This is a genomic window from Zoogloea sp. 1C4 (genome assembly GCF_009469605.1).
In the GTDB taxonomy this organism is placed as follows: Bacteria; Pseudomonadota; Gammaproteobacteria; order Burkholderiales; family Rhodocyclaceae; genus Zoogloea; species Zoogloea oryzae.
This window is the reverse complement of record NZ_SSXU01000007.1, coordinates 115,343-278,630: the sequence shown is the minus strand read 5'-3', so window position 1 is coordinate 278,630 and position 163,288 is coordinate 115,343. Positions and strand designations below refer to the sequence as shown.

The 163,288-nt window shown below is 67.0% G+C and carries 143 protein-coding genes and 6 tRNA genes (1 of these 149 only partly in view); 54 read left to right on the top strand and 95 right to left on the bottom strand.

All coding sequences use genetic code 11. The annotated features are described in order from the left end of the window. Positions 1-575 precede the first annotated feature (575 nt). A tRNA-Leu gene (locus GH681_RS11540) sits at positions 576-659 on the top strand. Between the two features lie 166 nt (positions 660-825). Here GH681_RS11540 and GH681_RS11535 read toward each other — a convergent pair. Continuing rightward, positions 826-1,986 (bottom strand): HD domain-containing phosphohydrolase, encoded by a 1,161-nt coding sequence (locus tag GH681_RS11535; protein WP_153161614.1) that lies wholly within the window; start codon positions 1,984-1,986, stop codon positions 826-828. 89 nt (positions 1,987-2,075) lie between these two features. On the opposite strand from GH681_RS11535, the gene GH681_RS11530 reads away from it, so the two are divergent. Then, positions 2,076-2,612 carry a DNA-deoxyinosine glycosylase gene (locus tag GH681_RS11530; protein ID WP_153161613.1) on the top strand — a complete coding sequence of 179 codons (537 nt, stop codon included), beginning with the start codon at positions 2,076-2,078 and terminating at the stop codon, positions 2,610-2,612. On the opposite strand, the gene GH681_RS11525 is transcribed toward GH681_RS11530, so the two are convergent. Continuing rightward, a complete protein-coding gene (locus GH681_RS11525) occupies positions 2,594-4,231 on the bottom strand; it encodes an alpha/beta hydrolase (protein WP_153161630.1) in 1,638 nt (545 codons plus the stop codon). The two genes, GH681_RS11530 and GH681_RS11525, sit on opposite strands and share 19 nt — an antisense overlap. Positions 4,232-4,512: 281 nt before the next feature. Between GH681_RS11525 and GH681_RS11520 the strand changes: the two genes are divergently transcribed. Further along, positions 4,513-4,956 (top strand): universal stress protein, encoded by a 444-nt coding sequence (locus GH681_RS11520; RefSeq protein ID WP_153161612.1) that lies wholly within the window; start codon positions 4,513-4,515, stop codon positions 4,954-4,956. A gap of 157 nt (positions 4,957-5,113) precedes the next feature. Here the strand turns inward: GH681_RS11520 and GH681_RS11515 are convergent, their stop codons facing one another. Continuing rightward, on the bottom strand, positions 5,114-7,357 hold the full coding sequence (locus tag GH681_RS11515) for a bifunctional diguanylate cyclase/phosphodiesterase (RefSeq protein ID WP_194271215.1): 2,244 nt from the start codon (positions 7,355-7,357) through the stop codon (positions 5,114-5,116). Between the two features lie 191 nt (positions 7,358-7,548). On the opposite strand from GH681_RS11515, the gene GH681_RS11510 reads away from it, so the two are divergent. Beyond that, positions 7,549-8,931 carry a WS/DGAT domain-containing protein gene (locus tag GH681_RS11510; RefSeq protein ID WP_153161610.1) on the top strand — a complete coding sequence of 461 codons (1,383 nt, stop codon included), beginning with the start codon at positions 7,549-7,551 and terminating at the stop codon, positions 8,929-8,931. A gap of 6 nt (positions 8,932-8,937) precedes the next feature. Here the strand turns inward: GH681_RS11510 and GH681_RS11505 are convergent, their stop codons facing one another. The 4 genes from GH681_RS11505 to GH681_RS11490 form a co-directional block, all read right to left on the bottom strand. Beyond that, the gene (locus GH681_RS11505; protein WP_153161609.1) at positions 8,938-10,347 is read right to left on the bottom strand and encodes an ABC transporter permease; all 1,410 of its coding nucleotides are present in this window, start codon (positions 10,345-10,347) and stop codon (positions 8,938-8,940) included. Positions 10,348-10,492: 145 nt separating this feature from the next. Next, on the bottom strand, positions 10,493-11,470 hold the full coding sequence (locus GH681_RS11500) for an ABC transporter permease (RefSeq protein ID WP_153161608.1): 978 nt from the start codon (positions 11,468-11,470) through the stop codon (positions 10,493-10,495). 148 nt (positions 11,471-11,618) lie between these two features. Further along, positions 11,619-12,473: an SPFH domain-containing protein gene (locus tag GH681_RS11495; protein ID WP_153161607.1), complete on the bottom strand. Its 855-nt coding sequence runs from the start codon at positions 12,471-12,473 to the stop codon at positions 11,619-11,621. A gap of 10 nt (positions 12,474-12,483) precedes the next feature. Beyond that, positions 12,484-12,933, bottom strand: coding sequence for an NfeD family protein (locus GH681_RS11490; protein ID WP_153161606.1), 450 nt, complete (start codon positions 12,931-12,933; stop codon positions 12,484-12,486). Positions 12,934-13,083: 150 nt separating this feature from the next. Between GH681_RS11490 and GH681_RS11485 the strand changes: the two genes are divergently transcribed. Further along, a complete protein-coding gene (locus GH681_RS11485) occupies positions 13,084-13,563 on the top strand; it encodes a c-type cytochrome (protein ID WP_153161605.1) in 480 nt (159 codons plus the stop codon). Positions 13,564-13,568: 5 nt separating this feature from the next. Here the strand turns inward: GH681_RS11485 and GH681_RS11480 are convergent, their stop codons facing one another. The 3 genes from GH681_RS11480 to ppsA form a co-directional block, all read right to left on the bottom strand. Next, positions 13,569-14,933, bottom strand: coding sequence for a pyridoxamine 5'-phosphate oxidase family protein (locus GH681_RS11480; protein ID WP_153161604.1), 1,365 nt, complete (start codon positions 14,931-14,933; stop codon positions 13,569-13,571). Then, positions 14,930-15,430: a pyridoxamine 5'-phosphate oxidase family protein gene (locus GH681_RS11475; RefSeq protein ID WP_153161603.1), complete on the bottom strand. Its 501-nt coding sequence runs from the start codon at positions 15,428-15,430 to the stop codon at positions 14,930-14,932. The genes GH681_RS11480 and GH681_RS11475 overlap by 4 nt, the downstream gene beginning before the upstream one ends. Before the next feature lie 582 nt (positions 15,431-16,012). After that, complete coding sequence (ppsA, locus tag GH681_RS11470) at positions 16,013-18,382, bottom strand: phosphoenolpyruvate synthase (protein WP_153161602.1); 2,370 nt, start codon at positions 18,380-18,382, stop codon at positions 16,013-16,015. A gap of 228 nt (positions 18,383-18,610) precedes the next feature. On the opposite strand from ppsA, the gene GH681_RS11465 reads away from it, so the two are divergent. The 3 genes from GH681_RS11465 to msrB all read left to right on the top strand — a co-directional run bounded on the left by GH681_RS11465 (position 18,611) and on the right by msrB (position 21,170). Continuing rightward, on the top strand, positions 18,611-19,435 hold the full coding sequence (locus tag GH681_RS11465; protein WP_153161601.1) for a pyruvate, water dikinase regulatory protein: 825 nt from the start codon (positions 18,611-18,613) through the stop codon (positions 19,433-19,435). Between the two features lie 101 nt (positions 19,436-19,536). Beyond that, positions 19,537-20,706, top strand: a complete 1,170-nt coding sequence (locus GH681_RS11460; protein ID WP_153161600.1) for a DUF2863 family protein — start codon at positions 19,537-19,539, stop codon at positions 20,704-20,706. A gap of 59 nt (positions 20,707-20,765) precedes the next feature. Further along, positions 20,766-21,170 carry a peptide-methionine (R)-S-oxide reductase MsrB gene (msrB, locus tag GH681_RS11455; protein WP_153161599.1) on the top strand — a complete coding sequence of 135 codons (405 nt, stop codon included), beginning with the start codon at positions 20,766-20,768 and terminating at the stop codon, positions 21,168-21,170. A 50-nt stretch (positions 21,171-21,220) separates the two neighbouring features. Here msrB and GH681_RS11450 read toward each other — a convergent pair whose 3' ends face one another. Genes GH681_RS11450 through GH681_RS11440 form a run of 3 tightly spaced genes read right to left on the bottom strand, consistent with a single transcriptional unit; the run spans position 21,221 to position 25,258 of the window. After that, a complete protein-coding gene (locus GH681_RS11450; RefSeq protein ID WP_153161598.1) occupies positions 21,221-21,907 on the bottom strand; it encodes a DUF599 domain-containing protein in 687 nt (228 codons plus the stop codon). Further along, complete coding sequence (locus tag GH681_RS11445; RefSeq protein ID WP_153161597.1) at positions 21,904-22,857, bottom strand: alpha/beta fold hydrolase; 954 nt, start codon at positions 22,855-22,857, stop codon at positions 21,904-21,906. The genes GH681_RS11450 and GH681_RS11445 overlap by 4 nt, the downstream gene beginning before the upstream one ends. Before the next feature lie 58 nt (positions 22,858-22,915). Continuing rightward, positions 22,916-25,258 carry a DNA internalization-related competence protein ComEC/Rec2 gene (locus GH681_RS11440; protein WP_194271214.1) on the bottom strand — a complete coding sequence of 781 codons (2,343 nt, stop codon included), beginning with the start codon at positions 25,256-25,258 and terminating at the stop codon, positions 22,916-22,918. Positions 25,259-25,374: 116 nt separating this feature from the next. Between GH681_RS11440 and GH681_RS11435 the strand changes: the two genes are divergently transcribed. Both GH681_RS11435 and GH681_RS11430 read left to right on the top strand, forming a co-directional pair. Continuing rightward, a complete protein-coding gene (locus tag GH681_RS11435; protein ID WP_153161595.1) occupies positions 25,375-25,914 on the top strand; it encodes a DUF2062 domain-containing protein in 540 nt (179 codons plus the stop codon). Beyond that, positions 25,911-27,017, top strand: a complete 1,107-nt coding sequence (locus GH681_RS11430; protein WP_228111879.1) for a TrkA family potassium uptake protein — start codon at positions 25,911-25,913, stop codon at positions 27,015-27,017. The genes GH681_RS11435 and GH681_RS11430 overlap by 4 nt, the downstream gene beginning before the upstream one ends. Before the next feature lie 79 nt (positions 27,018-27,096). On the opposite strand, the gene GH681_RS11425 is transcribed toward GH681_RS11430, so the two are convergent. The 4 genes from GH681_RS11425 to GH681_RS11410 form a co-directional block, all read right to left on the bottom strand. Then, entirely contained in the window at positions 27,097-28,287 is a 1,191-nt protein-coding gene (locus tag GH681_RS11425) for a methyl-accepting chemotaxis protein (protein WP_153161593.1), read from the bottom strand. A 45-nt stretch (positions 28,288-28,332) separates the two neighbouring features. Then, entirely contained in the window at positions 28,333-29,118 is a 786-nt protein-coding gene (locus tag GH681_RS11420; RefSeq protein ID WP_153161592.1) for a nitrate- and nitrite sensing domain-containing protein, read from the bottom strand. A gap of 172 nt (positions 29,119-29,290) precedes the next feature. Further along, the gene (gene lolD / locus GH681_RS11415) at positions 29,291-29,974 is read right to left on the bottom strand and encodes a lipoprotein-releasing ABC transporter ATP-binding protein LolD (RefSeq protein WP_153161591.1); all 684 of its coding nucleotides are present in this window, start codon (positions 29,972-29,974) and stop codon (positions 29,291-29,293) included. Beyond that, positions 29,967-31,220 carry a lipoprotein-releasing ABC transporter permease subunit gene (locus GH681_RS11410; RefSeq protein WP_153161590.1) on the bottom strand — a complete coding sequence of 418 codons (1,254 nt, stop codon included), beginning with the start codon at positions 31,218-31,220 and terminating at the stop codon, positions 29,967-29,969. Before GH681_RS11410 ends, lolD begins: the two co-directional genes overlap by 8 nt. Before the next feature lie 188 nt (positions 31,221-31,408). On the opposite strand from GH681_RS11410, the gene GH681_RS11405 reads away from it, so the two are divergent. The 3 genes from GH681_RS11405 to recJ all read left to right on the top strand — a co-directional run bounded on the left by GH681_RS11405 (position 31,409) and on the right by recJ (position 35,725). Beyond that, positions 31,409-32,854 carry an SH3 domain-containing protein gene (locus tag GH681_RS11405; protein WP_153161589.1) on the top strand — a complete coding sequence of 482 codons (1,446 nt, stop codon included), beginning with the start codon at positions 31,409-31,411 and terminating at the stop codon, positions 32,852-32,854. Positions 32,855-33,011: 157 nt separating this feature from the next. After that, positions 33,012-34,037 carry a hypothetical protein gene (locus GH681_RS11400; protein WP_153161588.1) on the top strand — a complete coding sequence of 342 codons (1,026 nt, stop codon included), beginning with the start codon at positions 33,012-33,014 and terminating at the stop codon, positions 34,035-34,037. Continuing rightward, on the top strand, positions 34,034-35,725 hold the full coding sequence (recJ, locus tag GH681_RS11395; RefSeq protein ID WP_153161587.1) for a single-stranded-DNA-specific exonuclease RecJ: 1,692 nt from the start codon (positions 34,034-34,036) through the stop codon (positions 35,723-35,725). Before GH681_RS11400 ends, recJ begins: the two co-directional genes overlap by 4 nt. 79 nt (positions 35,726-35,804) lie before the next feature. Here recJ and GH681_RS11390 read toward each other — a convergent pair whose 3' ends face one another. The 6 genes from GH681_RS11390 to GH681_RS11365 all read right to left on the bottom strand — a co-directional run bounded on the left by GH681_RS11390 (position 35,805) and on the right by GH681_RS11365 (position 39,666). Next, positions 35,805-36,173, bottom strand: a complete 369-nt coding sequence (locus tag GH681_RS11390; protein ID WP_153161586.1) for an RNA-binding protein — start codon at positions 36,171-36,173, stop codon at positions 35,805-35,807. A 118-nt stretch (positions 36,174-36,291) separates the two neighbouring features. Then, complete coding sequence (locus GH681_RS11385) at positions 36,292-36,561, bottom strand: cytochrome C oxidase subunit IV family protein (protein WP_194271213.1); 270 nt, start codon at positions 36,559-36,561, stop codon at positions 36,292-36,294. Between the two features lie 5 nt (positions 36,562-36,566). Continuing rightward, positions 36,567-37,163 carry a cytochrome c oxidase subunit 3 family protein gene (locus GH681_RS11380; protein WP_228111878.1) on the bottom strand — a complete coding sequence of 199 codons (597 nt, stop codon included), beginning with the start codon at positions 37,161-37,163 and terminating at the stop codon, positions 36,567-36,569. A gap of 179 nt (positions 37,164-37,342) precedes the next feature. Continuing rightward, positions 37,343-37,921 carry an antibiotic biosynthesis monooxygenase gene (locus GH681_RS11375; RefSeq protein ID WP_153161584.1) on the bottom strand — a complete coding sequence of 193 codons (579 nt, stop codon included), beginning with the start codon at positions 37,919-37,921 and terminating at the stop codon, positions 37,343-37,345. Positions 37,922-37,934: 13 nt separating this feature from the next. Beyond that, entirely contained in the window at positions 37,935-39,371 is a 1,437-nt protein-coding gene (locus GH681_RS11370; RefSeq protein ID WP_153161583.1) for an NAD-dependent succinate-semialdehyde dehydrogenase, read from the bottom strand. A 28-nt stretch (positions 39,372-39,399) separates the two neighbouring features. Next, a complete protein-coding gene (locus GH681_RS11365) occupies positions 39,400-39,666 on the bottom strand; it encodes a hypothetical protein (RefSeq protein ID WP_153161582.1) in 267 nt (88 codons plus the stop codon). A gap of 129 nt (positions 39,667-39,795) precedes the next feature. Between GH681_RS11365 and GH681_RS11360 the strand changes: the two genes are divergently transcribed. Continuing rightward, positions 39,796-40,713: a LysR family transcriptional regulator gene (locus GH681_RS11360; RefSeq protein WP_153161581.1), complete on the top strand. Its 918-nt coding sequence runs from the start codon at positions 39,796-39,798 to the stop codon at positions 40,711-40,713. Here GH681_RS11360 and GH681_RS11355 read toward each other — a convergent pair. The 6 genes from GH681_RS11355 to GH681_RS11330 all read right to left on the bottom strand — a co-directional run bounded on the left by GH681_RS11355 (position 40,710) and on the right by GH681_RS11330 (position 48,501). Next, on the bottom strand, positions 40,710-41,240 hold the full coding sequence (locus GH681_RS11355) for a DUF6306 domain-containing protein (protein ID WP_153161580.1): 531 nt from the start codon (positions 41,238-41,240) through the stop codon (positions 40,710-40,712). The genes GH681_RS11360 and GH681_RS11355 overlap by 4 nt on opposite strands. Positions 41,241-41,253: 13 nt before the next feature. After that, positions 41,254-41,865 carry a hypothetical protein gene (locus GH681_RS11350; protein WP_153161579.1) on the bottom strand — a complete coding sequence of 204 codons (612 nt, stop codon included), beginning with the start codon at positions 41,863-41,865 and terminating at the stop codon, positions 41,254-41,256. 102 nt (positions 41,866-41,967) lie between these two features. Continuing rightward, a complete protein-coding gene (locus tag GH681_RS11345; RefSeq protein WP_153161578.1) occupies positions 41,968-44,493 on the bottom strand; it encodes a hypothetical protein in 2,526 nt (841 codons plus the stop codon). A gap of 74 nt (positions 44,494-44,567) precedes the next feature. Next, the gene (locus tag GH681_RS11340) at positions 44,568-45,728 is read right to left on the bottom strand and encodes an NnrS family protein (protein ID WP_153161577.1); all 1,161 of its coding nucleotides are present in this window, start codon (positions 45,726-45,728) and stop codon (positions 44,568-44,570) included. A 93-nt stretch (positions 45,729-45,821) separates the two neighbouring features. Then, positions 45,822-46,343 (bottom strand): hypothetical protein, encoded by a 522-nt coding sequence (locus GH681_RS11335; RefSeq protein WP_153161576.1) that lies wholly within the window; start codon positions 46,341-46,343, stop codon positions 45,822-45,824. Between the two features lie 148 nt (positions 46,344-46,491). After that, positions 46,492-48,501 (bottom strand): diguanylate cyclase, encoded by a 2,010-nt coding sequence (locus GH681_RS11330; protein ID WP_194271212.1) that lies wholly within the window; start codon positions 48,499-48,501, stop codon positions 46,492-46,494. Positions 48,502-48,822: 321 nt separating this feature from the next. Here GH681_RS11330 and GH681_RS11325 point away from each other — a divergent pair, with 321 nt between their 5' ends. The 4 genes from GH681_RS11325 (at position 48,823) to GH681_RS11310 (ending at position 55,252) form a co-directional block, all read left to right on the top strand. Next, positions 48,823-50,784: a TonB-dependent receptor gene (locus GH681_RS11325; RefSeq protein WP_153161574.1), complete on the top strand. Its 1,962-nt coding sequence runs from the start codon at positions 48,823-48,825 to the stop codon at positions 50,782-50,784. Between the two features lie 319 nt (positions 50,785-51,103). Beyond that, complete coding sequence (locus GH681_RS11320) at positions 51,104-53,383, top strand: TonB-dependent siderophore receptor (RefSeq protein WP_228111877.1); 2,280 nt, start codon at positions 51,104-51,106, stop codon at positions 53,381-53,383. Between the two features lie 79 nt (positions 53,384-53,462). Beyond that, the gene (locus tag GH681_RS11315; RefSeq protein ID WP_153161573.1) at positions 53,463-54,143 is read left to right on the top strand and encodes a Fe2+-dependent dioxygenase; all 681 of its coding nucleotides are present in this window, start codon (positions 53,463-53,465) and stop codon (positions 54,141-54,143) included. A 26-nt stretch (positions 54,144-54,169) separates the two neighbouring features. Continuing rightward, positions 54,170-55,252, top strand: coding sequence for an alpha-hydroxy acid oxidase (locus GH681_RS11310; RefSeq protein WP_153161572.1), 1,083 nt, complete (start codon positions 54,170-54,172; stop codon positions 55,250-55,252). Positions 55,253-55,340: 88 nt separating this feature from the next. Here GH681_RS11310 and GH681_RS24050 read toward each other — a convergent pair whose 3' ends face one another. Further along, on the bottom strand, positions 55,341-57,458 hold the full coding sequence (locus GH681_RS24050) for a methyl-accepting chemotaxis protein (protein WP_194271211.1): 2,118 nt from the start codon (positions 57,456-57,458) through the stop codon (positions 55,341-55,343). A 237-nt stretch (positions 57,459-57,695) separates the two neighbouring features. On the opposite strand from GH681_RS24050, the gene GH681_RS11300 reads away from it, so the two are divergent. Next, entirely contained in the window at positions 57,696-58,460 is a 765-nt protein-coding gene (locus GH681_RS11300; protein ID WP_153161570.1) for a sulfite exporter TauE/SafE family protein, read from the top strand. A 1-nt stretch (position 58,461) separates the two neighbouring features. Here GH681_RS11300 and GH681_RS11295 read toward each other — a convergent pair whose 3' ends face one another. The 5 genes from GH681_RS11295 to GH681_RS11275 form a co-directional block, all read right to left on the bottom strand. Beyond that, positions 58,462-59,511 carry a patatin-like phospholipase family protein gene (locus GH681_RS11295; protein WP_153161569.1) on the bottom strand — a complete coding sequence of 350 codons (1,050 nt, stop codon included), beginning with the start codon at positions 59,509-59,511 and terminating at the stop codon, positions 58,462-58,464. Positions 59,512-59,624: 113 nt separating this feature from the next. Then, positions 59,625-60,998, bottom strand: a complete 1,374-nt coding sequence (locus GH681_RS11290; protein ID WP_228111876.1) for an efflux transporter outer membrane subunit — start codon at positions 60,996-60,998, stop codon at positions 59,625-59,627. A gap of 158 nt (positions 60,999-61,156) precedes the next feature. Further along, positions 61,157-64,264, bottom strand: a complete 3,108-nt coding sequence (locus GH681_RS11285; RefSeq protein WP_153161567.1) for a multidrug efflux RND transporter permease subunit — start codon at positions 64,262-64,264, stop codon at positions 61,157-61,159. 1,144 nt (positions 64,265-65,408) lie between these two features. Further along, the gene (locus tag GH681_RS11280; protein ID WP_153161566.1) at positions 65,409-68,489 is read right to left on the bottom strand and encodes an MdtB/MuxB family multidrug efflux RND transporter permease subunit; all 3,081 of its coding nucleotides are present in this window, start codon (positions 68,487-68,489) and stop codon (positions 65,409-65,411) included. Positions 68,490-68,864: 375 nt separating this feature from the next. Then, on the bottom strand, positions 68,865-70,139 hold the full coding sequence (locus GH681_RS11275) for an MdtA/MuxA family multidrug efflux RND transporter periplasmic adaptor subunit (protein WP_153161565.1): 1,275 nt from the start codon (positions 70,137-70,139) through the stop codon (positions 68,865-68,867). A gap of 325 nt (positions 70,140-70,464) precedes the next feature. Between GH681_RS11275 and GH681_RS11270 the strand changes: the two genes are divergently transcribed. The 5 genes from GH681_RS11270 to GH681_RS11250 all read left to right on the top strand — a co-directional run bounded on the left by GH681_RS11270 (position 70,465) and on the right by GH681_RS11250 (position 74,056). Further along, positions 70,465-70,866 (top strand): hypothetical protein, encoded by a 402-nt coding sequence (locus GH681_RS11270; RefSeq protein WP_153161564.1) that lies wholly within the window; start codon positions 70,465-70,467, stop codon positions 70,864-70,866. A 25-nt stretch (positions 70,867-70,891) separates the two neighbouring features. Next, positions 70,892-71,590: a 2'-5' RNA ligase family protein gene (locus GH681_RS11265; RefSeq protein ID WP_153161563.1), complete on the top strand. Its 699-nt coding sequence runs from the start codon at positions 70,892-70,894 to the stop codon at positions 71,588-71,590. Between the two features lie 81 nt (positions 71,591-71,671). Beyond that, the gene (locus tag GH681_RS11260) at positions 71,672-72,076 is read left to right on the top strand and encodes a thioredoxin family protein (RefSeq protein ID WP_153161562.1); all 405 of its coding nucleotides are present in this window, start codon (positions 71,672-71,674) and stop codon (positions 72,074-72,076) included. 7 nt (positions 72,077-72,083) lie between these two features. Then, positions 72,084-72,821, top strand: a complete 738-nt coding sequence (locus GH681_RS11255; RefSeq protein ID WP_228111875.1) for a cytochrome c biogenesis CcdA family protein — start codon at positions 72,084-72,086, stop codon at positions 72,819-72,821. Positions 72,822-72,901: 80 nt separating this feature from the next. Next, on the top strand, positions 72,902-74,056 hold the full coding sequence (locus GH681_RS11250; protein WP_153161561.1) for a pyridoxal phosphate-dependent aminotransferase: 1,155 nt from the start codon (positions 72,902-72,904) through the stop codon (positions 74,054-74,056). 109 nt (positions 74,057-74,165) lie between these two features. On the opposite strand, the gene GH681_RS11245 is transcribed toward GH681_RS11250, so the two are convergent. From GH681_RS11245 to GH681_RS11230, 4 genes are all read right to left on the bottom strand, one after another. Continuing rightward, positions 74,166-74,864 carry a lytic transglycosylase domain-containing protein gene (locus tag GH681_RS11245; RefSeq protein ID WP_153161560.1) on the bottom strand — a complete coding sequence of 233 codons (699 nt, stop codon included), beginning with the start codon at positions 74,862-74,864 and terminating at the stop codon, positions 74,166-74,168. Positions 74,865-75,372: 508 nt separating this feature from the next. After that, on the bottom strand, positions 75,373-75,987 hold the full coding sequence (gene ampD, locus GH681_RS11240) for a 1,6-anhydro-N-acetylmuramyl-L-alanine amidase AmpD (RefSeq protein WP_153161559.1): 615 nt from the start codon (positions 75,985-75,987) through the stop codon (positions 75,373-75,375). Beyond that, the gene (locus GH681_RS11235; RefSeq protein ID WP_194271210.1) at positions 75,984-79,565 is read right to left on the bottom strand and encodes a fused MFS/spermidine synthase; all 3,582 of its coding nucleotides are present in this window, start codon (positions 79,563-79,565) and stop codon (positions 75,984-75,986) included. Before GH681_RS11235 ends, ampD begins: the two co-directional genes overlap by 4 nt. Positions 79,566-79,796: 231 nt before the next feature. After that, a complete protein-coding gene (locus GH681_RS11230; RefSeq protein ID WP_153161557.1) occupies positions 79,797-80,228 on the bottom strand; it encodes a prepilin-type N-terminal cleavage/methylation domain-containing protein in 432 nt (143 codons plus the stop codon). A 305-nt stretch (positions 80,229-80,533) separates the two neighbouring features. Here GH681_RS11230 and GH681_RS11225 point away from each other — a divergent pair, with 305 nt between their 5' ends. The 3 genes from GH681_RS11225 to GH681_RS11215 all read left to right on the top strand — a co-directional run bounded on the left by GH681_RS11225 (position 80,534) and on the right by GH681_RS11215 (position 85,075). After that, a complete protein-coding gene (locus tag GH681_RS11225; protein WP_153161556.1) occupies positions 80,534-81,319 on the top strand; it encodes a ferredoxin--NADP reductase in 786 nt (261 codons plus the stop codon). A 190-nt stretch (positions 81,320-81,509) separates the two neighbouring features. Next, on the top strand, positions 81,510-82,712 hold the full coding sequence (locus GH681_RS11220; protein WP_153161555.1) for an ammonium transporter: 1,203 nt from the start codon (positions 81,510-81,512) through the stop codon (positions 82,710-82,712). 311 nt (positions 82,713-83,023) lie between these two features. Beyond that, positions 83,024-85,075, top strand: a complete 2,052-nt coding sequence (locus GH681_RS11215; protein ID WP_194271209.1) for a methyl-accepting chemotaxis protein — start codon at positions 83,024-83,026, stop codon at positions 85,073-85,075. 57 nt (positions 85,076-85,132) lie between these two features. Here the strand turns inward: GH681_RS11215 and paaE are convergent, their stop codons facing one another. From paaE to paaN, 13 genes are all read right to left on the bottom strand, one after another. After that, positions 85,133-86,227, bottom strand: coding sequence for a 1,2-phenylacetyl-CoA epoxidase subunit PaaE (gene paaE / locus GH681_RS11210; protein WP_153161553.1), 1,095 nt, complete (start codon positions 86,225-86,227; stop codon positions 85,133-85,135). Between the two features lie 98 nt (positions 86,228-86,325). Further along, a complete protein-coding gene (gene paaD, locus GH681_RS11205) occupies positions 86,326-86,847 on the bottom strand; it encodes a 1,2-phenylacetyl-CoA epoxidase subunit PaaD (RefSeq protein ID WP_228111881.1) in 522 nt (173 codons plus the stop codon). A gap of 13 nt (positions 86,848-86,860) precedes the next feature. Beyond that, a complete protein-coding gene (gene paaC, locus GH681_RS11200) occupies positions 86,861-87,643 on the bottom strand; it encodes a 1,2-phenylacetyl-CoA epoxidase subunit PaaC (RefSeq protein WP_153161552.1) in 783 nt (260 codons plus the stop codon). Further along, positions 87,643-88,002 carry a 1,2-phenylacetyl-CoA epoxidase subunit PaaB gene (gene paaB, locus GH681_RS11195; protein ID WP_228111874.1) on the bottom strand — a complete coding sequence of 120 codons (360 nt, stop codon included), beginning with the start codon at positions 88,000-88,002 and terminating at the stop codon, positions 87,643-87,645. Before paaB ends, paaC begins: the two co-directional genes overlap by 1 nt. Then, positions 87,999-89,012, bottom strand: a complete 1,014-nt coding sequence (gene paaA, locus GH681_RS11190) for a 1,2-phenylacetyl-CoA epoxidase subunit PaaA (RefSeq protein ID WP_153161551.1) — start codon at positions 89,010-89,012, stop codon at positions 87,999-88,001. Before paaA ends, paaB begins: the two co-directional genes overlap by 4 nt. A 38-nt stretch (positions 89,013-89,050) precedes the next feature. Next, complete coding sequence (locus GH681_RS11185; RefSeq protein WP_153161550.1) at positions 89,051-89,839, bottom strand: enoyl-CoA hydratase/isomerase family protein; 789 nt, start codon at positions 89,837-89,839, stop codon at positions 89,051-89,053. Between the two features lie 169 nt (positions 89,840-90,008). After that, the gene (locus GH681_RS11180; protein WP_153161549.1) at positions 90,009-91,160 is read right to left on the bottom strand and encodes an ABC transporter substrate-binding protein; all 1,152 of its coding nucleotides are present in this window, start codon (positions 91,158-91,160) and stop codon (positions 90,009-90,011) included. 142 nt (positions 91,161-91,302) lie between these two features. Further along, entirely contained in the window at positions 91,303-92,508 is a 1,206-nt protein-coding gene (gene pcaF, locus GH681_RS11175; RefSeq protein ID WP_153161548.1) for a 3-oxoadipyl-CoA thiolase, read from the bottom strand. Positions 92,509-92,521: 13 nt separating this feature from the next. Further along, the gene (gene paaK / locus GH681_RS11170) at positions 92,522-93,847 is read right to left on the bottom strand and encodes a phenylacetate--CoA ligase PaaK (protein WP_153161547.1); all 1,326 of its coding nucleotides are present in this window, start codon (positions 93,845-93,847) and stop codon (positions 92,522-92,524) included. 45 nt (positions 93,848-93,892) lie between these two features. Continuing rightward, positions 93,893-94,366: a hydroxyphenylacetyl-CoA thioesterase PaaI gene (gene paaI / locus GH681_RS11165; RefSeq protein ID WP_153161546.1), complete on the bottom strand. Its 474-nt coding sequence runs from the start codon at positions 94,364-94,366 to the stop codon at positions 93,893-93,895. Continuing rightward, on the bottom strand, positions 94,356-95,903 hold the full coding sequence (paaH, locus tag GH681_RS11160; protein ID WP_153161545.1) for a 3-hydroxyacyl-CoA dehydrogenase PaaH: 1,548 nt from the start codon (positions 95,901-95,903) through the stop codon (positions 94,356-94,358). The genes paaI and paaH overlap by 11 nt, the downstream gene beginning before the upstream one ends. Beyond that, on the bottom strand, positions 95,900-96,694 hold the full coding sequence (paaG, locus tag GH681_RS11155) for a 2-(1,2-epoxy-1,2-dihydrophenyl)acetyl-CoA isomerase PaaG (RefSeq protein WP_153161544.1): 795 nt from the start codon (positions 96,692-96,694) through the stop codon (positions 95,900-95,902). Before paaG ends, paaH begins: the two co-directional genes overlap by 4 nt. A gap of 10 nt (positions 96,695-96,704) precedes the next feature. Beyond that, positions 96,705-98,372, bottom strand: a complete 1,668-nt coding sequence (paaN, locus tag GH681_RS11150; RefSeq protein ID WP_153161543.1) for a phenylacetic acid degradation protein PaaN — start codon at positions 98,370-98,372, stop codon at positions 96,705-96,707. A 350-nt stretch (positions 98,373-98,722) separates the two neighbouring features. On the opposite strand from paaN, the gene GH681_RS11145 reads away from it, so the two are divergent. The 5 genes from GH681_RS11145 to GH681_RS11125 all read left to right on the top strand — a co-directional run bounded on the left by GH681_RS11145 (position 98,723) and on the right by GH681_RS11125 (position 102,840). After that, entirely contained in the window at positions 98,723-99,751 is a 1,029-nt protein-coding gene (locus GH681_RS11145; protein WP_153161542.1) for a diiron oxygenase, read from the top strand. A 105-nt stretch (positions 99,752-99,856) separates the two neighbouring features. Further along, positions 99,857-100,906: a 2Fe-2S iron-sulfur cluster-binding protein gene (locus GH681_RS11140; protein ID WP_153161541.1), complete on the top strand. Its 1,050-nt coding sequence runs from the start codon at positions 99,857-99,859 to the stop codon at positions 100,904-100,906. Between the two features lie 95 nt (positions 100,907-101,001). Then, positions 101,002-101,955, top strand: coding sequence for a phenylacetic acid degradation operon negative regulatory protein PaaX (gene paaX, locus GH681_RS11135; protein WP_153161540.1), 954 nt, complete (start codon positions 101,002-101,004; stop codon positions 101,953-101,955). Between the two features lie 88 nt (positions 101,956-102,043). Then, entirely contained in the window at positions 102,044-102,379 is a 336-nt protein-coding gene (locus GH681_RS11130) for an antibiotic biosynthesis monooxygenase (protein ID WP_153161539.1), read from the top strand. Then, positions 102,376-102,840 carry a GNAT family N-acetyltransferase gene (locus GH681_RS11125; protein ID WP_153161538.1) on the top strand — a complete coding sequence of 155 codons (465 nt, stop codon included), beginning with the start codon at positions 102,376-102,378 and terminating at the stop codon, positions 102,838-102,840. The genes GH681_RS11130 and GH681_RS11125 overlap by 4 nt, the downstream gene beginning before the upstream one ends. A gap of 3 nt (positions 102,841-102,843) precedes the next feature. Here the strand turns inward: GH681_RS11125 and paaY are convergent, their stop codons facing one another. Next, the gene (paaY, locus tag GH681_RS11120; protein ID WP_153161537.1) at positions 102,844-103,461 is read right to left on the bottom strand and encodes a phenylacetic acid degradation protein PaaY; all 618 of its coding nucleotides are present in this window, start codon (positions 103,459-103,461) and stop codon (positions 102,844-102,846) included. A 208-nt stretch (positions 103,462-103,669) separates the two neighbouring features. Between paaY and GH681_RS11115 the strand changes: the two genes are divergently transcribed. From GH681_RS11115 to GH681_RS11090, 6 genes are all read left to right on the top strand, one after another. After that, positions 103,670-104,473 carry an IclR family transcriptional regulator gene (locus GH681_RS11115; protein ID WP_153161536.1) on the top strand — a complete coding sequence of 268 codons (804 nt, stop codon included), beginning with the start codon at positions 103,670-103,672 and terminating at the stop codon, positions 104,471-104,473. 244 nt (positions 104,474-104,717) lie between these two features. Continuing rightward, positions 104,718-105,593, top strand: coding sequence for a branched-chain amino acid ABC transporter permease (locus GH681_RS11110; protein ID WP_153161535.1), 876 nt, complete (start codon positions 104,718-104,720; stop codon positions 105,591-105,593). Positions 105,594-105,595: 2 nt separating this feature from the next. Beyond that, positions 105,596-106,528 carry a branched-chain amino acid ABC transporter permease gene (locus GH681_RS11105; RefSeq protein WP_153161534.1) on the top strand — a complete coding sequence of 311 codons (933 nt, stop codon included), beginning with the start codon at positions 105,596-105,598 and terminating at the stop codon, positions 106,526-106,528. An 81-nt stretch (positions 106,529-106,609) separates the two neighbouring features. After that, positions 106,610-107,374, top strand: a complete 765-nt coding sequence (locus GH681_RS11100; RefSeq protein ID WP_153161533.1) for an ABC transporter ATP-binding protein — start codon at positions 106,610-106,612, stop codon at positions 107,372-107,374. Positions 107,375-107,388: 14 nt separating this feature from the next. Next, on the top strand, positions 107,389-108,696 hold the full coding sequence (locus GH681_RS24130) for an ATP-binding cassette domain-containing protein (RefSeq protein WP_153161532.1): 1,308 nt from the start codon (positions 107,389-107,391) through the stop codon (positions 108,694-108,696). Between the two features lie 113 nt (positions 108,697-108,809). Further along, complete coding sequence (locus GH681_RS11090) at positions 108,810-109,979, top strand: acyl-CoA dehydrogenase (RefSeq protein ID WP_153161625.1); 1,170 nt, start codon at positions 108,810-108,812, stop codon at positions 109,977-109,979. 61 nt (positions 109,980-110,040) lie between these two features. Here GH681_RS11090 and GH681_RS11085 read toward each other — a convergent pair whose 3' ends face one another. From GH681_RS11085 to rpoE, 21 genes are all read right to left on the bottom strand, one after another. After that, positions 110,041-110,259 (bottom strand): hypothetical protein, encoded by a 219-nt coding sequence (locus tag GH681_RS11085; RefSeq protein ID WP_153161531.1) that lies wholly within the window; start codon positions 110,257-110,259, stop codon positions 110,041-110,043. 154 nt (positions 110,260-110,413) lie between these two features. Beyond that, positions 110,414-110,489, bottom strand: a tRNA-Gly gene (locus GH681_RS11080). Between the two features lie 12 nt (positions 110,490-110,501). Further along, positions 110,502-110,575 (bottom strand) — tRNA-Cys (locus GH681_RS11075). 49 nt (positions 110,576-110,624) lie between these two features. Beyond that, a tRNA-Gly gene (locus tag GH681_RS11070) sits at positions 110,625-110,700 on the bottom strand. Between the two features lie 73 nt (positions 110,701-110,773). Continuing rightward, a complete protein-coding gene (gene pgsA, locus GH681_RS11065) occupies positions 110,774-111,346 on the bottom strand; it encodes a CDP-diacylglycerol--glycerol-3-phosphate 3-phosphatidyltransferase (RefSeq protein ID WP_153161530.1) in 573 nt (190 codons plus the stop codon). Between the two features lie 15 nt (positions 111,347-111,361). After that, on the bottom strand, positions 111,362-113,158 hold the full coding sequence (gene uvrC, locus GH681_RS11060; protein WP_153161529.1) for an excinuclease ABC subunit UvrC: 1,797 nt from the start codon (positions 113,156-113,158) through the stop codon (positions 111,362-111,364). 12 nt (positions 113,159-113,170) lie between these two features. Next, positions 113,171-114,208 carry a beta-N-acetylhexosaminidase gene (nagZ, locus tag GH681_RS11055; RefSeq protein ID WP_228111873.1) on the bottom strand — a complete coding sequence of 346 codons (1,038 nt, stop codon included), beginning with the start codon at positions 114,206-114,208 and terminating at the stop codon, positions 113,171-113,173. Next, a complete protein-coding gene (gene acpS, locus GH681_RS11050; RefSeq protein ID WP_153161528.1) occupies positions 114,205-114,582 on the bottom strand; it encodes a holo-ACP synthase in 378 nt (125 codons plus the stop codon). Before acpS ends, nagZ begins: the two co-directional genes overlap by 4 nt. Next, a complete protein-coding gene (locus tag GH681_RS11045; protein WP_153161527.1) occupies positions 114,579-115,340 on the bottom strand; it encodes a pyridoxine 5'-phosphate synthase in 762 nt (253 codons plus the stop codon). Before GH681_RS11045 ends, acpS begins: the two co-directional genes overlap by 4 nt. Continuing rightward, complete coding sequence (gene recO / locus GH681_RS11040) at positions 115,337-116,080, bottom strand: DNA repair protein RecO (protein WP_153161526.1); 744 nt, start codon at positions 116,078-116,080, stop codon at positions 115,337-115,339. The genes GH681_RS11045 and recO overlap by 4 nt, the downstream gene beginning before the upstream one ends. Before the next feature lie 21 nt (positions 116,081-116,101). Then, positions 116,102-117,016 (bottom strand): GTPase Era, encoded by a 915-nt coding sequence (gene era / locus GH681_RS11035; protein WP_153161525.1) that lies wholly within the window; start codon positions 117,014-117,016, stop codon positions 116,102-116,104. Beyond that, complete coding sequence (rnc, locus tag GH681_RS11030; protein ID WP_153161524.1) at positions 117,013-117,684, bottom strand: ribonuclease III; 672 nt, start codon at positions 117,682-117,684, stop codon at positions 117,013-117,015. Before rnc ends, era begins: the two co-directional genes overlap by 4 nt. Before the next feature lie 10 nt (positions 117,685-117,694). Then, on the bottom strand, positions 117,695-118,060 hold the full coding sequence (locus GH681_RS11025) for a DUF4845 domain-containing protein (RefSeq protein ID WP_153161523.1): 366 nt from the start codon (positions 118,058-118,060) through the stop codon (positions 117,695-117,697). Positions 118,061-118,062: 2 nt separating this feature from the next. Beyond that, positions 118,063-118,851 (bottom strand): signal peptidase I, encoded by a 789-nt coding sequence (lepB, locus tag GH681_RS11020; protein ID WP_153161522.1) that lies wholly within the window; start codon positions 118,849-118,851, stop codon positions 118,063-118,065. 22 nt (positions 118,852-118,873) lie between these two features. Continuing rightward, the gene (gene lepA, locus GH681_RS11015) at positions 118,874-120,670 is read right to left on the bottom strand and encodes a translation elongation factor 4 (RefSeq protein WP_153161521.1); all 1,797 of its coding nucleotides are present in this window, start codon (positions 120,668-120,670) and stop codon (positions 118,874-118,876) included. Between the two features lie 66 nt (positions 120,671-120,736). Continuing rightward, the gene (locus GH681_RS11010; protein ID WP_153161520.1) at positions 120,737-120,991 is read right to left on the bottom strand and encodes a glutaredoxin family protein; all 255 of its coding nucleotides are present in this window, start codon (positions 120,989-120,991) and stop codon (positions 120,737-120,739) included. Then, positions 120,981-122,360, bottom strand: a complete 1,380-nt coding sequence (locus GH681_RS11005) for a DegQ family serine endoprotease (RefSeq protein ID WP_153161623.1) — start codon at positions 122,358-122,360, stop codon at positions 120,981-120,983. The genes GH681_RS11010 and GH681_RS11005 overlap by 11 nt, the downstream gene beginning before the upstream one ends. A gap of 50 nt (positions 122,361-122,410) precedes the next feature. After that, positions 122,411-122,866 carry a SoxR reducing system RseC family protein gene (locus GH681_RS11000; RefSeq protein WP_153161519.1) on the bottom strand — a complete coding sequence of 152 codons (456 nt, stop codon included), beginning with the start codon at positions 122,864-122,866 and terminating at the stop codon, positions 122,411-122,413. Beyond that, a complete protein-coding gene (locus tag GH681_RS10995; protein WP_153161518.1) occupies positions 122,866-123,831 on the bottom strand; it encodes a MucB/RseB C-terminal domain-containing protein in 966 nt (321 codons plus the stop codon). The genes GH681_RS11000 and GH681_RS10995 overlap by 1 nt, the downstream gene beginning before the upstream one ends. After that, positions 123,828-124,373: a sigma-E factor negative regulatory protein gene (locus GH681_RS10990; RefSeq protein ID WP_153161517.1), complete on the bottom strand. Its 546-nt coding sequence runs from the start codon at positions 124,371-124,373 to the stop codon at positions 123,828-123,830. The genes GH681_RS10995 and GH681_RS10990 overlap by 4 nt, the downstream gene beginning before the upstream one ends. Positions 124,374-124,377: 4 nt before the next feature. Next, positions 124,378-124,977 (bottom strand): RNA polymerase sigma factor RpoE, encoded by a 600-nt coding sequence (rpoE, locus tag GH681_RS10985; RefSeq protein ID WP_153161516.1) that lies wholly within the window; start codon positions 124,975-124,977, stop codon positions 124,378-124,380. 212 nt (positions 124,978-125,189) lie between these two features. On the opposite strand from rpoE, the gene nadB reads away from it, so the two are divergent. Beyond that, the gene (gene nadB, locus GH681_RS10980; protein ID WP_153161515.1) at positions 125,190-126,779 is read left to right on the top strand and encodes an L-aspartate oxidase; all 1,590 of its coding nucleotides are present in this window, start codon (positions 125,190-125,192) and stop codon (positions 126,777-126,779) included. On the opposite strand, the gene GH681_RS10975 is transcribed toward nadB, so the two are convergent. The 9 genes from GH681_RS10975 to GH681_RS10935 all read right to left on the bottom strand — a co-directional run bounded on the left by GH681_RS10975 (position 126,776) and on the right by GH681_RS10935 (position 133,265). Further along, positions 126,776-127,207, bottom strand: coding sequence for a protein YgfX (locus tag GH681_RS10975; RefSeq protein ID WP_153161514.1), 432 nt, complete (start codon positions 127,205-127,207; stop codon positions 126,776-126,778). The two genes, nadB and GH681_RS10975, sit on opposite strands and share 4 nt — an antisense overlap. A gap of 26 nt (positions 127,208-127,233) precedes the next feature. After that, on the bottom strand, positions 127,234-128,469 hold the full coding sequence (fabF, locus tag GH681_RS10970; protein ID WP_153161513.1) for a beta-ketoacyl-ACP synthase II: 1,236 nt from the start codon (positions 128,467-128,469) through the stop codon (positions 127,234-127,236). A gap of 18 nt (positions 128,470-128,487) precedes the next feature. Then, a complete protein-coding gene (gene acpP / locus GH681_RS10965; RefSeq protein ID WP_153161512.1) occupies positions 128,488-128,727 on the bottom strand; it encodes an acyl carrier protein in 240 nt (79 codons plus the stop codon). 87 nt (positions 128,728-128,814) lie between these two features. Further along, complete coding sequence (gene fabG / locus GH681_RS10960; RefSeq protein WP_153161511.1) at positions 128,815-129,564, bottom strand: 3-oxoacyl-ACP reductase FabG; 750 nt, start codon at positions 129,562-129,564, stop codon at positions 128,815-128,817. Next, positions 129,561-130,496, bottom strand: a complete 936-nt coding sequence (fabD, locus tag GH681_RS10955; protein WP_153161510.1) for an ACP S-malonyltransferase — start codon at positions 130,494-130,496, stop codon at positions 129,561-129,563. The genes fabG and fabD overlap by 4 nt, the downstream gene beginning before the upstream one ends. A gap of 27 nt (positions 130,497-130,523) precedes the next feature. Next, positions 130,524-131,489 (bottom strand): beta-ketoacyl-ACP synthase III, encoded by a 966-nt coding sequence (locus GH681_RS10950; protein ID WP_153161509.1) that lies wholly within the window; start codon positions 131,487-131,489, stop codon positions 130,524-130,526. Beyond that, positions 131,486-132,499 (bottom strand): phosphate acyltransferase PlsX, encoded by a 1,014-nt coding sequence (gene plsX, locus GH681_RS10945; protein ID WP_153161508.1) that lies wholly within the window; start codon positions 132,497-132,499, stop codon positions 131,486-131,488. The genes GH681_RS10950 and plsX overlap by 4 nt, the downstream gene beginning before the upstream one ends. Positions 132,500-132,587: 88 nt before the next feature. Next, the gene (gene rpmF / locus GH681_RS10940; protein ID WP_079435603.1) at positions 132,588-132,767 is read right to left on the bottom strand and encodes a 50S ribosomal protein L32; all 180 of its coding nucleotides are present in this window, start codon (positions 132,765-132,767) and stop codon (positions 132,588-132,590) included. Positions 132,768-132,788: 21 nt separating this feature from the next. Then, entirely contained in the window at positions 132,789-133,265 is a 477-nt protein-coding gene (locus GH681_RS10935) for a DUF177 domain-containing protein (RefSeq protein WP_194271206.1), read from the bottom strand. A gap of 106 nt (positions 133,266-133,371) precedes the next feature. Between GH681_RS10935 and GH681_RS10930 the strand changes: the two genes are divergently transcribed. Together GH681_RS10930 and GH681_RS10925 are read left to right on the top strand one after the other, a co-directional pair. Further along, positions 133,372-133,947, top strand: a complete 576-nt coding sequence (locus tag GH681_RS10930; protein ID WP_153161506.1) for a nucleoside triphosphate pyrophosphatase — start codon at positions 133,372-133,374, stop codon at positions 133,945-133,947. Continuing rightward, the gene (locus GH681_RS10925; RefSeq protein WP_153161505.1) at positions 133,944-134,663 is read left to right on the top strand and encodes an SAM-dependent methyltransferase; all 720 of its coding nucleotides are present in this window, start codon (positions 133,944-133,946) and stop codon (positions 134,661-134,663) included. The genes GH681_RS10930 and GH681_RS10925 overlap by 4 nt, the downstream gene beginning before the upstream one ends. 9 nt (positions 134,664-134,672) lie before the next feature. On the opposite strand, the gene GH681_RS10920 is transcribed toward GH681_RS10925, so the two are convergent. From GH681_RS10920 to GH681_RS10910, 3 genes are read right to left on the bottom strand one after another with little or no spacing between them, the layout of a single operon-like run. Next, positions 134,673-135,023: a Rieske 2Fe-2S domain-containing protein gene (locus tag GH681_RS10920; protein ID WP_153161504.1), complete on the bottom strand. Its 351-nt coding sequence runs from the start codon at positions 135,021-135,023 to the stop codon at positions 134,673-134,675. Next, positions 135,002-135,664, bottom strand: coding sequence for an HAD-IA family hydrolase (locus tag GH681_RS10915; protein WP_153161503.1), 663 nt, complete (start codon positions 135,662-135,664; stop codon positions 135,002-135,004). The genes GH681_RS10920 and GH681_RS10915 overlap by 22 nt, the downstream gene beginning before the upstream one ends. Beyond that, a complete protein-coding gene (locus GH681_RS10910) occupies positions 135,657-136,613 on the bottom strand; it encodes an RluA family pseudouridine synthase (RefSeq protein WP_153161502.1) in 957 nt (318 codons plus the stop codon). The genes GH681_RS10915 and GH681_RS10910 overlap by 8 nt, the downstream gene beginning before the upstream one ends. Positions 136,614-137,297: 684 nt before the next feature. On the opposite strand from GH681_RS10910, the gene GH681_RS10905 reads away from it, so the two are divergent. Beyond that, a complete protein-coding gene (locus GH681_RS10905) occupies positions 137,298-140,288 on the top strand; it encodes an Rne/Rng family ribonuclease (RefSeq protein ID WP_153161501.1) in 2,991 nt (996 codons plus the stop codon). A gap of 61 nt (positions 140,289-140,349) precedes the next feature. On the opposite strand, the gene GH681_RS10900 is transcribed toward GH681_RS10905, so the two are convergent. The 3 genes from GH681_RS10900 to uvrB all read right to left on the bottom strand — a co-directional run bounded on the left by GH681_RS10900 (position 140,350) and on the right by uvrB (position 144,375). Beyond that, positions 140,350-141,587 (bottom strand): IS3 family transposase gene (locus tag GH681_RS10900; RefSeq protein ID WP_228111872.1). Its coding sequence is split into 2 segments (ribosomal slippage): positions 140,350-141,240 and positions 141,243-141,587, totalling 1,236 coding nucleotides; the frame shifts between segments, so codons are not numbered across the junction. A 133-nt stretch (positions 141,588-141,720) separates the two neighbouring features. Further along, a complete protein-coding gene (locus GH681_RS10895; RefSeq protein ID WP_306664079.1) occupies positions 141,721-142,212 on the bottom strand; it encodes a low molecular weight protein-tyrosine-phosphatase in 492 nt (163 codons plus the stop codon). A gap of 78 nt (positions 142,213-142,290) precedes the next feature. After that, complete coding sequence (gene uvrB, locus GH681_RS10890; RefSeq protein WP_153161500.1) at positions 142,291-144,375, bottom strand: excinuclease ABC subunit UvrB; 2,085 nt, start codon at positions 144,373-144,375, stop codon at positions 142,291-142,293. A gap of 117 nt (positions 144,376-144,492) precedes the next feature. Here uvrB and GH681_RS10885 point away from each other — a divergent pair, with 117 nt between their 5' ends. The 4 genes from GH681_RS10885 to katG all read left to right on the top strand — a co-directional run bounded on the left by GH681_RS10885 (position 144,493) and on the right by katG (position 148,392). Further along, positions 144,493-145,701, top strand: coding sequence for an amino acid aminotransferase (locus tag GH681_RS10885; RefSeq protein WP_153161499.1), 1,209 nt, complete (start codon positions 144,493-144,495; stop codon positions 145,699-145,701). Between the two features lie 97 nt (positions 145,702-145,798). Further along, a tRNA-Asn gene (locus GH681_RS10880) sits at positions 145,799-145,874 on the top strand. A 53-nt stretch (positions 145,875-145,927) separates the two neighbouring features. Next, positions 145,928-146,003, top strand: a tRNA-Asn gene (locus GH681_RS10875). A gap of 193 nt (positions 146,004-146,196) precedes the next feature. Beyond that, positions 146,197-148,392, top strand: coding sequence for a catalase/peroxidase HPI (gene katG / locus GH681_RS10870; RefSeq protein ID WP_153161498.1), 2,196 nt, complete (start codon positions 146,197-146,199; stop codon positions 148,390-148,392). 83 nt (positions 148,393-148,475) lie between these two features. On the opposite strand, the gene GH681_RS10865 is transcribed toward katG, so the two are convergent. Beyond that, positions 148,476-149,795, bottom strand: coding sequence for a ferric reductase-like transmembrane domain-containing protein (locus GH681_RS10865; protein ID WP_153161497.1), 1,320 nt, complete (start codon positions 149,793-149,795; stop codon positions 148,476-148,478). 89 nt (positions 149,796-149,884) lie between these two features. Then, positions 149,885-150,409, bottom strand: coding sequence for a hypothetical protein (locus tag GH681_RS10860; protein WP_153161496.1), 525 nt, complete (start codon positions 150,407-150,409; stop codon positions 149,885-149,887). Between the two features lie 60 nt (positions 150,410-150,469). Between GH681_RS10860 and moaA the strand changes: the two genes are divergently transcribed. The 6 genes from moaA to pabB all read left to right on the top strand — a co-directional run bounded on the left by moaA (position 150,470) and on the right by pabB (position 157,656). Then, a complete protein-coding gene (gene moaA, locus GH681_RS10855; protein ID WP_153161495.1) occupies positions 150,470-151,558 on the top strand; it encodes a GTP 3',8-cyclase MoaA in 1,089 nt (362 codons plus the stop codon). A 1-nt stretch (position 151,559) separates the two neighbouring features. Beyond that, a complete protein-coding gene (mobA, locus tag GH681_RS10850) occupies positions 151,560-152,165 on the top strand; it encodes a molybdenum cofactor guanylyltransferase MobA (RefSeq protein WP_153161494.1) in 606 nt (201 codons plus the stop codon). Next, positions 152,162-153,436 carry a gephyrin-like molybdotransferase Glp gene (gene glp / locus GH681_RS10845; protein WP_153161493.1) on the top strand — a complete coding sequence of 425 codons (1,275 nt, stop codon included), beginning with the start codon at positions 152,162-152,164 and terminating at the stop codon, positions 153,434-153,436. Before mobA ends, glp begins: the two co-directional genes overlap by 4 nt. A gap of 132 nt (positions 153,437-153,568) precedes the next feature. Continuing rightward, positions 153,569-154,498 (top strand): hypothetical protein, encoded by a 930-nt coding sequence (locus GH681_RS10840; protein WP_153161492.1) that lies wholly within the window; start codon positions 153,569-153,571, stop codon positions 154,496-154,498. Continuing rightward, positions 154,499-155,647 carry a polyphosphate kinase 2 gene (ppk2, locus tag GH681_RS10835; protein ID WP_153161491.1) on the top strand — a complete coding sequence of 383 codons (1,149 nt, stop codon included), beginning with the start codon at positions 154,499-154,501 and terminating at the stop codon, positions 155,645-155,647. It begins immediately after the preceding gene. A 233-nt stretch (positions 155,648-155,880) separates the two neighbouring features. Then, positions 155,881-157,656 carry an aminodeoxychorismate synthase component I gene (gene pabB / locus GH681_RS10830; RefSeq protein WP_153161490.1) on the top strand — a complete coding sequence of 592 codons (1,776 nt, stop codon included), beginning with the start codon at positions 155,881-155,883 and terminating at the stop codon, positions 157,654-157,656. Between the two features lie 61 nt (positions 157,657-157,717). Here pabB and GH681_RS10825 read toward each other — a convergent pair whose 3' ends face one another. Then, the gene (locus GH681_RS10825; RefSeq protein WP_228111871.1) at positions 157,718-158,422 is read right to left on the bottom strand and encodes a hypothetical protein; all 705 of its coding nucleotides are present in this window, start codon (positions 158,420-158,422) and stop codon (positions 157,718-157,720) included. After that, positions 158,419-159,084, bottom strand: coding sequence for a ParA family partition ATPase (parA, locus tag GH681_RS10820; RefSeq protein ID WP_153161489.1), 666 nt, complete (start codon positions 159,082-159,084; stop codon positions 158,419-158,421). Before parA ends, GH681_RS10825 begins: the two co-directional genes overlap by 4 nt. A 140-nt stretch (positions 159,085-159,224) precedes the next feature. Here parA and GH681_RS10815 point away from each other — a divergent pair, with 140 nt between their 5' ends. Beyond that, complete coding sequence (locus GH681_RS10815) at positions 159,225-159,743, top strand: O-acetyl-ADP-ribose deacetylase (RefSeq protein WP_153161488.1); 519 nt, start codon at positions 159,225-159,227, stop codon at positions 159,741-159,743. Here GH681_RS10815 and GH681_RS10810 read toward each other — a convergent pair. After that, positions 159,695-160,114, bottom strand: coding sequence for a hypothetical protein (locus GH681_RS10810; protein ID WP_153161487.1), 420 nt, complete (start codon positions 160,112-160,114; stop codon positions 159,695-159,697). The two genes, GH681_RS10815 and GH681_RS10810, sit on opposite strands and share 49 nt — an antisense overlap. 201 nt (positions 160,115-160,315) lie before the next feature. Between GH681_RS10810 and GH681_RS10805 the strand changes: the two genes are divergently transcribed. Beyond that, positions 160,316-161,599 carry an O-acetylhomoserine aminocarboxypropyltransferase/cysteine synthase family protein gene (locus tag GH681_RS10805; protein ID WP_153161486.1) on the top strand — a complete coding sequence of 428 codons (1,284 nt, stop codon included), beginning with the start codon at positions 160,316-160,318 and terminating at the stop codon, positions 161,597-161,599. Positions 161,600-161,678: 79 nt separating this feature from the next. Here GH681_RS10805 and leuA read toward each other — a convergent pair whose 3' ends face one another. Next, positions 161,679-163,288: the 3' portion of a 2-isopropylmalate synthase gene (gene leuA, locus GH681_RS10800; protein ID WP_194271205.1), read on the bottom strand. 79 nt of this gene lie beyond the right edge of the window; the window shows 1,610 of its 1,689 coding nt (coding positions 80-1,689); the start codon falls outside the window, past its right edge — the gene reads right to left on this strand; its stop codon occupies positions 161,679-161,681.

Sequence of the window (163,288 nt, the reverse complement as noted above, 5' to 3'; positions counted from 1 at the left end):
CGTTCAATCTGAGCCAGGATCAAACTCTTAAGTTCAATCCAAAAACTCCAGAAACCTGACGTTTCTGCAGATACTTCAATTTCTTGTGGCACTCTGGTATAAACCAGAACACCGCCTCGAAACCGAGTACCCACACCTATCGGTTGTTCGAATTTTTAAAGAACCGCTGCGCGCTGCAGCGAAGAGGTGCGCATTATACAGAGCTTTTTAGCTCCGTCAAGCACTGCGCGAAATCTTTTTAAACTTCGCTGCAAACACCTGACTGCGCCAGAACAACCCAACACCACCGGGCCACCCCCCCTCAACACCGCGCTGAACAACTGCGCTGCGAAGAGGGCCGAATTATAAAGAACTATCAGAAGACGTCAAGAGGTTTCTTTCGACAATGCATTTTGACGTCGCCAAGGTGAAGCACACACACCCTGATCCCGCGGACGTCTTCGGAGCGCATTCGATCCGCGACGCCTCGCTACACCGCAGCGGCCACACATATACATGTATTTCTGGCCGACAACGAAGACACCGCAAACAAGACTAGCCCAGACCTGCCCGCCAAATTACAATGCGAGCCTCTCGCGGACGTGGCGGAATTGGTAGACGCACCAGATTTAGGTTCTGGCGCCTTTGGTGTGAGAGTTCGAGTCTCTCCGTCCGCACCAGCATCTCAAGCCTCAATCGAGGCATCTTCAAGCGCGCAGCTGCACCCCACTACGGGTTTGCTGCGGCTTCCAGCCTGACTTCCAAGGCGAACTCAGACTTCCTCGCAACAACGCCAACGCCGTCCCCAGGGGTGGCGCTCCAGCACTTCAGGCAACGCACGCGCGATCAGGAGCGGGCGGCCCCTTCCTCCTCCGGCTCGTCACGGAAACTCGTCGCGATTTCCGCAAACTTGCCAGCGACCTGCTCCAGCGCATCGACGATATCCGGATCAAAGTGGCGGCCACGTTCGGCTAGCATCATGAGGACCGCCTGCTCGTGGGGAAACGGCGGCTTGTAAACCCGTCTTGAAATAAGTGCATCGTAGACATCCGCCACCGCCATCAGTCGGGCCGACAGCGGGATCGCATCGCCCGCGATACCCTGAGGATAGCCGCTTCCGTCCCAGCGCTCATGATGGCCGTAGGCAATCTCGGCGGCGTAATGGAGGAAAGGTGCGTCACTCAGGCCGCCGAGGGCGTCCTCGGCCTGCTGGATCGCATCGCGGCCGGATTCGCAATGCCGCTGCATGATCACCCACTCTTCCGGCGTGAGCTTGCCTGGCTTGAGGAGGATCGCATCCGGCGTGGCGACCTTGCCCACATCGTGGAGCGGCGCCGACTTGAAGAGTTGCTGGATCACGTCGTCGTTGAGATCGCCGGAGAAGCGGGGATGGTCACGCAACGCCTCGGCAAGGATCCGAACGTAATGCTGGGTCCGACGGATGTGATTGCCGGTTTCGTTGTCGCGCGCCTCGGCCAGGGCACAGAAGGCGGTGATGGTGGCGGCCTGGGCTGCGATCACTTCCTGCTTGCTGGCAACGAGCCTGCGGGCCTGCTCGCTGATCTCGGCGGTGCGCTCGGCGACCATCAACTCCAGATCGGCATTGCGGCGCTGGAGCGCCCGGGTTGCCTTCGACAACGCCAGATGCGTTCTGACACGAGCCAGCACCACGGGCGGCGACACCGGCTTGTGGATGAAGTCTTCCGCCCCTAGCGAGAACCCCAGTTCTTCGTCTTCAGGGCGATCGAGACTGGTCAGGAACATCACCGGGATGGACCGAGTCGATTCGCTGGCCTTGAGACGCCGGCAGACTTCAAAGCCATCGAGCTCAGGCATCATCACATCGAGCAGGATCAGATCGGCTGAGCCGCCTGCCTCGAGAAAGCCGAGGGCTTCGACGCCGTTGTTGGCCGGATGCACATCGTAGTGCTCGGACAACACGTCCTCTAGAATCAGGAGGTTGTCGGCCTGATCGTCGACCACCAGCACATGAGCACGCTGTTTCATTCCCCGCCCCCGGGATTCGGACATATCGGTTGCAATCATTGATGCTTCACCACGCAAGCCAGCTTGGCGTGCGGTACAAAACCATTTCCATGAGCCTGATCTTCAGTTTTCCGCCAGTCTCGGCACCATCGGCCACGACCCTGATCTTGGGTAGCATGCCCGGCGAAGCCTCGCTCCGCGCCCAGGAATATTACGCCCATCCACGAAACCTATTCTGGAAGATCCTCGGCGAACTGATCGGCGCCAACCCGGATCTCCCCTACCCCGCCCGACTCCAGAAACTGACTGGCGCCGGGCTGGCCCTGTGGGACGTGCTGCAAAGCTGCAAACGTGAGGGCAGCCTGGATGGCGACATCGATCCGCACTCGATCGTCCCCAACGATTTCGCCACCTTCTTTGCCTCGCATCCCCACATCGAACAAGTGTTCTTCAATGGCGCCATGGCAGAGACAAGCTTCCGGCGCCATGTACTCAACCAACTCCCGGCGGATACAACCCGGTCGATGCGCTTCACGCGCTTGCCATCCACCAGCCCGGCCAACGCCGGCTTCAGCTACGCCCGGCGCCTCGAAGCCTGGCGGCAGATCATCACCGCCAACAAGGCAGTTCAGGGCTCCTTTACGTAGACCCCAGGCGCGTCAGCAAGTGCCGGGAACGCATCGTTCGCCACGGGCCTCGCCGCCACCAGTTCGCCGCTCTGCGGCTTGAGCCACGCCATCCAGTCTTCCCACCAGCTGCCCGGCTGGGCTTCGTGGGCGGCGTGCCAGTCCTCGGCCTTGTCCGTGCGGCGCGCCGGGCCCACCCGGTAGCTGCGCTTGGGCGGTTTGACCGGCGGATTGACGATGCCGAGGATGTGGCCGGAACTCGACAGCACGTAGCGCTTCGGGCCGCTCACGTAGTTCATGGTGCGGAAAGTCTGGCGCCACGGGGCGATGTGATCGTCCTCAGCCGAGACCGCATACACCGGCTGGGTGATCGCGCCCAGGTCGATGGGTTCGCCGGCCACCACCAGGGCGTCCTTCTCGATCAGCTTGTTGTGCAGGTAGAGCTCGCGCAGATACCAGGCGTGCATTGCGTAAGGCATGCGCGTGGTGTCCATGTTCCAGTAGAGCACGTCGAAGGGCGGCGGCGTTTCGCCATACAACCAGCCGTGCACCACGTAATGCCAGATCAGGCTGTTGGAACGCAGCAGGCGGAAGGCGGACGCCATCTCGGCGCCATCCAGGTAGCCCTTGCGCGCCATGTTCTGGGTGAGGAAGCGGATGCTACCCTCGTCAACAAAGACCTCGATGTCGCCCGGCTTGTGGAAATCCACCAGCGTGGTGAATAAGGTCCAGTGGGCCACGGGCATGTCTTCGGGTTTGAAGTGGCGGTTAGCCCAGGCCATGTAGGTGGACAGCGCCGTACCGCCGATGCAGTAGCCCACCGCATGCACCTTGGCCGCGCCGGTCAGGCCGCGGGCGGTGTCGATGAGGGGCTGGATGCCCTCGACGAGGTAGTCGTCGAAACGCACGTCACGCATGTCCTCGCCGGGGTTCTTCCAGCTGGTGATGAACACGTCGAAGCCCTGGTCGACCAGGTAGCGGATCATGCTCTTCTTGGGATTAAGGTCGAGGATGTAGAACTTGTTGATCCACGGGGTCACGATGACGATTGGCGTCTCGTGCACCTTGGCCTTGGTGGGCGTGTAGTGGATGACCTCCAGCAGCCGGTTGCGGAACACCACCTTGCCCGGCGTCGTCGCGAGGTTCTCGCCGACCTTGAAATCGCCCGGGTCGGTCATCCGGATGTTGCCGGCCGACAGATCATCGAGAAAATTGCGGAAACCCTGAACGAGGCTCTCGCCATTGGTTTCAATGGCCTTGCGCATCGCCACCGGGTTGGTCAGCAGGAAGTTCGACGGCGCCATCGCGTTGAGGGCGTTCCGCCACCAGAACGCGGCCCGCCGACGATCCTTCTGCGAGAGCCCCGGCGTCTCGTAGAGCATGTCCTGGAAGTGCCGGGTCATCAGCAGATACCACTCCTTGACCAGATCCCAGGTCGGCGATTCGGCCCACACAGGATCGACGAAACGGCTGTCGTCATCCACCGGCCGGACGGGATCGGCGCTGGGCAGGCCGACGAGCCGGCGCATCGAATGCCACTGGAGCGCCCACAGGCTGCTCGACATGCGCCCGAGCGCCTCGGCAAGCTCCTGGGGATGGGCCATCCAGGCCAGCTGGGCATGCACCAGCGGCGCAGCCATGCCCAGCGGGTCGACGGACGACTCCACCGAATCGTGCAGCTGGCGCAGCGACTTGCGTGCGACATCGATGGGAGGGACGGGATCGTGACGGGGCATGGTGACAACTCCTTCATGTTTTTTGGCCCGGAATCCGGACCTGAACGGCATGTCTGCCGTCAGACAAAATCGTGATCCAAGCAGGTTTCAGTTCGATTGACATTCGTCAATCCGGTTGCGAACATGGGTCGCCATATAATTAGAAAGCCCACCCCGAAGGCCCACCCTCACCAAGGAGTGACAGCATGTTCCGCAACATTCTCGTACCCACCGACGGCTCCGAACTTTCCGCATCCACCGTCGCGCGTGCCATCGACTTCGCCAAGGAAGCCGGCGCGAAGCTCACCTTCTTCTACGCCCAGCCCGATTTCCCGACGCCGATCTACGGTGAAGGCGCGCTGTTCGACCCGACAACCCCGGAGCAGTTCAGTCGCGCCGCGGCAGCCGAAGCCGAAAAGATCCTCGGCCTCGCCAAAGCCGCTGCCGACGCAGCCGGCGTGAGTTCGATCGGTGACACCGTCATCAGCGAGGTGCCGTTTGAAGCCATCATCGCCTCGGCCGAGCGCAACCGCTGCGACCTGATCTTCATGGCCTCCCACGGCCGTCGTGGCCTCAGCGGCCTCCTGCTCGGAAGCGAGACCCAGAAGGTCCTCACCCACAGCAAGATCCCGGTGCTCGTGTACCGCTGATACGCCCCGCTCCACTCACCGCAGTCCGATCCGCCCGGTCGGCGCCCCACGGCGTCACCGGGCGTTGTATTTGGTGGGTTGGATGCCGTCAGGCGACGGCAAAAAAGAAAAAGGTCAACCATGTTGACCTTTTGTAATCCCTCGCCACGCCGTCGCTTCAATCCCCCTGCTGCCGGATCCACGCCTCAAGCGACGCCGCGTTCATCGGCTTGCCGTAGAGAAAGCCCTGCATCTCCTTGCAGCCCATGTCCTGCAGCAGCTGCGCCTGGCTCTCGGTTTCCACGCCCTCGGCGGTCACTTCCAGCCCGAGGCTCCGGGCCAGCTTCACGATCATCGTGGCGATGCAATCCTCGGCGGTTTCCGGGGTCAGCTCACGCACGAAGGCGCGGTCGATCTTCACCCGGTCGAAGGGCAACCGGTTGAGGCTGCCGAGGGATGAGAAGCCACAGCCGAAGTCATCCACCGCCACGCGCAGCCCCAAGGCCTTCAGCTCGCGCAGTTGCCGGGCGACGGACTCCGGGTCTTCCATCGCCACCGATTCGGTGATCTCCAGCTCCAGCCGCTTCGGGCTCACGCCAGTGGAGGCGATCACCCCGGCGATCTTGGCCACAAAATCCGGCTCGCGGAACTGGGCCGCCGAGATGTTGATGCCCACCCGGAACGGCGGCAGGCCTTCGCGATCCCAGCGCACGATCTGGCGACAGGCCTCGGCAAACACCCAGTCGCCGATGTCGACGATCAACCCAGTGTACTCGGCCAGCGGGATGAACACCTCCGGCGACACCGCCGCGCCATTGGGCTTGACCCAGCGGATCAGCGCCTCGCAGCCCACCACCTGGCCGCGGGTGGGCGACACCTGCGGCTGGTAGTGCAGCTCCAGCCCACGCCCCAGGTTGAGGTCGGAGCGCAGCTCGTTGAGCAACTGGACGCGGTTCTGGGTGTTGGCTTCCATCTCGGTCGAGAAGAAACGCCAGTGCTGATCGCCTTCCTGCTTGGCATGGCTGAGGGCCAGATTGGCACGCTTGAGCAGTTCCACCGCCCCGCCCTGCACCGACGCCACATCCACAAAGCCGGCCCGCGCCCGCATCGGAATCGAGTGGCTGCGCACATGGAAAGGCGCGGCAAACACTTCGAGGATTGCCCCGGCGCCCCGCGCGTCCGGTTGCCAGCACACGCCAAAGGCGTCGCCCGCAACCCGCGCCACCAGCGCCCCCTCACCCACGTGGGCCTGCAGCCGGCGGGTTACCTCCACCAGCAGCAGATCGCCGCTGCGATGGCCCAGGGCATCGTTGAGTTCGGAGAAACGCACGATGTCGATGATCCCCAGCGTCCACCCAGCCGGCGCCAGGCTGGGCAGGCGTTCGTCGAGCCGGTCGAGGAAGCGCGTGCGGTTGGGCAGGCGGGTGAGTTGATCGAAATACGCGAAGAAATTGAGCCGCTCGAAGAGCACCACGTTTTCGAAGCCGATGCGCAGATTGACGCACAGCACCTCGATCACCTGGCGGATCAACGCGCTGGACACCGGCGGCAGGTCGAGGTGGATCAGCGCCTCCTTGCCGTAGCTTCGGCCAAGGTAAAGGCAGCACGCCTCACCTTCGAAGACATGCCCGCGGCGGGCCAGCCCCTGGCGGAACGACGCCCGGAGCGGCGTATCGCCCAGCGCCAGCGTCGGCTGCCCGACCAGACCGCCGTAGCGCCCGCTGGCCGCCAGCACGCCCAGCGATTCCTGGTCGCCCTCCCCCTCCCGCCAGTCGATCGGGCCGATGAAGGCTGCATCCACCTGCGCGCCCAGGAGGGCCGTCAGGTGACCTAGGGCCGCATCGGCAAACGAGCGCACATCCCGCGGAGTGAACAGCTGATTGCCGGCCTGGATCAGGAACTCGAGGCCCTTGCGGCTGGCGTGGAGCTCGCACAACTGCTCGTAGGAGCGGATCGCCGCGGTGAGCGTCGTGACAAGCCTGGTGTGGGTGAGCTCGGCCTTGGTGCGGTAGTCGTTGATGTCGTATTCGCGGATCACGCTCAGTTCGGGCGCGTAGCCCGGCTGGCCGGTGCGCAGGATGATCCGCACGTCGGACAGACGCAGTTCCTCGCGGATCACCCGGACGAGATCCAGCCCGGCATCGTGGCGTTCCATCACCACGTCGAGGAGGATCACCGCCACGTCGCCGACCCGCCCGAGCGTCTCGCGGGCCTCGGCGGCGGAATAGGCGTGCAGCAGTTCGAGACTGCGCCCGCAGAACACCGCGCCCTGGAGCGCGAACTCGGTGGCCTGATGCACTTCCGCATCGTCGTCAACCACCAGCACCTTCCAGCAATCGGGGCTGAAAGCCGATGGCGCCGGGCTCTCGTCGTCGAGAAACTCAACCAGCTCGTCAGTGCAGGGCGAAGCGGAGATATTCATTTCCAGTAAATCCGGGCGCCGCGTGCCGTCGGCACTCTTACGGTCAATGTACCGGTAACGGCACAGGAACGACCCGGCTTTAACCCTAAGTGGAAGTACGCTGTCCGGTCTTCCGGCCCTCGCCGAATCGGCGCAGAATCTTGCGGAAAGGCGCATTGCGCGCGCATACCACCACTTTACGGAGGCCTCCCATGAGCACCCTGGAACGGCTTGGCAGCCTGGACATGACCTGGCTGCAGATCGAGCAGCGCACCAACCTGATGCAGGTCGTCGGCGTGCTGGTGCTCGCCACGCCCCTCGACCGCGCAGCCCTCGTCGACTGCCTCGCCACGCGCCTGCTGCCGATGGAGCGCTTCCGCCAGCTCGTGCTGCGCGACACCGCCGGCGCCATCTGGGAAAGCGCGCCGGTCGATCTCGACGCCCACATCACCACCGTCAACCTGCCGGCGGACGACCACGCCGCCGGCCTGAGGGCGCTGATCGGCGAACTCGCCGCCACGCCCCTCGACCCCGCCCGGCCCCTGTGGCACCTGCACCTCGTGCCCGACTACCAGGGCGGCAGCGCGCTGATCGCCCGGGTGCACCAGTGCATCGCCGACAGCATCGCGCTGATCCGCGTCCTCCAGTCCCTCACCGACGCCAGCCCCACCGCCGAACCGCCCCTGCCGCCCGAGGCGCCCAATTTCTTCGACCGGCTGTGCGCCCCGCTCACCGACGCGGTGATCGACGGCATCAAGCTCTCCGGCGCGATCTGGGCCCGCTACCTGAGCCTGCTCTTCAACCCCACCCAGGTGTTCGACTACGCCCGCGCCAGCACGGCCCTCGCGCTGGAGATCGGCAAGCTCGCCGGGCTGCATGACGACAGCCACACCTTCCTGAAGGGCGAGCCGAAGGGCATCAAGCACGTGAGCTGGAGCGTGCCGATCGCCGAGTCCACCGTGGCAGCCATCGCCCAGGCGCGGGAGACAACCCCCAACGCCGTGCTGCTGGCGGCCCTCAGCGGCGCGCTGCACGGATACCTCAGCCGCCAGGGCGAACGGACCACCGGCACCGAGCTGCGCACCCTGATGCCGGTCAACCTGCGCAGTGAAGACACGCCGGACGTGCTGGGCAACCGTTGGGGATTCATGCCGCTGGAGCTGCCCGTAGGCATCGCCGACCCGCTCGACCGGCTGGCCGAAACCCACCGCCGCGTCGCCCACTTCACCGAAACCTACGACGCCCAGCGGGCGCTGGGCATCTTCAGCCTGATCGGCCAGACCCCACGGGCGGTGCAGCTGCAGGCGCTCAAGCTGCTGGCGACCAAGAGCACCGCACTGCTGTGCCACGTGCCCGGCGCCCACGAGCCGCGCTTCCTGGCCGGTGCGCGGATTGTCGAACAGATGTTCTGGAGCCCCCCGTCGGGCGACCTGGGCCTCGCGGTGAGCATCGTGAGCTACAACGGCAGCTACCAGGTGGGGCTGCTGGCCGACACCGCGATGGTGCCCGCCCCTGCCGCCATCACCGACCAGATCCAGGCCCAGCTCGACGCCCTCGGCGCCAAGGCCCCGCGCCGGCGCAAGGCCCCGGCCTGACGGCGCTCAGCTGCGGCGCGGATCGAAGGCGTCGCGCACCACGTCGGCAAACAGGTTGGCGGCCAGCACCAGCACGAACATGAAGATGAAGGCCGCCACCAGGCTCCACCACACCATGGGCTCCCGAGCGAGCTCCATCCGGGCGGCGTTGATCATCGTGCCGAAGCTCACCGTGCCCGGATCGACGCCGATGCCCACGTAAGACAGCACCGCCTCGGCCAGCACCAGGCCCGAGAAATCCATCACCAGCGCGATCAGCACAAGGTGCATCAGGTTAGGCAGCACATGGCGGGCCAGGATGCGGGTGGTGGACACGCCAAACGCCCGCGCCGCCTGCACGTATTCCAGCTCCCGCAGCTTCAGGGTCTCGCCCCGCAGGAGCCGGCACAGGCCCGTCCAGCTGGTCATCCCGAGGATCACGCACAGGGCCAGCAGGCGCGCATCGGCCCGCTCGGCCGCCGTCTCGAACCACTGAGGATGGGTGTCGATCACCACCTGCATCATCAGCACCGCCGCGGCGATCAGCAGCACGCCGGGGATCGAGTTGAGCACGGTATAGAGATACTGGATCACGTCATCCACCCAGCCGCCCAGATAGCCCGCCATGATGCCCAGCGCCACCGCCAGCGGCAGGGTGACGAGGGTCGTGAGGGTGCCGATGACCAGCGCCGTGCGGATGCTCTTGAGGGTCAGGAAGAGGACGTCCTGCCCGACCTTGTCGGTGCCGAACACGTGATATTCGACCGCCAGCGCCGCCAACGGGCCGGCCAGCAGGGCCACCACGCCCACCGTGGCCAGCACCGAGCGCCACGCCAGCCCGCCCTTGCCGCGCCAGATCGCCCGCCACGCCGCGCCAACCGGCACCCGCCGCGACCGGGCCACGCCCGCCACCAGCACGCCCGCCAGCGCCACCCAGCCCACGGCCGCCGACGCGAGGCCGATGCCGATGCGCCCGAGGATGTCGCCGGTCTGGTCGACTTCGGGATACTTGAGGCTGCTGCCGCCGAACTTCAGGCGGGGGAATTCCCGGCGCTGGGTGCCGTCCGGCCCTTCCAGCGTCTGCTTGGCGAAGAGCTGGTAGGCCAGCGGCGCCGAGTAGGTCTTCTCGACCCGCGTGCGCAGCGGCGCGGCCACCGCATCGAGGGCGCTGCGCACCTCGGTGGATAGCTGCGCCTTGTCGCCCGACCCGCCGGCCGGCGCGAGGCGCTCCCGGTAGTGCAGGCTATCCACCACGCCCACCAGCAGGAACAGCGCCAGCACGGTGAGCGAAGCCATGCCCACGCTGCTCTCCCCCACCCGACGCCAGGCGTCGCGCATGGGTTCGCTGCGCCGGGCGCTCCACGCCGCAAGCAGCACGCAGGCGATGAGGCCGAAAAGCAGCAGATCGGTCCACAGGACCACAGGCTGGAATCCCATCAATCCAATTCTCCATTGCGCCGCACGCCACCCGTGACGTATGACGCCAGAGGCACGGACGAGGCCGGCTGCGCGCGGCCGCTCCGAAGCGGCCGGCCTGCCCCCCAGTGGGGGGAGGCGCCGCAGGCGCGTCGGGGGGCGTCCATCACTCTAGCCTCACCCGCGGATCGACCAGCGTGTACGACAGGTCGGTAAGGATCAGCCCCGCGATGTAGAGCAGCGATCCGATGAACACCATCGCCCGCACCACCGGAAAATCCTGGGCGTTGATGGCGTCGATGGTGTAGCTGCCGAGGCCGGGAATGCCGAAGAAGGATTCGGAGATCAGGCTGCCCATGAAGAGCGACGGGATCACCACCACCACGCCGGTGAGGATGGGGATCATGGCGTTCTTCAGCACATGGCGGAACAGCGCCTGGAGTTCCGACAGGCCCTTGGCCCGGGCGGTGCGCACGTAATCCTTGCCGGCCTCTTCAAGAAAGATGGTGCGATACCAGCGGGCGCTGCCGCCGATGCCCGAGATCACTCCGATCACCACCGGCAGGATCAGGAAGCGCCACGAATCCAGCCCGCCGCCATAGCCCGAGATGGGCACCAGATGCCACACCTTCGACACCAGCCACTGGCCGCCGATGATGTAGAACAGCCCCGAGATCGACATCATCGCCACGCACAGCACCACCCCCGCAAAATCCAGATAGCTCGTCCGGAAGAACACCAGCAGCAGCGCCAGCGACACCGTGACGAACAGCCCCAGCACGAAGGTCGGCAGCGCGATGGCCAGCGACGGGCCCATGCGGGTCTGGATCTCGGTGGCGATGTCCCGCCCGTCGTCGGCCCGGCCGAAATCGAAGGCGAACATCTTGAGGGACTTCTCGAAGAAGATCGTGTTGGTGAGCTTGTCGGCGCCGTCGGCCTGGGCGTTGAAGAGCAGCGGCTTGTCGTAGCCCCGCTCCACCTTCCAGCGCTCGATGGCCTCGGGCGTCACGCGCTTGGCGCCAAGCTGCATCCGCGCCATGTCGTCGGGCGTGTTGACCACGAAGAACAGGGCGAAGGTGAGGAGATTCACGCCGATGAGGATCAGCGGCGCGTAAAGCAGGCGTCGGACGATGTAGGCAAACATGGCGCAATCCTACATGGCCCGGCGCGGATGACGAAGCCCCGAAGCCCGCGCGCGCCTTCTATCCTGCAGGTCGGACTTCAGTCCGACATCGTGCGCTGACCTGACCGCGGGTTGTCGGACTGAAGTCCGACCTACAGGACGCGCATCCTCAGCGCTTGCCCACGAAGAGCCCGCGCACCGCCTCCTGCAGATCGGCCGGCAGCACCACCACCTTGGCGTTGTCGGTGCTGCCCATGCGCTCCAGCGACGCGATGTACTTCTCGCCCAGCATGTAGAGCATCGGCGTGGTGTCGGTGCCCACCGCCGCAGCCACCCGGCGGATCGCCTCGGCGGAGGCTTCGGCCAGCATCACGCGGGCGTTGGCGTCGCGCTTCGACGACTCCAGCCGGGCCTCGGCCTCGAGGATCGCCGCCTGCTTGGCGCCTTCGGCCTTGGTCACTGCGGCCTTGCGCTCCCGCTCGGCGGAGGCCTGCTGCTCCATCGCCTTCTGCATCGACGGCGACGGCTTGATGTCCTGAATCTCGACCGACTTCACCGTCAGGCCCCAATCCACCGCCTCGTCGGCGATGCTCTCGCGCAGCCGCGCCTTGATCTTGTCGCGGCTGGAGAGCGCCTCGTCCAGCTCCATCTCGCCGATGATCGAGCGCAGGGTGGTCATGATCATGTTGCGGATCGCCTCGGAGAAATCCGTCACTCCATACACCGCCTTCACCGGGTCGGTCACCTTGAGGAAGGCGATGGCGTTGGTGAGGATCACCGCGTTGTCGCGGGTGATCACCTCCTGCTCCTGCACGTCGAGGATGATGTCCTTGGTCACCAGCTTGTAGGCCACCTTGTCCAGGTAGGGAATGATGATGTTGAGGCCCGGCTTGAGGGTGCCGAAGTACTTGCCCAGCCGCTCGACGATCCACTCCTCGCCCTGGGGCACGATGCGCACCCCCTTGGCGATCGTCACCACCACGAACACCAGAATCGCCAGCACCACCACCATTGCATTGCTCATCGCCTGCTCCTCAAACCTTCACAACCTTCAGAAAACTGCCTTCCACCGCCACCACCCGCACCCGCTCGCCGGCGGCGATGGGTTCATCCACCATGCACTCCCACTCCTCGGCGCCGAGGAGCGGCTTCTGGAAACGGACCCGACCACGTACAAAGGGTTCGGCAGCCTTCGCCATCAACCCGATCTCGCCGATGGAATCGCCATCGGACTGCCCCGCCCGCGTCCGGCTCTGCAGGTATTCGCCGCGCTTGAAGACCTTGAACCACAGCACCACCATTGCCAGCGACGCCGCCACCCACAGGCCCACCTGCGCCGTCTCCGAGATCGGCAGCACCAGCACCGCCAGCCCCACCACCAGCGCCCCCAGGCCAAACCAGATGATGAAGAAGGCCGGCACGGCGAGTTCTGCCACCACCAGCGCAATGCCCAGCACGATCCAGTGCCACCATTCGAGACTCATGCAACCCCCTTGCCTTTGCCTGCGGCGCCGATTCTGCGCCGCCGCTGCCAACTTAGCATTTATTTAGGCCTTGCCGAGCAAAGTCTTAGGAAACACGAACGGCGGCCAAACCTATCCTTCGGTCATCCCAACCCGATACGGAGCCGCATCATGACCGCCCAGCATTACACCGCCGCCCTCGCCCTCGCCCTTCTTGCCATCGCCCCGGCCGCCATCGGCGCCGGGCCGGATGCCGCGCGCGGCCGTTATCTCGTCGCCATCAGCGGCTGCAACGACTGCCACACCCCAGGCTATGCCCAGCAGGGCGAGCGCATCCCCGAGGCCGAGCGGCTTACTGGCATGGGGGTCGGCTTCAGCGGCCCGTGGGGCGTGAGCTATCCGGCCAACCTGCGCCTGGGCGCGAGCCAGCTCGGCGAAGGGGACTGGATGGCCATGGCCCGCCGAAACGGCCTGCCGCCCATGCCCTGGACGGCCATGCAGGCCATGAGCGACAACGACCTGCGCAGCATCTACCGCTACCTGCGCGGCCTGGGCGCGGCCGGCCAGCCGGTGCCCGCCGCCCTCGCCCCGGGGCAGGCCATCAATACGCCGCACTTCGTCTTCGTGCCCCAGATGCCCGGCGCAAAATGACCCCCTCAGCCCGGCCGCGGGGCACCTTCCGCCACCAGGATCGTCTCCCGGTCCACCGCCAGCCGGAAGCGGCCGCGGCCGGTCTTCTCGATGCGCAGCCAGTCGCAGCGGTCCTGCAGGCGCCGCTGCAGCAGGATCAGCCGCGCGTCCAGGTTGTCGACGACCTCCGGCAGGTGCAGCGCCGGATCGAGGCGCAGCGCCCGGGTCGAGAACTCGCAGCGCCCGTCCCGCTGCCGGTCGCCCAGCAGCTTCCAGAGGATCGCCCCCGCCACGCCCTTGATCAGGTAGTCGTCGTCGAGGAACACGCTGTCGTCCCGGGCAAAGTGGCGCACCCGCACCGGCGGCCCGGCGCCGCCCGCAGCGGCAGGCGCGGGCTGGGCGATGTCGGCCTCGTCGGCCGCGTCCGGGCAGCGCAGCACCAGCATCATCAGCCCCAGCGCCGCGCCCAGGGCCACCAGTGCGTCCTCCAGGTCGTAGCCGAAGGTGCATTCCTGGCGGCTTTCCACGTAGGCCACCGCCAGCAGGCGCCCGCCGGCCATCACCGGCACCGCCAGCTGGCTTGCGGGCTCGGCGAGGCCCGGCAGGGGAATCTCGTTATCCAGCCGATCCACCAGCCCCGACTGCGCCGCCTGCTCCCGCAGCACGCGCCCGTAGGCGTATTCGCTCGCGGGGAACATGATGCGGATCGGCACCTTCTCCCGCGCCGCCACGCCGATCACCCCCATGCCCACCGGGATCTCGGCCCCCACGCCGGAGCGCTCGTAGCCCCGGCTCGCCACGATGTAGAGCCGCCCGGCGGCCTCGTCGGCCATCAGCAGCATCTGGTGGGCGATGTCGAACTCCCGCTCGAGGCACGCACAGAAGCGGTCGATCAGCCCGTCGAGCCCGGTGCAGCGGTTGAGCTCATCCACGCTGCGCCTGAGCGCAGGCAGCAGCGCCGGCCCATGCGCGATGCGCGGCAACTCGCGCCCCGGCACCGCCTCGATGGCCTGCACCCGATACACGTCCGCCCCCAGCAGCTTGAACACGCCCTCCATGCCCGTGTGCGAGGCGATCCCCGCCAGCTTGGCGCGCATCCGCTCGAACAGCGGCCCGGCCGTTTCGGTGCGCAGGTAGCGCACGGTGAGCCGGTAGCGGGCGGCGGTGTCCGGGTCCATCGTCAGCACCGTCGCCACCGGGTTGGCGAGGATGTTCTCGCGGGTCTTGTTGAAGAACTGGAAGGACAGGGCCACGTGCTGCGGGTCCACGTACATCAGCTGCGACACGTAGGTGACGTTGGGCATGCCCTCGGCGTCGCAGGTGGCGATGCCCGCCGGCACGATGCCCTCCAGGCAGCCGCGTAGCTCGTCGAGGCCCGGCCCGGTGCTCATGGCTTGCCATCCACCAGGGGCATGCCGGCCCGCGGGCCCGGCGTCTGGCCAAAGCCCTGGCTCGGGGTGAAGCTCACCGCCACCAGATCGTCCGGGCTGGCGCTCAGCAGCGCCCGGGCAAAGACCTCGGGCACCCGGAAGGGCGCCAGCCGCGCCGCCATCGCCGCCGCGTAGGGCTGCAGGCTCGCCTCGTCCCCGGCCGTCACCGCCTCCACGCGGGCATCGACGCCCTTGAGCTGCACCGTGCGATGGGTCTCCGGCTCGCTGAACACCACCGCCACCCGCCCATTGGCTTCGATGGCCGCCAGCACCGGCAGGGCCTGGGAGCGTGGCATCAGCACCGTCACCGTGCCGAGATCGTCCGACACCCGACAACCCAGCCCGCGCACCAGCGTCGCCGGCCCACGCCCATCGCAAGCCGCGATCTGCACCGAGATGCGGCTGGTGATGAAGGCGGCCAGCGCCGGGTCGAGCAGGCCGGAACACTGGGCAGGCATCGGACGAATAGCCTCCATGCAATCGGGCGGCGCAAACCGCCACGGACCAACCCCCCCCGCCGCCAGCCCTGGGCCATGCTCCGGCAAGCCAGCGCGCACATTTCTGGAGAGGTCTCCTGAAAATCATAGCAGCGCCCGCAGGGCATATCGCCCGGCGATGCGCGTGAACGCGACATCGGCGCCTCAAAGGCCAGTGCAGCCCGCAGCGATCAACCGGAAGCCACGCCAGATCATCGATCCACGTGGCGAGATGAGCATCAGACGCCGCCCCATCGCCATCGGAACGCGCTAGATCGTTGATGTGATAGTAAAAACCCTTGATAAAACACTTTCCATTAAGGGTTTGGGCTATCACATCGATGATCTAGCGGTGTAGATCGACGATCGACTGGCGTAGATGCTTGTCTCGATAGTTTCCAGCATCAATGGAAAGGCGCCCATCGAGTATCTTTCCTATCGTGTGGAAGGTATGAAGCCGCAACTGGCTTCCATCGGCAACAGGAATTGCGCCCCCACAAAACAAAACCGGCCCGTCTTTCGACGGGCCGGCTTCATTTACAACGGGTCAGCTTTGAGGCTCGATCACTCGCCCTTGCCGTGGGCGGCCAGCTTCAGCCAGGTGTCGATCACGGTGTCCGGGTTGAGGGAGATGGTCTGGATGCCTTCGTCCATCAGCCATTCGGCCAGATCGGGGTGATCCGAGGGGCCCTGGCCGCAGATGCCGACATACTTGCCGAGCTTGTTGGCGCCCTGGATGGCCATCGACAGGAGTTGCTTGACCGCGGGGTCGCGCTCGTCGAAGGAGTGGGCGACCAGGCCGGAGTCGCGGTCCAGGCCCAGGGTGAGCTGGGTCAGGTCGTTGGAGCCGATGGAGAAGCCGTCGAAGTACTGCAGGAACTGCTCGGCCAGCAGGGCGTTGGACGGGATCTCGCACATCATGATGAGCTTGAGGTCGTTCTCGCCCTGCTTGAGGCCGTGCTCGGCCAGCAGGTCGACCACGCCCTTGGCTTCGTCGAGGTTACGCACGAAGGGCACCATCAGCTGCACGTTGGTGAGACCCAGCTCGTTGCGCACCTTCTTCATCGCGGCGCATTCCATCTCGAAGCAGTCGCGGAAGCTGTGGGCGATGTAGCGGGACGCGCCACGGAAGCCCAGCATGGGGTTTTCTTCTTCCGGCTCGTAGATCTCGCCGCCCAGCAGCTTGCGGTATTCGTTCGACTTGAAGTCCGACAGGCGCACGATGACGGGCTTCGGATAGAAGGCGGCGGCGATGGTGGCGACGCCTTCAACCAGCTTCTCGATGAAGAACTGCTTGGGCGTGGCGTAGCCGCGAGAGCGGCGCAGGATCTCGCTGCGCAGGCTGGCCGGCACCTGGTTGATCTCGAGGATCGCCTTGGGGTGGATGCCGATCATGTTGTTGATGACGAACTCCAGGCGGGCAAGGCCCACGCCCCCGTTCGGGATCTGGGCGAACTCGAAGGCCAGCTCCGGGTTGCCGACGTTCATCATGATCTTGACGGGGATGTCGGGCAGGTTGCCGGTGTCGGTGGTGACCACTTCGAAATCCAGCTTGCCGCGATACACGTAGCCGGTGTCGCCTTCGGCGCACGAGACGGTGACTTCGTCGTTCTCGTCGAGCACTTCGGTGGCGTTGCCGCAGCCGACGATGGCCGGGATGCCCAGCTCACGGGCGATGATCGCCGCGTGGCAGGTACGGCCGCCGCGGTTGGTGACGATGGCGGAGGCGCGCTTCATCACCGGCTCCCAGTTCGGGTCGGTCATGTCGGTGACGAGCACGTCGCCGGCCTTCACGCGGTCCATCTCGGAGGCGTCCTTGACGATGCGGACGTTGCCGGCGCCGATCTTCTGGCCGATGGCGCGACCGTGGGTGAGGGACTTGCCGTACTGCTTGAGGCGGTACTTCTCCATCACGTGGCCGGACTGCTGGCTCTTCACGGTTTCCGGGCGGGCCTGGAGGATGTAGAGCTTGCCGTCGTCGCCGCTCTTGCCCCACTCGATGTCCATCGGGCGGCCGTAGTGCTGCTCGATGATCATGGCGTAGCGGCCCAGCTCGAGCACGTCGGCGTCGGTCAGGGAGTAAACATTGCGGTCGGCTTCGGGCACGTCGATGGTGCGGGTGGACTTGCCGGCTTCCTTCTTGTCGGCAAACACCATCTTGATGAGCTTGGAGCCCAGGTTGCGGCGGATGACCGCGGGCTTGCCCTGGGCCAGGGTGGCCTTGTGCACGTAGAACTCATCGGGGTTCACCGCGCCCTGCACGACGGTTTCGCCCAGGCCGTAGGAGGCGGTGATGAACACCACGCCGTCGAAGCCGGATTCGGTATCCATCGTGAACATCACGCCGGAGGCGCCGATGTCGGAGCGGACCATGCGCTGCACGCCGGCCGAGAGGGCGACTTCAGCGTGGGTGAAGCCCTTGTGCACGCGGTAAGCGATGGCGCGGTCGTTGTACAGCGACGCGAACACTTCCTTGATGGCGTGCAGGATGTTCTCGTAGCCGTGGATGTTCAGGAAGGATTCCTGCTGGCCGGCGAAGGACGCATCGGGCAGATCCTCGGCGGTGGCGGAGGAGCGCACGGCGAAGCTGCCATCACCTTCGGCGGTGAGCAGCTCGTAGGCGGCCTTGATCTCGGCTTCGAGTTCCGGCGGGAAGGGGGTGTCGACGATCCACTGGCGGATCTGGGCGCCGTTCTTGGCGAGGGCCACGACGTCATCCACGTCCAGGGTCGCCAGGGCGGCGCTGATGCGGTCGGCCAGGCCCTGATGGGACAGGAACTTGCGATAGGCGTCGGCGGTGGTGGCAAAGCCGCCGGGCACGCGCACGCTGGCGGGCAGCTGGCTGATCATCTCGCCGAGGGAGGCGTTCTTGCCGCCAACCTGCTCGACGTCGGTCATGCGGAGTTCTTGGAACGGAATGACGTTACGGGCCATGAAAAATCTTCCTGGGAGAAATTGAAAACAGATTTGGAATGCTTTTCTGCTGCGCATTGTATGAGGTTTGCTGCTGCGCCACATTGAGGGTTTATCCCAATGCGTGCAGCCTGCCACGCACCGATCCGGGGCGACTTCGCCGGCTTGCGGGGGCTGGAATGGGATAAGATGCTCCATTGCCCGGCACAGGCCGCGCGCGCGATTCCGTACATTTCTGCTGCCACATCCATGAGCCAGACCCGCCACGTTTTCTTCATCTCCGACGGCACCGGCATCACGGCCGAAACCCTCGGCCACAGCCTGCTTGCCCAGTTTCCCGACACCCGCTTCCGGAACCACCGCCTGCCCTTCATCGACAGCACCGACAAGGCCCGCGACTGCGTGCAGCGGATCAAGGACGCGGCCATCGAAAGCGGCATCCGCCCGATCGTCTTCAACACCCTGGTCGATCCGAGCGCCGTCGCCGCGCTGCGTGAGGCCGACGCCCTGTTCCTCGACCTGTTCGAGAAGTTCATCGAACCCCTCGAGAACGAGCTGGGCCAGCGCTCCACCCACGCCGCCGGCCGCTTCCACGGCATCGCCGACAGCCAGGATTACAAGAAACGCATCGAGGCGATCAACTTCACCCTCGCCCACGACGACGGCGTCTCCCACGCCGATCTGGCCGAGGCCGACGTGATTCTGGTCGGCGTGTCCCGCTCCGGCAAGACGCCCACCAGCCTCTATCTGGCGATGCAGTTCGGCATCAAGGCCGCCAACTACCCGCTGATCCCCGAAGACTTCGAGCGCAACCGCCTGCCGGTCGAGCTCACCCGCTACCGTGGCAAGCTGTTCGGCCTCACCATCGGGCCGGATCGCCTCTCGCAGATCCGCCAGGAACGCCGGCCCAACAGCCGCTACGCGTCCCTCGAAAACTGTCTGCACGAGATCGAATCCGCCCAGCGCATGATGAAGCGCGAAGGCATCAAGTGGCTCGACTCCACCGCCAAGTCCATCGAAGAAATCTCCACCATCATCCTGCAGGAAGTCCGACTCGACCCGCAGTCCTACTAAAAGGAAAGACCGCCGCGCGGCCCGCCCGGCCTGCCCGATGGCAGCCGGGGATCGTGGCGCCCGCGGCGCGGTCAAACCTCTGAATCAACAAGGAGAGCCCGATGAAACGTAACCGACTCGGTCGCCGTGGCGGACTGCCCCGCGACGCAGAACAACTCCTGTGGCTCGCCAACGGCCTGGCCGAATCCAGCAGCCGTGCCGAAGACCACTTCTGGGACCAGCGCCTCGCCGGTGCCGTGGATGCCCTGCTCCGCGCCGAGGACGAAGACGCCCTCAACACCGCGCTCGACCACCTCTCCACCGCCAGCGCCCACGCCTACGACGAGCTCGCCGACATGATCGAGTCCCGGGCCGAAGGCGCGCTGAAGTCCGACGACCAGCACGACGTGCTCCTCATCGCCTGCCCGGTGATGGCCTGGAGCCGCTACCGCATCCCCGCCACGCCCATCGCCGCCGCGGTGATGGCCAACCTGCGGGTGCATCTCAAGGCCCACATCCTGGCCAAGGACGTGAAGCTGGCGCTGGCCGACTTCCTGTTCAGCCCGGATCAGCTACCCCAGGGCTACTGCGCCACCGCCGACTTCGCCACCCACCTGGGCAAGGCCGCCGGCACCGACACCGACCTGCACATCAAGACCGACAACCTGCCCGAGACGGCCCAGTTCCTGTCCGACAACCGCTACCTGCTGGGCGCGGTGATCGTGCCCAAGGGTGCGCCGATCTTCCGGTGGCAGGAAGAAGACTGCACCCGCGAGCAGGCGCTGGACCAGTGGCGTGCCCAGGGCGGCGCATGCGTCGCCCCGCTGCTCACCGGCTGCGCCTTCGAGGTCGTGCTGCCCAACGCCTACTTCGCCGCCAGCCGCGAGGCCGACAAGGCTTCTCGCCCGTACTCGATCCAGGCCTCGGTGGCCTTCCTGTCCACCACGCTGGATACGCCGGCGGCTGGGCTGCGGGCGGTGGTCGCCCCGTTCTTCGAGCGCCAGGTCGAGGAGTTCCGCATCGGCTTCACCCGCCGCGGCGGCAACGACGTGGTGCATGGCGTGGTGTGGCCGCTGCTGGGCGCCGAGGACGAGAGCAGCGAGACCCTCGCCGAGATCGAATCGACCCTGCGCAGCTGCGGCATCGCCGACATCCTGGTGCTCGACAACGAGTTTCCGATGGAGTACTGTGACGACTGCGGCGCGCCCATGTACCCCTCGCCCGAGGGCGAAGCGGTGCACGCCGAGCTGCCCGAAGAGCAGGCCGAGCAGATGCCCAAGCACCTGCACTGAGCATCAGCGGGCCGGCTTCAACCGGCCCGTTTCGTTTTCCCCCAACCCGAGAGACTGCCATGAGCCGAAAGATCGAAAAGACCGACGCCGAATGGCGCGCCCAGCTGAGCCCCGAGGAATTCGAAGTCACCCGCAAGAAGGGCACCGAGCGGGCCTTCACCGGCCGCTACTGGGATTGCCACGAACAAGGCCAGTACCGCTGCGTGTGCTGCGGCGCCGACCTGTTCTCGTCCGAGCACAAGTTTGACTCGGGCTGCGGTTGGCCCAGCTTCTACGCCCCGGCCGCGCCGGAAAACGTCGAGGAAGCCGAAGACCGCAGCCACTTCATGCTGCGCACCGAGGTGCTGTGCCACGACTGCGGCGCCCATCTGGGCCACGTCTTCGAGGACGGCCCTGCCCCCACCGGGCTGCGCTACTGCATCAACTCGGCAGCGGTGAAGCTGGAGCAGGACGGCGACAAGTAAATAATCGAAGCCCAGAAAACAGAACAGCCCGCTGAGGGCTGTTCTGTTTTTCAGATGCGCATCGCGTCCAGTGTCTTCGAGCGGAAATCCCGCCGGTACAGCACCAGCACGATGCAGCTGGTAGTGGCAAAGAACAGCCACGGCTGAACGAACCACGATACCGCCGCCAGCCCGAAGTAATACGCCCGGATGCCCCGGTTGAACTCGTCGCCGGAGAGCGAGTTGATGCGGGCAAAGCGCTGGGCGAACTCCTCCGTGCCCTCCCCCGGCGGCGGCGCCGCGCCGATCAGGATCGACAGCATGTTGAACTGGCGCAGCGACCACGTGAACTTGAAGTACGCCACGATGAAGATCGTCAGCAGCAGGAGCAGCTTCACCTCCCACACGTCCCGCGACACGTGGCGGGCAAAGGGCAGGTCGGCCGCCGCATCGATGAGCTTGTCCATCGCCCCGAGCAGCGCCAGCAGGCCGGCGATCACGTAGATGGTGGTGTTGGCGTAGAACGACACGCTCTGCATCAGGTTGCCGATCAGTGCCGAATCGGCCACCCGCACCTCGCGCCGCAGCATCTGACGGCCCCACTCGAGGCGGAAATGGTGGCTCGCACCGAGCAGCCCCCGGGTGCTGCCGCCCTTCCCGTGCTCCACCACCCAGCCGTAGCCGATCCAGCACATCAGGAACCAGCCCAGCGCGATCCAGTCGGGCAACGAGAAGGCCGCGACCCAGCCACCGCTCATGCGTGCCCCGCCAGCAGGAAATCGCGGATCGGCGCGATCTGTGCCGGGTCCATCAGCGTGGGGGCGTGGCCGACATCCGGCACCTCGACGAGGCTCGCCTTCGGCCCGCGGGTGCTCATCTGGCGGGCCGTATCGGCCAGCAGCAGATCGGATTCAGCCCCGCGCACCACCAGCGTCGGGCAGCTGATTGCTTCGTACACCGGCCACAGATCCACGTCCGCGAGCAACGGCGTCTTGCGGAAGGGCTCGCCGATGCCCGGGTCGTAGCGCATCGCCCAGCCACCCTCCACCTGCTTCACCGAGGTTTCCGAGAGATGCCGCCACTGGGCGTCGGTCAGCCGGCCAAACGGCGCGCTCACCTCGCGGATGTAGGCCTCCGCCGCATCAAAGCTGGGGAACACCGGCGCGTTGCCCACGTACTGACCGATGCGGCGCAGGGAGCTGACGGTGATCACCGGGCCCACGTCGTTGAGCACCAGCCGGCGGATCGGGTTCTCGGGCATGCTGGCGACGAGCATGCCAATCAGCCCGCCCATCGAGGTGCCCACCCAATGCACCGTCTCCACGTTCAGGCGGGCGACGAGGGTGATCATGTCGGCCACGTAGGTGGGCAGCTGATAGTCGTCCTTCACCGCCAGCCAGCCGCTCTGGCCGCGCCCCACCACATCGGGGCAGACCACCCGGTAATACGGCGCCATCGCCCGGGCCAGGTCGTCAAAATCCCGCCCGTTGCGGGTGAGGCCATGGACGCACATCAGCACCCGCGGATTGGCTGGGTCGCCCCACTCGGTGTAGGCCATGCGATGAAAGCCGTGGGCGCCGATGCACTGCACGCTCCGCTGACGCGGCTCGAACCAGGTTGGCGCAGGCGGCTGGGAGGTGGGTTCGATGGGCGCGGGTGGCGCCGGCTGAGCACTGAAAAGCTGGCGGAGGGCGGCGAGGAGGCTCATGGTCACTGAAGCAGATTCGAGACCACCAAGCATAGCACCTGCCGGCGGCGCGCCGGTTTCAGCGCCCGTGCCAGTAGCGCGGCGCAAGCGCCCGGGCGCCCACGGGTTGCGGCTCGGCTTCGCCCAGGGTGAACAGGATCGCGCCCCCTGCGTCGGTGCGCAGCATGCCCGCCCCCGACGCCGCCCACCGCGCCCACACTTCGCCGTTGGGATGGCGGAAGCGGTTGAGGTAGCCCACCGGAAAGATCGCCCAGCGCGGCCGGGTCGCCGCCACGAAGGCCGCGGTCGACGAAGTGCGGCTGCCGTGATGGGGCACCACCACCACGTCGCTGGCGAGGGCGTCGGCATCCCGGGCGAGCAGCGCGGCCTCGGAAACCGCCTCGATGTCGGAGGTGAGCAGCAACTTGCGACCGCCCGCCTCCACCTGCAGCACGCAGGCGATGTCGTTGGTCTTCCTGGGCACTGCGTCGCTGGCCTCGGCCGGGTGGAGCACCGTGAAGCGCACGCCATCCCAGTCCCAGCCCTGGCCGGCCGCGCAGGGCACATCCCGCGGGCCGGCGATCACCCGCGCCGGGTGGTTGGGCGGCAGCGAGCTGCGCACCTCACCCACCGGCAGGCCGGTAAGCACCGCCTCGGCGCCGCCGGCGTGGTCGTTATCCTGATGGGTGACCACCAGCGTGTCGAGCCGGCGCACGCCGATCGCCCGAAGGTAGGGCAGCAGGATGCGTTCGCCACTGTTGGCGTCGGCCGAAAAAGCCGGGCCGGTGTCGAAGATCAGATCATGCCCGGCCGTCTGCACATGCACCGCCAGCCCCTGGCCCACATCCAGCACCGCCACCTTTGCCTCGCCCGACGCGGGACGGGCTGGCGACCACAGTAGCAGCGGGACCAATGGCACCAGCCCCACCCAGCGGGCCGGCGTGCCCCGGGGCAGCAGCGCCCACAGGCAGCCGAGCGCGGCCAGCACCGCCAGCGCCGGCGGTGGCGCCGCCTGCTGCCAGGCCGCCCAGGGCAGCTCGGCCAGCCAGCGCACCGGCACCATCGTCAGCGCGAAGGCGCCATGGGCCAGGTCGGCGAACATCTGCAGCGGAAACACCGCATACACCAGCGCCAGGGGCGTGACGACGAAGCTCACCAGCGGAATCGCGATCGCGTTGGCGAGCGGCGACACCACCGAAAACTGCTGGAAGAGCAGCAGCAAGGCCGGCAGCAGCCCCAGGGTGATCGCCCACTGGGCGCGCAGGGCGCCAAGGATGCGGCCGTCCTGCCCCAGCCGCCCGCTGCTCACCAGAAACAGCAGCGCCACCGCGCCGAACGACAGCCAGAAACCCGCTGCCAGGACCGCCCACGGGTCGATCACCAGCACCACGCCAAGGGCCACCGCCAGCACCCGGCCGGGCGCCGTCTCGCGCCGCAGGCCGATCGCCAGCGCCACGCAGCCGAGCATGTAGAGCGTGCGCTGGGCCGGCACGCCCCAGCCGGCGAGCAGGCAATAGCCCAGCGCCGCGACGAAGCCCGCCGTCACCGCGGCCTGCTGGGCCGGCCAGCGCAGGGCCAGGGCCGGCGTACGGCGCCAGATCGCCCCGACTCCGGCGGCAAACAGCGCCGCCACCATCGTCACGTGCAGCCCGCTGATCGCCACCAGATGGGAGATGCCGGTCGTCGCAAACACCTTCCATAACGCCGGCGGAATCGCGCGCTGATCGCCCACCGCCAGCGCCACCAGCACGCCGGCGTAGGGCGCATCCGGCAACGCGGCCTGGAAGCGCGCCCGGATGCCTTCGCGCAGGCGCTCGACACCATTCATCAGGCCCGGCACGAAGGCATCCACCCGCCGGTTGGTCTCGGCCGGGCGCACGCTGCCGGTGGCCCGGATGCCCTGCTGGAGCAGCCAGCCCTCGTAGTCGAAACCGTGGGGATTGACGTTGCCGTGGGGCCGCTTGAGGCGCACCGTGAGCTGCCAGCGCTCGCCGGCGTGGATCTCGGGCAGGCTGTGCAGCTCGTCATCCCGATAGCCCTTGTACCAGGCCAGCGAGATCCGCCGCGGCACCGGCGCCGCGCTCTCCTCCACCTCGAAGACAAAGCGCAGGCCACGCTCGAAATCCTGGGGCAGACTGGCGATCACGCCGGTCACCTGCACGTCGCGGCCTTCCAGTTCGCCGGGCAGCGCGTCGGCAAGCCGCAGCTCGGCCCGCCAGCCGGCATAGCTCCAGCCGATCGCCGCGCCCGCCATCGCCAGCAACAGCCCACGAACGACGCCGCGCGCCGAAAGGCGCCACGCCAGCGCGCCCAAAAGCAGTCCCGCGCCCAGCGCGCTGCCCATCTCAAGCGGCGACGGCAGCGCCGCCCCGAGCTGGCACGCCAGAATGCCAGCCGCAAATGCCACAACGATAATTCCCATAACCCGGAATCTAGCCGAAAACGGGCGTTCCGTGCGGCCGACGCCAACTCGGGGCGAGTCGGTTAGAATCCCTGATGGAGACAAGGTCATCATCGTTCGGCGATGACCACACAGACATGCGACGACTGCTCAAGCGCTACTTGCCGGACCACGAGACGCTCGCCGCCAACCGCTGGCTTGCGCCCTTTGGATCGACCCTGTTCCACCCCCGCCTGTGGCACCTCAACCGCCACTCTGCGGCCGGAGCGGTGGCGGTCGGCATGTTCTGCGGGCTGATTCCCGGCCCCTTCCAGATGCTCGGCGCGGCGCTGTGCTGCATGGTTTTTCGCGTCAATCTTCCGCTGGCGCTCTTCACAACCCTCTACACGAATCCGTTTACCATCCTGCCCCTTTACGTGGCGGCCTTTGCCATCGGCGAATGGATTCTCGGGCCCGGTGCCGGCCACTTCACCGCGCCGCCCGAATGGGGCGCAGGCAGCCTGGCCAGCTGGCTCGACGCACTGCTGGCGTGGGTCGCCGGGCTCGGCAAGCCGCTCTTTCTCGGGCTGGTGGTGCTGGCCTCGGGGCTGTCGCTCGCCGGCTACCTCCTGACCCGCGTCGCATGGCGCAGTTATCTCATCCACCAGTGGCGAAAACGCCGGAACAGCCTGTCTTGAAGATCGCCTATCTCATCGCCCTGCTGCGCCGCCTGCTGCACCTCCGGCGGCGCCCGAAGGCCGTTGCAGTCACGCCCAACGGCCGGCGCACCAGCCAGCTGCCGCGCATCCTGCTGCGCATCTACTTCGCCGCCGGCTTCCTGGTCGCGCTGATGGCCGTCGGCACCGCCGGCTTCTATTACGCTGGCGGCGACAATGCGAGCTTCTCCGACGCCTTCTACATGACGATCATCACCGTCACCACGGTGGGCTATGGCGAAGTCGTGCAGATCGACGGCTTTGCCGAACGCCTTTTCGCCGGCCTCATCGCCCTGGCCGGCTTTGGCGCCGTGACCTTCCTCTTTACCAGCCTGACCGTTTTCTTCCTCGAAAGCGACCTCGATTACACCCTGCGGAGACGACGCATGGAAAAGCAGATTCGCAAGCTCCACGGCCACTACATCATCTGCGGTTTCGGCCGGGTCGGCCGCAACGTGGCCAACGAGCTCACCACCACCCACCGCCACTACGTGGCCATCGACGCCGACGAGGCGGCCATGGAAGCCCAGAGGGAACGTCTGCCCGGCCTGGTTTATCTGGGTGGCGACGCCAGCGACGACGATCTGCTGATATCGGCCGGCATCATGGATGCCCAGGGCGTATTTGCCGTCACCGGCGACGACAGCCGCAACCTGATGATCGTGTTCACCGCCAAGCAGCTCAACCCCAGCATCCGGATCGTTGCCCGCTGCCACGAGGTGCGCAACGCCGAGAAGCTCCGCAAGGCCGGCGCCGATAGCGTGATCTCGCCGGATTTCACCGGCGGCATGCGGATCGCTTCCAGCATGATCCGCCCCCACGTGGTGTCCTTCCTGGACGAAATGCTGCGCTCCGAACTCAAGCTGCGCCTGGAAGAGATCCGCGTGCCCGACAACTTCGAGCCCCGCGCGCTGGATACCCTGCGCCTGCGCAGCCCCAACTACGTGCTGCTGGCGGTGCGCAAGGATGGCGAAGTGGTCTTCAATCCGACCAAGGAATTCATGCTGGCTCCAGGCCAGCTGGTCATCGCGATGGCCTCACCGCTGGGCCGGCAGGAACTCGAAAGCGCGCTGCTGCCCGACTGAACCGGCCCCACAAACAGAAACGCCCCGGCATGCAGCGTCGCACACCGGGGCGTTTCCGTTTCGGGCCGAAGCCCGGCGATCAGATCTGGAAGTGGGACACCTCGGCCCGCAACTGCTGGGCCAGCCCTTCCAGACGATGGGCGGTGTTGGCGGTATCGCGCACCGCGGCGCTGTTCTGCTCGGCCATCTGGGCGATGCGCTCCACATTGCGGGCGATCTCGGTGCTCGCGGCCCCCTGCTCCCGCAGCGCGGCGGAGATATCGGCGACCGCGCCGACCACCTGGGTGGCGCCGGCGTGGATCTGGTTCATCGCGTTACCGGCCTGACCGGCCAGCACGACGCCATCCTGCACCCGGGTCACGCCGTCCTGCATGGTCGCCACGGCTTTTTCGGTGCCGTTCTGGATCGACACCACCATGCCGGTGATCTCGCCAGTGGCCTTGGCGGTACGCTCGGCCAGCTTGCGCACCTCGTCGGCCACGACCGCAAAGCCGCGCCCGCTCTCACCGGCCCGGGCCGCCTCGATGGCGGCGTTGAGGGCCAGCAGGTTGGTCTGGTCGGCGATCTCCTTGATCGAATTGACGATGGCCGAGATCTGGGTGGATTGATCGCCGAGCTGCTGGATCACCTGGGCCGAATCGCGCACCGAACTGGCGATGCGCTCCATCTCGGTCACCGTCCGGGCAACCACCGCGCCGCCTTCCGACGACAGCCGGCCCGACGACGACGAGATGCCTTCGGCCTCGGATGCGCTGCTGGCGATCTCCTCGATCCCCACCGTCATCTCCTCGACCGCCGCCGCCATGCTGGAGGCCGCGCTGCTCTGCTGCTCGGAGCCCGACGAAACCTGCGACGCCGAATGGGCCAGCACCTCGGCGGCCTTCGCCACATCGTTGGCGCCGCCCTGCACCTTGCCGATCACCACAGCCACCGCCTGGGCCATTTCGTTGAACTGGTCGGCCACCAGACGCAGTTCGTCCTGCGCGGAGAACTCGATGCGCGAGCGCAGATCGCAGTTGGCGAGCGCCTGGGCGCCGGACTTGAGCTCATTGACCGACTGCAACACCGCCACACAGAAGCCGGCGGACAGATAAAGCAGCAGCAGCAGGGCCGCCCCCGCGATGACCGCGTCAATGGTGAAGGAACGCTGGTGGGCGACAATACGCGCCTTCAGCAGCGCATCCACCGACGGAATGAGCTCATCGTAGGTCTTGGCGTAGGTCATGTCGATGGCCTGGGTGACGAGATCGAAATACGCCTTGGGCGCCATTTCGAAATCGCCCTTCAGGATGCGCTCCTGCAGCGCATTGATGACCTACGAGGAGACGGCGTTGAACTCCTTGCCGAGCTTCTCGAGGGAGCCGCGGAGCGCCGGATTGGCCACCGCCGCCCGATCGAGGTTCTCGTTGAAATCCGCCAGGGTCATGTTCAGCTCACCCAGCTGGGTGCTGATGTCGAAGCGCCGCTGATCGTCCAGGGCCTTCGCGGCGAGCACGCCGGTCCCCATCGCGCGCAGGCGGCCGAGGCGTTCCGAAACATCCGGCACCCGGCGGACCACGTTGTCGATCAGGTAGTAGGTGTCGGCCGACGGGTCGAGGGTCAGGTTGCCGTCGTCGCCCAGGTCATGCAGCGTGAGCATGACCTTGCGGATCAGGGCGGTGTGGGCAAGCAGGTTGTCCCGCGGCTTCATCTGCAGGCCGCCCGATTCCAGGGCCGACCAGTCCTTGCGCGCATCCGGCCAGCGTTTGACGGCCGATCGGGCCGACATGCCGGCAAAGGCTTCGTCTGCAGCCTTGAAGGCGGCCGCCACGTCGGCGGTCTTCTTCTGCAGCGGCGCGCGCATGTCTTCGTTGCCATTGAGCAGGCCGGAGGACAGCCCCCGGTGCTGCTGGCTCGTCTGAATCACCTTGAGCAGACGCGGTACCACTCCCAGCGCCTCGACCTCCCTCTCGGCGAAGTCGATGTTCTCGCGAAGGGTCAGGGCAAGCTGGGCCAGCAGGGTTCCAATCACCAGCAGCGCGATCACCCCGAGCAGGGCAAATTTCTTGGGGTAGCGCATGCGGTTGAGCAGAGCAACCGCGGGGGCGAATAGTGCGTTCATGGTGTCTCCGGTAAATCGCCGCCGGGACCACCACGGGCCCGGGTGCGCATATATAGACACCCCCGCCCGTAAACTTAAGAAACCCTAATTAAATAATGGTTATCTGAAAAACCATGCGCAGCCAGCCGGCGGGCTATCACGATTTCCACCTCGCATCCGACTGTCTCACCGGTCACGCACCGTATTCGAGCACCCCGTCCTGCAGACGCAGCACGCGGCTCGCCCGGGCAGCCAGTTGCGGATCATGGGTGACGATCACGAAGCCCGTGCCCTGCTGTTCGGCGAGCTCCAGCATCAGCGCAAACACCTTCTCGGCGGTCTGGCGATCCAGGTTGCCGGTGGGCTCGTCGGCCAGCACGCAGGCCGGCTTGGTCACCAGCGCCCGGGCGATGGCCGCCCGCTGGCGTTCGCCACCGGAGAGCTCACCCGGCGTGTGATCCAGCCGATGCCCCAGGCCCACCGCCTTGAGGGTTTCGGCGGCCCGGTCCAGGGCCTCGTCCTTGGGCATGCGCCGCACGAAGAGCGGCATCGCCACGTTCTCGACGGCCGAGAACTCGGCCAGCAGGTGATGGAACTGGTAGATGAAGCCCAGCGACTCGTTGCGCAGGCGGCCCCGCTCGGCGTCCGAGATCGTCGAGAAATCCCGACCCAGCAGCTTCACCTCACCCTCCGACGGCACGTCCAGCCCGCCCAGCAGGTGGAGCAGCGTGCTCTTGCCGGAGCCCGACGAACCCACCACCGCCACCCGCTCACCCGGCGCCACCGACATGGTCACGCCGCGCAGCACCTCGACCGCATCCGCCCCTTCGCGGAAGGACTTCGACAGCCCGCGGCATTCGATCACGGCATCACTCATAGCGCAGGGCCTCCGCCGGGTTGAGACGCGACGCCCGCCAGCTCGGGTAGAGCGTCGCCACGAGGGTCAGCACGAAGGACACCACGGTGATCGCGATCACGTCGGACCACAGCAGCTCGGACGGCAGGTCGGAGATGTAATACACATCCTTGGCCAGGAACTGCACGCCAAAGAACTGCTCGATGGCCGGCACCACCACGTCGATGTTGAGCGCCAGCGCCACGCCAGCCGCCACACCCAGACCGAGCCCGATGAAGCCGATCAGCGCGCCCTGGATCACGAAGATGCCCATGATCGAGCCCGGGCTCGCCCCCAGGGTGCGCAGGATGGCGATGTCGGCCTGCTTGTCCTGCACCGCCATCACCAGCGTCGACACGATGTTGAAGGCCGCCACCGCGACGATCAGCAGCAGGATGATGAACATCACGTTCTTCTCGATCTGCACCGCGCGGAAGAAGTTGGCGTGACTGCGCGTCCAGTCCGACACCATCGTGTCGGCATCCAGATAGCGCGGTAGCTCCCGCGCCACCCGCGGTGCCTCGAAGAGATCGTCGAGCTTGAGGCGCACGCCGCTCACCCGGTCTTCCATCCGGTACAGCGTCTGGGCGTCCTGCAGGTGCACCAGTGCCAGGCTGGAGTCGTATTCGTACATCCCCACTTCAAAGATACCCACCACCCTGAACTGCTTGAGCCGCGGCAGGATCGCCGCCGGCGTCACCAGCCCCTGGGGCGCGATCAGCGTCACCTTCTCACCCGTGGACACCCGCAGCGCCCGGGCCAGATCCGCCCCCAGCACGATGCCGAACTCCCCGGCGCGCAGGTCGTCGAGCTGGCCGAAGCGCATGTGCTTGGCAAACTCCGCCACCTTGTCCTCGGCGTCGGGCAGGATGCCGCGCACCAGCGTGCCGCGCACGGTCTGGTCGAAGGACAGCATGCCCTGGGCCTGCACGAAAGGCGCCACCGCCCGCACGCGCGGGTGCTTCGCCGCCTCGTCGGCGATGCGCTGCCAGTTGGCAAGCTCGCCGTCATAGCCGCTCACCTGGACGTGAGAAGCCACGCCCAGGATGCGCGTGCGCAGCTCGCGCTGAAAGCCGTTCATCACCGACAGCACGACGATCAGCGCCGCCACGCCCAGCGCAATGCCCAGCATCGAGACCAGCGAAATGAAGGAGATAAATCGATTGCGGCCCTGCGCCCGCCGCTTGGAGCGGGTGTAGCGCAGGCCGACCAGGAATTCATAAGACATCGGCAATGGAACCAGAAACGCCGGCGCCCGGCGCAGGGGCGCATTGTGCCGCAGATATCCGATTTGAACGAGAGGCGCCATCCGCCCCGCCACCGTGACGCCGTGCGCTGCCGCCTACCGGTCGCTTTTGCCAAGCCCTCGCCGACTGCCGTAAGCTCCCGTCAGCCCAACATCATCGGCCAGCCGTCATGCGCCTCAGCAAGCCCGCGATCTTCCTGTCCCTGTGTCTGGCCTCGATGGCGGGCCTTGCCGCCGACACGGCCACCCTCACCGCGCCCGAAAAGCTCCGCGCCGATCCAACCCCCTACGCGGCGGTCGTGGGCGCCGTCCATCGCCTTGCCACGGTGCGCATCGTCGACGAGCGCCGCGACTGGTATCGGGTCGAAGCCGACGGCGGCCGCAGCGGCTGGCTGCCCCGCCAGAGCCTGCAGCTCGACACGCCTGCGCCGGCCGCCGCCAGAGCCAGTCAGCCCAGCCCCGGCAGCGACGCCCGCCTCGTGCCCCGCAGCACACCCCGCGCCTCCAATCACGCCCTGCTCCTCAGCCTCGATCCCGCCCGCGCCAGGGCCGACGGCGAAGCCGCCGCCGCCATCGCCCGCCTGATGGGCGTGCCGGACGCCAACCTCCAGCAGCCACCCGCCGCGCAGCTCGACGCCGACGGCCTGCGCCGCGCCCTGGCCGCCCTCGACGCACGCCTCGGCACCGACGACCGGGCCTTCATCCACCTCTCCGGCGCCGGCGGCAACCCGCCCTGCGCCGACGCCATCCCTACCGCCGGGGGCGGCGCCCTGCCCCTGCCGGAATTCACCGGATTCTTGAAGAGCCTCGCCCGCAAGGCCGACAAGCTGGTGGTGGTGGCCGACGCCGGCGACGGCCGCTGCCCGGCGCCTTCAATATCGGCCGGCGGCGCCGGCAACACCCTGACGCTCTCCGGCCCCCGCGGCAGCACCCAGGCGCTGCGCGACTGCCTCGACGGCCGCACACCGCTCACCGCCAGCGGCGGCATCGCCACCGGCGAAGACTGGCGCCACTGCGCCCAGGCCGCCCTCGGCGCCGGACGCATCACCCTCGGCGGCAACCCCTCCATCGCCCCCGCACCGGGCCTTGCCGTCACCACGCAAACCTCGCCCCGCAAGCTACTGCAGGCGATCCACGCCCAGCGCAGCGAGCGCCGCAACGTCATCGTCGGCGGCATGCGCGGCAGCTATCGCGCCAGCGAGACGATCCGCGTTTCGGTGAGCGGCCCCCAGAGCGGGCAGCTCTACCTGCTTGCAGCCCGGGACGACGGCTTCGCGCTGCTCCATCCCTCGCCCGCCGCCCCCGCCGAGCGCTTCACCGGCAGCCAGAGCGTGAGCCTTGCCGCCCGCGACATGGGCAGCGGCAACGTCCGCCTGCTGGCGCTGGTCACTGACAGCCCGCGCAACTTCATGCGGGCCGGTTTCAGCGGCTCCGGCAACGTGGCGACGGCGCCGGCCGACGCCCGCAGCCTGCGCGACCTGCCCCTCGAAATCCTCGGCGGCGACACCAGCCTCACCTGCCAGCGGGCCGAAACCCGCAACCTCGGCGCAGCCCAGGCCCGCCAGTGCTCCACGGCCTTCGGCTCGGCCATCGCCGACCTCAGCATCAGCCCTTGAGCCACCCCAGGGCCGCGCCACTCCCAGCCCGCTTCCCGAGGCGGCCCGACGCGTCCTTGAGCACGGCGCGGCCGGCGGGCGGCCCGTGCTAGACTCGGCACCCGAATTTACATTCCCCGACCGGGCTCGCCAGCCCGGCCGCCACGCCGTCGCATCCATGCAGTTTCACCTTGTCCTGCCCGGCCTCGCCTGGCCCCGCAGCGGTGCCAGTCACGCCGCCGGAGACCTGTCGCTGCCTGCGCTTTCCGCGCTGCTGGGCCACGCCCAGGCCAGCTGGCAGCCCGCCGTCGCGCCCGAAACCTGGCTCGCCGCCCGCTTCGGCGCGGCCGATGCCCGCCTGCCCTACGCCGCCCTGCGCCGCGCTGGCGAAGCCCCGCCCGCGGCCGACGCCCACTGGCTGTGCTGCGACCCGGTGCACCTGCACTTCTCCCGCGACAAGCTCCTGCTGGCCGACGCCTCGGGCCTCGGCATCACCGCCGACGAAACCGCCACGCTCATCGCCGGCCTCAACGACACCTTCGCCGACATCGGCCGCTTCGAGGCGCCCGCGCCCGACCGCTGGTACGTCGCCCTCGCCGACGAGCCGCGCCCGTTTTTTCACCCGCTTCCCGATGTCAATGGCCGGCCAGTGCAGCTGTTCATGCCCGAAGGCGAGGACATCGCCCGCTGGGCGCGCCTGTCGAACGAGCTGGAGGTGTGGCTCTACAACCACCCGGTCAACGCCGCCCGCGAAGCCGCCGGTCAGCGCGTGATCAACGGCGTGTGGCTGTGGGGCGCCGGCCCCGCGGATGTCCGCCTGCAGGCCCCCGCCCCGCGCATCCAGGCCGACGCGCCCTTCGCCCGCGGCCTCGCCCGCTTCGCCGGGGTCGATCCCGAGCCCACCGAGCGCTACCTCGACGGCACCGGCTTCGCGGTGGTGAGCAGCCTCCAGCGCCCGGCCCTGCATCTGGATGCAGCCGCCTGGCAGGCGGCCCTGCAGCAGCTCGAGCAGCACTGGTTCGCGCCGCTCCTCGCCGCCCTCAAGGCCAAGCGCATCCGCACGCTCACCATCAGCGCCCCCAGCGACAAGCACTGCCTGGAGCTCGAAGTCTCGGCCGGCAGCCTGTGGAAGTTCTGGCGCAAGCCCCAAACCCTCGCCGCCGTGCTCGCCACGGCGCCGCAACCCGCCTCCACCACGCCATGACCCGCATCCTGCCCCGCCCGGCCCCGGCCCGCGCCGTCACCCGTCTGATCGAAGCCGGCACGCACCCGCTGCTCGCCCGCATCTACGCCGCCCGCGGCATCCAGAGCAAGGACGAGCTGGACTACAGCCTCAAGGCCATGCTCCCGCCGGCCCAGCTCAAGGGCGTGCGCGAGGCCGCCGAGCTCCTCGCCGACGCCATCGAGGCCGGCGCGCGGATGCTCATCGTGGCCGACTACGACTGCGACGGCGCCACCGCCTGCGCCGTGGGCATCCGGGCGCTGCGCATGTTCGGGGCCGAGGTCGGCTATCTGGTACCCAACCGCTTCGAATACGGCTACGGCCTCACCCCGGCCATCGTCGAACTCGCCGCGCCGATGGCGCCGGACGTGCTCATCACCGTGGATAACGGCATCGCCAGCGTCGACGGCGTCGCCGCCGCCCGCGAGCACGGCATCGCCACCGTCATCACCGACCACCACCTGCCCGGCGACGAGCTCCCCGAGGCCGACGTGATCGTCAATCCCAACCAGCCCGGCTGCGAGTTCCCCAGCAAGAGCCTGGCCGGCGTGGGCGTGATGTTCTACACCATGCTCGCGCTGCGAGCCGAGCTGCGCGACCGGGGCGCCTTCGAGGGCAAGGCCGAGCCGAACCTGGCCGATCTCCTCGACCTCGTCGCCCTCGGCACCGTCGCCGACGTGGTCAAGCTCGACCACAACAACCGCATCCTGGTCGCCCAGGGCCTCCAGCGCATCCGCGCCGACCGCATGCAGCCGGGCATCCGCGCGCTGTTTGCCGCCGCCGGCCGCGACGCTGCCCGCGCCACCACTTTCGACATGGGCTTCGCCCTCGGCCCGCGCCTCAACGCCGCCGGCCGGCTGGCCGACATGTCGCTGGGCATCGAGTGCCTCATCACCGATGACATGGGCCGCGCCCTCAACATCGCCCAGGAGCTCGACAAGCTCAACCGCGAGCGCCGCGCCATCGAGGCCGAGATGCAGGAAGGCGCGATGGCCAACCTCGACGCCATCGACCCGGGCGCCCGCTCCAGCCTCGTGCTCTTCGAGCCCGACTGGCACCAGGGCGTGATCGGCATCCTCGCCGGGCGCATCAAGGAGAAATTCCACCGCCCGACCATCGCCTTCGCCCGGGGCAACCCCGGCGAGCTCAAGGGCTCCGGCCGCTCGATCCCCGGCCTGCACCTGCGCGACGCGCTGGACCTCGTCACCAAGCAGGCGCCGGGGCTGGTGCTCAAGTTCGGTGGCCACGCGATGGCCGCCGGCCTCACCATCCGCGAAGACGACCTGCCGCGCTTCGAGCAGCTCTTCGAGGGCATCGTGACCAGCCTCATCGACCCGGCCAACCTCACCCGCAGCCTCGAGACCGACGGCGCGCTGGAAGACAGCCTCTACAACCTCGAAACCGCCCGCCTGCTGGAGCGCGAGATCTGGGGCCAGGGCTTCGCCGCGCCGGTCTTCGACGACGTCTTCCGGGTCGAGAACCAGCGCGTGCTGAAGGACAAGCACCTCAAGCTGCAGCTCAAGAAGGGCAACACCCGGCTCGAGGCGATCCAGTTCAACCACGCCGACGCCGCCGCGCCGTCGATCCACGCGGCCTTCCGGCTGGCGGTGAATGAATACAACGGGGTGTCGAGCATCCAGCTGATGCTCGAGCATTTCGAGGCCGCGTAAATCATGGCCGCGTAAACGCACAAAACCCCGCCGGAGCGGGGTTTGTTGATTGTTCGATCAGCCGATCGAAGCGACCTGATCAGTAACGGCCACCGCCGCCACCGCCATAGCCACCACCACCGGGGCCACGACGGCCACCGCCGCCAGGACCACCGCTGCCCGGACCACGCCGCGGACCGCCGAAGCCGCCGGTACGGGGCTCCTGCGGGCGGGCTTCATTGACGGTCAGATTGCGGCCGTCGATGTTCTTGCCGTTCAGACCGGAAATCGCGCCCTGGGCTTCCTGATCCGACCCCATCTCAATGAAACCAAAGCCTTTTGAGCGGCCGGTTTCACGATCCATGATCACCTGAGCAGAGGTCACGTTGCCGTACTCGCCAAACAGTTCTTCGAGACGGGCCTTGTCGACGCTGTAAGGCAGATTGCCTACGTAAAGCTTGGTACCCAATTGACGCGCTCCATGAGAGAAAGGCGGCCCGGAAGATGGTCGCTCACTCACACAATAGCAAGGCATTCCAGTCGCGTCGAATATTTTTGTAATGCTGCAACAAGGCCTGACGCGCAGCTCAGGCGAGGCTGCCGGCAAGCAGGATCAACGCCGGCACCACCACGAAGTACAGCCGCATCACCAGACGCAGCCGCGAGCCGACCTCGGTGAGCCCCATGTAGTGACGGATCACCAGCAGGCCCTTCACCGCCACGATGCCGGCCACCACCGCGGCCAGCACCATCGCCGAGGCCGCACTCTCGCCCAGCCAGGCGCTGCCGAGGGTCAGCGCCACCAGGCCCAGCCACACCCACGTGGCCTGCCGTTCGGGGGACGTACGTGTCGTCATCGCCATCACCTCAGCACATAGAGCAGCGGAAAGATCACGATCCACGCCAGATCGGTGGCGTGCCAGTACAGCGTCGCCGCCTCCAGGCCTTCGTGGTCATCGGGGCTGTAGGCGCCGAAACGGCAGCGCAGGATCGCCCAGATCAGCCCGAGGCAGCCCCACACCACATGCACCAGATGGTTGAAGGTGAGGTAGTAGTACATCGCCACGAAGCTGTTGCCGGTGCCCACCACGCCGTGCTCGATGTTCCAGTGGAACTCCCACGCCTTGATGAGCAGGAAGCCGATGCCACCCACGAGCGTGCCGATCAGCCAGTTGCTGGCCGCGCGGGATTCGCCCCGGCGGATCGCCAGCAGCGCGCGCACCGCAAAATAGCCGCTGGTGAGCATCACCACCGTGTTGGCGATGCCGGCGCCGGTGAGGAGCATCGCCGAGCCGGCGCGAAAATCCTCCGGATGGTTGAACCGGAACCACGCCCAGGCCACGAACATCAGCGCAAACTCGGTGAGTTCGCACAGGATGCCCACCCAGATGCCCCGGTTGCCCGGCACCGAGCCCGCCAGCATCGACCGCCCGGCCGGGGGTGCTACTGCGAGTTCCATCGACTGCTCCCAAGAAGATTCCGGGCCCCACTGTATCCCGCTGCGAGCGGGCCCGACCGGCACAGTTTTGCACCGATCCGGGCGGATCAGTTTTTATTTTTCCCTTGCGTTTCATCAATGAAAACGGGCCATCCGCAGCGCTGCGGATGGCCCGTCGGCAAGCCGGAAAGCCGGCTCGGCTACTGCTTGAGATGCGGGTTGAGAAAGCCCCGCATCAGCTTGGTGAGGCGCGGCATCACCACCCAGGTCATGGTCGCCACGATCAGCCCGGTGAGCAGCGCAACCTTGGGCAGGAAGGGCAGATACGGGCGCACCAGCGGCTCGATCAGCCACAGCACCAGCGACACCGTCGGGAAGATGCCCATCCACGTGACCAGCGCCATGCGCGCCCGGGGCGGATGCATCGAGGCCGGCACCACCGCCGGGGCGAACCACGCCTCGAGGCCCGACAGGCTACGGTAGTCCGGCTCTGCGTCGGCCACCTCGCGCAGGCGCCGGTGCATCTCGGCCCGGCCCGGGCAGGCGTCCCAGCCGGCCAGGGCGGCCTCGGAGGCAAAATGAACCACCACCTGATACTCCTCGCCGGGCGTGTGGGGCGGGATCATCTCGGCGCCCAGGAAGCCCGGGGTCTTCTGCATGTACTGGAACATCTCGCGGACGATGGTCTCGTACTCGCGCTCCTTGCCCGGCTGGGCGCGGCGGCGGGCGATGCGGGTGACGTGGCCGGGCTGGGCGGCGGCGGGGGTTCTGGCGTCCATGGCTGTCTCTGGGTCAGGCGTTGAGAATCGACACCGCGCGGGTGTTGAGATAGGGCTCGAGGGCTTCACTGCCGCCTTCAGAACCATAGCCTGAATCCTTCAGGCCGCCAAAAGGCATCTCGACCCACGGGGCCGCCGGCTGGTTGATCCACAACATGCCCACCTCGACCCGCCGGGCGAGCTGGTGCGCATGCTTGAGAGACGTGGTGAAGGCGTAACCGGCGAGGCCGTAGGGCAGCCGGTTGGCCTCCAGGATGGCTTCGTCGAGGGTGTTGAAGCCGCGCACCGCCGCCACCGGGCCGAAAGGCTCATCGTTGAAGACCTTGGCGTCCAGCGGCACGTCGGCCAGCACGGTCGGGGCGAAGAAGTTGCCGGTCTCGCCGATCCGCGCGCCGCCCGCAGCGACGGTGACGCCCCGGGCCACCGCGTCGCCGATGAAGTCGGCCATCGCCGCCACCCGGCGTGGGTTGGCCAGCGGCCCCATCTGGGTGCCTTCGGTGAGGCCGTCGCCCACCTTGAGCGACGCCGCGTGGGCGGCCAGCCGGGTGGTGAATTCGGCGCGCACGCTCTCGTGCACCAGGAAGCGCGTCGGCGAGATGCACACCTGGCCAGCGTTGCGGAACTTGGCGCCGCCAGCGACGGTGACCGCCAGATCGAGGTCGGCGTCGTCGGCGACGATCACCGGCGCGTGGCCGCCCAGTTCCATCGTCACCCGCTTCATGTGCTGGCCGGCGAGCGCCGCCAGCTGCTTGCCGACCACGGTCGAGCCGGTGAAGCTGATCTTGCGGATCACCGGATGAGGTATCAGGTAGCCCGATATCTCGGCGGGGTTGCCATAGACCAACCCGATGACACCCGCCGGCACGCCCGCATCCACGAAAGCGCGGATCAGCTCGGCCGGCGCGGCCGGGGTTTCCTCGGCGGCCTTGACGATGATCGAGCAGCCGGTGGCGAGCGCCGCCGACACCTTGCGCACCGCCTGGTTGATCGGGAAGTTCCACGGCGTGAAGGCCGCCACCGGGCCGACCGGGTCCTTCAGCACCAGCTGGCGCACCGCCAGGTTGCGGGCAGGCACCACGCGGCCGTACACGCGCATCCCCTCGTCGGCGAACCACTCGATGATGTCGGCGGCGGCGAGGGTCTCGATCTTCGCCTCGGCCAGCGGCTTGCCGTTCTCCAGGGTGAGGATCGTGGCGATGGCGTCGGCCCGCTCGCGCAGCAGCACGGCGGCGCGGCGCATGGTCTTCTGGCGTTCGTTGGCGGGCACGTCGCGCCACAGTTCGAAGCCCTTCTGGGCGGCGGCGAGGGCGCGGTCCAGGTCAGCGATGCCGGCGTGGGCGACGCGGCCTATCTCGGCGCCGGTGGCGGGGTTTGCCACGGGCAGCGTGCGGCCGTCGGCGGCGTCCTGCCACTGGCCGTCGATCAGCAGGCGGGTGTCGGGGTAGCGCATGGAGGTTCCTCGTCGTAAGCGCGGCGGGTCAGGCCGCCAGGCGCGGGTGGGTTTCGATGTAGCGGGCTTCGGCCTTCGCGGCCTCGGCTAGTGCCTGCTGCAGACTGGCGATGATCTCGGCCAGTTCCCGGTGGCGGGCATGCCAGATCGGCGCGCCGGCCATGGCGATGTCGGCGCAGGCCATCGCCGTGCGCAGGATCTCGTTTTCGGCGCGCAGGCGTTCGATCTCGTGGGCTGCCTGGTCGTGCAGGTCACGGTTCGCGGGGATCGCCCGCAGGGTTTCGACGATGTCCATCTGGCACTCCTTTCGATGCTGCCCGGGGCAGCGGATGAGTTGCAGTGTAGGGGCCGGGGACATATATTTGAAATCGATTGTTGATATTCGACCCATAACCGTAGCCGATACCTCCGAGCCGACAACCCGATGGACCTGCGCCAGATCGACCTGAACCTCCTCGTGTCCCTCGACGCGCTCCTCGCCGAGTGCAACGTGACCCGCGCCGCTCGCCGCCTGCACATGAGCCAGCCGTCCCTGTCGGCGCATCTGGCGCGGCTGCGCCAGCTGTTCGGCGATCCGCTGCTGCTGCCCGCCGAGACCGGCCGCGGCATGACGCCCACCGCGCGGGCGCTGGCCCTGGGCCCGGCGCTGCATTCGGCGCTGAAGGATCTGGAATCGGTGGTGAGCCACCAGCCCAGCTTCGATCCGAAAAAGGACGAGCGCACCTTCCAGATCGCCGCCAACGACACGGCGATGGTGGTGCTGGGCCTGCCGCTGATCGAACGCATCTCGGCGCTGGCCGGGCCCGGGCTGAAGCTCACCTTCCGCAACCCCGACGTGGGGCTGATCGCGCCCCAGATGGAGCGCGGCGAGGTGGATCTGCTGCTGGCGTCCGACCGCCTGCTGCCGCCGTCGATGAAGACCCGCCCGCTGCTCCACGGGCGCTTCGTGATGGCCCAGCGCAAGGCCCACCCGCGGGGCATCGGGCCGGTGGATCTGGACGCCTACTGCCAGCTTTCGCACGTGCTGGTCACCGAGATCGGCGGCAGCATGCGGGGCTATGTGGACGAGACGCTCGCCGCGCTCGGCCGCAGGCGCAGCGTGGTGTTGTCGGTGGAGAAGTTCATGCTGGTGCCCGAGATCCTGCGCTACTCGGATTACGTGTGCACCCTGCCGTCGATGCTGATGAGCCGCTTTGCCAACGTGCTCGACATGTTCGAGCTGCCCTTCGACGACGGCGGCTTTGGCCTGCGCATGGCATGGCATCCGCGCAACCACGTGGACCCGGCGGTCAGCTGGCTGCGCGAGCAGGTGGTCGGGCTGGTTCCCGGTCAGCCAGCTTAGTCGGCCAGGCCTTCCAGCAGCAGCGCCCCGCAGGCGGCGATGTTGTCGATATGCGAGCGGCGCATCTCGTCGAGCATCGACCGCGCCAGATCGTCCGGCACCATCGGCAGCACCTCCTCGATCTTGCGCACCACCCAGGCCTGGCCCTTGTTCACAAACTGCAGCCGCGCCGCGAGCCCGTCGATGGCCAGCGTCTTCTGGACGAAGGCGCCGGTGTCATGGGACGCCACGCCGCCCAGGCGCTGGATGGTCTTGTAGAGCGCCACCGCGTTGGCGCCCTCGTCCTTCTGCAGGCGCTCCAGCACCCCACGGACGGGGCTGCGGCTGTCGAGCCCGTCGCGCAGGATGGCCAGCACCCGGGCGCCGGCACGCTCCGCTTCGAGCAGCGCGTTGAGGCGTTCGATGGTTTCGGGATCGGGCCCCTCGGCGGTCTCGCCGAAGTAGCCGGGAAACTCCGCCGCGTAACACGGCGGCGAGGATTGGGCCGGGGTTTCGGGCTCGTCGGGGCGGCGGGGGCGGTCACTCATCGCGGGCTCCTTGTCACTCGGCCGGGCGGATCACGAACACCGCCGGATCGTCGCCGTGATCCAGCAGCACGCTGCGCACCCGGGCCTGCCACAGGCCGCGGAAGTCCTGCGCCTCATCCGGGCTGGCCACGCCCGACAGGCAGCGCTGCATCAGCGGCGCCATCCGGGGGTCGGCTGGCACCTGACGCAGGTGGGCCTCGGCATCCACCGTGCGGCCGGTATCGACCCGGGTGAAGCGCAGGCCGAGGGGCTGGCTGACATCAAAGGCCATCAGGTTGCGGCGGTCGAAGCGCCCGGCGAGGCCCTTGAAGCCGCTGTCGGTGGTGCTGCCGGTGAGCATCGTCACCACATTGGCGATCACGCCGGTGACGCCTTCGCTGCGCCCTTCCCGGAAGCTGACCTTCACGGCGCCACGTTCGGGCACGGCGTCGCCGTACAGGGCCATCAGCGCCTGGCGGGTCAGCCAGTAGGCGCTCGCCACCGTCGGGCACGAATGCCCGGCCAGTTTGACGGCGTCCAGGTAGCCGTATTCGACGAAACCGCCGTCGAAGGCGCCGAGAAAGTCGGCCAGGGGGTCGCGCAGGCGCAGACGGGGTACGAGATCGAAAAACGGCGGGTAAGGCATTGCGACGCTCCACTCAAAACGGGAATCGCCGGCCGGAAACCAGCGCGGCGATTCAGGCTAGCGTCACCCGCCGGGGCTCGCCTTGACCGATGACAGGCCGACTCAAAAAGCCTTGGGCACCCGATCGCCCACCGTGAGCGGCGCAAAGAGCGGCAGGCCGAGGGTCGAACAGCCGGCGAACGGCAGATCGCGGCGGTAACGGGCTGCGTCCCGCTCGGCGCGGGTCCATTTTTCAAGGGCGAACTCGTAGTCGGGCAGCGACAGGCCCAGGGTCTTGTCGGCCATCGCGGCCGGGATCGGGTGGGCCGCCTGATGGCACAACAGCGCGGCGAAGCGCGGGCTGCCCGCCCCTTCGGCGCGCACCTTGTCCAGCTCGCCGGTGGCGATCGCGGTGTAGTGGCGGCCCAGCTCCCGGTAGGCGCCCACCAGATCGGCGTAGGAGTTGATGGTCATCGACACCGTGGAGTCCTGCGGGAAGATCGGCGTGAGGAGGTTGTCGTCGATGGCCCCCTTGCCGGCGAGCAGGCGCGCCAGAAAGGCGGACGACTCACAGGGCAGCGTGTCGTCCTCGCCGCATCGCGTCAGCACCCGGTCGTCGGCGCTGCGCTCCGCGGTCTGGCGCCGCCGCCAGTCGGGGTAATCGAAGGCCGGCTTGATGATCCACAGGCGGGTCCGGGGCGCGGTCAGACAGCTGTCGGGGCTCGCGTCGTGACTCACGCAGCCGGCCAGGAAGGGATAAGGCCAGCCCCAGATCGGGTATGAACGGACCCGCGGCTCCCCGTGGGCGTCCATCGCGTCGCCCACCCCCTCCAGCGCGGCCTGGGCATCTCTGGCGGCCTGGGTGGTGCCGGCCATGCGGCGGCTGGAGCGGCGCAGCACCAGATCGTCGTAGCAGCCGCGCGGCCAGCCGGCGAGGCCCGGCACGTGCAGGTGCAGGCCTTTGCGGATCAGCAGCTCGTTGCGCAGCAGGCACAGGTCGCCCATCGAACCGCCTTTGTCCTCGGCGTGATCGGAGACGATCACGTCCTTCACGCCCTCGACGATGGGGGCGTAGGCGCCCAGGTTGTCGGACGAGCCACCATCCACCAGGCGCACGTAGACCGGATCGTGGTCGGTCACGTAAGCCGCATAGGATTCGCCCAGGTAGAGCGGCGCCGGCAGGGCCAGGTGAATGGCCCGGCGGGCGTCGCTGGCCTTGGGCACGCCGGCCTCGTCGATGTTGCGCAGGTCGAGCCCCCAGTTGAGGTTGAGGACGTGCTGCGCCAGCGCCGCGCTGAAGCGCACGAACGACCGGCCATACACCCGCTGGTTGGCATCGAAAAACGCGGCCGAGGCATTGACCGCAGTGAGCAACGAAGCATTGCGACGCCCTTTTTCAAAGCTGCGGTCGTGGTTCTCGAGATCGGGCAGCGCAGCGTCCACGTTGATCGCCCCCACGCCGCCAGCGCACTGCTGATCGGCGGTCATGTGGAAGATGTCACGGTCGAAGTTGGTGTCATTGCGACCGAACCAACCGAGGATCGAGCGGCTCGGCGCCGCGGTGGCGTTGATGACCCAGCGCGGTGGCGACTGGCGTCCGTCGGCGTAGAGGCTGGCGAGCCCGGCAAAAGTCATCCGCGCCGGATCGGGGCGGATCCGGACGTCGTCGCCACGATCAAGCAGCCCGGCTTCGGCACTGTCGCGGGGCGTGTGGTTGGCAAAGCTCGTCTCGCCCCGCTCCGCGCCCTGGTCGATCACGAAGTGTCTGACCGCCCCCACCTGCGCAGCCTCGCTGATGTCCCGCTCCAGGGCGCGGGCGTCGACCGGTTCCAGGCCGTAGCTGATGCCGATGCCTTCGCGATAGACGATGCGCGGCGGCGAGAGGTTGATCGGCCAGTCGAAAATGGTATTGGCCACCCACGCCATCGGTAACGACGACAACCACACGCCCGCTAGGGCACCGTAAGTCGTGTTGCTGCGGATGCGGGCGCCGACGGAGTTGCCGAATTCGCAGCGCTGCCAGGTGAGGATGTCGGCGTGGCAGCGGACGAACTGCTGGTGCACGGTGTCGCGCCGCAGCCCCTCCCCGTTCCAGTAGGCGCGGGCGGCCGCCAGGGCCTCGGGATCGGTGCGGCTGCCCGCGCCGACCGGCGTCGGGCAGAACAGGTCCTGTTCCGGCATGCCGCGGCGGGCGGCTTCGGCGGTGATCAGCTCCGGTGAGAAACGCGACTGCAGGCCGGCCGGAATGCAGTCGCGAAAATAGCGCTGCAGATTCTTGTCGGCGGGCTGCGGCGCACCGGCCTCGGGCCGGTTGCGGATCAGCCGCGAGTAGGCGTAGAACGCCGCGTAGCTTCCGCCCGACACCGACGACACCGCATCGGACTGCCAGAACAGGGAGCCGTCGAAGCGGGTGGGATCGCGGCTCAGATCAAGCTGGCTGGTGACCGACGCCGCCAGCACCCCCATCGCAAACGACGAGGCCTTGGTGCCACCGCCGGCCAGGGTGATCGCGATGCCCGCATCCGCATCGTGGGGCACGACCGGGCGACAGGCCTGATCCTCGGCGCCCGGCGGCGTCATCGCAGCGACGACGGGGGATAGCGCAAATGCGGCGGCGCCCAGCCAACCGCCCAGATTGGGGTAACGCATGATCCTCTCCTCGTCTGCCCGCCACCGCAAATGCGGACCAGATTATGACAAGTTAGACCATCGCGCCCCGCGACTCAATGCTCCTTCCCGTCGATGCGCGGGCTCAGCAGCCGCGGCAGCATCCGCCCACCGAGGATCGCGAAGCACAGGAACCAGCACGTCGCCGCCAGATGCACCCACGCCATGTAGGCGCCGGGCGCCAGCTGGGGCAGCACCACGCGCACCACCAGCCCCGTCAGCATGATCCAGATCAGCAGCTTGTCGCCGGCATCGAAGGCCACCTTGCGGCCGGTGTGGCCCTTGGAGATGCGCACCAGCATCGGCGGGATGATCAGCCCCATCACCCCGAAGGTGAACAGGTGGATCGACACGCTGCCGGTCCAGCCGTGGGCGCCGAGGAGCCCGGCCAGTTCGACCAGCAGCTGGAGGGTAATGGCCAGGTAGCCGAGGTACATCACCGCCAGGTCGATGCGGGTCATCGCCAGGCCCGGCTTCCAGCGGGTGAAGCGCGCGAGCAGCAGGCTTGCGCAGATCGCGAGCAGCCCGCCCGCCAGCGAGACAGGCAGCCAGGGCTGGAAGACCAGCGCCAGCGCCGAGAACTTGATCGCCCCGTCGAGGCGCGGGCTCCGCAGGATCTCCACCTGGAACACGCCCTTCATGAACTGGGTGAGCGTGCGCTCCAGCATCACCAGAAAAGCCACCCGGAACAGCCCCACCGCCATCGTCGCACCGGCCTGGAAGTGCGCCTCATCCAGCACCAGCAGCTTGGCCGCGAGGAAGGTGGGCAGGATGAGGAGGAAGAAATAATTGTCGCGGAAGCTGTCCTGCTGGCGATGGCGTAGCAGCGTGGCGAGCAGCATGCCGACAATGGTGCCGAGGAAGGCCAGGTTCGACAGCCAGAACAGCCATGCCGGCCAGCCGCCGCCAAAAGCCATGCCGACCCGCTCGAAGCACCACGCCGCCACCAGCACCACGAGCGGCGCGCCGTGGTAGCCGCGCACCTGCACCCAGTTCTTGGTGGCGGTGAGCAGGAAGCCGCCCATCACCGCCCAGCCAAAGCCGAAGAACATCTCGTGGGCGTGCCATTGAACCGGCGCGACAGGCGCCGCCGGCAGCGCCAGATGACCGGTGAAGACGAGCGCCCACAGCACCGGCAGGGCCAGGCCGGCCAGGCAGGCGAGGAGGAAGAACGGCCGGAAGCCGACGAGCCAGAGGGGTTGGGTGGCGAGTTTCATGGGCGCAGCAGGAAAAGAGGTTCGACCCTGAAGGCCGGAGCCCCAACGCTATCCCGCACCGCCCGCCGACGCCTTGATCAGGAACAGGCTGGATCAGTCACGGCCGCGGCCATGCCCATGACCGTGCCCCTGCCCGCCTCGCTCGTCGAAACGCTCGGCGCGCCGGTCATCGCGGCGATCCTCACGACGGTCTCGGCGGTCGTCAAAGCGGTCGTCGCGGCGATCCCGGCGATCATCGAAACGATCGTCCCGGCGCTCGTCGCGGCGGTCGTAATGGCCACCATATTCGGCCCGGTAGCGCGGGGCATAGACGTTGCGATACCAGCCGTCCTGCACGAAATAGACCGGCACGCCGCAGGCGTCGTAGCGCCTGCAGTGACGCCGCCAGTCGCGGGCATGGCCGGGGGGCACGCGCAGGTAGAGGGGCGCGGCGGCATACGGCGCCGGCCTGATCACCACCGGATTGGGATACATCAGCACCGGCCGGGGAAAATTGCCGATGTCGATGCGCCCGTAGAAGTTGGGATCGCCGATGCCGATCGACACGCCGACATCGGTGGCCATCGCGCCCTGGGCTGCCGCGGCGAGGAGCGCCGCGCTCAAGATTCGCTTCATGGAAGACATGCGTGGGGTTCCTGTTCGTTCTTGCACGTCGGGCAAGGATCGGCCGGAAACCTGCAAGGCAATACCGGCCACCGCGCCCACTGTAGAAGCGCAAGAACGGCAAGGCAGTAAGAAACTGTAAGGGTATGCGACGGGCGTCTCAGTCTTCGCCAAACACCGTCACCCGATTGCGGCCCCCGTGCTTGGCGGCGTACATGGCGCCATCGGCGTGGAGCAGCAGGCTCACGTCGTCGGCGCCGTGCTCGGGATACACGGCGATGCCGATGCTGGACGACACATCGAGCCGCAGGCCGTCGATCTGGAAGGATTCGGCGAGGGCCACGCGGATCTTCTCGGCCACCAGTCCGGCGTCGTGGATGGAATCGATGTGGGGCAGGAGCACCACGAACTCGTCGCCACCAAAGCGCCCGACGGTGTCGGATTCACGCACGCACAGGCGCATCCGCACCGCTGCCTCGCGCAGCAGCTGATCGCCCACCGCGTGGCCGTAGGCGTCGTTCACCGGCTTGAAGCGGTCCAGGTCGATGTACAGCAGCGCCACCCGGTGCCGGTTGCGACGGGCGGCCGCCAGCGCCTGGCGCAGACGGTCGGTGACCAGCGTGCGGTTGGGCAGATCGGTGAGCATGTCGTGCTCGGCCATATAAGCGATGCGCGCCTGGCTGGCCCGCCGTTCGGAGATGTCGCGGCTCACCCCGTGCAGCTCGACCTTGTCTGTACGCGGGTTGCGGCAGTAGGTGGTGACCACCTCGATCCACACCGTGCTGCCGTCCTTGCGGGGCTGCTCCACCTCGTCGGTGTAGAAGCGCGGCTGGCCGTCGGGGTTGTCGAGGAAGCTGCGCGCCCGCTGGCGCACCAGGGCGCGCATCTCGTCGGCGTCGCGGGGCAGGAAAGTGGCCTCGAAGGGCATCGCGAGGGCCTCGTCGGCGGTGTAGCCGCGCAGGCGCTCGACCGACGGGCTCACGTAGATGAAGCGCAGGGTGTCGGTGTCCACCGTCCACACCACGTCCTTCATCGTCTCGGTGAGGAGCCGGTATTTCTCTTCGCTGGCTTCCAGCCGTTCGGCCGCCCGGCGGGTTTCGGCCACGCTGCGGTGCAGGCGCCGGTTGATGTGGTGGATGTAGGCCGCCACCAGGGTGATCAGCCCGATGACGCCCAGCGCCGCGCCCAGGTAGGTGCGCAGGCCGTTGAGGTCATCCCGCACGGGCTCGTAGAGAAACCCCTTGAAGTCGAAACCCCGGGGCAGCATGCCGATCTCGGCATAAACCTCGGCGATGTGCTTCCAGCGCCCGGTGCTCATGTAGCCCACATCCACCAGATCAGGCCGCACCAGCGGAATCGTCTGGTGCGCCTCGAAGAGGAAGAACTCGAGGGGCAGCTTGCTCTCGTAGCGGGTGTGGATCAGCCGGGCGATCTCGTCCGGATGGTCGAGGGCGTAGCGCCAGCCGCGCAGGCTCGCCTCGCGAAAGGCCTGGACGGTCTCGGGGCTGCGGCGGAGCAGGCCTTCGGTGGTGAACAGGTTGTCGCCGTAGAAGTCGATCCCCGCCGATCGGGGCGTGTAGACCTGATAGTCGATCCCCGCCGCCTCAAGGAAATACGGCTCGTTGGAGGAATAGGCGCTGATCGCGTCCACCTCGCCGTTGATGAGCGACTGGGGGTTGAAGGTGTGCTCCACGAACTTGAGCCGCTCGACCGGGATGCGCTCCTTGCGCAGGTAGGCGAGCAGCTCGTCGGCGCCGGGCTCCAGCATCACCCGCCTGCCGATCAGATCATGGACGGACGGCACCCCCTGCTCCCGGCGGGTCAGCAGCACCAGCGGCGAATGTTGGAAGATCGTGGCCAGCACCACCACCGGCTTGCCGGCCAGGCGGTCGATCAGCAGGCCGCTGTTGCCGATGCCAAAATCGGCTCGCCCGGACACCACCTCGTCCACCACGTCCAGCCCCGGCCGCGCATCCTTGAGCTGCACCGCCAGCCCGGCCTCCTTGTAGTAGCCCTTCTCGACCGCCGCGTAATAGCCCGCAAACTGGAAGGCGTGATGCCAGCGCAGCTGCACGGTCACGGAGGTCTGCGCCCACACTGCCTGCCCGCAGCCCAGCAACAGCCACAGCATCGCGACGCGAAACGCGGCGGCGCGGCGGGCGGCGTTCAAGGTCCGGCAAAGCGGAGGCATGGCTTATGTCGTTAACATGGATTCGACGAAGTATAGCGAGCACCACCCGGCACCGTCTGTTACAGGGTGCCCATATCACGATTTTCATGATGCGCGCCGGTCGCCGGCACGCTATGTTTCGCAAAAAAGCCACAGTCGCCCACGGAGACACCGAATGCCCCCCGTTTCACCCTCGCCCCCATCGCCCTCGCCCTGACTTCCGCCCTTGCCGGCATCGCCCACGCAGCCGACGACAGCACGTCGCTCGTCCTCAACCCGGTGGTCGTAACCGGCAGCCGCGCTGAAGCAGCCAGCTTCGACATGCCGGCCGCCATCGACGTGCTCGACCGCGACCAGATCACCGCCGGCCAGCCGCGCATCAACGCATCCGAAGCCCTCGTGGCCGTGCCCGGCGTTATCGCCAACAACCGCCAGAACTACGCCCAGGATCTGCAGATCTCCACCCGCGGCTTCGGCGCCCGCTCGGCCTTCGGCGTGCGCGGCGTGAAGCTCATCGCCGATGGCATCCCCGCCTCGATGCCCGACGGCCAGGGCCAGGCCGCCACCTTCAACCTCGACATGGCCGAGCGCATGGAAGTGCTGCGCGGCCCCTACTCGGCGATCTACGGCAACCACTCCGGCGGCGTGATCCAGCTGTTCACCCGCGAACCCACCGGCCGGCCCAGCATTGAAGGCGGCTTTGCCGCTGGCAGCTACGGCACCACCAAGGCCGAGATCAACGCCCAGGGCCAGCTCGAAGGCCTCGGCTACGTGATCGACGCCACCCGCCTCAAGACCGACGGCTACCGCGACCACAGCGCCGCCACCCGCGAGCAGGCCTTCGCCAAGATCACCACCAAGCCGGACGACGTGAGCAAGCTCACCTTCGTCGTCAATGGCTTCTGGCAGCGGGCGGACGATCCGCTGGGCGTCACCTGGGCGAGCTACAAGAACAACCCCCGTGCCATCGACCCGGGCACCGGGACCAGCCCGACCCCGGCCACCACCTACAACACCCGCAAGAGCATCGACCACCTGCAGGGCGGCGTCACCTACGAGCGCCGCTTCGGCCCCGACACCCTGCAGCTCTCGGCGTACAGCGGCCAGCGCAGCGTGATCCAGTACCAGGCCATCGCCCCGTCGTCTCCCTCCGCCATCACCCGCGGCTCTGGCGGCGTGGTGGACTTCGACCGCGACTTTTACGGCGTCGGCGGCCGCTGGATCGCCGTGCGCCAGGCCGGCGGTGGCAAGCTGACCACCACCTTCGGCACCGACTACGACGTGAGCAAGGACAACCGCAGCGGCTACGACAACCGCAGCGGCGTGAAGAGCACCCTGCGCCGCAAGGAAGTGGACAACGTCGAGAGCACCGGCACCTACATCCAGAGCGAGTGGCAGCGTGGCGACTGGATCGTGAGCGGCGGCCTGCGCTACAGCGCCGTCAAGTTCTCGGTGGACGACAAGTACATCGTCGGCATCAACGGCGACGACAGCGGCAGCCGCAACTACAGCAAGACCACGCCGGTGCTGGGCGTGGTCTACAAGCTCAACCCCGCGGTCAATCTCTACGCCAGCGCCGCCCGCGGCTTCGAGACGCCGACGCTGAACGAAATGTTCTACGCGACGCCCACCACCGGCTTCAACTTCGGCCTCAGCCCGGCCAGAAGCGAGCACCTGGAAACCGGCGTGAAGGCCCTGGTCGGCAACAGCAGCCGGGTCAATCTCGCCCTCTTCCAGGTCAAGACCGACGACGAACTGGTCGTCCTCGCCTCCAGCGGTGGCCGCACCAGCTACCAGAACGCCGGCAAGACCCTGCGTCAGGGCGTCGAGCTGGCCTTCGACACCGCCTGGCGTCGCGACCTCACCAGCCGCTTCGCCTTCACCATGCTGCGGGCGATCTACGACGAAGGCTTTGCCAGCACCACCCCGGTGGATGCCGGCAACACCATGCCCGGCATCCCGCGCACCTCGGCCTTCGGCGATCTGGCCTGGAAGCCCGCGCCCGGCGTCACCGCCGCCATCGAAGGCATCTACCGCAGCCGCACCTACGTGAACGATGCCAACACCGCCACCCCGGCGCCGTCCTACGCAATCGCCAACGTGCGCGTGAGCGCCGAGCAGAAGGCCGGCCCGTGGCGCTTCACCGAGTTCGCCCGCATCGACAACCTGTTCGACCGCAACTACATCGGCTCGGTGATCGTCGGTGACGGCAACGGCCGCTACTACGAGCCCGCCCCGGGCCGTAACGGCATGGTCGGGGTGAACGCCCGCTACACCTGGTAAGCCGGCCGGCAGCGCCCGCCGCCTGACTGCAAGCCAGCCCTGACGGGGGTGATGCACGCGCATCGCCCCCGTCTGCCGTTTACGCCCGCCGTACGCCACATCGCCCGCGGCTTTCACCAGCGCCGCGCGGCAAGCGGCACTTTTCACTTCCTTGCGCCAGATTCTTTATTGCGAATCATTCGTATTTGCAATACCATTGTTACCAGATCTTTCGGGCAAGCCAGCCGTTGCCGCTTCGCGCGCTTCCAACTCCTAGCCAGCCAGCCTCAGGTCATGAACCCCAACGCCCTTCCTGGGCGCTTCATCTCCGGAGGCCGACATGGCTAACAAAAAAATCCGCCGCCCCGCGCCGGCACCCCGACCGCAGTCTTCCCCCAACACCAATCCGGCCACCCTGCCCCTGGGCGCGCTGATGTTTGCTGCCTCGATGAGCGGCTGGGCCCAGGGCGCGCCCGCGGCGGCCGACGACGACGCCAAGACCCTCAAGCCGGTGGTCGTGAAAGCCGCCGCCGAAGCCGAGCCCCAGGGCAAGGACAGCCTGCGCACCACCACCACCCGCATCGGCAAGGGCAAGCAGGAACTGCGCGACATTCCCCAGTCCATCACCGTGGTCACCGAAAAGCTGATGGACGACCGCAAGATCGACACCATCAAGGAAGCCCTCAAGATGACGTCCGGCGTCACCTTCCTGGCGGCCGAAGGCGGCGAGGAAGACATCCGCCTGCGTGGTTTCCCGCTCAACACCACGGGCGACATCTTCATCGACGGCATGCGCGACCCGGGCTTCTACGACCGCGACACCTTCAACATGGAGCGCGTCGAAGTGCTGCGCGGCTCCGCGTCGATGCTGTTCGGCCGCGGCTCCACCGGCGGCGCGGTCAACCAGGTCAACAAGCAGGCCCGGCTGATCGACGAGAACCAGATCGACGTGACCGTGGGCAGCCACAGCTACCACCGCGTGGTGGCCGACATCAACATCAAGACCGACGACGACGCCGCGCTGCGCATCAACGCCATGCGCACCAAGGCCGACAACAACGGCGCCGGCACCAGCCTCGACAAGCAGGGCGTGGCCGCCGACTACCGCTGGGGCATCGGCGGGCGCGACGAGTTCGAGGTCGGCCTGTTCCGCCTCGAGAACAACAACGGCATCAACTACGGCCTGCCCTGGATCCGCAAGTACGCCGGCGCTCCGGTCTCCCAGACCACCATGCTGCCGGTGGACCCGAAAAACTATTACGGCATGGCCAGCGACCGCAACTACGGCACCGCCACCTACGGCACGCTGACCCACACCCACCGCTTCTCCAACGACACCGAGCTCGTCACCAAGGTGCGCAAGGGCGATTTCACCCGCGACCAGCGCGCCAGCACCGTGCGCCTGGGCGCCGCCAGCCTGCAGCCGGGCGGCGTGGCCGCCACGCTCGACACCTTCAGCGACGCCACCGTGCTCACCCGTGGCTTCCAGCCCAAGATGCAGAGCTACGAAAACCTGCTGGCCCAGAGCGATCTGTCCAGCAAGTTCGAAGCCTGGGGCATGAAGCACAACGCCCAGGCTGGCGTCGACTTCGCGTGGGAGAAGAAGCGAGTATTCGGCGCCCGCACCGCCGCCCAGGGCGGCATCAACATTACCAAGCCCACCACCACCGTTGGCACCCCCGACGACGGCGTGGGCGTGCCCGAAAGCCTGCGCGTGCCGGGCAAGACCTCCGAGTTCGAGAGCTTCGCCGGCGGCATCTACGCCCAGGATCTGATCGAATTCATCCCCCACTGGAAGTTCCTCGCCGGCCTGCGCTACGACGCCATGTCGGGCCAGTTCGACCAGTTCAACCTCACCACCGGCGCCGTCACCCACTACCAGCAGGCCATCTACAAGCCCAGCCAGCGCGTGGGCCTGCTCTACCAGCCGAGCGAGCGCGAGTCCTACCACCTCTCCTACGCCACCTCCTTCAACACCTCGGGCGACACCTACTCGTACAGCGCCTCGACGGTGGACGTGCCGCCGGAGAAGGCCATCAACATGGAACTGGGCGGCCGCATCGAGAACGCCAGCCGCACCATGAGCACCCGCATGGCGCTGTTCCGTGGCGTCAAGCTCAACGAGCGCAACACCGACCCGCTGGTGCCCAGCATCATCACCCTGTCGGGCAAGCGCCACGCCACCGGCCTCGACATGGACGTGGCCGGCAAGATCACCCCGCGCTGGGAGATCTTCGGTTCCTACACCTGGATCTGGGACGCCGAGATCGACGTGAAGAGCCCCACCAACAACGACGAGAACCAGGGCCAGCGCCCGTCGCTGATCCCCAAGCACCAAGGCACCCTATGGAACAGCTACCAGTTCACCGAGAAGCTGCGCGCCGGCGTGGGCATCAACGCCCGCACCAAGCTCACGCCCAACCGCAACCCGGGCTTCTACTCCCAGGGCTACGTGACGGCTGACCTGATGGCCGAATACGAAGCCATCGCCGACAAGCTGATGCTCAAGGCCAACCTCAACAACGTGACCAACAAGCTGTACGCCGACGCCTTCTACACCGGCCACTACGTGCCGGGCTTCGGCCGCACCTTCTACCTCACCGCCAACCTGAAGTTCTGACGGCGCCGGCAGGGGCCGTGGGCCCCTGCCCCCCAACTACCCACTACCCATTTCCCAATCCCCACCTCCCCCAACGCCGATGCTCCTGCAGATTCCCGACCTCCTCACCACCGACGAAGTCCGCGAAGCCCGCCGCCTGCTCGCCGATGCCCCCTGGGCTGACGGCCGCGAGAGCGCCGGCACCCAGGCCCGCACGGTCAAGCTCAACCAGCAGCTGCCCCACGACTGCCTGGCCGCACGCAGCATCCGCGCCACGGTGCTCGGCGCCATCGAGCGCAACCCCCTGGTCCTCACCGCCGCCCTGCCCAAGAAGATCTTCACCCCGCGGGTCAACCGCTACGGCGGCGACACGCCCTTCTACGGCGAGCACGTGGATAACGCGATCCGCTTCAGCGGCGACGGCGTGCGGGTACGCACCGATGTCTCGTGCACGGTCTTCCTGGCCGATCCGGACGAATACGAAGGCGGCGAGCTGATGGTGCAGGACACCTACGGCAACCGCGGCGTCAAGCTGCCCGCCGGCCACGCGGTGCTCTACCCCGGCACCAGCATCCACCAGGTCACCCCGGTGACGCGGGGATACCGGCTGGCGTGCTTCCTGTGGATCGAGAGCATGGTGCGCAGCGACGAACAGCGCCGCCTGCTGTTCGACCTGGACATGGCCCTGATGCGCCTGCGCGAAGCCCATGGCGAAAGCGACGAAACCGTCGCCCTCACCGGCACCTATCACAACCTGCTGCGCATGTGGGCCGACACCTGAGCCCGCCCTTCCCGGAAAGCACCTCGATGCCCGCCCCGATCTCCCTCGACGACCACGAAGCCCTCGCCCGCACGGTGCTGGACGACAACGCCTGGGCCTACTTTGCCGGCGGCGCCGCGGACGAGATCTGCATGGCCGCGAACCGGCAGGCCTGGAACGCCCTGCGCCTGCTGCCCCGCGTGCTGCGCCCCACCGCCGGCGGCCACACCCGGGTCGAGCTCCTCGGGCGCACCCTCGCCCATCCCATCCTCCTCGCCCCGGTGGCCTACCAGCGCATGGCCCACCCGGACGGCGAGCTCGCTACCGCGGTCGCCGCCTCGGCGCAAGAGGCGGGCTTCGTGCTCAGCACCCAGTCCAGCCTGCTCCTCGAAACCGTTGCCCGCGCCGTGCGCGACGACGCCGACCGGGGCCCCATGTGGATGCAGCTCTACCTGCAGCACGACGCCGGCTTCAACCGCGAGCTCGTCCAGCGCGCCGAAGCCGCCGGCTACGAAGCCCTCGTGCTCACCGTCGACGCCCCCTGCCACGGCGCCCGCGACCGGGAGCGCCGGGCCGATTTCCACCTGCCGCCCGGCATCTCGGCCGTCAACCTGGCCACCCTTCCGCCGCGCCCGGACATCGCCTTGCAGCCCGGCCAGAGCGCCCTCTTCGACGACCTCCTCCACATCGCCCCCACCTGGGACGACATCGCCCGGCTGCAGGCCCAGACCCGCCTGCCTGTGATCCTCAAGGGCATCCTTCACCCGGACGACGCCCGCCAGGCGGCGCACCTGCAGGTGGGCGGCATCATCGTCTCCAACCACGGCGGGCGCACCCTCGACAGCGCCCCGGCCACCGCCGAGCTCCTGCCACGCATCGCCGACGTCCTCGCCGGCCACCTGCCCATGCTGGTGGACGGCGGCATCCGCCGCGGCACCGACGTGCTCAAGGCGATGGCCCTCGGCGCCAGCGCCGTGCTCGTCGGCCGGCCCTACATCTTCGGACTCGCCAACGCCGGTGCCCAGGGTGTCGCCCATGTGATCCGCCTGCTGCGGGACGAGCTGGAGATCGCCATGGCCCTGTGCGGCGTCACCACCCTGGACGACCTTCCGGACGACCTCCTGATCTGACCACCCGGCGCAAAGCCGCCGCCAGCCAGCCAGAAAAAAGGGCCCGCATCTGCGGGCCCTTTCTCGTCCGATCCGGCTGCGCGATCAATCACGCCCGGCGCCGCTGCGCCGAAGGCGGATTGCCGACCCCCGCATCCGGGCTGGCCGCCGGGCCAGGCAGCAGCTTGAAGCGCTCCACGATCTGCGTCAGCCCCTGGGCCTGCCGCTCCAGGCTCTCCGCCGCGGCGGAGGCTTCCTCCACCAGGGCCGCGTTGTGCTGGGTCACTTCATCCATCTTGCTGATGGCCTGCGCCACCTGGCTGATGCCGGCGCTCTGTTCGCGGCTGGCGCCGCTGATCTCGGTCACCAGCTTGGCCACCTGCCCGAAGGCGGCGACCACCTCTTCCATCGCGGCGCCCGCCTCATCCACCTGGGCAGCGCCCCCTTCCACCTTATCCACCGACATCGCGATGAGCTCCTTGATCTCCCGGGCGGCCACGGCGCTGCGCTGGGCCAGCGCCCGCACCTCGTTGGCCACCACCGCAAAACCGCGCCCCTGCTCGCCAGCCCGCGCCGCCTCGACGGCAGCGTTGAGGGCCAGGATGTTGGTCTGGAAGGCGATGCCGTCGATCACACCGATGATCTCGGCGATCTTGCGCGAGCTGTCGCGGATGTCGGCCATGGTCGTCACCACCCGATTCACGGCCGCGCCGCCCTGCAGCACCGCCTCGTTGGACTGGCTGGCCAGCACGCTGGTGCGCTGGGCGTTGTCGGCGTTCTGCTGGACGGTGGAGTTGAGCTCATCCATCGAGCTGGCGGTCTCTTCGAGGCTGGCCGCCTGCTGCTCGGTGCGCCGCGACAGGTCGGCGTTGCCGGTGGCGATCTCGAGGGCTGCGCTGTTGATGGCCGTCGCGCTGCGCTGCAGCCCGCCGATCACCTCGCGCAGCTGCGCCACGGTGGTGTTCGTGCTGTCCCGCAGCTGGGCGAAGGCACCCTGGAAATCCCCTTCGATCTGCTGGGTGAGATCACCCGTGGCGAGGGCGTCGAGCACCCTCGATACCTCGCCAAGCCCCAGGTCGCTCACCGTCATCAGCCGGTTGAGGCCCTCGATCATCCGCCGGAACTCATGCTGGAAGGCGTCCGCGTCGCCCCGGGCATGGAAGTCGCCGCTCGCCGCCGCATCCACCAGCGACTGGATCTGGGTATTCACGCGCAGCATCGACGCCTTGACACCATCCACCGCCGCCGTGATCTGGGCCTGCTGGCCGGGCAGACGCTCCATGTCCAACGTCAGGTCGCCCACCGCGTAGTGCTCGACCACGTCGACCACCCGCTGACTCACCGCGATGTGGGTGCGCACCAGCGCGTTGATCGAGGCAGCCATCTTTCCGTACACACCAGGGAAACGGTCGGCGTCGATCCGGTGTTCGATCATCCCCTTGCCATGCTGCTCGGCGTTTTCCGCCTGGGCGTCGGCAAAGCCGCGGAAGGTGTCGACCATGCGCTTCATGGCGGTGAGTAGCTGGCCCGTCTCGTCGTTGCTGGTCACCTCGATCTGCTCGGGCAGGTTGCCCCGCGCCACCGCCTGGCTGATCTCGACGGCCTGGGCCAGCGGCCGGCTCACGCTGCGGCTGATCATCCACGCCGCCAGGGCGCCGGCCAGCAGCATCACCAGGGTGACGACGGCGACCTCCTCGACGGTCCGCTTGACGCTGGCGTCGAAGGCCTCCTGGGCCGCGTGGGATTCGGCCGACTGGCGCTCCAGCAGCCGCGCAAAGGCCGCACCGATGGGCTTGTCGGCGCCGCTGATGGCCTTGTCGATCTCGTTGATGCTGGCCCCGTTGCCGCGCATCTCCACCACCTGGGCAATCACCGACCGGTATTTACGGCTGCCCGCGGCAATGTCCTCCAGCGCCTGAGCGGCATCCGGATGGACGTCGCCGAGGGCGCGGTAGTCTTCGACGACTCGGTCGATGGCGTCCATGCTCGCAGCAAACTTGCCCGGGTAGTCGCCCCCGCGCAGCACCGTGTTCTTGAAATAGTGAATGCCGTTGCCCAGCGCCACCTGGCCCCGGTAAGCGAGCCGCTCCCGCGCCACGATCCGGCTCTCGAACTCGCCAAACTGCTGGCGCAGCTCGACGAGGTTGTAGATTGCCACCGCGACAACGAACAGCCCCAGCGCCAGCACAAACCCAAACCCAAACGCAAGACGCCTGCCGATCGTCATTTGATTCATTGCTCACACCCCAGCTGGTTCTAACAATCACGCCAGCCCGCCGGCAGCGTGAAGATGGACGGTGCGCATCGGCGCACCGTCAGAGGGGGTGTTTACGGTAATCACGACAAAAAACTAAACCGCAGCGCTCCAACGCCCTGGGCGGGCGGCCTCCTGTCGGTTTTCCCGCATCGACGTGAGTGGCCGGATGGCTATCATCGGTCACCCGTCCTGCCGGTATCGCCAACCATGCTGCTTCATGTTCTGCCCGCCCTCGTCGTGGGCGCCGGCCTGGGTTTCTTTGGCGGCCTGTTCGGGATCGGCGGCGGGATCATCGCGGTGCCGCTGTTCGTGATCGGCTACGGCATGGCACAGCCCATGGCCCAGGGCACCGCGCTGGTGCTGATGGTGCCCAACCTGCTGGTGGGCTGGTGGCGCTACAACCAGCGCCACCCGGTGCCCGCCCGCCAGGCGCTGACCATCGGCGTGATCTCGATGGCTGCCACCTGGGGTGTGGCGCACTTTGCCAACGCCCTCAACCCGGCCGTCCTGAAGGTGGTCTTCAGCGTCTTCCTGCTGGGGGTGGCGCTACGCATGCTGGCCCGCCGCAAGGGCGCGGCCGAATCAAAACCGAAGATCGCGCCCCGCTACCTGCCGCTGGTGGGCGTGGTGGGCGGCAGCTGCATGGGTCTGCTGGGCGTGGGTGGCGGGCTGGTAGCCACGCCGCTCATCACTGGCTTCTTCGGGCAGAAGCAGACGGTGGCCCAGAGCCTGTCCCTGGCGCTGGTGGCGCCCAGCTCGGTGGTGGCACTGGCGGTGTATGCCGGCGCCGGGCAGGTGGATTGGAAGATCGGCCTGCCCATGGCGGCGAGCGGGCTGCTCACGGTGTCGGCCGGGGTCAGCCTGGCCCATCGCCTGCCCGAGAAGCAGATGCGCACGGCCTTCGCGGCGATGCTGCTGCTCACCGCCCTGTGGCTGCTTGTAAGTCCGCTGGTGATGGCCCGGCTGAAGTAGATCAGGAAAACACCTCGGCCAGATCCACCGTGCCCCGCTGCCCCACGTAGCGGCGCTGGGTGCGGATCCACCGGGCAGCCCGGGCCCGGCCCAGGTCGCGCAGATCGTGCAAAAACGCCCGGGCGGCGTTCATCTTGCTGCCCTTGCCGGCTTCCAGCAGCTCTTCCGCCTCGATGAGATGGAAGCGCAGGTTCATCAGCTTGCGTTCGAAGCGCCCCAGGGGCATCCAGCTGCGGCTCTCGTCGATGTAGCTGCGGGCGTGGGCGATCATCCGCATCTCACGCAGAAAGGTGGTCGAGAAGCCCAGTTCCATGGTGCGGGCCGCAATCTCGTCGGCCGTGCGCGGCGGCTCGGGCCGCGAGAGCGGGTTGAGGATCACCAGCAGGATGTCCGGGGTGGAACACTCGTAGATCAGCGGGTAAATCCCCGGGTTGGCGGTGAAGCCGCCGTCCCAGTAGTCCTCGCCGTCGATCTCGACCGCGTGGTGGAGCGTGGGCAGACAGGCCGAAGCGAGCACCGCCTCCTCGGTGAGTTCGTCAGTGCGGAACAGGCGCACCTTGCCGGTCTTCACCCGGGTGGCAGCGATGAACAGCTTGAGCCGGCAATCCTTGCGGATGCGCTCGAAGTCGAACTGGGCGCGCACCACGTCGCGCAGGGGGTTGAGTTCGTAGGGGTTGAACTCGTAGGGCGAAAAGAGATGGGTGAGGCCCAGCATCATGCTCATCGGCCCGGGCAGCGAGCCCATGCCGGCGGGGTTGAGGCTGTGGAGCAGGTCGAGCTCCCGCGGCGCGCTGTCGGCCACCGCTTCCCAGAAGGCGGAGAGGCTCTCCCGTGCACCTTCGGCGCCACCGGTCGTCCAGCCCTGGGCCAGGGCCACCGCGTTCATCGCCCCCGCGCTGGTGCCGCTGATGCCTTCCAGCGCCAAGCCGTCTTCCAGCAGCCGGTCGAGCACGCCCCAGGTGTAGGCACCGTGGGCGCCACCGCCCTGCAAGGCCAGACTCAGGCCCGGCGCAGCACTGCTTTCACCCTTCCACCATCGCTTTCGGAACATGCTCGACTCCTTCATTCTTCGTGCAGACACTGGATTGTGCACTGCACCATACTCTAAGTATGGATGAAGGAAAGTGACGAAAGTTCAAGTCATTACCTTCGCCACGAGGCAATTCACGGAATTTTTGGCGCGCTCACGCTCCCGCCGGCGTTCTTCGCCAGCAGCACCGCGGCCACCAGCCGACGGGCGGCGAGGTCGTTGGCGGTGCGGCGGGCGGCGAGATGGGTGGCCTGGGCGGTGACGACGTTGAGGTAGCTCACGGTGCCGGCGCGGTACTGGTTCTCGGCGATGGTCTCCGCCTCGGCAGCGGCGGCCACGGCGGCGGCCTGTTCGGCGGCAGCGGCTTCGAGGTAGCGGGCGGCGGCGAGGTTGTCCTCGACCTCCTGGAAGGCCACCAGCACGGTCTGGCGGTAGGTGGCGACGGCCTGTTCCCAGCTGGCCTGGGCCTGGCCGACGGCGGCCTTCTTGGCGCCGGCGTCGAAGATCGTCGCGGCCAGCGTAGGGCCGAGGGACCAATATCGGCTGGGGGCGGTGATGAGGTCGGCGATGTCGGAGCGGCGGAAGCCCGCCGACGCGGTGAGGCCCAGCACCGGGAAGCGCGCGGCCTGGGCGGCGCCGATGGCGGCGTTGGCGGCAGCGACGCGGCGCTCGGCCGCGGCGATGTCGGGTCGGCGCTCCAGCAGCGTCGACGGCAGCGTGACCGGCACGCTGGCCGTGGGCAGCGGGCCATCCACCGGGGCGATGGCGAAATCCGCCGGGGCCTTGCCCACCAGCACCGCGATGGCGTGTTCAAACTGGCTGCGCGACAGGGCCGCGTCCAGCGCCGAGGCGCGGGCGCTGCGGAGCGTGCTTTCGGCCTGGACCACGTCGGCTTTGCCCGCCACGCCGGCGGCGTAGCGGTTCTGGGTGAGCTTGAGGGAGCGCTCGTAGGCGGTCACGGCCGCGTCGAGGAGCTGCTTCTGGCGGTCCGCCGCGCGCAGCTGGAAGTAGCTCTGGGCGAGGCTGGCATGGGCCGACAGGCGCGCGGCGGCGAGGTCGGCCTCGCTGGCGGTGGCGCGCAGGTCGGCGGCCTCGACGTTGCGGGCGATACGGCCCCACACGTCGGCCTCCCAGCTGGCGGTGGCACCGAGGTTGAAGCTGTTGCGGGGCGGCGCGCTGCCGGCGGCGTCGGTGGCCGCCGAGGTGGCCGAGCGGGTCGCGCCGGCAGTGGCGTTGATGGTCGGGAACCAGCTCGCCCGGGCCGCGTCGGCCAGGGCCTGGGCCTGGCGGAACTGGGCTTCAGCGGCGCGCAGATTCTGATTGGAGACCTCCACCTGGGCCTGCAGCGCATCGAGCACCGGATCGCCGAAGGCGGTCCACCAGGTGTCGCCGCTGGCCGGGCTCTGGGGCGTGGCGGGCTTCCAGTCGCCGGCTTCCTTGAAGGCGGCGGGGGTGTCGACGGTCGGGCGGACATAGTCGGGGCCGATGGTGCAGGCCGACAGGCACATCGTAGCAGCGATAGCCAGCGCCTTCTGTAGGTTGACCTGTAGGTCGGACTTCAGTCCGACAACACCGCCTGATCGACCCGCGCATGTCGGACTAAAGTCCGACCTACAGGTTGACCTGCCGGGGCTGGGGGGACATTCGACAACCAGGTGTTTCATGTTCAGCGTGCTCCATCCAGCGCGGGCTGTGCCACGGCGCCGGTTTCGTATTTTTTCGTTCCCCGGGCGAACCGGCTCAGCGCCACGAACACCACCGGCGTGGTGTACAGGGTGAGGATCTGGCTCAGGATCAGGCCGCCGACGATGGCGATGCCCAGGGGCTGACGCAGCTCGGCGCCATCGCCCGCACCGATGGCCAGCGGGATCGCCCCGAACAGCGCGGCCAGGGTGGTCATCAGGATCGGCCGGAAGCGCAGCACGCAGGCCCGGTGGATGGCGTTGCGGGCGCTGGCGCCTTCTCGGCGCATCAGCTCGATGGCCACGTCGATCATCATGATGGCGTTCTTCTTGACGATGCCGATGAGCAGGATCACCCCGATCATCGCGATGAGGCTGAACTCCATGTCCACCGCCATCAGCGCCAGCAGCGCGCCAACGCCTGCCGAGGGCAGGGTCGACAGAATGGTGATCGGATGGATCAGGCTCTCGTACAAAATGCCCAGCACGATGTAGATGGTGACGAGGGCGGCGAGGATCAGCAGCGGCTGGGTGCTCATGGATTTCTGGAAGGCGCCGGCCGAGCCCTCGAAGCTGGTGCGGATGCCCACCGGCACGCCGATCCTGGCCAGCGCGTCGTTGATCGCCGCCGTGGCGGTGCCGATGGAGCCGCCCTCGGGCAGCGAGAAGCTGATCGTCGAGGCCGCCGAGCCGCCCTGGTGATTGACCGACAGGGGCGCCAGGGTGGTCTCGAAGCGGGCGATGGCCGACAGGGGCACCAGCCCGCCGGTGGGCGAAACCAGGGTGAGCTGGGCGAGGGAGTCCGGCCCCTGCAGGTAGCTCGGCATCGCCTCCATCACCACCCGGTACTGGTTGAGCGGGTTGTAGATGGTGGACACCTGGCGCTGGCCGTAGGCGTTGTTGAGGGCCGTGGTGACGGCGCGCATGGTCAGCCCCTGGCGGGCCACGGCGTCCCGGTCGATGACCACGCTGGTCTGGGGGCCGGCGTCCTGCTGGTCGGTGGACACATCCACGATCTCGTCGAGCCGGCTCATGGCGTTGCGGATGCGCGGCTCCCAGATGCGCAGCTCGTCGAGGCTGTCGGACTGCAGGGTGAATTGATAGGCCGAGTTGCTGGAGCGCCCGCCGATCCGGATGTCCTGCACCGGGCTCAGGTAGAGGTTGGCGCCGGGCACCTTGGCGAGCTTCTTGCGCAGCCGGCCCACCACCGCGTCGGCCGATTCCTTGCGCTCGCCGATGGGCTTGAGGGTGATGAACATCGAACCGTAGTTGCGCTGGCTGCCGCCGGTGAAGCCGGTGACGTTATCCACCGCCGGATCGGCGCCGACGATGGCGAGGAAGCTGTCCATCTTGGCCTTCATGGCCTGGAAGGAGATCGCCTGGTCAGCCTCGACGAAGCCCCGCAGGCGGCCGGTGTCCTGTTGCGGAAAGAAGCCCTTGGGGATGGTGTTGTAGAGGTAAACGTTGAAGCCGATGGTGGCGGCAAGCACCAGCAGCACCGGCCAGCGATGATCCAGCGCCCAGCCGAGCGTGCGCCGGTAGCCCGCCACCAGCGCATCGAGCACGCCGCCGACGACGCGGTCGAAGCGGCTGCGGGGCGCGTCCTCGGCCGGGCGCGGACGCAGCAGGCGGGCGCACATCATCGGTGTGGCGGTGAGCGACACCACCATCGACACCAGGATCGCCGCCGACAGCGTCACCGCAAACTCCCGGAACAGCCGCCCCACCAGCCCGCCCATGGCGAGGATGGGGATGAAGGCGGCGATCAGCGACAGGCTCATGGACACCACCGTGAAGCCGATTTCCCGCGCCCCCTTGAGCGCCGCCCGGCGAGGCGACATGCCCTCGTCCACGTGGCGGGCGATGTTCTCCAGCACCACGATGGCGTCGTCCACCACAAAGCCGGTGGCGATGGTGAGCGCCATCAGCGACAGGTTGTCGAGGCTGTAGCCGGCCAGGTACATCACCGCGAAGGTGCCGATCAGCGACACCGGCACCACCACGCTGGGGATCACCGTGGCGCGGGCGCTGCGCAGGAACAGGAAGACCACCATCACCACCAGCGCCACCGAGATCGCCAGGGTGCGCTCCACCTCCTTCAGCGAGCCGCGGATGGTGGGCGTGCGGTCCATCACCACGGTGAGGTCGATGGCCGGCGAGATGCTGGCCGACAGGCGCGGCAGCAACTCATTGACCCGATCCACCGTCTCGATGATGTTGGCGCCGGGCTGGCGGTTGATCATCAGCAGCACCGCCGGGCGGCCGTTGGCGTAGCCGTAGTTGCGGTCGTTCTCGACCCCGTCGCGCACCCGCGCCACGTCGGCGAGGCGCACCGCGGCGCCGTTCTTCCACGAAACGATGAGGGGCTTGTAATCCTCGGCGGTGCGCGCCTGATCGTTGGCGCCCACCTGCCAGGCATGACGCTCGTCCTCCAGCACACCCTTGGGCCGGTTGGCGTTGGCACCGACGATGGCGGTGCGCACGTCATCCAGGTTGAGCCCGTTGCCGGCGAGGCGATCCGGGTCGAGCTCGACACGCACCGCCGGCAGCGAACTGCCGCCGATGCTCACCTGCCCCACACCGTCTACCTGCGCCAGCCGCTGGGCCAGCACGGTGGACGCCGCATCGTAGAGCTGCCCTTGCGACATGGTGGCCGACGTGAGCGCCAGGATGATGATCGGCGTGTCGGCCGGGTTCACCTTGCGATAGGTGGGGTTGCTGGGCAGGCTGGTGGGCAGCTGGCTGCGCGCCGCGTTGATGGCGGCCTGCACCTCCCGGGCGGCGCCGTCGATGCTGCGGGAGAGGTCGAACTGCAGCGTCACCCGGGTGGAGCCGAGGGTGCTGGTGGAGGTCATCTCCGTCACCCCGGCGATCTGCCCGAAGATCCGCTCCAGCGGCCCGGCCACGGTGGACGCCATCACCTCCGGACTCGCCCCGGGCAGGCTGGCAGAGACCGAGATGGTCGGGTATTCCACCTGCGGCAGCGGCGCCACCGGCAGCAGGCGGAAGGCGATCGCACCCGCCAGCGCGATGGCCAGCGTGAGCAGCGTGGTGGCGACGGGGCGGAAGATGAAAAGGCGGGAGAGGTTCATGGGGTGGTCCCCATTGTTGCCCCCCGGCGGGCGGGCCCGCTGACCTGTAGGTCGGACTTTAGTCCGACACGCCACGCCATCCCCCACGACGGATGTCGGACTGAAGTCCGACCTACAGGGAGTGCCTTCGGTTGGCAGGGATTGGCATCGGGTGGTCGACGGCTGCCGGCTGACGTTTGTCTGTGATGCTTCACCCAGCAGGGATTGGCCGGGGAATTCGCCCCCGGCGGGCGACTTACTTCTTTGCTTCGCCAAAGAAGTAAGCAAGAAAGGCGACCCGGCTTCACCGGTCGTCCGCGTTGCGGACGACTCCCCTGCGCTGCTCGCAACGGGCGGCCGGCGCAGAACTCGCCCTGCGGGCTCAAACAGCTGCGCCGGACTTCCCCGCCCGTTGCTGTGCGGATCAAAGGTTCAGACGGGCCATTGCCGGGCACCGTGCCTTTACGGAGGCGATCGTTGCGATCGAACGCACGGGAACGACGTGCTTTTCTCCACCCGTTCAATTCCGACGACAGCCCCAGCCAAGGCTCGGTGATTCCGAAAAGCCCGTCTGATCCGCCGAGCAGCACAGCAGCAGGCGGGGCTTTCCGGGGTCGCTGTTTGAGCCCGAAGGGCGAGTTCGCGACACCGGCCGCCTGTTGCGAGCAGCGCAGGGGAGTCGGCCGAAGGCCGACCGGTGAAGCCGGGTCGCCTTCTTTGCCTACTTTCTTGGCGAAGCAAGAAAGTAGGTCGCCCGCCGGGGCGAGTCCCGGCCGAACCCTACTGAAACAACCACCAAAAGCAAACGCCAGCGACCCGCAATCGATCAGGCGCGGCGCATCACTGCACTCAAAACGCAGCAACGGGCCGCGATGTCGGACTGAAGTCCGACCTACAAGGGCATCGCCCTCCCTAATGCAGTCATTCACTCCATCAACGCACCAAACAACTCCACCACCGCTGCTTTTAGCAGCAACGATGCAGTTCTCTCCTCCACTCACGCACCTGATAAGTGCATGAATGCTGCTATTTGCAGCAAAGGCCGAGTTATTTTCTGCATCGATGCAGTTCCGAACTCCGCGATTGATGCTTTTTGCAGCAACATCGCACAAAAAAGCATCAATCGCGGAGCGCAGAACTGCATCACGCCAGCCCGAAGCTCCGCTCACGCTGCGCCCTCCCCCTTCACCCGCCGCGCGAGGCGGTCGAAGGCCAGGTAGATCACCGGCGTGGTGAATAACGTCAACACCTGGCTCACCAGCAGCCCGCCGACCAGGGTGATGCCCAGGGGCTGGCGGAGTTCGGAGCCGACGCCGTTGCCCAGCATCAGCGGCAGCGCGCCCAGGAGCGCCGCGAGGGTCGTCATCAGGATCGGCCGGAAGCGCAGCAGGCAGGCCTGGAAGATCGCCTCGCGGGGGCCGAGGCCGCTGCTCCGCTGCGCATCCAGTGCAAAGTCGATCATCATGATCGCGTTCTTCTTGACGATGCCGATGAGGAGCACGATGCCGATGATCCCCACGATGCCCAGCTCGGTGCGGGCCACCAGCAGGGCCAGCAAGGCGCCGACACCGGCCGAGGGCAGCGTGGAAAGAATCGTCACCGGGTGGATGTAGCTCTCGTAGAGCACACCCAGCACGATGTACATGGTCACCACCGCGGCGAGGATCAACAGCAGCGTGCTGGTGAGGGACGACTGGAAGGCCAGCGCGGCGCCCTGGAAGTGGGTCTCGATGCTCACCGGCATCCCCAGCCCGGCCTCGGCGGCGCGGATCGCGTCCACCGCGTCACCCAGCGCGGCGCCGGGGGCGAGGTTGAACGACAGCGTTGCCGCCGGGAACTGCCCCAGGTGATTCACCGCCAGGGTGGCCGGGCGCTCGCTCACCTTGACCACCGACGACAAGGGCACCTGCACGCCGCCGGTGCCGGCCACGTAGAGCTTGGCGATGGCGTCCGGCGTGCCGCGGAACTCGGGCTTCACCTCCAGCACCACCCGGTACTGGGTGGTCTGGGTGAAGATCGTCGACACCAGCCGCTGGCCGTAGGCGTTGTAGAGAGCGTTGTCGATGGCGGCGGTGCTCACCCCCAGCCGGGCGGCGCTGGCCCGGTCGATCTCGATCCACGCCTGCAGGCCGTTGTCCTGCAGGTCCGAGGCCACGTCGGCGAGCTGGGGCAGGTCGCGCATGCGTTCGAGCAGCTTCGGCACCCATTCGGAGAGCAGCGCGGCATCCGGCGCCATCATCGAGAACTGGTACTGGGTGCGGCTCACCCGATCCTCGATGGACAGATCCTGCACCGGCTGCATGTAGAGGGTGATGCCGGCGACCTTCTGCAGCGCCGGCTGCAGGCGGCGGATCACCGCGCTGGCGCTGGCGTCGCGCTCGCCGCGGGGCTTGAGGCTGATGAGCAGGCGCCCGCTGTTGAGGGTGGCGTTGGTGCCATCCACGCCGATGAAGGACGACAGGCCGGCCACCGCCGGGTCTTTCAGCACCACCTCGGCCACCGCCTGCTGGCGCTCGGCCATGGCGCCGAAGGAGATCGACTGGTCGGCCTCGGTGATGCCCTGGATCGCGCCGGTGTCCTGCACCGGAAAGAAGCCTTTGGGCACCAGGACGTAGAGCAGCACGGTGAGCGCCAGGGTGCCCACCGCGACGATCAAGGTGAGCCCCTGCCGCGCCAGCACCCATTCGAGCATCACTCCGTAGCGGGCGATCACCCGGTCGAAGAAGTCGCCCATCGTCTTGTAGAACCAGCCCTGCTCGCCCTCGGGCACGTGGCGCAGCAGCCGCGCGCACATCATCGGCGTGAGGGTGAGGGACACTACCGCCGAGATGAGGATGGCGATGGCCATGGTGATGGCGAACTCCCGGAACAGCCGGCCCACCACATCCGCCATGAAGAGCAGCGGGATGAGCACCGCGATCAGCGAGAAGGTGAGCGAGATGATGGTGAAGCCGATCTGCTTCGCGCCCTTCAGCGCCGCTTCCATCGGCGATTCGCCCTCCTCCACGTAGCGGGCGATGTTCTCGATCATCACGATGGCGTCGTCCACCACGAAGCCGGTGGAGATGGTGAGCGCCATCAGGGTGAGGTTGTTGAGGCTGAAGCCGGCGAGGTACATCACCCCGAAGGTGCCGACGATGGACAGGGGCACCGCCACGCTGGGGATGATGGTGGCCGGCACGCTGCGCAGGAACAGGAAGATCACCATCACCACCAGCGCCACCGCCAGCACCAGCTCGATCTGCACGTCGTGCACCGAGGCGCGGATGGTGGTGGTGCGGTCGTTGATGACCCGCACGTCCAGCGACGCAGGCAGGCTGGCGGTCATCTGCGGCAGCAGCGCCGTCACCTTGTCGGCCACCTCGATCACGTTGGCGCCGGGCTGGCGCTGCACGTTGATGATCACCGCGTCCTGGCGGTCGGCCCAGGCGGCGAGGCGCAGGTTCTCGGCGCCATCGACGAGGGTGGCCACGTCGGAAAGGCGGATCGGGTTGCCGTTTTTGTAGGCGACGATCAGCTTCGCGTATTCATCCGCCGAGCGCAGCTGGTCGTTGGCGTCGATGGTGGAGGCGCGCTGGGGGCCGTCGAAGCTGCCCTTGGCCTGGGTGACGTTGGCGTTGGCGATGGCCGTGCGGATGTCCTCCAGCCCCAGCCCGTAGGCCGCGGCGGCGGTCGGATTGACCTGCACCCGCACCGCCGGGCGGCGTCCGCCGGCGATGCTCACCAGGCCCACGCCGGGCACCTGGGCGATCTTCTGGGCGAGGCGGCTTTCCACCAGATCATGGATGCGGGTGATCGGCAGACTGGGCGAACTCACCGCCAGGGTGAGGATGGGCGCGTCGGCCGGATTGACCTTGCTATAGGTGGGCGGCGCGGGCAGATCGGTGGGCAGCAGGTTCGAGGCCGCGTTGATCGCCGCCTGTACCTGCTGCTCGGCCACGTCCAGCCCCATCGACAGGGTGAAGCGCAGGGTGATGACCGACGCCCCGCCCGAGCTGCTGGACGACATCTCGTCCAGCCCCGGCATCTGCCCAAACTGGCGTTCCAGCGGCGCGGTGATGGCCGAGGTCATCACATCCGGGCTGGCGCCGGGGTACAGCGTCTTGACCTGGATGGTGGGGTAATCCACCTCGGGCAGCGCCGAGATCGGCAGCAGCCGGTAGGCCACCAGGCCCGCCAGCAGGATCGCCACCATCAGCAGCGACGTGGCCACCGGGCGCAGGATGAAGAGACGGGAGGGGTTCATGTCTCGCGCCCCCGCTCAGCGCCGTCACACCGAAAAACATCAAGGCCCTGTAGGTCGGACTTCAGTCCGACACACCCTGCCTGACCAACCCGTGATGTCGGACTGAAGTCCGACCTACAGGACGGGGACGGACGACGGAAGCTACCCCAGCAGGCCACCGGGCGCAGGATGAAGAGGCGGGAGGGGTTCATGCCGCGCCCCCACTCGGCGCCGTCACACCGAAAAACATCAAGGCCCTGTAGGTCGGACTTCAGTCCGACAAACCCTGCCCGATCAACCCGCGTTGTCGGACTGAAGTCCGACCTACAGGACGGGGACGGGCGACGGAGGCCGCCCTGGCAGGCCATCGCCGTGTCGATCTGGCTGACCATCCGCTCAATGCCCCGGCCGGCCGCCGCCATTGCCGCGCTTTTTCTCGCGGCCCGGCGCATCCACCACCTTCGGGTCGATGGCTTCCACCATCGCGCCGTCCTTCAGCTTGTCGAGGCCATCCACCACCACCTTGTCGCCGGCAGCGAGGCCATCTTCAACCACCGCCACGCCGGCATCGGTGGCGCCGAGCTTGACCGGCACCGCGGCCACCTTGCCGCCTTCGCCCAGGCGATACACGAAGCGCCCCTTGGCGCCCTGCTGGAGCGCGGCGGTGGGCACCGCCACCACGCCAGTGAGCGTGTCGAGCAGCAGGCGCACGTTGACGAACTGGTTGGGGAACAGGCTGCCGTCCTTGTTGGCGAACTCGGCCTTCAGCTTGACGGTGCCGGTGGTGGTGTCGATGAGGCTATCCACCGCCAGCAGTTTGCCTTCGGCGAGGCGCTGTTTCATGTCCCGGTCCCACGCTTCCACCCCCAGCCCGGCGCCGGACTTCACCCGCGCCATGATGGCCGGCAGGCGGTCTTCCGGCACCGCAAAGACGGCGGTGATCGGGGTGACCTGGGCGATGGTGACGAGGCCGTTGGTGTCGGAGGCCTTGACCATGTTGCCCGGGTCGACCGTTCGCAGGCCCGCGCGCCCGGCGATCGGCGCCTTGATGGTGGTGTAGGAGAGCTGCAGCTCGGCGCTCTTCACCGCGGCTTCATCGGCCTGCACGGTGCCCTGGTACTGGCGCACCAGCGCCTCCTGGGTATCCACCTGCTGCTTGGCGATGGAATCCTGGGCGAGCAGGCCGCGGTAGCGGTCGAGGTCGATCTTGGCGTTCTTCAGCAGTGCGGCGTCCCGGGCGAGGGTGCCACGGGCCTGCTCCAGCGCGGCCTTGAAGGGCTCCGGGTCGATCAGGGCGAGCACCTCGCCGGCCTTCACCGGCTGGCCTTCGGTAAATTTGACCGCCAGCAGCGGGCCATCCACCCGCGCGCGCACCACCACCTGGTTGCGCGGCACCACGCTGCCCAGCGCCGGCACCACCACGCGCACGTCGCGGGTGGTGATGGTCTCCAGCGTCACCGGGATCGGCCTGTCACCGCGCCCGCCGGGGCCCCCACGACGGGCTTCCGAAGGCTTGCCGCCGCCCTCCCCTTCGGGCGCGGGCCGGTGGGTGGCATACCACCCGCCGGCCGCGATCACGGCCAGCCCCACGAGGTAGGGCCAGATCCGACGTTTCCGGGGGGGCGATACGGATGACGAAGAAGGAGACGAAGCGTTTGAAGGGCTGGACATGGAGACTTTTTCCGGAACGCGCCCGGCCAACTGGAAACCGCCGGGAAGACCCGGCAGGGGCCGGGCAATAGCAGCAGGCAATGCTACACGATGCGACTGTTAAAGCACGTCAAGGCTGGCGTGGGTAGTGGGTAGTGGGTAGTGGGTAGTGGGTAGTGGGTAGTGGGTAGTGGGTAGTGGGTAGTGGGTAGTGGGAGACTGTCATTGTTTGGCGGGGGTTCCGGGGGTGGCGCTTGAAAGCGGGCGCTGGCGCGCTACCATTGGGCTGAATGGCTCTCGCCGGCGCCGCTTCGCGCGTGGTGGGCCCTTCGCTCAGGAGATCACCATGAAAACCCTCAAGCACAGCCTTGCGCTGGCCGCCGCCAGCCTGTTGATGAGCAGCATCGCCTGGGCCCAGCCCGGACCGGGAATGGGTGGTGGGATGGGCGGCGGAATGGGCCCGGGCGCCGGCCCGGCCAATCGCCCCTGCGCTGCCGCCGGGCAGGCCCAGGGCTCGCCCCAGTGCAACTGGCGAGCCAACCGTCGCAACACCCCGGGGATGGCGCTGATGACGCCCGAGGAGCGCAGCGCCCACCGGGATCGCATGCGCGGCATGCAGTCCCGCGAGGAATGCCTCGCATACGTCGCCGAACACCACGCCCAGATGATGGAGCGGGCCAAGGCCAAGGGCCAGACCCTGCCCGAACCGCGCAACCGGATGTGCGAGCGCCTTCCGTCCGCCCGCTGACTTCGCCCACCCCGCCCGTACGCCGTTGACCACAAACACCTTCGACCACGCCCGGGCGGCCTTCCTCGCCGCCGGGCAGACCCTGCGCAACGAGCGCCGGGATTTTCCCGAATGGCACCTGGGCCGCCCGCACTACGCCCTGTGGGCGGTGGACGTGGACCTGCCCGACGTACGCCAGGCCGTGGCCGGGGCCGAGGCCCATCTGGATGGGCTGCTCCTCGACGGCTACCGCCGCCAGCCCCACATCACCCTGGCCCTGTGCGGCTTTCCGACGGCTGAACCGCGGCACCCGGACGACTACAGCCCCGCTCGCCTCGCGGCCCAGGTGGCCGCGCTGACCGCCGGCGCACCGGCGCCCTTCGCGCTGACCATCGGCGCGCTGGCGAGCTTCAGCTCGGCGCCCTTCCTGTCGGTAGCCGACCCCGCCGGCGGCATCCGCCACCTGCGCCGCGCCCTGGCCGGCGACCAGGACGAGCCCGGCGGCCCCTACACGCCCCATGTCACCGTAGGCCTCTACGCCGGCACCTGGCCGACCGCCCACATTCTGCCCCGGCTCGATGCCTTTGCCGCGCCCGCCCTCGTCTGCCGTGTCGAGCGCATCAGCCTGATGCACTACGCGGCGCCCGAGATCGGCGGCGCGTTCGCCACCCTGGCGAGCTACGACCTCACCCGGCGCCAGCTCGACTGGCACCAGCGCCCCACCGGCTGGCCCGACACCGACTGAAATCTGGCGAGGCGCTGTAAGAATCCAGCGCCGGCTCCGACCAATCCGACATGCACGCCCGCATGTCACCCGGAGCCCGCCATGAACCGCCTCACCCACCTCCCCCGCTTCGTTACCGCCCTCGCCTGCCTGCTGGCGCCGCTGGCCGCCCAAGCCCTGGAGATCCAGCCCTACTCGGCCGACGCCCTCGCCGCCGCCCAATCGGCCGGCAAGCCGGTGGCCGTGCACTTCCACGCCCCGTGGTGCCCCACCTGTCGCGCCCAGGCCAAGGTTTTTGACGGCCTCAAGCCGGACGCGAGCCTGCCTCTGCCGCTGCTGGTGGCCGACTACGACAGCGAGCGCGCCCTCCGGCAAAAACTCGGCGTGCGCACCCAATCCACCTTGATCGTCTGGCGCGGTGCGAAGGAAACGGCAAGGCTGGCCGGCGAGACCGATGCCGACCGCCTGCGCGCCGCCCTGCGCTCGGCCGTCTCCCCGGCCCAGTGAGGGCGCGATGATGGACGCCGCCCTCTCCCTGCCCCAGCTGGGGCTCAGCCTCCTCGCCGGCAGCCTGACGACCCTCTCGCCCTGCGTCTTTCCGGTGTTGCCCCTGGTGGTCGGCGGCGCGATGCAGGCCAACCGGCTGGCGCCGCTGGCGATGGGGGCCGGCATGGCCGCATCGTTTGCCGCGATCGGCCTCGTGGTCGGTGCCCTGGGCCCGGCACTGGGGATTGATCCCGACAGCGTGCGGACCTTTGGCGCCGTGCTGCTGATCGCCTTTGCGCTGGTGATGCTGGTGCCGGCCCTGGGCGAACGCTTCAGCCAGCTGCTGTTGCCCGTGGCCTCGTCGGCCAATGCGGCGTCGAGCCGGCTCGACGGCGGTTCCCTCGGCGGCGCGCTGCTGCTGGGCGGCGTGCTCGGGCTGGTGTGGAGCCCCTGCTCCGGCCCGCTGCTGGCCTCGGCGCTGACGCTGGTGGCGAGCGAAGGCGGCGCCGGCCGCGGGGCGCTGATCCTCGGGGTGTTCGGCCTTGGGGCGGCCACGCCGCTGGTGGCAGTGGCCTACGCGTCCCGGGCCAGCCTCGCCCGCGCCCGGGGCTGGGTGCTCACCCGAGGCGACGGCATGAAGAAGGCCTTCGGCGTGCTGATCGGCCTCGCCGGCGTCGCCATCCTCACCGGCGCCGACAAATGGCTGGAAGCTCGGGTGATCGACGTGTTGCCGGAAGGCTGGCTGCGCCTCACCACGCTGTTCTGAGCAGTGCCGGGTCGCGCCTGCAGGCGGGGCTGGCCTACAATGGCTGATTACCTGCAACACCAGAGAATCAGGACTTCGCGATGACCCGAATCGCCCGCCGCATGGCCGACATCCAGCCCTTCCACGTGATGGAGATCCTCAAGCGCGCCCACGCCCTGGCCGCCGAAGGCCGCGACATCATCCACCTGGAGGTCGGCGAGCCGGACTTTCCCAGCCCGGCCCCGATCGTCGAGGCCGGCCGCCGCTTTCTGACCAGCGGCCACGTGCATTACACGCCGGCCCTGGGCCTCACCGCGCTCCGCGAAGCCATCGCCCGCTTCTACCACGACCGCCTCGGGGCCGACGTGGCGCCCGAGCGCATCATCGTCACCCCCGGCGCCTCCGGCGCGCTGATGCTGGCCCTGGGCGTGCTCACCGATCCGGGCGACGAATGGCTGCTGCCCGACCCGGGCTACCCGTCCAACCGCCATCTGGTGCGCAGCTTTGAAGGCAAGCCGGTGGCACTGCCGGTGGATGCGACGACCCGCTTCCAGCCCACGCCGGCCCACGTCGCCGCAGCCTGGACGCCCAATACCCGCGGGCTGATGGTGGCCTCGCCGGCCAACCCCACCGGCACGCTGCTGGAGCTGGACGAGATCGTCGCCCTGCGCGACACCGTGGCGGCCCGCGGTGGCGTGCTGATCGTGGACGAGATCTATCAGGGCCTGAACTACGGCGTCGAGGCGAGCACCGCCCTCAGCCGGGCTGATGACGTGTTCGTGGTGAACAGCTTTTCGAAGTATTTCGGGATGACCGGCTGGCGGCTTGGCTGGATGGTGGTGCCCGAAGGCTACGTGCGGGACATCGAGAAACTCGCCCAGCACTTCTTCATCTCGCCGTCGACACCGGCCCAGCACGCCGCGCTGGCGGCATTCGAGCCGGGCACGCTGGAGATCCTGGAAGCCCGTCGCCATGCCTTTGCCGACCGCCGCAATGCGCTGTTGCCTGCGCTACGGGAGATCGGTTTCAGATTTGCGACGGAGCCCCAGGGTGCCTTCTATCTCTACGCCGACATCTCCGACATCGCCGCCAGCAGCGAGGAACTCGCCCAGCGGCTCATCGAGGAAGCCGGCGTGGCCACCACCCCGGGCATCGACTTTGGGGACAACGCGCCAGAGCGTCACCTGCGCATTGCCTACACCACCGACGAAGCCCGGCTGGTAGAAGCCGCCGAACGCATCCGCCGCGTGCTGTAGGCAGCGGCGGGCACATCACCCCTCCGGCGCCTGTTGCGGGGGCGCGGAGGGGGATCGGCAGAAAGGAAGAGACACGCGCCTGCCTGACGGCAGGCTGCAAAACAACGGATCAGACGCCGAAGAACTTGCCGCCACGGGCGGCCTGGCTCAGGGCGGCCTTCACCGCCATCACCTTGTTGGCGTAGGGCGCGGTGGGATCGCTGGATCCGTTGTACTGCTGGAGGGCCCGCTCAACCGAGCCCGTGCTCTGGATGTACTCCTTGAGCACCAGGGCGCCGACGCGGATGTTGGTATCCGGATCGAACATCGCGCTCTTGTCGGACTTGACGTCGATCTTGTCCGGATGCCACTTGGGGATGACCTGCATCAGGCCCTGAGCCCCCATCGGGCTTTCGGCAAAGGGGTTGAAGCGCGACTCGATGGCCATCACGGCCACCAGCAACAGCGGGTCGACACCCACACTACGGCCGGTCTGCTGGGCCGAGGCCAGCAGCGGCTCGACGGCAACCGCGGAGACCTGATAGCGCTTGGCGATGTAGGTCTTGACGCGCTGCAGATCGGGGCTGAGCTTGGGCGACGTGGTGTCTGCGACTTCCACGACTTCCGGCTCGATCTCTTCAACGGCGGCCACGGTGGCAGGACCACCGGTAAGACTGCCGAGGGAAAGACCCTGAACGCCATGATTGGCGATCCGCGAGGCGACAAAAAGAGTGACGATAAGGCCAGCGACGAGCAAACCGCCGTGGGCGAAGTGAAGCATGAATGAAGCCGCGTGACGTGCGTACTTCGCGATACGAGTTGCGAACATGGGCTCTCCTTTCTGTGGCCACAGTCAGGCAAGCGCACACGAAAGATCGATCCCGAAAAAACCGGGAAGCGATGCTCCGCTTGTATCACCCGACAGCCCTCGAAAAGCAGGGCCGGGTTCAACTCGTCAGCCAAAAAACCGGCCGACGGCACTCGAAAGACTAGGTCGCCAGGGGTTGATCCAAACACGCTGGTGCAACCAGGCAGCGTGCCAAAAATGACGCTGAAACCAGACCAGGGTTCTGGTCAGTGACCGGCTTGGGATGCCCGGCCATGCGGCGGTTTCGGCGCCGACGTTTAACAAAAAACGACTCAAAAAAATGTGTGCTGCATTGCACACACAACGCATTGTATTGATTCGACTGGGTTTTGTCAATCCCGGGGTATTCACACTGTTCTGGAGAGCATTCCAAAAGCATCATCCGGATCGCAGCGTCCATGCGCCTTTCGCCCACCGGACCCGGGAAAAACCAGTCACCGGGCGGGTTTCGGGAAGCCCCCCGAAACCCTCAGCCTGGCCGCATGGAGAGCGGGAAAGGCCAGCTCATCAGCGTCCCGTCGTCAGCCTCGGCGGACCCTTCCGGCTCGATCAGGGCGACGATGTCCGGACGTCCGCGGGCGGCGATTTCCCGGCGCAGACGACCCCACGAGAACCACGGCCCGGGGTCGGTCTTGCGGCCCGGGGCGATGTCCGAATGGCCGGTCACGCCCTCCACCGGAAAGCGGCCGCACAGATCGGCAAGCAGCCCGGCGAGGGCCGCGTACTGCGCCGGCTCGAAGGGCAGCGTGTCGCAGCCCTCCAGCTCGATGCCCACCGAGAAATCGTTGCAGCGCTCCCGCCCCCGCCAGCTCGACACCCCCGCATGCCAGGCCCGCGCCTCCGGCGGCACGAACTCGATCAGCTCGCCGGTACGGCGGATGAAGTAATGGGCCGATACCCGCAGGTGGTGGATGCCCGCGTAGTACGGGTGCGCAGCCGGGTCGAGGTGGTTGGTGAACAGCGCCTCGACCCCGCTGCCGCCGAAGCGGTCCGGCGGCAGGCTGATGGCGTGGATCACCACCAGCGTCACCGCCTCGCCGGGGGCGCGGGCGTCGTGGTTGGGGGATGGCACCCGACGCATCATTGCCGGGCCTCCAGGGTCTTCTTCATCGCGGCCACCTTGCCGTACTGCCGCAGGACGGCAATGTTGAACTGGTAGGACTTCCCGCCGTCGAGCATGTTGCCCTTGGGCGTCGCGTACTCGAGATACATGTTCTCGTCGGTGGACGCCCACTCCTCCGGATCGCCCCAGTTGGAGAGGAAGAGATCGACGCCATCGGTCTCCAGCAGCAGTTCCGGGCTCACCCGGACGTTGTGGCCGAACAGCCGCGACACGAAGGCATCCACCTCGGCGCTGGCCCCGCCGTCCTGGCCGCGCAGGCGCTCGTCCGGCGCATCCGACGCGACGATCATCCCTTGCCCGCCCAGCTGGAACAGCTTCACGTTACGGAACTCGGTGCGCACCGACGCCAGGATGGCGAGCAGATCCCGCTGAGTGATGTGGTGGAGCTGTACCCACTGCTGGAGCACGCCGCTGTCGCCCAGGCGCGATTTGACCAGCTGGTAGAACTCCCGGTTGTAGCTCGCCGCCGCCCCGGCAAACCAGATCGAGGTGAGCTCCACGGTGATCAGGTCGTAGCTGCGCCGCTGGAGCAGCAGGAAGTTGCGCCCGTCGGCGATGTGCATCCGGGTGACGTCGGCCCGGGACACGCCCTCGTTGAGCTGCGGGAAGTGACGATCGGCCAGCTCGACGATATCCCGGCTCAGGTCGACGATGTCCAGATGGGTGAAGCCCGCGTGCCGCAGCAGGTTGGCGGTCATGCCGGTGCCGTAGCCGATCACCAGCGCGGAATCCCGGTGGGTCACGAACCGCAGCGGCACCATCGCGAAGCCGGCCTGGGCCTCCATCTCGCCGGAATCGTTGCCCTGGAACTTGCCGTTGGTCGTCAGGGTCTTGAACACCCGGCCGTCGGCGCCGGGGCTCTCGTGCACCGCGGTCAGGCCGCCGTCGGAGCTCTCGGCGCGGTCGATGACCGGGCCGAAGCGCTGGTCCGCAAAATACACGTTGGCACCCGAGGCCACGCGGCCGTAATCCAGCTCGGCGGGCGCCGTCACCACCGCCAGGCCGGCCACCAGCGCCCCGGCCTTGAGACGCAGGCCCGGCAGCCCCGAGGCCTGCCCCAGCACCATCGCCAGCAGGATGGCGAAGGCCGCGAGGATCTGCACCCCGCCCACGCCCCCCACCCACGGCAGCAGGACATACGCGCCCACGAACACCCCCAGGATGTTGCCGAGGGTATTCACCGCCACGCCCAGGCCCAGCATCCGCCCGCCGCCGTGCCGCCCCATGTGGTCCATCGCCAGGGGGAAGAAGGCACCGAGCAGGAAGGCCGGCGGAAACAGCACCAGCACGCACACCGCGCCCCGCACCAGCTCGCGCCCGGCAAAGGAGAACGGCAGCGGATAGCCCTGGAAGCGCGCGAAGTAGTCGCTCATCGCTTCCCACTGCCACATCCCGAAGCGCAGCGTCAGCGCCAGCAGCAGGAGCACCACGCACATGGCCAGCACCGGCCGCCCGAAGACGCCGGGCACCCGCCGCCACACCACCGCGCCCCCGCCCAGCCCCACCAGGAAGGCGAACAGCATCAGCGAGAAGGCGTAGGTGCTGTTGCCGGCCACGATGGCCAGCATGTGGATGTACAGCGTCTCCAGCGCCAGACAGATCAGGCCGACGCCCCCGAGCGCCAGCAGGACGGCCCACCGGGGCGCCTGCGCCGGCCGTGCCGGCTGCACTGGCGCCGCGACGGCAGGTGCTTCAGCAGCAGCCGCATCCGAGCGGCGCAGCCCCAGGGCCGACAGGGCCACCAGGAGGTTGATGATCACCGCCACCAGGTTGGTCGCCGTGAGCCCCAGCATCGGAATGATCAGATAGCCCGCCAGCAACGCCCCCAGGGCCGCTCCCAGGGTGTTGGCCCCGTAAAGCCTGGAGACGGTGACGCCCAGCACGTCCTGGCGCCGGTCGAGGCGCGCGATGAGGATGGGCAGGGTCATGCCCATCAGCACCGTCGGCACCGAGAGCACCAGCGCCCCGAGGGCAAAGCGCAGGCCCACCACCCAGGTCGCATCCACCGGCGCGTCGGCAGCCAGATGCGTGTAGATGGACAGCGCCCCGTCGAACAGGAAGGGCGTGACGAGGCAATACACCGCGATGCCCAGCTCGCACTGCACATAGCGCTCGACCAGCTGCCGGCGGGTCTGGGCGATGCAGCCGCCCAGCCACGCCCCCAGTGCCATCCCGCCCATGTAGGTGGCGAGCACCGTGTAGGTGGCCAGCGACGAGCTGCCGAACACCACCGCCAGTCGCTTGGCAAACAGCACTTCATAAATGAGCGCAGCTAGCCCCGAGAGGAAGAACAGCACCACATAGCCGCCGCCTTCCCGCACCGCGCGCCGCGGCGCCGCCACAGCCCCCCCGGCCACTGCCGACAGCCCGGCCACGACGCCAAGCAGGGTCCGCAGCGCCCAGGCCGACGCAACCAGCGTCACCACCGCCATCACCGGAACCAGCCCGGGCACCCGCGCCAGCCACAGGTAACCCGCCAGCAGGAACCACATCCAGAAGACGTACAGCCCGCCCATCGCGGCAAACACCACCCGCCGCGGCGGGCTCCACACCGGCTCGCCCCGCACCAGCAGCGCCATCACCCCGATCACGAAGGGAAGCGCCACCACCAGGTCGAGCAGATAGTGCTCGCCCAGGCCCAGCGTCGCCGGCACCATCGACAGCATCAACACGCCCGAGCCCCATTTCAGCCAGCGGTTCTTCAGGCTCAGGGCGACGATCCACGCCGCCAGACTCCACCCGAAATGCAGCGACGGCACGCCGTTGCGCATCGCCGGCGCCACCGGCATGAGGTCCAGCGGCACCTTGTCCATGCCGGGCATGGCGCCGGGGAAGGCCTCGGGAAACGCATACAGCGGGCCGCACACCGGCATCAGGTGATAAGCCACCATCCCGATCATGCTGATGACGAACCACACCTCCACCCCGTGCCAGCCCCGCTGGCGCCAGCCCTCCCGAGCCTGCACGCCCAGAACGAAGAGGAACACCGCATACATGTACTGATAAGCCACCTGGAGCACCGCCTTGACGCCCTCGTGGGCGCCCACGAAGGTGGCGGTGGCCACGCTCGGCTGCCAGCCCAGCAGCGAATCGAGGAACAGCAAGCGACCATCGAAGGTGCGCGGGTGGAAGATCACCGTCGCCGCCAGGAAGGTGCCCGAAAAGAGCGCATAGAGGAGCGCGAACGCCACCGCCCCGAGGAGATAGCGCAACGGCTCTGCCGCCTCGGACGCCCTCATCTGCCGGCCGGCCCGGGCATGAATGGAGAGCATGCCGGCCAGCCCGGCAAAATGGCCGAACAGGATGAGCGGCGGATGGGCCGCGTCGGCCGGCAGCACCGTCGTCAGGCCAAAGGCCCAGGCGCAACCCAGCGCAGCTGCGCCACCTGCAGCGAGCACGATCAGCACGTCCCGCAGGGACGGCCGGGAGAACGCGAACAGCACCAGCCCGATCAGGCCGAAGGCCCTGAAGGTGTTGTTGCGGAAGGCCGCCGAACTCCACCCGATGAAGGGTGACGGCAGCTCAGACAGCAATCCCATCAGGCAAGCGACCGCGAAGGCCACCAGGCAGACCGGAAAGATCCACGAGAAAGGGGAAGCGGCAGCGACGGCCCCCAGAGGAGCCAGACTACGGCGGATCACGCGGGATGTGGCGGCAAGAGGCGAGACGGACATCGAAACCCACTAGGACAGGTCTGAAGCGAAGGATACGGGTCAACGACAAAAAAAAAGACCGCGTGACGCGGTCTTTTTTTCAGGCAGTGCGGACTATCAGCAGATGCCGGCGCTCTTGCAGGTACCGGAGATGGTCCAGGTCAGGGCGTTGGCAACAGTGGCGGAGGCGGAAGCCGCGGCCGGGGTCAGGATGTAGGTTTCGCCGCTCAGGCCGTTGGAGGAGACGGCAGTGGCGGTGATGACGCCGCTGGCAGCGGTCGCAACGGAATTAACGAAGCCGGCAGCACCGGTGGTGTTGGCGGGGATGTCGGGGCTGGTGCCGGCAACACAGTTGGTCAGCGTGTTGGCGTTGTTCTGGTAGCACAGCTCAACACCCAGCTTGTACGGTTGGGTCGCCTGGACGACTTCCGAGAACTTGGCCTTCTTGGTGTAGGTCTGGTACTGGGGCACAGCGATCGCAGCCAGGATGCCGATGATGGCCACGACGATCATGAGTTCGATAAGGGTGAAACCGGCTTGCTTCTTCATGTGCGTATCTCCAGGAAATTATGGGTGTTCGAAACGGGCCCGAAGCCCGACAGCGTCGTCATATGCAAGGCTCGTGCCAATTTTCGACAACCCACTTCAATTCCATACGGATCAGGCAGATACCGGAAACCGCCCGCTTCGGATGCGCCCCCGCGGCATCGCCTGAGGCCCCGAGTGTGACATTTTTCGTCACCCCGCTGCCGCAATGCGTCAGTCATCACGCCCGGCGGCGCGCACGGCCGGAACGAACCGCCCCGGGCGCTGTCCCTTCAGCAGGGACCACGCCTTCCACCGGAGGAGCCGTCATGGACACCGTCGCCGATCCGAACGCCCGCAGCACCACCGCCACCATCCTGTGGATGCGCCGCTGGAGCCCGCGGCTGCTGTCCTTCCGGCTCAATCGCGAGCCGGGTTTCCGCTTCGTGCCGGGGCAGTTTGCGCGGCTAGGTCTATATAAGGAGAACGGTGCGCCGGTGTGGCGGGCCTATTCGATGACCTCCGCCACCTGGGACGAGCACCTGGAGTTCTACTCCATCGTGGTGCCCGATGGCGCCTTCACCTCGCAGCTCGAAAAGCTGGGGGTGGGCGACACGCTGATGATCGAGCGGGCGGCCAACGGTTTCTTCACCACCAACCGCTTTGCAGACGGTCGCGATCTGTGGATGCTTGGCACTGGCACCGGCCTCGCGCCCTATCTCTCGATCCTGCAGGACGAGACCACCTGGCAGCGCTTCGAGCGCCTGATCCTCGTCCACTGCGCCCGCGTGGCCGAAGACCTGGCCTACCAGACCGAGATCGCCGCGCTGCGCCAGCACCCCCTGTGGGCCGAGCACGGCCACAAGCTCGTCTATCAGCCGGTCGTCACCCGCGAGTCGGCGCCCGGCGCCCTTCATGCGCGTATCCCGGATCTGATCCGCAGCGGCCAGCTAGAAGCCGCCGTCGGCCTGCCTTTCACCGATGCCGACTCCCGTTTCATGATCTGCGGCAGCCCCGATATGGTGCGCGACACTCACAAAGCCCTGATGGAACGGGGTTTTCGTCTCAGCCGACTGGCCGCCCCCGGCCACATCGCAGTCGAGAACGCCTGGTAAACGCACGGTTTCGGGGTTCAATGCACGACGTTTGCGCCTGATTTTGGTGCAGACGGACGCAAAGCGCACGGTTTAAGTGCGACAACTTCGTGCAAGCTTCATGTCAAGTTTATGAATTGATTGAAATTTTTGATAAATCAAAACTGGCACAGCACCTGCTTGGTGCTCCGCTTCGATTTTGGAGCCCAAAATGGAGCAATCAAGCAACGCCAGTAATGTTCTCTTCGTGCTGCTCGGCGCCATCATGGTGCTTGCGATGCACGCAGGTTTCGCTTTCCTCGAGGTCGGCACCGTCCGCAAGAAGAACCAGGTCAACGCGCTGGTCAAGATCCTGACCGACTTCTGCGTGTCGGCCATCGCCTACTTCTTCATCGGCTACACCGTGGCCTACGGGGTCAATTTCTTCTCCGGCGCCGAAGTGCTGGCCCAGAAGAGCGGCTACGAGATGGTGAAGTTCTTCTTCCTGCTCACCTTCGCGGCGGCCATCCCGGCGATCATCTCCGGCGGCATCGCCGAGCGGGCCAAGTTCCACCCCCAGAGCATCGCCACCTTCCTGCTGGTCGGCTTTGTGTATCCCTTCTTTGAAGGCATCGCCTGGAACGACAACTTCGGCATCCAGCCCTGGCTCGAAGCCGTCACCGGCGCCAAGTTCCACGACTTCGCCGGCTCGGTGGTGGTGCATGCCGTGGGTGGCTGGATCGCGCTGCCCGCGGTGCTGCTGCTGGGCGCCCGCCGCGGCCGCTACACCAAGGATGGCAACGTGGCCGCCCACCCGCCTTCCAACATCCCCTTCCTGGCCCTCGGCGCGTGGATCCTCACCGTGGGCTGGTTCGGCTTCAACGTGATGTCCGCCCAGACCCTCGACAAGGTGAGCGGCCTCGTGGCCCTCAACTCGCTGATGGCGATGGTTGGCGGCACCCTGGCGGCAATGGTGCTGGGCAAGAACGACCCGGGCTTCATCCACAACGGCCCCCTGGCCGGCCTGGTGGCCGTGTGTGCCGGCTCCGACCTGATGCACCCGATCGGCGCGCTGGCCACCGGCACCGTCGCCGGCGTGCTGTTCGTGCAGCTCTTCACCGTCACCCAGAACCGCTGGAAGATTGACGACGTGCTCGGCGTGTGGCCGCTGCACGGCCTGTGCGGCGCCTGGGGCGGCATCGCTGCGGGCATCTTCGGCACCACGGCGCTGGGTGGCCTTGGTGGGGTGAGCGTCGTGGCCCAGCTGGCCGGCACCCTGGCCGGCATTGTCATCGCGCTGGCGGGCGGCACCATCGTGTATGGCACGCTGAAGACCCTCATCGGCATCCGCCTCGATCCGGAAGAGGAATTCGAAGGCGCCGACCTGACGATCCACAAGATCACCGCCATGCCGGACCGGGAAACCCACTGGTAAGCCCGCGCTGCAGCGATCCTCCCCAGCAAGGCCCGGTTTCGACCGGGCCTTGTGCATTTCAGGGCCGGTTTTCCGGGCGCAACCCAGCCGTCAGGATGCACGCATGCTCGCGCCCGACATCGCCCAATCGGAATGAGTATGAGAATCCTAATCGATTACGCTTCAGACAGGCGCCAAAAGCGGCCATCCGTCACACCCTCGTGCATCCGAAACGCAGGCCAGCTCAAGATTTCCGCCGAGCGGCCGTAGCAGGATCACCTATTACTTTAGTAATAAATCGAGGACGCCCATCGACGGCGTGGGGGAGCACGATGAAATCGATCAACCGGATGTCCCTGAGTCACCAGTTCGTGGGTGCATCCATTCTGCTGGGCGGGCTGGTCATACTCGGACTGGCGCTGTTTGTCTCGTCCTACACCTACCGCCTTGGCCTGGAGCACGCCGAGCGGGAGGTGAAGGGCCACATCCACGGCCTGCGCCAGCTGGTGGACACCACCCACGAGATCAGCGTGGGCCTGACCGACAAGGTGTCGGCGATCTTCCTCTCCCACTTTCCCGAACCCTTCGTGCTACACCCGGAACGCTCGATCCCGGTGGGCGCGGTCGATACACCGCTGCTCGAATATCAGGGCAAGCCAGTCAACCTCGACTTCACCAGCGTCGACGCGTTCGCGCGCAGCTCGGGCGGCGTTGCGACGGTGTTCGTGCGCAAGGGCGACGACTTCGTGCGGGTGAGCACCTCGCTCAAGACCGAATCCGGCGAGCGGGCCGTCGGCACCGCGCTCGCCGCCGACCATCCCGCCAAGGCCAAGCTCATCGCCGGGGAAACCTATCTGGGCGTCGCCAAGCTCTTCGGCCGCCAGTACATGACCAAGTACTCCCCCGCCCGCGACAAGGACGGCAAGGTGGTGGGCGCGCTTTTCGTCGGTTTCGACCTCACCGGCGCCTTCGGCAGCCTGAAGACGGCGCTGGAGAGCCTCAAGTTCGGCAATAGTGGTTATGCCTTCCTGGTGCGCGCCAAGGGCAACGAGAAGGGCTTGATGATTTTCCATCCGGTACTGGCGGGCAAGAACGCCACCGAGATCCACGACGCCGAAGGCGGCCAACCGCTTGAACGAATGCTGACGGGCGGCGGCGGCAGCATCACCTATCCCTGGAAGGACCGGGACGGCGCATCCCGGACCAAGATCGCCTACTACGAGCACACCGACAGCCTGGGCGGCCTGGTGGTGGCTGGCGGCGGTTACATGGAGGACTTCACCGCCGAGAGCACGGCCCTGCGCAACATCATCCTGATCGCCGCATCGGTGGCGGCGCTGGTGCTGTCGCTGCTGCTCTACACCTTCATCACCCACCAGATGCGACCGGTGAAGGCCATCGTCGAGGTGCTCGGGCGCATCGGTGCAGGCGATCTGCAGGCGCGCATCCGCCGCGAGCCCCACGAGGAAGGCACCCGCAACGAGCTGCACATCATCGCCAACAACATCGACGCCACCGCCCAGAACGTCGGCGCACTGATCGCCGAGCTGCGCCAGCAGGCGACCGAGATCGAGGAGACCGCGGCCACCCTCTCCCGCACCTCGGAAGCCCTGGCCGGCGCGGCGGCGACCCAGAATGACGCCTCCCATGCCATGGCCAGCGGCGTGGGCCAGATGGCGGCGAGCATCCGGATGGTGAGCGACAACGCCCGCAGCGCCGACGCCCACACCCGCGAGACCCGCCAGCAGGCGGCCCGCGGGCAGGAGGCCACCCGCGACGTGATCGCCCAGATGGCGAGCATCGAGCAGGCCGTCTCGGCCGCCGCCGAGCGCATCCAGCACCTGGGTGAAGCGTCGGAGCACATCTCGACCGTGGTGAGCGTGATCCGCGAGGTGGCCGATCAGACCAATCTGCTGGCCCTCAACGCCGCCATCGAAGCCGCCCGCGCCGGCGAACAGGGCCGCGGCTTTGCGGTGGTGGCCGACGAGGTGCGCAAGCTGGCCGAACGCACCGCGGCCTCCACCCAGGAGATCGCCCGGGTCGTCGAATCCATCCAGACTGGAACCAGCGACGCGATCCAGGGCATGGCCTCCGCACGCCAGCAGGTGGCAACGGGGGTGGAGAAGGTGGAAGCCTCCGGCCGCACCATGAGCGTGATCGAAGCCGGCGCCGAAGAGGTGGCCACCATCGCCGCCGAGATGTCGGCCAGCCTGCGTCAGCAGGCCGCCGCCAGCAGCGGCATCGGCGAAGAGGTGGCACGGATCAGCCGGATCTCCGGCCAGAACGACGCCTCGGCCCGGGAAGCGCTGGGCGCGGCGAGCACCCTCGCCCGCCTCTCGCGGCGCATGTCGGAGGCGGTGGACCGCTTCCGGGTAGCGCACTGAGGCAGCACAAACAAAACGGCCCGGGTTCAACCGGGCCGTCTTGCTTTGGGGCGCGTTTCAGCGCTCGTCGAAACTCACCAGCAGCCGCCCGCTGGTGGGGCGCGCCTGGCAGCTGAGCACGAAGCCCTGATCCATCTCGGCGGCTTCCAGCGTGAAATTCTTGTCCATCTCCACGCTGCCCTCCATCACCTTGGCGCGGCAGGTGCAGCACACCCCGGCCTTGCACGAGAAGGGCAGATCCAGCCCCGCGTTGAGGGCCACGTCTAGCACGTGCTCGTGGGGCGCCATCGCCATCTCGTGCTCCTTGCCGTCGAGGATCACGGTGAGGGCCACCGACTTGGCCGCCTCGCTCGCCGGGTCGCGGGTGCCGGTGGGCACCTTGCCTGCGGGCAGCGGGGTGTTGGCGGTGAAGCGCTCGGTGTAGATGCGATCCGGGCGCACGCCGACTTCCAGCAGCGCCTGCTGGGTGGCGTCGATCATCGCCTCGGGGCCGCAGATGAAGACTTCATCCATGCTCGCCGCCGGCAGCAGCGAGGCCACCACGGCCTTCACCTTGTCGGCGTCGATGCGGCCCTGGAGCAGATCGACTTCCTGGGCCTGACGGGACAGGATGTGGATCAGCGTGAGGCGGTCGCGGTAGCGATCCTTCAGATCCTGCAGGGCTTCGTTGAACATCACCGACGACATGCGGCGGTTACCGTAGACCAGCGTGAACTTGGATTCGGGCTGCTCTTCGAGCGTGGTGGCGGCGATGGACAGGATCGGCGTGATGCCCGAACCGGCGGCAAAGCCCACCCGGTGGATGGCGCGCTGCTTCTTCACCGTAAAGCGGCCGTCCGGTGGCATCACCTGGATGGTGTCGCCGGCCTTGACCGACTGGGCCGCCCAGTTGGAAAACACGCCGCCGTCGACGGGGCGGATGCCCACTTCCAGCTCGCCGGCCTTGGCGAGCCGGCTGCGCGGGCAGCTGATGGAGTAGCTGCGGCGCACGTCCTGGCCGTTGATGGTGGCACGCAGGGTCAGGAACTGGCCCGGCTCGAAGGCGAATCGCTCGCGGGCGTCGTCGGGGATGGCAAAGGTGATCGCCACCGCGCCAGCCGCTTCGGGGCTGACGCGCTTGACGGTGAGGTCGTGGAAACGGGGGGCTGACATGGGGGGCTCCTGGGGGAGTGGGTAGTAGGGAACAGGAAGTGGGGAGTGGGGGACCGTGCCTACTCCCTATTTCCCACTACCCATTCCCCACCCCCGCCTCAATACGGTTTGAAATAGTCGAACGGCTCGCGGCAGTCGAGGCAGCGGTACAGCGCCTTGCAGGCGGTGGAGCCGAACTGGGACGTGAGCGTGGTGTTGGTGGAGCCGCACTGGGGGCAGGCCACGGTTTCCGCCGCCGGCTTCCGCATGAAGCGCACCACGCCCACCTCCGGCGCCGGCAGGCGGTGGGGCGGCGCGATGCCGTAGGCGCGGAGCTTCTCCTTGGCGGCCTCGCTCATCCAGTCGGTGGTCCACGCCGGCGACAGGCGCGTCACCACCCGCGCGGCGATGCCGATGCCGGCGAGCGTGGCACGCACGTCGTCTTCGATCTGCCCCATCGCCGGGCAACCGCTGTAGGTGGGCGTGATGACCACCTCCAGGCCCTCGTCGGTCATCCGCACGTCGCGCAGGATCCCCAGCTCGCGCAGGGTGACGACCGGGATCTCCGGGTCGGTGAGGCTGTCGAGGGCGGTCAGCACCCGGTCGATGAGCTCGTCCGGGGCCTGCGCTGGCATCGGCATCGCGCTCATGGCATCACCACGTCGCGCCGGGATGCGCCCGGGCGAGGCTCTGCATCTCGGTGAGCAGGAAGCCCAGGTGCTCGGAATGCACGCCCACCTTGCCCTCGGTCACATACCCGCGGAAAGCCGGGCGGGTCACCGTGGCTTCGGCGAAGGCGTCATTCACCAGCGCGTCCCAGCCGGCGCGCAGGCTGCGCACGTCCACACCCACGCCGGCGGCCGCCGCGGCGCTTTCGGCCGGGCTGGGGGTCCAGAACTCCTCGGTGTAGGGCATCAGGTGGTCCACCGCGGCCTGCACCCGGGCGTGGGATTCGTCGGTGCCGTCGCCCAGCCGCACCAGCCAGTCGCGGGCGTGGTGCAGGTGGTAACTGGCTTCCTTGAGCGACTTGGCGGCGATGGCGGCGAGCTCGCTGTCGGACGACTTCGTGAGCCCCTCCCACAGCTGGACCATCAGCGCGGAGTACAGAAAGTTGCGGACGATGGTGGTGGCGTAGTCCCGGTCCGAGGCGGCATAGCCGACCAGCGGGCCGTGGTGCGGCAGCTCCAGCAGCGTGTAGTTGCGAAACTCGGCGGCGTCGCGGAAATAGGCCAGGCTGTCTTCGGTGGCGTCACCGCCCAGCAGCGTGGCGGCGCGCTGGTAGAGCAGCCGGGCCTGGCCGATCAGGTCGAGGCTGACGTTGGCGAGCGCCAGGTCTTCCTCGAGGATCGGGCCATGGCCGCACCATTCGGCGTTGCGCTGGCCCAGCACCACGGCGTTGTCGGCCAGGTGAAGAATGTAGTCGGCGATTGCGCTCATCACATGTGCCCCACTTCTTCCGGGATCTCGTAGAAGGTCGGGTGGCGGTAGATCTTGTCGGCGGCCGGGTCGAACAGCTCGCCCTTGTCATCCGGGTTGCTGGCGGTGATGGCGGCGGATGGCACGACCCAGATGCTCACGCCTTCCTGGCGGCGGGTGTAAACATCACGCGCCATGTGCAGCGCCTGGGACGCATCAGCGGCGTGCAGGCTGCCGCAGTGCTTGTGCTCGAGGCCCTGCTTGCTGCGGACGAAAACTTCCCAGAGGGGCCATTCCTTGAGTGCGGGGGTGGTGGATGAACTACCTCCGCCCTGGCGGGCTTCGGTGCGAGCACCTTCAAACGGTTGTGCGTTGCTCATGCTGCCTCCTTCTTAGCGCGTTCTTGTTGTTTGCGGGCGTAGGCCAGGGCCGCTTCGCGCACCCACTGGCCGTCGTTGTGGGCCTTGACCCGGGTGGACAGGCGTTCCTTGTTGCAGGGGCCGTTGCCTTCGACGGTGTCCCAGAACTCCTGCCAGTCGATCTGGCCGTAGTCGTGGTGCTGGCGCTCCTCGTTCCACTTGAGGTCCGGGTCGGGCAGCGTCACGCCGAGCACCTGGGCCTGGGGCACGGTGGCGTCGATGAACTTCTGGCGCAGGTCGTCGTTGCTGATGCGCTTGATGCCCCAGCGCATGCCCTGGGCGCTGTTGGGGCTGTCGGCATCCGGCGGCCCGAACATGGCGAGGCACTTCCACCACCAGCGGTCCACCGCGTCCTGCACCATCGCCTTCTGCGCGTCGGTGCCCTTCATCATCACCAGCAGGGCTTCGTAGCCCTGGCGCTGGTGGAAGGATTCCTCCTTGCACACGCGCACCATGGCGCGGGCGTAGGGGCCGTAGGAGCAGCGGCACAGGGGGATCTGGTTCATGATCGCGGCGCCGTCCACCAGCCAGCCGATCACGCCCACGTCGGCCCAGTTGAGGGTCGGGTAGTTGAAGATCGAGCTGTACTTGGCGCGGCCGGAGTGCAGGCCTTCGAGCATCTGGTCGCGGCTGGTGCCCAGCGTTTCGGCGGCGGAATAGAGGTACAGGCCGTGGCCGCCCTCATCCTGCACCTTGGCGATCAGGATGGCCTTGCGCTTGAGGCTGGGCGCGCGGGAGATCCAGTTGCCTTCGGGCAGCATGCCGACGATCTCGCTGTGGGCGTGCTGACTGATCTGGCGGACCAGGGTGCGGCGGTAGGCCTCGGGCATCCAGTCCTGGGGTTCGATGCGGCCGTCGGCGTCGATGCGCGCATCGAAGCGGGCCATCAGTTCCGGGTCTTCGGTGGACGGGGTCCTGGCCGCCGTCTTCTGGCCTGCGTTGTCCGGCACGCTGAAGCTTTGGGTGTACATGTGTGTTCTCCTGCTGGGTTATTCGGGGGCTGACGCGTTCAGCGCAGCCAGGCCGGGGCGCGCTTTTCGAGGAAGGCGGCGATGCCGTCCCTGGCCTCGTCGGTGGCACGCCGACGGGCGATGCGCTGGGCGGTTTCCTCGCTCACCGCATCGTCGATGGGGCGGGCGTTGATCGCGGCGATCAGGTCCTTGGCGGCCTTCTGGGCCTGGGGGGCGCAGCCGACCAGCGTTTCGGCCAGCTTTGCCACCGCGGCATCCAGTTGATCCAGCGCCACCACCTCGCCCACCAACCCGATGGCGAGCGCCCGCTGGGCGTCGATCTTCTCGGCGCTCTGGAACAGGCGCAGCGCGTGGCGCGGCCCGACCGCGCGCAGCACGTAGGGGCTGATGACCGCGGGGATGATTCCGAACTTCACTTCCGAGGTGGAAAAGCTGGCGTCGGACGCCGCGATCGCCATGTCACAGGCCGCCGCAAGGCCGGTGCCGCCACCGAGGGCCGCGCCCTGCACCCGGGCAATGGTCGGCTTGGACATCTCGGACAGGCCGCGCAGCATGGCGCTGAAGCGGCGGGCGTCGTCGAGGTTCTCGGCTTCGCTGTAGCCGGATGCGCGGCGCATCCAGTTGAGGTCGGCGCCGGCAGAAAAATGCCGCCCGCGGCCGCCCAGCACCACCACGCGCACGCTGGCGTCGGCGTCGAGCTCGATGCACGCGTCGCGCAGGTCGGCGATCAGCGCCTCGTCGAAGGCGTTGAACACCTCCGGACGGTTCATCCAGATCGTCGCCACGCGGCCAGCGAGTTCGATTTCCAGGGTTGAGTAGGTCGTCATGATTGTTGGTGGCTCAGGGGAGCGGGAGGTGGGAAGTTGGAAGTGGGAAGTGGGAAGTGGGGGGGACCTAGCCTGAATTGCCCGGCTCTCACCCTCGTCAGCGCACCCGGCAAAACCCCACTCCCCATTACCAATTACCTATTACCCACTTCCCACTACCCGCCTCTCCTCACTTCGAGATGGTCCAGTCGCCGCCCTTGACTTCGAGCATGCGGAAGGCCGACAGGTCGAGGCCCATGTGGTCGGTGGGCGACATGTTGAAGGTGCCGCTGGTGCCCACGAAGCCCTTGGTGGCTTCGATGGCGTCGCGGACCTTGGCCTTGTCGGTGGAGCCGGCACGCTTGATGGCATCGACGGCGATCATCAGGCCGTCGTAGGCGTAGCCGCCAAAGGTGGACACGTCCTGCTTGTAGCGCTCCTTGTAGGCCTTGTCGTAGGCGGTCACGACGGGCTTCTGCGGGTCGCCGGCGGGCAGCTTCTCGGGAATCAGCTGGGCCGGGGACGGCAGGCGCACGCCTTCGGCAGCCGGGCCGGCGAGCTTCAGGAACTCATCCGACGCCACGCCGTGGGACTGGTAAAGGGGCAGCGTGATGCCCAGCTGCTTGTAGTTCTTGGTGACGATGGCCGGGCCCTGACCAAGGCCGAACACGAACACGGCCTGCACGCCGGCGGTGTTCTTGATCTTGGTGAGCTGCGGGCTCATGTCGGTGTCCTTCGGCCCGTAGGTTTCGCTGGCCACCAGGGTCACGCCGTACTTGGCGGCGACGGCCTCGGTCTCCTTCTTGCCGGACTGGCCGAAACCGCTGGTCTCGGAGAGCAGCGCCACCTTGCTGATGCCACGCTTCTTCATGTCCTCGAAGACCTTCTCGGCGGCCATGCGGTCGGTGTGCGGGGTCTTGAAGACGAACTTCTTGACCGGCTCGACGATCACCACGGCGCCCGCCAGGGAGATGAAGGGCACGCCGGCCTTCTCGACCAGCGGCACGGTGGACATGGTGGAGCCAGTGGTGGTGCCACCGACGATCAGGTCCACCTTGTCGTCATCGATCAGGCGCTTGGCAAAGCCGTTGGCCTTGTTGGCGTCGCTGCCGTCGTCGTAGTGCACCAGCTGGATCTGGCGACCGAGCACGCCGCCCTTCTTGTTGATGTCCTCCACGTAGAGCTGGAGGGTCTTCAGCTCCGGGTCGCCCAGGAAGGCGGCCGGGCCGGTGACGGACAGGATCGAACCGATCTTGATCGGCTCGTTGGCAATCGCGGCGAAGCTGCCAAGGGCAAGCACGGTGCCGGCGAAAAGGGTCTTCAGGGTGGTTCTTTTGTTCATGGTTTTTGTCTCCTCTTTGGTCCTTATTCGGGTCCGAGGTAGTGGGGAGTGGGATCGGGCTTGGGACAGGTGCGCTCACGATCGCCAGCGCACCCGCGTCCAGCCCGCCCCCTACTCCCTACTTCCCATTACCCAATTCCCCTTACTGCCTTTCAATCACCATCGCGATGCCCTGCCCCACGCCGATGCACATGGTGCACAGCGCGTAGCGGCCGCCGCGGCGGTGGAGTTCGTACATGGCGGTGGTGACGAGCCGGGCGCCGCTCGCGCCGAGCGGGTGGCCCATGGCGATGGCGCCGCCGTTGGGATTGACCCGTGCCTCGTCGTCGGCGAGGCCCAGGTCACGCACCACGGCCAGGGCCTGGGCGGCGAAGGCTTCGTTGAGCTCGATCACGTCCATCTGGTCGAGCGTGAGGCCGGTCTGGGCCAGCACCTTACGCACGGCCGGCGCCGGGCCGAAACCCATGATCCGCGGCAGCAGGCCGGCAGTAGCCATGCCCACCACGCGGGCCTTCGGGGTGAGGCCGTACTTGCCAGCGGCCGCTTCGGAGGCCAGCAGCAGCGCGCACGAGCCGTCATTCACGCCGGATGCGTTGCCGGCGGTCACCGTCATCTCCGGGCCATTGACGCCCTTCAGCTTCGCCAGCATCTCCAGCGTGGTCTCGGGGCGCGGATGCTCGTCGGTGTCGAAGACGATCGGGTCGCCCTTCTTGCGGGCGATCTCCACCGGCACCAGCTCGTCGGCAAAGCGGCCGGCGGCGTGGGCGGCGGCCCAGCGTTGCTGGGAGCGCAGGGCGAAGGCGTCCTGGTCGGCGCGGTTGATGGCGAACTCTTCGGCCACGTTGTCCGCGGTCTGCGGCATCGAGTGGGTCTCGTAGAGCTTCTTCATCGCCGGGTTGATGAAGCGCCAGCCGATGGTGGTATCAAAAATCGCGGCGTTGCGCGAGAACGCGGACTCGGCCTTGCACATCACGAAGGGCGCGCGGGACATGCTCTCGACGCCGCCGGCGATCATCAGCCCGGTCTCGCCAGACTTGATGGCCCGGGCGGCGATGCCGATGGCGTCCATGCCCGAACCGCACAGGCGGTTGACCGTGGTGCCCGGCACATCCACCGGCAGCCCGGCCAGCAGGCCCGACATGCGGGCGACGTTGCGGTTGTCCTCGCCGGCCTGGTTGGCGCAGCCGTAGATGATGTCCTCGACGGCAGACCAGTCCACCTGAGGGTTGCGGGCCATCAGGGCCTTGAGCGGAACGGCGCCCAGGTCGTCGGCGCGCACGCTGGCGAGGGTGCCGCCGTAGCGCCCGATGGGCGTGCGGATGGCGTCGCAGATGAAGGCGTTGTTCATCGACCGGTTCTCCTTAAAGCTGCTTGGGGCGTTCGTCGATCACGCGACGGGCCTTGCCGGTCTGGGTGCGCGGGATGCTGTCGAAGTCCATCACCCGAACCTTGGTGGAGATGCCGATGATGGTCTTGATGTGGTGCTGCAGACCCCGGCTGATCTCCTCGACGGCTGCTCGGCTGAGCTTGCCCGAGAGCTCGCGCTGGACTTCACAGCGCACTTCCACGTCGTCCATGTGGCCGTCGCGGGTCAGCACGATCTGGTAGTTGCCCGACAGGCGCTGGTCGCGCAGGATCTGCTCCTCGATCTGGGTCGGGAAGACATTCACGCCGCGGATGATGAGCATGTCGTCCGAGCGGCCGGTGATGCGGTCCATCCGGCGGAACGAGCGCGAGGTGGGCGGCAGCAGGCGGGTGAGGTCGCGGGTGCGGTAGCGGATCACAGGGAAGGCTTCCTTGGTGAGGGAGGTGAACACCAGCTCGCCCTCCTCGCCGTCGGCCACCACTTCGCCGGTGTCGGGGTTGATGATCTCGGGGTAGAAGTGGTCTTCCCAGATCACCGGGCCGTCCTTGCTCTCGATGCACTCGCAGGCAACGCCCGGGCCCATCACTTCGGTCAGGCCGTAGATGTCGATGGCGTCGATGCCCAGCTTGCGCTCGATCTCGGCGCGCATGCCCTGCCCCCACGGCTCGGCGCCGAAGATGCCGACCTTGAGCGAGATCTCGTCGGGCTTGATGCCCAGGCGCTCGAACTCCTCGGCGATCACCAGCGAGTACGACGGGGTGACCATGATGACGTCCGGACGGAAGTCCATGATCTGCTGAACCTGCTTCTCGGTCTGGCCGCCGGACATGGGCACCACGGTACAGCCCAGGCGCTCGGCGCCGGCATGGGCGCCGAGGCCGCCGGTGAACATCCCGCAGCCGTAGGCCACGTGCACCATGTCGCCCGGCAGGCCGCCGGCGGCGCGGATGGAGCGGGCCACCACGTTGGCCCAGTTGTCCAGGTCGTTCTTGGTGTAGCCGACCACCACCGACTTACCGGTGGTGCCGCTGGAAGCATGCAGGCGCGCGACCTTGTTGCGCGGCACGGCGAAGAGGCCGAAGGGGTAGTTGTCCCGCAGGTCGGTCTTGGTCATGAACGGGAACTTGGCCAGGTCGGCCAGCTGCTTCAGGTCGTCCGGATGGACGCCCTTTTCCTGGCAGCGCTTGCGGTAGGGCTCGACGTTGTCGTAGCTGTGGCGGACCGACCACTTGAGGCGTTCGAGCTGCAGGGCCGAGATCTCGTCGCGGCTGGCCTTCTCGATCGGCTCCAGATCGGCGGCCTCGGGGCGCTTTGTGGGCATGGTTGTCTCCTCTCTTTGTATGTTCTTGACGGGTTCGGGCGGCCCTCAGGCCACCGACTCGTCCGCCAGCCCGGCGATGACTTCGCCGTTGATCCGGTAACTCTTGCCCCGGAACAGGGCGATGGTCTTGCCGCTCTGACGACTCTTCACGGTCACGTCATAGACCCCGGTGCGGCCGGACTGGGAACGCTCGACCGCCTCGGCGTCGAGGGTGTCGTTCTCCATTCCCGGCGCCAGAAAGTCGATGTGACAGGCCGAGGCCACGGTGTTCCGGTTATAGCTGTTGCAGGCGTAGGCAAAGGCGGTGTCGGCCAGCGAGAAGATCAGCCCGCCGTGGCAGATGTGGTGGCCATTCACCATGTCGCCGCGCACCGGCATCGACAGGTGCGACACGCCCGGCCCGACGCTCTCGATCCTGATCCCCAGCGCATTGGCGGCGCGGTCCCGCGACCACATGGCCTCGGCAACGGCTTCGGCCAGCGCCTGGGCCTCGGTGGGGTTGGAATGCTTAGTAGTCATGGATGCCCTTTCCGGCAAAGACCGACTGCTGGATCAGCGGCGAGACGCGATAGCGCGGGTCGCCGTAGAAATCGCCGAGGTGGCGGAGCACCTGGCAGATGGTGGCGACGCCCACGGCGTCGGCCCAGGCCAGCGGCCCCTTGGGGTAATTGACGCCCAGCTGCATCGCCGAATCGGCGCCACGGGCATCGCACACGCCCTGGTTCACCGCGTCGGCGGCCTCGTTGGCGAGCATCGCCACGGTGCGCATCACCGCCAGGCCCGGCACGTCGCCAAAGCGCGACACCGCAAAGCCCGCGGCCTGCAGCAGCCCGGTGGCAGACGCCGCGGCCGGCGCCCAGCAGCTGTGGGCAACGCTCACCGCCAGCCGGGTGGCCTTGGTGTAATCGAGCGCCAGATCGATCAGCACCGTGTTGGCGATGCCCGTCTCCGCGGCCCGCTGGGTTGCGGTGCGGCCGTCGGTGACGAAGATCACCGCGTCGCCCACCTCGGCGATGCGGCCATCTTCCGCCTCGCCCCAGGTGTAGGCCACGCCGTGTTCAAAAAGCCGGTCGGCGATGGCTTCGACGGCGGCGGTGCGGCCGTGGAGCACGATGTCGGCCGGCGCCGGCTGGGCGACGCAGGTCTTGGGCGCGGGGCGCTCGGCGCCTTCCCGGTAGTCGTAAAAGCCACGCCCGGACTTGCGGCCGAAGAAGCCGGCATCCACCAGTTCCTGCTGGATCAGCGAGGGCTGGAAGCGCGGGTCGTTGTAATAGGCATTCCACACCGAGCGGCTCACCGCAAAGTTCACGTCGTGGCCGATCATGTCGGTGAGTTCGAACGGGCCCATCTTGAAGCCGCCCGCCTCGCGCATCACCGCGTCGATGGTGGCCACGTCGGCGGCGCCTTCGGTGGCGATGCGCATGGCTTCGCCGTAGTACGGCCGGGCCACGCGATTGACGATGAAACCCGGGGTTGAACGGGTGTGCACCGGCGTCTTGCCCCAGGCCGCCGCGGTGGCGAACAGGGTGTCGGCCACCGCCTTGTCGGTGGCGAGGCCGGAGACGATCTCCACCAGCGCCATCAGCGGCGCCGGGTTGAAGAAGTGCAGGCCGGCCAGCCGCTCGGGCCGGCTGAGGGCCGAGCCGATGGCGGTGACGGAGATCGACGAAGTGTTGGTGCCGAAGATGCAGTCGGCGCCGACGATGGATTCGAGATCGCGGTAGAGGGTCTGCTTGGCCTCGAGGCGCTCGACGATGGCCTCGACCACCAGCGCGGCGTCGGCCAGATCTTCCAGGCGTTCGACCGGGCGCAGCCGCGCACCGGCCGCCTCGGCGGCGTCGGCGGCCATGCGGCCCTTCTCCACCAGCTTGCCAAACTGCGCGCGGATGCCGGCCGCCGCCTTGGCCGCGGCCTCGGGCCGGGTGTCGAGCAGCTTGACCACGTGGCCCGCCGCCGCCGCGACCTGGGCGATGCCGGCGCCCATCGCGCCGGTACCGACCACCGCGACGATGGCGGAGGTGTTGAGGGCGTGGTTGGAAAGTTCGGCCACGCTCATTCCCCCGTGAACTTCGGCGCGCGCTTTTCCATGAAGGCGGCGACGCCTTCGGCGTAGTCCGGGCTCCAGCCCAGCTCGCGCATGAAGCTGCCTTCAAACGACAGCTGCTGCTCCAGCGTGTGGCCCGGCGCGGCGTGCATGGCCTGGCGGGTGCGCACCAGCGCCTTGGTGGGCATGGCGGCAAGCTGGGTGGCCAGCGCGTCGACGCGGGCGGCGAAGGCGTCGTCGGCCACGGCTTCCCAGATCAGGCCCCACTCGGCGGCCTTCTCGGCGGGCAGCTTGTCGGCCAGCAGCGCCAGGCCCATCGCCCGGGCCATGCCCACGCGCTGGGGCAGGAACCACGTGCCGCCGGTGTCCGGCACCAGGCCGATCTTGCTGAAGGCCTGGAGGAAGGACGCCGACTTGCTGGCCACCACCAGATCGCAGGCCAGCGCCACGCTGGCGCCGGCGCCGGCGGCGATGCCGTTCACCGCCGCGATGGTCGGGACGCGCAGGTTCTGCAGGCGCAGCACCAGCGGCTTGTAGTTGGCTTCGACCACGTTACCGATGTCCGGCATCTTGCCGTCGATCTTCTGCATGTCCGGGTCGGCCAGATCCTGGCCGGCACAGAAGGCCCGCCCCGCGCCGGTGAGCACCAGCACGCGCACGGACTTGTCGGCCTGGATCGAGTCGAGCGCAGCGCGCAGCTCGGCGTGCATCTCGCCGGTGAAGCTGTTGAGCTTGTCCGGGCGGTTGAGGGTGAGGCGCGCGACGCCGGCTTCAACCGTGAAGAGGATGTTGTTGAATTCCATCGCGACCTCCTCAGACGTGATAACGACGCTGAACCACGCGGAAGCGGTTGGCGACGAAGGCCGAATCCGCGTAGGACGCGTTGGCCGCCGGGTTGCCGCCGGTGCCGTGGTAGTCAGAGTACGCCGCCGACTGATTGACGAACACGCCGCCGGTGAGGTTGATCGACAGGGCGACCTTGCTGCGCCAGGTGGCTTCGGTCATCGCGTCGATGACGTCCTGCTTCGTGGAGTAGATGCCGGCGGTCAGCGCGCCGTGGGTGCTCACCACGCGCTCGGAGAGGGCGATGGCGGCGGCAGTGTCGGCCACCTTGACGATGAAGCTGATCGGGCCGAAGCGCTCCTCCATGTACAAGCGCTCGTCGGCGGCGTCGCAGGCGATGAGCACCGGGGTGCGCACTTCGGCACCCGGGAAGTCCGGGTTGTCGAGCTTGCTGGACGCCAGCACCACCTTGCCCAGCTCGCCGCTGTTGGCGAGCTTGATGCGCTCAAGGGTGTCGGCGGACTGGATCGCGCCGAGCACGGCGTGGGCCACTTCGGGCTTGCCGAGGAAACGCTCGACGGCCTTGGCCAGATCGGCGCACACCTCGTCGTAGCTCTTGGGGCCGTCTTCGGTCTCGATGCCGGCGGCCGGCACGAAGATGGCCTGGGAGGTGGTGCACATCTGGCCGGAGTACAGCGACAGGGTGAAAGCCAGGTTGCCCAGCATCGCCTTGTAGGCGTTGGTGGAGTCGATGACGATGTTGTTCACGCCCGCCAGCTCGGCATACACCTGGGCCTGGCGGCAGTTGTCGATCAGCCACTGGCCGAACACGTTGCCGCCGGTGAAGTCGATGGACTTGACCGCCGGATGCGTGGCGAGGCCCTTGGTGGTGGCGCGCTTGTCGGTGACGCACAGGCTGACCAGGTTGGGGTCGATGCCGTTTTCAGCCAGCACGGCGCGGATGGTGCGCACGGTGATGGCCGCCGGCAGGATGGCGTTGCTGTGAGGCTTCACGATCACCGGGTTGCCGGTGGCCAGCGTGGCGAACAGGCCGGGGTAGGTGTTCCAGGTGGGGAAGGTGCCGCAGCCGATCACCAGTCCGACGCCGCGGCCGACGATCTCGAAGTGCTTCTTCATGACCAGCGGCGGGTTCTTGCCCTGGGGCTTTTCCCACACGGTTTCGGCGGGCACGAAGCGCTGCTCGCGCCAGGCGTAGGCGACGGCCTCGAGGCCGCGGTCTTGGGCGTGGGGCGCGCCGGCCTGGAAGGCCATCATCCAGCCCTGGCCGGTGGTCATCATCACCGCGTGGGCGAGCTCGAAGCTCTGCTTGTTGAGGCGGTCGAGGATCTCCAGGCAGATGCCGGTGCGGCCGTCGGCGCCCAGCGCCTGCCAGCCCTTCATGGCGGCCTGGCCGGCGGCGATCAGCGCTTCCGGATCACACACCGGGTATTGCACGTCCAGCGCGATGCCGTAGGGCGACTTCTCGCCCGCCAGCCAGCCGCTCTGGCCCGGCTGGCCCAGTTCGAAAGCCTTGCCCAGGTGGGCCTCGAAGGCCTTCTTGCCCTCTTCCGCCGCGTTTTCGCCGTAGGCCTTGGGGCTCGGCATCTCGGGGTAGGCAGACCAGTAGGCGCGGGAGGCGATTGCGGCAACGGCGCCTTCCAGCGTGGCCTGGTGCTTTTCGAAGAGGGGGTGAGTCATTCGGCTGTCTCCTGTCTGGTTTTTGGGTTGCTGAGTTAAACAGTACAAATCAATCTGATCAAAGTCAATGTTTGGTATCGCATTTTTGTGGCAGTGCGTTCCATTGTTCCGTACTTCAAAACCACTTCCATAAAAGAAAATCTGTTTATATTCAATCTATTAAAAAGAATTTTTGCCGGATTTTGGCCGAAATGCGCATTTGTAACAGCCAAGTCGATTTTCCGCCCCTCGATCTTTTTGATACATTTTTGTTGACGTTTATTTTGTTTTTGTATCATGATTAACCACACCAGCCCAAGGGACATGGGCGCGGTGACAAACGGTTCATCACACACCTATGAGGAGGCACCATGGCCAGCAACAAGGAACGCTTTGCAGACAAGATGGAATTCCCGCCGGAAATCCAGCAGCCCAACATCTATCCGCTGTCGTGGAACAGCAAGACCAAAAAGCTGCAGGAAGTCTGGCAGGCGGCCCTGCGTGAAAACTGGGATCCGGAAAAGCTGCCCTGGGACACCCTGGATGTGGACAGCTACAGCTGGGAAGAGCGCGAATCCATCGCCTACTGGTGGAGCCTGCTGTCGGTATTCGACGCCTCGGCGCCCCCGGTGTTTGCCGAAGCGCTGATCAAGACCTACGAGGTCCACGAGGAAGACCCGGTGAGGAAGTGCTTCTTCTCCGTCACCCGCGACGAGCAGAACCACGAAATCATGTGTGGCCTGGCCATCACCAAGATGCTCGGCCACCCGGACCCGATCACCTACCAGCCCAAGACCGAGCTGGGCAAGCGCCTGCAGAAGAACGTGCAGTGGCTGTATTTCAATGGCTCGCGCTACTGGAACGGCTACAAGCAGGCCGTGCCCAAGTACGACCTGGCCGTGCTGTTCAGCTCCTTCCTGATGGGCGAGATCGCCGCCGCCACCATCTTCAAGCAGATGTTCGACAACTCCCGCGAGCCGGTCTTCAAGGAAGGCTTCAAGAACATCGGCCGTGACGAAGGCCGCCACATGGCGATCTGCATGGCGGTGATGGAGCGCGACTACCCGGGCCTGAAGGAAGAGACCAAATCCATCGTCACCAAGCAGATCCGCGCCGGCTATCTCTTCCTGTCGGCCGTGCTGTTCGAGCCGCCGATGGAATTCTGGGATCTGCCCGCCGATTTCATCGACAACCAGCGCGAGGCCGAGGAAGTGGCCCGCGGCGCCGGCTTCGGCATCCCGACCTACGAGATGAAGCTGCAGAACTGGAAGAACGCGATGATCAACCTGAAGGGCGTGCTCGACCGCTACAACATCCCCTTCCCGGCGATCCCCGAAGTGGGCATCACCGGCCAGGAAATCAGCGACATCGACATGGAAGACATCATTCCCGTCTTCTGACGGGAATGAGTGAGGAGTCAGGAGGGAGGAGTAAGGAGACCGCCCCCTGACACCTCGCTACTAACTCCTCGCTCCTCACTCCTTACCCCTCACTGAGAAAAAACCATGTCCCGCATCATCATGCAACCCTCGGGCAAGTCGGTGGAATGCGCCTACGGCGACACCGTGCTGATGGCCCTCGAAAAGGCAGGCTACGCGCTGCCCAACAACTGTCGCGCCGGCGCCTGCGGCGAGTGCAAGGTGAAGGTCACCGCCGGTCAGTTCGACCAGGGCATGGTGCTCGACATGGCGCTGTCGCAGGAAGAACGCCGCCAGGGCTACGGCCTGATGTGCATGGCCAAGCCGATCTCCGACGAGCTGACCATCGAATGGGGCACCGAGGACGCCAAGCCCAAGCTCTTCCCGCCGCGGGAGGACGCCCTCTTCGTGGTCACCGACAAGCGCCCGCTGGCCGACCGGGTGGTCGAGCTGCGCCTGCGGCCGGTGGGTCAGCCGATCCGCTACTGGCCCGGCCAGTACGTCACCCTCGGGAACCCGCGCGCCGACATCCCGCCCCGCGCCTATTCCATCTCCAACGCCCCGCGTCCCGACGGCGAGCTGGTGCTGCAGGTGGCCCGCGCCGACGGCGGCACTACCAGCAACTGGGTTCACGACAAGCTCAACATCGGCGAGAGCGTCAAGCTCTCCGGCGCCTACGGCACCTTCATCGGCGACCCTGGCGTGGATACGCCCGTGCTGTGCCTCGCCGCCGGCACCGGCCTCGCGCCAATCCTGGCCCTCACCGAAGCCGCCCTGCGGCGCGGCTTCAGGAAGCCCGTCACCCTGCTCTTCTCGGCCCGCACCCAGGCCGACGTCTACAGCCAGGGCCTGATGGCCTGGTGGCGCACCAAGCACCGGGCCTTCGACTACAAGATCACCCTCACCCGCGAGGAGCGCGAAGGCCACCTGACCGGGCGCGTGGATGCGGTGCTGCCCGGGCTGTTCCCGGATCTGTCGAAGCACACCATCTTCGTCGCCGGCAGCCCGGAGTTCGTCGAGACCTGCGCAACGACGGTGAAAGCCCTCGGCGCAAAGACCGAGCACATCCACACCGAAGGCTTCTTCGCCCAGCAGCAGCCGGAAATCCCCGATGCGGCCCACCTGCTGAGCTTCTAGATTGCAAGGTGAAGGCGTGTCGCCTGTTCAGCACCGGGGGGAGCCGCTAAAATAGCAATCTTTGTGCCCATCCACGGGCAACACTCGGCCAGATCGTGCTCCCCCCAGCCCAGCAACGTCTCGAAGACTTCCGCCAGCAAGACCGCGTCCAGGCGGGCTCGCTCATCATCTCGGTCTTTGGGGATGCCGTGCTGCCGCGGGGCAGCCGCATCTGGCTGGGCAGCCTGATCGAACTGCTCGAACCCCTCGGGCTCAACGAGCGCCTGGTGCGCACCTCGGTGTTCCGGCTGGTGAAGGAAGAATGGCTGCGCACCGAGCCCTCCGGCCGGCGCACCGACTACCTGCTCACCCCGTCCGGCCAGCGCCGCTTCGAGGAAGCCTCCCGCCACATCTACGCCTCCAGCGCCCCCCTGTGGGACCGCCGCTGGCGGCTCATCGTCACCGTCGGCGAGCTCGCCCCGAAAGAGCGTGAAGGCCTGCGCCGGGCGCTGTTCTGGCAGGGTTTCGGGGTGCTCGGCGGCGACTGCTTCGTACATCCCAGCGCCGATCTCACCGCCGCCTTCGACGCCCTCCACGCCGAAGGGCTGTCGGGCATCCTCGGCCGGCTCAAACCGCTGCTGGCGGCCGATGCCCAGTTCGGCACCGCGGCCAACGATGTGGACATGGTCAATGGCGCGTGGAATCTCGAACGTCTCGCCGGCGTGTATGCCGATTTCGTCGACCGCTACCAGCCGGTGCTCGACCAGCTGCGCACCGACGCCAACAACGAGATCGACGACCAGAGCGCCTTCCTGCTGCGCATCCTGCTGATCCACGACTACCGGCGCCTGCTGCTGCGCGACCCGGAGCTCCCCGACGTGCTGCTGCCGTCCGACTGGCCCGGCCAGAAGGCACGCCTGCTGTGCAAGGAGCTCTACCGACGCCTGCTGGCCCCGTCCGAGCGCCACCTGGACGCCCACTTTCAGCTTGCCAGCGGCCAGACGCCGCCGGCCTCCCGACTCATCCACGAACGCTTCCGCGAAGACGACCCCCTGGCCGAACTGGCCTGATCCCACATCAGGCATCGCTTGCCCTTGTCCTCATGGGCAGAGGCGCGTCTAATACGCCGCTTTTTTCCGATTGAACCGGGAGCTGCGGATGTACACCTCCACCTTCGTTTTCAAGGCCGGGGCCTTCGACGACGCGTTCCACCGCCTCGACCAAGCGATCGCTGCTGCTCGCTCGATTCCCGGCTACCTGGGTGAAACCAGCTGGGAGAACCCCCAGTCTGGCCAGATCGCCAACGTGTATTACTGGGACAGCCTCGAAGCCCTCAAGGCCCTGGTTGACCACCCGCTGCACCGGGAAGCCAAGGCCCGCCAGGCCGATTGGCTCGACGGCTATCACGTCACCATCTCCCAGGTGCTGCGCACCTACGGCGACGGCAAGCTGGGGCCGATCCCCGGTGCTGCGTCCGAGGCCGTCCAGTCATGACGGCGCAGGCCGTGTCCATCCGCCTCGCCGGCACCGAAGATGCAGCGGCCATCGCGCCGCTGTTCGATGCCTACCGCCAGTTCTACGACCAGCCAGCCGACCCGGCCGGCGCCGGGCGCTTCGTGCTCGAGCGCCTCGCCCGGCAGGAGTCGGAAATCCTCATCGCCTGCGACGCGGATGGCTGGATCCTCGGCTTCTGTCAGCTCTACCCCACCTTCTGCTCGGTGGAGGCGAAGCCCATCTTCAGCCGCTACGATCTGTTCGTGCTGCCCGCCCACCGCCGCGCCGGCGTGGGCCGCTGTCTGCTGCAGGCGGCCGAGACGCTGGCCCGGCAGCGGGGCAAGGCGCGAATGGACCTCACCACCGCGCGCAGCAACCACGCCGCCCAGGCCCTGTACGAATCGCTCGGCTGGAAGCGGGATGACGTGTTCCTCGCCTATTCCCGCAGCCTCGGCGACTGATGCTCAGGCGTCCTTCTTCCTGAGCGCCACCAGCGGCACCACGTCCGGCATCTCGAAGCGCTTGCGGCCGGGTTCCATCTCGGTGAGCGGGTCAGTCTCGACCATCGTCGCCAGGCAGCGTCGGGTCAGATCCTGATACGTGCGCGTGCCGTCGGTCTTCCAGACGATCTCCTCGTCGGTGAGTTCGCGCAGCACCTTGGCCGGCATCCCAGCCACCAGCGAGCGCGGCGGAATCTCCACCCCGGCCTTCACGAAGGCCATCGCCGCCACGATGGACGCCTCGCCGATCACCGCGTTGTCCATGATCACCGCGTTCATCCCCACCAGCGCGTTGCGGCCGATGCGGCAGCCGTGCAGCACCGCCCCGTGGCCGATGTGGCCATCTTCCTCGATCACCGTGTCGGTGCCCGGAAAGCCGTGCATCACGCAGGTGTCCTGCACATTCACGCCCCGCTCCAGGATCAGCCGCCCGAAATCCCCACGCAGGCTGGCGCACGGGCCCACATAGCAGTCGGGGCCGACGATCACGTCACCGATCAACACGGCAGAAGGATGAACGTAAGCGGACGGATGGACGACGGGCACGATGCCGTCGATGGCGAAAACACGAAGCTGGGTCATGGCTGAATCTCCTGGTCTGCGGAAGAGTGTCGGGGACGCAGCGACGACGCCTTCGGGGTCACATGCGCCGCCAATCGCCAGCGCACAAGCCCCAACCAAGGCCTCCTCACTCCTCCCTCCTTACTCCTCACTTGGGAATTATGATTACTTTTTCTAAAATCAATTTACCATTACGTAACACGTTCAACCAACCACCGGATACAGAAACATGAGCGAAGAGCTGGAAGGAAAACACGGCGTCCAGTCCCTCGAAGTGGGCATGGGCATCCTCAAGGCGATGGTGTTCGGCAAGCGCTCGATGATGCTCAAGGACATCGCCGCCGCCGCCGACATGCCGCCTTCCAAGGCCCACCGCTACCTCGTCAGCCTGATCCGTAGCGGCCTCGTCGAGCAGGATCCGCTCACCTCGCGCTACAACCTCGGGCCCTTCGCGCTCAACATCGGCCTCGTCGCAATCGACCGGCTCGACCGCATCCGGCTCGGCCTCACGGCAATCTCCGAGCTGCGCGACGCCGTCAATGAAACCACCGCCCTGGCCGTGTGGGGCGATAACGGCCCGGTGATCGTGCGCTGGGAACGCCCGCGCCGGCCGATCACCGTCAACGTAGTCACCGGCACCACCCTCGGCCTGCTCAGCTCCGCCGTCGGCCGGGTGTTCGGCGCCTGGCTGCCGCCAGCCCAGACCAAGGCGATCCTCCGCCGCGAGCTCGACGCCCGCAAGAACCTGCCCCCCGGCGTCGAGACGCCGGAAGACGCCGAGGCCCTGCTGGCCGACGTGCGCAACCGAGGCGTGGCGGCCATCTCCGGCAACTACATGTTCCGCGGCGTCGAGGCGGTGGCCGCGCCCGTATTCAACTTCAAGAACGAACTCACCATGTCCATCGTGCTGGTGGGCGTCGAGGGCTCCATCGACATGAGCGCCGAGAGCCCGGTGATCGCCCGCCTCAAGGACGCCGCCCACTCCCTCTCCCAGCGCCTCGGCTCCACTCGCGAAGCCCCCGGCCCCCGCTGAACACTCCGTATTCGCCCGCCCCCGCATCGGCAGCCGGGGTGGGCATCGATCACGCCGATTTGATTTGATACACAAATTTAGCTTGACTAGCTTTTTTGTATCATTTCTAATAAACAGAACCGATTACAAAATATAGAATCTCGGCCGCCGAGCCACCCTGGTCCCCGGCGCCGGATCGGCCCACTCGATCGAGAGGAGACACGATGACTCATCGACCCCACCACGCACCGACGGGAGGTGCGTGATGCTCGCCCAGCTGCTTCAATTCCTGTTCTCCGGCCTCACCGTCGGCGCCACCTATGCGCTGGCGGCCCTCGGCTTCACGCTGATCTACAACGCCAGCAACGTGATCAACTTCGCCCAGGGCGAGTTCATCATGCTGGGCGGCATGCTGGCGGTGTTCTTCACCCAGGCCGGGCTGCCCCTGCCGGCGGCGCTGGCACTGGCGATCCTGGTGCCGGCGGTGGTCGGCATCCTCATCGAGAAGCTGGCCATCGAGCCCGTGAAGGGCGCCGAGACGGTGACCCTCATCATCATCACCATCGGCGCATCGCTGGTGATCCGCGGGCTGGTGCAGGTCTTCCTCGGCAAGAACACCCATAGCCTGCCGGCCTTCTCGGGCGATACGCCCATCGAGATCCTCGGCGCCACCCTGATGCCCCAGAGCCTGTGGGTGATGGGTGTCACCGCCATCGTGGTGGTGGTGCTGTGGTACTTCTTCAACCGCACCCTCACCGGCAAGGCGATGCTCGCCACCTCCTACAACCGCCTCGCGGCGGAGCTGGTCGGCATCAACACCAACGGCGTGCTGTTCATGAGCTTCGCCATGTCGGCGGCCCTGGGCGCGCTCGGCGGCATCCTGATCACCCCGATCACCCTCACCTCCTACGACGTTGGGATCATGCTGGGCCTCAAGGGCTTCGTCGCGGCGGTGCTGGGCGGGCTCGGCAACGGCCTGGGCGCGGTGGTGGGCGGCCTGCTGGTGGGCATCCTCGAAGCCATGGGCGCCGGCTATCTGTCGTCGGCCTACAAGGACCCGATCCCCTTCGTGCTGATCCTCTTCATCCTCTTCTTCATGCCGCGCGGCCTGTTCGGCGCGAAGGTGACCGACCGGGTGTGACCATGCAAAAACGCGCCTACTTCGGCCTCTACATCCTCATCGCAGTGCTGGCGGTGCTGCCCTTCGTGCTGCCCAACAGCTTCTATCTGGATCTGGCGATCCGCATGGCGATCAACGCGATCATCGTGCTCGGACTCAACCTGCTGATCGGCTTCGCCGGCCAGATCAGCTTGGGCCACGCCGGTTTCCTGGGCCTGGGCGCTTACGCCTCGGCGGTGCTGCCCACCCACTTCGGCTGGCACCCGGTGCTGGCGATGATCGCCGGCGCCGTCGCCACCGGCATCCTCGCCGCGCTGGTCGCCCGACCGATCTTCAAGCTGAAGGGCAACTACCTGGCGATGGCCACCCTGGGCCTCGGCATCATCATCAACATCGCGGTGCGCAACGAGGCCCAATGGACCGGCGGCCCCGACGGCATGCCGGTGCCCGCCTTCGGCCTGGCCGGCTTCGAGCTTTCCAGCGACAAGCAGTGGTACTGGGTGGTCGCCGCGCTGCTGGCGGTGAGCGTGTGGGCGTCCCTCAACCTCATCGACTCGCCCTTCGGCCGCGCCCTGCGTGCGCTGCACGGCTCCGAGGTCGCCTCCCGCGTGGTGGGCGTGGATGTGGTGCGCTACAAGGTCGCCATCTTCGTGATGTCCGCGGTGTTTGCCAGCCTGATGGGCAGCGTCACCGCCCATTACGTGGGCTTCGTCACCCCCAACCTGGCGGATTTCTTCCACTCGATCGAGCTCGTCACGATGGTCGTCATCGGCGGCATGGCCTCCGTGTATGGCTCGGTGATCGGCGCGGTGCTGCTCACCGCCCTGCCCCAGGCACTGGCCACCTTCGAAGGCTGGGAGACCGTCGCCTTCGGCGCCATCCTGATGATCTGCATGATCTTCCTGCCCAAGGGCCTGGTGCCCACGCTGGCCAGCAAGTTTGGAAAGGCTGAATAAAGATGCCCCCACGCTCTCTTCGTTCGCTGCCCCCCAAGGGGGCGCAGGCCTCCCTCGGGGCGGCCCTTCAGGAGTCCTGAGATGCCCGCCCTCCTCGACGTCTCCAACCTCTCCATCCACTTCGGCGGCGTGAAGGCCGTGCAGGATGTGAGCTTCTCCATCGACGCCGGCATCGTCTATTCGGTGATCGGCCCCAACGGCGCCGGCAAGACCACCCTGTTCAACCTCATCACCGGCGTCTACAAGCCCACCGCCGGCGAGATCCGCCTGGATGGCGAATCCATCGGCGGCAAGTCGCCGGACGAGCTGGCCCGCCGCGGCGTGGCGCGCACCTTCCAGAACCTCCAGATCTGCATGAACATGAGCGCCATCGAGAACGTGATGGTCGGCGCTCACCTGCGGCTGGACCGCAACCTCATCAAGGCCGCGCTGCGCCTGCCGGGCCTCACCCGCCGCGACGCCGAACTGCGCGAGGAAGCCTTCGAGCTGATGCGCTTCGTCGGCCTCGAGAAATACCGCGACGCCCGCGCCGATTCGATGCCCTACGGCGCCCTCAAGCGCCTCGAGATCGCCCGCGCGCTGGCCATGAAGCCGCGCCTGATCTTCCTCGACGAACCCGCCGCCGGCCTCAACCCCAAGGAGACCATCGAGGTGGACCACCTCGTCCGCAAGGTGGCCGACTCGGGCATCACCGTGGTGCTCGTCGAGCACGACATGAAGATGGTGATGAACCTCTCCGACCGCATCCTGGTGCTCGACTACGGCAAGAAGCTCGCCGAAGGCACCGGCGAGGAAGTGCGCCGCAACCCGGACGTGATCGCCGCCTACCTGGGCGCCCACGCGTGAATCGAGGAACCCCCATGGAAGCCCTCAGCATCATCAAGGACGAGCACCGCAATCTGTGGCGCATCGCCATCACCGTCGAGCAGGTCATCGCCGAAATGGAGCGCGACCGCAAGGTGGAGGAAGCCTTCCTCTCCTCGGTGCTCGACTACTTCGAACACTTCATGGACGGCTGCCACCACCGCAAGGAGGACGAGCACCTGTTCCGCGTGCTGCGCCAGCGCGCTGACGCCGCCGCCCCGCTCCTCGACCGCCTGCAGGCCGAGCACCGCAACGGCCCCCGAAACCTCCTCGCCCTGCGCCAGCAACTGGCCGACACCGTAGCCGGCCGCAGCACCATCGGCGGCCTGGCCGAAGCCTTCCGGCTCTACCTCAACGACCAGAAGGCTCACATCAAGAGGGAGGAGCGCGACATCTACGGCCTCGCCAGCGAGGTGCTCACCCCCGCCGACTGGGCCGAGATCGACGCCGCCTTCCTCGACAACGACGACCCGGTGTTCGGCAGCGCCGCCCGGGCCGAATTCCGCGAGCTGTTCCACAAGGTTGCCAGCCTCGCGCCAGTGTCGGTGGGCCTGGGCGCCAGCAGCGCCGGCGAGCTGCAATCCGCCGCCAGTCAGCCGGACGTGCTGCTGTCGGTGTCCAACCTCGAAAGCAGCTACGGCCGCATCAAGGCGCTCAAGGGCATCACCCTCGAAGTGCGACGCGGCGAAACCGTCGCCCTGGTGGGCGCCAACGGCGCCGGCAAGACCACCTTCCTGCGCAGCCTGTCGGGCGTGCAGCCCATGAGCGGGCGCATCGTCTTCGACGGCGAGGACATCTCCAAGCTGCGCGCCGACATGCGCATGCGCCGGGGCATCTGCCAGAGCCCGGAAGGCCGCCAGGTGTTCGGCCCGCTGTCCATCGAGGACAACCTGCGCCTGGGCGCCTACACCCAGCCCAGGACGCAGGTGGAAGGCGATCTGGAGAAGATCTACACCATGTTCCCGATCCTCAAGGAGAAGCGGAAGCTCCCCGCCGGCACGCTCTCCGGCGGGCAGCAGCAGATGCTCGCCATCGGCCGCGCGCTGATGGGCCGGCCCAAGCTGCTGCTGCTCGACGAACCCTCGATGGGCCTCGCCCCGCTGCTGGTGGAGGAAGTCTTCAACGTGGTGAAGGCCCTCAAGGCCCAGGGCATGTCGATCATCCTCGCCGAGCAGAACGCGTTCTCCGCGCTGGCGCTGGCCGACCGCGGCTACGTGCTCGAAACCGGCTCGGTCACCCTCACCGGCACCGGCCGCGAGCTGATCGAGGACGAGCAGGTGCGCGCCGCCTATCTGGGCATGTAGAAAACGCGCCTTCGGCAGCGCAGCGTGATTCCCCGGCCGGGCTGCGGCATCATCCGGAATGATGAATGCCTGCGCCCCGCCGGGCGTTCGCCCAACCCGACCAGGATGACCCGATGATCGACTTCAAATGGGATGACCCCCTCCTCCTCGACCAGCAACTGACCGCCGACGAACGCCAGATCCGCGACGCCGCCAACGCCTACTGCCAGGGCAAGCTCGCGCCCCGCGTGGTGGAAGCCTTCCGCCACGAGCACACGGATCTCGCAATCTTCCGCGAGATGGGCGAGCTGGGCCTGCTCGGCCCGACCATCCCCGAGCAATACGGCGGCGCCGGCCTCAGCTACGTGAGCTACGGCCTGATCGCCCGGGAAGTCGAACGTGTCGACTCCGGCTACCGCTCGATGATGAGCGTGCAGAGCTCGCTGGTGATGGTGCCGATCTTCGAATTCGGCACTGAGGCCACGCGGCAGAAATACCTCCCCGGCCTCGCCCGCGGCGAGCTGATCGGCTGCTTCGGCCTCACCGAACCCAACCACGGCTCCGACCCGGGCAGCATGATCACCCGCGCCCGCAAGGTGGACGGCGGCTACAGCCTCAGCGGCAGCAAGATGTGGATCACCAACAGCCCGGTGGCGGACGTGTTCGTGGTGTGGGCCAAGGACGACGCCGGCAAGATCCGCGGCTTCGTGCTGGAAAAAGGCTGGAAGGGCCTGTCAGCCCCGGCGATCCACGGCAAGGTCGGCCTGCGCGCCTCGATCACCGGCGAGATCGTGATGGACGAGGTGTTCTGCCCTGAGGAAAACGCCTTCCCGGACGTGCGCGGCCTGAAGGGCCCCTTCACGTGCCTCAACTCTGCCCGCTACGGCATCGCGTGGGGCGCGCTGGGGGCCGCGGAAGACTGCTGGCATCGCGCCCGCCAGTACGTGCTCGACCGCAAGCAGTTCGGCCGGCCGCTGGCTGCCAACCAGCTCATCCAGAAGAAGCTCGCTGACATGCAGACCGAGATCACCCTGGGCCTGCAGGGCTGCCTGCGGTTGGGGCGGATGAAGGACGAGGGGACGGACTCTGCCGAGATCACCTCGATCATGAAGCGCAACTCGTGCGGCAAGGCGCTGGACATTGCCCGCGTGGCACGGGACATGCTCGGCGGCAACGGGATCTCGGACGAGTTCGGGATCGTCCGCCACATGGTGAACCTGGAAGTGGTGAACACCTACGAAGGCACCCACGACATCCACGCCCTGATCCTAGGCCGCGCTCAGACGGGCATCGCCGCCTTCTGAAGCGCCCCGGCGGAGCGACGGCTGGCTGAGGCCAGCCGTTTTTGTTTGGAGCGCCGGAAGCTCAGCCGGCCGCCGCCGGAGCGGTGTCGCCGGCGTAGGGCCATTGCGCGAAATGCGCTTCAGCAACCGGCTCGGCCGGCACGCACACCCGCTGATCGGCACCGAAATCCGGCACGAACAGCAACCCCTGCCAGTCGTCGTCCAGAATGAAGGCTTCCACGTCCGACCCGAAGAGGCGGCGCAGGATCTGCCGGATGCCCGTTTCAAGAATTGATTGCATGCCTGTCCCCAATCGGCGGATGAGGTATCGCGCCGTTCGTGACGATTCTGGGCAGGCGAGATGACAGGCTGAAAACAGGCGTCTTGCAGACAGGCTACAGCGACAGGACAAAACAAAAACGGGGAAAACGATTCATCGTTTTCCCCGTCTGTTCTGGAGCGGCAGAAGAGTCTCGAACTCTCGACCTCAACCTTGGCAAGGTTGCGCTCTACCAACTGAGCTACTGCCGCTTTGTTCTAGCCTGGAGGCGCGAGCCGGAGTCGAACCGACCTACACGGATTTGCAATCCGGTGCATAACCGCTTTGCTATCGCGCCGTGTACCTCACAGAGAAGCATCCAAAAACTGCTTCCCTTCAAAATTTCTTGGAGCGGCAGAAGAGTCTCGAACTCTCGACCTCAACCTTGGCAAGGTTGCGCTCTACCAACTGAGCTACTGCCGCCCTGAAAGAGCCGCCATTATAGACACTGTAACTGCGGCGTCAAGCACTTTCGGAAGATTTTGTAGAGCCCGCCTTAGCGGCTGCGCTTGGCGAGCTCCGGCCACGCACAGCGCATGTAGTAGCCCATCGACCACAGGGTGAGCACCGCCGCCACGTAGATCAGCACGGTGCCCAGCCCGATGCTGTCGAAGCCCAGCACCGGGGCTTCGTAGAGCAACAGCGGGATCGCCGACATCTGGGCCGCCGTCTTGAGCTTGCCCACGAAGGCCACCGCCACGCTGCCGGCGGCGCCGACCTTGGCCATCCATTCGCGCAGCGCCGAGATGGTGATCTCGCGCCCGATGATGACCAGCGCGATCAGCGAATCGACCCGCCCCAGGTGCACCAGCACGATGAGCGCGGCGGCCACCATCAGCTTGTCGGCCACCGGATCGAGGAAGGCGCCGAAGGCCGAGGTCTGGCCCAGGGAGCGCGCCAGGTAGCCGTCGAACCAGTCGGTCACCGCGGCCACGATGAAGGTGAGCGTCGCCGCGAAGTTCTTGTCCTCAGGGGAGATCACGTTGTCCGGGAAGTAATAAATGCCGACGAAAAACGGGATCAGCGCAATGCGCGCCCAGGTGAGGGTATTGGGGATGTTAAGAGGCATGTCGGCGTTCGCTTGCTATCGCAAGGAAGTATATATCTGTTCGGCAAGATGCCGGTTGATGCCTTCCACGCGACACAGATCTTCGACCGTGGCGTTGCGCACACCATCGATGCCGCCGAAGGCCGCCAGCAGCTTGCGGCGACGGGTGGGGCCGACGCCGGCGATGTCTTCGAGGCGGGAGGTGTTGCGGGTCTTGGCGCGGCGGGCGCGGTGGCCGGTGATGGCGAAACGGTGGGCTTCGTCGCGGATTTCCTGGATCAGGTGCAGGGCCGGCGCGTCCGGGCGCAGATGCACCGGCTCTCGGCCGTCGGGGAAGACCAGCTCTTCGAGGCCCGGCTTGCGGCTCTCGCCCTTGGCCACGCCGAACATGGTGATGGATTCGAGCCCCAGCTCGGCGAGCACTTCCTTCGCCACGCCCATCTGGCCCTTGCCGCCGTCGATGAGGATCACGTCGGGCCGCACGCCCTCGCCCGCCGCCACCTTCTCGTAACGCCGGGTGAGCGCCTGACGCATCGCGGCGTAGTCGTCGCCAGCGGTGATGCCGGTGATGTTGTAGCGGCGGTACTCGGATTTCTTCATGGCCTTGCCGTCCCACACCACACAGGACGCCACGGTGGCCTCGCCCATGGTGTGGGAGATGTCGAAGCATTCGATGCGGCTGGGCACGTCGCCAAGGCCGATGGCGTCGCGCAGGGCTTCGAGGCGCTGTTCGCCCCGGCTGGACTCCTGCTCCCGCGCCAGCAGCGCGAGGCTGGCGTTGTTCTCGGCCATGCCGATCCAGGCGCGCTCGTTCTCGTAGCGGGCGGCGACGACCGTCACCTTGCCTTCGATGACTTCGTCCAGCGCCTCCTTCACCACGGCCGGATCGCCGTTGACGAGGATGCGCCCGGGCAGCGGATGATCGAGGTAGTGCTGCTCGACGAAGGCCACCAGCGCATCCAGCGGCGCGACGCCCTGGGCGTTGCTGGGGAACAGCGGCCGGTCGCCCAGGTGGCGTCCGCCGCGGATCATCGCCAGATTGACGCACACCATGCCGCCCCGCTCCAGCGCAGCGATCACGTCCACGTCCTCGTCCTTGGCGCTCTCGACAAACTGCTTGTGGAGCACCGCCTGCAGGTTGCGGATCTGGTCGCGATAGACGACCGCCTTCTCGAAGGCGAGCTCGTCGGACGCCGCCTGCATCCGCCGGGACAGATCATCCACCACGTCACCGTGGCGGCCGTTGAGGAACAGGCTGGCAAGACGCACGTCGCCTGCGTAGGCCTCCTTGTCGATCAGCCCCACGCACGGCCCGGTGCAGCGGTTGATCTGGTGCAGCAGGCAAGGCCGCGAGCGGTTGGAGAAGGTGGTGTCCTCGCAGGTGCGCAGGCGAAAGATCTTCTGCATCAGATGCAGGGTCTCCCGCACCGCCCAGCTGTTGGGGAAAGGCCCGAAGTAGCGCTCGCCCTTCCGGAAGCCACCGCGGTGGTAGTAGATCTGCGGAAACTCGCCGGCCGACAGCGCGATGTACGGGTACGACTTGTCGTCCCGGAAGAGGATGTTGTACTTGGGCCCGAGGCTCTTGATGAGGTTGTTTTCGAGGATCAGCGCCTCGGCCTCGGAGCGGGTCGCGGTGGTATCGACGCGCACCACCTGCCCCACCATGATCGCGATGCGCGGCGACAGCTGGGTGCGCTGGAAGTAGGACGACACCCGCCGCTTGAGGTTCTTGGCCTTGCCGACGTAGAGCACCGCGTCGCCCTCGCCGATCATCCGGTACACGCCGGGCTCCTCGGTGAGGGTGCGCAGGAAGGCCTTCGCGTCGAAGCTCATGGCGCGGGCGGATCAGGCCAGGGCGAGCACGCTGTCGCGGGCAGCCACGTAGGGCGCCCAGCCAGCCAGGGTTTCCGGATCAGCCGGCATCGTGCCGGGGCGCGGGCGCAGGGCGGCGACGCGGGCGGCGCTGTCGGCGCTCACCTCCGGGCGCCAGCGGTCGATGAGCTGCACTGCCAGATCGGGCCGGTTGCACACCAGCACCATGTCACAGCCGGCGCTGTGGGCGGCGCTGGCGCGGGCCACGATGTCACCCGCCACGCTGGCGCCTTCCATGGTCAGGTCGTCGGAGAAGATCACCCCGCCAAAACCGAGCCGGCCGCGCAGCACCTCCTGCAGCCAGAAGGGCGAGAAGCCCGCCGGGCGCGGATCGATGTTTTCGAAGATCACGTGGGCGGGCATCACGCCGCCCAGTTCCAACGCCAGGTTGCGGAAGGGCTGGATGTCGTCGGCCCACACCGCATCGAAGCTGCGGCCATCCATGGGAATCGCCACGTGGGAATCGGCCTCGACCGCGCCGTGACCAGGAAAATGCTTGCCCACCGCGCGCATGCCAGCGTCCGCCAGCCCGGCGATCACCGCCCGGGCGAGCTCGGTGGCGGCCTGGGGATCGCGGTGGAAGGCCCGATCGCCGATCACGCTGCTGACGCCGTAGTCCAGATCGAGCACCGGCGCGTAGCTGAGATCGACGCCATGGGCGCGCAGTTCGGCGGCCAGCACGAAGCCCGCGTGGCGTGCCGCGGCGGTGGCAGCGGCGGGATCGTCATTCCACACGGCGCCGAAGCGACGCATCGCCGGCAGACGGGTGAAACCGTCGCGGAAACGCTGGACGCGGCCGCCTTCGTGGTCGACGGAGATCACCAGCTCCGGCCGCACCGCGCGGATGGCGGCGGTGAGCGCGCGCAGCTGCTCGGGCTCGGCGTAGTTGCGGGCGAACAGGATCACCCCGCCCACCAGCGGGTGCTGCAGGATTTCGCGCTCTTCGGCGGTGACCTCGTGGGCGGCCACGTCGAGCATAATCGGGCCGGGCTGGGCGTGGGAAGGCTTCATGGTTTTTCGATGACGGCAAAGGCGACGACGTATTCGGCTTCGTCGGAAAGGCTCAGGTGGGCCGTGAGGCCCCGCTCGCGCATGTGGTCTGCGAGCGCAGGGGAATACTCGAACAGGGGCTTGCCCAGAGCATCGTGCCCAACCCGCACCGCGTGGAGCGTGGCCGGCACGGCGACCCCGGTGCCGAGCGCCTTGCCGAAGGCTTCCTTGGCGGCGAAGCGCTTGGCAAGGAGGCGCTCGGGGTGAGCGGCGGCCTCGAACGCCGGCATCTCGGTGGCATCCAGCACGCGCGCCGCAAAGCGCGCGCCGTGGCGCGTCAGGGCCTCGGCGATGCGCGCGACCCGGACGATGTCGGTGCCGATGCCGTGGATCACGCTTGACGGCCGAGGGCGGCGCCTTCGCGCATCAGGCGCTTCATCTCGCGCACCGCCTCACGCATGCCCGAGAACACCGAGCGGCTGACGATGGAGTGGCCGATGTGCAGCTCGCGGATGCCCGGCAGGCGCGCGATCGGCTGGACGTTGTAGTAGTTGAGCGCGTGGCCGGCGTTGAAGCGCAGGCCAAGGCCGCGGATCGCCTCGCCGGCGCGGGCGATCTTGTCGATCTCGGCCAGCACGGCGGGGCTTTCGGCGTCGCGCCCAGCGGCGTGGAAGGCGTGCGCGTAGGGGCCGGTGTGGATCTCGCAGACCTTGGCGCCGATGCGCGCGGCGGCTTCGACCTGGGCCGGCTCGGCGTCGATGAAGACGCTGACGATGATGCCGGCGTCAGCCAGGCGGGAGACCGCATCTTTCAGGCGCGATTCCTGGGACACGATGTCGAGGCCGCCTTCGGTGGTCACCTCGTGGCGGCCTTCGGGCACGAACATCGCCATCTCGGGCTTGATGCCGCAGGCGATGCCGACCATCTCGTCGGTGGCGGCCATCTCGAGGTTGAGCTTGATCTGGGTGAGGTCGCGCAGGCGGCGCACGTCCTCGTCCTGGATGTGGCGGCGGTCTTCGCGCAGGTGCACGGTGATGCCGTCGGCCCCGCCCAGGTGGGCTTCGACGGCCGCCCACACGGGGTCGGGTTCCCAGGTGCGACGGGCCTGGCGGAGGGTGGCCACGTGGTCGATGTTGACGCCGAGTTCGATCAAGAGAGGTCTCCGGGAAAGGCAAAGAGTTCGGTGAATACGCGGCGGGACTGGAGCTGCTGCCCGCCGAGGTAATGCTGGATGAGCCGGCGCATCAGGGCCTTGCTCTGGGCCAGGGTTTCCGGATCGCGGAAATCGCCGGCGGCCATGTCGAGCAGGGTCTTGCCGGTGACGGTGGCGAATTCGTCGCCGGCCGCATCGAAGCCCTCCAGCGAGATCGGACCGCGCTCGATTATATAGGCGTAGCGGGTATCGCCCCGGACCGGCGCGTCGTCCGCATCGGTTTCGAGGAGCAGGCCGTAGCCGAGTTCCTGCAGCAGGGCGAGCTCGAAGCGGCGCAGGACGACTTCCTGGGAATCCCCCGCCGCCAGCGCCCGCAGGGCTTCGCCGTAGGCGGCGTAAAGCCGGGGATGGGCGTCTTCGCGGGGCATGAGGCGCATGAGGAGTTCGTTGGCGTAATACGCGCAGAGCAGCGCCTGACCACCAAGCAGTGGCTGACCGCCCTGCCATTCGGCGCGTATCAGGGTCTTCATCTCGCCGCCGCCGCTCCAGTCGATGAACAGCGGCTGGAAGGCCATCAGCACACCACGCAGCTGCGAGGCCGGGCGCCGCGCGCCCTTGGCCACCAGGCCGACGCGGCCGTGATCGCGGCTGAACACCTCGACGATGAGGCTGGTCTCGCGATACGGGTAGCTGTGCAGCACGAAGCCCGGCTGCTGGTCGACGCGCTGCTTGGCGCTCACGGCAGGCTGCCCCGGGCCGGCTTATTCGTAGCCGAGGCTCTTGAGCGCGCGCTCGTCGTCGGCCCAGCCGCTCTTGACCTTCACCCACACCTCCAGGAAGACCTTGGATTCGAAGAGCTTCTCGAGCTCGACGCGGGCTTCGGACGCAATGCGCTTGAGGCGTTCGCCGCCCTTGCCGATCACCATCGCCTTGTGGGCGTCGCGGTCGACGATGATGGCGGCGTTGATGCGGCGCATGCCCGCTTCGGCCTCGAACTTCTCGATCTCGACGGTCATGCCGTAGGGCAGCTCCTCGCCGAGCTGGCGGAACAGCTTCTCGCGGAGGAATTCGGCCGCCAGGAAGCGTTCGCTACGGTCGGTGATGTCGTCCTCGCCGAAGATCCACTCGCCTTCGGGCAAGTAGGGCTCGGCGGCCTTCAGGAGCTGGGCGGTGTTGTGGCCCTTCTCGGCAGACACCGGCACGATCTCGGCGAAGGGATAGACCGCGCTCATCTTCTGGAGGAAGGGCAGCACCTTGGACTTGTCCTCGAGCATGTCCATCTTGTTGACCACCAGGATCACCTTGGCGCCCTCGGGCAGCAGCTTGACCACCTGCTCGTCGGCGGGGCCGAAGCGGCCGCTTTCGATCACGAAGAGCACCAGATCCACATCCGCCAGCACCTGGGTGACGGTGCGGTTCATCGCCCGGTTGAGGGCGTTCTTGTGACGGGTCTGGAAGCCCGGGGTGTCTACGAAGATGTACTGCGCCTGGCCTTCGGTCAGCACGCCGGTCACGCGGTGACGGGTGGTCTGGGCCTTGCGGGAGACGATGCTGATCTTCTGGCCGATGAGCCTATTCAGCAGCGTCGACTTGCCCACGTTGGGGCGGCCGACGATGGCGACGAAGCCGGTACGCATCGGCTGCCCGCCCGCGGCGGTGGTGTTGGATTCGGTCATTTCTGGGGTAGGAGTTCCAGCGCCCGCTGGGCGGACTGCTGTTCGGCAGCGCGGCGACTCACGCCGATGCCGCGGGTCTTGAGGCCAAGGCCGGCGATCTCGCACTCGACCTCGAATTCCTGCTGGTGGGCTTCGCCGCGGGTATCGGCGAGCGAGTATTTGGGCAGCGGCATCCGCCTGCCCTGCAGCCATTCCTGCAGCGCCGTCTTGGGATCTTTCAGGGCGCGGGCCGGATCGAGCGCAGCCAGGGATTTTTCGTAGAGGCGATCGACCACCCCTTTGGCTGCCTCGAAGCCGGCATCCAGAAACACCGCCGCGATGATGGCTTCGAGGGCGTCGGCGAGGATCGACGGGCGGCGATGACCGCCGCTCTTCAGTTCGCCCTCGCCCAGGCGCAGGTATTCGCCGAGCCTGAGCCCGTCGGCCAGCTTGTGCAGGGCTTCCTGGCGCACCAGGTTGGCCCGCAGGCGCGACATGTCGCCTTCGCGCAGGTTGTCGAAGCGCCCGAAAAGGGCGACGGCGGTCACGCAGTTGAGCACGCTGTCGCCGAGAAACTCGAGCCGCTCGTTGTTGGGCGATCCGAAGCTGCGATGGGTGACCGCCTGCTCCAGGAGCGCCGGCCGGGAAAAACGATGGCCGATGGCCTGCTGCAGGGCGTCCAACTTCATGGGGTGAGGCTCAGTTTGCGTCGGACGACGCGGAGAATTCGATCAGCAGGCTCACCTTGCCATAGAGCGGCACCTTGCGGGCGTAGTCGACCGACATGACGATGCGGCCGTTTTCCTTGGTGATGTCGATATCGGCCGGGGTGACGCTGGTGATGTCATCCACGGTGACGCGCTTCGAGAAGGCGTTGCGCAGCTCGGAAACTGTCGCGCTCTGGGGGTTGGAGGCGCTTACCACCGCGGCCAGCGCACGCTTGATCCCGAAGTACTCATTGACCACCGGGATGAGCTTGAGGCCCAACACCACGAGTGCAGCCATCGTGCCGCCGACCAGCAGCACGCTGACAAGACTCAGGCCCGATTGACTTTTTCGCGTCATGATCACTGGAAGCTGCCTATCCGTTTCAGGTCGCTGGAATTGAACCAGATGTAGAAAGCCTTGCCAACAATGTTCTTTTCCGGGACGAAACCCCAACCGCGGCTGTCGAAACTGCCGTCGCGGTTATCACCCATCATGAAGTAGTGGCCCGCGGGAACGGTGCAGGAAAGGCCGCGGTTAGTATAGGTGCAGTTTTCCTGGAACGGATACTTGGTGACCTGGGAAACGTATGCCGGCGCGGCATTTTCCACGATGATCCGGTGCTCGACGTTGCCCAGCTTCTCGACGAAGCTCGGCGAATAGTAGAGCCTATCGGTGTGCAGGTAGTCGCCGGCGGCGTTTTGCGGCACCGGCTGGCCGTTGATCGTGAGCTTCTTGTCTAGATACTCGACCTTGTCGCCGGGCAGGCCGACCACGCGCTTGATGTAGTCGAGGGACGGATCGCCCGGAAAGCGGAACACCATCACATCGCCCCGCTGCGGCTCGTTCACGTCGATGATCTTCTTGTTGATCACCGGCAGGCGGATGCCGTAAGTCCACTTGTTCACGAGGATGAAATCGCCCACCAGCAGGGTCGGGATCATCGAGCCGGACGGGATCCGGAAAGGTTCGACGACGAACGAGCGCAGGCAGAAGACCACCAGGATCACCGGGAAGAAGCTCGCACCGTACTCGACCCACCACGGCGTCTTGGCGCCCACGCTGCGCCGCTTGCTGGCGACGAAACGGTCCAGCGCCCACAGCACGCCGCTCACCAGCAACAGCAGGAAAAGAATCAGGGCGAAATTCACGTATCAGCTCCAGTCAGCAGGCTCATTTACCTTCATCCACCCGCAGCACGGCCAGGAAGGCTTCCTGCGGAATCTCCACGTTGCCCACCTGTTTCATGCGCTTCTTGCCCTCTTTCTGCTTCTCGAGGAGCTTCTTCTTACGGGTGATGTCACCGCCGTAGCACTTGGCCAGCACGTTCTTGCGCAGGGCCTTGATGGTCTCACGGGCGACGATATTGGAGCCGATCGCCGCCTGGATGGCCACGTCGAACATCTGGCGCGGGATCAGCTCACGCAGCTTGGCCACCAGCTCGCGACCCCGGTACTGGGAGTTGGCGCGGTGCACGATGATCGACAGGGCATCCACCTTCTCGGAGGACACCAGCACGTCGAGCTTGACCAGATCGGCGGCGCGGTATTCCTTGAACTCGTAGTCGAGGGAGGCGTAGCCACGGGACACCGACTTCAGCTTGTCGAAGAAGTCCATGACCACTTCGTTCATCGGCATGTCGTAGATCAGCTGCACCTGACGGCCGTGGTAGAGCATGTCCACCTGGGCGCCGCGCTTCTGGTTGCACAGGGTGATCACCGGGCCGACGTATTCCTGGGGCAGGAAGATCACCGCCTTGATGATCGGCTCGCGCACCTCTTCGACCTTGGACAGATCCGGCAGCTTGGACGGGTTGGACACCTGCTCGACGGTCCCGTCCTTCATCAGCACTTCATACACCACGGTCGGCGCCGTGGTGATGAGGTTCATGTCGAACTCGCGCTCCAGACGCTCCTGCACGATCTCCATGTGCAGCAGGCCGAGGAAGCCGCAGCGGAAGCCGAAGCCCAGCGCCTGGGAGACTTCCGGCTCGAACTGCAGCGAGGCGTCGTTGAGGCGCAGCTTTTCGAGGGATTCGCGCAGCTGATCGTACTCGTTGGATTCGACCGGATAGAGGCCGGCGAACACCTGCGGCTTGATCTCCTTGAAACCGGCCAGCGGCTGTTCGGCCTTGCGGCCGGCCAGGGTGATTGTGTCACCCACCTTGGCGGATTTCAGTTCCTTGATGCCGGCGATGATGAAGCCCACCTGCCCCGCAGAGAGGGATTCCCGCTGCTGCGACTTGGGGGTGAACACGCCCACCTGCTCGCACAGGTGCTGGGCGCCGTTGGACATGAACAGGATCTTGTCCTTGGGCTTGAGGGTGCCATCCACCACGCGGACCAGCATCACCACACCCACGTAGTTGTCGAACCAGGAGTCGATGATCAGCGCCTTCAGCGGCGCGTCCGGATCGCCCTTGGGGGCCGGAACGCGGGCGATCACGGCCTCCAGGATGTCCTCGACGCCCATGCCGGTCTTGGCCGAACAGGGAACCGCGTCGCTCGCATCGATGCCGATCACGTCCTCGATTTCCTGCTTCGCGCCATCCGGGTTGGCCTGGGGCAGGTCCATCTTGTTGAGGACCGGCACCACCTCGACGCCCTGGTCGAGCGCGGTGTAGCAGTTGGCCACCGTCTGGGCCTCGACGCCCTGGGAGGCATCCACCACCAGCAGGCCGCCTTCGCAAGCTGCCAGGGAGCGGGAGACTTCGTAGGAGAAGTCCACGTGCCCCGGGGTGTCGATGAGGTTGAGGTTATAGACCTGGCCGTCGCGGGCGCGATAGCTCAGCGCCGCGGTCTGGGCCTTGATGGTGATGCCCCGCTCACGTTCGATGTCCATCGAGTCCAGCACCTGGGCTTCCATCTCCCGGTCGGACAGGCCGCCGCAAAGATGGATGATCCGGTCGGCCAGGGTGGACTTGCCGTGGTCGATATGGGCGATGATCGAAAAGTTTCTGATGTGTTGCATGGGCCACGAAAAAGGGTGCCGTTGGGCACCCTTGAAAAAATTGTTTGCCTGACAAAGGGTTGGATTTTAACCGATACGCCGGAAATGAGCACGGACTGCGGATTCGTCAAGAAAGTAGTGACATAGTTCCACATCCCCGTCGAGCAGCACCGGCACTTTCTCACCCCAGACTTCCTCGAGTTCGGGGGCGTCCGTGTCGAGGTCCACGACCCGAACCGAAAACCCCAGTTCATCCTGGAGCGGGGCGAGCGCGGCGAGCAGATCATGGCACAGATGGCACCACATCCGGCTCAGCACGATGAGCTGGCGATCAGCGCTCAAGGGTTCGCAGCGGAACAAAGGTCTGGGTTTCGCCACGCAGCACCAGCAGCGTGACTGTCTGACCGAGGTCGAGGGCACCCACCACCCGGTTGAACTGCTCCACCGAGCGGATGTCGGTGCGAACGCCCTTGCTCACCAGCGCCAGGATGCCGTCGCCAGCCTGGATCTCGGAAGCCCGTGCCGACGCACTGCGCAGCGCATCCACCACCACGCCGCCAGCGGGGAAACGCCCGTCGCGACGCTGTTCGGCGGTGGGCTCGACGACAACGATGCCGAGCCGGTTCGGCGCCACGTCCTGCCGCGGCGCCTTGAGCGCAACCTTGCGGGCTTTGTCCTCCGGCAGCTCCGCCACCATCACCACCAGATCCCGCACCGTGCCCTTGCGCCACACCTGCACCGGCGCCTTGCTGCCCGGCCGCGTGCTGCCCACGAGGCGCGGCAGATCACCCGACACGCCCACCGTCCGGTTGTCAAAGCGCAGGACGATGTCGCCCTGCTCGATGCCGGCTTTATCGGCCGGACTGCCCTTCTCCACCGAACTCACCAGCGCGCCCACCGGCTTGCCGAGATTGAAGCTGTCGGCGAGTTCGCGAGAGACCTCCTGGATCACCACGCCGATGCGCCCACGCTGCACCCGGCCACTGGCGCGCAGCTGGGACTGAACATCCATTGCCACATCGATCGGGATCGCGAACGACAGGCCCATGAACCCACCTGTGCGGCTATAAATCTGCGAGTTGATGCCGACCACCTCGCCCTTCATGTTGAACAGCGGCCCACCGGAGTTGCCCGGATTGATGGCCACATCGGTCTGGATGAAAGGCACGAAATTCTCTTGCGGCAGCGAGCGGCCCTTGGCGCTGACGATCCCTGCCGTCACCGAATTCTCGAAGCCAAACGGCGCGCCGATCGCCACCACCCAGTCGCCCACCCGCAGCTTGCCCGGATCGCCGAAGCTGACCTTGGGCAGGCCTGTGGCGTCGATCTTGAGCAGCGCCACATCGGTGCGCGGGTCGGTGCCGATCAGGCGGGCGCGGAACTCACGCTTGTCGGTGAGCTTGACGACGATCTCGTCGGCGCCATCGACCACATGGGCGTTGGTGAGCACGTAACCATCGGGCGAGACGATGAAGCCGGACCCGAGGGATCGATTGTCCGGGTCCATCCGCGGCGCCGACGGCCCGCGCGGAATGAAACGCCGGAAGAGATCGAACATCGGATCGTCCTCGTCCAGGCTAGGCACACCCGGGCGCGCCTGGCGCAGCGCCTGGGTGGTGCTGATGTTCACCACCGCCGCCCCCTGGCGCTCGGCCAGATCAGCAAAATCGGGCAGCTCCTTGGCCAGCGCAATACGGCCGGAGAGCAGCATGGCAGCCACCACCAGCCAGACAAATACCCGATGGAAAGACAGACCGACGCTCATCGTCCGCACACCTCCGACGACGAGCTACCACGCTCAAGCCGCAGCGGGGCCGCACCCCGCGTCCAGGCAGATCGCCCTCGGGCCAGCAGAAACGCCATCACGCCCCCCGCCACCGCACCGATGCCGGCCGACAGATCCACACTGCCACCGACCGGCGCCACCGCTGTGCCGGCAACTGCACCGAGCAGCACGCCAACCACCGGCAAGGCATAGGCCAGCAGGGCCGCACGCAGGGGAACCCCATCCTCGACAACCACGCCAACCTCGTCACCCGGCCGCGCGTCGATGCCGTTGGGCACCCGCACAGCCTGACTGGACGACGCCAGCGGCCTAGCGATATTGACGCCACCGCAGCCGCCGGGCTCATTGCAACGACCGCAGCCCTGGGCCACGCTCACATCCACCCACGCGTAACCGGATTCGACCCGCGACACCACCCCCTTGACCCGCATTACCGCTTACGAACCTCCACGCCATCTGCGATTCGCACCAGCGCAGCCTGGGGGACTTCGCCCAGTGCGGTGATCTGGTGATCGGCTACCGTGCGCCGGAATATATTGACGGCGCCGTTGGCGCTCATGCCACTCTGGTGCCCCGGTTTGGAGGGCAGCGGCTCGATGAACACCGAGATCGCCGCCAGCCCGTCCGAAAACACCACGTGATAAGCCTCGGCCCGATCCTTGCGCGCCGGCCGCGTGACCGACACGACCTGCCTGAAACCCGGAATCGAGTTGCGGAAGATCCAGCCGGTATCCTCGACCTTCACGTCATTGCCCCGGGCCTGCGCCACCTTCCAATCCGGCCCCCGCACGAAACGAGGCTTGACCTTCTCCTTGTCGAAGGGCACACCGATCTGAACCTCGCTGAAGGCAAACTGTTCGATGCTCTCGCCCTTCTCGCCGATCAGGCGGGCGCGGAGCAGCAGGCCAGAGTTCACATCCGCCCAGAACTGGTGCCCGAAGCGCATGTCGTCCTTGGGTTCGAGAATGATCTGCTGGCTTTCGAGCCCGGCGATCCGCACGACCTCGCCCTTCCGGATCCGGTAGTTCTCGGCCAGGGCGCTCGGCGACGACGGCAGCCGCGCCGGAAACCCGCGCCGGGCCGCCGACTGATCGACGATCACCAGCTTCTGGTCGGGCAGAAAGCACTGCACCTCTTCGTTGTTGCGCACAACCTCCCGCGGGCTGCCGTCCAGCGCCTCGAGCTTTTCAAACTCGGCGCCGCCATCTACCAGATGGGCGATCCGCGAGGTCTCGACGTTCTTGCCGCTCTGATAGCTGAAGGTGCCCGTGTAATTGAGCTTGTGCGCAGCGCTGGAAATCCGGCCAAGCCAACTGAGGGGATCGGTCGACGCATCCGCGCCGGCTGCCACTCCCGCCGTCAGACACGCTGCCAGAAGTACGACGAATCGCTTCATCGCTGCCCTACCGCGCGGCTGTCGGAAACGGTCCGCACGTAAAGCGCCACGCCCGGCATGGCCGCCGAGGGCGCCATCGCCTGATGGGCGAACAGGTATTCGCGCTCGGACGACTCGGCCGTCGCGCCAGTGGCGCGGGCTGCGGTGTCGGCCGGTGCGCTCACCAGCGCCACCGGCTGCTGCACCTTGGCAGCAGCGATACGCTCCGCCGCCGGGCCGTCGCTGTTGAGGGTGATTGCCACCCAGCCAACGGCCGCCACACCCATGACCGACGCGGCGATCGGCATCAGATGCCTGACCAGGCCGCTGCCGACTTCACGCCGATGGGGCGCAACGATGGCCGGCTCATCCTCGATGCAGCGCATCACGTTTCGCGCGAAATCCGGCGAGAGTCCACGCTCATCCCGCAGCACGTCCCCGATCAGGCAGAAGTTTTCCCATTCCCGTCGAAGCGCCCCATCCCGCTTGAGCGATTCGAACATTCGGGATGAAGCCTCATCGTCGAGGGCGCCATCCAGCAGGGCAGAAACCTTTTCTTTCATCGTCTTACCACCTCTTGTTCGGAGCCGTGTCGAGCAACGGCCTGAGCTTTTCTGAAATTGCTTCCCGGGCGCGGAAGATCCGCGACCGGACGGTGCCGATTGGGCATTCCATGATCGAGGCGATCTCTTCGTAACTCAAACCTTCGATCTCCCGTAAAACGATCGCCGTTCTCAATTCCTCAGGCAAGGCCTCCATCGCCACATTGACGGTATCCCCGATCTGCTTGGTCATCAGCAGCCGCTCCGGCGTGTTGATATCGCGCAACTGATCCCCATCCTCGAAGGTTTCAGCTTCGTCGGAATCGAAATCGGTTGAGGTTGGAGCGCGGCGGCCTTGCGAAACGAGGAAGTTCTTGGCGGTGTTGATCCCGATACGATACAGCCAGGTATAAAAAGCGCTGTCTCCCCGGAAGGACGGCAAGGCGCGATACGCCTTGATGAACGTTTCCTGGGCGACATCCTCCACTTCGGCGGGATCTCGGATCAATCTCGACAACAGCCGGGCGAGCTTGCGCTGATACTTGGTGACCAGCAGGCCGAAAGCCTGTTTGTCACCGCGTTGGACGCGCTCGACCAGCAGTTGGTCAATTTCGCGATCACTCATGGTCGGGAAAGGGCTACCTCGTAAGGCGTGACCCGGTCGGTCACAGCCCCGCAGTATACCTTGTGCGTCCTGCTTCCCCGCCAAAGTACTGAGGTTGACCGCATCGTCTGGCGCATAGTTCAGTCGCCCAAAGGGTTTTGTTGGCGTCTGCAGGGCAGATTGCACGTGCTATAGTCGGCCATCCGAACTATCGCCCCCCGCGGAATTCCGAAGTGACCGCTTTTGACGTGCTCATTCTGGGCAGCGGCCTCGCCGGCCAATCACTCGCCCTTCGTCTCGCAGACACCCTGAAGGTCGCCCTCGTCACCAAACGCACGCTCGAAGACAGCGCCAGCGCCTGGGCGCAAGGCGGCATCGCCGCGGTGCTCGACCCCACCGACAGCACGGAAGCCCACATCGCCGACACCCACACGGCCGGGGCGGGGCTGTGTTCCAAGAAGGCCACCCGCTTCGTCGTCGAGAACGGCCCCCGCGCCATTCAATGGCTGATCGACCACGGCGTACCCTTCACCTCCGATTCCAGCTCGCCGATCGGCTATCACCTCACCCGCGAAGGCGGACACGGCCACCGCCGCGTCATCCACGTGGCCGACGCCACCGGCGCCGCGGTGCAGGCCACGCTGACCGAACAGGTCCGCGCCCATCCGAACATCCAGATCTTCGAGCAGCACATCGCCGTCGACCTCATCATCGGCCACAAGATCGGCCGCCCCGAGGCCGGCTGCCTTGGCGCCTACGTCCTCGACATCGCCAACGACGAAGTGCGCACATTTGCGGCACGTCACACGGTGCTCGCCACCGGTGGCGCGGGCAAGGTCTACCTCTACACCACCAACCCCGACACCGCCACCGGCGACGGGGTTGCCATGGCCTGGCGGGCCGGCTGCCGGGTGTCGAACATGGAGTTCATCCAGTTCCACCCCACCTGCCTGTACCACCCGCAAGCCAAGTCCTTCCTGATCTCCGAAGCCGTCCGCGGCGAAGGCGGCCTGCTGCGCCGCCCCGACGGCAGCCGCTTCATGCCCGAGCACGACAGCCGGGAAGAACTGGCCCCCCGCGACATCGTGGCCCGCGCCATCGATTTCGAGATGAAGAAGCACGGCCTCGACTGCGTCTTCCTGGACATCAGCCACAAGCCGGCCGACTTCCTGCGTGAACACTTCCCCAACATCTTGGCCCGCTGCGCCGAACTGGGCATCGACATCACCCAGCAGCCGATCCCGGTCGTACCGGCCGCGCACTACTCGTGCGGTGGCATCGTCACCGACCTGCGCGCCCGCACCGACGTACCCGGCCTTTACGCGGTCGGCGAAACGGCCTGCACCGGTCTGCACGGCGCCAACCGGCTGGCCAGCAACTCGCTGCTCGAATGCCTGGTGTACGGCGAGGCTGCCGCGAATGACATCCTCGCCAACCCGCGCCCCCACGCGGCAGAGCTCCCCCAGTGGGACGAAAGCCGCGTGACCGACGCCGACGAATCCATCGTGATCTCCCACAACTGGGAGGAGCTGCGGCGTTTCATGTGGGACTACGTGGGCATCGTCCGCACCAACAAGCGGCTCCAGCGGGCCCAGCACCGCATTCGCTTGCTCGCACGGGAGATCGACGAGTTCTACAGCAACTTCCGGGTCAGCAACGATCTCATCGAGTTGCGCAACCTGGTGGTCACGGCCGATCTCATCGTCCGCAGCGCCCTCAAGCGCAAGGAAAGCCGTGGCCTGCACTGCAGCCGCGACTACCCCACCACCCTGCCCGCGGCCCGCGACACCATCATCCGCCCCAGCCGCAGCAAGACCAGCTAGGCGTTCTCGACGCCACGCCCCGCAACAGGCCCGGCTCTCAGCCGGGCCCATATCTGCAGCCGACGCCACGCCTCGGGCGTGGTCTGGTCGCGCATCACGAGCAGCGTACCGCCACGGCCACCACCCTGCCGTGGCCAGACCAGCCAGACTGCAAAAGGCGTCACCGTTGTTTCAGACCCCAGCCTCAGACGGCGCTCGGCAGCACCATCAGGGTCGATCAGCAGATCACCTTCCGATGCCAGCCCCAGGCGCGTCCCCGCCTTCCGCCACTGCGTCCAGAACCGGACACACGAGCCGACAATCACGGCCAGCCCGCACAACCACACCATCGGCTCGACGCTGAACCCCAATGAAAAAGCCGCCACGACATGCATCCCCGTCACAAGAACGAGGAGCAGCCGGGACGGCTTGATTTCAATGACTGTCACGATGCACGGGAATCCGTGCCGCGAACTCAGACCTTGCGGAACACCAGCGTGCCGTTGGTGCCGCCAAAGCCGAAGTTGTTCTTCACGGCAATGTCGATCTTCATGTCGCGCGCCACGTTGGCACAGTAGTCGAGATCACACTCCGGATCCTGCTCGAAGATGTTGATCGTCGGCGGCGAGATCTGGTTATAGACCGCCAGCGTGGTGATCACCGATTCGAGACCACCAGCGCCACCCAGGAGGTGACCGGTCATCGACTTGGTGGAATTAACCACCAGCTTCTTGGCAACATCCGCACCGAAGGCGAGCTTGATCGCTTCGGTTTCGTTCTTGTCGCCGAGGGGCGTCGAGGTGCCGTGGGCGTTGAGATACTGCACTTCGTCGACGTTGATGTCGGCGTTTTGCAGCGCATTCACCATGCTGCGGCGCGGACCATCAGTATCCGGTGCGGTCATGTGATAGGCATCGCCGCTCATGCCGAAACCGGCAATCTCGGCGTAGATGCGGGCGCCGCGCTTGACGGCATGCTCGTATTCCTCAAGCACCAGCACGCCTGCGCCTTCACCGAGGACGAAGCCATCCCGATCCTTGTCCCACGGACGGCTTGCCGTCGCGGGATCGTCATTGCGGGTGGACAGCGCCTTCGCCGACGCAAAGCCACCGACGGCCAGCGGGGTCACCGTCGATTCGGCGCCACCGCAGACCATCACGTCCGCATCACCGTACTCGATCATGCGCGCGCTCATGCCGATCGCGTGCAGACCGGTGGTACAGGCCGTGACGACAGCAAGATTGGGGCCCTTCATCCCGAACATGATCGACAGGTTGCCGGAGATCATGTTGATGATGGTGCCGGGAATGAAGAACGGAGAAATTTTGCGAGGACCACCGCCGAGGAAATCGTCGTGGGTGTCCTCGATCATCGGCAAGCCGCCGATGCCGGAACCGATATTGACACCAATGCGGTGAGCATTGGCGTCGGTTACCTCGATGCCCGAATCGCGGATGGCCTGGATGCCCGCCGCAAGACCGTAATGGATGAAGATATCCATACGGCGCGCTTCCTTCGGGGAAAGATAGGCGCTGACATCGAAGCCCTTGACCTCGCCGGCAATCTTCGCCGAAAAGGCAGAGGTGTCGAAACGGGTAATCTGAGCGATGCCGGAACGGCCATTGACAATGGCGTCCCAGGTTTCAGGTACGGTATTACCGACCGGCGTGATGGCGCCAAGGCCGGTGACGACAACTCTGCGTCGGGTCAAGGCAGGCTCCTGCGAATCTTACTTCTTCAGGTGGGCGGAGACGTAGTCGATCGCCTGCTGAACGCTGGTGATCTTCTCGGCTTCTTCGTCGGGGATTTCGCACTCGAATTCTTCTTCGAGGGCCATCACCAGCTCGACGGTGTCGAGGGAGTCGGCACCCAGATCGTCAACGAAGGACGATTCGTTCTTGATTTCGGCTTCGTTGACACCGAGTTGTTCGGCGACGATCTTCTTGACACGAGCTTCGATATTTTCCATGTAGCAACTCCTTCGCTGATTGAGCGGGGTGAATTCAAAACCCCCGCATTCTACCAAAAACGCGCACCCTCGCCAGTCCGGCGAGGATTACGCCATGTACATGCCGCCATTGACGTGCAGGGTGGCCCCCGTCACGTACGATGCGGCGGGCGACGCCAGGAAGCCGACCACCGAGGCGATCTCCTCCGGCTTGCCGAGACGACCGAGGGCAATCTTGCCCTGCAGGGCCTCGCGCTGGGCGTCGGGCAGTTCCTTGGTCATGTCGGTGTCGATGAACCCCGGCGCGACGCAATTGACGGTGATGTTGCGGCTGCCGAGCTCCTGGGCCAGCGCGCGGCCCATGCCGGCCACGCCCGCCTTGGCGGCCGCGTAGTTGGCCTGGCCGGGGTTGCCGGAGCTGCCGACCACCGAGGTGATGTTGATGATGCGGCCGTTACGGGCCTTCATCATGCCACGCATGACGAGGCGGGACATTCGGAACACCGACTTGAGGTTGGTGTCGAGCACCGCATCCCATTCGGCATCCTTCATGCGCATCGCCAGGTTGTCGCGGGTGATGCCGGCGTTATTGACCAGCACGAGCACCGGACCGAGGCTCTTCTCGATCTCCGAGATGGCCGCCTCGCAGGCCGCCGCGTCGGTCACGTCGAGGGCCAGACCGCGACCGGGGATGCCCGCCGCCTCGAGCCCGGCCTGGATGTCGGCAGCGCCGGCCTCGGACGTGGCCGTACCGACCACCGTCGCACCAAGGCGGCCCAGTTCGAGGGCGATGGCCCGGCCAATACCGCGGGAAGCGCCGGTGACCAGCGCCACCTGCCCTTGCAGAACCTGACTCATGCTGCCTCCGTCGTCTGGAGAATCTCTGCGAGGCTGGCCGCATCGGCGATCGCGCCGCCCTGCAGACTGCCTTCAATGCGCTTGGTCATGCCGGCCAGGACCTTGCCCGGGCCGCACTCGAAAACGTGGGTCGCGCCACGGCGGGCGATGTCCTGCACAGTCTCGATCCAGCGCACAGGCGAATAGGCCTGACGCACCAGCGCATCCTTGATGCGGGCCGGGTCGGTCTCGACGGCCACATCCACGTTGTTAAGCACGGCGATGGCCGGCACCTTGATCTCGATCTCGGCCAGACGCAACGCCAGTCGCTCGGCGGCCGGCTTCATCAGCGCGCAGTGGAAGGGCGCGCTCACCGGCAGAAGCACGGCACGCTTGGCACCCTTGGTCTTGGCAACCGCCATGGCGCGCTCGACGGCAGCGCGGGCGCCAGCGATGACGATCTGACCGGGGGAATTGAGGTTGGCGGCGGAGACGACCTCGCCCTGGGCGGCTTCGGCACAGGCCTCGGCGGCGGCGGGTTCGTCGAGGCCGAGCAGCGCAGCCATCGCGCCCTCACCGGCCGGGACGGCTTCCTGCATGGCCTGGGCGCGCAGGCGCACCAGCTTGACGGCCTCCTGGAAATCCAGCGCACCGGCAGCAACCAGCGCGGAATATTCACCGAGGCTGTGACCGGCAACGAGGCTAGGCGTGGCGCCGCCACGGGCGATCCACTCGCGATACACGGCCACGCCGGCGGTGAGCATCAGCGGCTGGGTATTGACGGTCTGGGCCAGCACTTCGGCGGGGCCGTCGGCGACCATCTGCCACAGATCCTCGCCAAGGGCGGCGGAGGCTTCGGCGAAGGTGTCGCGGATCACCGCGGAATCACCGTAAGCCGCCATCATGCCGACCGACTGGGAGCCCTGCCCCGGAAAAACGAAAGCGAAATTCATCATCCCATCCTTGAATGACAATGCTGCTTAGAACTCGAGGAGCGCGGCGCCCCAGGTGAAGCCGCCGCCCACGCCTTCGAGGAGAATCTTCTGGCCGCGCTGGATACGGCCGTCGCGCACGGCAAGGTCGAGCGCCAGCGGAATCGACGCCGCCGAGGTGTTGCCATGCTCGCTGACCGTGGCGATGACCTTCTCGGTCGACACACCCAGTCGCTTGGCCGTGGCCTGCATGATGCGGATGTTGGCCTGGTGGGGGATCAGCCAGTCCACGTCGTCGATGGTGAGGCCGGCTTGATCGACCACCTCGCGGGCCACGTCGCTCAGCACCTTGACGGCAAACTTGAACACCGCCTGACCATCCATGCGCAGGAAAGGATCGCCGGTGATGCCGCCGCGATTAACCTGACCCGGCACGCAAAGGATGCCGTTGTGGCTGCCATCGGCGTGCAGCGCGGTCGCGAGGATGCCCGGCTTGTCGGACGCCTCCAGCACCACGGCGCCGGCGCCGTCACCGAACAGCACGCAGGTGCCACGGTCGTTCCAGTCGAGGATGCGCGAGAAGATTTCGGCTCCCACGACCAGCGCACGCTTGTGGCTGCCGGAGCGGATGAACTTTTCGGCGGTCGACAGGGCGTAGGCGAAACCGGTGCACACCGCCTGCAGGTCGAACGCTGCGCCGCCGTTGGTGATGCCCAGCTTCGACTGCAGCAGCGCGGCGGAGCTCGGGAAAATGTAGTCCGGCGTGGAGGTGGCGACGATGATCAGGTCAATGTCGGCCGGCTGACAGCCCGCGGCAGCAATCGCCCGGGTGCTCGCCTCATAGGCCAGCTGGCTCGCCGTGACATCGGGCTCGGCCAGGTGACGCCGGCAGATGCCGGTGCGTTCGACAATCCATTCGTCCGAAGTATCAATACCCCGGGCCACCAGATCGTTGTTGCTGACGGGCGCACCAGGCAGAAAGCTGCCGGTTCCGATCACTCGCGCATGAATCATGCCGCAGGCCTTTCACGTTCCATTCGTTCGCTGATCCGCTCGATGAGCCTGTTGCGCGCCGCTTCCGCCGCCCGCCAGAGCGCCTGCTCGAAGGCGAAGGCATCGGCCGAGCCGTGACTCTTCACCACCACACCGCGCAGCCCCAGCAGGGCCGCGCCGTTGTAGCGGCGGGAATCCACCTTGTGCTTGAACCCCTTGAGGGCCGACATCGCAAAGAATGCCGCCAGCTTGGTGATCCAGTTGCGGGAGAACTGTTCGCGCAGGAAGGTCGCCATCATGTGGGCGAGGCCTTCGGAGGTCTTGAGCGCCACGTTGCCGACAAAGCCGTCGCAGACGACCACATCGACCGTACCCTTGTAGATGTCGTTGCCTTCGACGTTGCCGTAGAAGTTGAGCCCGCTGTTGCGCAGGAGCTCACCGGCCTGCTTGACGATCTCGTTGCCCTTGATGTCTTCTTCGCCGATGTTGAGCAGGCCGACGCTCGGCCGCTCGTTGTGCTCGACCGCCGCCACCAGCATCGCGCCCATGATGCCGAACTGGAGCAGGTGCTCGGCCGAGCAATCGACGTTGGCGCCCAGATCGAGCATGTGGGTGAGGCCGCGCATGCTCGGCAGCGTGCTGCAGATCGCCGGGCGATCGATGCCGGGAAGGGTCTTGAGGACGAACCGGGAGATCGCCATCAGCGCACCGGTATTGCCGGCGGACACGGCCGCCTGGGCATCGCCCGACTTGACCAGATCCACCGACACGCGCATCGATGAATCCTTCTTGTTGCGCATGGCGAGCGCCGGCGGCTCGTCCATTCCGACGACTTCCGATGCCGGATGCACGCGCAGGCGCTCACCGAATTCCTGCAGCGCGCCGCCCAGATGAGGCTCAATGGCCTCCGGGCGACCGACCAGGAGAATTCGGGCGTCGCGATCAGCGCGCAAAAAATGCAGCGCGGCCGGAACCGTTACCGAAGGGCCGTGATCGCCCCCCATGCAGTCAATGGCCAGGGTGACAGTCATTCGGCGCTAAACGGAGAGAAATGGGTGGACAAGTTGTGAAAACGGCGCGACCGCCCGAAGGCGTCGCGCCGTCTGGCAACCAGGAGAATTACTCGCCCTTGGCCTTGGCAACCTTCTTGCCACGATAGACGCCGGACGGCGAAACGTGGTGGCGCAGGTGGACTTCGCCGGTGGTCGGCTCGACGGCCAGCGGGGGCGCAACCAGGAAATCGTGGGAACGATGCATACCGCGCTTGGACGGGGACTTCTTGTTCTGTTGAACGGCCATGAAAAACTCCTTGAGGAATACTTAAACCTTGCCGCGCAACTGACGCAGAACGGCGAAGGGCGAAATCTCTTCATCAACACCGGCCTTGACCGGCGGATCGCAATCATCGTGACGCGGCACCAGGGGCAAGGCCAGCAACACCTCGTCCTCAACCAGCGCCAGGAGGTCCGTGAGCGGTTCAACCTCGAGGGCGTCTTCCGCATCGTTTTCGAGCTCATCTTCCGGCGGCGCTTCGCCGGGGCGGAGGAGCAGAAGACGATTTTCCACTTCACAGGGCCACTGCAGGGCCTCAAGACAGCGCTGACACTGAAGAACCAGACATCCCCGGATCCACAGATCGACGTGGAGCTTGCCCTCGTCGTCACGCTCGCCCTGAAACCCGAAAGCCACCGTTCCGGCGGGTTCCAGCACAGACTCGGCAACACGGCCGAGCCGGGATACCGGCACCTCGCCCTCAAGGCGGCGCCCATCTCTGGCCAACGCCCGAAGGTCGATCACGAAGCTTTCTTGCGACATAAGAGCGGCATGATATTATTTTCGGCTCCCTGTGTCAAAACTCTGCAAAGCGGCCGACGGCACTTTTCACGCCGCAGCACCCCGATCGATGAAACTCGTCCTTGCTTCCACCTCGGCGTATCGCCGCGAACTCCTCCAGCGTTTCAACCTGCCCTTCGAAGTTGCCCGCCCCGACATCGACGAGAGCCCGCTGCCCGGCGAACACCCCCGCAGCACCGCCGAGCGCCTCGCCATCGAAAAGGCCCGCGCCGTGGCCGGCAACTTTGCCGACGCGCTGATCATCGGCAGCGACCAGGTGGCCGCGATGGGCGACATCCGCTTCGGCAAGCCCGGCACCGTCGAGCGCGCCGTGGCGCAGCTCAAGCAGATGAGCGGCCAGACCGTGATCTTCCACACCGCGCTGGCGCTCCTCAACACGACAACGGGCGAAGCGCAGATCGACGTCGTGCCGACCGAGGTGCGCTTTCGCACTCTCAGCGACGACGAGATCGTCCGCTATGTAGAAAAGGAGCGCCCCCTCGACTGCGCCGGCAGCGCCAAGTCGGAAGGCCTGGGCATCACCCTCCTCGACGCCCTTTCCGGCGACGACCCCAACGCCCTCGTCGGCCTGCCGCTGATCGCTCTGGCCCGGATGCTGCGCCACGAAGGCGTCGCCCTGCCGTGACGACCGCCGCCGGCAAGCTCTATCTGATTCCGGTCAGCCTGGGCGAGGCGCCCCTCGCCCTCACCACGCCGGCCGAAGTCGGCATGCGCGCCCGCAGCCTCGATTACTTCGTCGTCGAGAACGCCAAGACCGCCCGCGCCGACCTCAAACGCTTCGAGCACCCCAGGCCGCTACGCGACCTCGACATCCGCGAGCTACCCGAAAACCCGGGCCCGGCCGATCTTGATGGCCTGCTGGCGCCGATCAGGAACGGGCTCGACTGCGGATTGATGTCCGAAGCCGGCTGCCCGGCCGTGGCCGACCCCGGCGCACTGCTGGTCCGCCGCGCCCACGAGGCCGGCATCCAGGTGGTGCCGATGGTCGGGCCGTCATCCTTGCTGCTGAGCCTGATGGCCTCCGGCCTCAACGGCCAGAGCTTCGCCTTCCACGGCTACCTGCCCATCGACGAGGAAGCCCGCAAGCGCCGCCTGCGCGAGCTCGAGGCCGAATCTGCCCGCTTCTCGCGCACCCAGCTGTTCATCGAGACACCCTACCGCAACGACCGGATGTTCGAGGCGCTCAAGCAGGCCTGCGGCCCCGAGACCCGCCTGTGCATCGCCCGGGATCTCACCACAGCAGATGAATGGATCGCCACCCGGCGGATCGCCGACTGGAAGAAAACCCCCGCACCAGATCTGGCCAAGCGCCCCACAGTGTTCCTGCTACTGGCCGGCTAGCCGCAGCGCTCAGTCAGACCGGGCGAGAAACACCCCGCCATCCCGCTCCACCACCGGCAGCATCTCCAGCCGACCGCCCCGGCACGGCCCTTCGACGCACGCGCCGCTCTCGGGCCGGTACAGGGCGCCGTGGGTGGCGCAGATCAGATACAGCCCATTGCTGTCGAAAAAACGCCCGGGCTGCCAGTCCAGCTCAACCGCCACGTGGGCGCAGCGGTTGATGTAAGCGTAGACCTTGCCGCGATAGCGCACCGCAAAGGCCGCCACGTCCTGGCCGCCCCGCTGCACCACGAAGCGCACGCCGTCGCCGCCATCGACGAGATCGGCCGACGCGCAGATCACCCGTTGACCTCCAGCCACGCCCGCAGCCCGGCCGGCGTGTCGATGCACGCCACCGGCGACTCGGCCACCAGCTGATCGACCGGATGGGCGCCGAAGCTCACGGCTAGCCCATCCACACCGGCGTTCTTCGCCATCAAGAGGTCGTGGGTCGTGTCGCCGATCATCAGGCTGGTTTCGGCCATCACGCCCAGCTCGTCCATCAGCTCGAACAGCATCGCCGGATGGGGCTTCGAGAAGCACTCGTCGGCGCAGCGCGTGGCGTGGAAATACTTGCCCAAGCCCGTAAAACCCAACGCCCGGTCGAGCCCCTTGCGGCTCTTGCCGGTCGCCACCGCCAGCAGATGACCGCGGGCGTGGAGATCGGCGATCAGCGCCTGGGTGCCATCAAACAGCGTCAGCTCGTGATCGCTGGACAGATAGTGATGGCGATAGCGCTCCACCATCTTCGGGTAGTCGGATTCAGGCAGCTCCGGCACCGCGTGGTGCAGCGCGTCCTGCAGGCCAAGGCCGATCACGTGACGCGCCCGGGCATCAGAAGGCGGCGGCAGGCCCAGATCGGCGCTGGCAGCCTGGATCGCCTGGACGATGGCAGCAGCCGAATCCATCAGCGTGCCGTCCCAGTCGAAGACGATCAGTTCGTAGCGTTGCGGTCTAGCCATATTCCCGCTCCCGGGTTTGTTCGACAACGGCGAGAAAGCCATCCAGTTCGGCAGGCAAGGGCGCCGCAAGTTCGATCGGCTGATCGGTAAGCGGATGCCGGAAGGCCAGCTTCGCCGCGTGCAGAAACATCCGCCCCAGCCCTTCCTTCTCGAGCTGTTTGTTGAGGGCGAAATCGCCGTACTTGTCGTCGCCACACAAGGGAAAGCCGGCGTGGGTGAGATGGACCCGGATCTGGTGGGTGCGCCCGGTCTTCAGCTCGACTTCCAGCAGACTGTAGCCCGCCCAGCGCCGCACCAGCCGCACGATGCTGTGGGCCGGCTTGCCTTCGCGATTCACGCTCACCCGCCGCTCCCCGTTCTCCAGCAGATACTTGAGGAGCGGCTGCTTGATGTGCTGCTGGGCGTTCAGCCAGCGCCCCGTCACCAGCGTCAGATAACGCTTCTGCACCTTGCCGTCGCGCATCATGTCGTGGAGCACCGTCAGCGCGCTGCGCTTCTTGGCGACGATCAACAGGCCCGAGGTCTCGCGGTCGAGGCGATGCACCAGCTCGAGGAACTTCGCCTCCGGCCGCTGGCGCCGCAGCTGCTCGATCAGGCCGAAGCTCACCCCGCTGCCGCCATGCACCGCCAGCCCGGCCGGCTTGTCGAGCACCAGCAGCGCATCGTCCTCGTAGGCAATGTCGAAGGGTTTGCCCATGGGCACCGGCGCGGCATTCTCCTTCTCGGCAATGCGGATCGGCGGGATGCGCACTTCGTCCCCGATCTGCACGCGGTAGGTCTGATCCACCCGACGGCTATTGACCCGCACCTCGCCGCTTCTCAGGATGCGGTAGATGTGACTCTTCGGCACGCCCTTGCAGACGCGCACCAGAAAATTGTCGATGCGCTGACCGGCGCTCGCGTCGTCGACGCGCTCGTGGCGCACTGCGGGAGCTTTACTCAAGGCCATCGTTTTGAAATATACTGTTGAGCGGTTTTTTCGGTCCTGATGCGTCGCGCCCGCCAGAAGCGTGTTGTCATGTGAATCAACACCGGCCCGCGCCGCCCCAGAGCGACTCTGTGCAGAGGACTCCAAGCCGAGTTATCCGGCACCCTCACCGCTCCCGAAAAACCAAAGGAAGGTCCGTCGCCGGACAAAAAGAGGGCGATGGTACTTTATTCGACAATAAACTTGTACCAATTGCGCGCAGGCGCACACGCAGATTGACGGCCCTGAACCGGGGCCGCGAAGCATTCCCTGCAAGCCGGCCCGAGGTCGCAACGCCATACGCCGTCGTACCCGATCGTACGCACGCCGTTCCAGCCTTGCGAGACCAGGCGAAGCTGCAGGCACTTCGCAGCCCCCGGGGCGCATGAACGAATCGTGCCGGACAGACCGGCGCCCGTGCTGAGGATCGGCAGCGCACTGAGAGTGCGTTGCGCTCCGGAAGCCCGGGCCCGACGAATCCCGCTAAAACGTTCCGGCGCCCTCAGCACGAGATGCGGTTCAGGGTGCGATAGACGAATCCCGCCACCCACTTTAGTTTGATTTCCCCTTGATGAAGGATCGGCTCGATCACGCCAAACTAAGTCACCGCAACTGAGCGGTGGTGCGGTTCGTCCTGCCCGTGTGCCACGCGGGAGAAGAAGACGAATGAAGCGAATGCTCTTCAATGCAACGCAGGCCGAGGAACTCCGCGTTGCCATTGTCGATGGTCAGAAACTCATTGACCTCGACATTGAATCGGCCGCCAAGGAACAACGCAAAAGCAACATCTACAAAGCCGTCATCACGCGCATCGAGCCCAGCCTCGAAGCCGCGTTTGTCGACTATGGTGCCGAGCGCCACGGCTTTCTGCCGTTCAAGGAAATCTCCCGCGCCTACTTCCAGCCTGGTGTCGAAGCCAGCCGTGCGTCCATCAAGGAAGCCTTGAAGGAAGGCCAGGAGCTGATCGTCCAGGTCGAGAAAGACGAGCGCGGCAACAAGGGCGCCGCTCTCACCACCTTCGTCTCGCTGGCCGGCCGCTACCTCGTGCTGATGCCCAACAACCCCCGCGGCGGTGGCGTTTCGCGCCGCGTCGAGGGTGACGAGCGCGCCGAGCTGCGCGACGTGATGGACCAGCTCGAAGTGCCCGGCGGCATGAGCCTGATCGCCCGCACCGCCGCCATCGGCCGCACCGCCGAAGAGCTGCAATGGGACTTGAACTACCTCCTGCAACTGTGGCGCGCCATCGACGGCGCCGCCCAGGCCCAGGAAGGCGCCTTCCTGATCTACCAGGAAGGCAGCCTCGTGATCCGCGCGATCCGTGACTACTTCCAGCCCGACATCGGCGAGATCCTGATCGACACCGACGACGTCTATGAGCAGGCGCGCCAGTTCATGGCCCACGTCATGCCGCAGAACGTCGGCCGCGTGAAGCGCTACCACGACGACGTGCCGCTGTTCTCGCGCTTCCAGATCGAACACCAGATCGAATCGGCCTACTCGCGTCAGGTGAGCCTGCCCTCCGGCGGCGCCATCGTGATCGACCACACCGAAGCCCTGGTGTCCGTGGACGTGAACTCCGGCCGCGCCACCCGCGGTGCCGACATCGAGGAAACCGCGTTCAAGACCAACTGCGAAGCCGCCGACGAAGTGGCCCGCCAGCTGCGTCTGCGCGACCTCGGCGGCCTCATCGTCATCGACTTCATCGACATGGAGTCGCAGAAGAACCAGCGCGAAGTCGAGAACCGCCTGCGCGACGCCCTGCGCTACGACCGCGCCCGCGTCCAGACCGGCAAGATCAGCCGCTTCGGCCTGCTCGAGCTGTCCCGCCAGCGTCTGCGCCCGGCCCTCGCCGAGACCAGCTACATCCCTTGCCCGCGCTGTAACGGCACCGGCCACATCCGCAGCACCGAGTCGTCCGCGCTGCACATCCTGCGCATCCTCGAAGAAGAGGCCATGAAGGACAACACCGGCGCCCTGCACTGCCAGGTTCCGGTGGATGTCGCCACCTTCCTCCTCAACGAGAAGCGCGACGACATCGCCAAGATCGAGATCCGTCACAAGGTCAGCCTGGTGCTGATCCCCAACCGCCATCTCGAAACCCCGCAGCACGAGATCGTCCGCCTGCGCCACGACCAGCTCAACCTGGAAGAGAGCGCCGTCCCGAGCTATCGCATGGCCACCAAGCCGGCCGACGAGACCTACACCCCGCCGTCGGCCAACACCGACCGCCCGGCCCGCCAGGAAGCCGCCGTCAAGGGCATCACCCCTGACCAGCCGGCCCCGGTGGTTGAAGCCAAGGTCGCCGCGCCGGCTCCGGCGCCCGTGCCGGAAAGCCAGCCGGGCCTGCTCGCCCGCATCTTCGCCTTCTTCCGTGGCGAGAAGCCCGCCGCTGCGCCGGCCCCGGTGGTTGCCCAGCCGGAACCCCAGCGTCGCGAATCCCGCGGCCGCAACGAACGCAATGGTCGCCGTGACGGTGGCCGTGGCCGCCGTGACGGTCAGCGCGAAGAGCGTGGCGAACGGGGTGAGCGCGCCGAACGTGGCGAGCGCGAAGGTCGCGACACCAACCGCAACGCTGCCGCCCCCGAAGCCCAGGCCGAGGCCCGCGAAAAGCCCCAGCGCCAACGTGGCGAACGCCAGGAACGCGGTGAGCGTCAGGAACGTGGCGAGCGCCCCGAGCGCGAAGGCCGTAGCGGCGAGCGTGCAGAACGTGGTGAGCGCGGCGAACGCGGCCGCAACCGTAACGGCCAGGCCGCCAAGCCTGCCGCCGAAGCCGAAGGCATCGTCGCCAGCGCCGAGCAGCTGACCGCCGTCGCCGCTGTGGCTGCCGTCACCGCCCCCGAAGCGGGCGCCCCGGCTGCCGTCGATGGCGAAGCCGGCGCCGAACGCAGCCGCCGCGGTCGTCGTGGCCGTCGCGGCGGTCGTCGCAACGAGGAAGGCACCGGCACCGAAGCCGCCGCCCAGGGCGAACTGGAAATCGGCGATCAGGCCCAGCCCGCCGCCGAAGCCATCCAGGCCGAAACCGCACCTGCCGTGACCGAAGCCGCTCCGGCCGAAGCCACCGAGGCGCCGGTCGTCGCCGAAGCCCGCGCCGTGGTCGAGGCCGCTCCGGCCGCCGAAGCCGCCCCGGTTGCCGAAGTGACCGAAGCCGCCGTCGAAGCTGCGCCTGCCGAAGTGGCCGTGGCCGAAACCCCGGTTGTCGAGACCGTCGTCGAAGCCGCCCAGCCGGTGGTTGCCGAAGTGCAGGCCGAAGTCGCGCCGGCGCCAGTGGCTGAAGCTGCCAGCCTGATCGAACAGGTTGCCGCCGCCGCCCGTGAAGCCGAAACCACCCCGGTGGTTGAAGCGCCGGTCGAAGTGGTCGCCGAACCGGTGGCTGTCGAAGCCGAGCCGGTGGTTGTCGAAACCTTCGCCGCGCCGGTCGAGGCCGTTGTCGAACCCGTCGCTGCAACCGAGCCCGTCGCCGCCCCGGCGCCGAGCGCACCGGCGGATCTGTCCGTCGCCCTTGAAGAGAGCGGCCTGGTGCTGATCGAAACCCGTTCGGATGCGACGAAGTCCTTCCAGCCGGAACAGGCCCCTGCGCAGCCCCTCGGCCGTCGCCGCCGTGCCCCGGCCGTCGTGGCTGAAGAGCCGCTGGTCCAGGTGGAAACCGGGCCGAAGTAATCCCGGCACCACTGTCCCGTCCTGCTATAGCTTGACAGCCTTCGGCGTGCCGTTTCGCCGATCAGCTTGAGATTTGAGACGCCCGATGGACTTCATCGGGCGTCTTGTATTTTAAGGACAGGTGGGGCCGTTCAGCGTTGTAGATGCGTACCGACTGGGCCACCATCTGGCTTGCCTGCGCGAGGTTGGCAGGACGTTGCAGCAGGAACTCGTTCTTGAGAATGCCATTGACGCGCTCTGCCAGCGCATTCTGATAGCAGTCATAGCCGTCAGTCATGGAGCAGCGCAGTCCATGTTTGCGGTGGATCTCCTGGTAGTGGGCCGAGCAATACTGGCTTCCCCGGTCCGAATGGTGGACCAGCGAGAGCGGCGAGCGGCGTGTCCTGAGCGCCATCCTGAACGCTTGACTGACGGACTCCGCCTGCAGCGTGTCATGCACGTGATAGCCCACGATCTTGCGCGAGTACGCATCGGTCACCAGGCTCAGGTAGGCCACCCGCTCCGTGGTGGGCAGGTAGGTGATGTCGGCGACCCAGACCTGCTCCGGCCCGGTGGGAACGATTTGCCCAGGCCCCTCCTTCAGCAGATTGGGATGGCGGTAGAAGCGGTGATGGCTATCGGTGGTCTTGTGATACGCCCGCCTGGGCGCTACCAGCAGGCGCGCCCGGCGCAGGACGTCAAACAAGCCGTCACGCCCCATCTTGATACCCGCCGCCTTGAGTGGGCAGGCCAACAGGTGGTGCAGCTTGCGTGTCCCGATCCGGGGCTGGCGTAAGCGGACGTCGAGCACGAGACGCTGAATCTGGGCGTCGCGTTCGGCGCTGCGCTGCTGCGCCCCCAGCCGCTGGTAGTACGCCTGACGGCTGATGCCGATGTAACGGCAGGCCTTGCACACGCTCAATCCCGGGACGAGCGCTTGTGCGAGGACCTGCCCAAAGGCTTTTTTAGTGGATCGACCCCGGTGTTCTTCTTCACCTGCTCGATGATGGCTTCAAACAGTTGCGCTTTCTGGGTGGCCTCACGCAGCTGGGCTTCCAGCGCCTTGATGCGCTGTTCGGGCGTTTGGGGCTTGCTTGTCTTGTCGGGCATGGTCGCTGCGTCTCCTGCACGGGAGGCGGGTACATCCCAATCCTGCAAGCCGTGCTTGCGCAACCATACCAGCACCGTCGAGCGCCCTTGAATCCCGTAGCGGCGCTGCGCCTCTTTGTACGTCAGCTCGCCTTGTTCAACCTGCTCGACAACCGAGAGCTTAAAAGCCAGGCTGTAATCCCGCTGGGTCCGCTTGTGCTTTGATTCCATTGACGCTTCCTTGCTGCGGCAAAAAAGTGTCAAGCTATTTCAGGACGGGTCACACCCAGCAAAAAGGCCAACCCCTCGGGGTTGGCCTTTTTGTTTGTAGCTTCCGCGCCGGACAGCTCCGCGCTGCGAGTGGTCAGACTGCCGACTGGCGGCGGCGCTCCACTTCCGGGCGGATCTCCTCGATCAGCCCCTGCACGGCGTCCTCGCACATGTCGAGCACCGCATCAAAGCCGGTGAGGCCGCCGTAGTACGGGTCCGGCACATCATCGCGGCGATGACGCTGGGCAAAACTCATGAACATCCGCACCTTGTGCTTGCAGCCCTCCGGGGCGCGGTCGCGCAGATAGTGGAAATGATCCCGGTCCATCGCCAGCAGCAGATCGAACTCGGCGTAGTCCTTGGGCTGGACCTTGCGGGCGCGCAGCCGGGAAAGATCGTAGCCTCGCCTCAGGGCCGCCGTCTGGGTGCGGGGATCGGGCGCCTCGCCCGCGTGATAGCCCTGGATGCCCGCCGAATCGACGCCGACCGCGCTATCCATCCCGGCCATCGCCAACCAGCGACGTGCAACGCCCTCTGCAGTCGGCGACCGGCAGATATTGCCGGTGCAGACGAATAGTATTTTCATTATGGGTGTCCCTCCTGCCGGCAATTTAAACAGCCGGCGGGCGGAACGTACAAGAGCAAGCACCAATTTTCGAATCTCTCAGCCTGTGGCGTTCGGTCGGGACCCGCCTGGCAGATCGTGGGCGTCAGCCCCGAATGCCTGCTGGCGCAACCGGAAGAGCTTGTCGCGGGCGGCCGCGGCTTTCTCGAACTCCAGGTTGCGGGCGTGTTCCTGCATTTCCTTCTCGAGCTGGCGGATGGTCTTCGCCAGTGCTTTCTCGTCAAGGGCCGCGTAGTCGCTCCGGGCCTCCCCGGCGGACGTCGCATCGGCCTCCGATCCTGCATCATAGACACCGTCGATGATGTCTTTGATGCGTTTTGTCACGGACTTGGGCGTAATTCCGTTCGCCTCGTTGAAGGCGATCTGCCGGGCACGGCGGCGCTCGGTTTCGCCGATGGCGGCCTTCATCGAATCGGTGATCCGGTCGGCGTAGAGGATCGCCGTGCCATGCAGGTGGCGGGCGGCGCGGCCGATGGTCTGGATCAGCGAGCGCTCGGAGCGCAGGAAGCCCTCCTTGTCCGCGTCGAGGATCGCTACCAGCGACACCTCGGGGATGTCCAGGCCTTCCCGCAGCAGGTTGATGCCCACCAGCACGTCGAACTCGCCCAGACGCAGGTCGCGGATGATCTCGACCCGCTCGACGGTATCGATGTCGGAGTGCAGGTAGCGCACCCGGATGCCGTTCTCGGCCAGGTATTCGGTGAGATCCTCGGCCATGCGCTTGGTCAGCACGGTGACGAGAATGCGCTCCTTCACATCGAGGCGCTTCTTGATCTCGCCCAGCAGATCATCCACCTGGGTGGACGCGGGCCGCACGATGATGATCGGGTCGACAAGGCCGGTCGGGCGCACCACCTGCTCCACCACCTGGCCCTGATGCTCCTTCTCGTAGGCCGCCGGCGTGGCCGAGACGAACACCGTCTGGGGCAGCAGGCGCTCGAACTCCTCGAACTTGAGCGGCCGGTTGTCCAGCGCCGAAGGCAGCCGGAAGCCATATTCGACGAGGTTCTCCTTGCGCGAGCGGTCGCCCTTGTACATCGCGCCCACCTGGCCGATGGACACGTGGGATTCGTCGATGAACATCAGGCCGTCGGCCGGCAGGTAGTCGATCAGGGTCGGCGGCGCCGCGCCGGGCTCGCGGCCCGACAGATGGCGCGAGTAGTTCTCGATGCCCTTGCAGAAGCCCAGCTCGTTGAGCATCTCCAGATCGAAGCGGGTGCGCTGCTCGATGCGCTGGGCCTCGACCAGCTTGCCCGCCTTCTGGAACTGGGCGATGCGCTCGCGCAGCTCGTCCTTGATCGCCTCGATGGCGCGCAGCACCGTGGCCCGCGGCGTCACGTAGTGGCTGGACGGATACACCGTAAAGCGCACGATCTTCTGCTTGAGGTGGCCGGTGAGCGGATCGAACAGCGTGAGGTGCTCGATCTCGTCGTCGAACATCTCGACGCGCAGCGCGTACTCGGCGTTTTCCGCCGGGAAGATGTCGATCACGTCGCCCCGCACCCGGAAGGTGCCGCGCCGGAAATCCACGTCGGCCCGGTCGTACTGCATCGCCACCAGGCGCTGCACCAGATCCCGGTGGGCCATCTGCTCGCCTTCGCGCAGGTGCAGCACCATCGCGTGGTAATCGCCCGGATCGCCGATACCGTAGATGCACGACACCGACGCCACGATCACCACATCGCGCCGCTCCATCAGGCTCTTGGTGGCCGACAGGCGCATCTGCTCGATGTGCTCGTTGATCGACGAGTCCTTCTCGATGAACAGATCGCGGGACGGCACGTAGGCTTCCGGCTGGTAGTAGTCGTAGTAGCTGACGAAGTACTCCACCGCGTTCTCGGGAAAGAACTCGCGGAACTCCGAATACAGCTGCGCCGCCAGCGTCTTGTTGTGGGCCAGCACCAGCGCGGGCCGCCCGCAGCGGGCGATGACATTGGCCATCGTGTAGGTCTTGCCGGAGCCCGTCACGCCCAGCAGCGTCTGGAACATCAGGCCATCGCCGATGCCCTCGACGAGCTTCCGGATTGCCTCCGGCTGGTCGCCACCGGGCGCAAAGGGCTGGTGAAGCCGGAACGGGCTCCCCTCGAAAACCACCACGCTCCCGCTACCTGATTGATCGGCCATGATAAAATTTCTGTCTTGAGTCAAACGGTGGCGCCCGCAAACCCCGCGGGCAACTCCGCATTATCACCCAGCGAGCGCCACAAAGTGCCCGCACCCTTCGCCCCTTCTGGAGAACCCATGAGCTCTTCGATCTTTGCTGCAGTCGAACTGGCCCCCCGCGATCCGATCCTCGGCCTCAACGAAGCCTTCAACGCGGACACCCGCAGCACCAAGGTCAACCTCGGCGTTGGCGTCTACTTTGACGACAACGGCAAGATCCCCCTCCTCGGCGCCGTCAAGACCGCCGAGAAGGCCCGCCTCGAAGCTGCCCCGCCCCGTGGCTACCAGCCCATCGAAGGCCCGGCCGCCTACAACAACGCCGTGCAGACCCTGCTGTTCGGTGCCGACAGCGCCATCATCCGTGACGGCCGCGTCGTCACTGCCCAGGCCCTCGGCGGCACCGGCGCCCTGAAGATCGGCGGCGACCTGCTCAAGCGCATCGTCCCCGACGCCACCGTCTACATCTCCGATCCGTCCTGGGAAAACCACCGCGCGCTGTTCGAAGCCGCCGGCTTCCCGGTCGAGAACTACCCCTACTACAACCCGGAAACCCGCGGCGCCAACGCCGAGGCCATGATCGCCAAGCTGAACAGCCTGCCTGCCGGCTCGGTCATCGTGCTGCACGCCTGCTGCCACAACCCCACCGGCGCCGACCTCACCGAAGCCCAGTGGGCCGAAGTGGTCAAGGCCTGTGCCAACCGCGGCCTGGTTCCCTTCCTCGACATGGCCTACCAGGGCTTCGCCGACGGCATCGAGCCGGACGCCGTCGCGGTCAACCTGTTCTCGGCCTCCGGCCTGTCGTTCTTCGTGTCCAGCTCCTTCTCCAAGAGCTTCTCGCTGTACGGCGAGCGCGTCGGCGCCCTGTCCATCGTCACCCAGAACAAGGACGAATCCACCCGCGTGCTGTCCCAGCTCAAGCGCGTGATCCGCACCAACTACTCCAACCCGCCGATCCACGGTGGCGCCATCGTCGCCGCGGTGCTGTCCACCCCCGCCCTGCGCGCCGAGTGGGAAGCCGAGCTGGCCGGCATGCGTGACCGCATCCGCGCCATGCGCACCGGCCTCGTCGAGCAACTCGCCGCCCGCAAGGTCGACCAGGACTTCTCCTTCGTCATCAAGCAGCGCGGCATGTTCTCCTATACCGGCCTCACCGCCGCCCAGGTCGAGCGCATGAAGGATGAGTTCGGCATCTACGCCGTGGGCACCGGCCGCATCTGCCTGGCCGCCCTCAACAGCAAGAACCTCGACTACGTCGCCGACGCCATCGCCGCCGTCATCAAGGCCTAAGTAGTACAGCTTCACCGCCCCCGGCTCGCCGGGGGCAAAAAAACGCGCAAAAGGCCTTGACGTAACGAAGGCCGGCTTCTAAAATGCGCGCCTCTGTTCCTCGATAGCTCAGTCGGTAGAGCGCCGGACTGTTAATCCGTAGGTCCCTGGTTCGAGCCCAGGTCGAGGAGCCAGAACAATTTGCGGTAATGTGTTTGTTCGTTGAACACATGACCAACCCGTCAGATCCTCGATAGCTCAGTCGGTAGAGCGCCGGACTGTTAATCCGTAGGTCCCTGGTTCGAGCCCAGGTCGAGGAGCCAAGACAAGCAAAAAGCCAATCCGCGAGGGTTGGCTTTTTGCTTTTGACCCGCCCCTCTTCACGGTGGTCCTTCCCCTCCGCCCGCCCCTATGGGCACCATCGCCAAATGCAATTGGTGAGCGTGGTGCCAAAACCTTAGAGTGTCTGTGACGGTCAACGATTGACCGGACTTACAACACGCCGAGGAGATCGCCATGTCCACCGAATCCAAATGCCCGTTCGCGGGCGATGTCCGCAAACACACCGTTGCGGGTGCCCCATCGAATGCCGACTGGTGGCCCAACCAACTGAAGATCGGCATTCTCCACCAGCACTCCGCCAAGTCCGACCCGATGGGCGCGGACTTCAACTACGCCGAAGCCTTCAAGCAGCTCGACCTGGACGCCCTCATCAAGGATCTCCACGCCCTGATGACCGACTCGCAGGATTGGTGGCCCGCCGACTTCGGCCACTACGGACCGCTCTTCGTGCGGATGGCCTGGCACAGCGCCGGCACCTACCGGGTGAGCGACGGCCGCGGCGGCGCGGGCACCGGCAACCAGCGCTTCGCGCCCCTCAACAGCTGGCCCGACAACGTCAACCTCGACAAGGCGCGCCGCCTGTTGTGGCCAATAAAGCAGAAGTACGGCCGCTACATCTCGTGGGCCGACCTGATGATCCTCACCGGCAACGTGGCCCTCGAATCCATGGGCTTCAAGACCTTCGGCTTCGCCGGCGGCCGCGAGGACATCTGGGAACCCGAAGAGGACGTCTACTGGGGCGCCGAGCGCAAGTGGCTCGACGACCAGCGCTACACCGGCGACCGCGACCTGGAGAACCCCCTCGCCGCGGTGCAGATGGGCCTCATCTACGTGAATCCGGAAGGCCCCAACGGCAACCCCGACCCGCTCGCCGCAGCGCGCGATATCCGCGAAACCTTCGCCCGCATGGCAATGGACGACGAGGAAACCGTGGCCCTCATCGCCGGCGGCCACACCTTCGGCAAGACCCACGGCGCGGGCGACGCAGCCCACGTGGGGGTCGAGCCCGAAGCGGCCGGCGTCGAGCAGCAGGGTTTCGGCTGGGCCAGCACCTACGGCAGCGGCAAGGGCGGTGACACCATCGGCAGCGGGCTCGAAGTCACCTGGACGACCACGCCCACCCGCTGGAGCAACAACTTCTTCTGGAACCTCTTCGGCTACGAGTGGGAGCTGACCAAGAGCCCGGCCGGCGCCCATCAATGGACACCCAAGCATGGCATGGGCGCGGGCACCGTTCCCGACGCCCACGACCCGAGCAAGCGCCACGCCCCGGCGATGCTCACCACCGACCTCGCCCTGCGCTTCGATCCGGCCTACGAGAAGATCGCCCGGCGCTTCCTCGAGAACCCCGACCAGTTCGCCGACGCCTTCGCCCGCGCCTGGTTCAAGCTCACCCACCGCGACATGGGCCCGCTGTCGCGCTACCTCGGCCCGCTGGTGCCGAAGGAACAACTGATCTGGCAGGACCCGGTGCCAGCCGTCGATCACCCGCTGGTCGATGAGCAGGACATCACCGCCCTCAAGGCCAGACTGCGCGCCTCGGGGCTGTCGATCTCCCAGCTGGTCACCACCGCCTGGGCGTCGGCCTCCACCTTCCGTGGCAGCGACAAGCGCGGTGGCGCCAACGGCGCACGCATCCGCCTTGCCCCGCAGAAGGACTGGGCGGTCAATCAGCCCGCCGAACTGGCCTCGGTGCTCGCCACGCTCGAAGCCATCCAGGCGGAGTTCAACGCGGCCCAGGCGACCGGCAAGAGGATTTCCCTGGCCGACCTGATCGTGCTGGGCGGCAGCGCCGCCATCGAAGCCGCCGCCGGGAAGGCCGGCGTGAGCGTGACCGTGCCCTTCGCGCCGGGCAGGACGGACGCCTCCCAGGCACAGACCGACGTGGCCTCCTTCGCGGTGCTCGAACCCGCCGCCGACGGCTTCCGCAACTACGCCCGACAGGGCCTGGAAGGCGCCGCCGCCGAGTTGCTCATCGACAAGGCCCAGCTCCTCACCCTGACCGCGCCCGAGATGACGGTGCTGATCGGCGGCATGCGTGCCCTCGGCACCAATTTCGACCACTCGACCCACGGCGTCTTCACCAGCCGGCCCGAAACGCTCTCCAACGATTTCTTCGTGAATCTGCTCGACATGGGCACCCGCTGGCAGAAATCCGCCACCACCGAAGGCGTGCTGGAAGGCCGCGACCGAACCACCGGCGAGCTCAAATGGACCGGCACCGTCGCCGACCTGGTGTTCGGCTCCAACTCGCAGCTGCGCTCCGTGGCCGAGGTCTACGCCAGCGACGACGCGAAGGCGCGCTTTGTGCGTGACTTCGTGGCCGCCTGGACCAAGGTGATGAACCTCGACCGCTTCGACCTCGCCTGATTCTCGCGGGGTAAACGCAGAGGGGGCGCCCCGGCCGGGGTGCCCCCTCTTTTTTTATCCGCGGGATGGTCGCGGCTGGACGCTCAGCGGAACTCGAACAGCTCCCGACGAAAGCCCGCCGGCTTGAGCAGGCCGGCTGTGGTGAGGTGCTCGGCGAGGCTTTCGCCCCACGCGGCCGGGCCGCAGAACCATACCGTGCGGCTGGGCTTGAGGCAGGCGGCCACCTCGTCGGCGGGCAGCGGGCCGTGTAGCTGGGTGTGGCGGCGGTGCAGGCGCACCCCGGCGGCGGCGCACAGGGCCGGCAGGTCTGGCGGAAAGCCGGGCCGGGCACCTGCGGTGCTGTAGAAGAAATCCACCGGCGCCCGGGTACCGCCCCGCGCGGCCAGCTCACGCAGCCGGGCCAAGAATGGCGTGACACCGATACCGCCGGCCACCCACACCTGGCTGGCTTCACCACGCGCTGCGTCGAAGGTGAAACCGCCGTAGGGCCCTTCGAGGCGGATCGTCTGGCCGGCCGCCACCCGTTCGGGCAGGCGGCGGGTGTAGTCGCCCAGGGCCTTGATGGCGAGGGTGAGGCGGCCATCGGCGGGGTTCCAGGCGCTGGCGATGGTGAAGGGATGGGCGCCCTCGCCCACCGGGCCGAAATCCGCCAGCACGCATTGGCCAGACTGGTGACCGGGCCACGCGGCAGCGGGTCGACAGGCAATTTCCAGCACCCCGTCCGGATGGCGGGTGACCGCCTCGATCGTCGCCTCGACCCGCCGGCGTGCGCCGATGCGCCCGGTGAGCGCCATCACCGCCGGCACCACGCCGAGGGTAGCCATGAAAGCGGTGAGCCAGCCCAGCGGTTGCAGCCAGAAGGCGGCCGGCATCAGCATCAGACCGTGGAAGGCACCGGCGAGAAAGACCAGCGGAAGCAGCCTGTGCACCCAGCGGAAATAGCGGTACGGGATGCGCCGCACCAGCGCGATGACCACCATCGCCAGCAGGATGTAGCCGGCCCATTCGCCCACGTCTTTGGCGATGTCGATCCAGAAATCCTCCGGCCCCTTGGGCGGACGCGGGCCCCGCGCCGGGCGGGCAATCCACCCGGCCTTGGCGAGGTTTTTGGGTAGCCATTCGAGCATCCAGTGGGTGAACACGATCACCCCGGCGCCGATGCCCACGTGCTTGTGCAGGCGGTACAGGCGATCGAGCCCGCCGAAAAACTGCTCGACCCGCGGCAGCCGCGCAGCCAGCACCATGCCGGCGCTCATCCACCACAGGGCGAGCACGCCCGAGGCGGGGATGAGGGCATGGCGCCAGTCCCACGGCCCCTTGGCCGAGGCGATGACCTCCGGCATCACGAAGATGCCCCACAGCAGCAGCGGGATGGCGGCGAGGAGGGCGAGCGGGCGTTTCATTTCAGCAACTCCGGCAAAAGACAGTCCAGCCGGCGAGGGTAAGGCCGGTGGGGAAGAAAGATTGTGTCGAGGATCAAGGGGGCTGCACGCTACACCGGGACGGACTTTCCGGGGTACGGGAATGGCACGTTCAAGCCCGGGATGAACCGGCTCCCCGCTGGGGGCAGCGTGTTTGTCCGGGACTTGAACCTGTCTGCCTCGGACTTGAACGGGTTCATGTCCGACTTGAACGTGTTCAGCGCAAACCTGAACTGGTTCGGCCCGGGCTTGAACTCGTTCAACTGAAAGATGAACCGGTTCAAGTCCGGGCCGAACACGTTTGAGTCGACCTTGAAGCGGTTCAAGTTCAGGGTGAAGTTGTTCAAGTCAAAGATGAACTCGTTCAAGTCCGGGTTGAGCCGGTTCAAGTCCGGGTTGAACCCTGCCCACCCCCGAAGATCCAGCTGGCAGTTTGGTCTGCGCCACCTGCTCCCCGCCCCCATTCGCGTCATCCACGGCATGCACCACGGCGCGAATCGCCCCGGTGCGGGCGGCGGTTTCAGGTGCCGCTTGCCCTGCGTCGTTTCGCCGCCGATAATTTTCTGGCGGAACACCCGAGCCTTGCCCCACGACAAGGCGGCTGCACGCGCGCCGCGCTACAAACGCGGCACGCGTTGCCAACCCCCTGCGAGACGATGAATCAGCGAGTCATTCCCCTGGTCGACGAGCGCCTGCTCGGCCAACAGCCCCAGATCCCCGCCCACCTGCCGGCCCCCACCGGCCAGTTGCTGGACAGCCGCGGCCGTGCGGTGAAGGATCTGCGCATCTCGGTCACCGACCGCTGCAACTTCCGCTGCGTGTACTGCATGCCCAAGGAAGTGTTCGACAAGGACTACGCCTTCCTCCCGCGGCAATCCCTCCTCAGCTTCGAGGAGATCACCCGCATCGCCCGGCTGTTTGCGGCCCACGGCGTCACCAAGATCCGCCTCACCGGCGGCGAGCCGCTGCTGCGTCGCAACCTCGAACGTCTGGTCGCCCAGCTGGCGGCCATCCCGGGGATGGAGGTCACCCTCACCACCAACGGCGTGCTGCTCCCCAAGAAGGCCGCGGCCCTCAAGGCCGCCGGGCTGTCGCGGGTCACGGTGAGCCTCGATTCCCTCGACGACACCGTCTTCAAGGCCATGAACGACATGGACGTGCCGGTTTCAGACGTGCTGGCCGGCATCGACGCCGCGGCCGCCGCCGGCCTCGGCCCGGTCAAGATCAACATGGTGGTCAAGCGCGGCATGAACGACCAGGAGATCGTCCCCCTCGCCCGCCACTTCCGCGGCAGCGGCCACATCCTGCGCTTCATCGAGTTCATGGACGTGGGCAGCTCCAACGGCTGGCGGATGGACGACGTGATCCCCTCGGCCGAGGTCATCCGGCGCATCGGCGAACACTTCCCCCTCGAAGCCATCGACCCCAACTACACCGGCGAAGTAGCCGAGCGCTGGCGCTATGTGGATGGCGGCGGCGAGATCGGGGTGATCTCGTCGGTCACCCAGGCCTTCTGCTCCACCTGTACCCGGGCCCGCCTGTCCACCGAAGGCCGGCTCTACACCTGCCTGTTCGCCCAGAGCGGCCACGACCTGCGCAGCCTGATGCGCGACAATCGCAGCGACGCCGAACTCTCCGCGGCAATCGGCAGCATCTGGCAGCAGCGCGGCGACCGCTATTCCGAGATCCGCACCGCCGCCACCGCGCCGCTCCGGAAGATCGAAATGTCCTATATCGGTGGCTGAGATGATCCCCGCCAGCCCGGAAAACATCACCGGCCTGATCCTCGCCGGCGGCCGCGGCAGCCGCATGGGCGGCGTCGACAAGGGCCTCGCCCTCCTCGACGGCCGGCCGATGGTCAGCCACGTGCTGGACCGCCTCGCCCCCCAGGTCGGGCCCATCCTCATCAGCGCCAACCGCAGCACCGAGCATTACGCGATGTTCGGCCGCCCGGTGATCCCCGACCGCCTCGAAGGCTTTGCCGGCCCCCTGGCCGGGCTCGAGGCCGGGCTCGCCGCATGCACCACGCCCTACCTCGCCACCGCCCCCTGCGACAGCCCCTTCCTGCCGCCCGATCTGGTGCCGCGCCTCGCCGAAGCCCTGTGCGCCGAGCGCGCCAGCGTGGCCGTCGCCCGCACCGGCGACCAGCTCCAGCCAGTGTTCGCGCTGATGCGCAGCTTCGCCCTGCCCGACCTGCAGGCCTTCACCCGCGCCGGCGGACGCAAGATGGAGCTCTGGCTGCGCCGCCTCAAGTGGGTCGCCTGCCCCTTCGACGACGCGCCCGACGCCTTCGCCAACATCAACACGCCGGACGAACTCCGCGCACACCAAGCTGGAGATTTCCCCCGGTGACCTCCCTCGCCCGGCAGTTCAGCTGCCACGACGCCTACGACCCGACCGCGCTCAATGCCGATCTCGGCCGCCAGTTGATCCTCGACGCGGTGAGCCCGATCAGCGGCATCGAGCACATCCCCCTGCGCGACGCCCTCGGCCGGGTGCTGGCCCAGCCGGTCATCTCGCCCATCGACGTGCCCGCCCACGACAACTCGGCCATGGACGGCTACGGCCTGCGCGGCGATGACCTCTCCGCCGACGGCGACACCGTGCTCGACATCATCGGCAGCGCCTTTGCCGGCCAGGGCTTCGACGGCAGCGTCGGCCCCGGCCAGGCGGTGCGCATCATGACCGGCGCGCCCCTGCCCGCCGGCGTCGACACCGTGGTGATGCAGGAAGTCACCCGCGCCGCCGACGGCAAGGTGACGATCCCCGCCGGCCAGCGCCGTGGCCAGAACGTCCGCCGCGCCGGTGAAGACCTGCGCGCCGGCCTCCCGGCCCTGCCCGCCGGGCGCCTCATCCGCCCCGCCGAGCTGGGCCTCGTGGCCTCGCTGGGCATCGGCGAGGTGGCCGTGCGCCGCCGCCTACGCGTAGCCTTCTTCTCCACCGGCAACGAGATCGCCACCATCGGCACCCCGGCCGCCCCGGGCCAGATCTACGACAGCAACCGCTACACGATCTTCGGCATGCTGAGCCGCCTGGGCTTCGACATCATCGACATCGGCGTCATCCGCGACGACCCCGACGCCCTCGAAACCACCCTGCGCGAAGCCGCCGGCATTGCCGACGCGGTCATCACCAGCGGCGGCGTGTCGGTGGGCGAGGCGGATTTCACCCGCGAGGTGATGGCCCGCCTGGGCGAAGTGCTGTTCTGGAAGATCGCCATGAAACCCGGCCGGCCGATGGCCTTCGGGCGCATCGGCGGCAACGATGGCGCCGCCTGGCTGTTCGGCCTGCCCGGCAACCCGGTGGCGGTGATGGTCACCTTCTACCAGTTCGCCCGCCCCGCGCTGATGCGTCTCGCGGGCATCGACCCGATCCCCGAACCGCCCCTGCTGCCGGTGCCCTGCGTCACCCCGATCCGCAAGCAGCCCGGCCGCACCGAATTCATCCGCGGCGTGCTGTTCCAGGGCGACACCGGCTGGCAGGTGAAGAGCACCCCGGCCCAGGGCTCGGGCATCCTCAGCTCGATGGCCGACGCCAACTGCTTCATCGTCCTCGGCCCCGCCCAGGGCAACGTGGCCGAAGGCGACACCGTGCAGGTCCAGGTGCTCGACGGACTGGTCTGAGCCTGCCACGTTGTCATAGCGCGCCTGCCACCTTGGCAGGCCCGTGAAATTCTCGCGCCAGAGCGCCAGCAGACGCCGATTCTGGTGCAGAATTTCAAATTCCCGTAATCGAAATGCAGCCAACAACGAACCATGGACGACGACATTCCGGAAGGCTCCCGCCTGGTCATCGACGGTAGGGAACGCGTCTTCTATTCCGGCTATTGGGTCAAGACCTACGCCGTTCCCGAAGACACGCTCCAGGCCAAGCGCAAGCTCATCGGCGCGCTGACCCGGCGACTCTTCAACCATGTCGAGCACGGGCTCAACATCCCTGGCAGCCGCCTCAACGAAGCCCGCAAGAGCTACGAGGACGAACCCGACACCGACCGCCGCCGCGTGAAAGGCGCCATGCTCGCCGGTGCGCTGTTCAACCGCGCGGCCGACATCTTCACCAAGCTCGTCGAGCTGCAGAGCGTCGGCATCGAGATCCAGTCCGACAACGCCCTGATGCGCGAATGCGGCCGATGTCTGCAGGAAGCCCTCGGCCTCGGCCGGCTGGTGCTGCACCGCTCCGGCGAAGAGGGCATCGACGAGCTGTGGGGCGAGCCCTTCAAGGCCTTCTCGATCCCCCTCGAAGATTTCTACGAGAGCCGTTACGTCAAGATCGCCCTCACCCTGCGCGACATCGACCTGATCGCCAACGCCATGGTCGAATACTTCGACCCGCTGCCCTGTTTCCGGGGCATCGCCCCCCACGTGCGCACCTTCGCCAAGGCTGCCCACATCAAGACCGAAACCCTGCGTACCGACCCGGACATCTTCGACATCTGGACCAGCTTCGTGACCGCCGGCGAGCGCCTCTGCGCCCACTTCAACGCCGCCGAGATGCCCAGCAACAGTGAGGACCAGCACCTCGTGACCGACGGCCGCCTGCTCGTCCAGCAGGGCCGCGACCTGGTGAGCTACATCACCCGTGCCCGCACCCCGATGCCCAAGAGCACCGCAGACTATATCGAGCGCTGCGGCAACTACGCCGCGCGCTGCGCAGAACGGACACAAACGGAGAAAAAGGAAGCGTAAATGACTGAAAAAACAAACGCCAAGACCACCTCGCGCCCTGCCCGCCCCGCCCCGCGCCGTGCCGCAACCGGCGATGTGGCCCCGAAGGAAACCGCGGCCGCCATCGAGCAGTTCGTGATCGATGAAGCCGTGGATGCCGCCCGTGACGCCAAGGCCACCGCCGTTGCCGACATCGTCGCCACCCTCGCCAAGCACGACACCCACAGCATCGCCGAGACCCTCCAGGCCATCATGGCCGGCGCCTCGCCCGACGACGCCGAAGTCCTGCGCAAGGCCCTCCTGGCCGAAGACGAAGCGGTCTACAAGAAGCTGCCGTCCCACCCCGACGAAGAGCTCGCCGATGGCTGGCGCGAAGGCGCCTACCCCTACAAGAACCTGATGTCCCGCAAGGCGTACGAGAAGCAGAAGTACCGCCTGCAGGTCGAGCTCCTCAAGCTCCAGGCCTGGGTCAAGGAAACCGGCCAGCGCGTCGTGATCCTCTTCGAAGGCCGCGACGCCGCCGGCAAGGGCGGCACCATCAAGCGCTTCATGGAACACCTCAACCCCCGCGGCGCGAAGGTCGTGGCGCTTGAAAAGCCCAGCGACACCGAACGCGGCCAGTGGTACTTCCAGCGCTACATCCAGCACCTGCCCACCGCCGGCGAGATCGCCCTGTTCGACCGCTCCTGGTACAACCGGGCCGGCGTCGAGCGCGTGATGGGCTTCTGCTCGCCCGACGAATACCTCGAATTCATGCGCCAGACGCCCGAGTTCGAACGTCACCTGGTGCGTAGCGGCGTGCATCTCATCAAGTTCTGGTTCTCGGTGAGCCGCGAAGAGCAGCGTCGGCGCTTCAAGGAACGCGAAGCCCACCCGCTCAAGCAGTGGAAGCTCAGCCCCATCGATCTGGCGTCCCTCGACAAGTGGGAGGACTACACCAAGGCCAAGGAGGCGATGTTCTTCCACACCGACACCGCCGACGCCCCCTGGACGGTCATCAAGTCGGACTGCAAGAAGCGCGCACGTCTCAACGCCATGCGCTACATCCTCCACAAGCTGCCCTACGCCAACAAAGACATCGACCACATCGGGCCCCTCGACCCGCTCCTCGTCGGCCGTGCCCACGTGGTGTACGAACGCGGCGAACACTCCGGCAGCCCGCTGCTGTGAGCAACCCCGCCCGGCCAGTGCTTCATGGCGGGCGGTTCTTTCTCTGACGCCTCCCGACCATGCCGCTCACCAACGGCGGGTCGGGGCCACCCTGACCAGGCTGGCCTCCGCGCACGCCTGCCACTTCGGCATCATCCTCGATGACACCGAGGCCCAGGCCGCCCAGCTGCGCGACGCCGAATTCCAGCCCTTCTTCTACGCCAACCGCTGACGAGCGGGTAAACTCCGCGGCGATGCCGCACCACCCCGACTCCGCGCCCGCCTTCGCCCTCTTCGACGACAACCTCGACGCCAGCTCCGCCGGCGCGTGGCTGCTCACCGGCCTCGTCGAGGAAATCCGCTGCACTGATCCCGACGCCTGGCCCGGCGCCCTCGCCCGCCTCGAAAAGGCCGCCAAGGATGGCGCCTGGGTCGCCCTCGCCGCCCGCTACGAACTCGGCTACGCCATCGAACCCCGCCTTCGCCCGCTGCTGCCCGCCGGCGATGAAGCCCTCGTCACCGGCTGGATCTTCGCCCACGGCGAATGGCTCTCCGACGCCGCAGTCGATGCCTGGCTCGCCAAAATGGCCGGGGACGCACCCGGCGGCGTCGGCACGCTCACCCCCGGCATCACCGAGGCCGATTACCTCGCCCGCACCGAACGCATCCGCGACTACATCGCCGCCGGCGACTGCTATCAGGTCAACTTCACCTTCCCGCTCACCGGACCCGCCTTCGGCCACCCCGCCGCCCTCTACCGGGCCCTGCGCGCGGCCCAGCCGGTGCGCTACGGCGCCTTCATCGCCCACGCCGACGGCGCGATCCTGTCCCGCTCGCCCGAGCTCTTCCTCGAACGCCACGGCAGCACCCTCGCCAGCCGGCCGATGAAGGGCACCGCCCCGCGGAACACCGACCCCGCCGCCCTCGCCGCCTCCGCCAAGGACCGCGCCGAGAACGTGATGATCGTGGACCTCATCCGCAACGACATGGGCCGCCTTGCACCGCCCGGCGGCGTGCGGGTCGAGGACCTGTGCCGCATCGAGCCCTATCCCACCGTCTGGCAGATGACCTCCCGCGTCGTCGCCGAGCCCGTGGACGCCGACCTGCCCGCCATCTTCCGGGCGCTCTTCCCCTGCGGGTCGATCACCGGCGCCCCCAAGATCCGCGCCATGGAGATCATCCGCGAGCTGGAAACCGCGCCCCGCGGCCTGTACTGCGGCGCTCTGGGCTGGATTCGCCCCGGCGGCGACTTCCGCTTCAGCGTGCCGATCCGCACCCTGCGGCTGAACAACGGCGAAGCGCGCCTCGACGTCGGCAGCGGCGTGGTGTTCGACTCCCGGCCGGCCGCCGAGTGGGCCGAATGCCACCTCAAGGCGCGCTTCCTCACCGGGCTGCCCAAGGGCTTGCGCCTCATCGAAACCCTGCGCTTCGAACCGGGCGCGGGCTTCCCCCTCCTGCCTGAACACCTCGAACGCCTCACCGCCTCTGCCGCCGAGCTGGGCTTCGCCTTCGACCCCGACGCCTTCCGGCAGTTGCTCGCGGGCGTCGAAGCCGACACGCCCCGGCGCATCCGCGTCACCCTCGGCCAGCAGGGCGACTTCACGCTGGAGCAGGCACCCCTCAGCGCTGGCGCCCCGTCGGCCGACGCCACCGTGGTGCTGTCGCCCCACTCCATCGCCAGCGACGACCTGCTGCTGCGTCACAAGACCACCGCCCGCGCCCTGTACGACCAGGAACTCGCCCGGGTGATGGCCGCTGGCCACTTCGACGCGCTCTTCCTCAACGAACGCGGCGAGCTGGCTGAAGGCGCCCGCAGCAACCTCTTCGTCGAACGGGACGGCGTACTGCTCACCCCGCCCGCCAGCGCCGGCCTCCTCAACGGCACCCTGCGCCGCCGCCTGCTGCGGGAAGGCCGGGCGCAGGAGGCGACGCTCCGCCCGGACGACCTGCAACGCGCCGAGGCGATCTACGCCGGCAACGGCCTGCGCGGGTTGGTGCGGGTCCGGCTTGTGGTGGACGAGGCCCGTTAACGCAAAAACGGCAACAATGGATCGTCCATTGTTGCCGTTTTTGAAACAATCCAGCGCAGGTTTACTTCGCGCCCTTGCCCTTCGGCACCACCACCAGGCCCTCGACCAGCGCCTTGGTGCTCGCCGTGGATTCCTTCAGCAGCAGCTGCACACCGGCCCGCAGCAGCTCGGACTTGGTGCAGATGCGGCCAGCCTTGGCCAGCGTCTCGCGCAGCGCCTTGAGCTGGGCGTGCTCGCTCTTGGGCATCGAGAAGGAATCACGCACGACCTTCTCGCGCACCACCTTGGTGGGCTTTTCAGCCTTGGCCTTGGGCTGCTTGGCGGGCTTTTCCGCCTTCTCGACCTTCTCCGCCTTCACGGGCTTCGGCTTGGCCGGCTTGACGACTTTCTTGGCCACGACGGGTGCCGGCGTTGCCGCGGGCGCCGGAGCAGCTTCGACCGGTGCCGCGGCTTCGGCCGGCTTGGCGGCCTTCGCAGGCGCCTTCACGGCTTTCGGCGCAGCCTTCGCGGCGGGCTTGGGCGCGGGCTTGGCGGGGGCCTTCGGCTTCTCGGCCTTGACCGGCGCCTCGGCGACCGGAGCGGGCTCGACCACCGGTGCCGGCTCGGACGCCACGGCGTCCACCGCCGGCGTCACCTCGACAGCCTCAGCCGGAGCCGGAGCCGCTACCGGCGCCTCGGCGGGCGTCGGGTCAGGCAGACGGGTTTCGAGCGCTTCGCTCTCCTGCTGCAAAGTCGAACGCAGCGCCGACCGGGTTTTGGTGTTCATGTTTTATCTCCTGTCAGTTTCAAGACTTCCACAACCAGTTTGTCCACTTCACGCGCAGCCTCGCTGCCGGCCCGGCCCAGCTGATAAACCGTGCCGCCGACCACCGCGCTCTGCGCGAAAGCATTACGTTGGGAGAGGGCCGCGCCCAGCACCGGGAGGGTGAAATCCCGCATCACCTCGAGCACGTCCCAGGCGAGGTTGGTGCGCAGCACCCGGTTGGGCACCAGCGCCGCCTTCAGGCCCTTGCGGCTCGCCTGAACCTGCAGGATCAGCCGCTCGACGCCCTTGGTGGACCACAGATCCGCCGGGCTCGGCACCACCGGCACCAGGGCCACGTCCGCCACCTGCAGCGACGCCAGCGTGGCGGCGTGTTCGATGGACGGCGGGCAATCCAGTAGGATCACGTCGGCCTCCCGCCCCGCCGCCTTGATCGTCTGGGCCAGGGCATCGGCCCCAGCTGCCAGCTGCATCACCACCGCCGGGAAAGGCACGCCCGCGGCGGCCGCGTGGGCCCAGCGCGAGGCAGTTTCCTGGGGATCGAGATCGATGATCGCCACGCGCTTGCCCCGTCGGGCAAGACCACCGGCCAGTTGCATCGTCAGCGTCGACTTGCCCGCGCCGCCCTTCTGGGACAGCACGGTAACCACCTTCGGCTTTGCCACTTCGCCCCCTATTGCGTAATACCGTATTATTTTCACCCCGATCAGGTACCGCTGGCAAGAGGTGTCTTCTCGCAGGTTCATCTCGAAACACGCACAATGGAACTCAGGCAAGCTTCTGCCGGCGGCCCGGGAGCATCAGGATGAACGACGGACGGATTTTGGTGAAAGTCGGAGACATCACACTACAGAAAGTGGACGCCATCGTGAATGCCGCCAACAGCAGCCTGCTGGGCGGGGGTGGCGTGGATGGCGCGATCCACCGGGCGGGCGGGCCGGAACTCACCGCCCACTGCGCCACCCTGGGCGGCTGCCCGACGGGCGAGGCGCGCATCACGCCGGGTTTCCGGCTGCCCGCACGCTACGTGATCCACACCGTCGGCCCCCTGTGGCGCGGTGGCAGTCATGGCGAGGCCGAACTCCTGGCGGCCTGCTACCGCAACAGCCTGAAGCTCGCCGCCGCGCACGGCGTACGGACGATCGCCTTCCCCGCGATCAGTTGCGGTATCTACGGTTACCCGGCAGAAGAAGCGATGCGGATCGCGGTGGCCACCTGCCGCGCGGTGCAGGTCGAGCAGGAACTCCCGGGGGAAATCCTGCTGATGGCCTTCGATCAGCGCATGAACTCGCTTCTGAGCGAAATCTTGCGGGGCGGTGACTGAATGACGATGCGCCGGGGGCCGTCGGCACGACGGGCCGGTTTGCCAAGACCGTCACAGGTGCGCAGCCCGGCGGTGCCGAGACGCATGCACTGCACGCCTCCACAACCGCAGCCGGCCGGCAGCTCGGACGGCTCGCCCTCTTCCATGTGATCGATGCGCAGCAGGTCGAGGAAGCGCGAGGCCGATTCACGGCAACCGAATACGGTCAGGCGACCGTCATTGGCGCACAGCCAGCGTTCATCCACGGTAATGCCGACACAGCCCTCCCCGCCACCCTGCAGCGGATGCACCCGGACCCGGGTCTGGCCAAGGCGCCACAGCGGCGCGACGGCGAGCTCGAGCCAGGTCGCATTGCGTCCTTTGAGTTCCATCTTGTCCCCTCACTTATTATTGTGTTCCGCTGCCGTTTGCCCCAGATAAGGACGAATGGCGCGCAACTTTGCGTATTATCGCGACTTGCCAAGGATTATGTACCCGGCAGTTCCCGGAACAAGCCGCGGGAAAACCCGGATGCGGCAATTAGCCACACTTTTCACCTTCGTCTGCAGAAAACAAACGGGAGACCCATCAAGATGAAACTCGAAACCCTTGCCGTGCACGGTGGCTACAGCCCGGATCCGACCACCAAGGCGGTGGCCGTACCGATCTACCAGACCACCTCCTACGCCTTCGACGACACCCAGCACGGTGCCGATCTGTTCGACCTGAAGGTGGCCGGCAACATCTATACCCGCATCATGAACCCCACCCAGGCCGTGCTCGAAGCCCGGGTGGCGGCGATGGAAGGCGGCATCGCGGGCCTGGCGCTGGCCTCCGGCATGGCCGCCATCACCTACGCGATCCAGACCATCGCCGAAGCCGGCGACAACATCGTCTCGGCCTCCACACTCTACGGCGGCACCTACAACCTGTTCGCCCACACCCTGCCGCAGATCGGCATCCAGGTGCGCTTTGCCGATTACCGCGACCCGGCCTCCTTCGCCCCGCTGATCGACGCCCGCACCAAGGCCATCTACTGCGAATCCGTCGGCAACCCGCTGGGCAACATCACCGACTTCGAGGCCCTGGCCGCCATCGCCCACGCCCACGGCATTCCGCTGATCGTGGATAACACGGTGCCCTCGCCCTACCTGTGCCGCCCGATCGAGCACGGCGCCGACATCGTGGTGCATTCGCTCACCAAATACCTGGGCGGCCACGGCACCTCCATTGGCGGCATCATCGTCGATAGCGGCAAGTTCCCGTGGGCCGAGCACAAGGAGCGCTTCCGCCGCCTGAACGAGCCGGACGTCTCCTACCACGGCGTGGTCTACACCGAAGCCCTCGGCCCGGCAGCCTTCATCGGCCGCGCCCGCGTGGTACCCCTGCGCAATATGGGCGCCGCGATCAGCCCGTTCAACGCCTTCCTGATCCTCCAGGGCGTCGAAACCCTGGCCCTGCGCATGGACCGCATCTGCGAGAACACCCTCAAGGTGGCCGAATTCCTCAAGGGCCACGACAAGGTGGCGTGGGTGAATTACGCCGGCCTGCCGGATCACGCCGACAACGCCCTCGTCCAGAAGTACATGGGCGGCCGCGCGTCGGGCATCCTCAACTTCGGCGTGAAGAGCGCCGATGGCGACGGCAAGGCCGCTGGCGGCCGCTTCCAGGACGCGCTCAAGCTGGTCACCCGCCTGGTGAACATCGGCGACAGCAAGAGCCTGGCCTGCCACCCGGCCTCCACCACCCACCGTCAGCTGTCGCCCGAAGAGATGAAGAAGGCTGGCGTGTCCGAAGACATGGTCCGCCTGTCCATCGGCATCGAGCACATCGACGACATCCTGGCCGATCTGGACCAGTCCCTCGCGGCGGTCTGATCGACTCAGCATCACCCAAGAAAAACGCCGGGCTCACACCCGGCGTTTTTCATTTCAGACCACGGTTGAATCCGCCAAGTCAGGCAGCGCAGCCTTCCGCATCCTCCGCGACCGCCGACACCTGCGCCCCGGCGCGGTTGGCCGCGCTGATGATCGCCCGTACCGATGCCGTCACGGTGTTGCGGTGCATGCCCGCCCCGAAGCGGCTGCCGGCAACGCCTTCCGTCGCCACCTCGACGATGCACATGGCTGCCGCGTCGGCACCCTCGCCCATCGAGCGCTCCTCGAAGCTCTGCACGCGGATCGGCGCGCCGATGGCCGCCACGGCCGCTTCCACCGGGCCGTTGCCCTCGCCAACGAACTCCACCACCCGGCCATTCACCTCGGCCTCGATGCGAATGCCCTGACGGCTGCCGGCCTCGAAGAGGTGATGGGCCACGTAGCTGATCGGTGCGTCGGCTTCGAGGTATTCACGGCCGAAGAGCGTCCACAACTGATGGGCGTCCACTTCCTGGCCGGTCTCGTCGGTGAGGCGCTGCACGGCGGCGCTGAACTCCACCTGCATCCGCCGCGGCATCACGAGGCCGTAGTGGGCCTGGAGCAAATGCGCCACGCCGCCCTTGCCCGACTGGCTGTTAACGCGGATCACCGAATCGTAGGTGCGGCCCACGTCATGGGGGTCGATGGGCATGTACGGCACCGTCCATTGGGCGCCCGGCTGCTGCACCTCGAGCCCCTTCTTGATCGCGTCCTGGTGCGAACCCGAGAAAGCCGTGAAGACGAGATCGCCCACGTACGGGTGGCGCGGGTGGATCGGCAACTGGGTGCATTCCTCGGCAACGCGGGCGATGTCGTTGATGTCAGAGAAATCGAGGCCCGGATGGATGCCCTGGGTGTACATGTTGAGGGCGAGGGTCACGAGATCCACGTTGCCGGTGCGCTCGCCGTTGCCGAAGAGGCAGCCCTCCACACGGTCGGCGCCGGCAAGCTGGGCAAGCTCGGCGGCCGCCACCGCGGTGCCGCGGTCGTTGTGGGGATGTACGCTGAGGATGATCTGCTCGCGGCGGGCGAGATTGCGGTGCATCCACTCGATCTGGTCGGCGTAGAAGTTGGGCGAGCCGACCTCCACGGTGGACGGGAGGTTGATGATCACCTTCTCGCCCGGCTTCGGATCCCAGGCGGCAACCACGGCGTCGCAGACTTCCTTCGCAAAGTCGAGTTCGGTGGCGGTGAAGGTTTCCGGGCTGTACTCGAGGACGAACTCGGTCTCCGGCTGCTCGGCAGCGAGCTGCTTGACGAGGGTGACGCTCTCGACGGCAAGCGCCTTGACCTCACCCTTGCTCATCCCGAACACCGTCTCGCGGAACACCGGCGAGGTGGCGTTGTAGATGTGGACGATGGCCCGGCGGGCACCCTTGAGGGATTCCATCGTGCGGCGGATGAGGTGCTCGCGGGCCTGGCTCAAGACCTCGATGGTCACGTCGCCGGGAATCTCGCCCTGCTCGATGAGCTGGCGGACGAAGTCGAAATCGGTCTGGGAGGCGGAAGGGAAAGCGACTTCGATTTCCTTGAAGCCGATCGCCACGAGTTTGCGGAACATCTGCAACTTGCGGGCGGCATTCATCGGTTCGAAGAGGGCCTGATTGCCGTCACGGAGATCGGTGCTCATCCAGATCGGCGGATGAGTGA

Excerpts from the sequence above, each read along its gene's own strand:
- GH681_RS11535 (WP_153161614.1), bottom strand. The coding sequence starts at position 1,986 with ATGAAACAGCGTGCTCATGTGCTGGTGGTCGACGATCAGGCCGACAAC.
- GH681_RS11530 (WP_153161613.1), top strand. The coding sequence starts at position 2,076 with ATGAGCCTGATCTTCAGTTTTCCGCCAGTCTCGGCACCATCGGCCACG.
- GH681_RS11525 (WP_153161630.1), bottom strand. The coding sequence starts at position 4,231 with ATGGCTGCGCCGCTGGTGCATGCCCAGCTGGCCTGGATGGCCCATCCC.
- GH681_RS11520 (WP_153161612.1), top strand. The coding sequence starts at position 4,513 with ATGTTCCGCAACATTCTCGTACCCACCGACGGCTCCGAACTTTCCGCA.
- GH681_RS11515 (WP_194271215.1), bottom strand. The coding sequence starts at position 7,357 with ATGAATATCTCCGCTTCGCCCTGCACTGACGAGCTGGTTGAGTTTCTC.
- GH681_RS11510 (WP_153161610.1), top strand. The coding sequence starts at position 7,549 with ATGAGCACCCTGGAACGGCTTGGCAGCCTGGACATGACCTGGCTGCAG.
- GH681_RS11505 (WP_153161609.1), bottom strand. The coding sequence starts at position 10,347 with ATGGGATTCCAGCCTGTGGTCCTGTGGACCGATCTGCTGCTTTTCGGC.
- GH681_RS11500 (WP_153161608.1), bottom strand. The coding sequence starts at position 11,470 with ATGTTTGCCTACATCGTCCGACGCCTGCTTTACGCGCCGCTGATCCTC.
- GH681_RS11495 (WP_153161607.1), bottom strand. The coding sequence starts at position 12,473 with ATGAGCAATGCAATGGTGGTGGTGCTGGCGATTCTGGTGTTCGTGGTG.
- GH681_RS11490 (WP_153161606.1), bottom strand. The coding sequence starts at position 12,933 with ATGAGTCTCGAATGGTGGCACTGGATCGTGCTGGGCATTGCGCTGGTG.
- GH681_RS11485 (WP_153161605.1), top strand. The coding sequence starts at position 13,084 with ATGACCGCCCAGCATTACACCGCCGCCCTCGCCCTCGCCCTTCTTGCC.
- GH681_RS11480 (WP_153161604.1), bottom strand. The coding sequence starts at position 14,933 with ATGAGCACCGGGCCGGGCCTCGACGAGCTACGCGGCTGCCTGGAGGGC.
- GH681_RS11475 (WP_153161603.1), bottom strand. The coding sequence starts at position 15,430 with ATGCCTGCCCAGTGTTCCGGCCTGCTCGACCCGGCGCTGGCCGCCTTC.
- ppsA (WP_153161602.1), bottom strand. The coding sequence starts at position 18,382 with ATGGCCCGTAACGTCATTCCGTTCCAAGAACTCCGCATGACCGACGTC.
- GH681_RS11465 (WP_153161601.1), top strand. The coding sequence starts at position 18,611 with ATGAGCCAGACCCGCCACGTTTTCTTCATCTCCGACGGCACCGGCATC.
- GH681_RS11460 (WP_153161600.1), top strand. The coding sequence starts at position 19,537 with ATGAAACGTAACCGACTCGGTCGCCGTGGCGGACTGCCCCGCGACGCA.
- msrB (WP_153161599.1), top strand. The coding sequence starts at position 20,766 with ATGAGCCGAAAGATCGAAAAGACCGACGCCGAATGGCGCGCCCAGCTG.
- GH681_RS11450 (WP_153161598.1), bottom strand. The coding sequence starts at position 21,907 with ATGAGCGGTGGCTGGGTCGCGGCCTTCTCGTTGCCCGACTGGATCGCG.
- GH681_RS11445 (WP_153161597.1), bottom strand. The coding sequence starts at position 22,857 with ATGAGCCTCCTCGCCGCCCTCCGCCAGCTTTTCAGTGCTCAGCCGGCG.
- GH681_RS11440 (WP_194271214.1), bottom strand. The coding sequence starts at position 25,258 with ATGGGAATTATCGTTGTGGCATTTGCGGCTGGCATTCTGGCGTGCCAG.
- GH681_RS11435 (WP_153161595.1), top strand. The coding sequence starts at position 25,375 with ATGCGACGACTGCTCAAGCGCTACTTGCCGGACCACGAGACGCTCGCC.
- GH681_RS11425 (WP_153161593.1), bottom strand. The coding sequence starts at position 28,287 with ATGGCGCCCAAGGCGTATTTCGATCTCGTCACCCAGGCCATCGACATG.
- GH681_RS11420 (WP_153161592.1), bottom strand. The coding sequence starts at position 29,118 with ATGAACGCACTATTCGCCCCCGCGGTTGCTCTGCTCAACCGCATGCGC.
- lolD (WP_153161591.1), bottom strand. The coding sequence starts at position 29,974 with ATGAGTGATGCCGTGATCGAATGCCGCGGGCTGTCGAAGTCCTTCCGC.
- GH681_RS11410 (WP_153161590.1), bottom strand. The coding sequence starts at position 31,220 with ATGTCTTATGAATTCCTGGTCGGCCTGCGCTACACCCGCTCCAAGCGG.
- GH681_RS11405 (WP_153161589.1), top strand. The coding sequence starts at position 31,409 with ATGCGCCTCAGCAAGCCCGCGATCTTCCTGTCCCTGTGTCTGGCCTCG.
- GH681_RS11400 (WP_153161588.1), top strand. The coding sequence starts at position 33,012 with ATGCAGTTTCACCTTGTCCTGCCCGGCCTCGCCTGGCCCCGCAGCGGT.
- recJ (WP_153161587.1), top strand. The coding sequence starts at position 34,034 with ATGACCCGCATCCTGCCCCGCCCGGCCCCGGCCCGCGCCGTCACCCGT.
- GH681_RS11385 (WP_194271213.1), bottom strand. The coding sequence starts at position 36,561 with ATGACGACACGTACGTCCCCCGAACGGCAGGCCACGTGGGTGTGGCTG.
- GH681_RS11380 (WP_228111878.1), bottom strand. The coding sequence starts at position 37,163 with ATGGAACTCGCAGTAGCACCCCCGGCCGGGCGGTCGATGCTGGCGGGC.
- GH681_RS11375 (WP_153161584.1), bottom strand. The coding sequence starts at position 37,921 with ATGGACGCCAGAACCCCCGCCGCCGCCCAGCCCGGCCACGTCACCCGC.
- GH681_RS11370 (WP_153161583.1), bottom strand. The coding sequence starts at position 39,371 with ATGCGCTACCCCGACACCCGCCTGCTGATCGACGGCCAGTGGCAGGAC.
- GH681_RS11365 (WP_153161582.1), bottom strand. The coding sequence starts at position 39,666 with ATGGACATCGTCGAAACCCTGCGGGCGATCCCCGCGAACCGTGACCTG.
- GH681_RS11360 (WP_153161581.1), top strand. The coding sequence starts at position 39,796 with ATGGACCTGCGCCAGATCGACCTGAACCTCCTCGTGTCCCTCGACGCG.
- GH681_RS11355 (WP_153161580.1), bottom strand. The coding sequence starts at position 41,240 with ATGAGTGACCGCCCCCGCCGCCCCGACGAGCCCGAAACCCCGGCCCAA.
- GH681_RS11350 (WP_153161579.1), bottom strand. The coding sequence starts at position 41,865 with ATGCCTTACCCGCCGTTTTTCGATCTCGTACCCCGTCTGCGCCTGCGC.
- GH681_RS11345 (WP_153161578.1), bottom strand. The coding sequence starts at position 44,493 with ATGCGTTACCCCAATCTGGGCGGTTGGCTGGGCGCCGCCGCATTTGCG.
- GH681_RS11340 (WP_153161577.1), bottom strand. The coding sequence starts at position 45,728 with ATGAAACTCGCCACCCAACCCCTCTGGCTCGTCGGCTTCCGGCCGTTC.
- GH681_RS11335 (WP_153161576.1), bottom strand. The coding sequence starts at position 46,343 with ATGAAGCGAATCTTGAGCGCGGCGCTCCTCGCCGCGGCAGCCCAGGGC.
- GH681_RS11325 (WP_153161574.1), top strand. The coding sequence starts at position 48,823 with ATGCCGGCCGCCATCGACGTGCTCGACCGCGACCAGATCACCGCCGGC.
- GH681_RS11320 (WP_228111877.1), top strand. The coding sequence starts at position 51,104 with ATGGCTAACAAAAAAATCCGCCGCCCCGCGCCGGCACCCCGACCGCAG.
- GH681_RS11315 (WP_153161573.1), top strand. The coding sequence starts at position 53,463 with ATGCTCCTGCAGATTCCCGACCTCCTCACCACCGACGAAGTCCGCGAA.
- GH681_RS11310 (WP_153161572.1), top strand. The coding sequence starts at position 54,170 with ATGCCCGCCCCGATCTCCCTCGACGACCACGAAGCCCTCGCCCGCACG.
- GH681_RS24050 (WP_194271211.1), bottom strand. The coding sequence starts at position 57,458 with ATGACGATCGGCAGGCGTCTTGCGTTTGGGTTTGGGTTTGTGCTGGCG.
- GH681_RS11300 (WP_153161570.1), top strand. The coding sequence starts at position 57,696 with ATGCTGCTTCATGTTCTGCCCGCCCTCGTCGTGGGCGCCGGCCTGGGT.
- GH681_RS11295 (WP_153161569.1), bottom strand. The coding sequence starts at position 59,511 with ATGTTCCGAAAGCGATGGTGGAAGGGTGAAAGCAGTGCTGCGCCGGGC.
- GH681_RS11290 (WP_228111876.1), bottom strand. The coding sequence starts at position 60,998 with ATGTGCCTGTCGGCCTGCACCATCGGCCCCGACTATGTCCGCCCGACC.
- GH681_RS11285 (WP_153161567.1), bottom strand. The coding sequence starts at position 64,264 with ATGAACCTCTCCCGCCTTTTCATCTTCCGCCCCGTCGCCACCACGCTG.
- GH681_RS11280 (WP_153161566.1), bottom strand. The coding sequence starts at position 68,489 with ATGAACCCCTCCCGTCTCTTCATCCTGCGCCCGGTGGCCACGTCGCTG.
- GH681_RS11275 (WP_153161565.1), bottom strand. The coding sequence starts at position 70,139 with ATGTCCAGCCCTTCAAACGCTTCGTCTCCTTCTTCGTCATCCGTATCG.
- GH681_RS11270 (WP_153161564.1), top strand. The coding sequence starts at position 70,465 with ATGAAAACCCTCAAGCACAGCCTTGCGCTGGCCGCCGCCAGCCTGTTG.
- GH681_RS11260 (WP_153161562.1), top strand. The coding sequence starts at position 71,672 with ATGAACCGCCTCACCCACCTCCCCCGCTTCGTTACCGCCCTCGCCTGC.
- GH681_RS11255 (WP_228111875.1), top strand. The coding sequence starts at position 72,084 with ATGATGGACGCCGCCCTCTCCCTGCCCCAGCTGGGGCTCAGCCTCCTC.
- GH681_RS11250 (WP_153161561.1), top strand. The coding sequence starts at position 72,902 with ATGACCCGAATCGCCCGCCGCATGGCCGACATCCAGCCCTTCCACGTG.
- GH681_RS11245 (WP_153161560.1), bottom strand. The coding sequence starts at position 74,864 with ATGTTCGCAACTCGTATCGCGAAGTACGCACGTCACGCGGCTTCATTC.
- ampD (WP_153161559.1), bottom strand. The coding sequence starts at position 75,987 with ATGATGCGTCGGGTGCCATCCCCCAACCACGACGCCCGCGCCCCCGGC.
- GH681_RS11235 (WP_194271210.1), bottom strand. The coding sequence starts at position 79,565 with ATGGGATTGCTGTCTGAGCTGCCGTCACCCTTCATCGGGTGGAGTTCG.
- GH681_RS11230 (WP_153161557.1), bottom strand. The coding sequence starts at position 80,228 with ATGAAGAAGCAAGCCGGTTTCACCCTTATCGAACTCATGATCGTCGTG.
- GH681_RS11225 (WP_153161556.1), top strand. The coding sequence starts at position 80,534 with ATGGACACCGTCGCCGATCCGAACGCCCGCAGCACCACCGCCACCATC.
- GH681_RS11220 (WP_153161555.1), top strand. The coding sequence starts at position 81,510 with ATGGAGCAATCAAGCAACGCCAGTAATGTTCTCTTCGTGCTGCTCGGC.
- GH681_RS11215 (WP_194271209.1), top strand. The coding sequence starts at position 83,024 with ATGAAATCGATCAACCGGATGTCCCTGAGTCACCAGTTCGTGGGTGCA.
- paaE (WP_153161553.1), bottom strand. The coding sequence starts at position 86,227 with ATGTCAGCCCCCCGTTTCCACGACCTCACCGTCAAGCGCGTCAGCCCC.
- paaD (WP_228111881.1), bottom strand. The coding sequence starts at position 86,847 with ATGCCGATGCCAGCGCAGGCCCCGGACGAGCTCATCGACCGGGTGCTG.
- paaC (WP_153161552.1), bottom strand. The coding sequence starts at position 87,643 with ATGAGCGCAATCGCCGACTACATTCTTCACCTGGCCGACAACGCCGTG.
- paaB (WP_228111874.1), bottom strand. The coding sequence starts at position 88,002 with ATGAGCAACGCACAACCGTTTGAAGGTGCTCGCACCGAAGCCCGCCAG.
- paaA (WP_153161551.1), bottom strand. The coding sequence starts at position 89,012 with ATGTACACCCAAAGCTTCAGCGTGCCGGACAACGCAGGCCAGAAGACG.
- GH681_RS11185 (WP_153161550.1), bottom strand. The coding sequence starts at position 89,839 with ATGACGACCTACTCAACCCTGGAAATCGAACTCGCTGGCCGCGTGGCG.
- GH681_RS11180 (WP_153161549.1), bottom strand. The coding sequence starts at position 91,160 with ATGAACAAAAGAACCACCCTGAAGACCCTTTTCGCCGGCACCGTGCTT.
- pcaF (WP_153161548.1), bottom strand. The coding sequence starts at position 92,508 with ATGAACAACGCCTTCATCTGCGACGCCATCCGCACGCCCATCGGGCGC.
- paaK (WP_153161547.1), bottom strand. The coding sequence starts at position 93,847 with ATGCCCACAAAGCGCCCCGAGGCCGCCGATCTGGAGCCGATCGAGAAG.
- paaI (WP_153161546.1), bottom strand. The coding sequence starts at position 94,366 with ATGACTACTAAGCATTCCAACCCCACCGAGGCCCAGGCGCTGGCCGAA.
- paaH (WP_153161545.1), bottom strand. The coding sequence starts at position 95,903 with ATGAGCGTGGCCGAACTTTCCAACCACGCCCTCAACACCTCCGCCATC.
- paaG (WP_153161544.1), bottom strand. The coding sequence starts at position 96,694 with ATGGAATTCAACAACATCCTCTTCACGGTTGAAGCCGGCGTCGCGCGC.
- paaN (WP_153161543.1), bottom strand. The coding sequence starts at position 98,372 with ATGACTCACCCCCTCTTCGAAAAGCACCAGGCCACGCTGGAAGGCGCC.
- GH681_RS11145 (WP_153161542.1), top strand. The coding sequence starts at position 98,723 with ATGGCCAGCAACAAGGAACGCTTTGCAGACAAGATGGAATTCCCGCCG.
- GH681_RS11140 (WP_153161541.1), top strand. The coding sequence starts at position 99,857 with ATGTCCCGCATCATCATGCAACCCTCGGGCAAGTCGGTGGAATGCGCC.
- GH681_RS11130 (WP_153161539.1), top strand. The coding sequence starts at position 102,044 with ATGTACACCTCCACCTTCGTTTTCAAGGCCGGGGCCTTCGACGACGCG.
- GH681_RS11125 (WP_153161538.1), top strand. The coding sequence starts at position 102,376 with ATGACGGCGCAGGCCGTGTCCATCCGCCTCGCCGGCACCGAAGATGCA.
- paaY (WP_153161537.1), bottom strand. The coding sequence starts at position 103,461 with ATGACCCAGCTTCGTGTTTTCGCCATCGACGGCATCGTGCCCGTCGTC.
- GH681_RS11115 (WP_153161536.1), top strand. The coding sequence starts at position 103,670 with ATGAGCGAAGAGCTGGAAGGAAAACACGGCGTCCAGTCCCTCGAAGTG.
- GH681_RS11110 (WP_153161535.1), top strand. The coding sequence starts at position 104,718 with ATGCTCGCCCAGCTGCTTCAATTCCTGTTCTCCGGCCTCACCGTCGGC.
- GH681_RS11105 (WP_153161534.1), top strand. The coding sequence starts at position 105,596 with ATGCAAAAACGCGCCTACTTCGGCCTCTACATCCTCATCGCAGTGCTG.
- GH681_RS11100 (WP_153161533.1), top strand. The coding sequence starts at position 106,610 with ATGCCCGCCCTCCTCGACGTCTCCAACCTCTCCATCCACTTCGGCGGC.
- GH681_RS24130 (WP_153161532.1), top strand. The coding sequence starts at position 107,389 with ATGGAAGCCCTCAGCATCATCAAGGACGAGCACCGCAATCTGTGGCGC.
- GH681_RS11090 (WP_153161625.1), top strand. The coding sequence starts at position 108,810 with ATGATCGACTTCAAATGGGATGACCCCCTCCTCCTCGACCAGCAACTG.
- GH681_RS11085 (WP_153161531.1), bottom strand. The coding sequence starts at position 110,259 with ATGCAATCAATTCTTGAAACGGGCATCCGGCAGATCCTGCGCCGCCTC.
- pgsA (WP_153161530.1), bottom strand. The coding sequence starts at position 111,346 with ATGCCTCTTAACATCCCCAATACCCTCACCTGGGCGCGCATTGCGCTG.
- uvrC (WP_153161529.1), bottom strand. The coding sequence starts at position 113,158 with ATGAGCTTCGACGCGAAGGCCTTCCTGCGCACCCTCACCGAGGAGCCC.
- nagZ (WP_228111873.1), bottom strand. The coding sequence starts at position 114,208 with ATGAAGCCTTCCCACGCCCAGCCCGGCCCGATTATGCTCGACGTGGCC.
- era (WP_153161525.1), bottom strand. The coding sequence starts at position 117,016 with ATGACCGAATCCAACACCACCGCCGCGGGCGGGCAGCCGATGCGTACC.
- rnc (WP_153161524.1), bottom strand. The coding sequence starts at position 117,684 with ATGAAGTTGGACGCCCTGCAGCAGGCCATCGGCCATCGTTTTTCCCGG.
- GH681_RS11025 (WP_153161523.1), bottom strand. The coding sequence starts at position 118,060 with ATGACGCGAAAAAGTCAATCGGGCCTGAGTCTTGTCAGCGTGCTGCTG.
- lepA (WP_153161521.1), bottom strand. The coding sequence starts at position 120,670 with ATGCAACACATCAGAAACTTTTCGATCATCGCCCATATCGACCACGGC.
- GH681_RS11005 (WP_153161623.1), bottom strand. The coding sequence starts at position 122,360 with ATGCTGCTCTCCGGCCGTATTGCGCTGGCCAAGGAGCTGCCCGATTTT.
- GH681_RS11000 (WP_153161519.1), bottom strand. The coding sequence starts at position 122,866 with ATGCGGGTCAAGGGGGTGGTGTCGCGGGTCGAATCCGGTTACGCGTGG.
- GH681_RS10995 (WP_153161518.1), bottom strand. The coding sequence starts at position 123,831 with ATGAAGCGATTCGTCGTACTTCTGGCAGCGTGTCTGACGGCGGGAGTG.
- GH681_RS10990 (WP_153161517.1), bottom strand. The coding sequence starts at position 124,373 with ATGAAAGAAAAGGTTTCTGCCCTGCTGGATGGCGCCCTCGACGATGAG.
- rpoE (WP_153161516.1), bottom strand. The coding sequence starts at position 124,977 with ATGAGTGATCGCGAAATTGACCAACTGCTGGTCGAGCGCGTCCAACGC.
- acpP (WP_153161512.1), bottom strand. The coding sequence starts at position 128,727 with ATGGAAAATATCGAAGCTCGTGTCAAGAAGATCGTCGCCGAACAACTC.
- fabG (WP_153161511.1), bottom strand. The coding sequence starts at position 129,564 with ATGAGTCAGGTTCTGCAAGGGCAGGTGGCGCTGGTCACCGGCGCTTCC.
- fabD (WP_153161510.1), bottom strand. The coding sequence starts at position 130,496 with ATGAATTTCGCTTTCGTTTTTCCGGGGCAGGGCTCCCAGTCGGTCGGC.
- GH681_RS10950 (WP_153161509.1), bottom strand. The coding sequence starts at position 131,489 with ATGATTCATGCGCGAGTGATCGGAACCGGCAGCTTTCTGCCTGGTGCG.
- plsX (WP_153161508.1), bottom strand. The coding sequence starts at position 132,499 with ATGACTGTCACCCTGGCCATTGACTGCATGGGGGGCGATCACGGCCCT.
- rpmF (WP_079435603.1), bottom strand. The coding sequence starts at position 132,767 with ATGGCCGTTCAACAGAACAAGAAGTCCCCGTCCAAGCGCGGTATGCAT.
- GH681_RS10930 (WP_153161506.1), top strand. The coding sequence starts at position 133,372 with ATGAAACTCGTCCTTGCTTCCACCTCGGCGTATCGCCGCGAACTCCTC.
- GH681_RS10915 (WP_153161503.1), bottom strand. The coding sequence starts at position 135,664 with ATGGCTAGACCGCAACGCTACGAACTGATCGTCTTCGACTGGGACGGC.
- GH681_RS10910 (WP_153161502.1), bottom strand. The coding sequence starts at position 136,613 with ATGGCCTTGAGTAAAGCTCCCGCAGTGCGCCACGAGCGCGTCGACGAC.
- GH681_RS10905 (WP_153161501.1), top strand. The coding sequence starts at position 137,298 with ATGAAGCGAATGCTCTTCAATGCAACGCAGGCCGAGGAACTCCGCGTT.
- GH681_RS10895 (WP_306664079.1), bottom strand. The coding sequence starts at position 142,212 with ATGAAAATACTATTCGTCTGCACCGGCAATATCTGCCGGTCGCCGACT.
- uvrB (WP_153161500.1), bottom strand. The coding sequence starts at position 144,375 with ATGGCCGATCAATCAGGTAGCGGGAGCGTGGTGGTTTTCGAGGGGAGC.
- GH681_RS10885 (WP_153161499.1), top strand. The coding sequence starts at position 144,493 with ATGAGCTCTTCGATCTTTGCTGCAGTCGAACTGGCCCCCCGCGATCCG.
- katG (WP_153161498.1), top strand. The coding sequence starts at position 146,197 with ATGTCCACCGAATCCAAATGCCCGTTCGCGGGCGATGTCCGCAAACAC.
- GH681_RS10865 (WP_153161497.1), bottom strand. The coding sequence starts at position 149,795 with ATGAAACGCCCGCTCGCCCTCCTCGCCGCCATCCCGCTGCTGCTGTGG.
- moaA (WP_153161495.1), top strand. The coding sequence starts at position 150,470 with ATGAATCAGCGAGTCATTCCCCTGGTCGACGAGCGCCTGCTCGGCCAA.
- mobA (WP_153161494.1), top strand. The coding sequence starts at position 151,560 with ATGATCCCCGCCAGCCCGGAAAACATCACCGGCCTGATCCTCGCCGGC.
- GH681_RS10840 (WP_153161492.1), top strand. The coding sequence starts at position 153,569 with ATGGACGACGACATTCCGGAAGGCTCCCGCCTGGTCATCGACGGTAGG.
- ppk2 (WP_153161491.1), top strand. The coding sequence starts at position 154,499 with ATGACTGAAAAAACAAACGCCAAGACCACCTCGCGCCCTGCCCGCCCC.
- pabB (WP_153161490.1), top strand. The coding sequence starts at position 155,881 with ATGCCGCACCACCCCGACTCCGCGCCCGCCTTCGCCCTCTTCGACGAC.
- GH681_RS10825 (WP_228111871.1), bottom strand. The coding sequence starts at position 158,422 with ATGAACACCAAAACCCGGTCGGCGCTGCGTTCGACTTTGCAGCAGGAG.
- GH681_RS10815 (WP_153161488.1), top strand. The coding sequence starts at position 159,225 with ATGAACGACGGACGGATTTTGGTGAAAGTCGGAGACATCACACTACAG.
- GH681_RS10810 (WP_153161487.1), bottom strand. The coding sequence starts at position 160,114 with ATGGAACTCAAAGGACGCAATGCGACCTGGCTCGAGCTCGCCGTCGCG.
- GH681_RS10805 (WP_153161486.1), top strand. The coding sequence starts at position 160,316 with ATGAAACTCGAAACCCTTGCCGTGCACGGTGGCTACAGCCCGGATCCG.